The organism is Actinomadura sp. WMMA1423, from assembly GCF_006547145.1.
Lineage (GTDB): Bacteria > Actinomycetota > Actinomycetes > Streptosporangiales > Streptosporangiaceae > Spirillospora.
The window spans coordinates 3,427,886-3,654,950 of sequence record NZ_CP041244.1 but is presented as its reverse complement, the minus strand read 5'-3'; the positions used below and the strand labels follow the sequence as shown (position 1 = coordinate 3,654,950).

Annotated in this window: 205 protein-coding genes, 4 tRNA genes and 2 pseudogenes (2 of these 211 cut by a window edge); 130 read left to right on the top strand and 81 right to left on the bottom strand. The window is 73.2% G+C overall.

Annotated features, from left to right (window positions below):
- Both FKD65_RS16920 and FKD65_RS16915 read right to left on the bottom strand, forming a co-directional pair.
- Window positions 1-1,731 carry the 5' portion of a protein kinase gene (locus FKD65_RS16920; RefSeq protein ID WP_168221075.1) on the bottom strand. It extends 1,251 nt beyond the left edge of the window, so only the first 1,731 of its 2,982 coding nucleotides appear in the window; the start codon lies at window positions 1,729-1,731; its stop codon lies off the left edge, out of view.
- 420 nt (window positions 1,732-2,151) lie between these two features.
- Window positions 2,152-2,224: transfer RNA gene (locus FKD65_RS16915), tRNA-Arg, on the bottom strand.
- A gap of 129 nt (window positions 2,225-2,353) precedes the next feature.
- Here FKD65_RS16915 and FKD65_RS16910 point away from each other — a divergent pair.
- Window positions 2,354-2,794, top strand: a complete 441-nt coding sequence (locus FKD65_RS16910; RefSeq protein WP_141578408.1) for a hypothetical protein — start codon at window positions 2,354-2,356, stop codon at window positions 2,792-2,794.
- 82 nt (window positions 2,795-2,876) lie between these two features.
- Window positions 2,877-3,914, top strand: coding sequence for a D-alanyl-D-alanine carboxypeptidase family protein (locus FKD65_RS16905; RefSeq protein ID WP_141578407.1), 1,038 nt, complete (start codon window positions 2,877-2,879; stop codon window positions 3,912-3,914).
- Window positions 3,915-3,930: 16 nt separating this feature from the next.
- Here the strand turns inward: FKD65_RS16905 and FKD65_RS16900 are convergent, their stop codons facing one another.
- The 9 genes and pseudogenes from FKD65_RS16900 to FKD65_RS16860 all read right to left on the bottom strand — a co-directional run bounded on the left by FKD65_RS16900 (window position 3,931) and on the right by FKD65_RS16860 (window position 13,484).
- Entirely contained in the window at window positions 3,931-4,350 is a 420-nt protein-coding gene (locus tag FKD65_RS16900; RefSeq protein ID WP_141578406.1) for an MscL family protein, read from the bottom strand.
- Window positions 4,347-5,315: a Flp pilus assembly protein CpaB gene (locus tag FKD65_RS16895; RefSeq protein WP_141578405.1), complete on the bottom strand. Its 969-nt coding sequence runs from the start codon at window positions 5,313-5,315 to the stop codon at window positions 4,347-4,349. Before FKD65_RS16895 ends, FKD65_RS16900 begins: the two co-directional genes overlap by 4 nt.
- Entirely contained in the window at window positions 5,312-6,139 is an 828-nt protein-coding gene (locus tag FKD65_RS16890; RefSeq protein WP_141578404.1) for an S-methyl-5'-thioadenosine phosphorylase, read from the bottom strand. The genes FKD65_RS16895 and FKD65_RS16890 overlap by 4 nt, the downstream gene beginning before the upstream one ends.
- A gap of 116 nt (window positions 6,140-6,255) precedes the next feature.
- Window positions 6,256-8,337, bottom strand: coding sequence for an MMPL family transporter (locus FKD65_RS16885; protein ID WP_240810186.1), 2,082 nt, complete (start codon window positions 8,335-8,337; stop codon window positions 6,256-6,258).
- Window positions 8,338-8,532: 195 nt separating this feature from the next.
- Window positions 8,533-9,578, bottom strand: a pseudogene (locus tag FKD65_RS16880) (IS5 family transposase).
- A gap of 101 nt (window positions 9,579-9,679) precedes the next feature.
- Window positions 9,680-10,036 carry an FmdB family zinc ribbon protein gene (locus tag FKD65_RS16875; RefSeq protein ID WP_141578402.1) on the bottom strand — a complete coding sequence of 119 codons (357 nt, stop codon included), beginning with the start codon at window positions 10,034-10,036 and terminating at the stop codon, window positions 9,680-9,682.
- Window positions 10,037-10,230: 194 nt separating this feature from the next.
- Window positions 10,231-11,715, bottom strand: coding sequence for a potassium/proton antiporter (locus FKD65_RS16870; protein ID WP_141578401.1), 1,485 nt, complete (start codon window positions 11,713-11,715; stop codon window positions 10,231-10,233).
- A gap of 103 nt (window positions 11,716-11,818) precedes the next feature.
- On the bottom strand, window positions 11,819-12,808 hold the full coding sequence (locus tag FKD65_RS16865) for a D-isomer specific 2-hydroxyacid dehydrogenase family protein (protein WP_141578400.1): 990 nt from the start codon (window positions 12,806-12,808) through the stop codon (window positions 11,819-11,821).
- 94 nt (window positions 12,809-12,902) lie between these two features.
- Window positions 12,903-13,484 carry a 5-formyltetrahydrofolate cyclo-ligase gene (locus tag FKD65_RS16860; RefSeq protein ID WP_141578399.1) on the bottom strand — a complete coding sequence of 194 codons (582 nt, stop codon included), beginning with the start codon at window positions 13,482-13,484 and terminating at the stop codon, window positions 12,903-12,905.
- A gap of 33 nt (window positions 13,485-13,517) precedes the next feature.
- Here FKD65_RS16860 and galU point away from each other — a divergent pair, with 33 nt between their 5' ends.
- The 4 genes from galU to FKD65_RS16840 are packed head-to-tail and all read left to right on the top strand — an operon-like array spanning window position 13,518 to window position 16,637.
- Window positions 13,518-14,444, top strand: a complete 927-nt coding sequence (gene galU / locus FKD65_RS16855) for a UTP--glucose-1-phosphate uridylyltransferase GalU (protein ID WP_141578398.1) — start codon at window positions 13,518-13,520, stop codon at window positions 14,442-14,444.
- A 26-nt stretch (window positions 14,445-14,470) separates the two neighbouring features.
- Window positions 14,471-15,679 (top strand): gephyrin-like molybdotransferase Glp, encoded by a 1,209-nt coding sequence (glp, locus tag FKD65_RS16850; RefSeq protein ID WP_141586880.1) that lies wholly within the window; start codon window positions 14,471-14,473, stop codon window positions 15,677-15,679.
- A gap of 5 nt (window positions 15,680-15,684) precedes the next feature.
- Window positions 15,685-16,155: a cyclic pyranopterin monophosphate synthase MoaC gene (gene moaC, locus FKD65_RS16845; protein ID WP_141586879.1), complete on the top strand. Its 471-nt coding sequence runs from the start codon at window positions 15,685-15,687 to the stop codon at window positions 16,153-16,155.
- 8 nt (window positions 16,156-16,163) lie between these two features.
- Window positions 16,164-16,637: a molybdenum cofactor biosynthesis protein B gene (locus FKD65_RS16840; RefSeq protein WP_240810185.1), complete on the top strand. Its 474-nt coding sequence runs from the start codon at window positions 16,164-16,166 to the stop codon at window positions 16,635-16,637.
- Window positions 16,638-16,729: 92 nt separating this feature from the next.
- Here the strand turns inward: FKD65_RS16840 and FKD65_RS16835 are convergent, their stop codons facing one another.
- On the bottom strand, window positions 16,730-16,924 hold the full coding sequence (locus tag FKD65_RS16835; RefSeq protein ID WP_141578396.1) for a hypothetical protein: 195 nt from the start codon (window positions 16,922-16,924) through the stop codon (window positions 16,730-16,732).
- A 42-nt stretch (window positions 16,925-16,966) separates the two neighbouring features.
- Here FKD65_RS16835 and nagA point away from each other — a divergent pair, with 42 nt between their 5' ends.
- The 4 genes from nagA (at window position 16,967) to FKD65_RS16815 (ending at window position 19,681) form a co-directional block, all read left to right on the top strand.
- Complete coding sequence (gene nagA / locus FKD65_RS16830; protein ID WP_141578395.1) at window positions 16,967-18,097, top strand: N-acetylglucosamine-6-phosphate deacetylase; 1,131 nt, start codon at window positions 16,967-16,969, stop codon at window positions 18,095-18,097.
- 84 nt (window positions 18,098-18,181) lie between these two features.
- Window positions 18,182-18,811: a GNAT family N-acetyltransferase gene (locus tag FKD65_RS16825; protein ID WP_168221073.1), complete on the top strand. Its 630-nt coding sequence runs from the start codon at window positions 18,182-18,184 to the stop codon at window positions 18,809-18,811.
- A 215-nt stretch (window positions 18,812-19,026) separates the two neighbouring features.
- Window positions 19,027-19,560: a hypothetical protein gene (locus FKD65_RS16820; RefSeq protein WP_141578394.1), complete on the top strand. Its 534-nt coding sequence runs from the start codon at window positions 19,027-19,029 to the stop codon at window positions 19,558-19,560.
- A gap of 47 nt (window positions 19,561-19,607) precedes the next feature.
- Window positions 19,608-19,681 (top strand) — tRNA-Ala (locus tag FKD65_RS16815).
- Between the two features lie 355 nt (window positions 19,682-20,036).
- Here FKD65_RS16815 and FKD65_RS16805 read toward each other — a convergent pair.
- Genes FKD65_RS16805 through FKD65_RS44930 form a run of 3 tightly spaced genes read right to left on the bottom strand, consistent with a single transcriptional unit; the run spans window position 20,037 to window position 21,024 of the window.
- Window positions 20,037-20,237, bottom strand: a complete 201-nt coding sequence (locus FKD65_RS16805) for a hypothetical protein (protein WP_205718687.1) — start codon at window positions 20,235-20,237, stop codon at window positions 20,037-20,039.
- Window positions 20,234-20,674 carry a DUF6069 family protein gene (locus FKD65_RS16800; protein ID WP_141578393.1) on the bottom strand — a complete coding sequence of 147 codons (441 nt, stop codon included), beginning with the start codon at window positions 20,672-20,674 and terminating at the stop codon, window positions 20,234-20,236. Before FKD65_RS16800 ends, FKD65_RS16805 begins: the two co-directional genes overlap by 4 nt.
- Entirely contained in the window at window positions 20,671-21,024 is a 354-nt protein-coding gene (locus tag FKD65_RS44930) for a hypothetical protein (RefSeq protein WP_205718686.1), read from the bottom strand. Before FKD65_RS44930 ends, FKD65_RS16800 begins: the two co-directional genes overlap by 4 nt.
- A 159-nt stretch (window positions 21,025-21,183) precedes the next feature.
- Between FKD65_RS44930 and FKD65_RS16790 the strand changes: the two genes are divergently transcribed.
- Window positions 21,184-22,176, top strand: a complete 993-nt coding sequence (locus FKD65_RS16790; RefSeq protein ID WP_141578392.1) for an AraC family transcriptional regulator — start codon at window positions 21,184-21,186, stop codon at window positions 22,174-22,176.
- Between the two features lie 75 nt (window positions 22,177-22,251).
- Here FKD65_RS16790 and FKD65_RS16785 read toward each other — a convergent pair whose 3' ends face one another.
- The 4 genes from FKD65_RS16785 to FKD65_RS16770 all read right to left on the bottom strand — a co-directional run bounded on the left by FKD65_RS16785 (window position 22,252) and on the right by FKD65_RS16770 (window position 24,629).
- On the bottom strand, window positions 22,252-22,458 hold the full coding sequence (locus tag FKD65_RS16785; protein ID WP_141578391.1) for a helix-hairpin-helix domain-containing protein: 207 nt from the start codon (window positions 22,456-22,458) through the stop codon (window positions 22,252-22,254).
- 13 nt (window positions 22,459-22,471) lie between these two features.
- Window positions 22,472-22,810 carry an MmcQ/YjbR family DNA-binding protein gene (locus FKD65_RS16780; protein ID WP_205718685.1) on the bottom strand — a complete coding sequence of 113 codons (339 nt, stop codon included), beginning with the start codon at window positions 22,808-22,810 and terminating at the stop codon, window positions 22,472-22,474.
- 68 nt (window positions 22,811-22,878) lie between these two features.
- Window positions 22,879-23,517 (bottom strand): enoyl-CoA hydratase-related protein, encoded by a 639-nt coding sequence (locus tag FKD65_RS16775; protein WP_141578390.1) that lies wholly within the window; start codon window positions 23,515-23,517, stop codon window positions 22,879-22,881.
- Window positions 23,517-24,629, bottom strand: a complete 1,113-nt coding sequence (locus FKD65_RS16770) for an acyl-CoA dehydrogenase family protein (RefSeq protein ID WP_141578389.1) — start codon at window positions 24,627-24,629, stop codon at window positions 23,517-23,519. Before FKD65_RS16770 ends, FKD65_RS16775 begins: the two co-directional genes overlap by 1 nt.
- Window positions 24,630-24,947: 318 nt before the next feature.
- Here FKD65_RS16770 and FKD65_RS16765 point away from each other — a divergent pair, with 318 nt between their 5' ends.
- The 7 genes from FKD65_RS16765 (at window position 24,948) to FKD65_RS16735 (ending at window position 32,250) form a co-directional block, all read left to right on the top strand.
- The gene (locus FKD65_RS16765) at window positions 24,948-26,108 is read left to right on the top strand and encodes an ABC transporter substrate-binding protein (protein ID WP_141578388.1); all 1,161 of its coding nucleotides are present in this window, start codon (window positions 24,948-24,950) and stop codon (window positions 26,106-26,108) included.
- A gap of 68 nt (window positions 26,109-26,176) precedes the next feature.
- Complete coding sequence (locus FKD65_RS16760) at window positions 26,177-27,046, top strand: branched-chain amino acid ABC transporter permease (RefSeq protein ID WP_168221072.1); 870 nt, start codon at window positions 26,177-26,179, stop codon at window positions 27,044-27,046.
- Window positions 27,047-27,191: 145 nt separating this feature from the next.
- On the top strand, window positions 27,192-28,139 hold the full coding sequence (locus tag FKD65_RS16755; RefSeq protein WP_141578386.1) for a branched-chain amino acid ABC transporter permease: 948 nt from the start codon (window positions 27,192-27,194) through the stop codon (window positions 28,137-28,139).
- Window positions 28,136-28,909 (top strand): ABC transporter ATP-binding protein, encoded by a 774-nt coding sequence (locus FKD65_RS16750; RefSeq protein WP_141578385.1) that lies wholly within the window; start codon window positions 28,136-28,138, stop codon window positions 28,907-28,909. The genes FKD65_RS16755 and FKD65_RS16750 overlap by 4 nt, the downstream gene beginning before the upstream one ends.
- Complete coding sequence (locus FKD65_RS16745; protein ID WP_141578384.1) at window positions 28,909-29,637, top strand: ABC transporter ATP-binding protein; 729 nt, start codon at window positions 28,909-28,911, stop codon at window positions 29,635-29,637. The genes FKD65_RS16750 and FKD65_RS16745 overlap by 1 nt, the downstream gene beginning before the upstream one ends.
- A 38-nt stretch (window positions 29,638-29,675) precedes the next feature.
- Window positions 29,676-31,088, top strand: coding sequence for an amidase (locus tag FKD65_RS16740; RefSeq protein WP_168221071.1), 1,413 nt, complete (start codon window positions 29,676-29,678; stop codon window positions 31,086-31,088).
- Window positions 31,078-32,250, top strand: coding sequence for an acyl-CoA dehydrogenase family protein (locus tag FKD65_RS16735; RefSeq protein ID WP_141578382.1), 1,173 nt, complete (start codon window positions 31,078-31,080; stop codon window positions 32,248-32,250). The genes FKD65_RS16740 and FKD65_RS16735 overlap by 11 nt, the downstream gene beginning before the upstream one ends.
- An 11-nt stretch (window positions 32,251-32,261) precedes the next feature.
- On the opposite strand, the gene FKD65_RS16730 is transcribed toward FKD65_RS16735, so the two are convergent.
- Window positions 32,262-33,173, bottom strand: coding sequence for a hypothetical protein (locus FKD65_RS16730; protein ID WP_141578381.1), 912 nt, complete (start codon window positions 33,171-33,173; stop codon window positions 32,262-32,264).
- Window positions 33,174-33,525: 352 nt separating this feature from the next.
- Between FKD65_RS16730 and FKD65_RS16725 the strand changes: the two genes are divergently transcribed.
- On the top strand, window positions 33,526-34,281 hold the full coding sequence (locus FKD65_RS16725) for a FadR/GntR family transcriptional regulator (RefSeq protein WP_168221070.1): 756 nt from the start codon (window positions 33,526-33,528) through the stop codon (window positions 34,279-34,281).
- A 104-nt stretch (window positions 34,282-34,385) separates the two neighbouring features.
- Here the strand turns inward: FKD65_RS16725 and FKD65_RS16720 are convergent, their stop codons facing one another.
- Window positions 34,386-35,156, bottom strand: a complete 771-nt coding sequence (locus FKD65_RS16720; protein WP_141578379.1) for an enoyl-CoA hydratase/isomerase family protein — start codon at window positions 35,154-35,156, stop codon at window positions 34,386-34,388.
- Between the two features lie 202 nt (window positions 35,157-35,358).
- On the opposite strand from FKD65_RS16720, the gene FKD65_RS16715 reads away from it, so the two are divergent.
- The 15 genes from FKD65_RS16715 to FKD65_RS16645 all read left to right on the top strand — a co-directional run bounded on the left by FKD65_RS16715 (window position 35,359) and on the right by FKD65_RS16645 (window position 49,125).
- A complete protein-coding gene (locus FKD65_RS16715; RefSeq protein WP_141578378.1) occupies window positions 35,359-35,895 on the top strand; it encodes a MaoC family dehydratase in 537 nt (178 codons plus the stop codon).
- Entirely contained in the window at window positions 35,892-36,926 is a 1,035-nt protein-coding gene (locus FKD65_RS16710) for an LLM class flavin-dependent oxidoreductase (RefSeq protein WP_141578377.1), read from the top strand. The genes FKD65_RS16715 and FKD65_RS16710 overlap by 4 nt, the downstream gene beginning before the upstream one ends.
- On the top strand, window positions 36,923-38,173 hold the full coding sequence (locus FKD65_RS16705; RefSeq protein ID WP_141578376.1) for a CaiB/BaiF CoA-transferase family protein: 1,251 nt from the start codon (window positions 36,923-36,925) through the stop codon (window positions 38,171-38,173). The genes FKD65_RS16710 and FKD65_RS16705 overlap by 4 nt, the downstream gene beginning before the upstream one ends.
- Window positions 38,170-39,561, top strand: coding sequence for an MmgE/PrpD family protein (locus tag FKD65_RS16700; RefSeq protein WP_141578375.1), 1,392 nt, complete (start codon window positions 38,170-38,172; stop codon window positions 39,559-39,561). The genes FKD65_RS16705 and FKD65_RS16700 overlap by 4 nt, the downstream gene beginning before the upstream one ends.
- Window positions 39,558-40,787 (top strand): RidA family protein, encoded by a 1,230-nt coding sequence (locus tag FKD65_RS16695; RefSeq protein ID WP_141578374.1) that lies wholly within the window; start codon window positions 39,558-39,560, stop codon window positions 40,785-40,787. Before FKD65_RS16700 ends, FKD65_RS16695 begins: the two co-directional genes overlap by 4 nt.
- Complete coding sequence (locus FKD65_RS16690) at window positions 40,784-41,284, top strand: MaoC family dehydratase N-terminal domain-containing protein (protein WP_141578373.1); 501 nt, start codon at window positions 40,784-40,786, stop codon at window positions 41,282-41,284. Before FKD65_RS16695 ends, FKD65_RS16690 begins: the two co-directional genes overlap by 4 nt.
- Entirely contained in the window at window positions 41,281-41,736 is a 456-nt protein-coding gene (locus tag FKD65_RS16685) for a MaoC/PaaZ C-terminal domain-containing protein (RefSeq protein WP_141578372.1), read from the top strand. The genes FKD65_RS16690 and FKD65_RS16685 overlap by 4 nt, the downstream gene beginning before the upstream one ends.
- Window positions 41,733-42,881, top strand: coding sequence for an acetyl-CoA acetyltransferase (locus FKD65_RS16680; RefSeq protein ID WP_141578371.1), 1,149 nt, complete (start codon window positions 41,733-41,735; stop codon window positions 42,879-42,881). The genes FKD65_RS16685 and FKD65_RS16680 overlap by 4 nt, the downstream gene beginning before the upstream one ends.
- Window positions 42,878-43,312 (top strand): Zn-ribbon domain-containing OB-fold protein, encoded by a 435-nt coding sequence (locus tag FKD65_RS16675; RefSeq protein WP_141578370.1) that lies wholly within the window; start codon window positions 42,878-42,880, stop codon window positions 43,310-43,312. The genes FKD65_RS16680 and FKD65_RS16675 overlap by 4 nt, the downstream gene beginning before the upstream one ends.
- Window positions 43,313-44,473 (top strand): acyl-CoA dehydrogenase family protein, encoded by a 1,161-nt coding sequence (locus tag FKD65_RS16670; protein WP_141578369.1) that lies wholly within the window; start codon window positions 43,313-43,315, stop codon window positions 44,471-44,473.
- The gene (locus FKD65_RS16665) at window positions 44,470-45,336 is read left to right on the top strand and encodes a CoA ester lyase (RefSeq protein WP_141578368.1); all 867 of its coding nucleotides are present in this window, start codon (window positions 44,470-44,472) and stop codon (window positions 45,334-45,336) included. The genes FKD65_RS16670 and FKD65_RS16665 overlap by 4 nt, the downstream gene beginning before the upstream one ends.
- Window positions 45,337-45,477: 141 nt before the next feature.
- A complete protein-coding gene (locus FKD65_RS16660; RefSeq protein ID WP_240810184.1) occupies window positions 45,478-46,995 on the top strand; it encodes a class I adenylate-forming enzyme family protein in 1,518 nt (505 codons plus the stop codon).
- A 5-nt stretch (window positions 46,996-47,000) separates the two neighbouring features.
- Complete coding sequence (locus FKD65_RS16655) at window positions 47,001-47,480, top strand: MaoC family dehydratase (RefSeq protein ID WP_168221069.1); 480 nt, start codon at window positions 47,001-47,003, stop codon at window positions 47,478-47,480.
- Window positions 47,477-48,235 carry an enoyl-CoA hydratase/isomerase family protein gene (locus FKD65_RS16650; RefSeq protein ID WP_141578366.1) on the top strand — a complete coding sequence of 253 codons (759 nt, stop codon included), beginning with the start codon at window positions 47,477-47,479 and terminating at the stop codon, window positions 48,233-48,235. Before FKD65_RS16655 ends, FKD65_RS16650 begins: the two co-directional genes overlap by 4 nt.
- Window positions 48,232-49,125, top strand: a complete 894-nt coding sequence (locus FKD65_RS16645; RefSeq protein ID WP_168221068.1) for a TIGR03564 family F420-dependent LLM class oxidoreductase — start codon at window positions 48,232-48,234, stop codon at window positions 49,123-49,125. Before FKD65_RS16650 ends, FKD65_RS16645 begins: the two co-directional genes overlap by 4 nt.
- 11 nt (window positions 49,126-49,136) lie before the next feature.
- On the opposite strand, the gene FKD65_RS16640 is transcribed toward FKD65_RS16645, so the two are convergent.
- Both FKD65_RS16640 and FKD65_RS16635 read right to left on the bottom strand, forming a co-directional pair.
- Window positions 49,137-49,739, bottom strand: a complete 603-nt coding sequence (locus FKD65_RS16640; protein ID WP_141578365.1) for a cysteine hydrolase family protein — start codon at window positions 49,737-49,739, stop codon at window positions 49,137-49,139.
- 14 nt (window positions 49,740-49,753) lie between these two features.
- The gene (locus FKD65_RS16635) at window positions 49,754-50,920 is read right to left on the bottom strand and encodes an acyl-CoA dehydrogenase family protein (protein WP_141578364.1); all 1,167 of its coding nucleotides are present in this window, start codon (window positions 50,918-50,920) and stop codon (window positions 49,754-49,756) included.
- A gap of 158 nt (window positions 50,921-51,078) precedes the next feature.
- Here FKD65_RS16635 and FKD65_RS44275 point away from each other — a divergent pair, with 158 nt between their 5' ends.
- From FKD65_RS44275 to FKD65_RS16620, 4 genes are read left to right on the top strand one after another with little or no spacing between them, the layout of a single operon-like run.
- On the top strand, window positions 51,079-51,915 hold the full coding sequence (locus tag FKD65_RS44275) for a hypothetical protein (protein WP_168221067.1): 837 nt from the start codon (window positions 51,079-51,081) through the stop codon (window positions 51,913-51,915).
- A complete protein-coding gene (locus FKD65_RS44270; protein WP_168221066.1) occupies window positions 51,912-52,727 on the top strand; it encodes an alpha/beta fold hydrolase in 816 nt (271 codons plus the stop codon). Before FKD65_RS44275 ends, FKD65_RS44270 begins: the two co-directional genes overlap by 4 nt.
- Window positions 52,724-53,509, top strand: a complete 786-nt coding sequence (locus FKD65_RS16625) for an enoyl-CoA hydratase/isomerase family protein (RefSeq protein ID WP_141578362.1) — start codon at window positions 52,724-52,726, stop codon at window positions 53,507-53,509. The genes FKD65_RS44270 and FKD65_RS16625 overlap by 4 nt, the downstream gene beginning before the upstream one ends.
- Window positions 53,506-53,949 carry a hypothetical protein gene (locus FKD65_RS16620; RefSeq protein WP_141578361.1) on the top strand — a complete coding sequence of 148 codons (444 nt, stop codon included), beginning with the start codon at window positions 53,506-53,508 and terminating at the stop codon, window positions 53,947-53,949. The genes FKD65_RS16625 and FKD65_RS16620 overlap by 4 nt, the downstream gene beginning before the upstream one ends.
- Window positions 53,950-54,000: 51 nt before the next feature.
- On the opposite strand, the gene FKD65_RS16615 is transcribed toward FKD65_RS16620, so the two are convergent.
- Complete coding sequence (locus FKD65_RS16615) at window positions 54,001-54,666, bottom strand: TetR/AcrR family transcriptional regulator (RefSeq protein ID WP_141578360.1); 666 nt, start codon at window positions 54,664-54,666, stop codon at window positions 54,001-54,003.
- A 94-nt stretch (window positions 54,667-54,760) separates the two neighbouring features.
- Here FKD65_RS16615 and FKD65_RS16610 point away from each other — a divergent pair, with 94 nt between their 5' ends.
- Both FKD65_RS16610 and FKD65_RS16605 read left to right on the top strand, forming a co-directional pair.
- Window positions 54,761-55,450, top strand: coding sequence for a hypothetical protein (locus FKD65_RS16610; protein ID WP_205718684.1), 690 nt, complete (start codon window positions 54,761-54,763; stop codon window positions 55,448-55,450).
- Complete coding sequence (locus tag FKD65_RS16605) at window positions 55,447-56,256, top strand: SDR family oxidoreductase (RefSeq protein ID WP_141578359.1); 810 nt, start codon at window positions 55,447-55,449, stop codon at window positions 56,254-56,256. Before FKD65_RS16610 ends, FKD65_RS16605 begins: the two co-directional genes overlap by 4 nt.
- A 94-nt stretch (window positions 56,257-56,350) precedes the next feature.
- Here FKD65_RS16605 and FKD65_RS16600 read toward each other — a convergent pair whose 3' ends face one another.
- Entirely contained in the window at window positions 56,351-57,958 is a 1,608-nt protein-coding gene (locus FKD65_RS16600; RefSeq protein WP_141578358.1) for a peptide chain release factor 3, read from the bottom strand.
- Between the two features lie 192 nt (window positions 57,959-58,150).
- Between FKD65_RS16600 and FKD65_RS16595 the strand changes: the two genes are divergently transcribed.
- Window positions 58,151-58,870 (top strand): spermidine synthase, encoded by a 720-nt coding sequence (locus FKD65_RS16595; RefSeq protein WP_141578357.1) that lies wholly within the window; start codon window positions 58,151-58,153, stop codon window positions 58,868-58,870.
- 7 nt (window positions 58,871-58,877) lie between these two features.
- On the opposite strand, the gene FKD65_RS16590 is transcribed toward FKD65_RS16595, so the two are convergent.
- Window positions 58,878-59,516: a TetR/AcrR family transcriptional regulator gene (locus tag FKD65_RS16590; protein ID WP_141578356.1), complete on the bottom strand. Its 639-nt coding sequence runs from the start codon at window positions 59,514-59,516 to the stop codon at window positions 58,878-58,880.
- A 110-nt stretch (window positions 59,517-59,626) separates the two neighbouring features.
- On the opposite strand from FKD65_RS16590, the gene FKD65_RS16585 reads away from it, so the two are divergent.
- Together FKD65_RS16585 and FKD65_RS16580 are read left to right on the top strand one after the other, a co-directional pair.
- Window positions 59,627-60,631: an oxygenase MpaB family protein gene (locus FKD65_RS16585; protein ID WP_141578355.1), complete on the top strand. Its 1,005-nt coding sequence runs from the start codon at window positions 59,627-59,629 to the stop codon at window positions 60,629-60,631.
- Window positions 60,632-60,708: 77 nt separating this feature from the next.
- Window positions 60,709-62,859: an acyl-CoA dehydrogenase gene (locus FKD65_RS16580; protein WP_141578354.1), complete on the top strand. Its 2,151-nt coding sequence runs from the start codon at window positions 60,709-60,711 to the stop codon at window positions 62,857-62,859.
- A 57-nt stretch (window positions 62,860-62,916) separates the two neighbouring features.
- Here the strand turns inward: FKD65_RS16580 and FKD65_RS16575 are convergent, their stop codons facing one another.
- From FKD65_RS16575 to FKD65_RS16565, 3 genes are all read right to left on the bottom strand, one after another.
- On the bottom strand, window positions 62,917-63,954 hold the full coding sequence (locus FKD65_RS16575; protein WP_141578353.1) for an aldo/keto reductase: 1,038 nt from the start codon (window positions 63,952-63,954) through the stop codon (window positions 62,917-62,919).
- 74 nt (window positions 63,955-64,028) lie between these two features.
- A complete protein-coding gene (hypB, locus tag FKD65_RS16570; protein WP_141578352.1) occupies window positions 64,029-64,829 on the bottom strand; it encodes a hydrogenase nickel incorporation protein HypB in 801 nt (266 codons plus the stop codon).
- Window positions 64,822-65,160, bottom strand: a complete 339-nt coding sequence (locus FKD65_RS16565; protein WP_141578351.1) for a hydrogenase maturation nickel metallochaperone HypA — start codon at window positions 65,158-65,160, stop codon at window positions 64,822-64,824. The genes hypB and FKD65_RS16565 overlap by 8 nt, the downstream gene beginning before the upstream one ends.
- Window positions 65,161-65,340: 180 nt before the next feature.
- Between FKD65_RS16565 and FKD65_RS16560 the strand changes: the two genes are divergently transcribed.
- From FKD65_RS16560 to hypE, 16 genes are all read left to right on the top strand, one after another.
- Window positions 65,341-66,390, top strand: coding sequence for a hydrogenase expression protein HypE (locus FKD65_RS16560; protein ID WP_141578350.1), 1,050 nt, complete (start codon window positions 65,341-65,343; stop codon window positions 66,388-66,390).
- Window positions 66,391-66,511: 121 nt separating this feature from the next.
- Window positions 66,512-68,317, top strand: coding sequence for a nickel-dependent hydrogenase large subunit (locus tag FKD65_RS16555; RefSeq protein WP_141578349.1), 1,806 nt, complete (start codon window positions 66,512-66,514; stop codon window positions 68,315-68,317).
- The gene (locus FKD65_RS16550) at window positions 68,317-68,802 is read left to right on the top strand and encodes a NifU family protein (RefSeq protein WP_141578348.1); all 486 of its coding nucleotides are present in this window, start codon (window positions 68,317-68,319) and stop codon (window positions 68,800-68,802) included. The genes FKD65_RS16555 and FKD65_RS16550 overlap by 1 nt, the downstream gene beginning before the upstream one ends.
- On the top strand, window positions 68,799-69,479 hold the full coding sequence (locus tag FKD65_RS16545) for a DUF5947 family protein (protein WP_240810183.1): 681 nt from the start codon (window positions 68,799-68,801) through the stop codon (window positions 69,477-69,479). Before FKD65_RS16550 ends, FKD65_RS16545 begins: the two co-directional genes overlap by 4 nt.
- Complete coding sequence (locus FKD65_RS16540; protein ID WP_141578347.1) at window positions 69,476-69,679, top strand: hypothetical protein; 204 nt, start codon at window positions 69,476-69,478, stop codon at window positions 69,677-69,679. Before FKD65_RS16545 ends, FKD65_RS16540 begins: the two co-directional genes overlap by 4 nt.
- A 163-nt stretch (window positions 69,680-69,842) precedes the next feature.
- Window positions 69,843-70,514, top strand: a complete 672-nt coding sequence (locus FKD65_RS16535; RefSeq protein ID WP_141578346.1) for a DUF6084 family protein — start codon at window positions 69,843-69,845, stop codon at window positions 70,512-70,514.
- Window positions 70,502-71,494 (top strand): hypothetical protein, encoded by a 993-nt coding sequence (locus FKD65_RS16530; protein WP_141578345.1) that lies wholly within the window; start codon window positions 70,502-70,504, stop codon window positions 71,492-71,494. Before FKD65_RS16535 ends, FKD65_RS16530 begins: the two co-directional genes overlap by 13 nt.
- A complete protein-coding gene (locus FKD65_RS16525) occupies window positions 71,491-72,267 on the top strand; it encodes a hydrogenase maturation protease (protein ID WP_240810182.1) in 777 nt (258 codons plus the stop codon). Before FKD65_RS16530 ends, FKD65_RS16525 begins: the two co-directional genes overlap by 4 nt.
- Window positions 72,264-72,425: a hypothetical protein gene (locus FKD65_RS44265; RefSeq protein ID WP_168221065.1), complete on the top strand. Its 162-nt coding sequence runs from the start codon at window positions 72,264-72,266 to the stop codon at window positions 72,423-72,425. The genes FKD65_RS16525 and FKD65_RS44265 overlap by 4 nt, the downstream gene beginning before the upstream one ends.
- Window positions 72,426-72,433: 8 nt before the next feature.
- The gene (locus tag FKD65_RS16520; RefSeq protein ID WP_141578344.1) at window positions 72,434-72,967 is read left to right on the top strand and encodes a DUF892 family protein; all 534 of its coding nucleotides are present in this window, start codon (window positions 72,434-72,436) and stop codon (window positions 72,965-72,967) included.
- Window positions 72,964-73,560: an SIS domain-containing protein gene (locus FKD65_RS44260; RefSeq protein ID WP_240810181.1), complete on the top strand. Its 597-nt coding sequence runs from the start codon at window positions 72,964-72,966 to the stop codon at window positions 73,558-73,560. The genes FKD65_RS16520 and FKD65_RS44260 overlap by 4 nt, the downstream gene beginning before the upstream one ends.
- Window positions 73,557-73,763, top strand: coding sequence for a HypC/HybG/HupF family hydrogenase formation chaperone (locus tag FKD65_RS44255; protein WP_205718683.1), 207 nt, complete (start codon window positions 73,557-73,559; stop codon window positions 73,761-73,763). Before FKD65_RS44260 ends, FKD65_RS44255 begins: the two co-directional genes overlap by 4 nt.
- Before the next feature lie 5 nt (window positions 73,764-73,768).
- Window positions 73,769-74,437 (top strand): SIS domain-containing protein, encoded by a 669-nt coding sequence (locus tag FKD65_RS16510; RefSeq protein ID WP_141578343.1) that lies wholly within the window; start codon window positions 73,769-73,771, stop codon window positions 74,435-74,437.
- A complete protein-coding gene (locus FKD65_RS16505; RefSeq protein ID WP_141578342.1) occupies window positions 74,437-74,706 on the top strand; it encodes a HypC/HybG/HupF family hydrogenase formation chaperone in 270 nt (89 codons plus the stop codon). Before FKD65_RS16510 ends, FKD65_RS16505 begins: the two co-directional genes overlap by 1 nt.
- Window positions 74,706-75,899 carry a hydrogenase formation protein HypD gene (gene hypD, locus FKD65_RS16500; protein ID WP_141578341.1) on the top strand — a complete coding sequence of 398 codons (1,194 nt, stop codon included), beginning with the start codon at window positions 74,706-74,708 and terminating at the stop codon, window positions 75,897-75,899. The genes FKD65_RS16505 and hypD overlap by 1 nt, the downstream gene beginning before the upstream one ends.
- Window positions 75,896-76,963: a hydrogenase expression/formation protein HypE gene (gene hypE, locus FKD65_RS16495; RefSeq protein ID WP_141578340.1), complete on the top strand. Its 1,068-nt coding sequence runs from the start codon at window positions 75,896-75,898 to the stop codon at window positions 76,961-76,963. Before hypD ends, hypE begins: the two co-directional genes overlap by 4 nt.
- Here the strand turns inward: hypE and FKD65_RS16490 are convergent.
- Window positions 76,946-78,187 (bottom strand): MFS transporter, encoded by a 1,242-nt coding sequence (locus FKD65_RS16490; RefSeq protein WP_240810180.1) that lies wholly within the window; start codon window positions 78,185-78,187, stop codon window positions 76,946-76,948. The genes hypE and FKD65_RS16490 overlap by 18 nt on opposite strands.
- A 79-nt stretch (window positions 78,188-78,266) precedes the next feature.
- Between FKD65_RS16490 and FKD65_RS16485 the strand changes: the two genes are divergently transcribed.
- From FKD65_RS16485 to FKD65_RS44920, 6 genes are all read left to right on the top strand, one after another.
- Window positions 78,267-79,178: a LysR family transcriptional regulator gene (locus tag FKD65_RS16485; RefSeq protein ID WP_141578339.1), complete on the top strand. Its 912-nt coding sequence runs from the start codon at window positions 78,267-78,269 to the stop codon at window positions 79,176-79,178.
- A 336-nt stretch (window positions 79,179-79,514) separates the two neighbouring features.
- Window positions 79,515-80,519 carry a sulfotransferase gene (locus tag FKD65_RS16480; protein ID WP_141578338.1) on the top strand — a complete coding sequence of 335 codons (1,005 nt, stop codon included), beginning with the start codon at window positions 79,515-79,517 and terminating at the stop codon, window positions 80,517-80,519.
- 464 nt (window positions 80,520-80,983) lie between these two features.
- Window positions 80,984-81,241, top strand: coding sequence for an acyl carrier protein (locus tag FKD65_RS16475; RefSeq protein WP_160160994.1), 258 nt, complete (start codon window positions 80,984-80,986; stop codon window positions 81,239-81,241).
- Window positions 81,241-81,882, top strand: coding sequence for an SGNH/GDSL hydrolase family protein (locus FKD65_RS16470; protein ID WP_141578336.1), 642 nt, complete (start codon window positions 81,241-81,243; stop codon window positions 81,880-81,882). The genes FKD65_RS16475 and FKD65_RS16470 overlap by 1 nt, the downstream gene beginning before the upstream one ends.
- A 34-nt stretch (window positions 81,883-81,916) precedes the next feature.
- Window positions 81,917-82,747 (top strand): SGNH/GDSL hydrolase family protein, encoded by an 831-nt coding sequence (locus FKD65_RS44925; RefSeq protein ID WP_141578335.1) that lies wholly within the window; start codon window positions 81,917-81,919, stop codon window positions 82,745-82,747.
- Window positions 82,748-82,776: 29 nt separating this feature from the next.
- Window positions 82,777-83,229 (top strand): nuclear transport factor 2 family protein, encoded by a 453-nt coding sequence (locus FKD65_RS44920; RefSeq protein WP_205718682.1) that lies wholly within the window; start codon window positions 82,777-82,779, stop codon window positions 83,227-83,229.
- Between the two features lie 249 nt (window positions 83,230-83,478).
- Here FKD65_RS44920 and FKD65_RS46610 read toward each other — a convergent pair.
- Window positions 83,479-83,580, bottom strand: a pseudogene (locus FKD65_RS46610) (hypothetical protein); the annotation flags it as partial.
- 34 nt (window positions 83,581-83,614) lie between these two features.
- Here FKD65_RS46610 and FKD65_RS16455 point away from each other — a divergent pair.
- From FKD65_RS16455 to FKD65_RS16415, 9 genes are all read left to right on the top strand, one after another.
- A complete protein-coding gene (locus FKD65_RS16455; RefSeq protein ID WP_141586870.1) occupies window positions 83,615-85,306 on the top strand; it encodes an acyl-CoA dehydrogenase in 1,692 nt (563 codons plus the stop codon).
- Between the two features lie 5 nt (window positions 85,307-85,311).
- Window positions 85,312-87,288, top strand: coding sequence for a fatty acyl-AMP ligase (locus tag FKD65_RS16450; protein ID WP_141578334.1), 1,977 nt, complete (start codon window positions 85,312-85,314; stop codon window positions 87,286-87,288).
- 167 nt (window positions 87,289-87,455) lie between these two features.
- A complete protein-coding gene (locus FKD65_RS16445) occupies window positions 87,456-88,037 on the top strand; it encodes a PadR family transcriptional regulator (RefSeq protein WP_141578333.1) in 582 nt (193 codons plus the stop codon).
- Window positions 88,038-88,178: 141 nt separating this feature from the next.
- Complete coding sequence (locus FKD65_RS16440; RefSeq protein ID WP_141578332.1) at window positions 88,179-88,718, top strand: ATP-binding protein; 540 nt, start codon at window positions 88,179-88,181, stop codon at window positions 88,716-88,718.
- Window positions 88,719-88,757: 39 nt separating this feature from the next.
- Window positions 88,758-89,327 (top strand): hypothetical protein, encoded by a 570-nt coding sequence (locus FKD65_RS16435; RefSeq protein WP_141578331.1) that lies wholly within the window; start codon window positions 88,758-88,760, stop codon window positions 89,325-89,327.
- Window positions 89,328-89,409: 82 nt separating this feature from the next.
- Window positions 89,410-92,268 carry a nitrate- and nitrite sensing domain-containing protein gene (locus FKD65_RS16430; protein WP_141578330.1) on the top strand — a complete coding sequence of 953 codons (2,859 nt, stop codon included), beginning with the start codon at window positions 89,410-89,412 and terminating at the stop codon, window positions 92,266-92,268.
- Window positions 92,265-92,684 (top strand): roadblock/LC7 domain-containing protein, encoded by a 420-nt coding sequence (locus tag FKD65_RS16425; RefSeq protein ID WP_141578329.1) that lies wholly within the window; start codon window positions 92,265-92,267, stop codon window positions 92,682-92,684. The genes FKD65_RS16430 and FKD65_RS16425 overlap by 4 nt, the downstream gene beginning before the upstream one ends.
- A 6-nt stretch (window positions 92,685-92,690) precedes the next feature.
- On the top strand, window positions 92,691-93,134 hold the full coding sequence (locus FKD65_RS16420) for a DUF742 domain-containing protein (RefSeq protein ID WP_141578328.1): 444 nt from the start codon (window positions 92,691-92,693) through the stop codon (window positions 93,132-93,134).
- Window positions 93,115-93,747, top strand: coding sequence for an ATP/GTP-binding protein (locus FKD65_RS16415; protein ID WP_141578327.1), 633 nt, complete (start codon window positions 93,115-93,117; stop codon window positions 93,745-93,747). Before FKD65_RS16420 ends, FKD65_RS16415 begins: the two co-directional genes overlap by 20 nt.
- Window positions 93,748-93,986: 239 nt before the next feature.
- Here the strand turns inward: FKD65_RS16415 and FKD65_RS16410 are convergent, their stop codons facing one another.
- Window positions 93,987-94,493 (bottom strand): helix-turn-helix domain-containing protein, encoded by a 507-nt coding sequence (locus FKD65_RS16410; RefSeq protein WP_205718680.1) that lies wholly within the window; start codon window positions 94,491-94,493, stop codon window positions 93,987-93,989.
- 65 nt (window positions 94,494-94,558) lie between these two features.
- Here FKD65_RS16410 and FKD65_RS16405 point away from each other — a divergent pair, with 65 nt between their 5' ends.
- The gene (locus FKD65_RS16405) at window positions 94,559-95,995 is read left to right on the top strand and encodes an MFS transporter (protein ID WP_141578326.1); all 1,437 of its coding nucleotides are present in this window, start codon (window positions 94,559-94,561) and stop codon (window positions 95,993-95,995) included.
- 592 nt (window positions 95,996-96,587) lie between these two features.
- Here FKD65_RS16405 and FKD65_RS16400 read toward each other — a convergent pair.
- The 4 genes from FKD65_RS16400 to FKD65_RS16385 form a co-directional block, all read right to left on the bottom strand.
- Window positions 96,588-96,812, bottom strand: a complete 225-nt coding sequence (locus FKD65_RS16400; protein ID WP_141578325.1) for a helix-turn-helix transcriptional regulator — start codon at window positions 96,810-96,812, stop codon at window positions 96,588-96,590.
- A complete protein-coding gene (locus tag FKD65_RS16395) occupies window positions 96,812-97,417 on the bottom strand; it encodes a DUF2975 domain-containing protein (RefSeq protein WP_141578324.1) in 606 nt (201 codons plus the stop codon). Before FKD65_RS16395 ends, FKD65_RS16400 begins: the two co-directional genes overlap by 1 nt.
- Window positions 97,418-97,521: 104 nt before the next feature.
- Complete coding sequence (locus tag FKD65_RS16390; RefSeq protein WP_141578323.1) at window positions 97,522-98,115, bottom strand: hypothetical protein; 594 nt, start codon at window positions 98,113-98,115, stop codon at window positions 97,522-97,524.
- On the bottom strand, window positions 98,112-99,383 hold the full coding sequence (locus FKD65_RS16385; RefSeq protein ID WP_141578322.1) for a hypothetical protein: 1,272 nt from the start codon (window positions 99,381-99,383) through the stop codon (window positions 98,112-98,114). The genes FKD65_RS16390 and FKD65_RS16385 overlap by 4 nt, the downstream gene beginning before the upstream one ends.
- A 271-nt stretch (window positions 99,384-99,654) precedes the next feature.
- Here FKD65_RS16385 and FKD65_RS16380 point away from each other — a divergent pair, with 271 nt between their 5' ends.
- Complete coding sequence (locus FKD65_RS16380) at window positions 99,655-100,464, top strand: DUF6338 family protein (protein WP_141578321.1); 810 nt, start codon at window positions 99,655-99,657, stop codon at window positions 100,462-100,464.
- Between the two features lie 3 nt (window positions 100,465-100,467).
- On the opposite strand, the gene FKD65_RS16375 is transcribed toward FKD65_RS16380, so the two are convergent.
- Window positions 100,468-103,974 (bottom strand): indolepyruvate ferredoxin oxidoreductase family protein, encoded by a 3,507-nt coding sequence (locus FKD65_RS16375; protein ID WP_141578320.1) that lies wholly within the window; start codon window positions 103,972-103,974, stop codon window positions 100,468-100,470.
- 103 nt (window positions 103,975-104,077) lie between these two features.
- Here FKD65_RS16375 and FKD65_RS16370 point away from each other — a divergent pair, with 103 nt between their 5' ends.
- Entirely contained in the window at window positions 104,078-104,575 is a 498-nt protein-coding gene (locus tag FKD65_RS16370; protein WP_141578319.1) for an Lrp/AsnC family transcriptional regulator, read from the top strand.
- 21 nt (window positions 104,576-104,596) lie between these two features.
- Here FKD65_RS16370 and FKD65_RS44250 read toward each other — a convergent pair whose 3' ends face one another.
- The 6 genes from FKD65_RS44250 to FKD65_RS16340 form a co-directional block, all read right to left on the bottom strand.
- Window positions 104,597-105,337, bottom strand: coding sequence for a hypothetical protein (locus tag FKD65_RS44250; RefSeq protein ID WP_168221064.1), 741 nt, complete (start codon window positions 105,335-105,337; stop codon window positions 104,597-104,599).
- Window positions 105,338-105,701: 364 nt separating this feature from the next.
- The gene (locus FKD65_RS16360; protein ID WP_141578317.1) at window positions 105,702-106,481 is read right to left on the bottom strand and encodes an SDR family NAD(P)-dependent oxidoreductase; all 780 of its coding nucleotides are present in this window, start codon (window positions 106,479-106,481) and stop codon (window positions 105,702-105,704) included.
- 80 nt (window positions 106,482-106,561) lie between these two features.
- Window positions 106,562-107,947, bottom strand: a complete 1,386-nt coding sequence (locus tag FKD65_RS16355; protein ID WP_141578316.1) for a sigma-70 family RNA polymerase sigma factor — start codon at window positions 107,945-107,947, stop codon at window positions 106,562-106,564.
- On the bottom strand, window positions 107,940-109,172 hold the full coding sequence (locus FKD65_RS16350; protein ID WP_205718679.1) for a PP2C family protein-serine/threonine phosphatase: 1,233 nt from the start codon (window positions 109,170-109,172) through the stop codon (window positions 107,940-107,942). The genes FKD65_RS16355 and FKD65_RS16350 overlap by 8 nt, the downstream gene beginning before the upstream one ends.
- Before the next feature lie 16 nt (window positions 109,173-109,188).
- Window positions 109,189-110,283 carry an acetate/propionate family kinase gene (locus FKD65_RS16345; protein ID WP_141586866.1) on the bottom strand — a complete coding sequence of 365 codons (1,095 nt, stop codon included), beginning with the start codon at window positions 110,281-110,283 and terminating at the stop codon, window positions 109,189-109,191.
- Complete coding sequence (locus tag FKD65_RS16340) at window positions 110,283-112,643, bottom strand: phosphoketolase (RefSeq protein WP_141578315.1); 2,361 nt, start codon at window positions 112,641-112,643, stop codon at window positions 110,283-110,285. Before FKD65_RS16340 ends, FKD65_RS16345 begins: the two co-directional genes overlap by 1 nt.
- Before the next feature lie 518 nt (window positions 112,644-113,161).
- Between FKD65_RS16340 and FKD65_RS16335 the strand changes: the two genes are divergently transcribed.
- Window positions 113,162-114,484, top strand: a complete 1,323-nt coding sequence (locus tag FKD65_RS16335) for an amidase (RefSeq protein ID WP_141578314.1) — start codon at window positions 113,162-113,164, stop codon at window positions 114,482-114,484.
- 13 nt (window positions 114,485-114,497) lie between these two features.
- Here FKD65_RS16335 and FKD65_RS16330 read toward each other — a convergent pair whose 3' ends face one another.
- The 3 genes from FKD65_RS16330 to FKD65_RS16320 form a co-directional block, all read right to left on the bottom strand.
- A complete protein-coding gene (locus tag FKD65_RS16330; protein WP_141578313.1) occupies window positions 114,498-117,233 on the bottom strand; it encodes an AAA family ATPase in 2,736 nt (911 codons plus the stop codon).
- Between the two features lie 85 nt (window positions 117,234-117,318).
- The gene (locus FKD65_RS16325) at window positions 117,319-118,224 is read right to left on the bottom strand and encodes a serine hydrolase (RefSeq protein ID WP_141578312.1); all 906 of its coding nucleotides are present in this window, start codon (window positions 118,222-118,224) and stop codon (window positions 117,319-117,321) included.
- Window positions 118,221-119,192 carry a LysR family transcriptional regulator gene (locus tag FKD65_RS16320; protein WP_141578311.1) on the bottom strand — a complete coding sequence of 324 codons (972 nt, stop codon included), beginning with the start codon at window positions 119,190-119,192 and terminating at the stop codon, window positions 118,221-118,223. The genes FKD65_RS16325 and FKD65_RS16320 overlap by 4 nt, the downstream gene beginning before the upstream one ends.
- A 153-nt stretch (window positions 119,193-119,345) precedes the next feature.
- Between FKD65_RS16320 and FKD65_RS16315 the strand changes: the two genes are divergently transcribed.
- Window positions 119,346-120,995: a penicillin-binding transpeptidase domain-containing protein gene (locus FKD65_RS16315; RefSeq protein WP_141578310.1), complete on the top strand. Its 1,650-nt coding sequence runs from the start codon at window positions 119,346-119,348 to the stop codon at window positions 120,993-120,995.
- A gap of 91 nt (window positions 120,996-121,086) precedes the next feature.
- On the opposite strand, the gene bla is transcribed toward FKD65_RS16315, so the two are convergent.
- The 3 genes from bla to FKD65_RS16300 all read right to left on the bottom strand — a co-directional run bounded on the left by bla (window position 121,087) and on the right by FKD65_RS16300 (window position 124,264).
- Entirely contained in the window at window positions 121,087-122,043 is a 957-nt protein-coding gene (gene bla, locus FKD65_RS16310; protein ID WP_141578309.1) for a class A beta-lactamase, read from the bottom strand.
- A 108-nt stretch (window positions 122,044-122,151) separates the two neighbouring features.
- Window positions 122,152-123,186 carry a magnesium transporter CorA family protein gene (locus FKD65_RS16305; protein ID WP_141578308.1) on the bottom strand — a complete coding sequence of 345 codons (1,035 nt, stop codon included), beginning with the start codon at window positions 123,184-123,186 and terminating at the stop codon, window positions 122,152-122,154.
- Window positions 123,187-123,250: 64 nt separating this feature from the next.
- Entirely contained in the window at window positions 123,251-124,264 is a 1,014-nt protein-coding gene (locus FKD65_RS16300) for a LacI family DNA-binding transcriptional regulator (protein ID WP_141578307.1), read from the bottom strand.
- Window positions 124,265-124,386: 122 nt separating this feature from the next.
- Here FKD65_RS16300 and FKD65_RS16295 point away from each other — a divergent pair, with 122 nt between their 5' ends.
- Window positions 124,387-125,595 (top strand): MFS transporter, encoded by a 1,209-nt coding sequence (locus FKD65_RS16295; RefSeq protein ID WP_141578306.1) that lies wholly within the window; start codon window positions 124,387-124,389, stop codon window positions 125,593-125,595.
- Window positions 125,596-125,610: 15 nt separating this feature from the next.
- On the opposite strand, the gene FKD65_RS16290 is transcribed toward FKD65_RS16295, so the two are convergent.
- Window positions 125,611-127,470, bottom strand: a complete 1,860-nt coding sequence (locus tag FKD65_RS16290; protein WP_240810179.1) for a dolichyl-phosphate-mannose--protein mannosyltransferase — start codon at window positions 127,468-127,470, stop codon at window positions 125,611-125,613.
- Window positions 127,471-127,564: 94 nt separating this feature from the next.
- Here FKD65_RS16290 and rsmI point away from each other — a divergent pair, with 94 nt between their 5' ends.
- Together rsmI and FKD65_RS16280 are read left to right on the top strand one after the other, a co-directional pair.
- Entirely contained in the window at window positions 127,565-128,422 is an 858-nt protein-coding gene (rsmI, locus tag FKD65_RS16285; RefSeq protein ID WP_141578305.1) for a 16S rRNA (cytidine(1402)-2'-O)-methyltransferase, read from the top strand.
- A 139-nt stretch (window positions 128,423-128,561) separates the two neighbouring features.
- Entirely contained in the window at window positions 128,562-128,864 is a 303-nt protein-coding gene (locus FKD65_RS16280; RefSeq protein WP_141578304.1) for a hypothetical protein, read from the top strand.
- A 16-nt stretch (window positions 128,865-128,880) separates the two neighbouring features.
- Here FKD65_RS16280 and FKD65_RS16275 read toward each other — a convergent pair whose 3' ends face one another.
- Window positions 128,881-130,725 carry a hypothetical protein gene (locus FKD65_RS16275; protein ID WP_240810178.1) on the bottom strand — a complete coding sequence of 615 codons (1,845 nt, stop codon included), beginning with the start codon at window positions 130,723-130,725 and terminating at the stop codon, window positions 128,881-128,883.
- A gap of 394 nt (window positions 130,726-131,119) precedes the next feature.
- Here FKD65_RS16275 and FKD65_RS16270 point away from each other — a divergent pair, with 394 nt between their 5' ends.
- Both FKD65_RS16270 and FKD65_RS16265 read left to right on the top strand, forming a co-directional pair.
- Window positions 131,120-132,490: a glycosyltransferase family 2 protein gene (locus tag FKD65_RS16270; RefSeq protein WP_240810177.1), complete on the top strand. Its 1,371-nt coding sequence runs from the start codon at window positions 131,120-131,122 to the stop codon at window positions 132,488-132,490.
- Between the two features lie 232 nt (window positions 132,491-132,722).
- Window positions 132,723-134,540 carry a hypothetical protein gene (locus FKD65_RS16265; RefSeq protein WP_141578303.1) on the top strand — a complete coding sequence of 606 codons (1,818 nt, stop codon included), beginning with the start codon at window positions 132,723-132,725 and terminating at the stop codon, window positions 134,538-134,540.
- Window positions 134,541-134,702: 162 nt separating this feature from the next.
- On the opposite strand, the gene FKD65_RS16260 is transcribed toward FKD65_RS16265, so the two are convergent.
- On the bottom strand, window positions 134,703-136,304 hold the full coding sequence (locus tag FKD65_RS16260; RefSeq protein ID WP_141578302.1) for a glycosyltransferase family 39 protein: 1,602 nt from the start codon (window positions 136,302-136,304) through the stop codon (window positions 134,703-134,705).
- Window positions 136,305-136,494: 190 nt separating this feature from the next.
- Here FKD65_RS16260 and metG point away from each other — a divergent pair, with 190 nt between their 5' ends.
- From metG to FKD65_RS16205, 10 genes are all read left to right on the top strand, one after another.
- Window positions 136,495-138,324, top strand: a complete 1,830-nt coding sequence (gene metG, locus FKD65_RS16250; RefSeq protein WP_141578300.1) for a methionine--tRNA ligase — start codon at window positions 136,495-136,497, stop codon at window positions 138,322-138,324.
- The gene (locus FKD65_RS16245; RefSeq protein WP_141578299.1) at window positions 138,321-139,145 is read left to right on the top strand and encodes a TatD family hydrolase; all 825 of its coding nucleotides are present in this window, start codon (window positions 138,321-138,323) and stop codon (window positions 139,143-139,145) included. The genes metG and FKD65_RS16245 overlap by 4 nt, the downstream gene beginning before the upstream one ends.
- A gap of 164 nt (window positions 139,146-139,309) precedes the next feature.
- Window positions 139,310-140,134: a transglycosylase family protein gene (locus FKD65_RS16240; protein WP_240810176.1), complete on the top strand. Its 825-nt coding sequence runs from the start codon at window positions 139,310-139,312 to the stop codon at window positions 140,132-140,134.
- Window positions 140,135-140,192: 58 nt separating this feature from the next.
- Complete coding sequence (gene rsmA / locus FKD65_RS16235; protein ID WP_141578298.1) at window positions 140,193-141,098, top strand: 16S rRNA (adenine(1518)-N(6)/adenine(1519)-N(6))-dimethyltransferase RsmA; 906 nt, start codon at window positions 140,193-140,195, stop codon at window positions 141,096-141,098.
- Window positions 141,095-142,294 (top strand): hypothetical protein, encoded by a 1,200-nt coding sequence (locus tag FKD65_RS16230; protein WP_240810175.1) that lies wholly within the window; start codon window positions 141,095-141,097, stop codon window positions 142,292-142,294. The genes rsmA and FKD65_RS16230 overlap by 4 nt, the downstream gene beginning before the upstream one ends.
- Window positions 142,295-142,315: 21 nt before the next feature.
- On the top strand, window positions 142,316-143,245 hold the full coding sequence (locus FKD65_RS16225) for a 4-(cytidine 5'-diphospho)-2-C-methyl-D-erythritol kinase (protein ID WP_302931603.1): 930 nt from the start codon (window positions 142,316-142,318) through the stop codon (window positions 143,243-143,245).
- A gap of 129 nt (window positions 143,246-143,374) precedes the next feature.
- Window positions 143,375-143,605: a hypothetical protein gene (locus FKD65_RS16220; RefSeq protein ID WP_141578297.1), complete on the top strand. Its 231-nt coding sequence runs from the start codon at window positions 143,375-143,377 to the stop codon at window positions 143,603-143,605.
- 81 nt (window positions 143,606-143,686) lie between these two features.
- On the top strand, window positions 143,687-144,199 hold the full coding sequence (locus FKD65_RS16215; RefSeq protein WP_141578296.1) for a hypothetical protein: 513 nt from the start codon (window positions 143,687-143,689) through the stop codon (window positions 144,197-144,199).
- Between the two features lie 60 nt (window positions 144,200-144,259).
- Entirely contained in the window at window positions 144,260-146,023 is a 1,764-nt protein-coding gene (locus tag FKD65_RS16210) for an ABC-F family ATP-binding cassette domain-containing protein (RefSeq protein WP_141578295.1), read from the top strand.
- Between the two features lie 315 nt (window positions 146,024-146,338).
- Complete coding sequence (locus tag FKD65_RS16205) at window positions 146,339-147,457, top strand: amidase (RefSeq protein ID WP_141578294.1); 1,119 nt, start codon at window positions 146,339-146,341, stop codon at window positions 147,455-147,457.
- A gap of 496 nt (window positions 147,458-147,953) precedes the next feature.
- Here the strand turns inward: FKD65_RS16205 and FKD65_RS16200 are convergent, their stop codons facing one another.
- Both FKD65_RS16200 and FKD65_RS16195 read right to left on the bottom strand, forming a co-directional pair.
- Complete coding sequence (locus FKD65_RS16200) at window positions 147,954-148,442, bottom strand: MarR family winged helix-turn-helix transcriptional regulator (protein ID WP_141578293.1); 489 nt, start codon at window positions 148,440-148,442, stop codon at window positions 147,954-147,956.
- A 44-nt stretch (window positions 148,443-148,486) separates the two neighbouring features.
- On the bottom strand, window positions 148,487-149,293 hold the full coding sequence (locus tag FKD65_RS16195) for a patatin-like phospholipase family protein (protein WP_141578292.1): 807 nt from the start codon (window positions 149,291-149,293) through the stop codon (window positions 148,487-148,489).
- A 113-nt stretch (window positions 149,294-149,406) separates the two neighbouring features.
- On the opposite strand from FKD65_RS16195, the gene FKD65_RS16190 reads away from it, so the two are divergent.
- Both FKD65_RS16190 and FKD65_RS16185 read left to right on the top strand, forming a co-directional pair.
- Window positions 149,407-150,201, top strand: a complete 795-nt coding sequence (locus FKD65_RS16190) for a trans-aconitate 2-methyltransferase (RefSeq protein WP_141578291.1) — start codon at window positions 149,407-149,409, stop codon at window positions 150,199-150,201.
- A gap of 173 nt (window positions 150,202-150,374) precedes the next feature.
- Entirely contained in the window at window positions 150,375-150,737 is a 363-nt protein-coding gene (locus FKD65_RS16185; RefSeq protein ID WP_141578290.1) for a VOC family protein, read from the top strand.
- On the opposite strand, the gene FKD65_RS16180 is transcribed toward FKD65_RS16185, so the two are convergent.
- Both FKD65_RS16180 and FKD65_RS16175 read right to left on the bottom strand, forming a co-directional pair.
- Window positions 150,729-151,475, bottom strand: a complete 747-nt coding sequence (locus FKD65_RS16180) for a TetR/AcrR family transcriptional regulator (protein WP_205718678.1) — start codon at window positions 151,473-151,475, stop codon at window positions 150,729-150,731. The genes FKD65_RS16185 and FKD65_RS16180 overlap by 9 nt on opposite strands.
- Before the next feature lie 53 nt (window positions 151,476-151,528).
- On the bottom strand, window positions 151,529-152,482 hold the full coding sequence (locus tag FKD65_RS16175) for an acyl-CoA desaturase (RefSeq protein WP_141578289.1): 954 nt from the start codon (window positions 152,480-152,482) through the stop codon (window positions 151,529-151,531).
- 554 nt (window positions 152,483-153,036) lie between these two features.
- Here FKD65_RS16175 and FKD65_RS16170 point away from each other — a divergent pair.
- The 11 genes from FKD65_RS16170 to FKD65_RS16120 all read left to right on the top strand — a co-directional run bounded on the left by FKD65_RS16170 (window position 153,037) and on the right by FKD65_RS16120 (window position 164,799).
- Window positions 153,037-153,109: transfer RNA gene (locus FKD65_RS16170), tRNA-Gln, on the top strand.
- 167 nt (window positions 153,110-153,276) lie between these two features.
- Window positions 153,277-154,722 (top strand): bifunctional UDP-N-acetylglucosamine diphosphorylase/glucosamine-1-phosphate N-acetyltransferase GlmU, encoded by a 1,446-nt coding sequence (gene glmU, locus FKD65_RS16165; protein ID WP_302931602.1) that lies wholly within the window; start codon window positions 153,277-153,279, stop codon window positions 154,720-154,722.
- A gap of 197 nt (window positions 154,723-154,919) precedes the next feature.
- Window positions 154,920-155,900, top strand: coding sequence for a ribose-phosphate diphosphokinase (locus FKD65_RS16160; RefSeq protein ID WP_141578287.1), 981 nt, complete (start codon window positions 154,920-154,922; stop codon window positions 155,898-155,900).
- Window positions 155,901-156,224: 324 nt separating this feature from the next.
- The gene (locus FKD65_RS16155; protein ID WP_141578286.1) at window positions 156,225-156,869 is read left to right on the top strand and encodes a 50S ribosomal protein L25/general stress protein Ctc; all 645 of its coding nucleotides are present in this window, start codon (window positions 156,225-156,227) and stop codon (window positions 156,867-156,869) included.
- 121 nt (window positions 156,870-156,990) lie between these two features.
- Window positions 156,991-157,566: an aminoacyl-tRNA hydrolase gene (gene pth / locus FKD65_RS16150; RefSeq protein ID WP_141578285.1), complete on the top strand. Its 576-nt coding sequence runs from the start codon at window positions 156,991-156,993 to the stop codon at window positions 157,564-157,566.
- 317 nt (window positions 157,567-157,883) lie between these two features.
- Window positions 157,884-159,359, top strand: coding sequence for a sugar transferase (locus tag FKD65_RS16145; protein WP_141578284.1), 1,476 nt, complete (start codon window positions 157,884-157,886; stop codon window positions 159,357-159,359).
- A gap of 165 nt (window positions 159,360-159,524) precedes the next feature.
- Entirely contained in the window at window positions 159,525-160,469 is a 945-nt protein-coding gene (locus FKD65_RS16140) for a 3'(2'),5'-bisphosphate nucleotidase CysQ (protein WP_141578283.1), read from the top strand.
- A 125-nt stretch (window positions 160,470-160,594) separates the two neighbouring features.
- Window positions 160,595-161,512, top strand: a complete 918-nt coding sequence (gene cysD, locus FKD65_RS16135; RefSeq protein WP_141578282.1) for a sulfate adenylyltransferase subunit CysD — start codon at window positions 160,595-160,597, stop codon at window positions 161,510-161,512.
- A 59-nt stretch (window positions 161,513-161,571) separates the two neighbouring features.
- Window positions 161,572-162,834, top strand: a complete 1,263-nt coding sequence (locus FKD65_RS16130; protein ID WP_141586860.1) for a sulfate adenylyltransferase subunit 1 — start codon at window positions 161,572-161,574, stop codon at window positions 162,832-162,834.
- A 124-nt stretch (window positions 162,835-162,958) separates the two neighbouring features.
- A complete protein-coding gene (locus tag FKD65_RS16125; RefSeq protein ID WP_141578281.1) occupies window positions 162,959-163,855 on the top strand; it encodes a glycosyltransferase family A protein in 897 nt (298 codons plus the stop codon).
- A 92-nt stretch (window positions 163,856-163,947) separates the two neighbouring features.
- Window positions 163,948-164,799 carry a hypothetical protein gene (locus tag FKD65_RS16120; protein WP_141578280.1) on the top strand — a complete coding sequence of 284 codons (852 nt, stop codon included), beginning with the start codon at window positions 163,948-163,950 and terminating at the stop codon, window positions 164,797-164,799.
- A gap of 116 nt (window positions 164,800-164,915) precedes the next feature.
- On the opposite strand, the gene FKD65_RS16115 is transcribed toward FKD65_RS16120, so the two are convergent.
- The 8 genes from FKD65_RS16115 to FKD65_RS16080 form a co-directional block, all read right to left on the bottom strand.
- Window positions 164,916-166,235 (bottom strand): chromosome condensation regulator RCC1, encoded by a 1,320-nt coding sequence (locus FKD65_RS16115; RefSeq protein WP_240810174.1) that lies wholly within the window; start codon window positions 166,233-166,235, stop codon window positions 164,916-164,918.
- Window positions 166,232-167,551, bottom strand: a complete 1,320-nt coding sequence (locus tag FKD65_RS16110; protein ID WP_168221063.1) for a ParB N-terminal domain-containing protein — start codon at window positions 167,549-167,551, stop codon at window positions 166,232-166,234. Before FKD65_RS16110 ends, FKD65_RS16115 begins: the two co-directional genes overlap by 4 nt.
- Window positions 167,535-169,265, bottom strand: a complete 1,731-nt coding sequence (locus tag FKD65_RS16105) for an oligosaccharide flippase family protein (RefSeq protein WP_141578279.1) — start codon at window positions 169,263-169,265, stop codon at window positions 167,535-167,537. Before FKD65_RS16105 ends, FKD65_RS16110 begins: the two co-directional genes overlap by 17 nt.
- Window positions 169,252-171,363: a tyrosine-protein kinase domain-containing protein gene (locus FKD65_RS16100; RefSeq protein ID WP_168221062.1), complete on the bottom strand. Its 2,112-nt coding sequence runs from the start codon at window positions 171,361-171,363 to the stop codon at window positions 169,252-169,254. The genes FKD65_RS16105 and FKD65_RS16100 overlap by 14 nt, the downstream gene beginning before the upstream one ends.
- An 89-nt stretch (window positions 171,364-171,452) precedes the next feature.
- On the bottom strand, window positions 171,453-172,928 hold the full coding sequence (locus FKD65_RS16095) for a hypothetical protein (RefSeq protein ID WP_141578277.1): 1,476 nt from the start codon (window positions 172,926-172,928) through the stop codon (window positions 171,453-171,455).
- A gap of 7 nt (window positions 172,929-172,935) precedes the next feature.
- On the bottom strand, window positions 172,936-173,799 hold the full coding sequence (locus FKD65_RS16090) for a sulfotransferase domain-containing protein (protein WP_141578276.1): 864 nt from the start codon (window positions 173,797-173,799) through the stop codon (window positions 172,936-172,938).
- Window positions 173,796-175,022, bottom strand: a complete 1,227-nt coding sequence (locus tag FKD65_RS16085) for a hypothetical protein (protein ID WP_141578275.1) — start codon at window positions 175,020-175,022, stop codon at window positions 173,796-173,798. The genes FKD65_RS16090 and FKD65_RS16085 overlap by 4 nt, the downstream gene beginning before the upstream one ends.
- Window positions 175,019-176,455: a hypothetical protein gene (locus tag FKD65_RS16080; RefSeq protein WP_240810173.1), complete on the bottom strand. Its 1,437-nt coding sequence runs from the start codon at window positions 176,453-176,455 to the stop codon at window positions 175,019-175,021. Before FKD65_RS16080 ends, FKD65_RS16085 begins: the two co-directional genes overlap by 4 nt.
- A gap of 397 nt (window positions 176,456-176,852) precedes the next feature.
- Between FKD65_RS16080 and FKD65_RS16075 the strand changes: the two genes are divergently transcribed.
- Complete coding sequence (locus tag FKD65_RS16075; RefSeq protein WP_141578274.1) at window positions 176,853-179,693, top strand: PKD domain-containing protein; 2,841 nt, start codon at window positions 176,853-176,855, stop codon at window positions 179,691-179,693.
- 321 nt (window positions 179,694-180,014) lie between these two features.
- On the opposite strand, the gene FKD65_RS16070 is transcribed toward FKD65_RS16075, so the two are convergent.
- From FKD65_RS16070 to FKD65_RS16045, 6 genes are all read right to left on the bottom strand, one after another.
- On the bottom strand, window positions 180,015-181,616 hold the full coding sequence (locus FKD65_RS16070; RefSeq protein WP_141578273.1) for a DNRLRE domain-containing protein: 1,602 nt from the start codon (window positions 181,614-181,616) through the stop codon (window positions 180,015-180,017).
- 57 nt (window positions 181,617-181,673) lie between these two features.
- Entirely contained in the window at window positions 181,674-182,945 is a 1,272-nt protein-coding gene (locus FKD65_RS16065; RefSeq protein WP_141578272.1) for a hypothetical protein, read from the bottom strand.
- An 86-nt stretch (window positions 182,946-183,031) separates the two neighbouring features.
- Window positions 183,032-183,727, bottom strand: a complete 696-nt coding sequence (locus FKD65_RS16060) for a WecB/TagA/CpsF family glycosyltransferase (RefSeq protein ID WP_240810172.1) — start codon at window positions 183,725-183,727, stop codon at window positions 183,032-183,034.
- A 14-nt stretch (window positions 183,728-183,741) separates the two neighbouring features.
- Complete coding sequence (locus FKD65_RS16055) at window positions 183,742-184,791, bottom strand: sulfite exporter TauE/SafE family protein (protein ID WP_141578270.1); 1,050 nt, start codon at window positions 184,789-184,791, stop codon at window positions 183,742-183,744.
- A gap of 101 nt (window positions 184,792-184,892) precedes the next feature.
- The gene (cysC, locus tag FKD65_RS16050; RefSeq protein WP_141578269.1) at window positions 184,893-186,362 is read right to left on the bottom strand and encodes an adenylyl-sulfate kinase; all 1,470 of its coding nucleotides are present in this window, start codon (window positions 186,360-186,362) and stop codon (window positions 184,893-184,895) included.
- 129 nt (window positions 186,363-186,491) lie between these two features.
- A complete protein-coding gene (locus tag FKD65_RS16045) occupies window positions 186,492-187,220 on the bottom strand; it encodes a bifunctional 2-polyprenyl-6-hydroxyphenol methylase/3-demethylubiquinol 3-O-methyltransferase UbiG (RefSeq protein WP_141578268.1) in 729 nt (242 codons plus the stop codon).
- A 231-nt stretch (window positions 187,221-187,451) separates the two neighbouring features.
- On the opposite strand from FKD65_RS16045, the gene mfd reads away from it, so the two are divergent.
- The 7 genes from mfd (at window position 187,452) to FKD65_RS16010 (ending at window position 196,960) form a co-directional block, all read left to right on the top strand.
- The gene (gene mfd / locus FKD65_RS16040) at window positions 187,452-191,030 is read left to right on the top strand and encodes a transcription-repair coupling factor (RefSeq protein WP_141578267.1); all 3,579 of its coding nucleotides are present in this window, start codon (window positions 187,452-187,454) and stop codon (window positions 191,028-191,030) included.
- 41 nt (window positions 191,031-191,071) lie between these two features.
- On the top strand, window positions 191,072-191,728 hold the full coding sequence (locus FKD65_RS16035) for a hypothetical protein (RefSeq protein WP_141578266.1): 657 nt from the start codon (window positions 191,072-191,074) through the stop codon (window positions 191,726-191,728).
- Between the two features lie 5 nt (window positions 191,729-191,733).
- Window positions 191,734-192,714, top strand: coding sequence for a MazG family protein (locus tag FKD65_RS16030; RefSeq protein WP_141578265.1), 981 nt, complete (start codon window positions 191,734-191,736; stop codon window positions 192,712-192,714).
- 70 nt (window positions 192,715-192,784) lie between these two features.
- Window positions 192,785-195,223 (top strand): penicillin-binding protein, encoded by a 2,439-nt coding sequence (locus tag FKD65_RS16025; RefSeq protein WP_168221061.1) that lies wholly within the window; start codon window positions 192,785-192,787, stop codon window positions 195,221-195,223.
- Between the two features lie 102 nt (window positions 195,224-195,325).
- A complete protein-coding gene (locus tag FKD65_RS16020; RefSeq protein WP_141578264.1) occupies window positions 195,326-196,270 on the top strand; it encodes an NADP-dependent oxidoreductase in 945 nt (314 codons plus the stop codon).
- 60 nt (window positions 196,271-196,330) lie between these two features.
- Complete coding sequence (locus FKD65_RS16015; RefSeq protein ID WP_141578263.1) at window positions 196,331-196,549, top strand: hypothetical protein; 219 nt, start codon at window positions 196,331-196,333, stop codon at window positions 196,547-196,549.
- Between the two features lie 54 nt (window positions 196,550-196,603).
- Entirely contained in the window at window positions 196,604-196,960 is a 357-nt protein-coding gene (locus FKD65_RS16010) for a M48 family metallopeptidase (RefSeq protein ID WP_141578262.1), read from the top strand.
- A gap of 6 nt (window positions 196,961-196,966) precedes the next feature.
- Here FKD65_RS16010 and FKD65_RS16005 read toward each other — a convergent pair whose 3' ends face one another.
- From FKD65_RS16005 to FKD65_RS15990, 4 genes are all read right to left on the bottom strand, one after another.
- Window positions 196,967-198,406, bottom strand: a complete 1,440-nt coding sequence (locus FKD65_RS16005) for a cell wall metabolism sensor histidine kinase WalK (protein WP_240810171.1) — start codon at window positions 198,404-198,406, stop codon at window positions 196,967-196,969.
- Window positions 198,407-198,475: 69 nt separating this feature from the next.
- The gene (locus FKD65_RS16000) at window positions 198,476-199,426 is read right to left on the bottom strand and encodes an ABC transporter permease (RefSeq protein ID WP_141578261.1); all 951 of its coding nucleotides are present in this window, start codon (window positions 199,424-199,426) and stop codon (window positions 198,476-198,478) included.
- On the bottom strand, window positions 199,416-200,192 hold the full coding sequence (locus FKD65_RS15995) for an ABC transporter ATP-binding protein (RefSeq protein WP_141578260.1): 777 nt from the start codon (window positions 200,190-200,192) through the stop codon (window positions 199,416-199,418). The genes FKD65_RS16000 and FKD65_RS15995 overlap by 11 nt, the downstream gene beginning before the upstream one ends.
- On the bottom strand, window positions 200,189-201,238 hold the full coding sequence (locus tag FKD65_RS15990; RefSeq protein WP_141578259.1) for an ABC transporter substrate-binding protein: 1,050 nt from the start codon (window positions 201,236-201,238) through the stop codon (window positions 200,189-200,191). Before FKD65_RS15990 ends, FKD65_RS15995 begins: the two co-directional genes overlap by 4 nt.
- 235 nt (window positions 201,239-201,473) lie before the next feature.
- Here FKD65_RS15990 and eno point away from each other — a divergent pair, with 235 nt between their 5' ends.
- The 4 genes from eno to FKD65_RS15970 all read left to right on the top strand — a co-directional run bounded on the left by eno (window position 201,474) and on the right by FKD65_RS15970 (window position 204,904).
- Entirely contained in the window at window positions 201,474-202,757 is a 1,284-nt protein-coding gene (eno, locus tag FKD65_RS15985; protein WP_141586855.1) for a phosphopyruvate hydratase, read from the top strand.
- 112 nt (window positions 202,758-202,869) lie between these two features.
- Window positions 202,870-203,322, top strand: a complete 453-nt coding sequence (locus tag FKD65_RS15980; RefSeq protein ID WP_141578258.1) for a septum formation initiator family protein — start codon at window positions 202,870-202,872, stop codon at window positions 203,320-203,322.
- Window positions 203,323-203,375: 53 nt separating this feature from the next.
- Entirely contained in the window at window positions 203,376-203,954 is a 579-nt protein-coding gene (locus FKD65_RS15975) for a DUF501 domain-containing protein (RefSeq protein WP_141578257.1), read from the top strand.
- On the top strand, window positions 203,951-204,904 hold the full coding sequence (locus tag FKD65_RS15970) for a Ppx/GppA phosphatase family protein (RefSeq protein WP_141578256.1): 954 nt from the start codon (window positions 203,951-203,953) through the stop codon (window positions 204,902-204,904). Before FKD65_RS15975 ends, FKD65_RS15970 begins: the two co-directional genes overlap by 4 nt.
- Before the next feature lie 172 nt (window positions 204,905-205,076).
- On the opposite strand, the gene FKD65_RS44915 is transcribed toward FKD65_RS15970, so the two are convergent.
- Complete coding sequence (locus FKD65_RS44915; RefSeq protein ID WP_205718677.1) at window positions 205,077-205,835, bottom strand: DUF2510 domain-containing protein; 759 nt, start codon at window positions 205,833-205,835, stop codon at window positions 205,077-205,079.
- A gap of 138 nt (window positions 205,836-205,973) precedes the next feature.
- Here FKD65_RS44915 and FKD65_RS15960 point away from each other — a divergent pair, with 138 nt between their 5' ends.
- The 4 genes from FKD65_RS15960 (at window position 205,974) to FKD65_RS15945 (ending at window position 210,082) form a co-directional block, all read left to right on the top strand.
- Window positions 205,974-206,795: a uracil-DNA glycosylase gene (locus FKD65_RS15960; protein ID WP_141578255.1), complete on the top strand. Its 822-nt coding sequence runs from the start codon at window positions 205,974-205,976 to the stop codon at window positions 206,793-206,795.
- A 322-nt stretch (window positions 206,796-207,117) separates the two neighbouring features.
- On the top strand, window positions 207,118-208,467 hold the full coding sequence (locus FKD65_RS15955; protein ID WP_141578254.1) for an NAD(P)/FAD-dependent oxidoreductase: 1,350 nt from the start codon (window positions 207,118-207,120) through the stop codon (window positions 208,465-208,467).
- 113 nt (window positions 208,468-208,580) lie between these two features.
- A tRNA-Leu gene (locus FKD65_RS15950) sits at window positions 208,581-208,653 on the top strand.
- Window positions 208,654-209,272: 619 nt separating this feature from the next.
- Entirely contained in the window at window positions 209,273-210,082 is an 810-nt protein-coding gene (locus tag FKD65_RS15945) for a Bax inhibitor-1/YccA family protein (protein ID WP_141578253.1), read from the top strand.
- A 170-nt stretch (window positions 210,083-210,252) separates the two neighbouring features.
- Here FKD65_RS15945 and FKD65_RS15940 read toward each other — a convergent pair whose 3' ends face one another.
- From FKD65_RS15940 to FKD65_RS15930, 3 genes are all read right to left on the bottom strand, one after another.
- On the bottom strand, window positions 210,253-210,480 hold the full coding sequence (locus FKD65_RS15940; RefSeq protein WP_141578252.1) for a DUF4287 domain-containing protein: 228 nt from the start codon (window positions 210,478-210,480) through the stop codon (window positions 210,253-210,255).
- Window positions 210,481-210,718: 238 nt separating this feature from the next.
- Complete coding sequence (locus FKD65_RS15935) at window positions 210,719-211,939, bottom strand: acetyl-CoA C-acetyltransferase (RefSeq protein WP_141578251.1); 1,221 nt, start codon at window positions 211,937-211,939, stop codon at window positions 210,719-210,721.
- Between the two features lie 134 nt (window positions 211,940-212,073).
- Window positions 212,074-213,255 (bottom strand): SGNH/GDSL hydrolase family protein, encoded by a 1,182-nt coding sequence (locus tag FKD65_RS15930; RefSeq protein ID WP_141578250.1) that lies wholly within the window; start codon window positions 213,253-213,255, stop codon window positions 212,074-212,076.
- Window positions 213,256-213,441: 186 nt separating this feature from the next.
- Between FKD65_RS15930 and FKD65_RS15925 the strand changes: the two genes are divergently transcribed.
- A complete protein-coding gene (locus tag FKD65_RS15925; protein ID WP_141578249.1) occupies window positions 213,442-214,833 on the top strand; it encodes a cystathionine beta-synthase in 1,392 nt (463 codons plus the stop codon).
- Between the two features lie 152 nt (window positions 214,834-214,985).
- On the opposite strand, the gene FKD65_RS15920 is transcribed toward FKD65_RS15925, so the two are convergent.
- The gene (locus tag FKD65_RS15920) at window positions 214,986-217,145 is read right to left on the bottom strand and encodes an MMPL family transporter (RefSeq protein ID WP_141578248.1); all 2,160 of its coding nucleotides are present in this window, start codon (window positions 217,143-217,145) and stop codon (window positions 214,986-214,988) included.
- Between the two features lie 156 nt (window positions 217,146-217,301).
- Between FKD65_RS15920 and FKD65_RS15915 the strand changes: the two genes are divergently transcribed.
- From FKD65_RS15915 to FKD65_RS44245, 3 genes are all read left to right on the top strand, one after another.
- The gene (locus FKD65_RS15915; RefSeq protein WP_141578247.1) at window positions 217,302-218,450 is read left to right on the top strand and encodes a cystathionine gamma-synthase; all 1,149 of its coding nucleotides are present in this window, start codon (window positions 217,302-217,304) and stop codon (window positions 218,448-218,450) included.
- An 80-nt stretch (window positions 218,451-218,530) separates the two neighbouring features.
- The gene (locus tag FKD65_RS15910; RefSeq protein WP_240810170.1) at window positions 218,531-219,613 is read left to right on the top strand and encodes an alpha/beta hydrolase; all 1,083 of its coding nucleotides are present in this window, start codon (window positions 218,531-218,533) and stop codon (window positions 219,611-219,613) included.
- Between the two features lie 279 nt (window positions 219,614-219,892).
- Window positions 219,893-220,447: a hypothetical protein gene (locus FKD65_RS44245; protein WP_168220884.1), complete on the top strand. Its 555-nt coding sequence runs from the start codon at window positions 219,893-219,895 to the stop codon at window positions 220,445-220,447.
- Between the two features lie 14 nt (window positions 220,448-220,461).
- Here the strand turns inward: FKD65_RS44245 and FKD65_RS15900 are convergent, their stop codons facing one another.
- The gene (locus FKD65_RS15900; protein ID WP_141578246.1) at window positions 220,462-222,525 is read right to left on the bottom strand and encodes a VWA domain-containing protein; all 2,064 of its coding nucleotides are present in this window, start codon (window positions 222,523-222,525) and stop codon (window positions 220,462-220,464) included.
- 37 nt (window positions 222,526-222,562) lie between these two features.
- Complete coding sequence (locus tag FKD65_RS15895) at window positions 222,563-223,954, bottom strand: sigma 54-interacting transcriptional regulator (RefSeq protein WP_240810330.1); 1,392 nt, start codon at window positions 223,952-223,954, stop codon at window positions 222,563-222,565.
- Window positions 223,955-224,169: 215 nt separating this feature from the next.
- Here FKD65_RS15895 and FKD65_RS15890 point away from each other — a divergent pair, with 215 nt between their 5' ends.
- The 3 genes in view from FKD65_RS15890 to ilvA are tightly spaced (at most 23 nt apart) and all read left to right on the top strand, a layout consistent with a single transcriptional unit that may run on beyond the window.
- The gene (locus tag FKD65_RS15890) at window positions 224,170-225,348 is read left to right on the top strand and encodes an FIST N-terminal domain-containing protein (RefSeq protein ID WP_141578244.1); all 1,179 of its coding nucleotides are present in this window, start codon (window positions 224,170-224,172) and stop codon (window positions 225,346-225,348) included.
- Window positions 225,345-226,289, top strand: a complete 945-nt coding sequence (locus tag FKD65_RS15885; RefSeq protein WP_141578243.1) for an ROK family protein — start codon at window positions 225,345-225,347, stop codon at window positions 226,287-226,289. Before FKD65_RS15890 ends, FKD65_RS15885 begins: the two co-directional genes overlap by 4 nt.
- Window positions 226,290-226,312: 23 nt before the next feature.
- Window positions 226,313-227,065 carry the 5' portion of a threonine ammonia-lyase gene (ilvA, locus tag FKD65_RS15880; RefSeq protein WP_141578242.1) on the top strand. It continues 537 nt past the right edge of the window, so 753 of the gene's 1,290 nt are visible here — the first part of the coding sequence; the start codon lies at window positions 226,313-226,315; its stop codon lies beyond the right edge, outside the window.

The window sequence follows — 227,065 nt, the reverse complement described above, 5'->3', positions numbered from 1 at the left end:
GACCTTGATGGCGACGCGGCGCTGCAAGATCAGGTCGAACCCCTCGTAGACGGTGCTCGACCCGCCCTGGCCGATGAAGGCGCGCAGCTCATACCGCTCGTCCAGCTGCGCGTACCGGGCCTCGGGCCGCCCGGCCCCCGCCGGCCGGGGCGCCATCGGCAGCTGGAGGTTCGCGCGCTCCGCCTCGTTGCTCACGGCGATGCCGAGGAGCCGGTGCTTGGCCGACTCGGCGAGCCTGTAGACGGGTAACTGCGACTCTGAGACGTCGGCCATCATCGTGGAGGTGGCGCCGGCGCTGCGTACCAGGTCGAGGACGTCCTCGGCTTTCAGGTGCTCCAGCAGGGCCCCTACGGTGTCGTCGGCGATGCGCAGCAGCGGGTCCAGCTCGTTGTCGTCGATCGCCCGTCTGACGTCGGCAGTGGTGAACGGCCGGCGCCCCTCCCCGCGCAGGATCCAGTCCACGACGTAGTAGGCGCCGAGCATCCAGCGGTCCCGGTCGATCGGGACGGGCAGGAGTCTGTGCTGAGTGGTCGCGGTGAAGAACCGGTCGAGGACGTCCTCGAGCCAGGCGTAGAAGGCGATCCGGTCCCAGTCCGCGGGGTCGACTCGCAGCCGCGGCTTGCCCGCCTGCCAGATCACGAACGAGTTGAATTCGTGGAGCAGCCGGCGGGGCACCCCCCGCGCTTTGAATCGCAGGTAGAGCTCGAACCGATCCAGCCGGGACCGGCTCTCGTGGTCGCCGGAGTCCACGACGAGGCTTTTCAGCAGGCGCGTCGGCGCGGCCCAGTCGCAGGGGACATAGAGTCGCCAGGCGAAGATGCTCTCGTAAAGGCCGTTACCGCGTCCCGCGTCAACGAGGACGTGGTCCTGCAACTCCGGGCCGGCGACGAGAACATAGTGCGCGCCGCCCATCGTGATGACGTTCTTCATTCCCGCCAGCAAGGCCTCGACTTCGGCGATGCCCTGCTGGGTGGCCGTGAGTTTGTCGACCTCGTCGAGCACGACCACCAGGTGGACCGACGGGCAGCGGCGACGGCGCAGGCGGCGCGGTGCGAACATTTTCAGCCACGAAGGAGTTCTGCGCCTCGTGCCGTGGATGTGTCGCTCTTCCGACAGGAGCCGCACTATGCGGATCATGTCGTGCTCCACATCGGTCTCGGAGTAGGCGAGGAACGCCGCCTCGGTCGCGAGCGACCGGGTGCGCTTGTTCGACAGGCTCGATTTGGGGAGCTGAAGGCCCACCGAACCCAGCAGCTTCTGGCCGGGCCCACCGACATTGAGATCGACTGTCGTCGCCCGCTCCGTGGCGTCCGAGCGGGTCTCCTTGAACGACAATGAGGTGCGCATGTACGCCAGCAGCAGAGATCTCTTGGTGTCGTTCGGAAGCAGACGAAGAACCCCGGCATCGTCCAGCGTCTCGAAGATCCGCCGCACCATCGCGAAAAGCAGTTGCTCGGTCGACATCGGGCGGGCGACGCTCAGCACGACCGGGAGGATCAACTCGCCCTCGGGGTGGTCCTGCGCGATCTCCTCCAGGGCGCGTACGACCAGCGTCGTCTTGCCCACGCCCCGGAAACCCGCTACCAGGAAGGTGCCTCCGCGCGAGTGGACGACCCGCTCCTTGAGCGCGTCCGCGAGGCTCCCGTTGCCGAGCAGCGGGATGGCGCCCTCCAACGTGCGGAGCGGCTCATGGATGAAACGAAATGATTCGTCCAGAGGAACGTTCAGCATCTTCGGCTGCCCTAGCATCGCTCGACCAAGGTGACGCGACTCGTTCCTAGGACGCGCGACCCGCCCTATGAGTTTCCTCGGACCCTCCGTGGTTTCACGGTAGTTGCCACGGGATTGGACATTCTGGGCGTTTCGCACGCCGAAACCGTGCCAATCAGCCGCCCTTCGCCCTTAAATGATCTTATTGGCCGCCGTTGCCTTCTCGTTTCACATGAGGAGACGGATGTGTCGGACTCGCCGGACGAGGCCGAGCGGAAAGGATTTGCGTCCACGGAGGTGAGTGCGGGCCAGTCTCTTCGGGGCGCTCCCGGCTGGAACTCCGCGACGTCCAGGCACGGCGCTGCGAACGACCGGCAGGCAGGATCGCTGCGGAAGCCCGGACGGGGGCGGGGGAGCCGCCCTTGTCTCCGGTCTGTGAGGCGCCCCCGGCAGGATTCGAACCTGCGGCACCCGCTTTAGGAGAGCGGTGCTCTATCCCCTGAGCTACGGAGGCTTGTCGTCGCTCGCGGTAGAGCGTAGCGGACGGCACCTACAGGGTAGGGGAAGGGGCGCGGTGGGCGCTCCCCCTTATGCACTCGGGGCTCTAGGCCGGGCGGGGGGCGTATGGGTACGCTTCCGTCCCGTGACGGGACGGCATCGCGGGCAGCCGAAGGACCAGGGCGCCGAGGACGCGGCGGGCGAGGAGCCCCGGCGCGGCAGGCGGATCACGGTCGTCGCCGCGGCGTTCGCCGTGCCGGTGCTGGTGGCGTCGGTGATCGCGTTCGGGCTGAGGGACGAGCCCGTCAGGGAGCGTCCCGAGTCGGCGGGCGGGGCCGCGCGCAGTGCCGCGCCGGTGACTCCGGACGGCGAGCCGACGTTCGGGAAGTACGTGCCGCCGGAGTCGGAGCCGCAGGTGGCGACCAAGCCGCCGAAGCGGGTGCCGAGACCGGTGGTGACGCCGCGGCGCAGGGCGACGCCCGCGCCGTCGCCCTCCACGTCCGTGCCGGGGCGGCGTCCGTGCCCGGCGGGCTGGGAGGACGTCTGGTGGATGCGCCGGTGGTGCGAACATCACCGAGGCCGCTGAACCGGTTACGGACTGGTCATCGTAGAAGCTGTAGTAGCGTTCTCGCGCTGATCCGATTCTGGGCATCAGGAGGAAAACCACCGTGCCGTACCCCCGGTCGGCGGCGCTGACCGCGGTCTTCCTGGTGATGACGATGTTCTCACCGCACAGTGCCGCGCACGCGGCCGCGGGGGCCGACTCGCTCGAGTCGCTGCGCCGCGAGGCGACGAAGGCGCGCACCGAGCTGGAGAAGGCCACCAAGCAGATGGAGGGCCGGAAGAAGAGCCTGGCCGAGTCGCAGGTGAAGCTGCGCACGACGCTGAAGGACCTCGCCGGGGCCGAGGCGGAGCTGAACCGGATCCGCGAGCCGCTGGCCCGGCTCGCGAACACCTCCTACCAGCAGAGCGGCGCGGCCGGCTCCATGGCGATCTTCGGTGGCGGGGACCCGAGCACGGCGCTGCGGTCGACCGCGGACGTGACGCTGATGGCGAGGTCGCAGCAGGCGCTGGTGGACCGTGCCGACGAGCTGCAGGACCGGCGGCAGAAGCTCGCCTCCGCGGCGCAGGAGCTGCAGTCGCGCAACGCCGTCGACCAGACCCGCCTCCAGCAGGACGTGGACGGGTTGAAGAGCCGGTCGGCGCAGCTGACGAAGCAGCTCAACGCGATGCTCGACAAGCTGGCGGTGACGCGGCAGAAGCGGTTCGAGCTCGGGTGCGACAAGTCGCTCGCGAGGGACGCCAAGAAGTTCCCCAACGGGCTCATCCCGTCGAAGTACCTGTGCCCGCTGCCGCAGAAGGGCGGGCACATGCTGCGGGCGGACGCGGCGCTCGCGTTCTACAAGCTGAACGAGGCGTACAAGCGCGGCTTCGGCCGCGACATGTGCGTGACGGACGCCTACCGGAGCCTGTCCGAGCAGCACCGCGTGTACGCGCAGCGGCCCGGCTTCGCCGCCGTCCCCGGGACGAGCAACCACGGCAAGGGGCAGGCGCTCGACCTGTGCGGCGGTGTGCAGAGTTCGGGTTCGGTCCAGTTCAATTGGATGGAGGCCCACGCCGGGAAGTACGGCTGGATCCACCCCTCCTGGGCCTACAGCAATCCGTTCGAGCCCTGGCACTGGGAGTACGGGACCGAGGAGGGGTGAGCCGGGCCGGCCGCCGTCAGGTGGAGGACGGGACCTCGTTGGCGGGGAGCACCTCGGCGGTGCAGTAGCGGCAGCGGCGGGCCCTCACCGGGATGTCGCTCAGGCACTGCGGGCACTCGCGTTCGGTGGCCTCCTTGCCGCGGTCCATCCGCTCGATCAGCTTGGCCGTCGGGAGCACGACCAGGAAGTAGACGATCACGGCCGTGATGAAGAACGCGACCGCCGACGTCACGAAGATGCCGTACGGGAACTTGGTGCCGTTCACGGTGACGACCAGCCGGGTGTAGTCGGGCTCGCCGCCGAGGAGGGCGATCAGCGGAGTGATGAAGGAAGTCGCGAAGTCCTTCACCAGGCCTGCGAACGCCGCTCCGACGACGAACGCCACCGCGAGGTCGACCAGGTTCCCGCGGAAGAGGAACTTCTTGAATCCGCTCATGACGGCTCCAGGGGGTGTCGGGGGTCGTGCCCCTGGCTGAGGGGGCACCGTAAACGGCTACGGATCGTATTGAAGTCATCCATAATTCGCCAATTCGGCCCCCGAAGCCCTGACCTGCGCTCCCGGGGCCTAGGAACTGTCGCGAAGGACCCCCGCCACGCGCGCGAACGCGTGACCTGCCCGGCGGAGCGAAGCCGAAGGCGAGCGGAGCCGGGCAGATCGCGAAGCGATGCCGCGTTCGCCCAGGAACGGTCACGTAGCGAGCCGCTAGGCGAGCGAAGTGGGCCGGGCCTGAGTAAACACAGCCGCAAGGCGAGCGAAGTGGGCCGGGCCTGAGTAAACACAGGATTGGTGATCGTCAGGGCGAGGGGGGCGCCGGCTCCGGCCAGGGCCACCGCTTGGGGGCGGTCGGTCGCGAGGACGACCAGGGCGCCGTTCCGGGGGCCGTCCTCGGCCGGGGGTGGGACCGCTATGACCGGTACGTCCGACACCACCACGCGGGACGCCTCCCAGCGGGAACGCGGGCCGGACGGCTCGCTCGCGGGGGCGGCCTCCGAGGGGGTGGTCAGGACGTCGACGTGGTCGCCGGCGTGGACGAGGCGGACGGCGCCCGCGTCGGCCAGGCGGACCGGCGTGGCGACCGTGCCGGGGCCGCGGCCGCGCAGGAGGCCCGCGCCGACGAAGCGGGCGTCGGTGAGGGGTTCGCCCCGGCGCACGGGGCCGGCGAGGACGCGGCCGGCGCCGCCGGATCGGAGCGCGCCCGCCGGCACGGCCTCCGGTGGCAGGTCGAGGTGCCGCAGGTCGGATGGGGCGAGGGACGTCCCGGAGGCCAGGTCGCGCGCGGCGGCCAGGACGCGGACGGACGGCGGCGGCCCGGGGCGCAGTGCCAGGAGCGCCAGGCCCGCGGCGGCCGCGGCGAAGAGCGCCGCCAGCGGCCGCCGCAGGCGGGCTAACCGGGCGCTCACGGCAGTTCCAGCGGGAGCTTGATGCCGTCGAGGACGCCCGGGCAGGGGCAGGAGCGCTCGGTGGGCAGGGCCTTGACCACGTCGGCGACGACGCCGCGGAGCCGGTCGATGTTGTCGCCGAAGACGCGCAGTACCTCCTCCATGGTGACGCCCTCGCCCTCCTCGATGCCCGCGTCGAGGTCGGTGACGAGGCAGAGCGAGGTGTAGCAGAGCGCCAGCTCGCGGGCGAGGACGGCCTCCGGATGGCCGGTCATGCCGATCAGCGTCCACCCCTGGGAGGCGAACCACCGGGACTCGGCCCGCGTGGAGAAGCGCGGGCCCTCGATGACGACGAGGGTGCCGCTGTCGACCGGCTCCCACCCCGAGGCGCGCGCGGACTCGGCGACGGCGCGGCGGCCCGTCGGGCAGTACGGGTCGGAGAACGAGACGTGGACGGCGGCGCCGTGCTCGTAGTAGGTCTGGTCGCGCCCGGACGTCCGGTCGGCGAGCTGGTCGGGGACGGCCAGCGTGCCGGGCCCGTGGTCGGGGGTGAGGGAGCCGACCGCGCACGGCCCGAGCACCTGGCGGACGCCGAGGGACCGCAGCGCCCACATGTTGGCCCGGTAGGGGATCTTGTGCGGGGGGAAGCGGTGGTCGCGGCCGTGCCGGGGGATGAACGCGACGCGGCGGCCCGCCAGCTCGCCGATCGCGACGGGGTCGCTCGGCGGGCCGTAGGGGGTGTCGACCCGCACCTCCTCGACGTCGTCGAGGAACGAGTAGAACCCGGAGCCGCCGATGACCCCGATCTCGGCGGTGGGCTGGGACGCGGAAGCCGAAGTGGACATGTCGCCGACCCTAGCCACCCGGGCGCCGTCCCCGGCAGGCCGTCCACCGATTGTGGATAACTCCGGGGGGCGGGGCGGGCCCGGCCGGAGCCGGGCCCGCCCACCTTCCGGGGACGTCAGCCGACCGGGTCCAGCACCTTGGCCTTCTCGGCCGGCGCCTCCTTCGCGAGGCGGCCCGGGACCCAGATCCGCCGCCCGATGTCGTAGGCCAGCGCGGGCAGCAGCAGCGACCGGACGACGAGGGTGTCGAGCAGGACGCCGAACGCGACCGCGAAGCCCATCTCGACCATGAACACCAGCGGCAGCGTGACCATGGACGCGAACGTGGCCGCGAGGACGAGGCCGGCCGAGGTGATCACACCGCCGGTGACGGCGAGGCCGCGCTGGATGCCGCGCCGGGTGCCGAGCGCCTGGGACTCCTCCCGGACGCGGTGCATCAGGAAGATGTTGTAGTCGACCCCCAGCGCCACCAGGAAGATGAAGGTCAGCAGCGGGAATCCGGAGTCGGTGCCCTCGAAGCCGAAGCCGTGCTCGAAGATCACCGCGCAGGCGCCGAGCGAGGCCAGGAACGACAGCACCACGGTCCCCATCATCAGCAGCGGCGCGACGACGGCGCGCAGCAGCGCGATGAGGATGAGGAACACCACGCCGAGCACGATCGGGATGATCACCTTGTTGTCGCGGGCCGAGGCGCGCTTGATGTCCAGGGACGTCGCCGTCATGCCGCCGACCTTGGCGTCCGCCGACGGGACGGCGTGCACCGCGGCCCGCAGGCGGTCGATGGTCGCGCGCGCCGCCTCGCTGTCGGCGGAGTCCTTCAGCGTCGCCTCGTACTTGACCAGCCCGCCGGCCGTGACGGGGGCGCTCACCTCGGCGACACCCGTCGTCGCGCGCACGGCCTCGGCGATCCGGCCGGACGCCGGCGCCTCGCCGATGACGACGGCCGGTGCGCCCGAACCGGCGGCGTAGTGCCGGGCGATGACCTCCGAGCCCTTCACCGAGTCGGGCTTGCCGGTGAACTGGCCCGCGTCCGACAGGCCGTCCGCCTTGAGCGAGCCCAGCCCGAGGGTGAGGACGATCAGCCCGAGCATGGTCGCGGCCCAGAGCGCGCGCGGGCGCTTCCCGACCATCGCCGCCACGCGGCTCCAGACGCCGTGCTCGGCCTCGTAGGCCTCGGGCTCCAGGTACTTGGCGTCGTAGCGGGGGACCAGCGGCCAGAACAGCCACCGGCCGCAGATGACCAGGAGGGCGGGCAGCAGGGTCGTCATGGCGGCGAGCGCGGTGAGGACGCCCGCGGCAGCGACGGGGCCCAGGCCGGCGGTGGAGTTCATGTCGGCGAGCAGCAGGCACAGCAGGCCGACGGCCACGGTGGCGGCGGACGCGATGACCGCGGGGGCGGCGCGGTGCAGCGCGTACGCCATGGCCTCGTGCCGGTCCTCGTGCCGGTGCAGCTCTTCCCTGTAGCGGGCGACGAGCAGGAGTGCGTAGTCGGTGGCGACGCCGAAGACGAGGACGGTCAGGATGCCGGCGCTCTGGCCGTTGACCGTGAGGTCCGCGTACTTGGCGAGCAGATACACGGTCGACTGGGCCAGTCCCAGGGCGAAGACGGCGCTCAGCACGGGGACGAACCACAGGACGGGGCTGCGGTAGATGAACAGCAGCAGGACGATGACGACGAGGCCGGCGGCCATGAGCAGGAAGCCGTCCAGGCTCTGGAAGACCTCGAACTGGTCGGCGCCGCCGCCGGCGGGCCCGGTGACGTGCGAGACCAGGCCGGGAGGTCCGCGCTGGGCGATGTCGCGCGCCTGGTCGACGGCGGCGGTGAGGTCCTCGTCGGTCAGCGGCACGAGGGTCTGGAGGGCCTTGCCGTCCTTGGACGGGAACGGCCCCTGGGCCTTCTGCGCTCCGGGCAGCTTCTGGAAGGCGGCCGCGTCGGACTCGGCCTTGGCCTTGTCCGCCGCGGTGATCCCGCCGGACCGCTCGTAGACGATGACGGCGAGCATCGTCTCGTCCTTGCGGAACCGCTCCTCCAGCTCGACGACCCGCGTGGACTCGGCGCCGGCGGGCAGCCAGGACGCGGCGTCGTTCTTCTCCACGTCGCCGAGCTTGCCGGCGAGGGGGCCGAGGGCCGCCAGCAGGACGATCCACAGGGCCAGGACGGCCCATTTGGTGCGCCGGCCGGCGATGAGTCCGGCCATGCGGTGTGTCCGTGACCTGGGGGAGGGCGGGCTTGGTGCGCTCATGGGTCCTCTCCTGTGCACCGAGGGGATATCGAGATATGTCGTGTTCGCCATAGGTTCTCTCGACACGCGAGACATGTCAAGTACTATCGCGAATCTCCCGAAGAGCCTGCCCCCGCCCCTGTCGCGAAGCCTCTCGTGCTTAGATTATCTCTAAGTTAGAGCAAAAATGGCGCCGTGCGAGGAGAGGGGCCCTGCCGGGCCGGGTCGGCTCCCTGATCTCCTCCATGGTCTCGAAACACGTGCAACAACGCCTCCGGCGTGGGAACGGACCCGCCCTACCTCTTCTGAGGCAAGCGAAGGCCGCCGCCTACCCCTGGAGGTGTAGGCGACGGCGTGGAGGTACGACAAAGGCCGGGGGATCCGGCGGGATCCCCCGGTGCGAGCGGAGAGGCTTAGAGGTCGTAACAGAATCAGCGGACGAGGCGGCGCCAGCAGATGATGGCGGCGGCCAGGGTCATGAAATGCTTCGTGAATGTCGTCGCGGGTCTCCCAGCGGATGCGCAGGCGGCGGAACCAGTGCAGCAGGCCGATGGTGCGTTCGACGACGTAGCGGTGGACGCCCAGTCCCGAGCCGTGGGGGCTGCCGCGGCGGGCGATGACCGGTTTGATGCCCTTGGCCCAGACCATGCGGCGGTATTTGTCGTGGTCGTAGCCGCGGTCGGCCAGCAGCCGCTCGGGCCGGCGGCGGGGGCGTCCGACCCGGCCTCGGACGGGCGGCACCTTGTCCAGCAGCGGCATCAGCTGGGTGACGTCGTTGCGGTTGCCGCCGGTCAGCGCCACGGCGAGCGGAGTGCCGTGCCCGTCGGTCAGCACATGGTGCTTGGAGCCCGACCGGCCGCGGTCGACCGGGCTCGGCCCTGTTTTGGGCCGCCCTTGAGAGCCCGGACGTGCGAACTGTCGATCACCGCCCTGGACCAGTCCAGCTGCCCGGCGGCGTGAAGCTCCTCCAGCAACAGCCGGTGCAGCCGCTCCCACACCCCGGCCTGGTGCCACTCGGCCAGCCGCCGCCAGCACGTCATCCCCGACCCGAACCCCAGCTCCTGAGGCAGGAACTCCCACCGAATCCCGGTGTGCAGCACGAACAAGATCCCGCACAGCACCTTGCGGTCGTCCAACCGCTTACGCCCAGCGTGGTGCTTGCGGCGCTCGACCTTCGGCAGCAGCGGCTCGATCCGCTCCCACAAGCTGTCGGCCACGATCCATGGCGGTTCCTCACCTCTACGCACCCGCCCACACCACACCCCGACATCACGCCATGTCGCATCACATGCACATTTTGTTATGACCTCTTAGGCGGTCAGGCGACCTTCTCGGACGAGGACGACGTCTTGCTCGCCGACGAGGACGACGAGTCGGAGGACGACGAGGACGAGTCCGACTTGGCGGAGTCGCTCGAGGAACCGCTGGACGACTCGTTGGACGAGCCGTTCGACGACCCGTTGGACGAGGCCCCCGCGGTGGAGGCCGACTTGCCGGAGCCCCGGCTGTCGGTGCGGTAGAAGCCCGAGCCCTTGAAGATGATCCCCGCGGCGGAGAAGACCTTGCGGAGCCGGCCGCTGCACGCCGGGCACTCGGTCAGCGCGTCGTCGCTGAACTTCTGCACGACCTCCAGAGGTTCGCCGCACTCGGTGCAAACGTACTGATACGTCGGCACGGTTCCTCCTCGCTGCCTCAGCCCGGCCGCGGGCCGGACTGGCACTCACTCTAGACGACTGCTAATGGTACCCATGCCGAGAACAGGATTCGCCCCCGGGATGTTCCCGGTTGTCCCCAGGCCGCGCCCGACGGGCCGGGCCTGGGGCCTGCCGGGCCCGGCCCGCCCGTCCCGTCCCGGGCCGGTGCCCTCGGTCAGTTCCCCTTCTCCCCGAACCAGCCCGCCAGCCTGCCCTTGCGGCTGACCGCGCGCAGCCTGCGCTCGGTGGCCTCGCGCACCTCGGCGGTGGTCACGACCAGCAGGGTGTCTCCGGCCTGGAGGGGCGTGGTGGGCTCGGGAACGAAGCTCGCCCCGTCCCGCACGACCAGGGTGATGGACGCGCCGGGCGGCAGCCGCAGCTCGAAGATCTCCACGCCGCTCATCATCGAGTCGACGGGGATGCGCACCTCCAGCAGGTCGGCGTGCAGCTCCTCCAGCGGCGCCGCCTCGACGTCCAGCTCGCGGGTCTGCTCGTCGCTCGTCAGCCGGCACAGCCGCGAGGCCAGCGGCAGCGTCGGCCCCTGGAGCAGGGTGAACACGACGACGATGTTGAACACGATCGCGAAGAGCCGGTCGGCGTGCTCGACGTCCGCCACCATCGGGATGGTGGCGAGGACGATCGGGACGGCGCCCCGCAGCCCCGCCCAGGACGCGAAGATCTTCTCGCCCCACGACAGTCCGAACCCCATCGTGGACAGCACCACCGAAAGGGGACGGGCCACCAGCAGCAGGATGAAGCCGATGGTGAGCGCCGGCAGGATGTGCCCGGGGAGGTCGCCGGGGTCGGCCAGCAGGCCGAGCATCACGAAGAGCCCGATCTGCGCGAGCCATCCGACGCCCTCGGCGAAGCCCCGGGTCGCGGGGCGGTGCGGAAGCCGTGCGTTCCCGAGGACGAGGGCGCTGACGTAGACGGCGAGGAACCCGCTGGCGTGCATCAGGGAGGCGGCGCCGTAGGAGCCGATGGACAGCGACAGCACGGCGATGGGGTAGAGGCCGGAGGCGGGCAGCGCGACGCGGCGCAGCGCCTGCGCGCCCAGCCAGCCGATGGCGACGCCGACGATGCCGCCCGCGACGAGCTCGTACACGATGACGCCGAGCAGTTCGGCGAGGTTCGGGACGCCGGTGTGGGCGCTGAGCGTCACCACGATGATCACGACGGGGGCGTCGTTGAAACCGGACTCGGCCTCCAGCAGGCCGGTGAGCCGGGACGGCAGCGGAAGCCGCCGCAGCACCGAGAACACCGCGGCCGCGTCGGTGGGGGCGAGCACGGCGGCGAGCAGGAACGCCGGGCGCCACTCCATGCCGACGAGCCACATGGCGGCGAGCGCGACGACGACGATGCTGATCAGGGTGCCGAGGGTGGACACGCTGAGGGCGGCCGGGACCGAGGGCCGCACGCGCCGCCAGCTGGTGGTGATGCCGCCCTCGGCGAGGATGAGCACGAGGGCCGCGAGGCCGAGTGTTTCGGCCAGTTCCGCGTTGTCGAACCGGATGTGGAGGGGGCCGGACTCACCGATGAGAAGGCCGAGGCCCATGTACGCCAGCAGCGTGGGGAGGCCCGCCTTGTGGGACAGCCGGACCGCGATGATGGCGCTGAGTACCAGCGTGGCCCCGAGGAGTAGCCAGATGTCGAGGTGCACATCCCGCCCTTCGAGGTCGTCAAACTTGATGGTTTAGGAATCCTACAGATTCGTCGGCCGATCACATATTTTCGGTTGAGGGACGGCGTGTCCGGGATGCCCGCTATCGCCGGATGACCTGGTTGCTTATCCCGTTCACTACGTTCTGCACGTCCTGTCCCTGAACGGCCGCGGTGACGTTGTCGCGCACCATCCCGAGCAGGTTCAGCTGCGACTGGACGGATCCCCCCGCCGCGTGGGGCGACAGCAGGACGTCCTCACGGGAGCGGAGCGGATGGTCCTCCGGCAGGGGCTCCTGCTCGAAGACGTCCAGCGCGGCCCCTGCCAGACGTCCCGACTCCAGTGCGGCCAGTACGGCGCCGTCAGGCGCGATGCCCCCGCGCGCCACGTTCACCAGCAGAGCCCTCTCCGGAAGCAGGGCCAGACGTTCCGGGCCGATCAGCCCCCTCGTCTCCTCCGTCAGCGGCAAGGCGAGGACGAGGATGTCGGAAGTCGCCAGGAGGTCGTCCAGCTCCCGGTAAGTCGCCGCCGCCTCGGGACGCCGCCGCCTCGTCCAGTACGAGACCGCGCAGCCCAGGGCCGCGAACAGCCGCGCGGCCTCGGCGCCGATCGCGCCGAACCCGACGATCCCCACCCGCTGCGCGTGGATCTCGCGCGGGTTGCGCTGGGTCATCTCCATCTGCGGCCACCCGCCCGCCCGGACCGCCCGGTCGCCCCAGGCGAGGCCGCGGCACAGCGCGAACGCCGCGCCGACGGCCCACTCGGCGACCCCGCGCGCGTTGAAGCCCGCCGCGTTCGCCACGGGCACGCCCGCGGCAGCCCACGCCTCCAGGTCGATGTTGTCGGTCCCGACCGAGGGCATCTGGACGAACGAGACGCGCGGCGCGGCGGCGGCCGCCTCGGCGTCCAGGGCCAGCCGTCCGGTGAAGTCGCCGATCACGAGGTCGGCGTCGCCGAGCGCGGCGAGCAGGCCCGCGCGGTCCCTGGTCTGCGGGAACGCCACCTCCGCGGCGTCCCCCAGCGGCGCGAACAGCCCCTGGACGATCTCGTCCGCGATCGGGGGCAGGGAAAGGATCCGCCACGGCGCCGTCATCTCGAACCTCCCGTCAGGCGTACTCGACCGCGTCCCCCCCCAGCCGCGATCTTGGCCCTCTCACTCTACGAGCAGGCCGTCCGCCCCGAGCAGGTCAGCCCAGGCGGACCAGCCCCTCGGACGGGGTCACGGCCGCCCGGACGCGCTGGTCGTGCGCCTCGGCCGGGAGGCTGTCGACCAGCTCCCCGTCGTACAGCAGCGCCGCGGTCAGGATCGCCGGGCCCACGCGCGCGAGCGCCCGGTCGTAGGACCCGCCGCCGCGGCCGAGGCGCACGCCCCCTCGGTCGACCGCGACCGCGGGGACGAGCACGACGTCCGCGCTGGCCACGGCGCCGGGACCGCGCGGCGGTTCCGAGGACTCCAGGCATCCGCGGGCGCCGGGCACGAGCGAGTCGGGCCCCTCGTAGGAGGCCCAGTCGAGATCGCCGTCCGGGAGCAGCCGGGGGACCAGCACGTAGGTCCCGCGCTTCCAGAGCGCGAACAGCAGGCTCCGGGTGTCCGGCTCATCGCCTATGGAGACGTATGCGGCGATGGTCCCGGCCATCTCCACCTCCGGGAGCGACAGCAGCGCGTCCCGGATCGGACGCGCCGCGCCGAGGCGCGACTCGGGCGGCATAGCCGCACGTCGTCCCAGCAGTTCGGCCCGGAGGCCCGTCTTCGAACGGATGTCGTGCACGCTGTGGTCCTCGCGGATGACTAGGGTCAGTACATGGCCGACATTGCACCAGTGCTCAAAGCGGTCGTCCCGGCGGCCGGCCTCGGTACCCGATTCTTGCCCGCGACCAAGGCGACTCCCAAGGAGATGCTGCCCATCGTCGACAAACCGGCGATCCAGTATGTCGTGGAGGAGGCCGTCGACGCGGGCCTGTCCGACGTCCTCATGATCACCGGGCGCAGCAAGCGGTCCATCGAGGACCACTTCGACCGAGCCTACGAGCTGGAGGAGGCGCTGCGCGCGAAGGGCGACGACGAGCGCCTGGAGGCCGTGCACGAGTCCAGCGACCTGGCGATCATGCACTACGTCCGGCAGGGCGAGCCGCGCGGCCTCGGCCACGCGGTGCACTGCGCCCGCCAGCACGTCGGGCGCGAGCCGTTCGCGGTGCTGCTCGGCGACGACATGATCGACGCCCGCGACAAGCTGCTGCAGCGCATGATCGAGGTGCGCGGCCAGCACGGCGGCAGCGTCATCGCGCTGATGGAGGTCGAGCCCGACCAGGTGTCGGCGTACGGGTGCGCGGCCATCGAGGCGACGGACGAGGAGGACGTCGTCCGCATCTCCGACCTCGTGGAGAAGCCCGCCGCCGAGGAGGCCCCCAGCAACTGGATCATCATCGGCCGGTACGTCTGCGACCCCGCCGTGTTCGACGTCCTGGAGAAGACCCCGCCCGGCCGCGGTGGCGAGATCCAGCTGACCGACGCGCTGCGCACCCTCGCCGACATGCCCGCCGACCAGGGCGGCGGCGTCTACGGCGTCAAGTTCCGCGGCCGCCGCTACGACACCGGCAACAAGCTGGAGTACCTGCGGACGGTCGTCCAGTTCGCGGCGGAACGCCCCGACCTCGCGCCGGAGTTCCTCCCGTGGCTGCGCGAGTTCGTCCGCGCGCACGACGGCGTGGGCGACGCCGCGGATTCGTGACGGCACGTCAGACTGGGGCCGTGGGCATGAGAACGGTCGACGAGCATCTGACGGAGATCCTCGGCAGCGTCCCGGCGCTGCCGCCGCTCGACCTCGCGCTGCTGGAGGCGCACGGCACGGTGCTCGCCGAGCCCGTGTCCGCGCCGGTGCCGCTGCCGCCGTTCGACAACTCCGCGATGGACGGCTACGCCGTCGTCGCGGCCGACATCGCGGCGGCGACCGAGGCCGCCCCGGTCTCGCTGCCGGTCGTCGGCGACATCGTCGCGGGCGACTCCGGCGTGTCGGCGATCCGGCCCGGCCTGACCGCCCGGATCATGACGGGCGCGCCGCTGCCGGCCGGCGCCGACGCCGTCATCCCCGTCGAGTGGACGGACGGCGGCAACGCCACCGTCCGGATCTCGCGCCCCGCCCCGCCGGGCAACTACATCCGCCGGGCGGGGGAGGACGTCCTCGCCGGCCAGGTCGTCGCCGAGGCCGGCACCCGGCTCTCCGCCCCGCAGATCGGCATGCTCGCCGCGGTCGGACGGTCCCGGGTGACGGTCCGTCCGAGGCCCCGCATCGTGGTCGTCTCCACGGGCGACGAGCTGCGCGAGCCGGGCACCTCCCTGGCGCCCGGCCAGATCTGGGAGTCCAACAGCTTCATGCTCACCGCCGCCGTGGTCGAGGCAGGCGGGGTGGGTTTCCGCCAGACCACGGTGCAGGACGAACCCGGCAAGGTCCTGGAGATGCTCCACGACCAGCTCGTCCGGGCCGACGCCATCGTCACCACCGGGGGCGTCTCCATGGGCACCAAGGACGTCGTCAAGGAAGTGCTCACCGGCACCGGGACGGTGGGCTTCCACAAGGTGCGGATGCGTCCCGGCAAGCCGCAGGGGTTCGGTCTCCTGGAAGGCACTCCCATCTTCACGCTCCCAGGCAACCCGGTGAGCGCGTACGTGTCGTTCCAGGTTTTCGTACGTCCCGCCCTACTGGCCATGCAGGGGCTGCCGCCCGAACCGCTTCCCACCGTGAGCGCCGTCCTCGCCGAGGACGTCAAGTCGCCCGCGGGGCTCCGCCACTTCCTCCGGGGCAGGCTGTCGTCCAACCGGGGCTTCCACACCGTGACGGTGTCCGACGTGCAGGGGTCGCACCAACTCGGCTCCCTGGCGTCCGCCAACGCCCTCATCGAGATCCCGGAGGACGTCGAGACCATGCCGGCCGGTTCGCACGCCGAGGTCATGAGGTTGCCGTCATGAGCGCCATGGGTTCGGAGTTCACCCACCTGGACGACAAGGGCTCGGCCCGCATGGTCGACGTGTCGTCGAAGGACGTCTCGTCCCGGACGGCGACGGCCACGGGGCTCGTCCGCCTGTCGCCCGAATGCGTGGCCCTCCTGCGCACCGGCGACATCCCCAAGGGCGACGCCGTGTCCGTCGCCCGCATCGCCGGGATCATGGGCGCCAAGCGCGTCCCCGACCTCGTCCCGCTGTGCCACCCGATCGCGCTGCACGGCGTCACCGTCGACCTCGACGTCCGCGACGACGGCGTGGCGATCACCGCCGTCACCCGCACCGCCGACCGCACCGGCGTGGAGATGGAGGCGCTCACCGCCGTCACCGTCGCGGCGCTCGCCCTGGTCGACATGGTGAAGGCCGTCGACCCCGCCGCCGTCATCACCGACGTCCGCGTCGAGGAGAAGACCGGCGGCAAGACCGGGGTGTGGCGCCGATGATCAGGGCGATGGCGGTCACCGTCTCGAACCGGGCCGCGGCGGGCGTCTACGAGGACAGGTCCGGCCCGGTGCTGGTCGAGATGCTGGAGGACCTCGGCTGCCAGGTGGACGGCCCCGTCGTCGTCCCGGACGGCGAACCGGTCGCGGGCGTCCTGCGCGACGCCGTCGCCGCCCGCTACGACGTCGTCGTCACCACCGGCGGAACCGGCCTCACCCCCACCGACCAGACCCCCGAGATGACCCGGACGGTCATCGAACGGGAGGTACCGGGCATCGCCGAGGCCATCCGGCTGGAGGGCCGCGAGAAGGTCCCCGCCGCGATCCTGTCGCGCGGCCTCGCCGGCCTCGCGGGCCGCACGCTCATCGTCAACCTGCCCGGCTCGACCGGCGGCGTCCGCGACGGCATGACCGTCCTCGGCCGCGTCCTGCCCCACGCGGTCGACCAGATCAACGGCGGCGACCACCCCCGCCCGCCGGCCTAGGGAGCCCGCCGCCCAGGGCCCCTGCCGTGGAGGACAGCCACCCCCCCATGCTGGGCCCTTCCCCTCCTGGCAGCGCCGGGGCCGGATGGCCGCTAGACGCGGACGCCGGTCTCGGTGAAGCAGGCGAGTCCGGGCTCGGGCGCCGCCGCGTCCGTCACCAGGGCGTCGATCTCGTCCGGGTCGCAGATGCGGGCGACGCACGGTGGCCGACTTTCGCCGCCGCGGGTGCGGGTAGGCATCTGCTGCTGCGCGAGTTGGTCGAGGTCGCGGCGGATCCTCGCGGTCATGGAACAATCAGTATCGATCATATGTGCGCACGTGGGGGTTCCATGGCGAAGCCGGACGATGACCGCGCCGTCACCTTGACCAGCGCGAGGATCGTCCTGCCGGGCGGCGTCCGCGACGGCTCCCTCCACGTCTCCGGCGGCACCATCACCGCCGCCCCCGGCGCCGGGGAAGTGATCGACCTCGCCGGCCGGTACGTCGTCCCCGGCTTCGTGGACATGCACGTCCACGGCGGCGCGGGCGCCTCCTACCAGCTGGGCGATCCGGACGACGCCCACCGGGCAGCCTCCTTCCACCTCGCGCACGGCACCACCACCACGATGGCGAGCCTCGTCACCGGCGACCCGGAAGAACTGGCCGCCGCCGTCTCCGGTCTGGCGGACCTCGCCGCCGGCGGCGTCATAGCGGGCGTCCACCTGGAGGGCCCCTACCTGGCCCGCTCGCGGTGCGGCGCACACGACCCGGCCCTGCTACGCGACCCCGACCCCGCCGAGTTCCGCCGCCTCGTCCGCCTCGGCCGCGGGCACGTCCGCATGATCACTCTCGCGCCCGAGCTGCCGGGCGCCCTCGGCCTCGTCCGGGAGGCGGTGGACGCGGGCGTGATCGCGGCCGTGGGCCACACCGACGGCACCGGAGAGGCGGCCCGGGCGGCGTTCGACGCGGGCGCCCGCGTGGCGACGCACCTGTTCAACGCGATGCGCCCGCTGCACCACCGCGAGGGCGGCCCGGTCGCCGCCGCCCTGAACGACCCCCGGGTCACCGTGGAACTGATCAACGACGGCGTCCACGTGGAGCCCGCCGTGGCCCGCCTCGCGTTCGCCGCCACGCCCCGCGTCGCGCTCATCACCGACGCGATGGCGGCCGCCGGGATGGGCGACGGCGACTACCGCCTCGGCGTGATGGACGTCGAGGTCCGCGGCGGGCGCGCCACCCTCGCCGGAGGGACGTCCATCGCGGGCAGCACGATCACCATGGCTGAGGCGTTCCGCCGCGCCGTCACCGACGTCGGACTGCCGATCGAGCGGGCCGCCGAGGCCGCGTCCCTCACCCCGGCCCGCGCGCTCGGCATCGACTCCCGCGTCGGGTCGCTGGAGCCCGGCAAGGACGCGGACCTGGTCGTCCTGGACGGCGACCTGCGCGTCGACCGGGTCATGAAACGGGGCCGACTCGTGTGACGGCCGTGGCCGGACGCCCCGCGTGCCCGATTTCTCGGCGACAATTGATGGCGTCCAGACAACCGACCAGGGAATCATGGAACCGTGGAACGTTTGCGGGGATGGCCGGTCACCCTGACCGAGGGCCCTGTCGGGCTGCGCCCGCTGCGGCACCGCGACGCCGCCGTCTGGCGCGAGCTGCGGGTGCGCAACGCCGACTGGCTCCGCCCCTGGGAGCCCACCAACCCCGAGACGCCGCTGTTCCGCAGCGGCCTCGGCCCCTACATCAGCATGGTCCACACCATGCGCCGCGAGGCCCGGCACGGCCTCGCCCTCCCGTGGGTCGTCACCCACGACGACGACTTCGTCGGCCAGCTCACCATCGGCGCGATCGTGTGGGGCTCGGCGCGGTCCGCGCAGATCGGCTACTGGGTCGACAAGGGCGTCGCCGGACGCGGCGTCATTCCGACCGCCGTCGCCCTCGCCGTCGACCACTGTTTCTTCACGGTCGGCCTCCACCGCCTCGAGGCGAATATCCGTCCGGAGAACACCGCGAGCCGCCGTGTCGTCGAAAAACTCGGTTTCCGCGAAGAGGGAATTCGGCGCCGCCATCTGCACATCGACGGGGCCTGGCGCGACCACATCTGCTATGCCCTGACCGTCGAGGACGTGCCCGGTGGCCTGCGCGCCCGCTGGCTGGCGGACCGGAAACAGGCATTTCCCCGGCGCACCTGAGCCGCCCATGACTTTCCCGCCGTAAGAATCCTGCGATCGAGAAGTCCCGGCAAACGGAGAGTAACGGCGAGATCGATCTCGCGACACACCGCCCCTTATGCTCGTCAACCTCTGACAGGCCCTCGTACCGTGCGGGACGTGACCCTGCTCCCATTGCACGTTCGCGCGCCGAAAGTCGGCCCGCCCGGCGAGCGTGCCCGGGGCCGGTGGGGCCGGTGAGCAGCGCCGTCCTCTACCTGGCGATCGTCGCGGTCTGGGCGGTCGTCCTGGTGCCCATGTGGCTGCGCCGCGACACCGAGACGACGGGTATCTCCCGCCTCCTCCACAAGCGTCCTGACGAGCCCGCCGAGGACGAGGTGGAGACCGTCCCGGACGAGGGGACCCACCCCCCGCGCACCCCGGTGCGCCGGGCCACCGTCATCGCCCGGCGCCGCCGCCGCACCACGGGCCTCGCCGCCCTGCTCCTCACCGCCGTGGCGCTCACCGCCGCCGGCGTCGCGCCGTGGTGGATCCTCGCGCCCCCGGTCCTGCTCCTGGCAGGCCACCTGGCGCTGCTCCGCGTAGCCGTCGGCATGGACGCCGCCCGCCGCCGCGCCGCCGCCCAGGCCCGCGCCGCGGCCCGCGCCCGCGCCCTGGAGGCCGCCCGCCGCGCAGCCGAGACGACCGAGCCCGCCGAGGTCATCGAACTCCCCGCCCCCGACGAGGTCTTCGACCAGTACGCCGACGACCGCAGGGCCGTCGGCGAATAACCCGTGCGCGAGCACCCTCCGATGTTTGCTAACCTTACGGAGTCCTCGGGGCTGTAGCGCAGTCCGGTAGCGCACCTCGTTCGCATCGAGGGGGTCAGGGGTTCAAATCCCCTCAGCTCCACCCAGGTCAAAGGCCGGTCCCATGGCGGGAACCGGCCTTTTTGATCTCCATACAGCAGCGAAACACAGCTACGGCCTCAGCCGAGTTGTTTGCCGAGCTTCCGCAGCGCCTTCCGCATGGCCGTAGTCGACACCTTGCTGTAGATGTCCATCATCACGGCGCAGACGACCCGCCCTGTTCACGCCAGAGGAATAGCCGACGAGGGCATGTCCCTTCGAGATCACGACTCGGACCGCCGCCGGGCAGGCGGCCCTCAGAGTCGCCAACAGCGGGCCGGTCATCTCGGGCGACCAGATCCAGCGCCTCTTCCAGCCCTTCCAGAGCCGGCGTCCGATCGTCAGGGCCGCCGCGACGGTTACGGTCTCGGCCTGGCGGCCTGCTGCTCGGCGTAGGCGGGGACATGGCGTGAGACGTCCAGCAGCGCGCGGTAGTAGCCGATCGCGGCCGCCGCGTTGGACGGCTCGCTCAGGCACTGGACGGCCCACGCCACGTCCTCGGCCGCGGCGTGGCCGGGGGACCAGTCGCGCCACAGGCCCTCGATGAAGGCCGGGGTCATCGGCGGCCCTCCCGGATCGCGGGCGCCGGTCGGCTCGGGCGGCTCAGGAGTGGGACGAGTACGGCGGCGACGGACAGATGGAGCAGCGCCAGCGTGATCCGGGTGCTGCTCGACGCCTCGACGTACAGCACCGGCACGAACGACACCAGCAGCACGATGAGGGCGGAGGCGGTCCAGACGGCCGGAGCGCGGTCGGTCATCCGGCCCAGCACCGCTCGCGTCGCCGAGGCGAGCAGCGCCACGACGAGCGTGATGCCGGCGACGAGGGGCAGGCCCACCACCTGGCTGGGGCGCCCGTCGCCGGGATCGACGCGGAGTTCCACACCCAGGCCGCGGGCCGCGGTCCAGAGCAGGGAGTCGGCCAGGACTGCGCCGCCCACCGCGCATGCGTGCAGGCGGAGGCTTGGAGTGGTCGGTCGGGTGGGAGTGGCGGTCATCGGGGCTCCTTCAGGGGATCAGGATGGTCTTGCCGCTCGCGCGGCCGGCTTCGGGCGTCGCGGTGCACGTCCGGTAGATCGGCGAGCGGTCGCTCCGCCGTGATGTCCCGGTCGACGTTCTTTCCTGTCCGGACGACGGTCCCGGCGGCCTCCGAGCCCCGGAAGCCGACGTCCGACGGGTTGGAGCCGGCGGCGGCGACCCGCAGGAGGACCTCTCCCGGTCCGGGGGCCGGGCGGGGCACCCGCTCGCAGCGGATCACCTCGGGCCCGCCGAAGTCGTGGACACGTGCCGCCCTCATCGTCGCGCCGAGGCTCTCGGCGCGCCGACCGGGCGGGCGTTCTGCTGTCATGGGTCGTCCCGAATCGAAGGGCGTGCCAGGCAGGGCCCGGACGCTTACTGATCTTCAGTGGTTCGACCGTAGGACCGGGAAGTGAGACGGCCAATGCGGATACGTCTCGGATTCATGCGAGAACGTCTTCCGGAGCGAACCCTCGCTAAGGTTGGGGTGATGGACGTCCTGAGCGATGTGATCGCTGTGATGCGCACCGGTGAGCCGCGCTCGGCCCTGGTCGAATGGCGAGCGCCGTGGGGGCAGCGGTTCCAGGCGGTGCCGGGGTCGGCGGGGTTCCAGATCGTCCTGCGCGGCCCCTGCTGGCTCATTCCCGAAGACGGCGACCCCTTCCCGCTCGCCGTGGGCGACGTGGTGGTCCTTCCCCATGCCGGCAGGCATGGCCTGGCCGACGCCCCGTCCACGCCGTTGGCCGACCACGTCTGCGACCCGCAGGACGACGCCAGGTTCGAACGCAGGTACGCCGCCCCGCCGGCAGGGCCGGCACGCGCCGGTGGCTCGACCACGGTGACGTTGTGCGGGGCCTACCAACTCGACGCCGCTCGCGTCCACCCGCTGCTGGCCGACCTGCCTCCGCTGCTGCACCTGCCCGCTCGGCTGGGACGCCATCCGCGACTGCGCGCCGCGGTCGACCTGCTCGGCGCGGAACTGGAGGAACCCCAGCAGGGGACCGGCGCCCTGGTGCCCGCTCTGCTGGACACGCTGCTGCTCTACATCCTGCGGGCATGGTTCGCGGACCAGCCCGTGGACGGCGGCGCCACCGGATGGGCGGCGGCGCTCGCCGATCCGGCGATCAGCGCCGCCCTGGAAGCGATCCACGACGATCCGGCAGGGCCCTGGACCGTCGCGAGCCTGGGCGCACACGCGGGACTGTCGCGGGCCGCGTTCTCCCGCCGCTTCACGGCGCTCGTGGGAAGGCCGCCGCTGGCGTACCTGACCTGGTGGCGGTTGACGACCGCGACGCGGTTGCTACGCGGCTCCGACGCCCCGCTGAGCGTGGTGGCCGAGCGGGTCGGATACGCCTCGGAGTCCTCCTTCGCCAACGCGTTCAAGCGCGAGCTCGGCGTCTCTCCCGGCGCCCACCGGCGCGGCGGCGGCTCTCCCGACCGGCCGAACCGGACGAAGGGAGATCTCGTCTCCGGTCGCGCTTGAGCCCGCGGATCGCACGTGCGGGCCGCGCCCCCCACCGCCGACGCGCCGGAAGCGCCGCCCCGGAGTCGGCGTTGGTCAGGCGTCGGTGCGGAACGACAGGCCGCGTTCCTGGAGGGCTCGCCGCAGGATCCCCATCGCTTTGGGGCCCATTCCGTGCAGGGCGGCGATGTCGTCCTCCCTGGCCTGGGCGAGTTGGGCGAGGTCGCCGTAGCCCGCGGCCGCCAGCGCACGCCTGGCCGGAGCGCCGATCTTGGGTAGGTCCGTCGCAGGTTCGGTGCTCATCGGGTGCCGCCTCTCAGGGGCGGAGCGCGGCCGCTAGGCGTTTCGGAGCGGAGAGCCGCCACGCTTCGGTGACCAGTTCGTTCATCTCCCCCGGGTCGACGGTGGCCAGCTTGACCTTCACCCACGCGAAGCGCCCGCCGGAGGCCCAGGACGGGGAGAAGGTGGCCGGGTCCTCGGCGATGAGGGCGACCTGCTCCTCCCGGGTGGCTTTGAGCATGACGAAGCCCTCGATCTCGTTGAGGTAGCAGAACCCCTTGTCGCGGACCCGGAAGCCGGTCAGGTTCGAGATCGATTCGCGCTCGGTGACCTCCGGCAGGCCGAGCACCATGGCCAGGAACTCCTCAGGACCCATGCCCGAAGGTCTACCACCCGCGTCCGACGATTCCTCGCCGCGGACCCGGAGGCCGGGCGGCGCCCGGGTCACGGGCCGGCCAGGCAGGCGCGCAGTTCGGCCTCGTAGGCGAGGGCGGTCTGTTCGCGTTCGCCCCAGCCGCGGCGGGCCGCGGACACCAGGGCCGCGGATTTGCGGAGGATGGCCTGCGCCGCGTCCGTCGCGGCACGGGCCAGGTCCTCCGGAGGGCGGACGACAGCGGTGGTGATGTCCGCCGCCGGGATCTTCTCGGAGGTCAGGAACGCGCGGCTCGCCATGGCGGGCGGGAGAAGGCGGCGGAGGACGGCCTGGCCGACCGTCACGCCCACGTCGAGCTCGGGAAGCTGCAGCCAGGCGTCCGACGCGATGACCGGGACGTCGGCGGCGGCGAGCAGGAGGGCGCCCGCGCCGATCGCCGGACCCTGGGCGGCGACGACGACAGGGGCAGGGCAGCGGAGGACCGCGGTCAGGGCGGCGACACCGGTGGCGAGGGCCTCGCCCGCGGCGGGCTCGCCGCGGTCGTGGCCCGCGCTGAAGACGCGGCCCGTGGCGTCGAGCAGCAGGCACTCGTCCGGGCGCATGGACGCGCAGACCCCGGTGAGCCACCGGTAGGCCGCCGAGTCGAGGGCGTTCACCGGCGGACGGGACAGCGTCGCTCTGACCAGCGCGCCTTCGCGCCGGACGTGCATCAGTAGGACCTGGGCAGTGACAGGCGCTTGTGCGCGATGTGGTTCAGCAGCATCTCGGAGCTGACCGGCGCTATCCGGAAGAGGCGGACGAGCCCGTGCAGGGTGGCGAGGCCGTACTCGCGGGACATCCCGTTGCCGCCGAGGGTCTGCATCGCGGCGTCGAGCGCGGTGGAGGCGGCCTCGGAGGCGGTGTACTTCGCCATGGCCGCCTCGACGCCGCCGGGTTCGCCGCGGTCGAACGCGCGGGCGGCCGAGGCGGTGAGGAGGCGGGACGCGGCCAGAGCCGTTTCGGCCCGGGCCAAGGGGTGGGACACCGCCTGGTGCGCGCCGATGGGGACGTCCCACACGGTGCGTTCGCGGGCGTAGTCCACGGCGATGTCCAGCGCGTAGCGGGCGATGCCGTTCAGGAGGGCGGCGCTGACGATGCGCTCCGGGTTGAGGCCCGCGTAGAGGACGGCCATCCCGGCGTCGGGGCCGACCACCGCGGAGCCGGGCAGGCGGACGTCGTCGTAGAAGACGCTGTACTGGCGCTCGGGAGACAGGATCTCGACGTCGATGGGAGTCCTGGTCAGGCCGGGGGCGTCGGTGGGGACTAGGAAGACCTTGAGCTCGTCCCCTGCGCGGGCGACGGTGAGGAGCGCGTCGGCATTGTCGACGTGCGAGACGTAGTACTTCTGGCCGGAGAGCCTCCACACGTCGCCGTCGCGCTGGGCGCGCATGCGGATGTTGTGGGTGTTGGAGCCGGCGTCGGGCTCGGTGATGGCGAAGCCGAGGACGCGGGAGCCGTCCGCGAGGCCTGGCAGCCACTCGGCCTTCTGGGCGGGGGAGCCGAAGCCGTCGACGACGGTCGCGCAGACGGCGGGGGAGAGCGCGATGAGCATGAGCGGGAGCCCCGCCTCGGCGACCGCCTCGGCGACCGCGGACAGGGCTTCGACGCCCGCGCCGGCCCCGCCGTACTCCTCGGAGATCCCGGCGCCGAGGGCGCCGATGCCGCCGAGGGCGCGCCACAGCTCCCGCGCGTTGTCCCCGGCGTCGGACGAGCGCACGTAGTACCCGTGGCCGAACTTGCGGCAGGTCCGCAGGACGGTCCGGCGCAGTTCCTCCAGCTCCACCGCCGAAGTCTCGGGTGTCGGACGCACTCTGGCCTCCCGGCAAGGGGTTTGACCTGGACCGGTTCCCCGACCGTACGGGGCGGCCGGTTCCAGGCGTGTTTCGGGGATGTAAAAGACTGACGTATTGCATCGTAGTCCAGATCGAACCCGGGTCCAGGGGCCCGCGGAACGTTGGTTGAGTCTGATGTACCAGTGAAAACGCTGGATTCCAAGGGTTGTCCTGCGACCTGCCGTAATGCAAACTCTGACGTATTCACCTCCGGATCGTGAGGAGGTGGCCTTGCATCGCCCGACGAAGGCGATCACTGAGGAGAAACCATGAGATCAGCCAAGCGCGGCCATGCGGTCATCGCGGTCCTCACCGCTCTGGCCCTGACGGCGACGGCCTGCGGGTCGTCCGACTCGGATAAGTCTGAGGCTTCAACCGGAGGCACCTACACGATCGGCGTCCTGAACTCGACCACCGGCGCCCTCGGCGCGGTCGGGCAGCAGGAGGCCAAGGGGATGCAGCTCGCTGTCGAGGAGATCAACGCGGCGGGCGGCGTCAAGGGCCGCAAGCTCAAGCTGGAGGAGGTGGACGACCAGGGGTCGGTGAACCTGACCACCGCCGGCTTCAAGAAGCTCGCCACCGACACCAAGGTCCCGATCGTGATCGGGCCGGGCATCTCGGCCAACGCCAAGGCGGTCGCGCCGCTCGCCGACCAGTACGGGGTCACCCAGATCCTGCTGATCGCGCAGCCGGAGGTGGCCAACGGCACCAAGAACGTCTTCGAGATCCCGCTGCCGGGCAAGGCCAACTCCGAGGCCATGGTCAACTACGCCAGGTCCAAGGGCGTCAGGAGCGCGGCGATCATCTGGGCGAACAACCCGTACGGGCAGGCCGGCAACAGCGACATCTCGGCCGCCGCCAAGGCCGCCGGGATCTCGATCGTCAACTCCGAGGGCTTCGATCCGGGCAAGTTCGACTTCACCGCGCAGGCGGGCAAGGCGGCCGGGAAGAAGCCCGACGCGGTCTTCCTGTACGGCGCGGGCGGTTCCAGCGACGCGCTGCTGCTGAAGAACGTGGGCGCCTCGGGCTACGACGGCCACATCATCGGAGACCTGACCTACTCCGCCGATTTCATCCCGAAGACCGCGGGCCCGGCGGCCGACAAGGTCGTCTCGCTGACGGCCGTCAACTACGGCGCCCCCGATCCCGAGACCAAGAAGTTCCTCGACGCCTACCGCGCCAAGTTCGGCGGTGAGGCCACGGTGCTCGGCGCCTACGCCTACGTGGCGGTGAAGCTGGCCGCCGCGGGCATCGAGAAGGCCGGCGCGTACAAGGGCGAGGAGATCTCCAAGGCGATCGAGTCGCTCGGCCACGACAGCATCATCGGCAAGCTCGCCTACACCGCCCAGTACCGCGGCGGGCCGAGCGCCGACGCGTTCAAGCCGGTCACCTTCGAGGGCGGCAAGTACGCGACGCCCGACCAGGGCTGATCCCCCCAAGCCGAAGACGACGGTGGCCGGCTCCGGCCCGGCCACCGTCCGTCCAGAAGGAATCCGCCGTGCGCATCATCGACCTTCTCGTCTCCGGTCTCACGCTCGGGGCCGTCTACGCGCTCGTCGCCCTGGGTTTCCACCTCGTCTTCAAGATGACGGGGATCATCGACTTCGCCCAGGGCGACAAGGTGATCATCGGTGGCCTGATCGGCCTGACCCTGGTCAACCGGGGCCTGTCCACGGTCCTGCTGGTGGCGCTGATCGTCCTCGCCGCGGGGCTCGTCCTCGGGCTCGCCTACGACGCGATCGTGATCCTGCCGACGCAGGGCAACGGCCCCATCGCCGCGATCGCGGCCACGGTGGGGATCACGCTCGTGTTCGCCAACGGCGGCCAGATCATCTGGGGGCCGGACGGCAAGCCGTTCCCGCCCGTGCACGGCGGCGAGCTGGAGATCGGCGCGCTGCGGGTCGGCTACCAGGACCTGCTCATATGGGCGGTCGTCCTCGTCGTGGGGATCGGGCTCGCGCTGCTGCTCGGACGGTCCAGGACCGGCCGCGGCATGATCGCCGCCGCGACCGACCCGCTCGCCGCCACGGCGGTGGGCATCAACGTGTCGCGGATGCGGGCCATCGCCTTCGCGCTGGCGTTCGGGCTGTCGGCCCTCGCCGGCGTCCTGGTCGCGCCGATCACGCTCGCCGGCGGGGCGCTCGGCACGGCGCTCACGCTGAAGGGCTTCACCGGGGCGGTGCTCGGCGGCCTCGCCAGCACCCGGGGCGTCCTGGTGGGCGCGGTGCTGCTCGGCGTGCTCGAGAGCGAGCTCGCCGCCGTCCTGCCGAACAGCTATGTCGACCCGATCGTGCTGATCGCACTGATCATCATCCTGCTAGTGATGCCGAACGGGCTGTTCGGCCTGAGGAGGCAGCGCCTTGCGTGACAGAGCCTCGCGTGACACGGCCCCACGTGACACGGCCCCACGTGACACGGCCCCACGTGACAGGGCCTCGCGTGAGCGAGCCCTGCCCGACGGTGGCCTCGCCCTCCGGGCCGGGCGGCACCTGGGCCCCACACTCCTGGCCGCCATGCTCCTCATCGGCTTCGCGTTCACCAATCCGGGCGCGACCGATCTGGCGCTCGGCGTGAACATCGGGGTCGCGGCCATCGCCGCGGTCGGCCTGACCCTGACCATCGGCGGCGCGGGCCAGCTCGCGCTCGGCCAGGCGGGGTTCATGGCCGTCGGCGCGTACGGCACGGCCTACCTGATGCGCGACCGGGAGATGCCCTTCCTCCCGGCGCTGGTGCTCGGCGTCGTGGGGGCGCTGCTCCTGGGCGCGCTGGTCGGCTACATCGCGCTGCGGCTGCGCGGCAACTACCTGGCGATGGCGACGCTCGCGGTCGGCACCGGCATCCACGCGTTCCTGATGCTGCCGGGCCCGCTCGGCGGCGCGAACGGGTTCGCGCCGATCCCCTTCCCGGAGATCCTCGGGCACCGGCTCCTGGACCCGCGCGACCAGTACCTGCTCGTCGCGGTCGCGTTGATCGCGGTGCTGCTCGGGTCGCGCTGGCTGCTGTCGGCCCGGCTGGGACGGGAACTGGCCGCGATCCGCGACGACGAGGTCGCCGCACGCTCGGTCGGCGTGAACATCACCGCGCGGAAGGTGCAGGTGTTCGCCATCTCCGCCGGGCTCGGCGCGCTCGCGGGCGGCGTGAACGCGCCGCTGCAGACGGCCATCGACCCGTCGCTGTTCTCGACGGCGGTCTCCCTCCAGCTGTTCGTCATGGTGATCCTCGGCGGCCTCGGCAACATCTACGGCGCGGTGCTCGGAGCCGCGCTGGTCACCTGGCTGATCTCGGAGGTGCCCGGCGGCGGCTCCTGGGCGCTGACCGTGCTCGGCGTCATCGTCATCGCGTTCATGGCCCTGCTGCCGGGAGGGCTCGCGGGGCTGGGCGCGGCCGCCCGCGCGCTGCCGGGCCGGCTGTCGCGGCGCCGACCGGGTTCGGCGGCAGTGATCACGGAGGTGCCGGAATGAGGACGCCGGGAACGGCCGAGGCCCGCGGCGTGACGCGCCGCTTCGGCGGGCTGACGGCGGTCGCGGACGTCAGCTTCACCGCGGCCAGGGGCGAGATCCACGGGATCATCGGCCCGAACGGCGCGGGGAAGACGACGCTGCTGAACGTCCTGAGCGGCCTGCAGCGGCCGTCGAGCGGATCGGTGCTCATCGGCGGCGAGGACGTGACCCGCTGGCCGAGCCACCGGCTGGTGGCGAAGGCGCGGCTGGTGCGGACGTTCCAGACCGTCCGGCTGTTCGCCAGCATGACCGTCCGGCAGAACCTGATGATCGCGGCGCGGGCGACGACCGGCCCGGCGCAGGCCAGGGCGCGGGTCGAGGACGTCCTGGCCAGGTTGTCGCTGGACCGGCTCGCGGGCGAGCCGGCGGCGGCCCTGTCGTACGGGCTGCAGCGGCGGGTCGAGCTCGCCCGGGTGCTGGTCGCCGACCCCGCGGTCGTCCTGCTGGACGAGCCCGCGGCCGGCCTGAGCCCCCAGGAGCGCCGGGACCTCGCCGACATGCTGCGCGAGATGCGCGACGCGGGCGTGACCGTGATCCTCGTCGAGCACCACATGGACCTCGTGCACGCGGTCTGCCAGAACTGCACGGTGCTCGACTTCGGGCGGGTGATCGCACGCGGTACCCCGGCGGAGGTCACCGCGGACCCGGCCGTCCTGGAGGCGTACCTCGGCGGACGGCACCACCGGGCGGCGGACGTCGAGGTCCCCGCGTCCACGGGCGAGGAGGACTGATGTCGCAGGTGCGGGACCGACCGCTGCTCCAGGCGAGCGGCGTCGTCTACCGGTACGGGGCGATCAGCGCGCTGCGGGGCGTGGACCTGCGGGTGGACAGGGGCGAGGCGGTCTGCGTGATCGGCCCGAACGGCGCCGGCAAGACGACGCTCGCGCGGGTCGCCGGCGGACTCTACCGTCCGGCCGAGGGCAGGCTCCTGGTCGACGGCGAGCCGCTGCCCCGGCGCCCGCACGAGGCGGTCGCGCGCGGCGTCGGCAGCGTGCTGGAAGGCCGGCACCTCTTCGTGGAGCAGACCGTCCGGACGAACCTGGAACTCGGCTGCTACCACGGGAAGGTGCCCAAGGCCGTCGTGGAGGAGCGGCTGGAGAAGGTCATGGACCTGTTCCCGGTGCTGCGCAAGCGCGCGGGCCAGCTGACCTCGACGATGTCGGGCGGGGAGCAGCAGATGGTGGCGGTGGGCCGCGCGCTGATGGCCGCGCCGCTGCTCCTGATCCTGGACGAGCCGTCCATGGGCCTCTCCCCGAAGATCACCGGCGAGGTGTTCGACGCGCTCGCCGCGCTGCGCGAGGAAGGGCTGTCGATCCTGCTCATCGAGCAGAACGCGCCGCTGGCCTTCGAGCTGGCCGACCGGGGCTACCTGCTGAGGCAGGGGGCGGTCGTGGTCGAGGGGAGCATCGAGGAGCTGACCAACGACGACGTGGTCCGCTCGGCCTACCTGGGGGCGTGATGGGCACAGGGACCGGGGCTCCGCTCTCAGGGGGCCCCTTGGGCGCCGGCCTGGACCGGCTCTATCGCATCCGCCTGGACGAGGCGGGCCTGCCCGGCGCGCTCTTCGAGCCCGACCCTCCGGCGGACACCGCGTCATCCGTTTGCGCCGGGGAGGAGCCACCACCGGGCGGTGGACGACCGCCGGGTGTACTCGTCGAGCGGGCTCTGGAGCGGATCGCCGCCACCGACGGCGAGATCCGGGCCTGGGCTCTGGTGGACGACGAAGGGGCCCGCGCCCAGGCCCGCCGCGCGGCGGGCGGGCGGCTGCGAGGCGTCCCGGTCGGAGTGAAGGACGTCATCGACGTGGCCGGGATGGCGACGGGCGGCGGTTCCCGGCACCTGTCCGGCCCCGGCCGGACACGGGTCCCGGCGGCCGACGCGGGCAGCGTGGCGCGGCTCCGGCAGGCCGGAGCGGTGATCGTCGGCAAGACCACCACGCACGAGTACGCCCTCAGCGGCATCACGCCTCCGACCCGCAACCCCCGCGACACCGCGCGGATCCCGGGCGGCTCGTCGGGCGGGTCGGCCGCGGCCGTGGCCGCCGGGCACGTGCCGCTCGCGCTCGGCACCGACACCGGCGGATCGGTGCGGATCCCGTCCGCCTACTGCGGGGTGGCCGGTCTCGTCCCGTCGCCCGGACGGCTGCCCGGCGACGGCGTGCTGCCGCTCGCGTGGTCGCTGGACCGGGTCGGCCTGATCGCCGCGACGGCCTCGGACCTCACCGGATCGGCGGTCGCCCTCGGAATCACCGCCGCGGCGGATGCCCGGGCCCGTCCGGCCGGCTTCGAGGGCCTGCGGGTCGGCGTGCCGAGGGGCGCGCTGGACGAGCCCATCGATCCGGGCGTCGCCGCGGCGGTCGAGCAGGCCCTCGCCGCCGTCCGGGACCTCGGCGGGCGGGTCGTCGAGGTGGAGATCCCGCACGGCTGGGCGGCGGTCGCCGCCGGGTTGACGATCATCCTCGCGGAGAGCGCCGACTACCACCGCGAGCGGCGCGGGCCGGGCCTGGAGGAGTTGTTCGGCGCCGACGCGCGCGCCATGCTCGGCCTCGCCGACGGGATCCCCGCCGGGGCGTACGTGCGGGCGCAGCGGGTGCGGCAGGCCCTGCGCGGCGAGGCGCTGGCCGCGCTCGCCGGCGCCGACCTGCTCGTGACGCCGACGATGCCGTGCGTCGCGCCCCGGGCGGACGAGGTCGGCGACGGCATGGTCCCGGTGGGCGGGAAAGAGGTGCCCATGGGCGAGGCGCACCTGCGCTACAACGTCCTCGCGAACCTCGCCGCCCTCCCCTGCGGGACCCAGCCGCTCGGCGCCGACCACCGCGGGCTGCCGATCGGCCTGCAGTGGGTCGCCGCGCCCGGCCGGGACGGCGCGCTGCTCAGCGCCATGACGACCTTCGCGTCCCATGGCCGCTAGCAACCGCGTCATCGACTCCCTCCGCCTCGATGACACCTTCCTCACCGAGGAGCACCGCGCCCTACGGGACGTTCTGCGGCGGTACGTGCGGGAGCGCGTCGTCCCCTACGCGCCCGCGTGGGAGTCGCGGATGCGGGTCCCGGACGAGGTGTTCGCCGAGATGGGCGATCTGGGGCTCCTCGGCCTGTCGTTCCCGGTCGAGCACGGCGGGGGAGGGGCCGGCACCCGCGGCGCGGTGGTGCTGAACGAGGAACTCGGACGCTCGACGTTCGGCGGTGTGGCCAGTTCGGTGTCGGTGCACACCGACTTCTCCGCGCTGCACCTGTCCCGCGCGGGCGACGGCGAGCAGCGGCGCCGGTTCCTGCCCGGCGTCCTGTCCGGCAGGAGGATCTGCGCGCTCGCGGTGACCGAGCCGGACGCGAGTTCGGACCTGACCCGCCTCACCGTCCGCGCCCGCCGCGACGGGGACTGCTACGTCCTCGACGGGCGCAAGACGTTCATCACGAACGCCAACATCGCCGACCTGTTCTTCGTCGTCGCCCGGACCGGCGGGCCGGGCCGGCACGGTCTTTCCCTGTTCGTCGTGGAGCGCGGCACGCCGGGGATGGCGGGCGGACGGACGTTCGAGAAGACCGGGTGGCGCTCCTCCGACACCGGTGAGCTGGTCCTCGACCGGTGCCGGGTGCCCGCGCGCAACCGGCTGGGCGAGGAGGGCGAGGGCTTCGGCTGGCTGATGCGGGGCCTCGACCACGAGCGGATCGGCCTGGCCGCGCAGGCGGTCGGGCTGGGGGAGGCCGCCCTCGCGGAGACGACCGCCTGGTTGCGGGCACGGCCCGCCTACGGCGGGACGCTCTGGGACCTCCAGGCGCTCCGCCACGACATGGCCCGCCTCACCGCGCGCCTGGCGTCCGCCAAGACCCTGCTCTACCACGCCGCCGCGCTCGCCGACGCGGGCGCGGACCCCCGGACGCACGCGGCGGTGCTGAAGTCCTCGATACCGGAGATCGTCAACGATCTGGCCTACAGATGCGTCCAGGTCAACGGCGGCAACGGGTTCGTCGCGGGGTCGGCCGTCGAGCGCGTCGCCCGCGACGCCCGCTTCCTCGCCATCGGCGGCGGGTCGACCGAGGCGATGCTCGACGAGATCGCGCGGTCGCTGTGAACGGCGGGCCGTCAGCGCCGCCAGAAGTGGAAGCACGCGCCGTACCGGGAGCGCAGGCCGAGGTGGGGCCCCTCCGCCGTCTCGACGACGCCCGTGGACGGGCCGTGCTCGCCGGAGGCCAGGCGGGCGGCGAGGGCGCCGAGGTCGTCCACCGCGCAACCGGCGATCATCCTCGGGTGGGCGTGCGGCGGCCGGGGGGCGGCCGGCGCGATGTGCTCGATGAACTCCAGGCGGGCGTTGCGGGAGGCCGGGCCGCGGGCGATGACGGCCTCGAAGCCCTGGCCGGGCGCGAGCCCGAGCAGCCGCTCCACGGCCGGGCCTTCGAAACGCCCCGAGAAGTAGACGCGGCCGCGCAGGACGTCCTCGGCGAACGCCCGCGCGCCGGGGAGGTCGGCGGTGGCGAAGACGGCGGCGTTGACCTCGCTGACGTCCACCTCGGGACGTTCGCCGAGAACGCACCTCGTGCGCCCTTCCCGGTACTGGACGAACGCGTGCCGCAGGCCGGAGCGGGACTGGACGAGCATGCGCTCCCTGACCGGGTGCTCCGTGCCCGGCAGGAGGTAGTCGACGGGGCCGCTGACGAACCCCCATCCGAGCCGCTCGACGGCGGCCTCGGTGGCGGCGGGGTCGCGCAGGTAGAAGTCGAGTGCGTAGGGGCCGGGGCGGTCGGGCGCGCCGGCGGCGTCGGGGGCCGGCAGGCCGGGCACGCGGACGAGCCGGATCGACCCCCCTCTGCTCGCGCGCTTCTCCAGCAGGACCGACTCGGCGGGCGGGAGCGGCAGGCTCCACAGGCGCGCCCAGAGCCGGGGGTCGCGGACGGGCCCCGCCTCGACGACCTCGAAGCCCAGCGCGTCCACGTAGAGTTCGCGCAGGGGTCCGATGTCGGCCGCCGGGAGGACCACGAGGTCTATGCCGTCGAACACCTACCCCGACCCCCCTCATCGCCACCGATCCGCCGACGCGGATCGTCCCTAAAGTCTGATGTATATCACTCCGGATGGTTGAGGCTGCCGCGCGGGTGTGCGATCAGGGAACTCGCCGTCGTCATCGGCCTCGCGGAGATCGGGCAGGGTCGGGGTCGGATGTATGTATGCCCCCATCTTGCAGTGCTCGCGGCGGCGGGGCCCGCTCGCTCGGGCGGGTGGGAGCCGAGTCCCGCGCCGCCGGTCCGGACACGCTGTCTGATGTATGCTCGACGCTGCTGTGAGTCCCGGTGGCGCGGAGTTCCCGACTCAACGATCAGCACCACGATGGCCCAACCAGGGGGACGGCGACGTGAACAGCATCAAAGGCAACTCCTCGGGCCGCTCCGGCTCCGGGACGGCGACCGCACTGCCGGTGAGCCGGCTGCGTCCCGCCTACCAGCAGGTCGCCGACCAGCTGCGGGAGCTGATCCTCGACGGGTCGCTCGCCCCCGGCGACCGCCTTCCCCCGGAGGGGGAGATCGGCGGCAACTTCGGCGTGAGCCGCAGCACGGTCCGCGAGGCGCTGCGCGTCCTGGCCTCCCAGGGCCTGGTCAAGACGGTGCGCGGCACCACCGGGGGGACGTTCGTCTCGCACATCGAGCCCGATCAGATCAGCGACTTCCTGGAGGCGGGGCTCGGGCTGATGTCGGGCTCGGCGGCGCTGCCGCTGCCCGCGATCCTGGAGGCCCGCGAGCTGCTGGAGGTGCCCGCCACGGCCATCGCGGCGGAGCGGCGAGAGCAGCGGCACATCGACGCGCTGCACGTGGCCATGGACCGCGAGAAGCGCAGCCGGGGCCGCAACATGAAGTTCCAGGAGCACCGCCACTTCCACGGGATCATCATGGAGGCCACCGGCAACGGGCTGCTCACGATGATGACCCAGCCGGTCTTCCACGTCCTGCGGACGCGGTTCCTGAACACCGACTCCCCCGCCGAGTTCTGGGAGCAGGTCGACGACCAGCACGAGCAGATCATCCTGCTGCTGGAGTCGGGCGACGGCGAGGCCGCCAGCGCGGCCATGCGCGACCACCTCAGGCACATCCGCGGCGCCTACCGCGAGGCCTGACCGCCGGGCCGCCGCGCGGCGGCCGGGTCCGGCTCTCGCGCGGCGGCCGTGCGGCCGGTGCGGCGCCGCGGTGCGGCCCTGCGGCCGCGCCCGCGCGGCGGCCGTCAGGCCCAGGAGGGCGCGCGGTTCTCGCGGTACGCGCGGAAGCCCTCCTGGCCGTCGGAGTCCGGCGGCGTGACGTAGGCGACGAACTCCTCGATCTCCGGGCCGACGGCCTCCGCGACGGGCAGCCCGTCGGCCGCGGCGAGCTGGCGCTTCATGGCGGCCATGCAGGCGCGCGACCGCCGGGCGAGCCGGGCGGCGAGCTCGGCCGCGGCGGCCGGGAGCTCCGCCGCGGGGACGGCCCGCAGGGCGATCCCGAACTCGACCGCCTCGGCGGCGTCGATCCACCGGCCGGTGAGGAAGATCTCCCTGGCCCGCTGGCGGCCGACGATCCGCGGCAGCCGCGCCGTCGAGCCGCCCGCGGGAACGACGCCGAACTCGGCGTGCGCGTCGGCGATGTGCGCCGAGTCGGCGACCAGGACGAGGTCGCAGGCCAGCAGCAGCTCGAAACCGCCGGCTCTGGCCAGCCCGTTGACCGCCGCGACCACCGGCACCGGCAGCCGCTCCAGCCGCAGGGTGAGCGCCGCGAGCCGGTTCGCGACCCGCTCCCACACGGCCGCGTCCGCGAACGCCGCGTCCAGGAGCGCGAGATCGAGCCCCACGCTGAACGCCCGGCCCGTCCCGGAGACGACCAGGACGCGCACTTCCGGATCGGCCTCCACCGCGTCGAGCGCGGAGTCCAGGTCGTCGAGCGCCTGGAAGGTCAGGCTGTTGAGGGACTCGGGACGGGTGAAGGTGAGGCGGGCGACGCGGTCCGCCACCTCCAGGGACATGGTCTCCAGCGTCGGCAAGGCGGTCCGCCCCTCCGGGCGGGTCGCACGCCGCCCTGGTTATATATCTGATGTATTGACTCCGACGAGTATGGGCAGCTCTCATCTGCTCGTCAACCGTCCAGCCTTGGACATTGACCATGTAGGTGCCCTAGTATCGATATGTCTGACTTTAACGACCCCAGGTGCATGTGAAGGGACGGGCATGACGCTCAAAGACGGGTGGAAGGGGCGGTTCTACGAGGACTTCCAGGTGGGCGACGTGTACCGGCACCCGCTCGGGCGCACGGTCACCGAGAGCGACAACATGTGGTTCACGCTGCTGACGATGAACACGAACCAGATGCACTTCAACGGCGAGTACGCCAAGAGGTCGGAGTTCGGCCGCCCGCTGGTCGTCTCCACGCTGACCGTGGCCATCGCCGTCGGGCAGAGCGTCATCGACACCACGCAGAACGCCTTCGCCAACCTCGGCTGGGAGGACATCAGGATGTCCCACCCCGTCTTCGCCGGGGACACCCTGTTCAGCGAGTCGATCGTGCTCGACAAGCGGGAGTCGTCGAGCCGCCCCCACGCGGGCATCGTCACCATCCGCACCCGCACCCTGAACCAGGACGGCGACGAGGTCTGCACGTTCCGCCGCACGTTCTACGTCTACAAGCGGGGCGCCGAGCCGCTGGACGACCTGTTCCCGGAGCCGAAGACCCCGCTGACCCTCGAGGCGGAGGGCGGGCCCGCGTGAAGATCGCCTTCGCCCCCTGGGGGGAGACGCTCGCCGAGCTGGCGGACGCGGCGCGCCGCGCGGAGGACGCGGGCGCGGAGGCCCTCTGGGTCCCCGAACTGCACCGCAGCGCCACCGTCGCCGCCGCCGCGCTCGCCGCCGCCACCGAGCGGGTCCGCATCGGGACCGGCATCGCCCTCGCGTTCACCCGCAGCCCCATGACGACGGCGCTGGAGGCGCTGGACCTGGACGAGCTGTCCGGCGGCAGGTTCGTCCTCGGTCTCGGCACGGGCGTCCAGCGGCTGAACGAGGACTGGCACAACGTCCCGTTCGGCAAGCCCGTCCGGCACATGCGGGAGACCGTCCGCAACGTCCGCCGGTTCTGGGAGTCCTGCACGACCGGCGAGCCGATCGACCTGCCGGGCGAGGAGGAGCCGATGCGGATCCGCGGCTACCAGCGGCCGTTCGGCGTCCAGCGGACACAGATCCCCGTCTACCTCGCCGCGATGGGGCCGGCCATGACGCGGCTGGCCGGGACGATCGGCGACGGCTGGATCAGCCACGAGCTGTGCTCCCCGCGCTACCTCGCCGAACGGGTCCTGCCCGAGCTGGAGACCGGGCTCGCGCGGGCCGAGGGCAGGAGGCGCGAGGACCTCGACGTCGTCGTGTCCGCCTGCTGCTCGGTCGCCGCGGACCGCGAGACGGCGCTGCGCCGCGCGTCCGGGCTCGTCGGCTTCTACGCCAGCGTCCGCACCTACGCCGACTTCTTCGACTTCCACGGGCTGGGGGAGCAGCAGCGGGCGGTCGTGGAGGCGTTCCGGAGCGGCACCGGCGCCGAGCACCTCGCCGGGACGGTCGCCACGGAGATGATCGACGCGCTCACGATGGCGGGCGGGCGCGACGAGGTCGCCGAGCGCATCGCCGGCTACGCGGGCCTCGCCGACTCGCTGAAGCTCAGCCCGCCCACCCACGGCCTCAGTGCCGCCGAGACCCGCGCGGCCCAGGACGAGCTCCTGTCGCTGCTGCCCGACCTCACCGGAGGCGCCCTGTGAAGCCGCTGGAAGACGTCCGCATCATCGCCGTCGAGCAGTACGGCGCAGGCCCGTTCGGCAGCGTGCACCTCGCCGACCTCGGCGCCGAGGTCATCAAGATCGAGGAACCGCGGTCCGGCGGCGACGTCGGCCGCTACGTCCCCCCGTACGGCGAGGGCGAGGACTCGCTGTTCTTCGAGACCTTCAACCGCAACAAGCGCAGCCTGTCCCTCGACCTGTCGACCGGCGCGGGGCGCCGGGTCTTCGAGGACCTGGTGAAGGTGTCCGACGTCGTCTACTCCAACCTGCGCGGCGACGTCCCGAAGAAGATCGGCATCACCTACGACGACCTCAAGCACCTGAACCCGGCCATCGTGTGCTGCTCGCTGACCGGGTTCGGCATGACGGGTCCGCGTAGCAAGGAGCCGGGCTACGACTACGTCCTGCAGGGCCTGGCCGGCTGGATGGACCTGACCGGCGAGCCGGACGGGCCGCCCACCAAGTCGGGGCTGTCGCTGGTCGACTACTCCGGCGGGTTCGTCGCCGCGATCTCGCTGCTGGCCGGGCTGCACGCCGCGCGCCGCGACGGCGTCGGCATGGACTGCGACGTCAGCCTCTACGACACGGCGATCGGGCTGCTGACCTACCCGGCGACCTGGCACCTGAACGCCGGGTTCCGGCCCGCCCGCACCCGGCACTCGGCCCACCCCTCGCTCGTGCCGTTCCAGGCGTTCGAGGCGAGCGACGGCTGGTTCATCGTCGGCTGCGCGAAGGAGAAGTTCTGGACGCGGCTCGCGACCGTCGTGGGCCACCCCGAGTGGTCCGAGCCCGGCTCCGGTTACGGGTCGTTCGCTGACCGGCAGCGCAACAAGGACACGCTGCTGCCCCTCCTGGAGGAGATCTTCCGGCGGCGGACCGTGGACGCCTGGCTCGCCGAGCTGTACGCGGCGTCCATCCCCTGCGGCCCGATCAACGACGTCGCGCAGGCCATGCGGGAGGAGCACACCCGGGCGCGCGGGCTGCGGGTGACGACCGAGCACCCCCGGTTCGGGACGGTCGAGCAGGTCGCCTCCCCGGTACGGGTCGGCGCGCAGCCGACCGAGTACCGCCGGGCGCCGCTGCGCAACGAGGACTTCGACCTGGTGGTGCGCGGGATCGCCGGGTACGACGAGGCCACGGTCGAGGCGCTGCGGGCCGGGGGAGCGTTCGGCGACGCCGTCGAGCCCGCCGGGACCGTGGCCGGCGAGGCGGAGGCGGCGTCGAGGTGATCGCACGGGAGCTGGCCCGCTGGGCGCTCGGCCTGGCCGGGGCGCCGGGCCCGGTCGAGGCCGCCGCGACCCGGCACCTGCTGGACGGGTTCGGCACCGCGCTCGGCGCGCTGCGGACCGGCGCGGCCGGGCCCGCGATCGAGGTGGCGCGCGGGCTCGGCGGCCCGCCGGAGGCCGCGGTGCTCGGCACCGGCGACCTGCTGTCGGCACCCGCCGCGGCGCTCGCGAACGGCACCCTGGTGCACGCCCTCGACTTCGACGACACGCACGCGGGCGGGCTGGTGCACGCGACCGCGGTCGTGCTGCCCGCCGCGTTCGCCGTCGGCCAGCAGACGCGCGCCTCCGGCCGCGAGGTCCTGACCGCGGCGATCGCGGGATACGAGACGGCCTGCCGGGTCGCCGCCGCCGCGCCGCACGGCTTCCACGCGCGCGGCCTGCACGCCACCATGGTCGCGGGGGTCTTCTCCTCGGCCCTGGTCGCCGCGCGCCTCCTCGGCCTGGACGCCGAGCGCGCCACCGCCGCGCTCGGCATCGCGGGCAGCCAGGCGGGCGGCCTGCTGGCCTTCCTCGGCACCGGGGCGTCGACCAAGCAGCTCCATCCGGGGCTGGCGTCGCAGTCCGGGATCATCGCGGCGCGGCTGGCGGCGGCGGGCGCGACCGGGCCGGAGACGGTCTTCGACGGCCCGCACGGGGTCTTCGACGCCCTCTCGGCGAACCCGGCCGACCCCGCGTCCATCGTGGACGGGCTCGGCGACCGGTGGGAGACCGGCCGCATCGGGATCAAGCCCTACGCGGCGTGCCAGCTCTCGCACGCCACGATCGGCGCGGTCCTGGACGCGATGGCGCGCGAGCCGTTCGGCCCGGAGGACGTCGCGGGCGTGCACGCCCGCGTCCACCCGGACTCGGCGGCGGTCGTCTGCGACACCTCCCGCGACCTGACCCGTCCCGCGAGCCCGTACGCGGCGAAGTTCTCGCTGCCCTGGACGGTCGCGGCGCTGATCGCCGACGGCGGCCTGACCCTGGAGACCTTCGCGCCGGGCTCCATCGCCCGGCCCGCGGTGACCCGGCTGGCCGCCCGCGTGCGCTGGGACGTGACCGGCGCGTCCGGGGTCGCCGCGGCCGACGCGCCCGGCCACGTCACGATCGCGCTCACCGACGGGCGTGAGGTGACCGGCTCGGTGCCGCGCAGCGAGGGAGGCGGCGACTTCCCGCTGAGCCGCGCGGCGCTGCTCGCCAAGTTCACCGGCAACGCCGGCGTCCCGGCGGCGGACGCGCGGGAGTTCGCCCGCGCCGTCGAGTCGCTCGCCGCGCAGCCGGACGCCGCCGCCGTCATGCGGGCCGCCGCGCGGCTCGCCCAGACCACCCACAGCGCCCGGGAGAACGGATGACACTGCAAGCGATCAAGCCCGCCGAGTTCCCCTGGTTCCCCTACGAGGGGTTCACGTTCTGCCTCGGGCTGTCCGAGGACGGCGCCGCGTGGTCGTCGGGGCACACCGCCGCCGCGCACGACGCGTCCATCGGGAAGATGACCGTCGCGGGGACGATGGCCGAGCAGGCGCCGATCGCCTACCGGAAGGTCATGGCGATCATCGAGGCCGCCGGGTTCGGGCCCGGCGACGTCGTGCACGTGACGGAGAACGTCACGGTCGCCGGGCTCGCCGACTACGAGGCCGCCGCCGCGGCCCGCGCGGAGGTCTTCGGCGAGCACGAGCCCACGGTGACGACGGTCGTCGTGCAGCGCCTCGTCCGCTCCGCCGCGCTGCTGGAGATCGAGGCGCACGCCGTCCGGGGCGGCGGCGAGCTCCTCGCGGCGAGCGAGCGGCGCGAGGCCGGGACGTGGACGCCCTCCCCGGTCCGCGAGGGCCACGACGGCACCGTGCACCTTCCGACGATGGTGCCGGTGGACGCGTCCGGCGACATCGTCAGCCCCGGCGACTTCGCCGGGCAGTACGCCTACTGCCTCGACCGGGCGGACGTCCTGCTGCGCAGGGCGGGCCTCTCGCTCGACGACGCGGTGACGACCTACGACTACTCGACGCCCGCCAGCCGGGACGCCTACCGGACGACCCACCGCGTCCGCAAGGAGCGGCTCGGCGGCGCCGGCGTGTATCCGGGGGCGGGCGGCATCCTGATGGGCCGGCTGCACCACCCCGAGGCCCTCGTCGCGATCGACGTCACCGCGTCGCGGCACCCGCTCGAACTGGTCAATCCCGGCTGGTCCCGGTACGACACGCTGACCTACGCCCCGGGCGTGCGGGCCGGGCGGACGCTGTTCATGTCCGGATTCGCCGCGCTCGACCTGGAGACGCAGGAGGCGCTGCACCCCGGCGACATCGGCGCGCAGGCGGAGGCCACCTACGGGTCCGTCCTCCACCTGCTGGAACACGCGGGGCTCGGTCCGGCGGACCTGCTGTCGACCATCGAGTTCTGCGTCGAGTCGGCCCTGCGCGACTACCGCGCGGTCGCGCCCGTCCGGGAGCGGCTGCTGTCGCCGCCCTGGCCCGCGTCGACCGGGGCGATCTGCGCGGCGCTGCTGCGTCCCGAGTTCCTGCTCGAAGTGTTCCCGACCGCGCTGTACCCGGAGGGCGCGCCGACCGTGAAGGAGGGGGCATGACACTGCTCACCGACGAGATCCGCGCGCTCGTCGGCCGGACGAAGGCCTACACCGCGCCCGAGCCGATGGGGGCCGCCGCCGGCCGCTACTTCGGGCTCGCGATCGGAGACCGCAACCCGCTCTACTCCGATCCCGGGTACGCGCGGGCGCAGGGGCTCGCCGACGTGACCATGCCGCCGACCCTGATCTGCGAGACCAACCAGTACGCGAACCTGCCGGTCGGGCCGGACGGCGACGCGGGCCACAACTGGGGCATCGAGATCCCCGGCACCCGGAAGGTGCGGGGCGGCAACCGCTACGTCTTCCACCGCCGCGTCCTGCCGTCCGACGTCGTCACCGCCACCTGGGAGATCGCGGACATCACCGCCAAGACCAACCGCGCGGGCGCGCCGATGCTGATCGTCACCTCGCGGGCGACCTACACGCAGCAGCACGGCGAGACGCTCGCGGAGAACGAGGAGACCATCATCTTCGTGTCGCTGGAGGCGGGGGCATGAGCGCCGCCGACGCACCCCATCGGGCCGGGGACGCCGTGCCGGCGCTGGAGCGCCGGATCGGGCTCCCCGACATGATCGCGTACGCCGGGGCCACCTGGGACTGGTACCGGCTGCACTACGACACCGAGTTCGCGAAGGCCTCGAAGCTGCCGGCGCCGGTCGTGGACGGCCAGGTGTTCGGCGCGCTGCTGGTCGAGCAGATCCAGGACTGGCTCGGCCCGCGGTGCTTCGTCCGCACGCTGGAGTTCGGCTTCAGGGCGCTGGTGTTCGCCGGGGAGACCGTCCGCTGCGAGGGGACGGTCGCCGAGGCGGGCGACGGGTACCTGGACCTCGACCTGCGGGTGGTCGTGGTCGGTGAGGGCGGCGAGGACGACCGTGTCGCGGTGGCCCCGGCCCGCGCCCGCGTGCTGCTCGGCGAGGCCGACGGCCCGGGCGCGGTGGGGACGCGATGAGCACGGGTGTCGCGATCGCCGGCGCCGCCGAGTCCGACCTCGGCGTGACGAACCGGTCGATCCTCGGACTGCAGGCCCAGGCGGTCAAGCGGGCGCTGGACGACGCGGGCCTCACCCTGCGCGACGTCGACGGCATCGCCACGACCGGGGTGTCGCGGTTCTCGGCGACCCAGCTCGCCGACTACTTCGGCATCCGGCCCCGCTGGACGGACTCGACGTACGCGGGCGGCTCCGCGTTCGAGATGTTCGTGGCCCGCGCGACCCAGGCCATCCAGGCGGGGCAGGCCGAGACCGTCGTGATCAGCTTCGCGTCGAACCAGCGGTCGGCGCGGTCCCGGTCGCTCGGCGGCGTCGTCGAGGACCACACGCCGGAGGCGCAGTTCGAGACCCCCTACGGGCCGCTGTACCCGCTGTCGTACTACGCGATGGCCGCGCAGCGGTACCTGCACGCCTACGGGAGGACGCGAGAGCAGCTCGCCGAGGTCGCGGTTGCGGCGCGCGAATGGGCGCTGCTGAACCCCGCCGCGTTCCGGTACGGGAAGGGGCCGCTCACCCCGGCCGACGTGGTCGGCGCGACGATGATCTCCAGCCCGCTCACCGCGCTGGACTGCTGCCTGGTCACCGACGGCGGCGGCGCGGTGGTCCTGACGTCCCTCGAACGCGCCCGGGACCTGCGCCGCAGGCCCGTGGAGGTGCTCGGGTACGGGGAGCGGACGACCAACACCTCCATGACGGCCGTCCCCGACCTGACCGCGACGGGCGCGGCCGGCTCCGGCGCGGACGCGTTCGCCCGCGCCGGGGTGGCCCCGGCCGACATCGACGTCGTCCAGGTCTACGACTCCTTCACGATCACGGTCGCGCTGACCCTGGAGGGGCTCGGCTTCTGCGGGCGCGGGGAGGCGCTCGACTGGATCGCCGGCGGCCGCATCCGGCCCGGCGGCGACTTCCCGCTCAACACCTCCGGGGGCGGCCTGTCCTACTGCCATCCCGGCCAGTTCGGGATCCTCCTGCTGGTCGAGGCCGTCGCGCAGCTGCGCGGCGACGCGGGGGACCGGCAGGTCCCGGACGCGCGCCTGGCGGTCGCGCACGGCACGGGCGGGATCCTCTCGACGCACGCCACGGTGGTCCTGGGGGTGGACGGATGACCGGCTTCAGGCCCGGCGTTCCGGCGCCGGACGAGGTCACGGCCCCCTGGTGGGAGGCCACCGGGCAGCACCGCCTCGTGCTCCAGACATGCCCGCGCTGCTCCGCGGTGCAGCATCCGCCGCGCGCGCTCTGCACGCACTGCGGGTCGGACGAACCGGGGTGGGCCGAGTCCGAGGGGCGGGGCGCCGTGGACTCCTTCACGGTCGTGCACCGCGCCCCGCGGCCGGATCTCGACGTCCCCTACGTCATCGCCCGCGTCCGCCTGGACGAGGGGGCGATCCTCCTCACCCGCCTCCAAGGCAGGGCACCGGACGACTGGCGCCTGGACGACCCGGTCAGGGTCGCCTGGGTCGACCTCGACGACGGCCGCGCCCTGCCCGTGTTCGTCCCGGACGCCCCGTCCCCCCACGACACCGAGAAAGGCAGCTAAGTGGATTTCCAGCTCAACGAGGACCAGCGGGAGTTCCGCGCCGTCCTGCGCGACTTCGTGGACCGCGAGATCATCCCGGTGGCGCGGGACTGGGAGCACGCCGGGCGCTACCCCACCGAGATCGTCAAGGGGATGCGCGACATGGGGCTGTTCGGGATCACGGTCCCGGAGGAGTACGGCGGCCTCGACCTCGACCCCGTCTCGTTCGCGCTCGTCTTCGAGGAGATCGCGCGCGGCTGGATGGGCATCGCGGGCATCCTCGGCAGCCACTCGCTGGCCTGCCGCATGATCGCCATGCGCGGCACCGAGGAGCAGAGGCGCAGGTACCTGCCGGACCTCGCGAGCGGCGCGCGCCGCACCGGCATCGGCCTCACCGAGCCGGACGCGGGCACCGACCTGCAGGGCATCCGCACCACCGCGCGGCTGGAGGGCGACCACTACGTCGTCAACGGCACCAAGATGTGGATCACCAACGCGCGGTTCGCCGACCCGCTGCCGGTGCTGGTGAAGACCGATCCGTCGGCCTCCCCCGCGCACCGGGGCATGAGCATCCTGCTCGTGGACGCCGGGACCGAGGGCTACCAGATCACCAAGGACATCCCGAAGCTCGGCTACAAGGGCACCGAGTCCTGCGAGATCGTCCTCGACAACGTGCGGGTGCCGAGGGAGAACCTCCTCGGAGGCGTCGAGGGCAAGGGGATGCAGCACGCGCTGTCCGCGCTGGAGTGGGGGCGGGTCAACATCGCCGCGCGGTCGGTCGGCATCGCGCAGCGCGCCCACGAGGAGGCGCTCGCCTACGCGGGGCAGCGCAGGGCGTTCGGGCAGCCGATCGGCGACTTCCAGGCCGTGCAGCTCCAGCTCGCGACGGTCGCGACCCAGGTGCAGGCCGCGCGGCTCATGGCCTACTTCGCGGCGGACGCCGTCCGGCAGGGCCGCGCGGACGGCCAGACCGGGATGGCGAAGATCTTCTGCTCGGAGGTCGCGCTGCAGGCCGCGATCGAGGCCATGAAGGTCCACGGCGGCTACGGCTACTCCACCGAGTACGAGGTCGAGCGGCTCTACCGCGACGCGATCCTGATGAGCATCGGGGAGGGCACGAACGACGTCCTGCGCACCGTCGTGGCCAAGTCCCTGCTGCGCGGCGAGACGGTCGTGGGATGAGCGCCCCGGGCCGGCGGCTGCCGCGCAGCTACCTGTACGTGCCGGGGAACGCCCCGGACAAGCTCGGCAGGGCGCTCGCCCGCGGCGCCGACGCGCTGATCGTCGACCTGGAGGACGCGGTCCCCCCGGACGGCAAGGGCGCGGCGCGGCGCGCGGTGGGCGACTGGCTGCGCTCGGGCCTGGACACCGGCGGCGCCGAGGTGTGGGTCCGGGTGAACGGGGGCGCGGAGGGGGAGCGGGACGTGCGGGCGCTCGCGGGCCTGCCCGCGCTGACCGGGCTCGTCCTCGCCAAGACCGAGGACGCCGCCCACGTCGAGGCGGCCGCCGGGCTGCTGGCCGGCACCGGCGATGCGGCGACCCTGCTGATGCCGCTGCTGGAGACCGCGGGCGCGGTCCTGGAGGCGCGGGACATCGCCCGCGCGCCCCGGGTCCACCGGTTGCAGGTCGGGGAGGTCGACCTCGCCGCCGACGCCGGGCTCGATCCCGGTCCGGACGAGTCGGAGCTGGCGTTCGCGCGGAGCATGGCCGTGCTGGCCTCCGCCGCCGCCAGCCTGCACCCGCCGGTCGGCCCGGTCTCGGTGATCACCGCCGATCCGGACGCGCTGGCCCGCTCCACCGAGCGGATCCGGCGGCAGGGCTTCGTGGGGCGGGCGTGCGTCCATCCGGCGCAGATCCCCGTGGTGCACGCGGTGTTCACGCCTTCGCCGCAGGAGGTGGCGCGCGCCGAGGACGTCCTGGCGAGGTTCGCGTCGGCCGCGGCGGCGGGGTCGGGAGTCGTGCTGGACGCCGAGGGGCGGCTGCTCGACCCGGCCGTGGTCCGGCTGGCCCGCCGCACGCTGGCCACGGCCGACCCGTCCCGATGATCCGTTAGAAATAGATCTGACATATTTCATCCCTAGCGTTGACGACGAGTTCACGGCGCACTCAACTCGATTAACCCCCCGTAGACAAAAGATCAGACGACAGCATGTGATCGGCAGCGGCAAGGAAAGAGACGGGCAGCCATGGCACAGATGAACATCGCCAGCGGAATCCGCGAGTTCGCGCGCAGCACGCCGGGCGCCACCGCGGTGGTCGACGGCGACCGGCGGCTCACCTTCGCCGAGCTGGACGACCGGAGCAACCGCGTCGCGTGCCTACTGGCGGACGCCGGGCTCGGCGCCGGCGACCGCGTCGCCGTCCTGCTCGGCAACCAGCTGGAGTACGTGGAGGTCGCGGCGGGCGCCGCGAAGGCGGGCGTCGCCATGGTCCCGCTCAACCCGCGCGGCACCGCCGCCGAGCACGGCTCGCTGATCGTCCGGTCCGGCGCGTCCGCCCTGGTCGCGGGCGCGGCGTTCGAGGCGCAGGTCCCGGACCTCGCCGAGGACCTGCCCCTGGCGCTCGCCGTCGGCCCGGGTGACTGGGGACGCCCCTACGAGAGGGCCCTCGCGGGAGCGCGGGCGGTCGACCCGCGCGTCACCGTCAGCGAGACGGACCCGTTCTGCGTGCAGTACACATCCGGGACGACCGGGCAGCCGAAGGGAGCGCTGCTCACCCACCGGTCCCGGGTGCTCACGATGTTCGGCTGCGCGGTCGACTACGGCCTCGGCCCCGGCAGGCGGACCGCCGCGGTCGCGCCGATGGCGCTCGGCGCCGGGTTCTGCTTCGCCTACGCGGGCCCGTTCATGGGCGGCCAGACCTCCATGCTGCCCCGCTGGGACCCCGAGGAGCTCCTGCACATGATCGAGCGCGACCGGTTGCAGTCGATCTTCCTGGTGCCGACGCACGCGCTCACCCTGCGGCACGTCATGGAGCAGTCGCCGCGCAGGTACGACCTGTCGAGCCTGGAGACCCTCTACTTCAACGCCGCGGCCCTGCCGGTCCCACTGAAGGAGTGGGTCGTCGAGACGTTCCCGCACGTCGGCGTGCACGAGCTGTACGGGTCCACCGAGGCGGGCGTCGTGACGGACCTGCGCCCCGCCGACGCGATGCGCAAGGCCGGGTCGGTCGGGCACCCGTGGTTCATGACCGACGTGAAACTGCTCGACGAGGAGGGCCGGGAGGTCGGGCCTGGGGAGCCGGGCGAGCTGTACGGCTTCTCGCCCTACAACATGGTCGGCTACCTGGACGATCCGGAGGCCACCGCCGCCGCGATCAGGCCGGACGGCTACCTGACGTCCGGGGACGTCGCCGTCCGGGACGAGGAGGGCTTCATCACCATCGTCGACCGCAAGAAGGACATGATCATCTCCGGTGCGGCGAACATCTACCCCCGGGAGATCGAGGGCGTCCTGACCGCGTGCGACGGAGTCGCCGAGGTCGCCGTCGTCGGCCTCCCCGACGACAAGTGGGGCGAGACCGTCGGCGCGTTCGTGGTCCCGCGCCCCGGCCGCGACGTCGATTTCGGCGACCTGGAGGCCGCCGTGCGCGACCGCCTCGCCGGCTACAAGACGCCGAAGGTGTGGAAGGCGGTCGACGAGCTGCCGAAGAACGCCAACGGCAAGATCCTCAAGCGGGTCATCCGCGAGACCTACGGGAAGTGAGCGCCGTGCCCGACCTGAGACCCGTCCTGCCCGCGGCGTTCGCGGCGGGTGCGACGCTGCGCACCCCCGGCCGCACCCTCACCTCCGGCGACTTCGCCGCGATCATCAACGCGACGTGGGAGAACGGCCCCCTGCACACCGACGACGTCTACATGGCCGCCACGGGCTTCGGCCGCCGCATACTCGGCGGCCCCTGCCTGATCGCGATCAGCGCCGGGCTCACCTCGCCCACCATGTACGCCAGCTGGGCGGCGGCCGGGCTCGACTGCCGCGCGGCGCTCGGCATGGACGAGGTCCGCTACGAGGGCCCGGTCTTCGAGAACGACACGATCACCGTGGACATCGAGGTGGCGAGCCTGGAGCCCACGCCGGGCGGGTCCGCGCTCGTCGGCAGGGTCCGCGACGTCGTCCGCAAGCAGGACGGCACGACCGTCCTGACCATGCGGCGCGGCTACCTGCTCACGCCCATCGAGGAGAAGGCATGAAGACCCTCGACGTGAGCCGCGACGGCCCCGTCCTCCTGGTGGTGATGAACCGCCCCGAGGCGCTCAACGCCTACGACGGCCGCATGGTGCGGGAGCTGCGCGAGACCTGGCGGGCCTTCAGGGACGACGGCGACCTGCGCGCCGCGGTGCTGACCGGCGCGGGCGAGCGCAGCTTCTCCACCGGCCTGGACGTGGACGACGCCCTCGCCACCGGCGCCGCCAGCCCCTCCCTGGACGAGGACGGCCGGGTCGCCCTCACCTCCCGCGACCTGCGCGTCTCCAAACCGGTCGTGGTCGCCGTCAACGGGCACTGCTGCGCCGGCGGATGGCACTTCGTCAACGACGGCGACGTCATCCTCTGCTCGGAGAACGCGACGTTCTTCGACACCCACATCGACGTGGGACTGGCGAATCCGGTCGAGGCGGTCGGCCTGCTGAGCCGGCTGCCCCTCACCGAGGTCCTGCGCATGGTCGCGAGCGGGCGCGCCTACCGGCTGGGCGCCGAGCGGGCCAGGGAGCTCGGCCTCGTCACCGAGGTCGTCCCGCCCGCCGGCCTCGTGCCCCGCGCCCTGGAGATCGCGCACGTGATCGCCCGGCACCGCCCCGACCTGGTGGCCGACAGCCTGGACACCGTCTGGACGGCCGTGGAGGAGCAGCGCGCCCGCGCCGAGGCGCTCGGCCTCGCGCTCCTCATGCGCGCCTCCGGCCGCGACCTGCTGGCGTTCCGCGGCACCCCCTCCGGAGACCCATCGTGAGAATCGGCATCTTCGACCGGGTCGACGACATCGAGCGGACGGCCGCGGACCTGCGGGCCGCCGCGCGGGACGGCATCGACAGCTACTGGCTGACCCAGGCGTTCGGCACCGACACGCTGACCGTGATCGGTGCGGTCGCCCGGGACCTGCCGGGCCTGCGGGTCGGGACGGCGGTCGTCCCCGTCCACCCGCGGCATCCGATGGCCCTCGCCCAGCAGGCCCTGACCGCCAACAAGCTCCTGGACGGGCGGCTCGCGCTCGGCGTCGGCCCGTCCCACCCGTCCGTGGTGGAGCCGTGCTGGGGCATGTCCTACGACAGGCCGGTCCGGTACATGCGCGAGTACCTGGAGGCGCTGAACGGGGCGCTGAGCGGACGCGTCCGCTTCACGGGCGAGGTGCTGACCGCGCGCGGCGACCTGGACGTTCCCGGCGCGGCCGCGCCCCCGGTCCTGGTCGCCGCGCTCGGGCCCCGGATGCTGGAGGCCACCGGCGCGCTCGCGGACGGGACGATCACCTGGATGGTCGGTCCGCGCACCCTGCGGGACCTCACCGTTCCGACGATCCGCCGCGCCGCCGCCGAGGCCGGCCGCCCCGACCCGGAGATCGTCGTCCCGATGCCGGTCTGCGTGACCGGTGACGTCCCGGCGGCGCTGGCCGTGGCGGAGGCGGAGCTGGAGTGGTACGGGACGCTCCCGTCCTACCGGGCGATGCTGGACCGGGAGGGCTGCGAGACCCCCGGCCGGATGGCCCTGATCGGCTCTGCCGACGCGGTGGCGAGCAGGATCGGGGCCCTGGCCGACCTGGGCGTGACCACCTTCGCCGCCAAGATCTTCGGTACGCCGGACGAGCGGGCCGCCACGCGGGAGCTCGTCGCGGCCCTCGCCCGCTGACCGGGGCGGGGTCAGGACCAGGCGGCGACGGCGTCGTCCACCGTGCCGATCCAGCCGAAGAGGAAGCCGATGCCGGTCAGCGCGTGCTCGTGCCGGTCCTTGTCGAACTCGGCGGTCGCGTCGCTGATCACGTGGACGAAGTAGTCGCGCTGCCCCGCGTCCCGCGCCGTCGTCTCCACGCAGATGTTGGTGGTCACCCCGCAGATGACCAGGGAGCGGACGCCGAGGCCGGTGAGCACCGGCTCCAGGCGGGTGCCGTAGAAGGAGCTGGGCCGCGACTTGTCGATGACGACCTCGCCCTCGGCCGGCGCCAGCTCGTCGATGATCTCCGCGTCCCAGCTGCCGGCCGCCAGGGAGCCGACCTCCTTCATCGCCGGGACGATGTGGTTGGGCAGCACGCCCCCGTCCGCGTAACCGGGCTGGAAGACGTACCGGGTGAAGATGACGGGCACGCCGGCCGCGCGCGCGGCGCCGACCAGCGTCCGGCAGCCCGGGATCGCGCGGCGCAGCTCCTCATGGGGCAGGCCGACCGCGGCCATCGACCCCTGGGCCTCGGTGAACCCGTTCTGCATGTCGATGACCAGAAGTGCCGTGCCCTCACGCGTGATGTCCACCGGGACCTCCCGAATCAGTAGCTTCTCGGCAGGCCGAGCGACTCGCCGAGGATGTTGCGGATCATGTCGTTGCTGACGGGGCTGAACAGCTGGAGCCGGGCGTCCCGGAAGTACATCTGCATCGCCGACTCCTCCGCGAGGCCCTGCGCGGCCATCGCGCGCATGCCGCGGTCGACGATCCGGGCCGTCGACTCGGCGGCGACCAGCTTGGCGGCGCCGGTCAGCGCGGCGGACGCCCGTCCGTCCTCGATGGCGCGGACGGCGGTGTTCACCAGGGCCCGGGACGCGGACAGGTCGGCGACCGAGTCCGCGGCGGCGTGCTGGAGGGCCTGGAAGCGGCCGATGGGGCCGCCGAACGCCTCACGTTCGCGCAGGTGGGACAGGTGCAGGTCCAGGGCGGCGCGCCCGATGCCGAGGCTCAGGCCGGCGGCGAGGACGCGCTCGATGTCGAGCGTTCGGCCGAGCAGCGACATGGCGCGGCCCCGCTCGCCGACGAGGTTCTCCAGCGGCGCGGTCGCGTCCTCGAAGTAGATCTCGCAGGTCCCGGCGGCGCGCATGCCGGCGAGGGGGACGCGGCGCACGGTGACGCCGGGCTGGTCGAGCGGGACGGCGACCACGCTGAGGCCGCCGGCCCGCCGGCCCTCCTCGGGCGGGTCGGTGCGGCAGACGACGAACGCGATGTCGGCCTCGTGCGCGAGGGAGATCCAGAGCTTCTGCCCCCGCAGTACCCAGCGCCCGTCCTCGACCCGGGCGGACGTGCGGAGGTTCAGCAGGTCGGTGCCGACGTCGGGTTCGCTCATCCCGAACGAGCAGATCCTCGCCCCGGACGCGATCCCGGGCAGCCAGGCGCTCGCGGCCGAGCCGGCGGCGTCGGCCAGCATCCGCATGGCCATGCCGCAGACGACGTAGTCGACCGCGAGGCTGGGCAGCACGCGGGCGATCTCCTCCACGGCGGCGAGCGCGTCGCCCACCGTCCCGCCCGTCCCGCCCGCCGCCTCGTCTCCGCCGAGCCCGAGCAGCCCGGCGGCACCGAGCGCCGACCAGGCGCCGGCGGGGAACCGCCCCTCCCGGTCCAGGGCGAGCGCCCGGTCCCGGGGCAGTTCCCTGGCGAGCAGCGACCCGATCATCGCGCGGAGGTCGCCGCGCTCGGCGCCCTCCTCGAACGGTTTCGTACCCAGCACGCCTCTCCTTCGCTGATTCGATAAATCTGATGTATGGCGCTGTGGATGTCAAGCGTCGGGATGAGGTCCTCATCTGTAGAGATACCTGGGCATTGACAGGGCGCTGAAGGACCAGGTTACTTTAATGTCTGATGTTTCCCTTGGCGGAGGAGGTCCCGGTGCCGGGTGAGGTGACGATCGTCGACGGCGGGGCGGTTCCCTGGGTCAACGGCCGCGACGTCTACGACACGATGGAGCCGGCCTTCCGGGACAACCTCGGCGATCCGGACCGGGTCGCCGGGCTGCTGTCCCGCTACTGGATGCGGTCCCTGTGGCACGACCCGGTGACGTCCCGCCGCATCGACCACGTCCGCACGGATCCGGGCTACCGCGACCTCTGCGAGGCGTACCACGACAGCGTGGAAGAGGCGCTCTTCCTCGGCGGCCGGGTCGAGCTCACCGCCGAAGGGGTGTTCGAGGCCGGCGACTACTTCTGGCGTCCGCCCGGCTGGGTGCATTCGGCGGCGACCGCGGAGGGCTTCGAGTGCCTCCTGATGATGGAGGGCGAATCCCCCGCCGACGGCAGCGGCCGCGTCTCCCGGGTGGTGCGCCCGGACGAGGACGCGGGGCGGCATGCCCGTCCCGGCCCGGCCGACCCGATCGGGCCCCGGGGCTACGTGCGCAGGAAGGAGGGCCGGTTCATGGTCTGGCGCGAGCACGACGACACGGTGACCCGGCTCGCGGACCGGGGCGTCCCCGGCCTGAGGTCGAAGACGCTGAGCAGCAACGCGGTCGCGGCCGGTGCCTCGGTGCTCGTCGACCTGCCCGCGGGCTGGTCGCGGCCGGTCCCGGCCGCCCGGCACGAGCGGTTCCTCATCTCGACCGAGGGCGTGCTCACCGCCGGCGGCGCCGGGCTGGAGCCCTGCTCCCTGATCGCCATCCCGGCCGGAGCGGAAGGCCCGCCGCTGGAGACCGCCGAGGGCGCCCGGCTGCTGGTGAAGGTGGCGGCGAGTTGAGGACGAGGGGCGGCTACGCGGACACCGGCTGGGGCCAGGTCCACTACCGGATCAACGGCGACTCCGGCCCCTGGATCGGCCTCTTCCACGAATCGCCCCTCTCCTCGGCCGTCTACGAGGACGTCCTGCCCCTGCTCGGCCGGCACGTCCGCGCGGTCGCGTTCGACACTCCCGGGTACGGGGCCTCCGACCCGCCGCCGGGGCCCGGCTTCGAGATACCCGACTACGGCGGAGTGCTCGCCCAGGCGGCGGCCGCGATCGGGATGGAGCGCCCCGTCCTCGGCGGCGTGCACACCGGGGCTTCCCTCGCGATCGCGGCGGCCGCCCGCCTGCGCGCCCGCGGCCTGGTCCTGAGCGGCGTCCCGCTGTTCGACGCGGACGAGCGGGCCGCGTTCCTCGCGGACTGGACGCCCGAGGCGCCGGTCGACGCCGAGGGCTCGCAGTTCGGCTGGGCCGTGGAGCGCTTCCAGCGCACCTGGGGGCCGGACGTCCCGCCCGGGATGCTTCATCTGGCGGCGGTGGAGCTGATGCGGGTGGCGGACCGCTACGACTGGGCCTACCGGGCGGCGTTCCGCCACGACCCCTCCGAGGCGCTGGCCGCGCTGGACGTGCCCGTCCTCCTGCTGGACGCCGAATTCGACATGCTCGCCCCCAAGGACCCCATCGCCATGGAACTGGCGCGCGACGCTCGCCTCGCCGTCCTGCCCGGCCTGCCCGGACAGCCGCACCTGCGCGCCCCGGACGACTACGCCCGCACCCTGCTGTGCTTCGTGCGGGAGACCGCCGACCTCGAAAGGGGACCACGCTCATGACCACGGTCGACGCGACGGTGACCGGGACGGCCATGACCGTCACGCTGAACGGCCCGGACCGGATGAACAGCCTGTCCCCGGACACCCTTGACGGTCTGAACGCCGCCCTGGACGCGGCCGAGCGGGACCCCGCCCTGACCTCCCTGGTGATCACCGGGGCCGGGCGGGCGTTCTGCGTCGGGATGGACATCGGCTTCCTCGGTGAGTGCTTCGCGGATCCGCCGGGGGTCTTCCTGCCCTTCATCCGGCGCTACCACGAGTTCCTCGACCGGCTGGAGGCGCTGCCGCTCCCGAGCGTCGCGGCGGTCAACGGGCTCGCCCGCGCCGGCGGCTTCGAGCTCCTGCTGGCCTGCGACTTCGTCATCGCCGCCGACGAGGCGAAGGTCGGCGACACCCACAGCGACTTCGGGATCGTGCCCGGGGCCGGGGCGTCCCAGCGGGCCCCGCGCAAGATCGGGGACCAGCGCGCCCGCGCGCTGCTGCTCGCCGGGCGCTGGCTGACGGGCCCGGAGATGGTCGACTGGGGCCTCGCCCTCGCCAGCGTCCCGCGGGCGGACCTGCCGGAGGAGGTGGCCCGGCTCACCGACGCGCTCGGCGACCGCTCCCGTGCCGTCACGGCGACCATCAAGCGGCTCCTGAACGCCGCCCCGGACGTGACCCTGGCCGAGGGGCTGCGCCTGGAGCGGGAGCTGTTCACCCGCTTCCACGAGGAGGTCGCCGACGCCGACGAGGGCTACCGCGCGTACGTGGAGAAGCGCCGCCCGGTCTGGAACAGCCGATGACGGAGACGTTCAGGACGCCGCCGGTCGAGGTGACCCAGCCCCTCATCGACGGCCTCGTCGGGCTCGGGGGCTTCACTCATCCGCTGTTCAACCCCGACCCCCGGCAACGGGCCGAGGGCGTTCGCGCCCCGATGCCGGGTCAGGGCGTCCTGCTCCTGGTGGGCGGTCTGGTCGAGCAGTCGGGCCTGCTCGACCATGCGATCGCCCTCGTCGGCCTGCGCGAGGTCCGCTTCCTGAAGATGCTCAAGGCGGGCACGACACTGCACGTCGAACTCACACCGGGCACGTCCGCGGTGACCTCCTCCGGCAAGGTGGTCCAGCACTACCGCTGGGCCGCGGTCGACGCCGAGGGTGCCCTGATCCTCGAAGCGGAGGCCCTCATGCTCGTGCGCCCGCAGGATGATCCGGCCGGGCCGGTCACGGGAGAGCAGGCGCCTTGACGGCGAGCCGCCCCGTTCATCGCCTCGTAGTCCGCGGCGGCCCGGCCCTGGTCAGGGGTTGCGGACGCGGTGGCGGGCGTGGGCGGCGGCGCCGTTGCCGGTGATGAGCCACAGGGTCGCCAGGTCGTCGATGAGGGCGTCCAGGGGGACGGCGACGGTGCCGTTCACCCAGGCCAGGATGGTCTCGGCGGTGCCGCCGACGACGAAGGGCGGGGCGGTCCGGGCGAGGGTGTCGGTGGTGAGCTCGACGCCGTGGATGGCGCGGGCGTGGTCCATGAGGATCCCGGTGAGGCCCTGGACGGCGGCGGTCCGGTGCTGCTGGATCAGCGGCGGGCCGCCGGCCGTGCCGAACAGGACCCGGGCCTTGCGGGGGTCGTCGGCGAGGGTGTGGACGACGGCGCCGATGGCGGCGTGGGCCTGGTCGGCCAAGGTGCGGCCGGCGGCCGCGGCGTAGGCGTCGAGCGCGGCTTGGCCGACCTCCTGGGAGACCTGGTCGATGGCCGCGACGGCGAGCTGGTCGAGGTCGGTGAAGCTCTCGTAGAAGTAGCGCTTGTTCAGCTCCGCCCGCCCGCACAGCCGCGCGACGGTCTCGGCCCGCCAGGTGCCGTCGGCCATGGAGGTGAGGGCGGCGTCCACGAGCCGCAGGCGGCGGCCCGCCCTGCGCTGGTCGGCGGACTGGCCGCCGTAGGCGCGCCCCCGGACCGTCTCCTCTGCCACCAGGTCATCGTGGCATCCCGCGGGACCCGCTCTTGACACCTCCCGCCCGCAATCTGGTACAAAAAAGTACCAGATCCGATGTGGGAGGTTCCCGATGACCACCGAACGTGCCGCCGCCGCGGTCCCGCGACCGGACGGCGAAGCCGCGGGATCGGGTGATCCGCTGCTGGACGAGCTGCGGGCGCTCGCCGCCGAGTCGCCCTGCCGGGCCCGGGTCGCGGGCTGGGAGTACCTGCGCGAACTGGGCCGCAAGGACGACCGCGCGGCGATCTCGGCGCTGTTCGCCCGGGGCCGGGCCCCGGGGGAGCTGGACGGCAGGCTGGAGGGCCTGATCGTCGGCAGTCTGTTCGCGATCCCGGAGGCGCGGCTGGCGAACCCGCTGCTGGCGATCGACCCGACCTGGCTCGGCAAGACCTTCGACGCCGCCTCCGGAACCGGCTTCAACCGGCTCATCCCGCTCGCCCGGTACGCGATGTGGGTGATCGCCCCCGGCTACCGCGGCCTGCGCCGCGGAGGGAAGGCGCTGGAGGGGTTCGACTTCGACCACGCCCTGGGCACCGGCCTGATCGAGCCGCACATCCCGGTCCTGGCCCTGGACTACGGCGTCCCCGCCTACCGCAACCCGAGCGTGCGGACGTTCCCCATCAAACGGACCCGCGACGAGATCGTGGAACTCGTCCCCGGCCTCTACCTCGGCCGCGCCCTGCTGACCATGCGCAGCGGCGAGATCCGCACCGTCGCCCACTTCGCGCTCCGCGAACCGGTCGCCGGGCTGCGCGCATGATCGAGCTGAAGGACGCGGTGGTGTGCGTGACCGGCGCCGCCCGGGGCATCGGCCGCTGCACGGCCGCCGCGCTGGCCGCCCGAGGCGCGCGCGTGTGGATCGGGGACGTCGACGGCGCCGCGGTCGCCGAGACGGCCTCCGACCTGGGCGTGAAGGGCCGTCTGCTGGACGTCACCGAGCCGGAGGGCTTCCGGTCGTTCCTGGAGGCCGCCCGCGCGGACGGCCCGATCGACATGCTGGTCAACAACGCGGGCATCATGCGGATGGGCGCGTTCTCCGAGCAGTCGCTGGCCGGCCACCACCACGAGATCGCCGTCAACCTGGCCGGCGTCGTCAACGGCACCTACCTCGTCCTGCCGGACATGGTCGCCCGGGGCCGCGGCCACATCGTGAACGTGGCGTCCATGGCCGCCAAGGTGACCACTCCCGGCATCGCGGTCTACTGCGCGACCAAGTTCGCCGTGGCGGCGCTGTCGCGCGCCGTGCGGGCCGAGCTGCACGGGACCGGCGTCACCCTCACCACGATCATGCCCGCCGCGACCCGTACCGAGCTCACCTCCGGCGTCTCCCTCGACCTCCAGCCGACGCTGCGGCCCGAGGACGTCGCCGAGGCGATCGTCGCCAGCGCCCGGCACGGCCGCCGGGAGGTCACCGTGCCGCGCTGGCTCGCCCCCATGGGCGCCCTGGAGCAGGCCCTGCCCGAACCCGCGCTGGAGACCCTCAAACGCGTCGTCACACGCCACCGCCCACCGGGCGACTTCGACCCCGAGGAGCGCCGCGCCTACCTCGACCGCACCGGCCCCTGACCCGCCACCCGCACGGACACGGCACGCCGACGCCGCCCCGTCCGCCCCGGCTGCGGCGAAGAGTGCCGACAGAGCCGGAACGGACGGCCGGGGATCAGTCGGAGACGCCGGCGGCGAGCATGGGGGTGAGGGTGACGTCGGGGTGTTCGCGTTCGATGGCGCGGACCCGCCACTTGTCGACGAAGACCGCGATGTAGGAGCCGTCGAGGGTGCGGGTGAGGACCTCGACACCGCGGCGGCCGGCGAGCGTCTCGGCGGACTCCTTGTCGGTGACGCGGGCGGTGGTGTAGTCGAGGCGGTTCAGCTCCACCGGCGCGCCGAACTCGTCGGCCATCCGCGCGGTGACGACGTCGAACTGGAGCGGACCGACCGCGGCCAGGACGGGGGCCTGGTCGCCGCGCAGGTCGCTGCGCAGCACCTGCACGACGCCCTCGCCGTCGAGCTGCTCGATGCCGCGGCGGAACTGCTTGGTCCGGCTGTTGTCCTTGACCCGCGCCACCATGAAGTGCTCGGGGGCGAACGCCGGGATCGGCGGGAAGGCGACGGGAGTCTTGGCGTACAGGGTGTCGCCGACGGTCAGGCCCGTGGTGTTCGGCAGGCCGATCACGTCTCCCGGGTAGGCGGCGTCCAGGGTGGAGCGGTCGCGGCCGAAGACCGTCTGGGCGTACTTGGTCGCCAGCGGGCGCCCGGTCGGGCCGTGGGTGAGGGTCATGCCGCGCTCGAACCGGCCCGAGCAGACCCGGATGAAGGCCAGCCGGTCGCGGTGCGCCTTGTCCATCCCGGCCTGGACCTTGAACACCTGCCCGGAGAACGGCGCGGACACCGGGCGTGCGCGGCCCTCGGCGTCGGTGCGCGCGGAGGGCGCGGGCGCGAGCTCGCGGACGGTCTCCAGCAGCGCGCCCACGCCGAAGTTGGGCAGCGCGGCGCCGAACAGCACGGGGGTGCTGGTGCCGGCGGCGAAGGCGTCCATGTCGAGGACGGCGCCGATCTCGTCGAGCAGCGCGAGCTCCTCGGTCGCGGTCGTCCAGGCCCCGCCCTCCTCGGCGGCGGCCCGGTCGGCCGGGACGCGCTCGGCGATCGCGCGGGTGGCGCCGCCGGGGGTGCGGCGGAACCGGGTGTAGGAGCCGTCGGCGCGGTCGATCAGGCCGCGGAAGTCGCCCGCGACCCCGACCGGCCAGTTCAGCGGAGCCGGGTGCAGGCCGATGCGCTGCTCGACCTCGTCCAGCAGCTCCAGCGGCTCGCGGCCCGGCCGGTCCCACTTGTTGACGAACGTGATGACGGGGATGCCGCGGTGGCGGCACACGTCGAAGAGCTTGAGGGTCTGCGCCTCCAGGCCCTTGGCCGAGTCCAGCAGCATGATCGCCCCGTCGACGGCGGCGAGCACGCGGTAGGTGTCCTCGGAGAAGTCGGCGTGGCCGGGGGTGTCGAGCAGGTTCAGCAGGGCGCCGCCGAACTCGAACCGCAGCACCGAGGAGGTGATGGAGATGCCGCGCGAGCGCTCCATGTCCATCCAGTCGGACCGCACGCCCTGGCGCCCGGCCTTGCCGTGGACCGCGCCCGCCTGCTCGATCGCCTGCGCGTGCAGCGCCAGCGCCTCGGTCAGGGTGGACTTGCCCGCGTCCGGGTGACTGATCACCGCGAAGGTCCGGCGCCGCGCCGCCTCCGCCGCGACGTCCTCCGGCGTCCCGATTCCGGCGCTCACCGTGCTCCTCTCCCGTGCCGCGCCCGTACCGCCGGACGCCTCCAACCGCGGGCGGCGGTCGCCGTTCCGGATCCCGTCACCGCCTCGCGCACCTAACCTTACGTAGAACTCGGTGCGGGCGAGTCGGCGGAGACGGCTCGCACGGGGCGCGGGCCCCGCGGAACCGACCGGACCTCACGAGGATGTGGACCCATGGGCGCACGTTTCGAAGAGCTCGACTGGCGTCCGACGCCCAAGGGCGACATCAGCCTCCGGCGGCGCAGGGACCCCGCCTCGGGCGTCGACGTCTACGAGATCAAACTCGACGACGACTTCCTGATGTCGAGCCTGTGGACGGAGGGCGAGACCGAACTCGCCCGTCTCGGCCTGGCCGCCGCGCCGGGCGAGGCGCTCGACGTCGTCGTGGGCGGGCTCGGCCTCGGCTACACCGCGCAGGCCGCCCTGGACGATCCCCGCGTGCGCTCGCTCGTGGTGGTGGAGGCCCTCGGCGAGGTCATCGAATGGCATCGGGCGGGGCTGGTTCCGCTGGGCGAGGGCCTGGCGACGGACTCCCGCTGCCGGCTGGTCCAGGGCGACTTCTTCGCCATGGCCTCCTCGCCGGACGGGCTGGACCCGGGAGATCCGGAAGCCCGCTTCCACGCGGTCCTGCTCGACATCGACCATTCGCCGCGCCACGTCCTCGACCCCGGCCACGCCTCGTTCTACCGGCCCGAGACGCTGGGCCGCCTGGCCGGCCGGCTCCACCCCGGCGGCGTCTTCGCCCTCTGGTCGAACGAGCCCCCCGACGACGGCTTCACCGCCGTGCTCGACGGGGTGTTCGCCGACGCGGCGGCGCACGTCGTGGAGTTCCCCAATCCCGTCCAGGGCGGTACCGCGGCCAACACCGTCTACGTCGCGCGCACGCCGGGGTGAGACGGGCCTACCCGCCGGCGAGGTGCGGGGCGGCCTTGGCGTGCAGGGCGAGGGAGAGCTCGACGGCGCTGTCGACCACCGCGTCGAGGTCGTCGCCCAGCCGGCCGTCGGCCCACTGCTGCGCCAGCTCGGTCATCGCGCCGGTGAACATCGTCGCGGCGACGACGACGGCCAGCGGCGGGCTCTCGGCGCGGCTCATCGCGAGGACGCCCTCCAGCAGGGCGGTCTGCGCGGCGCGGCGGCGCTCGGCCAGCACCTCGTTGCCGCGCGCCTCGGCGAACAGGACGCGTCCGCGCCGGGGGTCGTCGCTGATGAAGCTCAGCACGGCGCGGATGCCCGTGCGGGTGCGGACGTCCGGCTGGGGGCCCGCCTCGTCCAGGGCGCGGGCCAGCACGTCGCCGAGCGAGGCGGCCTCCCGGTCGTAGACGGCGGCGAGCAGCTCGCCGGTGCCGGCGAAGCCCTCGTAGAAGTAGCGCGTGTGCAGTTCGGCCTCGCGGCAGACGGCGCGGACGGTGAGGCCCGCCTCGCCCTCCTCTCCGAACAGCCGGAACGCGGCCCGGACGAGCATGGCGCGCCGCTCGTCGCGGCGCCTGCTCGCGGGGACCCCGGCCCACCGTGTGGACGCGGCCGTGCGCGTGCTCGCCATGCCGGTCACCCTACCCCCGCGCGGCCGCTCGCCCCCGAAGTCTGGACACAGTTGTACCCAGACACTTACTCTGGATACACCTGTCACCAGAATGGGCCCGGGAGTGCGGCATGTCATCGAGGACCAACATCATCGGGGCGCGGTTCGAGCGGACCTTCGACGCCGAGATCCGATCCAGGTTCTTCCGCGGCCTGGAGTTCGCCGGTCCGGAGGGGGACCCGGGCTGGTTCGGGCCCGGCAGCGCGGTCTGGTACGTCCACTCGCACCTGCCGACCCTCCTGCTCGGGCTGGTCGGCGCCGCCTACATCGAGGGCCTGGACCCGAGCATCAGCTGGATGGCCTACGACCACTCCCGCATCCCCGAGCGCGCCGATGGCATCCCGACCGGCGGCATCGACCCCGAGGGCGCGGCGGTGCGGCTCGGGCACTCCCTGTCGTTCTTCATCGGGACGGCCTACGGCTCCACCGCGACGGCCGAGCGCCTCGCCCGGACCGTCCGCGCCATGCACCACACGGTGAAGGGCACCCGCCCGGACGGGCTGCCCTACGACGCCGACGACCCCGAGTGGCTGCGCTGGAACTACGCCACCGTCGTGTGGGGGCTGGCGACCGCGCACGAGCGCTACCACCGCCGCCCGCTCAGGGGCGACGGCCTGGAGCGCTACTACCGCGAGTTCGTCCGCGTCGGCGAGGCCCTGGGCGGGACGGACCTGCCCGCCACCAAGGCGGAGGTCGCCGAGTGCCTGGAGTCCTACCTGCCCCGCCTCGCGCTCACCCCGATCAAGGCGTTCGGGACCGGCCCCAACCTGCGCGACAGCAAGGCCAGGCCGTGGGAGCCCGGCAGCCCGTTCATGGACTGGGCGGCCCGCGACATGCTGCCGGAGTGGGCGCGCAAGCTCGCCCTCTACCAGCCGCCCAACCCGGTGGCGCTGCGGTTGCGCCGGACGGCGCTCTGGGTCGCCCTCAACGCCCTGCACGACGCCACCGGGCCGCTGCCGGAGTTCCGCCAGGCGCGGGCCCGGGTCGCGGCGGGCGCGTCGGCGCCGGTCGCCTCCACCGCGCCGACCGCGCCCGACCCGGCGCTGACCCGCGCGGAGGTGGAGGCCACCGCCTGATCCGGCGCCCCCTCGCCCTGGACAGTAACCGAATGCCATTCTAGTGTTCTGGACAGGACGGAAAGCCTGGAGGGGCAATGGCGATCGCCATCAGCGACGAACACCGCGAGCTGGCACGGACGGCGCGCTCGTTCCTGCGCGACCAGAAGGCGCGGGCCGCCAACCGCGCCCTGCTGGACGCGGAGAGCGAGACCCTGCCCGCCTTCTGGACGGGCTTCGCCGCGCTCGGGCTGCTCGGCCTGCACCTGCCCGAGGAGCACGGCGGCGGGGGAGCGGGCCTGCCGGAGCTGGTCGTGGTCGCCGAGGAGCTCGGCCGCGCCGCCGCGCCGGGCCCGATGCTGCCGACGATGATCGCCTCCGCCGCGCTCGCGGCGGACGGCGACGGGGAGCGCAGGGCCCGGCTCCTGCCCGGCCTGGCGTCGGGCGCGACCCCGGCGGCCCTCGGCCTGGACGGCTCGCTCACCGTGACCGGCGGCGCCGCGACCGGGGACGCGGGCGTCGTGCTGGGCGGCGGCCTCGCGGAACTGCTCGTCCTGCCCGCCGGTGACGACCTGGTCGTGGTGCGGGCGGACGCGCCGGGCGTCACCGTCGAGGTGCCCGGGAACCTGGACCCGGCCCGCCGCTCCGCGCGCGTCCGGCTCGACGGCGCCGCCGTGGAGGTCCTCCCCGGCGCCCGCGCGCACGCCACCGCCGTCGCCCGGACGCTGATGTCCGCCGAGGCGGTCGGCGGCGCGCTGGAATGCGTCGACACCGCCACCGCGTACGCGAAGGTGCGCCGGCAGTTCGGGCGGCCGATCGCGACGTTCCAGGCGGTCAAGCACCACTGCGCGAACATGCTCGTCGCCGCGGAGCTGGCCACCGCCGCGGTGTGGGACGCGGCGCGGGCCGCCTCCGGCCCGGCCGACCAGTTCGAGCTGGCGGCGGCCGTGGCGGCGGCGCTCGCCCTGCCCGCGTTCACCGCCAATGCCGGCCTGAACATCCAGGTCCACGGCGGGATCGGCTTCACCTGGGAGCACGACGCCCACCTGCTGCTGCGCCGGGCCGCCACGCTGGAGGCGGTCGGCGACCCGCACGCGGCGGAGCGCGACGTGACCCGGCTGCGGACGGCCGGGGTCGTCCGGGAGGCGAGCCTCGACCTGCCGCCCGAGGCCGAGGCGCGGCGCCCGGAGATCCGCGAGCTGGCCCGGGAGATCGCCGCGCTGCCCAAGGCCGAGCAGCGCGAGAGGCTCATCGAGACCGGCTACGTCCAGCCGCACTGGCCGCGCCCCTGGGGCGTGGAGGCGAGCGCTGGGCTCCAGCTCGTCATCGAGGACGAGTTCCGCGCCGCCGGGGTGAAGCGCCCCCAGCTCGGCATCACCGGCTGGGTGATCCTCACGCTCGTCCAGCACGGGACCCAGGACCAGATCGACCGGTGGGTGCGCCCGGCGCTCACCGGCGAGGAGGTCTGGTGCCAGCTGTTCAGCGAGCCCGAGGCCGGCTCGGACGCGGCCGCCGTGAAGACCCGCGCCGTCAGGACGGACGGCGGCTGGATCGTCAACGGCCAGAAGGTGTGGACGAGCGGCGCCCAGTACTGCCGCTGGGGCTTCGCCACCGTCCGCACCGACCCGGACGCCCCGAAGCACTCGGGCGTCACCATGGTGGTCGTCGACATGCGTCACCCCGGCGTGGAGGTCCGGCCGCTCCGCCAGACGACCGGCGCCAGCGACTTCAACGAGGTGTTCTTCTCCGACGTCTTCGTCCCTGACGCCGATGTCGTCGGGGAGCCCGACAAGGGCTGGTCGGTCGCGCGCGCCACGCTCGGCAACGAGCGGGTCAGCATCGGCGGCGGCGTCGGGGGCCCGCCCGGACCCGACGTGTTCCGGCTCTACGCCGAGCGCGGCGACCGCGTCCCGGCGGCGGCCGAGCGCGTCGGCGCGTACGCCGCCGAGGAGCAGGCCCTCCGGCTGCTCAACCTCCGCTCGGCCGAGCGCGCCGTCGCGGGCGGCGAGCCGGGCCCCGAGGGGAACATCACCAAGCTCGTCCTCGCCGAGCACGGCCACGCCACCGCCGCCCTCCTCGCGGAGTTCGCCGGGCCCGAGACCGCGTTCGACGAGGGGCTCGGCCAGTTCGCGGGCCTGATGCGCCTCGGGTCGCGCGGCATGTCGATCGCGGGCGGCACCTCCGAGATCACCCGCAACCAGATCGCCGAGCGCATCCTCGGCCTGCCGCGCGACCCGCTGATCCGCTGACCGGTCCGGCCCCGGCGCGGTCACGCCGGGGCCGGGGCCCTGTCCACGACCGGTGGTTCAGGACCGGCGGCGGTGGCCCGTTTCCAGGGACGGGTTGCCCGTCCTGTGGTTGATGCCGGCCATGTCGGTCCCCGGCGGGACGACCTCGTCGATCGCGTCGAGGATGGCGGCGTCGAGCCGGACGTCGGCGGCCGCGAGAAGGTCCTCCAGCTGCGCCATCGTCTTCGGCCCGATGATCGTCGAGGTGATCGCCGGGTGCTCGGCGACGAACCCGAGGGCCAGGTGGGTCAGCGAGAGGCCCGCCTGCTCGGCGATCTTGCCGAGGCGCTCCACGGCGTCGTAGCGGGCCGAGGCGCTGGGGTCGGCGTCGACGGTGCGGCCGCGCCACACCGGGTTGTCCGAGGGCGCGAAGCGGGCGCCCTCGGGGGCCTGCTCGCCGCGCCGGTACTTGCCGGTGAGCCAGCCGCCGGCGAGCGGGCTCCACGGGATGACGCCCATGCCGTGCCGCCGCGCGGCGGGCAGCATGGACTCCTCGATCGACCGGGCGAAGATCGAGTACTGCGGCTGCTCGCAGACGAACCGGACGCCGCCCCGGCGCTCGGCGGCCCACTGCGCCTCGACGATCCAGTCGGCGGGGAAGGACGACGACCCGACGTACAGCACCTTGCCCTGGCGGACGAGGTCGGTGAGCGCGTCGAGGGTCTCCTCGAGGTCGGTGTCCCACTCGCGGCGGTGCATCTGGTACAGGTCGATGCGGTCGGTGCCGAGGCGGCGCAGGCTGTCCTCCACGGCGCGGACGATGTAGCGCCGCGAGCCGCCCCGCGAGTTGCGCTCCTCGCCGAGCGGGAAGAAGAACTTGGTCGCGAGGACGACGTCGTCGCGGCGGCCCCTGAGGGCCCTGCCGACGATCTCCTCGCTCTCCCCGGTGGAGTACATGTCGGCGGTGTCGATGAAGTTGATCCCGGCGTCCAGCGCCCGGTGGACGATCCGCACGGACTCCTCGTGGTCGGGGTTGCCGACGGCGCCGAACATCATCGCGCCGAGGGTCTGGGTGCTGACCTCGACGCCGGTACGACCGAGTTTGCGGTACTGCATGCGTGCTCCTCGTCAGGCGAACGCGCTGGGTTGGGCGGACGCGCTGAACGCTAGGTGCTGGAGCGCGCTCCAGGTCAAGCGCCGCTCGCCGCCTCGGCGAGCCAGTCGTACCAGGCGTCCAGGCCGTCGCCGCGCGTCGCCGAGACGGGCAGGACGAGCAGCCCGGGGCACAGCCGGCGGGCCGCGTCCCGGCAGGCGTCCACGTTGAAGTCGACGTAGGGCAGCAGGTCGGTCTTGTTGAGCAGCAGGACGTCCGCGCCGCGGAACATGTGCGGGTACTTCAGCGGCTTGTCGGCGCCCTCGGTGACGGACATGAGCACGACGCGGGCCCGCTCGCCGAGGTCGAACAGCGCCGGGCAGACGAGGTTTCCGACGTTCTCGACGAACACCGTCGAGCCGTCCGGCGGCGCCAGCGCGGCCAGCGCACCGGCCACCATCGCGGCGTCGAGGTGGCAGCCCGCGCCGGTGTTGACCTGGACGGTCCGGGCCCCGGCCGCGATGAGGCGCCGCGCGTCCAGCAGCGTCTCCTGGTCGCCCTCGATCACCGAGATCGGCCGGTCGTCGCCCAGGTCGGCGACCGTGCGCTCCAGCAGCGTGGTCTTCCCCGAACCGGGGGAGCTCATCACGTTGAGCGCGGTGATGCCGCGTTCGGCCAGCCACTCCCGGTTCCGGGCGGCCAGTTCGTCGTTGCGGGCCAGGACCCTGCGGCCCAGCGGGACGACGTGCCCCTCCTCCTCATGCCCGAGGTCGTGCCCCATGTCGTGGACGTGCCCGTGCACGCGCACCTCCCCGGCGTCGCCGTGGACGTGCCCGGGGGCCGTCAGGGTCGTCAGGCGCGCGGCGTCCCCGCCGTCGCAGCCGCAGCTCTCACACATCGTCGGCGACCTCCACCGCTTTGATCGTCAGGTCGGCGCCGCCGCTGATCACCACGTCGGCGCTGCCGCACGGGCACACCGCGAGCGGATCGCGCGCGGGGAACGAGGCCCCGCAGGCCGTGCAGTCGCCGACGCCCTCCGGCTCGGTGATGTCGAGCCGCGCGCCCTCGACGCAGGTCCCCTCGCCGGCCAGTTCGAAGCAGAAACGCACCGCGTCCGGCATGACTCCGGAAAGTCTCCCTATTTCGAGGTGGACCACCACCACCCGCGAATCGGGCAATTGGGTAGAAATTGCCGCTATGACGCTCTCCGTGACGGTCAATTCGTGCACGCGTCCTCCCGGCCCGCTTCCATTGCCCCACCGCCGTTCTGCTGCCCCGATCCCCCCAGTTCAAACGGCGTTTTTACCGAACCGAGGAAAGGGGTTGAGGCGCTTTTCGGGCGGTGTTTCGGGCCGATTCCGCAGGGCAACCGCATGGGTGATGACCTGAGCCGGCCGAGGGGGGAAGCGATGACGAGCACCGCTCCGGCGGAACCGCTCACGGACGAGATCCACATTCTGTGGACGTCCGAGGGAATGAGCTGCGACGGGGACACGGTCTCGGTGACCGCGGCCTCGCTGCCGAGCATCGAGGACGTCGTCCTCGGCGCGATACCGGGACTGCCGAAGGTGCACCTGCACAACAAGGTGCTCGCCTACGAGAACGGCGACGAGTTCATGGAGGCGTTCCGGCAGGCCGCGCGCGGCGAGCTGGCGCCGTTCGTCCTCGTCGTCGAGGGCTCGATCCCGAACGAGAACATCAACGGGGACGGCTACTGGACGTCGATGGGCAACGACCCCGAGACCGGCGAGCCGATCACTGTCAACGAGTGGATCGACCGGCTCGCGCCGAAGGCGTGGGCGGTCGTCGCGATCGGCACCTGCGCGACCTACGGCGGCATCCACGCGATGGCGGGCAACCCGACCGGCTGCATGGGCCTCGCCGACTACCTCGGCTGGGACTTCCGGTCCGCGGGCGGGCTGCCGATCGTGAACGTGCCGGGCTGCCCCGTCCAGCCGGACAACTTCATGGAGACGCTGCTCTGGGTGCTGCACCAGGCGGCCGGGCTGGCGCCGGTCATCCCGCTGGACGAGAAGCTGCGCCCGACGTGGCTGTTCGGCAAGACCGTCCACGAGGGCTGCGACCGCGCCGCCTACTACGAGCAGGCCGACTTCGCGCGCGACTACAACTCGCCGAAGTGCCAGGTGAAGATCGGCTGCTGGGGCCCGGTGGTGAACTGCAACGTCACCAAGCGCGGCTGGATGGACGGCGTCGGTGGCTGCCCGAACGTGGGCGGCATCTGCATCGGCTGCACGATGCCCGGCTTCCCGGACAAGTTCATGCCGTTCATGGACGAGCCGCCCGGGGCGAGCCTCTCCACCACGCTGCTCAGGTCCTACGGGCCGTTCATCCGGACGATGCGGTCGATCACCAACAGGGGCGCCAACCGGGAGCCGAAGTGGCGCCACAACCGGGAGCGGCTGACCAGCGGCTACCAGCCCCGCTGGCCGCACCAGTGAACGGCGGCCGCGCCGCGGGGCCGGCACGGCCCGGCCATCGGGGACACGAGCGGAGGACGGCCGCGCCGGCGGACGGCGGACGGGCCGGGGAACAGGGGCGACAGATGAAGCGGGGCGAGTCATGAAGCAGGGGACGGCGGCGCGCGGGGAACGGGCGGCCACGCAGGCGGGCCTCGTGGAGGTGGCGTTCGACCCGATCACCCGGATCGTCGGCAACCTCGGCATCTACACCAAGATCGATTTCGCGAACGGGCAGGTGGCCGAGTGCCGGAGCACCTCGTCCATCTTCCGCGGCTACAGCGTGTTCATGAAGGGCAAGGACCCGCGCGACGCGCACTTCATCACCAGCCGGATCTGCGGCATCTGCGGCGACAACCACGCGGTCTGCTCGATCTACGCCCAGAACATGGCGTACGGGATCAAGCCGCCGCCGCTCGCCGAGTGGATCGTCAACCTCGGCGAGGCCGCCGAGTACATGTTCGACCACACGCTGTTCCAGGACAACCTGGTCTTCGTCGACTTCTGCGAGCGGATGGTCGCCGAGACGAACCCGAGCCTGCTGGCGACGGCCAAGAACACCGACGCGCCGCGCGGCTCGGTCCACGGGTTCCGCACGATCGCCGACATCATGGCGGCGTTCAACCCGTTCGAGGGCTCGGTCTACAAGGAGGCCCTCCAGCTCAGCCGCATCACCCGCGAGATGATCTGCCTGATGGAGGGGCGGCACGTCCACCCGTCCACCCTGTACCCGGGCGGCGTGGGGACGGTCGCGACCCCGCAGGTGTTCACCGACTACCTCGTCCGGCTGACCCGCTGCCTCGACTTCGTCAAGCGGGCCGTCGCGATGAACGACGACATCTTCGACTTCTTCCTGGAGGCGCTGCCCGGCTACGACCAGGTCGGCCGGCGGCGGACGCTGCTCGGCTGCTGGGGCGCCTTCCAGAACCCGGACGTCTGCGACTACGACTACCGGCACATGTCCGAGTGGGGGCGGGCCGCCTACGTCACCCCGGGCGTCGTCGTCGACGGGCGACTCGTCACGACGGACCTGGTCGACATCAACCTCGGCATGCGGATCCTGCTGGGCAGCTCCTACTACGACGACTGGGTCAACGAGGAAACCTTCGTCAAGGAGGACCCGCTCGGCAACCCGATCGACCAGCGGCACCCGTGGAACCAGACGACGCTGCCGAACCCGCAGAGGCGCGACCTCGACGGCGGCAAGTACAGCTGGGTGATGAGCCCGCGCTGGCGCCACCCCCAGACCGGCGACCACCTCGCGCTCGACACCGGCGGCGGGCCGCTCGCCCGGCTGTGGGCGACCGCGCTGGCCGGCGAGGTGGACACCCCGTACGTCCGCTCCACCGGGCACAGCGTCCAGATCGACCTGCCGAAGACCCCCGGGATGCCGGAGGTCAACCTGGAGTGGAAGCCGCCGCAGTACGCCAACACGATCGAACGCGACCGGGCCCGCGCCTACTTCATCGCCTACGCCGCGGGGATGGCGCTGTACTTCGCCGAGAAGGCCCTCGACGAGGTCCGGGGCGGGCGCACGAAGGTGTTCACCGACTTCGACGTCCCGGACGAGGCGATCGGCTGCGGGTTCCACGAGGCCGTCCGCGGCGTGCTGTCGCACCACCTCGTCATCCGCGACGGCAAGATCGCCAACTACCATCCGTACCCGCCGACGCCATGGAACGCCAGCCCGCGCGACTCCTACGGCACGCCCGGCCCGTACGAGGACGCCGTCCAGGGGCAGCCGATCTTCGAGGAGAACGGCCCGGACGACTTCAAGGGCATCGACATCATGCGGACCGTCCGCAGCTTCGACCCGTGCCTGCCGTGCGGCGTGCACATGTACGTCGGCAACGGCCGGACGATCGAGAAGCGGCACTCGCCGATGTTCGGCGCCCAGGAAGAGCACTGATGGGCTGGGACGACGAGCGCGTGCGGGAGCACGTCCAGCGCCTGGAAGGGCTGCTCGACGGGCTCGACCCGGGGGCGCACCAGGCCGTCCAGTCGCTGGTGGAGCTGTACGGGGAGGCGCTCGACCGGATCGTCCGGCTCGCCGCGGACGCCTCGGCCCTGGCCGGCGACGAGCTCGTCGGCCACCTGCTGGTCATGCACGGCCTGCACCCGGAGACGCCGGACGTGCGGGTCAGGCGGGCGCTCGCCGCGCTGGAGGGGTTCCTGGCGAAGCACCGCACCTCGGTGGAGTTCGCCGGGATCGACGGGGAGGCGGTGCGGCTGAAGGTCGCGACCGAGGGGCGCGCCGCCGCGTCCCGCCCGGTGCTGGACGCCGTGGAGCGGGCCGCCCTCGCCGCGGCGCCGGAACTGGAGCGGGTCGAGATCGAGGCGCCCGCGCCGGAGAAGGTGCTGATCACCCTGGACCAGGTGCGGAGCCGCGTATGACGCCCGCGCTCTCCACTCCGCGCCTCGCGGCGCTGGCCTCGGCTCCGCCGCCTCCGGCGGGGCCGCGGGCCGAGCCCGAGGAGCGGTGCGAGCTGTGCGCCGAACCCCTGCACGGCGCGCACCGGCACCTGCTCGACCTGGAGAAGGGCGAGCTGCTGTGCGCGTGCGGGGCGTGCACCCTGCTGTTCGACGGCCGGCCGGCGGGCGGGCGGCACTACCGGCTCGTCCCGGACCGGCGGCGCGAACTGACCGGCTTCCGCCTGGAGGGCCCGCTGTGGGCGGGTCTCGGTATCCCGGTCGAACTGGCCTTCTTCTCCGTCTCGGAGACGGGAGAGGTCACCGCCCGCTACCCGAGCCCGGCCGGGGCGCTGCACGCGGTCGTGAACGCCGCGAGCTGGCGGCGCGTGGCCGAGGCCAACCCCGTCCTGGCGGAGCTTCGCCCCGACGTGGAGGCGCTCGTCGTGCACCGGGCGCGCGGCGCGGCCGAGCACTGGATCCTCCCGATCGACGACTGCTACCGGCTCACCGCCCTCCTGCGCGAGCACTGGACGGGCTTCACCGGCGGCGACGCGGTCTGGGACCGCATCGGCGCGTTCTTCGCCGAGTTGAGGGCGGCCGGCGAGAAGGCGGCGCGCACCGAGGGGCGGACAGGCACCGAGGAGAGGAGCACACGATGATCAAGGTGGGGAAGCCCGACGTGTCGCCGGACACGCCCTCGCACACGAGGGGCGTCCACGAGGGCAACGCGGTGGGCAACTACGACAAGCAGGTCGGGCACCTGCCCGACGGCACGTCCACCGCGGCGCGCTCGACGGGGATCAACCCGGGGACGCACGGTCCGATCCTCGATTCGATGCCCAATTTGTCCCCCGCATGAGCGCAGCGAACCGGGGGGTGTGGGGGGTCGTCCCCCCACCTGGAGGCACAGCATGAGCGCAGCGAACCGGGGGGTGTGGGGGGTCGTCCCCCCACCTGGAGGCACAGCATGAGCGCAGCGAACCGGGGGTGTGGGGGGTCGTCCCCCCACCTGGAGGCACAGCATGAATGGGACGCCGGAGCTGGGGCTCGATCTGCTCGGGATCGAGGGGGAGGCTTACGCGGCCACGCCGACGCTGAGCCTGCGGGTCGGGCTGCGGAGGCTGGACGGCGGGCCCGTCCAGTGCGTCCTGCTCACCACGACGGTGACGATCGCGGCGGCGCGCCGCGGCTACGACGACGCCGAGCGCGACCGGCTCGCCGGGGTGTTCGGCCCGCCGGAGATGTGGGACCGGTCGCTGCACGGCCTGACCTGGGCGCGCGTCGGCGCGACCGTGCCGACGTTCCGCGGCGGGACGGAGGTGGCGCTGTCGCTGCCCTGCGGGCACGACATGCAGGTCGCGGCCGACCGCTACCTGCACGCGCTCGGCGGCGGCGACGTCCCGCTCGACCTGACCTTCAACGGGACCGTGTTCTACCCCGGCGAGGACGGCAAGCTGCGCACCGGGCAGATCCCGTGGCATCACGAGGCCACCGGCGACCTGCCCCTCCAGGTGTGGCGGGACCTCATGGGCCGCTACTACGGCACCGCCCGCTGGCTGCGCCTGGACGACGGCTGCTTCGGCCGCCTGTCGGCCTACCGGGCCCGCCGCGCGCACTCCTCGTTCGACGACACGGTCGACGAGCTGCTGCGCCACGCCGAGAGCCGACGCGAGGAGGAAGAGTGGACCGCGTAAGAGCCATCGCGGACACCGTCCTCTACGAGGGGTACCTCCTCTGGCCGTACCGCCGCTCGGCCCTGAAGAACAGGCGGCGCTGGACGATCGGGGGCGTCTACCCGCGCGGCTACGCCGAACGGAACGGCGACCACTGGACGGTCCACGCCGAGTTCCTCCTGGAGGCCGGCCCCGCCGCCGAGGTCGAGGTCGCGCTGCGCTTCCTGCACGCGGTGCACCGCCAGGTGATGAACGGCGACACCCCGACGGACGAGATCCGCGTGGGGGACGAGATCTGCACCACCTGGCAGGAGGCCCGCGAACGCGAGATCACCAGCGGTCCGATCGCGGTCGAGCACCTCGTGCGCGCCCCTGTCCGCGTCCCCGTCGAGGCGGCCGCGGGCACCGAGGAGGAGCCCGTGAACGGCAGGGCGCCGTGCGGAGGCGGCGGGGTGCGGTTCGTCCGGTCCTGGGGACGGGTGGACGGGCATGTCGAGGTCTCGGCCGTGCCCGCCGGGGACGGCGTGGTCCGGCTGCGCGTGGAGGTCGTCAACACCGGCGCCGCCGAGGACCGCGACGGCGCCGTGCGGGCCGGGATGCTGTGCGCGCACGTCGTGGCGCGCACGGGGGGCGGCGCGTTCGTCTCGCTCACGGACCCGCCGGAGCACCTGGCCGGAGCGGCGGCGGAGTGCGGAAAGGACGGGCTTTGGCCGGTGCTCGCGGGGGAGCCGGGCAGCCGCGGCACGGTCCTCGCGGCGCCGATCGTCCTCTACGACTGGCCGCAGGTGGCGCCGGAGAGCCCCGGCGACCTGTTCGACGGCACGGAGATCGACCGGCTGCTGATCCTCAGCGTGCTCAGCCTCACCGAGGACGAGCGGCGGGAGATGGCGGCGACCGATCCGAAGGCGCGGCAGATCCTGGAGCGGTGCGGCGCGCTGTCGTCCGGCGAGCTGCTGGCGCTCCACGGGACGCTGCGGGATCCGCGGAGGGACGTGTGGTGAGCGGGGGAGACATGGGCACGGGCGGGCAGGAGACGCCACCCGGGAGCAGGGTCCGGCTGCGTCCCCGCGGGGGCGCGGACATCTTCGACCTCGCGCTGGTCGGACGCACCGCCGTCGTCGAGCGCGTCGAGGAGGACATGGAGGGCGGCGTCCACCTGGTCGTCGCGCTGGACGACGACCCGGGCCGCGACCTCGGCCCCCGCAACCAGCTCGGGCACCGCTTCTTCGTCCGGCCGGACGAGGTCGAGCCGCTGCCCGGCGCGGCGCCGGACCGCAGGGTCCTCGTCGCGGGGATCGGCAACGTGTTCCACGGCGACGACGGGTTCGGCGTGGAGGTGGTCCGGCTGCTGGAGACCCGGCGGCTGCCGCCCGGCGTGGACGTCGTCGACTTCGGCATCCGCGGCATCGACCTGATGTACGCGCTGGGCGACGGCTACGAGGCCGCGGTCCTGGTGGACGCGGCCGAGCGGGGCCACCCGCCCGGCACCGTCTCGCTGGTCGAGCCCGGCCCGGACGGCTTCGGCGGTGTCGCCGTGGACGCGCACGGCCTCGACCCCGCGCAGGTGCTGCGGCTGGCGAGGGACAACGGCCCGGTGCCGCCGCGCATCCTGCTCGTCGCGTGCGAGCCGGCGGCGCGGACGACGGACGCCACCTGGGAGATGCGGCTCAGCGCACCGGTGGAGGCGGCGGTCGAGGAGGCCGCCGCGCTGGTCGAGCGGCTGCTGGCGGAGGAATTCACGCGGGAACTCGCACAGGAGGGAGCGGGGACATGAGGAAGTGCATGGGACGGAGAGTGGAGCTCAAGAGGGGGATCTTCATCGGAGCGGGGGTGATCCGGCTGATGCTCGCGGTCCTCGCGGTCGGCGCTCTCGTGCTGTTCGTCAAGGAGTTCCCGGGGCTGCGCCGGTACCTCAAGACCGAGTCCATGTGATCGGGGACGTGGAGCGGACGCTCATGACGACGATCGAGCGGCGGCTCGCCGGCCACCTGAAGGACGCGCACGCGCTCCAGGAGCACGCCGAGGCCGTGCTGAGCGAGATGCTGACCGCGGCGGCCGACGAGCCGGAGCTCCGCCGGCCGCTCGGCCACTACGCCGAGCGGTCCCGGGCGTACACCAGGGCGGTCGAGGCGCGGCTGCGCGCGCACGGGTCGTCGCCGAGCATCGCCCGCGACGCCGGGTCGCTGCTCGCGTCGGTGGTGGAGGCCGGGGTCGGACGCGGCCACCGCGACCCGGTGAAGCACATGCGGGACGCCTACGTCGCCGTCCACCTGCAGATAGCCGCGGGAGAGACGCTGCGGCGGATCGCCGAGCGCGCCGGGGACCGGGAGACGGCGGCGATCGCGGCGGCGATGTGCGAGGACGCCCATGCGATGTCGCACGAGCTGTCGGACCGGTGGGACCTCGCCGTGGACATGTCGCTGCGCGCCCACGGCGCCGGGCACTCCCGGCCGGCCGCGGGAGGCGCGCTGTGACCGGCACCGTGGCGGAGGTCTTCGCGCGGCGCGCGGAGCCCGCCGCCGCGCTCGCGGGCCAGGCGGGCGCCATCGCCGCCGCCTGCCACGCGATGGCGGCGCGGTTCCACCGCGGGGGGCGCCTGCTCACCTTCGGGACCGGCGCCGCCGCCACCGACGCCCAGCACGTCGCGGTCGAGTTCGTGCACCCGGTGATCGTCGGCAAGCGGGCACTGCCCGCGCTGTCGCTCACCGGCGACGTCGCGACGCTCACCGGCGTCTGCGCCGGCGCGGGTTTCGACGACGTCTTCGCCCACCAGGTCCGCTGCTTCGGCGGCCCGGACGACATCGCGTTCGGGATCTCGCCGGACGGCCGCTGCGGCAGCGTCCTGCGCGCCATGGAGTGCGCCCGGGGGCTCGGCATGCTGACGGTCGCGCTGGCGGGCGGGGACGGGGGAGCGCTGGCCGGGGCGGTCGACCACCTGGTCACCGTGCCGTCCGACGATCCGCGCGTCGTGAAGGAGGTGCACGTCACCGCCTACCACCTGCTGTGGGAGCTGGTGCACGTGTTCCTGGAGCAGCCGGGCGTGCTCGACCAGGAGGTGACCGCGTGACCGGATGCACGGGCGACCACTGCGTGACGTGCGCGGACGAGGCCGTCCCGGTCCTCGTCGCGCGGCTCCTCGACGGCGCTCTCGCGGACGTCGACGTCGGCGGCGGGCGGCTCGAACGGGTCAGCGTGGCACTGGTGGACGCCGCTGTCGGCGACACGGTGCTCGTCCACGCCAAGGAGGCGATCGGGGTCGTGACGACGTGACAGAGATGCTCTATCCCTTCCTCTACGCGGGCGGTTCGGGGCTGGAGACCCTGCTGGATGACGTGCGCCGCTCGACGCGCGAGAAGGCCTGCGACATCGTCCGGCTGCGCGAGACGGTCCTGGAGGAGTACGGCGAGGACCTCGCGGCCTGCGCCGCGCGGATGGCGGGCGCGTTCCGCTCCGGCGGCCGGCTCTTCGCGTTCGGCAACGGCGGCAGCTCGACGGACGCGCAGGACGCGGCCGCGCTGTTCCTCAACCCGGGCGGGTCCGCGCGGCCGCTGCCGGCGCTGGCGCTCACGACCGACGCCGCCGTCGTCACCGCGCTGTCCAACGACATCGGGTTCGAGGTGGTGTTCGCGCGGCAGCTCGCCGCGTTCGGGCGTCCGGGCGACATCGCGCTGGCGCTGTCCACCAGCGGGAACTCCGACAACCTGATCGCCGCGCTGCGGGAGGCGGAGCGCCGCGGGATGGTGACGGTCGGGCTCGCCGGATACACCGGGGGGCAGATGGCGGAGATGTCCGGCCTGCACCACCTGTTCACCGTGCCGTCGTCGTCGGTGCACCGCATCCAGGAGGCGCAGACGACGGTCTACCACGCCCTCTGGGAGCTCACCCAGGACGAACTGGCACGGCACGAACCGGCACGGCACGAACCGGCGGGGGAGGCTTTCTGATGTGCCTGGCCATACCGGGCGAGATCGTGGAGATCATGCCGGACCGCCCGGTCGCGAAGGTGGACGTGACCGGCGTCCGCCGGGCGGTGAACACCGGCCTGCTCGACGGGGAGGGGCTCGCTCCGGGCGACTGGGTCCTCATCCATGTCGGGTTCGCCATGTCCAAGATCGATGAGACCGAGGCGCGGGCGACGCTGGCGCTGCTGGAGGGCCTCGGCGAGGCCTACGACGACGAGATCGACGCGCTGCGGGAATCGAGGATCGACTGATGCGCTTCGTCGACGAGTACCGGGATTCGGAGCGGGCGCGGGCGCTCGCGGCCTCGATCGCCTCGCTGTGCGAGCCCGGGTGGCACTACAAGTTCATGGAGGTGTGCGGCGGCCACACGCACACCATCTACAAGCACGGCCTGGAGGACTACCTGCCCGAGAGCATCTCGCTGGTGCACGGGCCGGGCTGCCCGGTGTGCGTGATCCCGATGGGGCGGGTGGACGACGCGATCCACATCGCCTCCCAGCCGGACGTCATCATGACCTCGTTCGGCGACATGATGCGCGTGCCGGGCGGCAGGGGGTCGTTCCTGGACGCCAAGGCCGCCGGGGCCGACATCCGGATGGTGTACTCGCCGCTGGACGCGCTGAAGATCGCCGAGCGGAACCCGTCGCGGCGCGTCGTGTTCATGGGCATCGGGTTCGAGACGACCGCGCCGTCCACGGCCATGACGGTGCTGCGGGCCGCCGCGGCCGGCATCGAGAACTTCTCGGTCTTCTGCAACCACGTGACGATCCTTCCGGCGATCAAGGCGATCCTCGACTCGCCGGACCTGCGCCTGGACGGCTTCCTCGGCCCGGGGCACGTCTCCACCGTGATCGGCTGCCGGCCCTACTCCTTCATCACCGACGACCACGGCAAGCCGCTGGTCGTCGCCGGGTTCGAGCCGCTGGACATCCTGCAGTCCGTGCACATGCTGCTGGCCCAGCTCGCCTCGGGCCGCTCGGAGGTCGAGAACCAGTACGGCCGGGTCGTCCCGTGGGACGGCAACCCCAGGGCGCTGGAGGCGATCTCCCGGGTCATGGAGCCGCGGCCGTACTTCGAATGGCGCGGCCTCGGCTTCATCTCGCACTCGGCGCTGCGGATGAAGGAGGAGTACGCGGCCTTCGACGCCGAGCGCGTCTTCGACATCCCGGGCGGGCGGATCGCGGACCCGAAGGCGTGCCAGTGCGGCGAGGTGCTCAAGGGCGTCCTGAAGCCGTGGGAGTGCAAGGTCTTCGGGACGGCCTGCACGCCGGAGACGCCGATCGGGACGTGCATGGTCTCGTCCGAGGGCGCCTGCGCCGCGTACTACAACTTCGGACGCTTCACCCGCGAGCGGATCATCCAGGTCGGCAGGAGCGGCGGCGGCCCGGCGGAGGACGCCGGACAGGTGAAGGAGACCGGACAGGTGAAGGAGACCGTGCGATGACCGTCCGCGAGGAGCAGGTCCTGGAGCGCATCGAGCGGGCGCGTGCCCGCAAGGCCCGGCTCCGCGAGGACGCCATCACGCTCGCGCACGGCTCGGGCGGCAAGGCCACCCACACCCTGGTCGAGGCGGTGTTCCGGGAGGCGTTCGCCAACCCGTACCTGGACCGGCTTGACGACTCCGCCCGGTTCGCGGTGAACGGCGCGGAGCTCGCCTTCACCACCGACTCCTACGTCGTGTCGCCGCTGTTCTTCCCGGGCGGCGACATCGGCGACCTGGCCGTCAACGGGACCGTCAACGACCTCGCCGTCTGCGGCGCCCGGCCGCTGCACCTGTCGGCCGGTTTCATCCTGGAGGAGGGCTTCCCCGTCGCCGACCTGCGCCGCATCACCGAGTCCATGCGGCGCGCGGCCGACGCGGCGGGCGTCGACATCGTCACCGGCGACACCAAGGTCGTGGAGCGCGGGAAGGCCGACGGCTGCTACATCAACACCGGCGGCGTGGGGGTCGTGCGCTCCCGCCTCTCGGGGGAGCTCAGGCCCGGCGACGCCGTGCTGGTGACGGGGCCGATCGGCGAGCACGGTGTCACGATCATGCTGGCCCGCGGCGAGCTCGACCTGGAGGCCGACGTCGCCTCCGACACCGCGCCGCTGAGCTGCCTGCTCGCCGACCTGGCCGACGCGTGCCCGGGCGGCGTGCGCCGGATGCGGGACGCGACCCGGGGCGGCGTCGCGACCGTCCTCAACGAGCTGGCGTCGGACGCCGGGACGTCCGTGGCGGTGGACGAGGACGCGATCCCGGTGCGGCCCGCCGTCCGGGGCGCGTGCGAGCTGCTCGGGATCGACCCGATGTACGTCGCGTGCGAGGGCCGCGCCGTGGTCGTGGTCGCCCCCGAGCACGAGGAGGCCGCGCTGGCGGCGCTGCGGGCCGACCCGCTCGGCGAGGGCGCCGCCGTGATCGGCCGCGTGACCGACGACCCGTCGGGCCTCGTCCTGCTGAGGACGGCCTTCGGCGGCACCCGCATCGTGGACCTCCTCGTCGGCGACCCGCTACCGCGCATCTGCTGAGGCGGGACGGCCCCGGCGGGCCGCGGTGAGCGCGACGAGCAGGGACGCCGCCGTCAGCGCCGCACCGAACCAGAGGACGCTCCTGACCCCGAGGTGGTCGGCGAACAGCCCGCCGAACAGCGCCCCGGCGGCGATGGAGGTGTTGTAGGCCATGGTGTTCAGCGACATCGCCGCCTCGAAGGCGTCGGGCGCGGCGGCGAGCGTCATGCTGACCTGGCACAGCTGCCAGGCACCGAAGGACACGCCCCACAGCACGAGCAGGACGGCCGGCGCGGCCGTCCAGTGCCCGATCGCGAGCAGGAGCAGCAGCGACGCCACGAGTCCCGAGCAGGCCGTCACGAAAGTGGCCCGCAGGTGCCGGGTCGCGGTGTGCCCGGCCACGAAGTTCCCCGCCGCGCCGCCGATGCCGTAGGCCATCAGGAGCCCGGTGACGGCGGCGGGGGAGGCGTTCGAGCCGTCCTCCAGGAACGGCCGCACGAAGGTGTACGCGCCGAAGTGGCCGAGCACGAACAGCACGACCGTGATCATCACGGTCCGGAGCCGGACGTTCCCGGCCGGCAGGAGGAACACCTCCCTGACCGGCACCGCGTTGCGCGACGGCAGGGACGGGATCACGGCGGCGACCGCGAGGAGCACCAGCGCGCTGAGGCCGCTCCAGATGAGGAACGTGGTCCGCCAGCCGGTGAGGTCCTCGAGGAACGTCCCGAGCGGCATGCCCGCCACCGCGGCGACCGAGATGCCGGACATCACCACCGCGGCCGCCCTGCTCGCGTGCCGCTCCGGGACGAGGCGCATCGCCATGCTCACGCCGATGGCCCAGAAGACGCCGTTGGCGAACCCCATGGCCAGCCGGGTCGCCAGCAGCAGCGGGAAGTTCGGGGAGACGGCGGTGACCAGGTTCCCCGCCGCCAGGACCGCGAGCAGCGCCGACAGCAGGACGCGGCGGTCGACGCGCCTGCTCCACGCGACGATGAACGGCACGCCGAGCCCCGCCGAGACGCCGTAGACGGTGACCATCAGCCCCGCGACGCCGACCGTGACGCCCAGGCTCGCGCTCACCGGGGTGAGGATGCCGACGGGCATCAGCTCGGTGGTGAGGAAGGCGAACAGGCTGGCCGTGATCGCCGCGACCCCCAGCCATGCCCTCAGGGCCGCGTGCGGGCGGCCCTCGGGTTCGGCCGCCTTCCCTCTGCTCTTGTCGTCCGTCGGTGCGTTCGTGTCCACCCCCGGAGTCTCACCGGGGAGCGATCAATGAGTCCAACACATGTTTGTCATCTCATTGATCTCGATCCACGATGGATCGATGGAGCTCCAGCAGATGCGCTACGTGGTCGCGGTGGCCGAGACGGCGAACTTCACCCGCGCGGCCGAGCGGTGCCGGGTCGTCCAGTCGGCGCTGAGCCACCAGATCGCCCGGCTGGAACGCGAGCTAGGCACCCGCCTGTTCGACCGCACCAGCCGCCGGGTGCGGCTGACCCCGGCGGGCGAGGCCTTCCTGCCCGCCGCCCGGCAGGCGCTCGACGCCGCGGACCGGGCCCGCGCCGAGGTGGCGGCGGTGTCGGGGGAGATCCGCGGCCGACTCGCCATCGGGGCGATCCCCACGGTGACGGCGGTGGACCTGCCGAACGCCCTGAAGGACTTCCACGTCCGCCACCCGCAGGTGCGGATCACGCTGCGCCTGGGAGGGAGCACGGAGATGGCGGAGCGGGTGCGGCAGGGCACGCTGGACATCGCGTTCCTGGGGCTGCCGCGCAGCGCGCGGCCCAAGGGCGTCCAGGGCCGTGTACTGGCACGCGGTGAACTGGTCGCGGTGGTCGCCCCCGGGCACCCGCTGGCGGAGGCGGCGGACGTCGACCTGCGCCGCCTCTCGGACGAGGTGTTCGTCGACTTCTCCGCCGGGACGGCCGGACGCGCCCAGTCGGACGAGGCGTTCGCCGCCGCCGGGGTCGGCCGGGACGTCGCCTTCGAGGTCACGACCCCGGACCTGGTGGTGCGGCTGGTCCGGCTGGGCCTCGGCGTCGGCATGCTGCCCGCCGCCTACGTCACCGGGATCGGTGACCTGCGCGTGCTCGAACTCCGCGACCCGCCCACCCGCGTGGAGCACCTGATCTGGAGCCGCCTGGGGCCCTCGCCCGCCGCCGCCGCCTTCCTGGAGGGCCTGGACGTCCCGGCGCCCCGCACGACGTCCGCCACGGGAAGGGCGCCCGCGCCCTGAGCCCCGGCCCACGGCGCTCGCCGAATGCGAGAACCGTGCCATGGGCCTTGGCTCCGGCGGCCACTACTCCACCTCGCGGCGCAACACCGGAAACTCGTCGCGGGAAAAAGGGCCGAGCGCCGGCCGAGCCCGTCTCGGGAGCCACTCTGGCGGCTTCAACCCGGGCCGGCAACGCATATCCAACGCCCCTATGGGCGGACCCGGAATCCGCTCGGCGGGCATTACCTCGCCGACAATTGGGGGACCCGGCGGCTTACGGCACTCGGGCCTGCGGTTTTCAAGTGATGTTGAAGTCCGCTTGAGCTTCTTCGCGGAGGGCGCGGGTACGCGCGGGCCATGAGAGTGGAGTCGTGCCGGCCGGTCTTCGTCCTCGGGTGCCCGCGGTCGGGGACGACGCTGCTCCAGCAGATGCTGCACTCGCACCGGCGCATCGCGTTCCCGTCCGAGACGCGGTTCGTGCACACCGCCTACGAGGCCCGGCACCGGTTCGGCGACCTCGGGCGGCCGGAGAACAGGCGCGCGCTGGCCGAATGGATCACCGGCGGCGACGGCACCAAGTTCGGGGTCCTGCGGCTGGACGCGGCCGCCGTCGTGGAGGAGATCGTGCAGGGGCCTCCGACGCTCGGGTCCGCGATCGCGGTCGTGTTCCGCGCCTACGCCCGCCGGCACGGCAAGCCGCGCTGGGGGGACAAGCGGCCGAGCTACTTCCGCCGGGTGCCGATGCTCCGGCGCATGTTCCCCGACGCCCAGTTCGTCCATCTCGTCAGGGACGGCCGGGACGCCGTCAGCTCCCTCATGCGGATGCCGTGGTTCGACGGCGACATCAACGCGGCCGCGCTGACGTGGCGGGAGGCGGTCGACACCGGAACGCGCCTGCGCGCCCGGCTCGGTCCTGCCACCTTCTACGAGTTCCGCTACGAGGACCTGGTCGCCGAGCCGGAGGGCACCCTGAGGCTGCTGTGCGAGTTCCTCGGAGAGGAGTACGACCCCGGGATGACGACGGCGTACCGGCATGCCCGGCGGACGGTGCCGTCCGAGCGGAAGTGGCACCTGCGCACGCACGAGGCCGTCAACGACCGACGGGTCGGGGCCTGGCGGGACCGCCTGGACGGCTGGGAGGCGGATCTCGTCCAGTACGTCCTCGCGTCACGGCTGCGGCGCCACGGCTATCCGCTCGCTGCGGGGGCGCGTCCCCCGGCGGCGCGGCTCGTAACTTTCCACCGGCTCGCGGCGCACCGGTGGCGGGCGCGCCATGCGGGGGCCGTCCGCGACCGGCTCGCCGAGGCGCGCGAGCCCAACCCCGTGGTCTCGTGGCTGGAGGGTCCAGTAAGCGTGTCCTGACCGACTGAGGGCCGCTGCCGAAGAGACAGACGAAGCTTGCCTGACGGTAAGGCGGGCGCGGCGGGACCGCGCGGGACCCCGCCGAAGGGGTGTCCGAAACTCTCCTGGAACGTGCCCGGGGTGAGGCCGGCGCGGTGCCGCCCCGGGACCGAGCCGGTTGGGGAACGGCGCAGGTAGCGTGCCGCGGGGCGTCCCGCGGGGGAGGACGTATCGGTGTGGCGCGCGGTGACGACGTGCCCGGCCGCGTCGGAGTTGGGCCCTAATCGGAAGTGGTTACCCGTTGGTAACATCTCGCCGTTTTTACCGTACCACTGACTCGGTTTACAGGACGGAGACACCTCCGTGTCCGATCGTTCACATCCGGATCGAGACACGCCAACCATTTGGTTGTATCTTGCGTGTTGCTCGTCTTCCGTTACCAATCGCGATTGATTCGATGATCCTCTGACAAAGGGGGAGTGGCGGTGACCCGATCGGAAACAATTTCCCACGACGAGCTGCAATCGTGGCTTCTTGACAAGATCGCCTTCTACCTCGACAGGCCTGTGGAAAACATCGATCCCGGGGTGGAACTCGCCCGCTACGGGGTCGACTCGGTGTACGCGATCAGCATCATCAGCGACATCGAGGACCACCTCCAGGTCGAGGTCGACGTGGCCGAGGCGCGGCGGCGGGAGACCGTGGCCGACCTCACCGACTACCTGCTCGACCTCGTCACGTGATGGCCGGCCGGCCCGAGGCCGGCGCCGCCGGGCCCGCCATGCCCGCCATGGTGGTGCTCGGCGACAGCGTGGCCGAGGGCCAGGACGATCCGGACCCGGCCGGCGGTTGGCTCGGCTGGGCCGGACGGCTGGCCCGTCACCTGGGAGTTCCCCGCGAGGAGATGCTCAACGTCTCCGATCCGGGCGCGACGGTCGAGGACGTGGTCCGCGACCAGCTGCCCGGCGTGCGGGAGCTGCGGCCGCGGCTGGTCGTGCTCGGCTGCGGCATGAACGACGCGCTGCGGGGCTTCGAGCCGGAGGCCGCGGCGCGGCGGCTGGCGGAGCTGTTCGGCTGGGCCCGCGGGCGCGGCGCGGTCGCCCTCGCCATCCCGGTGCCGCGGCCGCCGCTGCTGGACATCACTCCGATCTCGCAGTTCCGAAAGAAACGCACGGTGCAGCGCATTCACGACTTCAACGCCGAGCTCGCCCGGGTGTCGCGCGATTTCGGAATGGTGTTCCCGGAGCCGGAAACGGTGGCGAGAGTCGCCGATCCGGCGATGTGGAGTGCCGACGGAATCCATCTGAACCCGGATGGGCACGCCTATGTCGCGGAGGTGATGGCGCAGATAGCGGCAAGCCTGCTCGGCGAGCGGGTGAAATGATTTACGGGGGCCTGTCCAGCAGTCTGGGAGACTGATGAAAAGAGAATATTCCGTCGCCCGCGCGGTGCGTTCGCCGATGCTGCCGCTGCTCGCTCCCGTGCTGGTCGTGCAGGCATGGCGGACGGTGCGGCGGACACCGCGGCTCGACCCGGCCACCGGAGACGAGAGGGGCTTGGTCGCCGGTGCCGGCCCCGGCCGGGGCCCGGCCTTCCGGGTCGTGGTGATCGGCGAGTCCACCGCCGTCGGCGTCGGCGCGTCCCGGCACGCGGAGGCGCTGCCCGGCTTCCTGGCGGAGGAGCTGGGCGAGCGGCTGCGGCGCAGCGTGTCGTGGTCGGTCTCCGGCGAGAACGGCGCGACGGCCCGGCGCATCATCGGCGGGCTCGTCCCCCCGGCGGACGGGGCCGCGCCGGACCTGGTGGTCGTCACCGCGGGGATCAACGACCTGATCCGGCGGCGCCCCCTGCGCCGGTGGGCGGCGGACGTGACCGAGCTCGTCGCCGTCCTGCGCGGACGGTTCCCGGAGGCGGCGGTGCTCGTCGCCGGGATGCCGCCGGTGCACCGGTTCCCCGCACTCCCGCGGCCGCTCCGCTCGGTCCTCGGCGCGCGGGCGCGCGCCATGGACCGGATCATGCGGGACGCGGCCACGGCGGGCGGGGCCGTCCACGCTCCCATGGACGAGGCGATGGCGCGCGACCGGCGGCTCTTCGCGTCCGACGGCTTCCACCCGTCGGCCGCGGGCTACCGGGTCTGGGCGCGCGACCTCGCCCGCGCCGCCGTGCCCCGCGCCGCTCCCGCCCCCGCGCCCGGCCGCCTCGCAGAGGACACGCCCCCCGCCGGCGCCGTCCCGCCCCGGACGGCGGACTGACCGCACGGCAATCGAAGGGAGCAGCCCAGATGACGGTGCCCGGAACGTTCCGATCGGCGGTGGAGGCCAAGGACCTCCCCGCGATCATCGGTGCGCTGGACCCGGCCATCGAGTTCCGCAGCCCGGTGATGGTGAAGCCCTACGTGGGCCGCGACACCGTCGCCGCGCTGCTCGGCGTGCTGCTGGAGGTCTTCGAGGACTTCCACTACACCGACGAGCTGGTGGGCGTCCCCACCGGCGGGACGAACGGCGCCGGCCCGCCGGCGCACGCGCTGGTGTTCGGCGCGAAGGTGCTGGGCAAGGACGTCCAGGGACTGGACCTGCTCAGGTACGGCGAGACCGGGCTCGTCACCGGTCTGACCGTCATGGTCCGGCCGCTGCCCGCGGCGATGACGCTCGCCCGGGTGGTGGGCAGGCGCATGGAGGACCCGATGAACGCCGACGACGCGGGGGGCCCGTCCGGCGACACCGCGCAGCCATAGGGAGCCGACCCGCACAGGAGCCGCGCCCCGCGAACCGGGAGGCGCGACCCGCACAAGGGAGTCGAAGAGGAAAATGGATAGCAAGGTCCCCGCACACCCCGTGCACTCCGCCCGCCCCGCGCACTCCGCCCACGGGGCCCACGCCGAGAACCCCGCCCACCCCGCGCATTCCGTCCACCAGGGCCGTTCCGAGAACCCCGCGCCCGAGAGCCGCGCACCTGAGAACCCCGCCCCCGACAGTTCCGCTTCTGAGAGTTCCGCCCCCCAGAGTTCCGCTTCCGAGAGTCCGGCTTCCGAGAGTTCCGCGACCGAAAGGCCGCCGCGCGAGCGGCTGGCCCCCGCGCACGGGATCGCCGCCGACCTGGACGGCTACCTCGGCGACCCGATGGACGACGAGGCCGGGCCGTTCTCCTACAAGGCCATCGTGGAGGCGGAGGAGCGCGACGAGCTCCCGCCGGGCGCGGTCGACGCCGTCCGGGCGTGGGGTTTCCCGAAGTACCTGGTGCCGAGCGGGCTGGGCGGACGGCTGACGACCCTCGAGGAGCTGTTCTTCGTCACCCGCGGCATCTCCCGCCGCAGCGTGACCGTCGCGGTCATGTACGGTTCCGGGCTCCTCGCGGTGAACCCGGTGTGGCTCTGGGGTGACGCCTGGCAGCGCAGGACCGTCGCGGACGGGGTGCTGCGCGGCGACCTGGCCTGCTTCGGCGTCTCGGAGGCCGACCACGGCAGCGACGTGATGGCGTCGGAATCCGAGGCCGAGATCCAGGGCGAGGAACTGGTCCTGACCGGTGTGAAGTGGCCGGTCGGCAACGCCACCCGCGGACGTTTCGTTACCACCTATGCCAAGACGGGCCCGCGCGACTTCTCCCTCATCCTGGTCGACAAGCGGGAACTGGACCCGGCCGCCTGGTCGACGCTGCCGCCCGTCCGGACGGTCGGGCTGCGCGGCCACGACCTGTCCGGCGTCGCGTTCTCCGGGGCGCGGCTGCCCGCCGAGCGGGTGATCGGGCGGCGCGGCTCGGGGCTCGTCCAGACGCTGAAGACCCTGCAGATCACCAGGACCGCGATCGCCGCGCTGTCGGTCGGGACGATGGACGCGGTGGTGCGCATCGGGATGGAGTACGCGCGGCAGCGCACCCTGTACGGCTCGGACATCTACAAGATCCCGGTCATCCGCGACCACCTGGTCAAGGCGCACCTGGACCTCCTCATCGCCGAGTGCGTCGCGATCCCGGTGGCGCGCTGCCTGACGGTCGCCCCCGGGCGGCTCAGCCTGTGGTCGTCGATCGCGAAGTACTTCGTGCCCGTCCTCGGCGAGGAGGTCGTGGCCAGCATCGGGACCGTGCTCGCCGCGCGCGGCTACCTGCGCGAGGGCGTGGCGCACGGGGTGTTCCAGAAGCTCCAGCGCGACCACGCGATCGCGAGCATCTTCGAGGGCACCACGCACGTGAACCTCGCCAACGTCGCGGGCCAGCTGCCCTACCTCGTCGACCCGCCGGCGGAGACGGGCCGCGAGGACGAGCTGCTCGCCGACCTGTTCTGCTGGACGCGGACACCGCCGCCCTGGGAACCCGACGGCCGCCTGCTCCAGCTCACCAACGAGGGGCGCGACGAGGTCGGCCAGCGGTTCGAGGAGATCTCCGAGGAGGTGCTGGCGGCGGCGAACGCGCACGCCGCGCCCGGCGTCGCGGCCGAGCTGAAGGACCTGGTGTCCGCCATCGGGACCCTGCGCGCCAGGATCGAGCAGGGCATCCGCGCGAACGAGGGCGACGCCTCGTCGGTGGCGGCCCTGACGCGGGCGAGGCGGTACTGCGAGCTGCACGCGATGACCTCGTGCATGCTCACCTGGCTGCACAACCGGAGCGTGTTCGGCGGGCTCTTCGAGGAGGGCCAGTGGCTCGTCCTGTGCCTGCAGCGGCTGCTCCAGCGGGCGCAGCCCGACACCGTCCTGTCCGAGGACCTCCTCCCGCCGCTGGAGGAGGCGATGTTCGCCGCCACGGGCGAGCGGCGCTGGTTCTCCCTCCTCTCCCTCACCCCGCTCTCCTCCTCCCTCCTCCCTGCGACCGGGGACGAGTGACACCCATGACCGGGGCACCGGAGACCACGGGGCACGCGGACTTCGTGTCGCTCGTCCGGGCGAACGTCCGGACGCACGGCGACGACCGCTCCTTTACCTTCATCAGCGAGGAACCGGGACGGAAGTACAAGGAGAACGTGCTCGGCTTCGCCGAACTCGACCGCAAGGCCCGCGCGCTCGCCTGCCGCCTGGAGGCGCGCGGCCTGCGGGACAGGGCCGTCCTACTCCTCTACCCGGAAGGGCTGGAGTTCCTGGCGGCGTTCCTCGGCTGCCTGTACGCGCGCGTCGTCGCCGTCCCGGCCCCGCTCCCGGACCTGGACGCGGGGAGGTTCGGCCGCACCCGCCGGATCATCGAGGACGCCGACGTCGCGCTCATCCTCACCGACACCGCCCACCGCGCCACCCTCGACGCGTGGCTGTCGGCCGCCGGGCTGAAGGGGCGCGTCCACTGCCTGGACACCCAGGCGGGCAAGGACACCGATCCCGGCGACTGGGTCCCGCCGGAGTGCGGCCCCCGCACCCTCGCCTTCCTGCAGTACACCTCGGGGTCGACCAGCGAGCCGAAGGGCGTCATGGTCACCCACGGCAACCTGCTGGCCAACGGCGAGGAGATCAAGCGGCGCATCGAGGGGTCGTCGGCCACCGTGGGCGTCGGCTGGGTGCCGCACTACCACGACATGGGCCTGGTCGGTCAGTTCCTCCAGCCGCTCTACCTCGGCTGCCGGTACGTGTTCACCTCGCCGATCACCTTCATCAAGCGGCCCGTGCTGTGGCTGGAGCTGATCACCCGGCACCGGGGGACGATCACCGTGGCGCCGAACTTCGGGTACGAGCTGGTGCTGCGCCGCGTCACCGACCGGCAGATGGAGGGACTGGACCTGTCCTCGCTGACCGTCGTGAAGAACGGCGCCGAGCCCGTCCGGGCCGCGACGCTGGAGGCGATGGCCGAGCGGTTCGCCCCGGTCGGGTTCCGTCCCTCGATGTGGATGCCCTGCTACGGGATGGCCGAGACGACCCTGCTCATCACCGGCGCGCCCCTCGGCGGCGGGCCCGTCGTCCGCGACTTCGACGCCGACGCCCTCGCCCGGAACGAGGCCGTCCCCGCGAGCGAGACCGTCCTCGCGAACGATGCGGTCCCCGCAGATGGTGCGGCCCCCGCAGCTGACGCGGCCCCCGCGAACGACGCCGTGGCCGCGCACGGGGCCGCCGTGCCGGACGCGGTCCCGGCCCCGGACGGTGCCGCCGCCGAGGAGGGGCGCCGCGCCAGGCGGCTCGTCAGCAGCGGGCGGCCGGTCATCCTCGACGTCCGCGTCGTCGACCCCGACACCCGCGCCGAGCGGCCGGAGCGGCGGGTGGGCGAGATCTGGGTGCGCGGCGGCAGCGTCGCCCGCGGCTACTGGGAGAGCCCCGAGCAGACCGAGGCCGTCTTCCGCGCGCGCACGGCCGCGGGCGAGGGCCCCTTCCTGCGGACGGGCGATCTAGGCTTCGTCGCCGACGGCGAGCTCTACGTCACCGGCCGGCTCAAGGACCTGATCATCGTCAACGGCCGCAACATCCACGCGCACGACATCGAGGAGGTGGCGCGGGCGGCCCATCCGGCCGCCCTGCACGGCGCCGCCTTCGCGATCGACGCCGCCATCGACCCCGACGTCGGCCCGGGGCGGCCCGGCGCCGGCCCCGGCGGCGGGGACGCCGTCGACGCGAGCCGGGAGCAGGTCGTCGTCGTCCAGGAGATCAGCACCCGCGCCGCGGCCGGGACGCCCCTGGAGGAGGTGGCGGCGGTCATCAAGACCCGGGTCGCCCGCGCGTTCGAGCTGCCCGCCGTCAGCGTCGTGCTGGCGGCGCGGGGCTCGGTCCGGCGGACGACGAGCGGGAAGATGCAGCGCAGGCTGACCCGCGAGGCGTTCCTGAACGGCCAGATCACCGAACTCGCCGGCGCCCTCGAACCGGGCGTCGCCGGCCTGCGCGGGGCGCGCGCGTGACCGCCGGTGCGCGCCGCGCCGGCGCCCGTCTCTTTCGCGCGCTTCGGGCGTCCCATTCGAAGATCGTCCAAATTGGTGCTGACCAATCATAGTCAAAACGATGACTAATCATGTCGTTGGCTGATAAAGTCGGGCATACCCTGAGTCAAGGCGGGGAGAGATGGCCGATGGCGCTACGTCACGCGGTGCTGGCGGCGCTGCTCGACGGCGAGTACAGCGGCTACCAGCTGGCCAAGATCTTTGATTTGTCGGTCTCCAACTTCTGGCACGCCGTACCGCAGCAGCTCTACTCGGAGCTGTCGAGGTTGGAGACGGAAGGCCTGATCAGCGGGCGGCAGATCATCCAGCACGACCGGCCGAACAAGCGCGTGTACACCGTCACCCAGGCCGGCGTCGACGAGCTCGAACGGTTCGCCGTGACCCCCGCCAAGCCAGGGATCATCCGCGAGAACCTGCTCGTCATGGTCCAGGCCGTGGACCACATCACGGCCGACTCGGTCATCGCGCAGCTGGAGGACAGGGCGGTGGCCTCGGCGGCCAAGGTCGAGGTCTTCGAACGCACCCTCAAGCACCTGCGCGGCGACCTCGACGAGGAGTCCTTCCTGCGCACCGGGTCCCCCCTCGGGCCCTACCTCACGTGCCTGCGCGGACGCCGCTTCGAGCAGGAGAACTACGACTGGTTCACCAGCACCGCCCGGCTGCTGCGCGCCCGGGCGGGCACCCAGGCCGAGGGGAGCGGCCCGCCATGAGCCGGCCGGGTCCCTCGCACGCCGTGCCACCGTCTGACCGGACAGCGGCGGCACCGGCACCAACCCCCCACGCCCACCCCAGCCTCGCACCCCGGCCAGGCTGGATCAGGGCGGCACGCCTTAGTCAAGGAGGCGTTCATCATGTCGGGCGACCACCACACCATCGAACTCCCTAGCACCCCACTCCCGAGCCACCTGACCACCACCGCGCCGCACGCGGCGTCACCGAACGGCACGGCGCCGAACGGGCTGCGGGGCCTGGACGAGCCCGCGGCGGTCCTGCTGGGCGAGCTGACGCTGCCCGCCGAGCGGGAGTCGGTGCCGAGGGCACGGCGCTTCAGCCGGTCCGTCAGCACCGCGTCCGGCATCGGGCACATCGCCGAGGACGCGGAGGTGCTGGTGTCCGAACTGGTCACCAACGCCGTCCGGCACGCACCGGTACCCGGTGGGGCGCTGTCCCTGCGGCTGCTGCGCGCCGGGACCCGGCTCCGCATCGAGGTGCACGACCAGAGCACCGCCGCCCCGGCGGCGCGGCCGGTCGACCTCATGGAGGAGACGGGCCGCGGCTGGTTCCTCGTCGCGGTCATGGCGGACGGGCACGGCACCGACCACACCGCCTCCGGCAAGGCGGTCTGGTGCGAGGTGCGCGCCTGGCCGCGGGACGAGCACCCCGGCCGCTGAGCATCTCCCGCGCACCCCGGTACGGCGATGGGAAATGCCATGCCTGCTAACGCCATGCCCGCAGACCGGTGGCCCGCCGGCCACCGGCCCGACCACGGGCCCGCCGACCAGCGGCCCGCCGACCAGCAGTCCGTCGACCGCAGAGCCTTCGAGGAGGGGGTCTTCGCGCAGCGTCCCGCCGACCAGGGGCCCGTCGAGGGGCCCGGCGACCAGCGGCCCCGGCAGGACGAGCCGGACGGCCGGCGGCCCGCCGATCCCCGCCGTCCCCCGGACTACTACCGGGAGGACGGGCGGCGCGCCACGGCCGAGGAGGCACAGCGGCTGCTGCTCGACGTGCGGGGGCGCCTGCTCGCGCAGGACGTCATCCGCGTCGGCGCCGTCGTCGTGGTCGTCTCGACCTGGTTCACCGTGATCGACCTCGGACTCGCGGCGAACGGAAGGCCGCTGCTGTGGCAGACGATCGTGTCCGACCACGCGATGCACGCGGACATCGGGCAGTACACCACGCGGGAGAAGGCCCTGCGCGGGCACGCCCAGGCCGTCGCCATGATCACCAGTCGCCTGCGCGGCCTGGTCGCCCGCGCGGCGCTGGACGAGGCGCGCCCCTGACCCACCACCCCCGACACACGGGCCACCCCCGACACACGGACCGGCATGCGCGGCCCGTCCCCGGCTAGAGGTAGTGATCTCGATGTCCCGCACCAAAACCCGTGACGAAGCGTCCGGCAGGCCCCGGCGCAGGCGCCCCATCCGGCTGCGGATCACGGCGCTGCTGCTGGTCCCGCTGGTGTCGCTCATCGCCCTGTGGGCGTTCGCCGCCAACATCACGCTCGGCGACGCGTTCGACAAGTACGACTTCTCGACGACGTACGAGAAGGTCGGCCTTCCCGGCATCTACCTGGTGAACCAGCTCCAGGCGGAGCGTTCCCTCAGCGTCGTCGCGCTCAGCACGCGCGACCCCGCCGACCGGCAGAAGTTAGGCGGGCAGCGCGCCCGGGTGAGCGCCGTCGACAAGGCGTTCCGCTCGACCGCGCTCTCGCCCGACGCGCGGGACGCGGCCCGACCGGAGACCAAGAAGCGGCTCGCCCAGGCGGTCAGGGCACTGGACCGGCTGCCGCAGCTGCGCGCCAGGGTCGACTCCGGCCGGGTCCAGCCGCTGGAGGTCATCAACTCCTACAGCGTCCTGCTCGACCAGGTCATCAAGGTCTTCGACGGCCTGGTGACGGTCAACGACGTCGCCATCTTCACCCAGGGCCGCGCGCTGATCGGCATCGGCAACGCCCGTGCCTACATGCTCCGCGAGGACTCGCTCGTCATCGCCGCGATGGCGCGCAACGGGCGGCTCACCGCCGCCGAGCACACCGCGTTCGTCCAGTGGGCCGCGGAGGGGCGGCGCGAGTTCGAGGCCGGGCTCGCCGACCTGAACGAGCAGATCCGGGGGCCGCTGGCCCGGCTCGTCGCGTCCCCGGAGTTCCAGCGGTACCGGGCGGCCGAGGACGCGATCGTGAACGCGCGCGGCGACCGGCTGCCGCCCGAGGCCGCGGACTGGCAGGCCACCACGCAGCTGCTGTCGCAGGCGTGGGGGCAGAAGGTCACCGAGGCGAGCCTCGCGCTCAACGAGATGGCCAAGCCGATCGGTGAGCGGATCGTCATGCGGCTCGTCCTGGCGGGCGGGTTCGGACTGCTCGCGGTGATCGCCTCGATCGTGCTGTCGCTGCTGGCGGCGCGCAGCCTGTCGCGCGAGCTGCGGGGGCTCCAGCGCGCCGCGCTGAAGCTCGCCGAGGACCGGCTGCCCGGCGTGGTCGCCCGGCTGAGACGGGGCGAGGAGGTGGACGTGGACGCCGAGGCCCCGCCGCTCGTCATCGGCAAGACCCGCGAGGTCGCCCGCGTCGGCGACGCCTTCACGAAGGTGCAGCACACCGCGATCGAGACCGCCGTCCGGGAGTCCTACCTGCGGCAGGGCATCAGCCGCGTGTTCCTCAACGTCGCGTGGCGCAGCCAGTCGCTGCTGCACCGGCAGCTGCGGATGCTGGACGAGATGGAGCGCGACGCCTCCGACCCCAAGGTGCTGGAGGACCTGTTCCGCCTCGACCACCTCACCACCCGCATGCGGCGGCACGCCGAGGGCCTGGTCATCCTGTCCGGGACGTCCCCGGGGCGGGGCTGGAGCCGGCCGGTGCACGTCGAGGACGTGCTGCGTGCCGCGGTCGCCGAGGTCGAGGACTACACCCGGGTCGAGATCGTCGTGGTCTCCGGGCAGGCCGCCGTGATCGGCGAGGCCGTCGCCGACATCATCCACCTGCTCGCCGAGCTGATCGAGAACGCCACGGTGTTCTCGCCCGCGCCCACCGAGGTGCTCGTCCGCGGCGAGATGGGCGCGAACGGGTTCGCCGTCGACATCATCGACCGGGGCATCGGGCTCGACCAGTCCGAGCTGGACGCGCTGAACCTGCGGCTGTCGCGTCCGCCCGAGTTCGACCTGGCCGTCACCGACCGGCTCGGCCTGTTCGTCGTCGCCCGGCTCGCCGGCCGGCACGGCATCAGGGTCGCGCTCCAGCCGTCCCTGTACGGGGGCGTCAGCGCCGTCGTGCTGATCCCGCGCCAGTTGATCGTGGACGTCGACCAGCCCGAGGACGAGGACGGCGCCGCCCAGGCCGGGCCCGCCCAGCAGCGGGGTGCGGCGGCCGTGAACGGATCGCTGCGGCCGTGGCCCCCGCCTCCGGCGCCGTCGTCCACCGCGACGCTCAACGCGCCGGTGTACGACACGGCCACCGTCCAGGACATGGGGCCGGCCGACCCGGCCTCGACGGACACGGCGCCCAACGCCGCCCTGACCAACGGCGCACCGCCCAACGCCGCACCGCCCAACGGCATGGCGCCCCACGGCACGGCGCCCCACGGCACGGGGCCGGTCGGCGAAGCGGCGCCGCCAGAGACGCCGGTGTCCCTCCCCGAATGGGCGAGCGAGGAGAGGCCGGACCAGAACGCGGCGGTGGGGTTCGACGGCGGTGACCAGACCCCGACGCCGTTCGGCACCCCACCGCCGCACGGTCCGCCGCCGTCGCGGGGGGCGCCGCCGCCGACCGGCGCCGCGCGCCCCTTCCAGGCGGCGGGCCCCCACGCCCCCGCCTACGGCGGCGGAGCCTACGGGGGAGCGGCGGGCCAGTACGGCGCGCCGGCGTCCTTCGGCGACACCGGGTTCGGCGAGCCCCCGTACGGCGAGCCCCCGTACGGCGGGGCGCCGTTCGGGGACGCGCAGGCGCGGGCGGCCGGCGGCGGGCGGGTCCCGCTGCCGCGCCGGGTGCGCGGCGGGAGCCTGGCGCCCCAGCTGCGCGAGGCGGCCGCCTACGAAGAGACGAACCCCTACGAGGAGACCGGACCGTACGGAGAAGAGTCCGCCGCCACCGGGGACGCGATCGCCGCCTGGGAGGAACGGTCGGCGGAGGCGTCCCGGGACCTGTTCGCGTCCCTGCAGGCGGGCTGGCTCCGCGGCCGGGACGAGGACGAGGCACCAGAGGGACCCGCGGACGGCATGGAGGGAAGATCATGACCTATCAGGGAGTCGCCGCCGAGCTCAACTTCCTCCTCGACGACCTGGTCGACCGGGTCCCGCAGATCCGGAAGGTGGTCGTGCTGTCCCGGGACGGGCTCGTCATGGGCATGTCGCGCGGCGTCGGCCGCGAGGACTCCGAGTACCTCGCGGCCCTCGCCGCCGGGTTCCACAGCCTCGCCGTCGGCGCGCGGCCGCAGCTGGACTCCGGCGAGATCCGGCAGACGCTCGTCGAGATGGACAAGGGCCTGTTCTTCGTCGTGCCCGCCGGCGCCAACAGCTGCCTCGCCCTGCTGAGCGAGGTCGGCGCCAACGCGGGCCTCGTCGCCTACGAGATGACGATGCTGGTCAAGCGCGTCCACCGGCAGCTGTCCACCGGCCTCAGGAACGGCGCCCCCGGGACCGGACCCAGGTGACCCGCCATGGACCCCAGTAGCGGGCCCGGTGCTCCCCGGGGTCCCGGCCGGGAACGGTGGCTCGACGCCGCCGCCGGACCGATCGTCCGCCCCTACGCGGTGACGCGCGGCCGCACCCGGCCGAGCGGCGAGCCGCTCGACATCGTGGCGATCCTCGTCGCGACCGGGCGGCCGCCGCCCGAGCCCGGCCGGCTCTCGCGCCAGCAGCGCGGGCTGCTGGCGCTGTGCCGGCGCCCGCACGCCCTCGCCGACCTCGCCTCGGACCTGGACCTGCCGTTCGGCGTGATCCGGGTGCTGGCCGGCGACCTGATCGACTCCGGCCTCCTGGAAGTCCAGCGATGGTCCCCCGCGCCGTCGCCGACCGGGCAGTTCGGCCAGGCGACCGCGCTCCAGCCGCACAACGACCCGAACCTGCTCAGGAGGGTGCTCGATGAACTCCGCGCGCTCTGACGCCCCGCCCCCCGCCACCGCGGAACCGGACGAGCCCGACGACCGGGCGGACGGCCCGCGCGTCGCGCTGAAGATCCTCGTCGCCGGGGGGTTCGGCGTCGGGAAGACGACGCTGGTCGGCGCGGTCAGCGAGATCCGGCCGCTGCGCACCGAGGAGGCGCTGACCGACGTGAGCGTCGGCGTCGACGACCTCGACGGCGTGGCCGCCAAGACCACCACGACCGTGGCGATGGACTTCGGCCGGATCACGCTGCGCGACGGCGTCGCCATCTACCTGTTCGGGACGCCCGGCCAGGAGCGGTTCTGGTTCATGTGGAACGAGCTGTCGCGCGGCGCGCTCGGCGCCGTCGTCCTCGCCGACACGCGGCGGCTGATGGCGAGCTTCGCCTCGATCGACTACTTCGAGCGCAAGGGCACGCCGTTCGTCGTCGCCGTCAACTGCTTCGACGACGCCGACCGCTACGAGCCGCCCGAGATCCGGACGGCGCTCGACATCGACCCCCACGTCCCCATCCTGCTGTGCGACGCGCGCCGGACCGTGTCGGCGAAGCAGGTGCTCGTCTCGCTGGTCGAGCACGCGCTGCGGCTCGCCGGGGGCACCCGGCACGCGTAGTCTCAAAGTCCCGGCTGTGTTTATTCAGTCCCGGCCCACTTCGCTCGCCTGGCGGCTGTGTTTACTCAGTCCCGGCCCACTGCGCTCGCCTGGCGGCTCGCTGCGTGACCGTGCCTGGGCGAACGCGGCATCGCTTCGCGATCTGCCCGGCTCCGCTCGCCTCCGGCTTCGCTCCACCGGGCAGGTCACGCGTTCGCGCGCGTAGGTGCGGCCACTTCGCGGCTGGGCCTGGTCGCCGGTCAGCCTCCGGTTCTGCCGGGCTCGCCGTCCGCCGTGCTGGGCGGGCCCATGACGATCTCGTCCACCGCCACGTCATGGCCGTCCGCGCATCTGACCTGCGCCGTCACGCGCTCGTCGCAGCGGGCGTGCGTCAGCATGACCTGGCGGCCCTCCTCGTGGGGGAGGTAGGTCTCGCCCCACTCCATGAGGCTGACGAGGGTGGGCGCGAGGTCCAGGCCCATCTTCGTCAGGTGGTACTCGTAGCGCGTGCGCTGCCCCGGCTCCTGGTAGGGCTCCCTGGTGAGCAGGCCGGCGTCGACGAGGTGCCGCAGCCGGGCGGTGACGGCCGACTCCGTCATGCCGAGGTTGCGGACGAAGTCGCCGAATCGGTTGGTCCCGAAGAAGGCCTCGCTGAGCACCAGCACCGCCGACGGCGGGCCGAGCGCGGCGAGCGTCCTCGCGACCGGGCAGTTCTGCATCGACCAGGCGTCGCGGTCGGCGAAATGCCCTTCCAGTGTGATTGTCACCGTTCCACTATAAACCTGCTGACTTTGCTTGACCAAAGTCAGGGCGCTCGCTAGCCTCCCTGACTATGGTGGAACAAAGTCAGGTGCGCGGCGCGGGACGGGTCCGCAGGGGCCCGGTGCTCGCGGTGCTCTCCGTCGCCTCCTTCATGGCGGGCCTCGACCTGTTCATCGTCAACGTGGCGTTCACCGACATCGGCCGCGACTTCGCCGGGGAGTCGATGGCCGACCTGTCGTGGGTGCTCAACGGATACGCGATCGTCTTCGCCGCGCTGCTGGTGCCGCTCGGCAGGCTCGCCGACCGCTACGGCCGCAAGGCGGGCCTCCTGCTCGGTCTCACCGTCTTCACCCTCGCCTCCCAGGCCTGCGCCGCCGCCCCCTCGCTGTGGTGGCTCGTGGCCTTCCGCGTCCTGCAGGCCGCGGGAGCCGCGGCGCTCATCCCCACCAGCCTCGGCCTCCTGCTGTCGGCGTTCCCGGCCGAGCGCCGGGGCGGCGCGGTGCGGATCTGGTCCGCGGCCTCGGCGATCGCCGCCGCCGCCGGACCCGCGGTCGGCGGCGTCCTCGTCGACGCCTCCTGGCGCTGGGTGTTCGAGGTCAACGTCCCCATCGGGATCGCGGCGGTGCTGCTCGCGGCCCGCCTCGTCCCCGACTCGCGCGAGGGCCGGTCCGCTCGCGTCCCCGACCTCGCCGGCACCGCCGTGGCGACCGCGGCGATCGCGCTGCTGGCGCTCGGCCTGGTGAAGATCAACGACTGGCCGGGCGAGCGGACCACCATCGTGGTCGCCGTCGCGCTGCTCGCGCTCACCTGGTTCTGGCTGCGCTCCCTGCGCCACCCGGCCCCGGTGATCGAGCCCGCGCTGCTGGCCGTCCGCACCTTCTTCTGGTCCAACGCCGCGGTGCTGCTGTTCACCGTCGCGTTCGCCGCCAACCTGCTGCTCGGCGTGCTGTGGATGCAGCAGGTCTGGCACTACACGCCCATCCGCACCGGGCTCGCCGTCGCGCCCGGGCCGCTGATGGTCCCCGTCATGGCGCTCATCGCCGGCCGCCTCGCGGCGCGCGTCCCGGTCGGCCTGATCACCGCCGTCGGATGCACGCTCTGCGCGTTCGGCGTCGTCATGATCGCGATGAGCCTCGGCCCGGAGCCGGCCTACGCGACGCAGATGCTGCCGGGCTGGCTCATCGGCGGGACGGGCGTCGGCCTGGCCCTGCCCACCATCCTGTCCGCCGCGGCGGTCGAGCTGCCGTCCCACCGCTACGCCACGGGCAGCGCCGTGGTGAACATGAGCCGGCAGATCGGCGCCGTCCTCGGCGTCAGCCTCGCCGTCGCGGTCCTCGGCACCCCGCGCGGCTACCCCGAAGCCCACACCGCCTACGTCCACGCTTGGCTGATGGTCGGCGCGTTCATGGTGATCGCCGCGATCGCCGCCCTTGGCATGACCCCGCGCCGGCTCCGGCCGTCCAGTCCCGTCCCCGAGCCAGAAACGGAAGTGATCGCCCGCGCCTGATACCCCTCCTTGACACGGGAAACGGGCGAAGCCTTGACCCGGACCGCGAGGCCCGGTTCGTCCGTACCCCGCACAGCAGGCACCTCATCCGGAGAGGTGCCTGCTGTATTTATTGTGTTTTTTTGGGCGGTCGGCGCCTTGGGGGCGCCGACCGCCCAAAAAAACACGTGCGATTGCTGCATCGCCTCGGCTCGCCTGGCGGCTCACTCGGCGATCAGGTTCTCGCAGGCTCGAACCTGGCTTCGCTCGCAATCGCGGTGGTTTGGGTTGTTGGTGGTTGCTGTAGTGGTCGGGGTCTTCGCGTCCGGTGGTTGCGGGTGTCGCGTCCGACGGTTGCGGGTTCGCCTCGGTTCGCCTGGCGGCTCACCTGGCAAGCGGGACTGTTGCGAAGTGGCTCGGCCCCGCGCGCGAACGCGTGACCTGGCCGGTGCCGCGAAGCCGGAGGCGAGCGGCACCGGGCAGATCGCGAAGCGATGCCGCGTTCGCCCAGGCACGGTCACGCAGCGAGCCGCCAGGCGAGCGGAGTGGGCCGGGACTGAGTAAACACAGCCGCTAGGCGAGCGGAGTGGGCCGGGACTGTTGAAAACACAGCTTATTCGTCGGTGAAGGAGAGGATGTCGCCGGGCTGGCAGCCTAGTTCTCGGCAGAGGGCGCTGAGGGTGGTGAAGCGGATGGCCTTGGCGCGGCCGTTCTTCAGGATGGAGAGATTGACGGGTGTCACGCCTACGCGTTCGGCCAGCTCGACTAGGGTGATGCCTCGCTCGGCCAGGACGGCGTCCAGGTGGACGGTGATCTGGTGGGGGTCCTCGGGCGGCATCAGACCAGGCCCTCGGTGTCCTCGCGCAGGCGGGTGCCGTGGCCGAACGCTCCCGCCAGGGCGGCTATGAGGATGGCCAGGACGACGGTCGAGGCCTGGACCGTGAAGCCGATCTCGATCGCCGACTCCAGCGGGGTGCCGCCGACCAGCGCGTCCGTGGTGAGCATGTCCAGGGCGGGGGCGGCGATGCCCAGCAGCAGGACGGTGGTGGAGATCGTGAAGAGCCGCCGCATGTTCGCCGGGACGAACACGTCCCCGGAACGGAACGTCGAGGCCATCCGCATCAGGAGCGACAGGATCACGATGATCAGCACGCCGCGGGCGACCTCGGGGGCGGCGAGCAGCACGCGGTCCCGCAGTCCGGGGTCGCCGAACGCCAGCTCGGCGTGGTGGGTGCCGCGCAGGGTCGCTCCGCCGGAGGCGAGGTGCGGCACCTGCGCGGTGGTGTCGAGGCGGACGTCGCGGGTGTCGACCGGCGGGAAGGGGCCGGTCACGCCGAGGACCGGGAAGAGGACCTGGAAGAGCCCGACCAGCAGCAGGCCGAGCCCGATGACCAGTTCCAGGATCTGGCTGTCGACTCGCGTCCAGAGCGTCTTGAGGGCCATGCGCGTCTCCTTGAGGGGGGCATATCGTTTTTCGATAGTAACGATAAACGATATGTCGCTGTCAAGGCCTCGGCCGTGAAGGGGTGCGGAGGCGAGCGCTGCGGTCAGACGGGCGCGCCGTCGAGGATCAGGCGCAGCTCCTCGGCGCGGCCGCCGGCGATCGCGCCCTCACGGGTGCGGGTGGCGATCTTGTGTCTCAGGCCGGCGACGTCGGCGCGGACGCGGTCCAGGCTGCGGCCCCGGCGGTCGAGGATCCCCTCGATCACGTTGCCGAGGTCGAGGCCCACGTCGTCGCGGACCTCCCCGGCGGCCACGCCCTCGTCCACGGCGCGGCGCAGCCTCAGCAGGGCGTCGTCGACGCCCCTTCCGGGGGGTGGTGTCGACCTGGCGGGCGGTTTCCCGGGGGACGTCGTCGGCGGGGTGTACGGGGGAGGCGGGTCCGAGGGGATCGACTCGGGTGGTCGCCAAGGGGTCGCCGCGCTCGACGGTGCGGACGGGGAGGCCGCCTGGAGCGGGAGCAGCCGTCCGGCGGAGCCGTCCCGGCTGGAGACGGTGTCGCCGATCCCGAGGACGAGCACGGTCGCCGCCACGATCGTGGCGGCGACGCCGGCCAGCGCGAGCCAGGGGAAGCGGACGCCGGACGCGGCGCGGGGGAGGTCCTCGCGCCGCCACTTCGCGGTCTCCTGCTCGCCGGTCATGCCGGCACGGTCGCGAGGACCCGGTTCAACTCGTCCGCCAGGCCGGGGGACAGGCCGCGCTCCCGCAGGCGAGTGACGATCTTGTTGTGCAGTTCGGCGATCCGTCCGCCCAGGTCGACGTCGCGGTCGGTGGTGAGGTCGTTCTCCAGGTTCGTGATGACGTTGTTGAGGTCGATCGCGACATCGGAGCGGATCTCGCCGGAGGCGTAGCCGCGGCTGACGATGGGACGCAGCCGCCCCAGCGCGTCGGTGACGCGGGGGGCGCTGACCGTTGGCGGCGCCGGTTTCTCCGTCAGCGCCGGGTCCGGGGGCGGAGCCTGGGTCCGCGTCAAGGGCGCGGCGCTCGTCTGCGCGGTCGGCGGGACGGCGACCGGGGACCGCGGCGCCGACAGCAGGACGGCGGCGGCGGCCGTCGCCGGGATCGCCGTCACGAGGGCGAGCGCGGCGAGGCGGGCGCCCGCGCGGCGGGACCGGCGGGGCGGCGGGGGCGGCGGGGGTAGGGCCCTGGTCCGGTCTCCGGGGTGCGCGGCGGTTCCGGAGGCGATGAAGACGGCGCTCGGCGGCTCCTCGTCGCAGGCGAGGAGATCGGCGATCTCGGCGGCGGTCGGAGCGTCCCGGCCCGCGCAGCGGGCGGCGAGCGCGGACAGCTCCTCGGGCGCCCCGGGCACGACGCAGGCGGTCAGGACGGCTCCGAGGGCGCGCACGTCGGCGGCCCTGGCCGCGGCCGGCGCGTCCTCGGCGCGCCCGGCCTTCCCGTCCTCGGCGGCGCGGGCGCCGCGGATGACGCCGCCGATGCCGGTGTCGACGACCTTCACGTCCACGTCGGCCTCGCCGTAGACGAGGATGACCTTCTCCGGCCTCAGGTCGCCGTGCGACACGCCGGCGGCGTGCGCGGCCTCCAACGCGCCGGCGATCCGGCCGCAGACGGCGGCCGCCTCGGGCGCGGGGAGCGGCCCGCGCCGCAGCCGGTCGGCGAGGGTCTCGCCGGCCAGGAACTCGGTCACGACGAAGGACGCGAGCCGTCCGGACGCGTCGCGGGTCTGGTCGCTGTCGTAGACCGTCTCCACCGCGGCGTGGGAGAGCCCGGCGGCCCGGTTCACCCCCCACCGGAAGGCCCGGTGCCGGCGGGCGTCCGCGCTCGCCAGGACCTTCACCGCGACGGGGCGGCCCAGCAGCTCGTCCCAGGCGCGCCAGACCTCCGTCGCCTCGTCGTCGTCGAGGCGCTCCACGAGGCGGTAGCGCTCCGTCAGCCGCAAGCCCGTTTCCACTCGACGTCACCCTCGTCGCACTCCGGTGCCGGGCGTGGTCCCCGGCTCGCCAGGAGGTACGCGCCGCGGGACCGGCGGGGTTCGACCGGCCCGCCCGCGGCCGGGACGAGCGCGCGGAGAAGGCATTTCCGAACGGCCCCGGAAATGGAACGGCAATTGGACCGGAAGTCAATTGTCTTGATATTGAGAATCCCGGGGCCAACTGACAGGATCTGAACCTCATGACCCCCGACTCAGGGCAGGGGTGACCATGACCGAAGGCTCCATTGCCGTGCCTGTAGCGCTGCTCGCATTGGCGGCGGTTCCGGGCCTGCATTTCGATCTGGTGCGCGGCCGCCGGGAACGGTCCCGTCCGGGAGAGGCGCTGCCGCGGTTCTCCCGCGTGGTGGTCGCCGGGACGGCGGTCACGACCGTGACGTCGATCCTGCTCGGCGTGCTGGGACAGGCCGCGGTGCCGAGCCCGCGCCGTTTCCTGGACGAGGGCGGCGGTGCGGTCCCGCCCCTCGCGGCGGCGTGGGCGGTGTGCTGTTTCCTCGCGCTTTCCCTCACGCTTTCCTCGCTGGCGGCGGCCGTTCTCGCGCGGCTGGAGAATCTCCCGGGACCGCTGCCCGCCGCGGCCCGTCCGGCCACCGGTGCGCGCTCCGATTACGCCGACCGCGACGTCGAACTCGAAATCACGCTGAACAGCGGCGAGACCTTTCGCGGACTCCTCGGGGAGGAATCGGCGGCGCGGGGGCGCGACCCGTCCTTCATCACCCTGTGCGGCCCCATCTTCCGGCTCGACGGGCACGGCGGGCCGCTGCCGCTGGACGCGCTGCACTGGGACCGGATGGTCGTGCCGACGCGGGCGGTCAACAGCGTCCTGGTGCGCCCGGTGGAGGAGCAGCCGCCCCCGCCGCCGACGCTGCGCGGCGTCCCGTCCCGGCACTCCGCGCCGCGCCTGCACCCGGCCGACCAGCTCAAGGTCCTCGTCGAGCAGTGCTACGCCTACCGGCTCGTGCCCGGCGCCCTCGCCAAGCTGCTGGCCCTGGAGCTGGTGGTGATCGCGCTGGCCGGGGCGGTGGCCGGCGCGATCACCTGAGCGTCACACCCGGCTCGGCGACCGCTCGGCCCGCCACGCGGCGAGCAGCTCGCGCAGGCTCTCCTCGTACCGGGCGACGTTCGCGGTCTTGACGTCCTCGTAGCCGCGGATCATGTCCGGCAGCTCGGCGATCCGGACGGCGGTGTCGAGCCGGCCGTCGCCGGCGTCGCCCGCCTCCAGGCCGGCCACCAGCTCGTTCACCACCGCGACGTACCCGGTGACGAGGCGCCGCTCGGCCCGCCGCTGCGCGGTGGCGCCGAACGGGTCGAGCGGGGTGCCGCGCAGCCGCCGCATCGCGCGCAGCGCGCGGAACGCCGGCCGGGCCGTGCGGCGCAGCGCGATCTTCCTGTCCACGCCGACGGCCCGCAGCAGCGGCGGGTGCAGCATGTACGCGACCGTGGAGCCGGGCCCGAACTGCTCCTCGACGCGCCGGGTGAGCTCCGGGTCGAGGTGCAGGCGGGCCACCTCGTACTCGTCCTTGTAGGCCATCAGCTTGTGCAGGTTGCGCGCGACGGCGACCGCGAGCCGCGGCTCTCCCGCGCCCGCGGCCTCCTCGGCCCCGGCGACGCGCAGGACCGCGTCCAGGTACCGCTTGGCGAGCGCCAGGTTCTGGTACGCGGCGAGGTCGGGCACCCGGATCCGCAGGACGCGGGCGAGCTCGCCGTCCACGCCGGACGCGTCGACGAGGTCCATCGCCGCCGACGCGGTCGAGTCCAGCGGGCGCGGCGCGACCTGCGCGGCCCCCGCCGTGGGGGAGGCGTCCCGGCCTTCCGGTTCGAGCACCAGCCGGCGTCCCGCGCGGAACGCCTGGATGTTCGCCTCCACCTGCACGCCGTTCAGCGTGAGCGCCTCCTCGACGGCCTTCGCCGACAGCGGCAGCAGCCCCGCCTGGTAGGCGGCGCCGACCACCACGAAGTTCGCGGTGGTCGTGCTCCCGAACCAGCGCTCGGCGAGCGCGAGGGCGTCGAGCGCGACCAGCCGGTCCGCCCGGGTGCGCTCGGCGATCCGCTTGACCAGGGACGCGCTCGGCGGCAGCGACGCCGAGGTGTCGACGATCATCCGCCCGGTCGGCACCTCGCTGGTCGACACGACCGCGGCGGTCCGCTCCGGCGCGCAGCGGCGCAGGTTGGTCTCCGACGTCCCGGCCAGCGAGTCGAACACCAGGTAGGCGTCGGCGCCGCCCGCGCCGACCATGCCCGGCCGGTCCCGGTCGGCGGTCCCGATGCGCAGGTGCGACACGACCGCGCCGGCCTTCTGGCTGAGCCCGGTCTGGTCGAGCGCGCGGGCGTGGCGGCCGTCGATGAGGGCCGCGGTGGCGAGGACCTGGTTGACCGTCACGACGCCGGTGCCGCCGATGCCGACGAGCAGCACGTCCGCCGACTCGGGACGCGTCTGCGGCTCCTCCAGCTCGCCGATCGGCGCCAGGGTCCGCGCCGCCTTCGGCTTGTCACCGGGGACGACCGTGACGAACGAGGGGCAGTCGCCGTCCACGCACGAGTAGTCCTTGTTGCAGGACGTCTGGTTGATCTGCGTCTTGCGGCCGAACTCGGTCTCGACCGGCTCCACGCTGAGGCAGTTCGACTTGCTGCCGCAGTCGCCGCACCCCTCGCAGACCGCCTCGTTGATCAGCACGCGGGTCTGCGGGTCGGGGGCGAGGCCGCGCTTGCGCTTGCGCCGCGTCTCGGCCGCGCACGCCTGGTCGTAGAGCAGCACGGTCACGCCGGGGATCTCGCGCAGCTCCCGCTGGACGGCGTCGAGGTCGTCGCGGTGCCGGACCCGGACGCCGGGCGCCCAGTCGGTGCCGCGCGGGTAGCGGGACGGGTCGTCCGCCACCACCACGATCTTCGCGACGCCCTCGGCGTGCAGCATCCGGGTGATCGCGGCCGGATCGGAGCCGCCGTCGGCGTCCTGCCCGCCCGTCATCGCCACGGCCGCGTTGTAGAGGATCTTGAAGGTGATGCTGGTCCCGGCGGCCACGGCCTGCCGGACCGCGAGGCTCCCGGAGTGGAAGAACGTCCCGTCGCCGAGGTTCTGGAACATGTGCCCGGTCTCGGAGAACGGCGCCGCGCCGACCCACATCGCGCCCTCGCCGCCCATCTGCGTAGTGCCGATGCTGCGGTCGGTGAACACGGTCATCACGTGGCAGCCGATGCCGCTCGCCGCGACCGACCCGTCCGGGACGACCGTCGACCGGTTGTGGGGGCAGCCCGAGCAGAAGTAGGGGGTGCGCGCCGGGGCGAGCAGGTTGATCTGCGGCTTGCGGGGCCTCAGCACGGCGTCGCGCAGGTCCACGTGCTCCTCGCCGACGCGGTCGGCGAGCAGCCTGGCGAGGGCCTTCACGAGCCGGTCGGCGTCGAGGCCGCCGTCGGCCGGGAGCAGGCCGGCGCCGTCCGGGCCGTTCTTGCCGTACACGGCGGGGCGCTCCGCGAGGTCGTACAGGACGTCCCGGATCTGCGTCTCGACGAACGCCCGCTTCTCCTCCACGACGACGATCTCGCGCAGCCCCCGGGCGAACTCGCGGATCCGGTCTGCGTCCAGCGGGTAGATCAGGCCGAGGCGCAGCAGCCGGACGCCCCGGCGGGCGAGGGCCTCGTCGTCCAGCCCGAGCCGGTCGAGGGCCTCGCGCAGCTCCACGTAGGTGCGCCCCGCGGCGACCAGCCCGATGACGGCGTCGCCGGCGGCGCCCTCGATCCGGTCGAGGCCGTTGGCTGCGGCGTACGCCGTCGCGGCCTGGAGGCGGCCCTGGAGGACCTCGGTTTCGAGGGCGTTCGTGCCCTTCAGGTCGACGCCCGGCTTGCGCGTCGGCTTCCACGGCCGGCCGCGCCACGCGAACTCGGGGTACACCGGGTCGGGCACCGGCTCCACGTCCACGATCTCGTGGGAGTCGGCGACGTCCGTCACGAGCTTGAAGCCGGTCCACGCCCCGCTGAAGCGGGACATCTCGAACCCGTGCCGTCCGAGGCGCAGCAGGTCGCCCACCGACGCGGGGACCAGCACCGGCATGAACGCCTCCGCGAGCGCGCCCTCCGTCGCCGACGGCAGCGTGGACGACTTCGCGGACGGGTCGTCGCCCACCACCGCGAGCACCCCGCCGCGCTCCGACGTCCCGAGCCAGTTCGCGTGCTTGAACGCGTCCAGCGACCGGTCGACCCCGGGCGCCTTGCCGTACCAGAGCCCGAACACGCCCTCGAAGCGCGGCCCGGGCAGGTGATCGACGAGCTGCGACCCGTACACGGCCGTCGCCGCCAGTTCCTCGTTCACGCCCGGCACGAACCGGATGTCGTGGCCCTCCAGCAGCTTCGCGTCGCGCACCAGCTGCTGGTCGAGGCCGCCGAGCGGGGATCCGCGGTACCCGGAGACGAAGCCGGCGGTATGCCGGCCGCGCCGGGCGTCCGCGCGCCGCTGCTCCAGCAGCAGCCGGACGAGGGCGTGCACCCCGCCGATCGCGATCCGGCCGCGCTCCAGTTCGAGCCGGTCGCGGAGGGGGGAGGAGGAAACGGTGGTGCTCATGCTTGCATTGAGCCCCTCTTGCTGAGCGGAGTGCAAGATGGTGGGACGATAGTTGAGCAGATTGCTCAAGTCAGAACCGAGTTACCCGCCGGAGCTGAGCGTTGTGACCCGTACCACCCTCCTCGACCTGCAGATCCTCCGCCGCCTCGTCGAGCAGCCCCGCATCGGCGTCACCGAACTGGCCGCCAAGCTCGGCATAGCCCGCAACACCGCGCACGCCAGGGTGGAGCGCCTCGAACGCGAGGGCGTCATCGGCCACCGCGGCCGCGAGGTCGACCTCGGCGCCATCGGCTTCGAGTTGACGGCCTTCGTCACCCTGGAGGTCGCCCAGGGCCGGCTGCGCGAGGCCGCCGTCGCGCTCTCGGCGATCCCGCGGGTGCTGGAGGTCCTCGGGATCACCGGCCAGGGCGACCTCCTCGTCCGCGCCGTCGCCCCCAACGGCAAGCAGCTCCACGAGGTGATCGACTCGATCCTGGCCTGCCCCGGCGTCCGCCGCAGCACCACCTCGATCGTCCTGACCCACCAGGTCCCGTTCCGCGTCGGCCCCCTTCTGGAGGACGAGGAGAAGCGCGCCCGCGCCGACTCCCGCAAGGCCGACTGACCCCGGCGGCCCGGTTCGGGATCAGCGGATCGTGACGCGGACGCCTCCGTACGCGAGGCGCCCGCCGCTGTCGTCGACCGCGACGATCAGCGCCGGGCCGGGCTCGAGCGCCTCGTAGAACGGTGCGTCCCGCCCGTCCGGGGCACGAATGGATCCCACGGCACCGCGGGTCTCGCTCGTGCGCCGTATGACGGCGTATGCGAGGGGAGACGCGGTCGCCGCACGCAGGCGGGGGCGCTCGTCCACGGTGGTCCCCTCGGCGGGCTCCAGAATGCGGACGGTGGCGGCGGGCACCGGGTCGACGCGCCCATCGGCGGAGCCGTCCGCCATGGTGTGGACGGTGACGGCTCCGACCGCCCGCAGGTTGCGCTTCTCCACGAGCAGGTAGAGGTACAGGCTGGGCGTGCCGCGCCCCTGCGTCTCCACCTGGAGGAGCCTCCAGTCCGCGGGCCCATGGGCGTCCAGGGCAAGCCGGGCGAGCGCCCCGTGCAGCCCCTTCACCGAGCCGTACCGCCGCTGCGCCTCGGGCGTCAGCAACCGCCACGCCGCCGCGGCATCGCGCCGGGCCACGGCGGTCCGCCACTCGCGGGGCACCCCGCTGATCCCGCTGGTGTCCGGCGGGGGCTTGCACCCGCACTCCCGAGGCCGATCGGACCCGTAGAGGACGATCACGACCGCCACGATCACTCCCGCCACGGCCACCGCCAGGACCGCGCACAGGAGCCATCGCCGAGCCGAGAACACCCGCCGAACACCCGCCACCGCCGCCCCCTTGCCTCTCCGGACGCCCGACTCGGACGCCCCCGCCCCCACCGAGGTTCCACAGCGGCCGGAATCCCCCTCCGCTGCGCTCGGGGCGCCGTTCAGTCGGCAGTGTCTTTGTGGGAGGCGACCCCCCACGCCCCCCGCCCGACTGAACGGCCTCCTCCGCTGCGCTCGGGGCGCCGTTCAGTCGGCAGTGTCTTTGTGGGGGGCGACCCCCCACGCCCCCCGCCCGACTGAACGGCCTCCTCCGCTGCGCTCGGGGCGCCGTTCAGTCGGCAGTGTCTTTGTGGGGGGGGGGGGGGCGACTGCCCACGCCCCCCGCCCGACTGAACGGCGCCCTCCGCTGCGCTCCGGGCGCCGTTCAGTCGGTGAAGATGCCCGCCGTCGCGTTCACGAAGGTGGCGGTGATCGCGGCGGCGCCGTCCGAGGCGAGGAAGGCGGCGGTGTCGGCGATCTGGGCGAGGGTGGGGGAGCGGCGCAGCATCCGCATCTCGGCGAGCCGCTTCATCAGCCCCTCGAAGGCGGCCTCGTCCAGGTCGGCGCCGTGCAGCGCGAGCTTCTCCCGCGTCATCGTCTCGGGGAGCCCGGCCGTCCAGATGCCGACGACGCGGACGCCGCTCGGGCCGCACTCCTGCGCCAGGTTCCGGACGAGCGTGTCGATCGCCGCGTCCGCCGGGCCGGTGCCGCCCATCATCGGGCTGCCCTTGGCCGAGCCGCTGTTCAGCGCGAGGATCACGCCCGAGCCCTGCTCGGACATGTGGCGCGCGGCGGTCCGGGCGGTGAGGAAGTTCGCGGTGATCCCGGTGGTGACCGGGCGCAGGAAGTCCTCGGCGGACACCGCGGTCAGCGGCATCCCGTGGACGTCGCCCCGCGAGACGAGGTTGAGCGACACGTCCAGGCTCCCGGACTCCTCGACCACGCGGCGGGCGTGCTCCTCGACGGCCTTCTCGTCCAGCGCGTCCACCACGGCGACCTCGGCGCGGCCGCCCGCGGCGGCGATGTCGGAGGCGACCGCCTCCAGGGTCGCGCGGGTCCGGCCGGCCAGGTGCACCGTCGCGCCGTGCCGGGCGAAGGTCCGGGCCACCGCGCCGCCGACCGAGCCGCCGCCGCCGTAGATGATCGCGTTCTTGTTCTCCAGCATTTCCCTGCTCCGTTCCTGTAGGGCGAACGGATATTGAGACGTACCCCGGCGGAGAAATCATCGCGGGCCGGGCCGGGAGGTCAGGGCGCCAGGGTGAGCGGGAGGCCGAAGGCGGGGAACAGGTGGGGCTCGAAGGAGGTGATCTCGGCGATCAGGCCGTCCTCCACGCGGAGGACGTCCATCACCTGGGCGCGGTAGACGCTGGTCCCGGGGCGCTGGACGTATCCGGCGACCGCCGGCTGCCCGTTGGCGCGGGTCGGGAGGTGCCGCCAGCGGCCGATATAGGCGGGGGAGGCGGGATCGAACGTCTGCCGCAGCATGCCGACGATCGCCTCGCGGCCGCCGAACCAGAGCGGGTTGGGCGGCATGGTGATCCGCACGTCGTCGCGCAGCATGGCCGCCATCGCGGTGGTGTCGCCCTCCACGGCGGCCTTCATGTACCGCGCGAGCAGGTCCCTTTCCGCCTCGGACGGGTCGGCGCCGCGCGCCCACCGTTCGCGCCGCCGCGGGAGGCGCTCGCGCAGCGCCGGGCGGGCCCGCTGGAGGGCGCTGTTCACCGAGGCCAGGCTCATGTCGAGGGCCGTCGCGGTGTCGGCGGCGGGCCAGCCGAGGAAGTCCCGCATGATCAGGACGGCGCGCTGGCGGGGCGGCAGGTGCTGGATCGCGGCGAGGAACGCCAGCTCCATCGTCTCCGACGACTCGGCCGCCGCCTCGGGCTGCGCGTCCGGGAACGGCTGCAGCCAGGGAAGGAACGGCGAGGCCTCCACCCCGTCCGTGGCCGGGACCGGCGAGGGCCCGTACTGCTGGGGGCGGCGCTCGTTGCGGCGCAGGAAGTCCAGCACCGTGTTCGTGGCGATCTTGTAGAGCCAGGCGCGGACGCTGGAGCGGCCCGCGAAGCCGTCGCGGTTCTTCCACGCCTTCAGCAGGACCTCCTGGACGAGGTCCTCGGAGTCGTCGTAGGAGCCGACCATCCGGTAGCAGTGCACTTGCAGCTCGCGGCGGTACGGCTCGACCAGCGCGGCGAAGTCCCATTCGTCACCGGTCCGGAGGGCCTCCGCCTCGGCCGATTCCGCCGCCTCGCCCGATTCCGTCACGGAGGCGTCCGTTACGGGTTCATCCGCGGCGGGGCCCCGCGCCGGGGGGCTTTCCGTCACGGGTTCCGGCGTTACGGTTCCCGCCGCGTCCCGGGCGACCCGGGCGATGCGGCGCAGCCGCCCCACCGAGGACGCCAGCGACTGCACGCCGGTGTAGAACGGCCCGGGCGCCTCCGGGGTGAGGCCGCGCACCTGGCGTTCGATGTCGGTGATCAGCTCGTGGACGGTCTCGCCGCCGGCCCGCCGCGTCCGGTACGCCTTCTGCCGGCACGCGGCCGAGCAGTACAGCGACGCCCGCCCCGGCCCGCCGGACGCGGGCGGCATGGCCCTGCCGCAGGTGCGGCATGCGCGCCCCGGCGCCGTGTCAGCCATCCCGGCCGTCCCGCGGGACGCGGCGCGCGAGCAGGAGGGCGACGTCGTCCTGCGCGGCCTCGCGGCCGATCAGCGCCGACATCACCGCCGCGCCGACCGCCTCGGGCGGGCCGGCGTAGGTCGCCTGGCACAACCGGGCGACGCCGTGGAGGATCGAGTCGTCCCGCCGCTCGACGAGCCCGTCGGTGTAGAAGCAGAGGAGGGCGCCCGGCGGCAGGTCGACGGTCTGGGTCCGGCGGGGGATGTCCTCGCCGAGGCCGATCAGGACGTCGAACTTCATGTCGAGCGGCTCCGCCGGCCCGTCCGGCAGCGCGATGACGGGCGGAGGGTGGCCCGCCGACGACAGCCGGACCTCTCCCGTCGCGCGGTCGAGGACCGCGTACAGGACGGTCGCCGTCGCCTCGGGTTCGAAGTGCAGCATCTTCCGGTTGAGCTTGCGCAGCACCTCGGCCGGATCGTCGTTGTCGAGCGCGTAGGCGCGCAGCGCGCTGCGCATCCGGCCCATGACGACGGCCGCCGGCAGCCCGTTGCCCGCCACGTCCCCGATGACGATGCCGATCTCCCCCGACGGGAGCGTGAACACGTCGTACCAGTCCCCGCCCACGACCGCCTTGCCGGGACGGTAGCGCGCGGCAAGTTCCAGCCCGGGGATCTCCGGCGGCGCGGACGGGATCAGGCTGCGCTGCAGTTCCAGCGCCCCGGCGCGCTCGGCGCGGCCGAGCATGGACTGCACCGCCGGCGCTGCGCGGGAGGCCGCGAGCTGGAGGAACCCGGTCTCCTCGGCGGTGAAACGGCGGTGGGAGAGCGTCCCGACGTGCATGACGCCGACCAGCGTCCCGCCCGTGACGAGCGGGACGCCGAGCAGCGAGTGCAGGCCCCGCTCGACGAGCAGCGGGTTGAACACGCCGGCGCTCGGCACGTCCGGGACGTAGACCGGCCGCCGCTCGGCGGCGACCCGCCCGGCGAACCCCTCGCCGACCGGGACGTGGGCGGCCTGGGCGACCTCTTCCTCGATGCCCTTCGCGGCGGTCGCCACGAGGAAGCGCTCCTGCCGGTCCAGGAGGAGCACGACGGCCGTGTCCACGCCCATGATGGCGCGGACGCGGTCGAGGAGGGTGTCGAGCAGCTCGTCCACGTCCATGTGGGCGAACGCCTCGTCGGTGATCGCCTGGATGTTGGCCAGCCTGCGGATCGCGCCCTCCGAGGCGCCCTCCGTGTTCTCCACCTTCACACCTTATGTACTACCTTGCCGCATCTGGCAGGGGTTCTTTCCCCAGGCACCTCCGGACCCCCTCGGCGATCTCCAGATCCTCGCGGGCCGCCACCACGAGCGTGCGGACCGCCGCGCCCCCGGCGGTGATCTCGGTGTCGCCGTCCGCGCCGGCGTTGCGGTCCGGATCGACGGAGGTCCCCAGGTAGGAGAGGTCCTCGGCCAGCCGGGCGCGGACGGCGGGGTCGTGCTCGCCGATCCCGCCGGTGAAGACGAGCGCGTCGAGCCCGCCGAGCGAGGCCGTCATCGCGGCGGCGCAGGCGCGGAGGCGGTGGTGGTAGACGTCGAGGGCGGCGAGGGCGGTCGCGTCGCCCCCGGCCGCCCGCTCCCGCACCCGGCGCATGTCGCCCGTCCCGGCCAGGCCGCGCAGCCCGGAGTCGCGCTCCAGCGCGTTCCCCACCTCGGACGCCCGTATCCCGTGCTTGATCAGCCACAGCGGGATGCCAGGGTCGATGCTGCCCGCCCTGGACGCCATGACCAGCCCTTCGAGGGGCGTGAACCCCATCGTGGTGTCGACCGACCGGCCCTGCGAGACGGCGCACAGCGACGCGCCCGCCCCGAGATGGCACACCACCATCCGCAGCGCGGCCGGGTCGGCGCCGAGCATCTGCCCGGCGCGCCGCACGGCGTAGGAGAACGACAGGCCGTGGAAGCCGTAGCGGCGCAGGCCGTACCGCTCGCGCCACTCCAGGGGGATCGCGTAGGTCGCTGCCGCCTCCGGCAGGGTGGCGTGGAACGCGGTGTCGAAGCACGCCACGGCCGGGACGTCCGGCAGGACGCCGGTGATCTCGTCCAGGGCGTGCAGGGAGGCCGGCTGGTGCAGCGGCGCCAGGTCGGCGAGCTCGCGGAGCCGCCCGGCCACCTTGCCGTCGACGCGCACCGGCTCGGTGAAGTCGGTGCCGCCGTGGACGAACCGGACGCCGATGGCGTCCGGCCGGGGCATGTCCGCGACCAGCCCGGCCATCTCGTGACCGCCGCCGGAGTCCTCGGCGAGGACCGTGTCGCCGGCGTCGAGCAGGCTCACCTTCAGGCTGCTCGACCCGGGGTTGACCGTGAGGACCCGCATCAGTACGGCCACGTCCAGTCGCGGACCTCGGGCGCGTCCTCGCCGTGCTCGCGCGTGTAGGAGCGCAGGTGGAGCCGCTGGTCGGCCATCCGCTGGCGGATGTGGGCGACGCGGGCGCCGAGGGACGGGACGCGGTCGATGACGTCCATGACGAGGTGGAACCGGTCGAGGTCGTTGAGCATGACCATGTCGAACGGCGTCGTCGTCGTCCCCTCCTCCTTGTAGCCGCGCACGTGCAGGTTGCCGTGGCCCGCGCGCCGGTAGGTGAGGCGGTGGATGAGGTACGGGTAGCCGTGGAAGGCGAAGATGACGGGCTTGTCCCTGGTGAACAGGGTGTCGAACTCGCGGTCCGACAGGCCGTGGGGGTGCTCGCTGTCCGGCTGGAGCCGCATCAGGTCGACGACGTTCACCACCCGGACGCGCAGCTCGGGGAACAGCTGCCGGAGCAGGTCGACGGCCGCGAGCGTCTCCAGCGTCGGGATGTCGCCCGCGCAGGCGAGCACGACGTCGGGGTCCTCCCCGCCGTCGGTGGAGGCCCACTCCCAGATGCCGATGCCGCGGGTGCAGTGCGCGATCGCGGCGTCCATCGGCAGCCAGTTCAGCGCGGGCTGCTTCCCGGCCACGACCACGTTGACGTAGTCGCGGGAGCGCAGGCAGTGGTCCCCGACCGACAGCAGCGTGTTCGCGTCCGGCGGCAGGTACACGCGGACGATCTCGGGCTTCTTGTTCAGCACGACGTCGAGGAAGCCGGGGTCCTGGTGGGTGAATCCGTTGTGGTCCTGCCGCCACACGTGCGACGACAGCAGGTAGTTCAGCGACGCGATCGGCCGCCGCCACGGCAGGCCGCGGGTGACCTTCAGCCACTTGGCGTGCTGGTTGAACATCGCGTCGACGATGTGCACGAACGCCTCGTAGCTGTTGAAGATCCCGTGCCGCCCGGTGAGCAGGTAGCCCTCCAGCCAGCCCTGGCACAGGTGCTCGCTCAGCACCTCCATCACCTGGCCGGACGGCGCCTGGTGCTCGTCGGTCGGCAGCAGCTCGCCCTCGAAGACGCGGTCGGTGGCCTGGAAGACGTCCCCGAGCCGGTTGGACGCGGTCTCGTCCGCGCCCATGATCCGGAAGTTGTGCGGGTTGGCCCGCACGACATCGCGCAGGAAGGTCCCGAGCCGCCGGGTGGGCTCGGTGGTGACGGTGCCGGGCTTGCCGACCTCCACGGCGTACTCGCGGAAGTCGGGCAGCGTGAGCGGCTTCAGCAGCAGCCCGCCGTTGGCGTGCGGGTTCGCGCTCATCCGGCGCCCGCCCTCGGGCGCGAGGGCCCGCAGCGCGGCCACCGGACGGCCGTCGGCGTCGAACAGCTCCTCCGGGCGGTAGGAGCGCAGCCACTCCTCCAGCTGCGCGCGGTGCCCGGCGTCCTCGCACACGCCGGAGAGCGGCACCTGGTGGGCCCGCCAGGTGTTCTCGACGGGGAGGCCGTCCACCTCCTTCGGGCCGGTCCAGCCCTTGGGGGACCGCAGGACGATCATGGGCCAGCGGCGCCGCTCGCTCGTCCGCCCCTCGCGGGCGCCGCGCTGGATGTCGGCGATCTCGTCGAGGGCCTGGTCGAGCGCGGCGGCCATCTTGCGGTGCATGGACGCGGGCTCGTCCCCGCTCACGAGGAACGGCCGGTAGCCGTACCCGTCCAGCAGCTGGACGAGCTCCTCCTCGGGGATCCGGGCCAGCACCGTCGGGTTCGCGATCTTGTAGCCGTTGAGGTGCAGGATGGGCAGGACGGCGCCGTCGCGCACCGGGTCGAGGAACTTGGTGGAGTGCCAGCTCGCCGCCAGCGGGCCCGTCTCCGCCTCGCCGTCCCCGACGATGCACGCCACGACGAGGTCGGGGTTGTCGAAGGCCGCGCCGAACGCGTGGGCGAGGGAGTAGCCGAGCTCGCCGCCCTCGTGGATCGAGCCGGGCGTCTCCGGTGCCACGTGGCTCGGGATGCCGCCGGGGAAGGAGAACTGCCGGAACAGCCGCCGCATGCCCGCCTCGTCCTGCGAGACCTCCGGGTACACCTCGCTGTAGGTGCCCTCCAGCCACGCGTTGGCGACCGCGGCCGGCCCGCCGTGGCCCGGCCCCATGACGTAGATCATGTCGAGGTCGCGGGCCCTGATCACGCGGTTGAGGTGCGCGTAGCAGAAGTTCAGTCCGGGCGTCGTGCCCCAGTGCCCGAGGAGCCGCGGCTTGAGGTCGCGCCGTTCGAGGGGCTCGCGGAGCAGCGGGTTGTCCAGGAGGTAGATCTGCCCCACCGACAGGTAGTTGGCGGCTCTCCAGTACGCGTTGATCTGCTGCACATCGTCATCGCTCAGAATCGACGACTTGGTCATTGCGCGTCCTCCGGGTGCTCGCTCGTGACCGCCCTGAGGACATCCCGTCCCCACGAACGGGGTTTCCAACCGTCAAGGAGAGCCCATCAGTCCTTTGCCGCCGGGCCTAGGGCCGAACGTCCCGGATGATCGCGACGGCGGTGAGGCCGGGACGACAACGAGGTCACGGCGCGAAGGCCGTGACCTCGTTCCCCCACCTGGCTGCGGACGTCGCCGGTTACAGGGGCGGTCTGCCGGGCGGCGAGCGCCCGGCCTCCGCCCCGCCCCCCAGCGAACCGGCGGGAGCGTCACCACTAGGTGTGTTGAAGCCTGCCGCTTACTCGCGCGTAGGTCGCCCGGTTCCGGGGGCGCGGTCGACAAGCGGCGGGCGGCCTGCGACGAGCGGTCGACCATAAGTGATCATGTGGTGACGGAACGCCGCATCGCGGGCGCCGACCGCGGGGTCCGGAGGGACCGAGGGGGCCGGTGCGGTCTGAGATGCTACGCAGATCGGCACAGCCGCGGCGCAAGGAGGCGGAATGGGCGGGTTCTTCACCGGACGGACGCTGACCGGCATCGGACGCGACCTGCGTTCGGGCCGCGAGTCGGCGCGGGGCCTGGTCGCGCGGGCCCTGGAGTCGGTCGACGAGGACCTGAACGCCTTCGCCGCCCTGGACGCCGAGGGCGCCGAGTCCGCCGCCCGGTGGGCGGACGAGGAGCTGGCCTCCGGCATCGACCGGGGCCCGCTGCACGGCGTCCCGGTCGCGGTGAAGGACATCATCGACGTCGCCGGGCTGCCCACCGGCATGGGGTCCGGGCACTTCGCCGGGTACGTCGCCGAGGCCGACGCGGCGTGCGTGGCGATGCTGCGGGACGCCGGCGCCGTGATCGTCGGCAAGACCGGGACGCAGGAGTTCGCGTTCGGCGGCAGCGGCGACGTGTCGGTGAACGGGGCGGTCCGCAACCCCCGCGACCGGGAGCGGATGTCCGGCGGGTCCAGCAGCGGCAGCGCCGTCGCGGTCGCCGCGGGCATGGTCCCGCTCGCCATCGGCACCGACACCGGCGGGTCGGTGCGCATCCCCGCCGCGTTCTGCGGCATCGCCGGGTTCAAGCCGCCCCACGGCGTCATCCCGACCGGCGGGGTCTTCCCGCTCTCGCCCTCGCTCGACCACGTGGGCGTCCTCGCCGGCACCGCCGAGGACTGCCGCGTCGCCTACCGCGCGCTGACCGGCCCGGCGGAGGCCGCCCCCTCGCTCGTGGACGGCCCGTCAGGCGCCCCGGAGGGGGACGCGCCGTACGGGCGCGTCGCCTGGATCGAGCCGCCGGCGTGCGACCCCGAGGTGGAGCGGCGCGTCCGCGCCCTGTTCCCGGACGCGCCGTCGGAGCGGATCGACTTCGCCGGACTCCGGGAGGTGTTCCTGGCGATCGAGTACAGCGAGGCCTACGACGTGCACGCCGAGCGGGTCGCCGCGGCGCCCGGCCTGTTCCAGCCGGCGACGCTCGCCCGCCTGGAGGGCGCGGGCGCGATGCCGGGCTGGCGGCTGGTGCGGGCGCTGCGCGAGCGGGACCGGTTCGCCGAGGAGATCGCCGCGCTGCTGGACCGCTACGACCTGCTGGCCATGCCGACCATGCCGATCCCCGCGCCGCGGATCGGGGCGACCGAGGTCGGGCTCGGAACGCTCACCGCGCTGCTGGTCAGCCTCACCTCGCCGTGGAACGTGCTCGGCCTGCCCGCCCTGACCTTCCCCGCCGGGAACGTCCCGGCGGACGGCGGCGGCGAGCTGCCCGCCGGCGCGCAGCTGGTCGCCCGCCGCGGCGCGGAGAACCTCCTGTTCACCGCCGCCGAGCACCTCGCCCCCTGACCGGGGCGCGCGCCTACAGGTACAGGCCGAAGAACTCCTCGGGGTGCTCCAGCAGCGGGGGGAGGTCGTCGGCGGTCAGCGTGACCAGCTCCTCCTTCGTCGGAGGTGCGGCCTGCTCGCCGCTCTCACCGGTCGCGGGGCCCTTCCTGCCCGGCGCGTCCCTGCCGGCGGCGACGGCGGCGGAGGCGACGCGGTCGGCCTGGTTCGCGACGGCCACGTCCAGCATGTTGCGCATCAGGCGGCCGTTGCCGAAGGACGGGCCGCGGGGCGCGCGGCGCAGCATCGCGAGCAGGACGTCCTCGGTGCCGGGGGCCAGCTCGAAGCCGTCGGCGGCGGCGAGCTGGCCGAACACCGTGATCAGCTCGTCGTCGCCGTAGTCGGGGAAGTGGATCTGCTTGGGGAACCGGGAGTCCAGGCCGGGATTGGCGGCGAGGAACTCGGCCATCTCCTGCTGGTAGCCGGCGACGATCACGACGAGGTCGTCGCGGTGGTCCTCCATCAGCTTGACCAGCTCGGCGATCGCCTCGTGCCCGTAGTCGCCCTTCAGCGGCGACTGTGTCAGCGTGTAGGCCTCGTCGATGAACAGGACGCCACCGACCGCGCGCTCCACCAGGCGGCGCGTCCGGGGGGCGGTCTGCCCGATGTACTCGCCGACGAGGTGGGCGCGGGACGCCTCCACCAGGTGCCCGGACGACAGGACGCCGAGCCGCTTGTAGATGCGGCCGAGCAGCCGCGCCACCATCGTCTTGCCGGTGCCCGGGTTGCCGGTGAACACCATGTGCCGGGTCGGCGGGGTGATCCGCAGGCCGGACTCGCTGCGCAGCCGCGCCGCGTGGGTGCCCGCGACGAGCAGCGCGATCTCGTGCTTGACGGTCTCCAGGCCGGTGAGCTCGCGCAGCTCGGCCAGCGGGTTCCCGGCGGTCTGCGCGGTGTCGAGCGCGGCGGGGACGTCCTGCTTGCGGACGACCAGTTCCGCTCCCGGCGCGCCGGGGCCGAGCCGCGCCCGTGCCGCCGCCACGACCTGGTCGGCGAGATGGGGCGCCAGGCGGGCGTTGCGGAGGGTCTGCATCGGCGGGGTCGCGGCCAGCAGCGCGCCCGCCGCCTCGACGGCCGGGCGGGTGCCGCGGGCGCCGCGGGCGTCCAGCGCGCGGCGGAACAGCTCGGCGTGGCCCGCCGCCGTGAACTCCCGGGTGCGGGCGACGCGGAACCGCTGCGGCAGGACGGGGTTGACCTCGCGGATCCGCTCCTCGCCGCCGGCGTCGCACAGCGCCACCAGGTTCAGGTCGGGGTGGACGGCGAGGAGCCGGTGCAGCTCGGCGGCCAGGGCCTCGCCGTTGCCGGGGTCGGCGACGATCCCGTCCAGGCCCTCGATGATGAGCAGCCGGTCGCCGGCGCAGTCGCGGGCGTCGGCGTGCAGCTTGGCGACGGCGTCCGACAGGCGCTGCCCGGCGAACAGGTTGTCGGTGACCCAGTGCGGGTCGCGGCCGAGCGCGAGCGCCCTGCCGAGCTCCTCGGCGGCGTCGCGCTTGCCGGTGCCGTCCGGCCCGCTGATCAGCAGCCGGACGGGCGCGCTGCCGCGGGTCAGCTCGTCCAGCGCCGCGGTCACCTCCGGTTGCTCGACCAGGGTCGTGGCGATCGCGGCGCGCGGGGCGGCCCCCGCGGTCGCCGAGCCGGCGGCGGGCACGCTCCGCAGCGTCTCGGTGAGCGGGTTCACCACGCGCCGGCGCGGCGCGTACAGGCGGCGCAGGTCGGTCTGGAACTGGCCGACCGGGATCCACTCCGCCTTCGGGAACCACGGGTCGCCGGGCAGGCCCTGCACGATCGCGACGAACCGCATCGCCATGTCGAGCCAGCCGCGGCACGCGTCGGCGGCGCCCGCGACGAGCGCCCGGACGAGCCACGCCCGCGTCCGCTCCTGCCACGCGCCCGCCTTGAACCCGCGGCGCTCCGCGGTGAACCGCTGGACCAGCTCGCCGTAGCGGTCCTCGCCGAGCGCGGCCGCGAGCTCGGCCGGGACGTGGTCCAGGCTGCCCTGCAGGAGCAGTTGGACGAGGTGGGCATCGATTGCCTCCTCGCGGGGAGCCGCCTCGTTCAGGTGCTCGTAGGACGCGATCAGCCCCGCGCAGACCCACTCCAGGTAGCCGACCGGGCCGAGCAGCTCGGGCACCGCCGCGACGATGTCGTCGCCGGCGTGCGCGTGCCAGTGCTCCCGCAGCTCCATCTTGGGCAGGTTCACGTCGCATACGGGCGGGTCGTCGTAGAGGCGCAGCAGCGCCTTGCGGCGCTCCTCCAGCGGCTCGATGCCCTCCAGCACCGACAGGCAGTCGCGGGCCAGCTCGATCGCCAGGGCCCGGTCGGGCGCCTCGATGAGCCAGTCGACCGGCGGGCGCCACCGGCCGCCCGGCGCGTCCCAGCGGGTCATGCGGGAGCTGAGCGGGCCCGGGTTCACCAGGTGCCGGTGCAGCAGCCGCTCGGGGAGCTGCGACCACGACCCCGCCTTGATCGCGCCCCCGCCCGGCAGGAACGCCAGCATGCCGAAGATCTCCGCGGTGACGAGCGACGCCGGCAGCGTCAGCAGCTTGTGCTCGTCGGTGGTCAGCTCCACGGCCCGCGGGTCGGCCGCCAGCCCGTCGATCCGGGCCGAGATCTCCTCGAACAGCCCGTCCGGGACGCGCCACGGGCCGTGCGAGTAGACGTCGAGCACCGGCTCGTCGGTGAGCAGTAGCTCCAGATGCTCCGGCAGCCGCAACGAACACTCCCCAAATACGTCCAAAACAGGGGTACAGCTTATGTTTCCAGAGCGGGTGCCGTGGTGTCCGTGTTGCACCGCACACTCACGGGCGGCGGAGCGATTCCACCGCGATGCGGGCGGCGGTCCCGATGACCGCGTCGGCCTCCGGGAGGACGGCGACGGGGAGCGTCGAGCGGGTGAAGACGGCCACCGCGTAGCGCGCCCCGTCGGGGTACTCGACCACCCCCACCTCGTTGCGGAGGGTCGGCAGGGTCCCGGTCTTGCCGCTGACGACGACGTCGTCGTAGGGGAACCCGGACGAGAGGCGGTGCGGCCAGACCTGGAGGCCGAGCAGCCGCCGCATCGCCGCCGACCCGGCGGGCGGGGCGGCCTCGTCACGCCAGATCATCGACAGCAGCCGGGTCATGTCGCGGGGGGTGCTGCGGCTCGTGCGGAGCGGGTCGAGGGCGCGCAGCCGGCCCTGGAGGCCCGGTTCGTCCAGCCTCGCCCACACCTCGGCGACGCTGCCCGCCCCGGCGTCGGCGAGCAGCGTCTCGTGCAGCTCGCGGCCGTTGCCCTCGATGACCGTGCGGCGGAGCCCGAGCTCCGCGGCCGTCGCGTTGACCGCGTCCAGGCCGACCCGGTCCATGACGGCGTCGGCGGCGGCGTTGTCGCTGACGGTGATCATCAGGCAGGTGAGGTCGCGCAGCGACATGCGGACCTCGTCCAGCAGCGCCGAGACGCCGGTCGGCCCGGCGGTGCGGTCGTCGGGGCGCAGCACGACCTGCTCGGTGGGGTCCAGGACGCCGCCGGCGGCCTGCCGGTGGAACGCGACGAGCAGCGGCACCTTGAACACCGACGCGAGGACCACCGGCTCGTCGGCGCCGGCCGCGACCTCGCGCCCGGTGTCCATGTCGACGACGTGCAGGAATCCGGTCACGCCGGCCGCGCGGAACGCCGCCTGGATGCGCGCGGGCGCGTCCGCGCTCCTGGCGGGGGCCTCGCTCATGCCAGGAACCCCGAGGAGGGCCGGGGGACGACCCGGCGGGCGGGGGCCCGGTCGAGGGGCGCCATGCCCGCCCGGTCGCGCAGCACCGCGGTCGCGACGGCGGTGAAGTCGGCGATGGCGCGGGCGTGCTCGGGGTCGCGGGCCCGCCGCCAGGCGCACGACGTCCGCCAGGCGAGCGGCTCGCCCGCCAGCGGCCGCCACACCGCCCCGGCGGTGTCGTCGGTGCGCGGCACGAGCGCCACGGCCGTCCCCGCGAGGACGAGCCCCAGCGCGAACCCCGGATGCCGGGCCTCGTGGACGGCCGCGGGCGCGTACCCGTGCCGCCGGCAGCCCGCGAGCAGCTCGTCGTGCGCGCCGGGCGCCTCCTCGCGTGGCGGGACGACGACCTCGCGGGTGCCGAGGTCGGCCAGATGCACCTCGGGGGGCGCGCCCGGCCCTGCCGCGCCGTCGCCCGCGGGCAGCAGCACGCCGATCGGCTGGGCCAGCATCGGGCCGAGCTCCAGGCCGCGGGTGTCGCACGGGTGCCGCACCACCCCGGCGTCCAGCGCGCCCTCGGCGAGCTCGCGGATCTGGGCGTCGGTGCCCGTCTCGCGCAGGTCGAGGCGCAGGTCCGGGCGGCGCTCCCGGAAGGCGGCGATCAGCGCGGCGACGACCCGGCCGCCGAGGTCGCTCGGCAGGGCCGCGCGCACCGTCCCGACCTCGCCCAGCCGGGCCCGCTCGGCGACGGAGTAGATGCGGTCCACGCGGGTGAGGATGTCACGGGCCTCCTCCAGCAGCAGGCCGCCCGGCGGGGTGAGCCGCACCCGCCGGCTGGACCGGTCGAACAACCGCACGCCGAGCTCCTTCTCCAGCCGCTGGATACGCTGGCTCAGCGGCGGCTGCGCCATGCCGAGGCGCTCGGCCGCGCGGCCGAAGTGCAGCTCTTCGGCGACGACGACGAAGCACCGCAGATGCCCGACCAGGTTCACGAGCAGCGATGATACCAATTCGGATATTCATCCGGACCGATATCAATCTTGGACTTTTCGGGCGGAGCCTGGTGTCCTTGTGCCCCCATCGGTCCGCCCGCGCCGTCAGCGGGCCTCCGGCCGGTGGACCGATCAGGGGGAAGGAGTTCGACGATGCGCCGATCCCGTGTGCTCGCCGCCGCCGCGGTCGCGGTGGCGGTCGTGATCGTGGGGGCGGGGGCGGTGTGGTTCCTGCGCGACGGTGACGACCCGGGGGACGCCGCGAAGCGCTACCTCGCGGCGTGGAGCGGCGGCGACCTCGCCGCGATGAGGGCGCTGACCGACCGTCCGCCCGCCGACTTCGAGACGCGGTTCAAGCGGATGCGGGACGACCTCGGCGCCGTGGGGCAGCGCTACACGGTCGCCTCCGTGGGACGTCCCAAGGACGACGCGGTCGGCGGCTCCTACAGCGCCGAGGTGACGCTGGCGGGCGACCGGACGTGGAAGTACACCGGGTCGCTGCCGATGGTGAAGAGGGACGGCGACTGGCTCGTCCGCTGGTCGCCCCAGGTCATGTATCCGGAGCTCAAGGAGGGGCAGCGGCTGCGCGCGTCGCGCGCCTGGCCGGACCGCGCCGCCGTCCTCGCGGCGGACGGCAGCGACCTCGCCTCCTCGCCGTCCGGGTCCGCCCGGCAGCTCGCCGGGCAGGTCGGCCCCGTGTCCGCCGAGGCGGCGGGCAAGCTCGGCGCCCCGTACCGCAACGGCGACCCGGCCGGTGTGGACGGCCTGCAACAGCAGTACGAGCGCCGCCTCTCCGGCAAGCCCGCGCTCGCCGTGCAGATAGTGGACGCCGAGGGCGCCCCGGTGAAGACGATCCAGCGGTTCGGCGGCGCCGACGGCGAGCCGGTGAAGACGACCATCGACCCTAAGGCGCAGGCCGCAGCCGGGCGGGCCGTCTCGGGGGCGGGCAAGCCGGCCTCCATGGTCGCGCTGCGCCCCTCCACCGGCGAGATCCTCGCGGTGGCGAACCAGCCGGGCGGCTACAACCGCGCGCTGATGGGCCGGTACCCGCCCGGCTCGACGTTCAAGGTGGTCACGGCCGCCGCGCTGGTCGCGGGCGGCATGTCCCCGGCGACGAAGGTGGGGTGCCCGGCGACCACGACGGTCGGCGGCCGCTCGTTCCACAACTACAAGCACGAGGACTTCGGCTCGGTCCCGCTCCGCGAGGCGTTCGCGCACTCGTGCAACACGACGTTCGCGCGCCTCGCCGTGGACAAGCTCGGCGAGAAGCGGCTCGCGCAGGTCGCGGCCCAGTTCGGGTTCAACGCCCCGATCATCGCGGGGCTCCCCGCGGTGCGCGCGGCGTTCCCCGAGAACAAGGACGACACCGCCTTCGCCGCCGCGTCCTTCGGGCAGGGCGAGGTGCTGACCAGCCCGCTCAACATGGCGAGCGTCGCCGCCGCCGCCGCCGACGGCACCTGGCGCTCGCCCCGCCTGGTCGGGGCGTCCCTCGCCGCGCAGGCGGCGGACTCCAAGGGCCGCAAGCCCGAGCCGCCGAAGCGGCTGGAGCCCGCCGTGGAGAAGGCCCTGCACGCCCTCATGCCGGCCGTCGTCAGCGAGGGCACCGCGTCCGGCGTCGGCTTCCCGGCCGGGACGGCGGGCAAGACCGGCACCGCGGAGTTCGGCGGGGGCGAGAACCCGCCGACCCACGCCTGGTTCATCGGCTACCGCGGGGATGTCGCGTTCGCCGTGATCGTCGAGGGCGGGGGCACCGGCGCCGAGGCCGCCGCCCCGATCGCCGCGAAGTTCCTCCGGGCCCTCTGAGCCCACGCGGGGGTCCGTGACGCGCGTCGCCCCTGGTACCGGAGGTCCGGTACCAGGGGCGATCGTCATGCGGGGTGCCGCCGGGCAGCGCTCAGCGGAGGGCGCCCGCCAGGATGCGGGCGGTCTGGGCGACGGCCTTGTCGTCGGCCTCGGCGTCGGCGGAGAGCCCGTTCGTGGTGATGACGATGACCAGCGGCGCGCCGGACGGGGGCCAGGCGATCGCGATGTCGTTCGCGGTGCCGTAGGTCCCGCCGGTGCCGGTCTTGTCGCCGACCGTCCAGTTCTTGGGGAGCCCGGCGCGGATGCGCTTGTCCCCGGTGACGGTCGCCTTCATCCAGTCCACGAGCCGCTTGCGGTCGGCCGGGACGAGCGCGCCGCCCGTGGTGAGGGCCCGCAGGTCCCCCGCCCAGGGCCGCGGAGCGGTGGTGTCGCGCACCTCGCCCGGCGCCCAGATGTTGAGGTCGGTCTCCCAGCGGTCGCTGCGGCTCACCCGGTCGCCGAGGGAGCGGAAGAACGCGGTGAGGCCGGCGGGCCCGCCGATCTGCCTCAGCACCAGGTTCCCGGCGGTGTTGTCGCTCTGGGTGATGGCGGCGTGGCACAGGTCGGCGACGGTCATGCCGGTGTCCACGTGCTTCTCGGTGACGGGGGAGTAGTCGACCAGGTCGTCCTCGGTGTAGTGGATCACCCGGTCGAGCAGTCCGGGGTCGGACTGCCGGGCCTTGCGCAGCACGGCGCCGCACGCCATGGCCTTGAACGTCGAGGCGAACGCGAAGCGCTCGTCCGGCCGGTGGGAGACGGTGCGGCCGGTGCCGGTGTCGATCGCGAAGGCGCCGATGCGCGCGTGGTGCGTCGCCTCCAGCCGCCCGATCTGCCGGGTGACCTTCGCCTGCGCGGGATCGGGGGCGGTGATCGTGGACGTCGCGCTGCGCGGCGCCGCGGTCCGCGCGTCCGGGCTCGCGCCGGAGCCGCAGCCGGCGAGGCCGGCGATCGTCGTCAGAGCGAGAGCGGCGGCGCCGAGCCGCCGGTTCCGGGTGCTGTGGGTCGTCATGCGGGAGAGCAGACCAGAGCCGTGAAGGTCATGTCCAATATTGATATCGCGTCCGAAGTCATATGCGAACGCATATGAGAAGCCCGTGAACTGGCAGTATGCGGCGGGTCAGAGCCAGTCGCGGACCTTGAAGATCACGTAGAGGGCGAGGCTGCACGCGACGACGATGACCGTGCTGGCGACGAAGCCCGAATGGTGGCCGAACCCGGGATAGGGGACGTTCTGCCCGTAGAACCCGGTGACGGCGGTCGGCACCGCGATGATCGCGGCCCAGCTGGTGACCTTCTTCATCACCTCGTTCATCCGGTTGCCCTGGAGGGCCAGCCGCGTCTCCAGCAGGTCGGCGACGAGGTCGCGCAGGCCGTCCGTCCACTCCCCGACGCGCAGGGTGTGGTCGTAGACGTCCTGGAAGTACGGGACGAGCGCCGCCGGGACGATCTTCATGTCGCGGCGCAGCAGCGTGTTGAGCACCTCCCGCATCGGCAGCGCGATCCGCCGCAGCGCGGCCAGGTTCTTGCGCAGCCGGTAGCTGCGCCGCTGGATCTCCTTGACCGGGAACTTGTCGTCGAAGACGAGGTCCTCGACCGCGTCGGCCTCGTCGTCGAGCGCCTGGACGGCCGCGAGCTGGAGGTCCACGACCAGGTCGAGCAGCCCGTAGAGCAGGAAGGCGGCGCTCGGCTCGTCGAGGCCGGCGTCCGGGGTCTGGTCCCACCGCCGGATGAGCGCGTCCACGTCGAACCCGCAGTCCTGCCGGACCGTGACGAGGGCGCGGTCGCTGATGAACGCCGACACCTCGTGCATCGCCAGCTCTCCGTCGGTCACCACCGGGACGTAGACGTTGAGGAAGGCGTACCCGTGGTAGCGGTCGAGCTTCGCCCGCTCGTGCCGGGACACCGCGTCCTCGACGGCGACGGGATCGAGGCCGAGCTCGTCGCTGACCACGTGCAGGTCCTCGCGCCGCGGCGCGCACAGGTCGAGCCAGACGACGATGTCCGGACGCTCCAGGTAGTCGCTCAGCCGTGCGACGGGAAAGCCCTCCGCCTCGATCGAGCCGCCGCGCCAGGCCCGCGTCCGCGGCGGTGCCGAGCCGATCCGGCTCCCCGGGTGTGCGTCGACGTCGATCTCAGACGGTTGGGATCCCATGCGCCGCCTTATACCCCTCTTTCCCCAAACGAGGGTGTGACGGAGGCCATGCGGCGCGGCCCGGTCAGCGGGGGCGCGGCGGTGCCGTCGAGCCGCGGACGACGAACTCGCCGGGCAGCACGCGCGGGGCGGGGCTGCGGCCGTCGAGGAGCTCGAGCAGCGCCGCCATGCCCTGCGCGCCCAGCTCCTCGGCCGGCAGCCGGACGGTCGTCAGCTCGGGCTCCAGGGCCGTCGCGAGCAGCACGTCGTCGAACCCGGTGACCGACACGTCGGACGGGACGTCCAGGCCCAGCGCGCGCGCCGCCTTGTACGCGCCCGCCGCGATCTGGTCGTCGTCGCAGACGAGCGCGGTCGGCGGGTCCGGGGCGGTGAGCAGCCGGGTGGCGGCGCCCTTGGCCGAGGCGACGTCGATCGCGCAGGCGTCCCGGGTCAGCACGCCGCCCGGCAGGTCCGCGACGGCGCCGGCGAGGGCGTCCGCGCGGGTGTGGAACGTCCACTGGTCGACGGCGGCGGCGACATGCCCGATCCGGCGGTGGCCGAGCTCCGCGAGGTGCGCCGCGATCGCCCGCATCCCCTCGGCCACGCCGAAGTCGACCGTGGGGACGGGGGCGCCGGGCCGCCCGGCCGGGCCGCTGTCGAGCATCACGACGGGCGTCTCGCGGAACTCGCGGAGCGTCTCCACCGACATCGCGGTGGCGAGGATGCCGTCGATCGCCTCGTCGGGCGCCGCGAACGGGCTGTCGGCGGGGCCGGCCGCGTCGTCGGGCCAGGTCGAGACCACGACGCCGAAGCCGTGCCGGGACGCGACCCGCGCCGCGCCCGTGTAGACGGGGCCGAAGAACGGCGCGCTCAGGGTCGGGACCATCAGCAGGACGGTCCGGGTCGTGCCGAGCCGCAGGTTCCGGGCCGCCTGGTTGGGCCGGTAGCCGAGCCGCTCGGCCGCGCTCCGCACGCTGCGCGCCGTCGCGGGGGAGACGCGCCCGCTCCACTTGCCGCCCAGCACGAGCGAGACCGTGGACTGCGAGACCCCGGCCTCCTGCGCCACGTCCTTGCTGGTGGGACGGCTGATCGCCGGCACCTGCGCCTCCCTGGAGGATCGATCCAACGAAATCAGACTAGAACGGGAGGACCCGGAAGTGGTACGTATGACGGAGGTAATACGTATGACTGGCATATGAGACGGGATCCCGGGGGCCATCGATGCGCGGCTATGTCGTCTTCCTGCGGAGGCCGTACGCGGGACGCCTGCTCGGCGGCACCCTCCTCGGCCGGCTCCCCAACGGGATGGGCATGCTCGCCGTCGTCCTGCACGTCCGCGCCGACGACGGCGGCTACCCGCTCGCGGGGACCCTCGCCGCGATCCTCGGGCTGGCCACCGCCGCCGGGCAGCCCGTCCTCGGCCGCGCCATGGACCGGTTCGGCCAGCCGCGCGTCCTGCTGCCCGCCGCCTGCGCCTCCGCCGCCGGGTTCGCCCTCCTCGCCGCCGTCGGCGCCGATCCGCTCCCGGTGGCCGTCGCCGCCGTCTTCGCCGCCGGTTTCGCGACCCCGCCCCTCGAGGCCGGTCTGCGCGCCCTGTGGCCCGACGTCCTGGACGGCCCGGAGCAGGTCGACGCCGCCTACGCCCTCGACGCCGCCGCCCAGGAACTGCTCTTCACCCTCGGCCCGCTGCTCGTCGTCGCCGCGGCCGTCGTGAACACCGAGACCGCGCTGCTGCTCACCGGCGCCTTCGGCATCGCCGGAACGCTGGTCGTCGCGCTGTCCGGCCCGTCGCGCAGGTGGCGGGGCGCACCGCGCGCCTCCGACTGGGCCGGGCCGCTGCGGTCCCCGGGCCTGCGGGTCCTGCTGCTGTCGCTCGCCTGCGCCGGGATCGCCCTCGGCGTCTACGCCGTCGCCGTCGTCGCCTACGCCGAGGACCAGGGCAGCGACCTCGCCTCCGGGCTGCTGCTGGCGTGCATGGCGGGCGGCGCCCTCACCGGCGGGCTCGTCTACGGCGCCCGCTCGTGGGGCGGCGCGCCGCACCGGCGGCTGCCCTGGCTGCTGGGCGCGCTCGCCGCCGGGTACCTCCCGCTCGTGCTCGCGCCGGGCCTGCCCGTCATGTCGGTGCTCGCGTTCGCCTCCGGCGTCTTCCTCGCGCCGGTGCTGGCGTGCAGCTTCACGCTCGTCGACCGGCTCGCCCCGGCGGGGACGGTCACCGAGGCGTTCGCGTGGATCGTCGCGGCGATCGGCGCCGGCGGCTCCGTCGGGTCGTTCGTCTCCGGGGTCGGGCAGGACGCCGCGGGCGTGCCCGGCGCGTTCGCGGGCGCCGGGGCCGGGGGCGTCCTCGCCCTGGTCCTGTGCCTGCTCGGCGCGCGGACGCTGCGCCCCGCCGTGCCCCGCACCGTCACCGCGGACGCCGCCGCGCGGCTGTGACGGGCCGGCCGCAGGTCAGACCCAGTGCTCGAACCACATCCGCGCCTCCCAGTCGCTCTTGGGGATCGTCTCGGCGGACAGGATCGGGTAGAAGTAGGCGAAGTTCGCCAGCACCACCAGCAGGAACGCCCCCGCCACGGCGGCGCCGACCAGCCTCCGGACCCCGGCGGCCTGGACTCCCGCCGGCGACACGTGTGCGCCGTGCTGGTCATATGTCCCGTGCTGGTCATATGTCCCGTGGTCGTCGTACGGCGCCTGCTCGCCATACGGGGTCTGCTCGTCGTACGGCGCCCGCTCGCCATGCGGCGCCCGCTCGTCGTAGGGCGTGAGAGCCGACCCCGGGGCGGCCGGGGCCTCCCAGGGCAGGCCGGGAGGCCCGCCTGCGAGGGCGTTTCGGGGGGCGGGGGCGCCCGCGGCGAGGCCGTTCTCACCCGGACGCGCCGCGTGCGCCCCCGCCGCCCCGGCGGGCGCGGGCCCTATGAGGTACCCCAGCACGAGGACGACCGCCAGCACCATGAACGGGATCATCGGCGTCGCGTAGAACAGGAACATCGTGCGGTCGGCGAACGCCGAGGGGAACCACGTCAGCCAGCCGGCGAGGAAGCCGAGCAGGATCGCCCCGGCCCGCCAGTCCCGCAGGATCAGCCAGATGAACGCCGCCACGACGAGCGCGGCCAGCGCCCCCCACCACAGCGCGGGCGTCCCGATCCCGAGGATCTCGCGCGAGCACACCGGCGCGTCGCCGCACCCGGTCTTCGGCTGGGTGTAGAAGAACGCGACCGGGCGGCGCAGGATCGGCCAGCCCCACGGCCACGACTTGTAGGGGTGGCCGGCGTGCAGCCCGGTGTGGAAGCCGAGCATCTCCGAGTGGTAGTGCCACAGCTTCGGCATCGCCTCGAACGGCCGCCAGAGCAGGTTCCCGGAGACCTCGCCGCGCCCCCAGCCGCCCGGCTTGAAGATCCATCCCCACCAGGTCGCCAGGTACGTGAGGATCCCCACCACGACGATCTGCACGAACGCCGGGACGGCCTCCAGCAGCATCGTCCCCGCCAGCGGGGCCCGCACCGCGGCGGCGCGGCGGGCGCCGTAGTCCCACAGGACGGTCATGAGGCCGAACGCGGCGACGTAGAAGATCCCCGTCCACTTGGTGGCGCAGGCGAGGCCGAGGCAGACGCCCGCCCCCCACCGCCAGCCGTGCGCGAGGAACGGCCCGTAGACCGAGGTCTCGCCGCGCTCGATCCGCTCGGCGAGGGTGCGGCGGGACCGGTCCCGGTCGTTCACCAGGCAGGCGAACCCGGCGAGGACCCAGAACATCACGAAGACGTCGAGCAGCGCGGCCCGGCTGGTCACGAACGCCAGGCCGTCCAGCGCCAGCAGCAGGCCGGCGGCGCAGCCGAGCAGCGTCGAGCCGGTCATCCGGCGCGCCACGCGGCACAGGACCAGCACCGACAGCGTCCCGACCAGGGCGGGCACGAAGCGCCATCCGAAGGGGGTCGCGCCGAACATCGCCTCGCCGATCGCGATCATCCACTTGCCGAACGGCGGATGCGCGACGAAGGCGGGCCCGCTGCCCCAGATGTTCGCGTCCGGGTCGGCGATGAGCATCTTGTCGGCGTTGTCGACGGTGTTGTGCTCCCAGCCGAACTTCAGCAGGGCGAGCGCGTCCTTGGCGTAGTAGGTCTCGTCGAACACCACGGCCTTCGGCTGGCCGAGCCGGTCGAACCGCAGGTACGCGGCGAGCGCCGTGACCAGCAGCGGACCGAGCCAGGACAGCAGCGCGCCGCCCGGGATCGCGGGCGCGAGCCACTCCCGCAGCGGAGGGGGCCTGCGCCGAGACGCCGTGGCCGGGACCGATGCCAGATCCGTCGTCGCCATTCTGCGAGTTTATTTGCAATCGCCGCCTCCTTCGGGACCTCGGCCCGCCCCCTGGGACAATGGGTTCCGTGACGGGACCGGGATGGAGGCCGCGATGGCGGCGGTGACGGGGGCCGGGACGGGGACGCTGCGGCTCGCCGCGGCGCCGATCGGAAGGCCCGAGGACGCCTCGGCGCGGTTGCGGGCGGCGCTGGCGGAGACGCCGGTCATCGCCGCCGAGGACACGCGGCGGCTGCGCCGGCTGGCGGGCGACCTCGGCGTCGAACTGGCCGCGCGGGTCGTGTCCTACAACGACGTGAACGAGCGGGAGCGGGCGGCGGGCCTCGTGGGCGACCTGCTCGCCGGACGGGACGTCCTGGTCGTCACCGACGCCGGGATGCCGGGCGTGTCGGACCCCGGGTACCGGCTCGTCCGCGCCGCCGTCGCCGAGGGCGTGCCGGTCACCGTGCTGCCGGGGCCGTCCGCGGTCACGACCGCGCTGGCGGTGTCGGGGCTGCCCACCGACCGGTTCTGCTTCGAGGGGTTCCCGCCGCGCAGGCCTGGCGAGCGGGCCCGCCGGCTGGAGGCGCTCGCGGGCGAGCCCCGCACGATGGTGTTCTTCGAGTCGCCGCGCCGGCTGCCGGTGACGCTCGCGGCGATGGCGGAGGCGTTCGGCGCGGACCGTCCGGCCGCGGTCTGCCGCGAACTGACCAAGACCTACGAGGAGGTCCGCCGGGGGCCGCTCGGCGACCTCGCCGCGTGGGCGGGGGACGGCGTCCTCGGCGAGATCACGGTGGTGGTCGGCGGGGCACCGGAGCCGCAGGGGCTGACGGATCCGGCGGACCTCGCGGCGGCGGTCGCCGACCGGGAGGCGGCCGGGACGCCGCGCAAGCAGGCCATCGCCGAGGTCGCCCGGGAGAACGGCGCCCAGAAGCGCCTCGTCTACGACGCCGTCGTGAAGGCCAGGAAATAGTCACCCCCCTCAGAGCGATGCAAACGGGTTGCTGCGGGGCATAACCGATCCGGTGGCCTCCGGCCGGGGCATCCGAGGGAAGCAGACCAGGGGCGCCGAGCGAGTCGCGCACGGAGCGGTCTGTGAGGGGGTGAGTGCCGTGCACGAGGCATGGACGAACCACGAGGTGTGGGTCTTCGAGTGCCTGAGGTGCGGGGTGTCCTGGAACGAGGAGTTCAGGGTCCGGCACTCCGGCGACGGCCACGGCAACGCGGCCGTCGTCTACGAGCGCCACGGCCAGCCTTGCACGACGCCCTGGCTCAACCGGTGCTGCCCGGACTGCGGCAGCGAGAACGTCAAGGCGCTGTCGGCGTCGCACGGCAGGCAGGAGGAGCTGCCGATCGCCCGCAGCGGCAGCGACGTGGCGATGGTCTTCCACCTCCGCCGCATGCACGCCTGGTGACCGCCCGGCGCGTCGGTCAGGCGATGACCTCGGTGGCCCGGGGTGACTCGGACGCCGCCGGCTCGGTCGGTTCAGCCGGTTCGGTCGGCTCGGACGGCGGCGCCGGCTCGCCCTTCGCGCGCCGGGTGAGGCCGCGCGTCCAGCCGGCGACCGCCCGGCGGGCCTCGGGCCGGAACGCCATGCCCGCGGCGAGCGCCGCCAGCGGGACGGCGGGCAGCACGTACCGGTAGTCGAACTCGGCGGTGGCGGCGGGCGCGAGCAGCAACCCGGTGGCCAGCGTCCACGGCAGCACCGCCTCGCCGCCGAACCGGCGCCACAGCGGGACCAGCCCGGCCAGGCCGATGAGCAGGATGCCGCCGACCATCGTCCCGCGCAGGTAGAAGACGTCCTGGTAGCCGCGGACGACCCCGGCGAACGGCTCGGCGACCTGCGTGCGGGCGTTGCCGTGCTCGTAGCCCCGCGCGTCCTGCGCCGCCGTCCCGCCGCCGGGCATGTGCCAGTCGGGCAGCGGCCTGCTCTTCTTCTCGAACTCGTACTGGGAGTACGTCGCCGGGTCGGGGAAGACCGTGCGCTTCCACTGGAAGACCCGGAAGAAGTCGTGCGCGACGACCCGCGTGTAGTCGAGCGGCTGGGCGGCGATGGCCCGCTTGGCGAAGTCGTTGCCGAGCTTGTTGTTCTCGGGGCTGAACCGCGTGCCGGTGTAGCGGTTGAGCGGGGAGCGGGCGTTCCAGATGCCGTCCTGCGAGTTCGGCAGCCGGTTCGCGGGCTCGGTGCACAGCGGGTACTCGCTGACCGGCAGGTCGTCCATCCGGTGGCAGTCGGCGAACTTGTAGACCCGGGCGTACAGGAAGATCCCGTTGCTCTCGGTGATCGCGAACTTGTCGCTCTCGGCCTTGTACCAGCCCATGTAGCCCAGCACCGGCAGCAGGCACGCGACCAGCGTGGCGGCCATGAGCCGCCAGCCGCAGCGCCGGATCAGCATGTACGCCAGCACGCCGAGGAGCACGGGCATCCCGACCGAGCGGGTCAGCCAGGCCATCCCGACGATGAGCCCGACCGCCGTCGCGATCTTCCAGGTCGGGCGGTCCCGCCACAGCAGCAGCGTGACCGCGCACATCACCAGGAACGTGAACGTCGTGTCCGACAGGACGAGGTGCTCCAGCTGCAGCTGGTAGGCGTCCAGCAGGACCGGCGCGGCCGCGAGCGCGGCGCCCCAGCCGGGCAGCCGGAACCTGCGCCGCAGCAGCGCGTAGATCATCACGCCCATGGCCAGGCCCATGAGGTGCTGGATCCCGGCGACCAGCGCGAAGCTGTGGAACGGCTTGAGGACGAGCAGCAGGAACGAGTACCCGTCGGGCCGCAGCGGGTGCGGATACGGGTCCATCGCGACGTTCAGGTAGTCGAAGCTGTCATTGAAGAACATCACCGGCTGGTAGCCGAGCATCGCCACCAGGCGGAGCAGCGCCGCTATGGCAATGATCACACTGAACGCCGGATTCCGGCGGGCGAGCGTCCACAGTCCGCGGGCCCGGCCGCCGCCCGGCGCCGCCGCCGAATCGGGCGGGAGTTCCGGCGCGTCCCCGGATTCCGGACGGGTCTTTGTGTCCGTTTTCGGGCCGCCCTCAATGGCGGAGCCGGAGTCGGTGACCGTTATGTCGGATTCCAGGCTCTCTGTACTGGAATCGAGCGTGGCGTTGCCCGATCCCGGACGAGATTTGGCCGACTCCGGGACGGTCTCCACGCCGCCGGGCGTGTCGCCCGGGACGTCCGTCGTCGCGGCGGACGCGCCCGCCGTGGCCAGGACCGTCCCGCCCTGCGCCGACCCGTCGAGCCCGGTGCCCCGCGGCGTTTCCCCCGCCACTGCCGCACCTTCCCTTCGCTGTCCGGCCCCCGGTCCGGTGGCACTGCGTTCGTCCAGGGCACTACGTTCGTCCACAGCACCGCGTCGTACGGAGCGCGTCACAGCCGCCCCACCCTTCCGGGCTGCCGTGCCCGTATGCTTGACGTCCTAACATGCAGCCCGCGACCGTGCCGGATAGGGTTTTCCGGTTGCAAGTGGGCAACACGATACGGGTGCTCTTGACGAGAGCGGCCCTCAAGTCCCGCCCTCGGCGGGCATCATTGAACGCTGACGGGCCGTCCCGAGGAACCACACGCGGAACAACAGAGATTAGTGGAAAACGCCGCAGACGGTCAGCAGGTGCAACAGGGTCACCAAGGGTAACGACGCCACCAGGGGTAACGAAGGAGCACGCGTGGAACTCTCCGTAGTGATGCCATGTCTGAACGAGGCCGAGACGGTCGAGACCTGCGTCCGCAAGACGATCGCCTTCTTCGAGGACAAGGGCATCGACGGCGAGGTTGTCATCGCCGACAACGGCAGCACCGACGGCAGCCAGCAGCTCGCCCGGGACGCGGGCGCCCGCGTCGTGCCGGTGATCGACAAGGGCTACGGCAACGCCCTGATGGGCGGGATCCGGGCCGCGCGCGGCAAGTACGTCGCGATGGGCGACGCCGACGACTCCTACGACTTCGCCACCCTCGGCCCGTTCCTTGACGAGCTGCGCGACGGCGCCGACCTCGTCATGGGCAACCGGTTCAAGGGCGGCATCGCCGAGGGCGCCATGCCGCCGCTGCACCGCTACCTCGGCAACCCGGTGCTCAGCTTCGTCGGCCGGCTGTTCTTCGGCAGCAAGATCGGCGACTTCCACTGCGGCCTGCGCGCCTTCGACAAGGACGCGATCCTGCGGCTCGGCCTGCAGACCGGCGGCATGGAGTTCGCCAGCGAGATGGTCGTCAAGGCGACCCTCGAGGGCTACGACATCCGCGAGGTGCCGACCACCCTGTCGCCCGACGGCCGCTCCCGCGCCCCGCACCTCAACACCTGGCGCGACGGCTGGCGCCACCTGCGCTTCCTCATGCTCTACAGCCCCCGCTGGCTGTTCCTCATCCCCGGCCTGGTCTTCATGACGCTCGGCCTGGTCGCCGGGATCGCGCTGTCCACCGGCCCGGTGACCGTCGGGGAGATCGCCTTCGACGTCGACACGCTGGTCGGCGCCTCCGCCGCGCTGGTGATCGGCTTCCAGGCCGTGCTGTTCGCGCTGCTGACGAAGGTCTACGCGATGCAGGAGGGGTTCCTGCCCCACGACCGCCGGGTGCAGAGGCTCATCGACTGGTGGAGCCTGGAGCGCGGCCTGCTGCTCGGCGGGCTGCTCGCGGTCGCCGGCCTCGCGGGCCTCGTCGCGTCCCTGCTGCACTGGCGGGTGAACAGCTTCGGCGAGCTCGACCCGCGGCACTCGCTGCGCATCGTCGTCCCCGCCGCGACCGCGCTCGTGATGAGCTTCCAGGCCATCTTCGCCTCGCTGTTCGTCAGCATCCTCGGCATCCGGCGCCGCCAGCACCCGCCGCTCACCGACCCCGCCGAGGAGGCCGCGGGCGTCGTCGACGCCGCCGTGGAGAAGGTGGCGCGGAGCGAGGCCGAGAAGGCCGAGCGCGCCAGGAAGGGCGCCGCGGCCGAGCCGGCGGCCGGCGAGGCCGCGACCTCGGGCGAGCGGGCGAAGGTTCCCGCCGCGAAGGCCGCCGCGACGTCCGAGAGCGACGACGAGGGCACCGCGTCCGCGGGCTGAGGGGTCCGTGCGCCCGGACGCGCGGCGCGCGTCCGCGCTCGGCGCGGCACGTTCCCCCGGCGGGGCCGGCCCTCGTCACCATCCGAGAAACCGCGGGGGCGGAGCGTGCCGGAGCCTGAAAGGTCGCTGAGCGTCCGCGGGCCGGGGCCCGCCGCCCCGGCCGCACTATGACAGGCTTGACCTCGATGGATCTTCGTTACCCGACCGTCCGCGCCCGGTTCGCCGTGCGCCGGTGAGCACGCGCACACCGCCGGGCGACGCCGCGCCGCCGGACGCGCCGCCGGACGCACCGCCCGCCGCTCCGGCCGGCAGGGCCGCCTTCCCGCGCGCGGACCGCCGCCGCTGGGTCTGGCTGTTCGTGCTCGGCTGGGCCGCGCAGGTCGCCGTGCGCCTCTGGTTCGCCTCGGGGCAGACGCTGCCTGTCGCGACGCCGGACGAGTCGGGGTACCTGTTCGCCGCCCGCGTCCTGACCGGCGGACCCGACGCCGACATGTCGTTCGGGACGGTCTACCGCGGCGGCTACCCGCTGCTGCTCACGCCCGCCTTCTGGATCGGCTCGGGCCCGGTCGGGGTGTACCGGGCCGCCCTGGTGATCAACGCGCTGGTCAGCGCGGCGATGCTGCCGCTGGCCTACCTGCTGCTGCGCCGGCTGGCGGTGCGGCGGCGCTGGTCCTACGTCTTCGCGCACGTCACGGCGCTGCTGCCGTGCGTGCTCTTCTACTCCGGGTTCGTGCTGACCGACGCGGTCCTGCCGGTGATCGTGGCCGGCTGGCTGCTGCTGACGCACAGCTGGCTGACCGCCTCGCCCCCGCCCGGGCGCGGCCCTGCGGTCCGGCTGACGCTCGCCGGCGGGGGCGCCTCGCTGCTGGTCGCCTACGCCTACGCCTGTCACACCCGCGGCGCGATCCTGCTGCTCGTGCACGCCGCGCTGGTCGGGACCGCCCTGCTGCTGCGGTGGCGGTCCTGGCGGGCCGTGTCCGCCGCCGTGCTCGTCCTCGGCGCCGCCACGGGCGCGGCCATGCTGCTGAACCGCTCGCTGCTGCCGCACATGTACCCGCAGGGCGACAACGACCTCGGCGGCAACGTCGTGAAGCGCCTCACCACGCCGGACGGGTGGGGCTGGATGCTCTCGCTCGGCACCGGCCAGGTCTGGTACCAGGCCGTCGCGACCGGCGGCGTGGCGGCGCTCGGCCTCGTCACGGTCGCGTTCCTCGCGGTCCGCCGCACCACCCCCGGGCCGACGCGGGCGCTGGCGCTCGCGCTCGTCGGGGTCGTGGCGGGCATCGCGTCCGCGACGTCGGCGGCCCTGCCGGTCGAGTACCGCATCGGCAACTACGTGTACGGCCGCTACCTGGCCTCCGTCACGCCGGTGCTGTTCGCGGTGGGCGTCGCGGTCCTGATGCGCGCCTCGCGGCGGACGCTGCTGTGGGCGGCCGGCGCGGCGTCGGTCCTGACGGTCGCCGCCGCGTGCGTCGTCCAGTGGTACGCGGGCGACCTGCTCACCCGGTACACCTACACGGCCTACGACTTCCCGGAGACGGCGTTCCTGACCTGGAACTGGAAGACGTTCCACCTCTGGCACGCCACGCTCGCCGGCCTCCTGCTGCTCGGGCTGTCGGTGGCGGCCGCCCTGCCGCGACCGCGCCGCTCGACCGGTCCGCTGCTGCTGGCGGGCCTGCTGTCCGCGGTCGCCGTCGCCATGTGCGCCACCGCCACCGAGCGCATCGCGCAGCCGCTGGTGCGCGCCGAGACGGCCTACACCGACCTGCGGGGCAGCGCGGACCTGGCGAGGCAGCGGTCCATCGCCGTCGACTGGAACATCTGGTGGACGATCCGGCTGTCCCAGTACTACTGGGCCTGGTGGAGCGACGGCAGCGTCTTCGACGCCCGCTGGACCGCGCCGCCGCAGGACGCCGACATGGTCGTCCTGGCCTGGCCGAAGAACGCCCCTCCCACCGCGTCCTGGCCGAAGGGCGCCCCGCCCGGCTGGCACGTCGTCGCCAGCCGCCGCACCGCGGAGGGCGACTGGGTCGCCTGGACCCGTGTCTAAAGGTCCCGGCCCACTCCGCTCGCCTTGCGGCTCGCTGCGTGACCGTGCCTGGGCGAACGCGGCATCGCTTCGCGATCCGCCCGATTCCGCTCGCCTCCGGCTTCGCTCCACCGGGCAGGTCACGTGTTCGCGCGCGTGGCCGAGGTCACTTCGAGGCAGGCTCTAGCTCTTGGCGGGGGGATTCCAGAGCTGGAGGACCCCGTCCGACGAGCGCCACATGAGCGTCCAGCCCTGGGCGGGGTCGGGGCGCCAGCCGCCGCCGATCTGCGACTCCATGCCGCGCCACCGCGTGTAGAGCATCGGGCCCTCCGTCGCGTTGCGGGGGACCGGCAGGTAGTGCGGGAAGTCGCGGATCTCGCCGCGCCAGACCGGGCGGCCCCAGACGTCGCGCGTGTAGAAGGTGAGGGTCTGCGCGAGGCGCCGGTCGGCGCAGATCAGCGTGATGTCGCGGTGGTCGCCGAGGTAGCCGCGCAGCTCGCTCCACGCCTTGTCGCGCGGCAGCTCCGGGACGGCGCGCACGGCCGCCACCGCGTAGGCCGCGCCGAGCGCGACCGCCAGCACGGCCGCGACGGTCCGCAGCCGCAGCCGTGCGACCAGGCCGGACGGCAGCATCCGGAACATCAGGATCAGCGACCCGGAACCGCCGGCGAGCAGCGCGGGCAGCACCGCGAACCAGTACCGCTGGAGCCAGGCGCGCAGCGAGATGTCGTTCGGGTCGAGGACGCCGGAGAACAGCGTCAGCGGCACCGCGAGCGTGAAGAACCACACCAGGACCAGCGCGAGCCGCCGGTCGCGGGTGAGGGCCCAGCCGGCGACGGTGAGGGCCAGCGCCGCGGTGAAGACGAGGCCGAGCGGGCTCCACTCGTGCATCGCGCGCAGGAACGACCGCGCGGCGAGGGAGCGGGTGACGTAGTCGCGGGACTGGCCGCCGTGCTCGGCCGCCGACATGAGCCCGGCGAGCGGGCTGCCCCACACCAGCTGGTTGTGGACGAAGTTGAGCAGCAGGATCGCCAGCATCGGCGCGCCGACCGTGACGCCCCGTCGCCACGGGATGCGCAGCAGCGCCAGGTAGGCGGGGATGGCGAGGAAGAGGAAGGCCAGGAACTCCCGGACGAGGAACGACGTGCCGAGGAGCACCCCGGCGGCGAGCAGCATCCGCGTCTGCGCCCGGCCGGTCCTGCGGCTCGCGACGACGAGCCCGGCCATCCCGATCGTGAACAGCCCGGCGCCCGGCATGTCGGGCAGCATCACCCCGGTCGACCAGGTGATCTCGTGGCCGAACGGGTTGGTCATGGTGAAGAACGGGTGGACCAGCATGACCGCGGCCGACACCAGGCCCGCCGCGTCGCCGAACAGGGACCGCACGACCAGGTACGTCCCGACGAAGAAGGCGGCGCCGCCGAGCGCGGCGACGGTGAAGTAGGCGGCCTGGCCGTCGCCGAGGACCTCCTGGGCGAGCCGCGCCGGCAGCACCAGCCCGATGCGGGTGACCTGGTGCGGGACCTCGTCGAAAGGCCACTGGGTGAGCGGGATGTGCGGCCAGTCGCGGGCGGCGAGCCACACGTAGTAGGGGTCGAAGTACAGCGGCGGCGTCATGACCACCCACTGGGCGAGCACTGCGGACGCCGCGACCAGCAGCGACAGCCACACGACCCGCCTGACCCGCCGGACCCGTCCCAGCAGGCGCGTGAGCGCGGACGGCGCGTCCTGCTCCGCCGCCGCGGCTTCCCGGGCGAGCGGCTCGTCGGACGTCGTCTGGGCCATGCCTGGGTTCCCGCCTCCGCTGGTCCGTGCTGGTGGTGGCCGATCCGTTCCGCCGGCGGCCGGGCCGCGGCGCCGCCCGCCGCGCCCGCGCGGCGCGCCCCGGCGCCCGCGCGGCGCCCCCTGCCGGCCGCGACGCCGGACCAGGTTACTCGCGTGCCGCGGCCCCCGCGACGCGACTACCCTTGATTCCATGTCCTCGTCAAGCCGTCATATCTTGACCGCGCCCGCCTGGCCGTACGCCAACGGGCCCCGTCACATCGGGCACGTCTCCGGTTTCGCGCTGCCCGCCGACATGTTCAGCCGCTACCAGCGGATGGCGGGCAGCAAGGTCCTGATGGTCAGCGGCACCGACGAGCACGGCACGCCGATCCAGGTGCAGGCCGACAAGGAGGGCGTGACGGCCCGCGAGCTGGCCGACCGCTACAACTCCGTGATCGCCGAGGACCTGCACGGCCTCGGGATGTCCTACGACCTGTTCACGCGGACGACGACGCTGAACCACTACGCGATCGTCCAGGAGGTCTTCAAGGGCCTGTACGACAACGGCTACATCTTCCCGACCAAGACGATGGGCGCGATCTCGCCCTCCACCGGCCGTACCCTCCCGGACCGCTACATCGAGGGCACCTGCCCCATCTGCGGGTACGACGGGGCGCGCGGCGACCAGTGCGACAACTGCGGCAACCAGCTCGACCCGATCGACCTGATCAATCCCGTCTCGCGGATCAACGGCGAGACGCCGAAGTTCACCGAGACCGAGCACTTCATGCTCGACCTGCCCGCCTTCACCGAGGTGCTCGGCCGGTACCTGCGCGGAAAGCAGGGCGGGGGGGCGGCGGGGCGTAGCCATGGGGGTGAAGCGCAGTGGCGGCCGAACGTGCTGAAGTTCGCGCTGAACCTGCTCGACGACATGCAGCCGCGGGCGATCAGCCGCGACCTCGACTGGGGCGTGCCGATCCCGCTGGACGGCTGGCGCGACAACCCGGCCAAGAAGCTCTACGTGTGGTTCGACGCGGTCGTCGGCTACTTCTCCGCGTCGGTGGAGTGGGCGCGGCGCTCCGGCGACCCCGAGGCGTGGCGCGCCTGGTGGCAGGACCCGGAGGCCCTGTCCTACTACTTCATGGGCAAGGACAACATCGTCTTCCACGCCGAGATCTGGCCGGCGATGCTGCTCGGCTACAGCGGCCAGGGCGACAAGGGCGGCACGCCCGGCTCGCTGGGCGCGCTGAACGTCCCGACGGAGGTCGTGTCGTCGGAGTTCCTGACGATGGAAGGCCGCAAGTTCTCCTCGTCCCGCCAGGTGGTCATCTACGTGAAGGACTTCCTGGAGCGCTACGACGTCGACGCGCTGCGCTACTACGTCGCGGTCGCCGGCCCCGAGAACCAGGACACCGACTTCACCTGGTCGGAGTTCGTCCGCCGCAACAACGACGAGCTGGTGGCGGCGTGGGGCAACCTCGTGAACCGCTCGGTGAACATGGCGGCGAAGAACTTCGGCGCGATCCCGGAGGCGGGCGACCTGACCGACGCCGACCGGGCGCTGCTGGAGCGCAGCCGCACCGCCTTCGGGGCGGTCGGCGCCGAGCTGGAGCGGTCGCGGTTCAAGAACTCGATCACCGAGGCGCTGGACGTCGTCCGCGACGCCAACAAGTACCTGTCCGACCAGGCGCCCTGGAAGCTGAAGGACGACCCCGAGCGCGTCAAGTCGATCCTGCACACCGCGCTGCAGGTCGTCGACGACGCCAAGACCCTGCTGACGCCGTTCCTGCCGAACTCCTCCCAGAAGGTCTACGAGATGCTCGGCGGGCAGGGCGTGTGGAGCGGCATGCCGCGGCTGGAGACGGTGTCGGAGGAGGGCGGCCCCGACTACCGCGTCCTCACCGGCGACTACGCGACCGAGGCGCGCTGGGAGTCCGTGCCGATCAAGCCGGGCGTCCCGCTGGCCAAGCCGGTGCCGCTGTTCAAGAAGCTGGACTCCTCGGTCGTGGACGAGGAGCTCGCCCGGCTGGAGCAGGCGTGACCGAGGAGGGGGACGGGCAGGCCCCGCGGTCCTACCCGCCGCTGCCCGAGCGGCTGCCCGTCGACGTCTTCGACAGCCACTGCCATCTCGACATCGTCGAGACGCCGGTCGACGAGCAGCTGAGGTCGGCCAGGGCGGCGGGCATCGCGCGGATCGTCACGATCGGCTGCGACCTGCCGTCCTCCCGGTTCGCGGTGGAGGCCGCCGGCGAGTTCGACGACGTGTACGCGGCGGTCGCGATCCACCCGAACGAGACGACGGGCATCAGCGAGGCCGTGCTGGGCGACGTCGCCCGGCTGGCCGCGCACCCGAAGGTCCGCGCGATCGGCGAGACCGGCCTCGACTACTACCGCGACTGGGCGCCGAAGGAGGACCAGCACCGCTCCTTCCGGGCCCACGTCGACATCGCCAAGCGCACCGGCAAGGCGCTGGTCATCCACGACCGCGAGGCCCACGACGACGTGCTGGCGATCCTGGAGGAGGAGGGCCCGCCGGAGAAGGTGGTCTTCCACTGCTTCTCCGGCGACGCCGCCATGGCGGAGGTCTGTGCCGGCCGCGGGTACCTGATGAGCTTCGCCGGGAACGTCACGTTCAAGAACGCCGAGCCGCTGCGGGACGCGCTGCGCGCGGCGCCGCTCGACCTGCTGCTCGTGGAGACCGACGCGCCGTTCCTGACGCCGATCCCGCACCGCGGCAAGCCGAACGCCTCGTACCTGATCCCGCACACCGTCCGCGCCATGGCGGAGATCAAGGGCGTGGACGTGGCGGAGCTGTGCACGGCGATCGCCGCGAACGGGGAGCGCGCCTTCGGCCCCTGGTGACCGCGCCCGCGCGGCCCGGTGCGCGGCCCGCCGCGCGGACCGGTGTGCCAAATCGGGCAAATGGGGCGAGTGGCGGCGTTGCGGTGGCGGAGACGGACGGAGACCTCTAATCTCTGGCCGTTGGACGGGCGCCCCCCGAGCCCGGCTCCCTGGAGGAACCCCCCGTGCCTTCCCCCTCTGCCCCGCGCCTGCGCGCGCCGCGCGCACTCGCCCCCGCCGCCGTCCTGCTGGCGGCCGCGCTGCTCGCCGCGGCCTGCGGCGGGGACGGCGGATCGGCGCGCCCGAAGAGCGGCGTCGTCGCGGACGCGCCGCGCACCAGCGCCCCCGCGCCGCGCAAGGTCGTCATCGTGGTCGACAAGAAGAAGACCGAGACGATGACGACCGGCACGACCGTCGCGCAGGTGCTGGAGCAGGCGAAGATCGCCCTCGGCCCGCACGACCTGGTCAGGCCGGCCGCCGACCGGCCCGCCGGGGACGTCATCAAGATCATGCGGCTGCTGTCGGACCCGGTGACCAAGATCGTGAAGACGCCGGCCCCGACGGTCCGCAAGAAGAGCTCGTCCGTCCCGCCCTGGAGCGAGAAGGAGCTGCGCAAGGGCCGCCCCGGCATCACGGTCCTGAAGGTGGCCTACGTCCGGCACAAGGGCCGCAAGGTCGCCAAGGTGATCGCGAAGCAGGTGAAGCGCAAGCCCGTCGCGCGGATCGTCGCGGTGGGCCCGAACTCGGTCAACAGCGGCTCGGTGACGCGGCTGAACTGGCGCGGCCTCGCCAACTGCGAGTCCCACAACAACCCGAAGGCCGTGAACCCGGCCGGGTACTACGGCCTCTACCAGTTCTCCCTGTCGTCGTGGGCGTCGGTCGGCGGGTCGGGCAAGCCCTCGGACGCCAGCGCGGGCGAGCAGACCTACCGGGCGCAGCTGCTCTACAAGCGGGTGAACGGCCGCTGGCAGGGCCAGTGGCCCAACTGCGGCAAGTTCCTGTTCTCCTGAGCGGCGTCCACGGGGCCCTGGGGGACGGGCCCTCGCGATGACAGGAGAGACTTGACGCATGGGGGACACCACGGGCCTGCTCGGGCCGGCCGACGTGCGGGCGCTGGCCGAGCGGCTCGGCATCAGGCCGACGAAGACGCTCGGGCAGAACTTCGTCATCGACGCCAACACCGTCCGGCGGATCGTCCGGGCCGCCGGGCTGAGCCCTGACGACGTCGTCATCGAGGTGGGCCCCGGGCTGGGGTCGCTCACGCTGGCGCTGCTGCCCCAGGTGCGCCGCGTCGTCGCGGTGGAGATCGACCCGGCGCTCGCCGCCGAGCTGCCGGCCACGGCCGCCGCCCGCGAGCCCGGCGCCGCCGCGAGGCTGGAGGTCGTGCGCGCCGACGCGATGAGGATCGCGGAGGTGCCGGGGCCGGCGCCGACGGCCCTCGTCGCGAACCTGCCGTACAACGTCGCCGTCCCCGTCGTCCTGCACCTGCTGGCCACGCTGCCGTCGCTGCGGTCCGCGCTGGTGATGGTGCAGGCCGAGGTCGCCGACCGGATGGTCGCCGCGCCGGGTTCCAAGATCTACGGGGTGCCGTCGGTGAAGCTCGCCTGGTACGGCCACGCCCGCCGCGCCGGGGCCGTGGGCCGCGCCGTCTTCTGGCCCGCGCCGAACGTCGACTCCGGGCTCGTGGCGTTCGCCCGCCGCGAGCCGCCGGAGACCGGGGCGTCCCGGGAGGAGGTGTTCGCCGTGGTCGACGCCGCGTTCGCGCAGCGCCGCAAGACGCTGCGCGCGGCGCTCGCGGGCTGGGCCGGGTCGGCGCCCGCGGCCGAGGAGGCGCTGCGCGCCGCGGGCGTGGACCCGCGATCCCGGGGCGAAGCGCTGGACGTGGCCGCCTTCGCCCGGATTGCCGAGTATGGTCCTTCTCGCCGGGGTGATCACCCTCGAACCCCTGAGGCGAGGGCTCCCCGCGGGGGATGACGCATCAGCATGAGCCGGAGGTCGATGTGAAGGCGCGTTCGCGGGCGACGCGAGCCGGATGGCCCGTCGTGGGGACGGGGCTGCTCGCCGCCGCGGGCATGGTCGCCACGGTGGCGGCGGGCTGCGGGGGCGGCGCGGGCGCGGCACCCAAGATCACGACGACGGCGCGGGCGGGCGTGGCGCCGGTCCCGCCGGCGCAGGGCGCCTACTTCGGGGCCTGGGTGCCGCAGGAGGGCGCCGTCCGTCCGTCCGGCTCCGCCTCGGCGTCGCCGTCCGGCTCGCCCACGGATGAGCCGGGCTCGCCTTCGGGCACTCCCTCCGAATCTCCGTCCGGCACTCCCTCCGGCACCGCGTCGCAGACGCCGTCCGGGAAGGACGCCGGCAAGCCGGGCATGGCGCCCGTCGTCGGCTTCGAGCAGCGGCTCGGCCGCCGGCTCGACATCGTGCAGAGCTACCGCGGCTGGAAGAGCGACTTCCCGGGCGGCCTGGAGGAGTCCGTCGCGGACGGGAACCGCTACCTTCTGCTGACCTGGGACGGCGGCGACACCCGGGAGATCGTCCAGGGCGAGCACGACGCCCTGATCGCCAAGCGCGCCCGCGCCCTCAAGGCGCTCGGCAAGCCCGTGTTCCTGCGCTGGTCGCGGGACATGGACAAGTCGTCGGCCCAGAAGAACGTGCACTCGGCGGCCGACTTCACCGCCGCCTGGAAGCACCTGCGTGCGATCTTCAAGCGGCAGGGGGTCGACAACGTCGCCTGGGTGTGGTGCCCGAGCGCCCGCGGGTTCAGCGGCGCCGACGCGGGCTCGTACTACCCCGGCGACGACCAGGTCGACTGGATCTGCGCCGACGCCCAGCCCGGCGGCGACTACGACTACCGCGACCTGTCGGAGGCGCTGAAGCTGTTCACCGAGTGGGCCCGGGGCCGCCACAAGCCCATCATGATCGCCGAGTTCGGGGTGCCGAAGTCCTACGGCCCGCGCCGCGCCGAATGGCTCCGCGAGGCCGCCAAGACCCTGCAGGACCCGCAGGTCAAGGCCGTCGTCTACTTCAACTCCGACGAGCAGGCCAAGAACGCCCGCGACAGGCGCCGCGCCTACTCGGTGACCGGCGACCAGCACGCGACCTCGGCGCTCCGCGAACTGGCCACCACCCCCTACTTCAACCCCCGCAACCTCCCCGTCATCAGCGGCGGCTGAGGGTCCCGTAGGGTTTCGCGAGTGAGCGCAGTGACGGTGCGGGTCCCCGCCAAGGTGAACCTCCAGCTCGGCGTCGGGCCTGTCCGCGACGACGGCTACCACGACCTCGTCAACGTGTTCCACGCCGTGTCCCTGTTCGACGAGGTGACGGCCGAGCCCGCCGCGCGGCTGGCGGTGGAGGTCCGGGCCGCCCCGGACGCGCGCGTCGCGGTCGACGGCGTCCCCACCGGCGAGGACAACCTCGCCGCCAGGGCGGCCAGGCTCGTCGCCTCGCGCCTCGGCGTCGAGACGGGCGTCCGGCTCTCGATCCGCAAGGCGATCCCGGTCGCGGGTGGCATGGCGGGCGGCAGCGCCGACGCCGCCGCCGCGCTGCTCGCCTGCGCCCGGCTCTGGGACGACCGGGAGCAGCCCGTCCTCACCCGCGACGACCTGATGGAGCTCGGCGCGGACCTCGGCAGCGACGTCCCGTTCGCCGTCCTCGGCGGCACGGCCGTCGGCGTCGGGCGCGGGGAGCGGCTCACGCCCGCCCTCACCCGCGGGACGTTCCACTGGGTGTTCGCCACCGCCGACGGCGGCCTGTCCACGCCCGCCGTCTACGGCGAGTGCGACCGGCTCCGCCTGGCGGCGGGGGAGGCGCCCGCCTGGCCGACCGTGTCCGAGGCGCTGATGACCGCGCTCGCCACCGGTGACGCCAAGGCCCTCGGCGCCGCGCTCTCCAACGACCTGGAGCCCGCCGCGCTGTCGCTGCGCCCGTCGCTGCGCGGCACGCTCGACACCGGCCGCGAGCTGGGCGCGATCGGGGCGCTCGTCTCCGGCTCCGGCCCCACCTGCGCCTTCCTCGCCGAGACCCGCGAGGACGCCGCCGCCCTGGCGGACGAGCTGGAGGCCGCCGGCGTCGCGAAGCAGATCGTCCGAGCCCACGGACCCGTCCCCGGGGCCACAATCGTCTGACGGGACGGTGGGACCGGCCTGTCCCGGTAGCTGCCATCGTCACACAAGCGAACCTCGGGGTAGCGGAGCGCGTCCTCCTATCTGTGACACCGGTTCCTCCGACACTGACCCGACCGGCGAGGTGGAACGATGACGTATCTGTCCGGGATGCTGGGCCTGGTGGCGATCGCCATGATGGCGACGCTCATCCTGCTGGCGGTGCGCCGCGACCGGCATCTGCGCCGCAACGCGCCTGACAGGGTGGTGGGGGACGCCTCGCGGCCGGGCTCCTCCGCGCGGGGCTCCGCCGGTCCGGGCTCCGCAGTCCCGGGACAGGGGGCGCCGGGCTCGGCGGTGCCGGGAGAGGCGGGCGGGCAGTAGGCTCGCCGCGCGGTCGGGACGCGGCCGCCTCGATCGGTCGATTCGCCCACAGGACAGGCGAATCCGAGTGAACGGCGGACCATGGTGTCGGTTCTGGGCCTTCTGGCGGCGCTCCTCATCCTGTTCCTCATCATCGGCGTGCCCCTGGTGCTGGTGGTGGTCCTCGTCACGAGATCGAAAGCATCCAAGACGGGCCCGGCGTACGTCCCGCCCGGCGCCCAGTACCCGCCCCAGCAGCAACCGGGCCAGTACGGCCAGCCAGGTCAGTACGGCGAGCAGGGCCAGTACGGGCAACAGGGTCAGTACGGGCAGCCGGAGCAGTACGGGCAGCCGGAGCAGTACGGGCAGCAGGGCTACGGCCACCCTGGCCACTACGGCCAGCCAGGTCAGTACGGCCAGCCGGAGCAGTACGGGCAACAGGGCCAGTACGGACAACCGGAGCAGTACGGCCAGCCAGGTCAGTACGGCCAGCCGGGCCAGTACGGCCAGCCGGGCCAGTACGGGCAATCAGGCCAGGACGCCCAGCAGGGCCAGGACGAGGGGCCCGACCGGTCCGACCCGCCCGGATCCTCCGGCCCGCCGCCCGCTCCCTGATCCACCATCACGGAGCGGCCGTGCGAGCGGTGCGCGGGGGGCAATACGCTTGAAGGCGCCGTGAATCTGATCAATCTTGAGAACGCCGCCAAGGCCTACGGGCCCAAGCCCCTGCTCGACGCCGTGTCCCTCGGCCTGGACGAGGGCGACCGCGTCGGTGTCGTCGGCCGCAATGGCGGCGGCAAGAGCACCCTCGTGTCCGTCCTCGCGCGGGAGACCGAACCCGACGACGGCCGCGTCACCCACGCGCGCGGGCTCCGGCTCGGCTACCTGACGCAGCGGGACGAGTTCCCGGATGCCGCGACGGTCCGGTCCGTGGTGCTGGGCGACCGCGCCGAGCACGAGTGGGCGGGCGACGTCCGCGTCCGCGAGATCCTCGGGGGCCTGCTCGCCGACCTGGACCTGGACGCGCCCCTGGCCGGCATGTCCGGCGGGGAGCGCCGCCGCGTCGCGCTGGCCCGGCTCCTCGTCCCCGAGTCCGACCTGCTCCTGCTGGACGAGCCCACCAACCACCTCGACATCGAGGCGATCGACTGGCTGGCCCGCCACCTCAAGGGCCGCAAGGTCGCGCTGCTCGTCGTCACCCACGACCGCTGGTTCCTGGACGAGGTCACCGACCGCACGTGGGAGGTCGTCGACGGCCGCGTCGAACGCTACGAGGGCGGCTACTCCGCCTACGTCCTCGCCAAGGCCGAACGCTCCCGCATCGCCGCCGCCACCGAGGCCAAGCGGCAGAACCTGCTCCGCAAGGAGCTGGCGTGGCTGCGCCGCGGCCCGCAGGCCCGCACGTCCAAGCCCAAGTTCCGGGTCGACGCCGCGCAGGCCCTCATCGCCGACGAACCGCCCGCGCGCGACTCGGTGGAGCTGACCCGGTTCGCGACCGCGCGGCTCGGCAAGACCGTCTACGACATCGAGGACGTCGACGTCCGGCTCGGCGACCGCGAACTGTTCCGGCGCATGACGTGGCGGCTCGGCCCGGGCGACCGCGTCGGGCTGGTCGGCGTGAACGGCAGCGGCAAGAGCACCCTGCTGCGCCTCCTCGACGGCTCCGTCAAGGCGGTCTCCGGAACCGTGGTGCAGGGCAAGACCGTCCAGCTCGCGCACCTGTCGCAGAACCTGGAGGACCTCGACCCCTCCCGGCGCGTCCTGGAGTCGGTGGAGGAGATCCGCCGCCGCATCACCGTCGGCAAGCGCGAGTGGACGGCGAGCCAGCTCCTCGAACGCCTCGGCTTCGCGGGCGACCGCCAGTGGACGCCCGTAGGCGACCTCTCCGGCGGTGAACGCCGCCGCCTGCAACTGCTCCGCCTCCTCATGGGCGAACCCAACGTCCTCCTCCTGGACGAGCCCACGAACGACCTCGACATCGAGACGCTCACCGAGGTCGAGGACCTTCTCGACGGCTGGCCCGGCACCCTGGTCGTCGTCAGCCACGACCGGTACTTCCTGGAGCGCATCACCGACCATGTCGTCGCGCTGCTCGGCGACGGCCGCGTGTCGCTGCTGCCCGGCGGCGTCGACGAGTACCTCGAACGCCGCGCCGCCGGGACCGCGCCCAAGCCCGGCTGCGTCCAGGCCGAGCCCGCCCCGGCGCCCCCCAAGCCCAAGGCGGGCGGCCAGGACTGGAAGGCCCGCAAGGAACTCGACCGCCTGGAACGCCGCCTGGAGAAGCTCGCCGCCCAGCAGGCCGCCCTCCACGAGCAGCTCGCAGCCCATGCCACCGATTACGCCAGGCTCCAGGAGCTGGACTCCCAGCTCAAGGAGATCCAGGCCGAGGCCGCAGGCGTGGAAGAGGAGTGGCTGATGCTGGCCGAGGATTTGAGCTAGCAGTGTCTTCCCAGGGGGGCGACCCCCTGGAACCCCCGTTGCGAGCCGGGCGATCCTCACGCCACGGTTTCGGTTCTTGTGCCCGTGCGGGTTGCTGTCGTGTCGCTGCGGTCGCCCGGCTCGGCGGGTCGGGCGACCTCCAGGCGCTTAGAGCGCCTTCCGGCCGCCCGACCCGCGCCCTCGCTCAGGCCCGCTCCAAGAGCGCCACGGCTGGCACATCCAAGAGTGTTGTGGCCTGGCACGTCCAAGAGCGTTGGCGTGTGGCACGTCGGAGAGTGTTTGGCGGTTTGCGGGTGTGCCGGGCATCATCTCGGGATGACGACCTGGATCATCAGGACGGACGAGGCGGGCGACGGGCCGCGGCTCGCCGTCAAGGACGCGATCGACGTCGCCGGGCTGCCCACCACAGCGGGCTGCCGGGCCGTCGCCGAGCGGGCCGAGCCCGCCGCGGCGGACGCGCCCGTCGTCGCGTCCGCCCGCGCCCAGGGCGCCCGCGTCGTCGGCAAGACGAACCTCAACGAGCTGTGCGCCGCCGCGGACGGCGTCAACCCGTGGACGGGCACGCCGGTGAACCCGCTCGACCCCTCGCGGGTCCCGGGCGGCTCGTCCAGCGGCTCCGCCGTCGCCGTCGCCACGGGCGAGGCCGACGTGGCGTTCGGGACCGACACCTCCGGGTCCATCCGCATCCCCGCCGCGTGCTGCGGGATCGCGGGCCTGAAGACCACCAACGGCCGCATCCCCCTGGACGGCGTGTACCCGCTGTCGCCGACGCTGGACGTCGTCGGGCCGCTGGGACGCGACGTCGCCGCCGTCGTCCTCGGGATGCGCCTGCTCGAACCAGGCTTCACACCCGCCCCCTACGACCCCTCATGGACCATCGCTCGCCTCCGCGTGGACGGCGTGGACCCCGCGATCGACGCCGCGGTCGACGACGCCCTGCGCCGCCTCTGCCCGGTCACCGACGTCACGGCCGAGCACTACGCGGACGCCGCCACCGCCAACGGCGTCATCATCAGCGACGAGGCCCCGCGTCAGAACGGGCATCTCCTTGCCGAACCGGACAAGCTGAGCGGACGCATCGCCCGCCGCCTCCAGCACATGATCGACGTGTCCGAGGCCGGAATGCTCGACTGGGCGCTCGGCGTGCGGAAGGTGATCAGGGCCGAGCTGGACGCCATCCTCGCCCGGCACACCGCGATCGCCCTGCCAGTCCTGACCTGCCTCCCACCCGAACCCGACGAGGCGGACGAGTCCGACCTCGTCCTCACGGCACTCGTCGGCCAGATCAACGTGGCCGGGCTCCCCGCGTTCGCCCTCCCCGTCCCGATGCCCGGATCGCACCTGCCCACGTCCGTCCAGCTGATCGGCCGCGCCGGCGCCGAAGAACACCTCTGCGCCCTGGCCGCCAGGCTGGAAGACACCCTGGCCAACTAGGCTGTGTTTCAACAGTCCCGGCCCACTTCGCTCGCCTGGCGGCTCGCTGCGTGACCGTGCCTGGGCGAACGCGGCATCGCTTCGCGATCTGCCCGGTTCCGCTCGCCTCCGGCTTCGCTCCACCGGCCAGGTCACGCGTTCGCGCGGGTGGCCGAGCAACTTCGAGACAGGCGCTAGGAGACTGTTGACGATCTTGGGTTCTGGCCCCGCTGCGGATGCGGCGGGGCCAGTGTGTTGTAGGTGCAGGCCCCCCACCAACGCTCTTGGACCTGCACACACAACGCTCTTGGAGTGGACCTGAGGGGGCTCGCGGGTTGGGCGGCCGGAAGGCGCTCTGGGCGCCTGGAGGTCGCCCGACCCGCCGAGCCGGGCGACCGCAGCGCCACGCACGAACCCGCACGGGCACGACACACCCGCACGGTGGCGTGAGGATCGCCCGGCTCGCAACGGGGGTTCCAGGGGGTCGCCCCCCTGGGAAGACACGCCCCCCAGAAAACTACTGATCAAACGGGATCAGCAGCGTTCTCAGCAGGTCCGCGAGAGTGTCTCGCTGGTCGGGGGAGAGGCTTTCCAGGATGGCCTGCTCGCGGCCGAGCAGGTCGGTGAAGGCGGCGTCGACGCGGGTCAGGCCCGCCTCGGTGAGGCGGACCTGGACGCCGCGCTTGTCCTGGGGGTCGGGGTGCCGCTCCACCAGGCCGGCTGCCGCCAGCCGGTCGATGCGGTTCGTCATGGTGCCGGACGTGACCAGGGTCGCGTGCAGCAGCCGCCCCGGGCTCAGCTGGTAGGGGGCGCCCGCCCGGCGCAGCGCGGTGAGCACGTCGAACTCCCACGACTCCAGGCCGTGGTCGGCGAAGACGGCGCGCCTGGCGCGGTCCAGGTGGCGGGCCAGGCGGGAGACGCGGCTGAGGACCTGCAGCGGCCGGACGTCCAGGTCCGGACGCTCGGTGTTCCACGCCTCGACCAGTCTGTCGACCTCATCGCGCATGCCGACACCCTACCTGTCTTGATATCGAGAAAGGTGGGCGCGATTCAGCGGCGGGCGCCCACCGCCGCGGAGATCCGCTCCGCCGCCTCCGGTGCCTGCCGGAGGCCCTCCAGGTAGACCGGCGCCCAGCGCGAGCGATCGCCGAGATTCGGCCCGAACGCCTCCAGGGCCCGCTCGTCCGGGACGATCCGGACGTCGCCACCGCCGCCTCGCATGCCCGGCATCGGCTCCACGACGACGAGCGGCCCGGCTCCCTCCGCCAGTTCCGCGTCCGACCATCCGGCGAACGCGCCGTCCATGTAGCGGCGCCCGCCGATCGGGATCGGCTCGCAGAATCCGGGGGCGGCGCTGCTCGCGGCCACGGCCAGCGAAAGCGGGACCCCGCTTGACGCGTCCCACAGCGCCGGTTCGCCCGACACCGCGTCCACCCCGGTGACCAGCAACCGGGTGTCCGGCCACGTGTCCGTGCCGATCAGGTAGAGCATGCTCGCGTGGTGGCGCTCGGCGGGCTGCGCGGCCGCGTCCAGGGCCAGGCGTCCTATCCGCCGCCTCGCCTCGCCCGGTTCCAGGCCCGGAGTGCCGCCGACCTCGAACACCCGCGCCATCACCGAGCCGTCCACCGGCGCGGGCGGTTCGCTCGGCGGCGGCAGTTCGGCCAGCGCCGCGAGGTCCCGGCCGGTGGTGATCGCCGCGCCGGCGATGGCGCCCGCCGACGTCCCGACCACCAGGCCCGCCCCGGCCGGTTCCAGGCCCGCCTCGCGCAGCCCAGCCGCCAGCCCGATCAGCCACGCCGTCCCGACCGGTCCGCCGGGCCCGAGCGCCAGCGCCCAGCCGTTCTCGTCACCTGTCATGCCGGTGAGCCTAGGAGTCTCCTCGGCTGGGGTGCATCTGTCAGGTGACCGGTGGCCGGGACGCGTACGAAGATTCTTGACATCAAGATAGGGGGCGGGCATCATGTCTCTTGATGTCGAGACAAAACGCGGCCGTGTGGGACCCCGCGCAGTACGGGGTCTTCGGCGACGAGCGCGCCAGGCCTTTCAACGAGCTCGCCGGACGGCTCGGCGGCACTCCGCCCGGCCGTGTCGCCGACCTCGGCTGCGGCAGCGGCGAACTCACCGCCACGCTCGCCGCCCGCTGGCCGGACGCCGTCATCGACGCTCTCGACAGCTCCCCCGAGATGATCGCCGCCGCCCGCGAGCACGAGATCCCGGGACGGCTCGCCTTCCGCGTCGGCGACGTCGCCTCCTGGGAGCCCGAGCGGCCCGTCGACCTCGTGTTCTCCAACGCCGTCCTGCAATGGGTCCCCGAGCACCCCGACCTGCTGCCCCGGTGGATCGAAGCCCTCGCCCCCGGCGGCCGCCTCGCCTTCCAGGTCCCCGGCAACTTCGGCGCCCCCAGCCACGTCCTGCTCCGCGAGACGGCCCGCTCCGAGAGATGGGCCGGCAGGCTCGCGCACCTGCTGCGCGACGCGCCCGTCCTCGACGCCGCCGGCTACCTCGACCTCCTGGCCCGCCTCGGATGCGCCGTCGACGCCTGGGAGACCACCTACGCCCAGGTCCTGCACGGCGAAGACCCCGTCCTCGAATGGGTCAAGGGCACCGCGCTGCGGCCCGTCCTCACCGCACTCGGCCCGGACGAGGCCGACGAGTTCCTCGCCGAGTACCGGGAGAGGCTCCGCCGGGCCTACCCCGCCGCTCCCTACGGCACCGTGTTCCCGTTCCGGAGGATCTTCGTGATCGCCACCCGGCACGCCCCCTAGACGGGATGCCGCCCGCCCGCCCGGGGGAAGCGACTCGTTCCCCTGCGGTGTGCCACCTCCGGCGGGCGGGCGGCGTCCGCACGACCCGGCTCGCGACCCGAGACCGGCGACCCCGGCCGGCGGCCTCCTGGACGAACTCCGGGAGGCCGCCGGCGCCACGTCCGGAGGCAACCATGATCACCGGAGTCCACCACGTCCAGCTCGCCGCACCGCCCGGCAGCGAGGACCGGCTCCGCGCGTTCTACGGCGGAGTCCTCGGCCTCGAGGAGATCCCCAAATCGCCCGAGCTCGCCAAACGCGGGGGAGCCTGGTTCCGCGGCCCCGGCGTCGAACTCCACCTCGGCATCGAGCCCGGCTTTCGGCCCGCCCGCAAGGCCCACCCCGGCCTGCTCGTCGACGACCTCGACGCCCTCGCAGAGCGCCTGCGGGCCGCCGGCCACGAGGTCGCGCCCGACGACCTGCTCCCCGGCCACCGCCGCCTCTACGCCGACGACCCCGTGGGGAACCGGCTGGAGTTCCTGCGGCCCTCAGGCTGAGGGGTCCGCGAGCTCCTCGAAATCGCGCCGGCCCCGGCGCTGGGCCTTCTCGGCCTTCGCCGCCGCCTTCTCCTCGGCCCTCTCGGCCTTGGCGGCGGCCTTCCCCGCGCGCTTCTCCTGCCGCTCCAGCTCCTTGCGGCGCCGGCGCGGATCCAGCGACGGCCTCGGCTCCAGCCCCGACAGCCCGTTCCACGCCAGGTTCACGATGTGCGCCGCCACCTCCTCGCGGCGCGGCTTGCGGACGTCCAGCCACCACTGGCCCGTCAGCGCCACCATCCCGACCAGGCTCTGCGCGTAGAGCGGCGCGAACTTGTCGTCGTAGCCGTGCCTGTCGAACTCCTGCGCCAGTATGTACTCGACCTCGCCGGCGATCTCGCTCAGCAGGCTCGCGTAGCTGCCGGTTCCGGTACCGCCGTGCGAGTCGCGGACGAGGATGCGGAACCCGTCCGGATGCTCCTCGATGTACTCCAGCAGCGCCAGCGCGGCCTTCTCCAGCTTGCTCCGGTAGTGGACCACCGAGTCCAGCGAGTCGGTGACGAGAGCCAGCAGCCGCTCGAACTCCCGGTCGACGACGACCGCGTAGAGCCCCTCCTTGCCGCCGAAGTGCTCGTACACCACCGGCTTGGACACCCCGGCCGCCGAAGCGATCTCCTCGACCGAGGTGCCGTCCAGGCCGCGCTCGGCGAACAGCGTCCGGCCGATGTCGAGGAGCTGTTCGCGGCGTTCCTTGCCGGTCATCCGCTTTCTGCGGATCCTGGGAGCGGGTTCTGTCACAGGATCAATTGTGGCGGTCAAACCGCCTGCTTCGCGCGCTTCGCGGCGAGCCGCTCTTCGTTCGGCCACCGGACGTCACGGGCCAGGTGCAGCTTCTCGAACACCCAGATGACGCGCGCGCTGATGTCGACCTGCCCCTTCAGCACGCCGTGCCGCGCGCAGGTCGGGTCCGAATGGTGCAGGTTGTGCCACGACTCGCCCAGCGAGGGGATCGCCAGCCACCACACGTTGCGCGACTTGTCCCGGACCTCGAACTCCTCCTTGCCGAACGTGTGGCAGATCGAGTTGATGGACCACGTCACGTGGTGCACCAGCGTGATCCGGACGAGGCCGGCCCAGAACAGAGCGGTGAGGAAGCCCGTCCACGACATCGTGACCAGCCCGCCGATCACCGCGGGGAGCAGGAAGGACACGGCGACCAGGCCCGGGAAGGCCAGGTGGATCCGGCGGATGTCGCGGTCGTTGAGCAGGTCCTTGGCGAACCGCTGCTTGGAGGTCCGGTTGGCGTCGAACAGCCAGCCGTAGTGCGCCCAGGCGAGGCCCTTGGCCAGCGCCTTCCAGTCGTCGCCGAACCGCCACGGCGAGTGCGGGTCGAACTCCTTGTCCGAGTGCTTGTGGTGGCGCCGGTGGTCGGCCACCCACGTGATGACCGGCCCCTCGATGGCAAGGCTCCCGGCCAGCGCCATGAAGATCTTCAGGCCGCGCGTGGCCTTGAAGGACCCGTGGGTGAAGTACCGGTGGTAGCCGACGGTGATGCCCCCCGCCGACAGGAAGTAGAAGACCGCCGTCAGGACGACGTCCGTCCAGCCGAGGAACCGGCCCCACGCCAGCGGGACGGCGGCGAACAGTGCCAGGAAGGGCAGCGCGGTGAACGCGGCGATCAGCGCCCGTTCGCCGTTGCCCCGCTTCTCGGGCGCGAGTTCGGGACGTCGCCCCGGCCTGGGCGGGTCCATCGTCGGAGCGGTCGTCATGGGTCACCACTTCCTGTGGCTCGGGGCAGCCTTACCTACGCCAACGTAACCTACGAGGTCGTAGGTTGTGCAGAGCTGAACGGTAAAGGGAGGGGGAAACTGCCTCTTGCGCCACATAACTCTCGTGCGGAACAGGGGGTCGTGGAGCCGCCGCGGAAGGTTCGCCGAGGAGGTTCCTCGACCTGGGCCTGCGCGCCGGGCGGGGAGCCCGCGCGCCGGATCGCGGCAGGCGACGCCTTCGGAGTCGGATCCTTCGGACTCGCCGACCGCCGGCCTCCGCGGAGACCACTGTGCCGCTCGCCCGGGCCCTGGCCGGTCGGCACTCAGACTGCTTGCTCGATGACACACGTTCTAAACCCCCGGTCCCGTACCGCGACCGGGGCGGCATGCTCGGACCGAGGCGGGCGCACCTCGTCTGATCGGGCATGCCGGGGAGGTTCCCGGCGAGTTCCCCGCCCGCCCCGGCGGCCGGGGCAATAGGTGTGGGGCTGAGCGGCCCGCACCGGTATCGTGGGGCCCGCAGGTGGTCTCCTGTCGGCGAAGAGGCCTGCTGATCCGCCGTAGCGTAATTGGAAACGCAGCTGGTTTTGGTCCAGAAGAGTCCAGGTTCGAGCCCTGGCGGCGGAGCTGCCGGAAATGTCCCCCCGGATGGCCTTCGGGCGGGCGATGGGGTGACAGGAGCGGGGCGGGCGGTATCCTGCCCGTGTCGGGTTCGCCCCGGCCTGCCGTGTCGTGATGTCGCAGGTGGGCGGGCCCGCGACCGATCCCCGTCCGCGATGCCGAGGAGCCTCCTTGTGAGCGCTGCGAGCCGCCCGGCCGCCGTCATCGTCCTCGCCGCGGGCGAGGGCACCCGGATGAAGTCCCGTACCTCGAAGGTGCTGCACGAGCTGTGCGGGCGCAGCATGCTCGGCCACGTGCTGGCCGCCGCCCGCGAGCTGGGGCCCGAGCGGCTCGTCGTGGTCGTCGGGCACCGGCGCGAGCAGGTGGTCGAGCACCTCGCCGAGCACGCGCCGGACGCCGAGGCCGCCGTCCAGGAGCAACAGGGCGGGACGGGCCACGCCGTGCGGATGGCGCTGGAGCAGACCGGCGCGCTGGAGGGGACGGTCGTCGTGACGAACGGCGACCACCCGCTGCTGCGGGGCGAGACGCTGCGGGCGCTCGTCCAGGCCCACGAGGACGAGGGCAACGCCGTCACCGTGCTGACGACCGAGATGCCGGACGCGACCGGCTACGGGCGCATGGTCCGGGCGGCGGACGGCAGCGCCGAGGCGATCGTCGAGCACAAGGACGCCACCGAGGAGCAGCGCGCCATCACCGAGATCAACGTCGGTATGTACGCGTTCGACGGCGCGCTCCTGGCGGACGCGCTGAAGCGGGTGACCACCGACAACGCGGGCGGCGAGGAGTACCTCACCGACGTGGTGGCGATCCTGCGCGGCGACGGCCACCGGGCGGGCGCGCACCTGGCCGCCGACTGGGTGGAGACCCAGGGCGTGAACGACAAGGTCCAGCTGGCGCAGGCGCGCAGGCAGCTGAACGACCGGATCCTGGAAGCGCACATGCGGGCCGGTGTCACCGTCATCGACCCGGCGTCCACGTGGATCGACGTGGAGGTGACCGCCGAGCCGGACGCGGAGGTCCACCCGGGGACGCAGCTGCACGGCCGGACGCATCTGGGCGAGGGCGCGCGGATCGGTCCGGGCTGCACGCTGACCGACACAGTGGTCGGCGCCGGGGCGTCGGTGACCCACGCGGTGTGCGTGGGCGCGGAGATCGGGCCGGAGGCGTCGGTCGGGCCCTACGCCTACCTGCGGCCCGGGACGAGGCTGGCGCCCAAGGCCAAGATCGGGACCTACGTCGAGACCAAGAACGCCGACATCGGCGAGGGCACGAAGGTGCCGCATCTGACCTACGTGGGCGACGCCGAGATCGGCGCGGGCTCGAACATCGGCGCGAGCTCGGTGTTCGTCAACTACGACGGTGTCCAGAAGCACCGCAGCGTGATCGGGTCGCATGTGAAGGTCGGCAGCGACAACATGATCGTGGCGCCGGTGACGGTCGGGGACGGCGCCTACACGGCGGCCGGCTCGGTGATCGTCCAGGACGTCCCGCCGGGGGCGATGGCCGTCGCGCGAGGGCGGCAGCGCAACGTCGAGGGCTGGGTGGAGCGCAGGCGGCCGGGGACTCCGGCGGCCGAGGCGGCCCGGCGGGCCCGGGAGGGCGAGGAGGGCGCGCGGTAGCGCGCCCCGACGAGGACTGCCCCGCCGCGGGGCGGGGAGGTGGAGGACGACGGCGTCCTCCGGAACAACTGAGGGCCGCCCGACGTGAGAGCGGTTCCGTGACAAGGCGATCCGCGCACCGGACTCTTTGGCGCGCGGGTAGTGGGGACAACAACCCACATGTAGGGCACAGTTCCATTGAGGGGGAGTTGTCAGAGGTGAGTGGGATAAAGACGAGCGGCCAGAAGAAGCTGATGCTCTTCACCGGCCGAGCCCACCCTGACCTGGCCAGGGAAGTAGCCGACAACCTCCAGGTCGAGCTGACGCCGACGTCCGCCTACGACTTCGCCAACGGCGAGACGTTCGTGCGGTTCCTGGAGTCGGTCCGAGGCTCCGACGCGTTCGTGGTCCAGAGCCACACGGCTCCCATCAATCAGTGGATCATGGAGCAGCTGATCATGGTGGACGCGCTGAAGCGCGCGTCGGCCAAGCGGATCACGGTGGTGGCGCCGTTCTTCGGCTACGCCCGGCAGGACAAGAAGCACCGCGGCCGGGAGCCGATCTCGGCGCGGCTGATGGCCGACCTGTTCAAGACGGCGGGCGCCGACCGGCTGATCACGGTCGACCTGCACACCGCGCAGATCCAGGGCTTCTTCGACGGCCCGGTGGACCACCTGTTCGCGCTGGACCTGCTGGCCAGGCACTTCGAGAGCCGGCTGGACACCTCGCAGGTCACGGTGGTCGCGCCGGACGCGGGCCGGGTGCGGGTCACCGAGCGGTGGAGCGACCGGCTGGGCGGCGTCCCGATGGCGATCATCCACAAGAAGCGCGACCCGGACGTGGCGAACGAGGTCAAGGTGTTCGACGTGGTCGGCGAGGTCGCGGGCCGCACCTGCGTCGTGGTGGACGACATGATCGACACCGGCGGGACGATCGTGAAGGCGGCGGACGCGCTGTTCGACCAGGGCGCGACGAAGGTGGTCGTGGCGGCGACGCACGGCGTGCTGTCGGGTCCGGCGGTGGACCGGCTGAAGAACTCCCGGATCTCCGAGGTGGTGCTGACGAACACGCTGCCGATCCCGGAGGAGAAGCAGTTCGACAAGCTCACCGTGCTGTCGATCGCGCCGCTGGTGGCACGGGCGATCAACGAGGTGTTCTCCGACGGCTCCGTCACGAGCCTCTTCGGCGGCCACAGCTGAACCTCGTCCCGGTCGCGTCGCCGGTACGCGGCGTGGCCCGCGGATCGGGCGCGGATGGGACGCGGATGGGGCGGCGGGGCGAGGTCGTGGCGGCGGTGGTGGCTTGGCGTTGGGCGTTGCCTTGTTGGGCTAGACTTGTGCAACCGCGTTTGCCCCAGGACGTTCAAGTGCGGTGCCGGCGCAGGGGCCGCACTCCCAGGGGAACGCAAACGAATCTTTGAGCGCGCCCGCCCTTCGACGGCGCGCGAGGATCGCAACGCTCTGTCCGTAGCGGACGTCCGATGGCGGACGGCCGTGGATCGCAACAAGCAAGGAGTTTTCGCCGTGTCCGAGGTACGCATTGCCGCCGAGCCGCGCACCGAGTTCGGTAAGGGTGCCGCGCGGCGCACCCGCCGGGCCGGCAAGGTGCCCGCCGTCCTCTACGGTCACGGCACCGACCCGCAGCACATCTCGCTGCCGGGCCACGACCTGATGCTGGCGCTGAAGACCCCGAACGTGCTGCTGACGATCGAGGGCCTCGGCGGCGGCGCCGAGCTGGCGCTGCCGAAGGACGTCCAGCGCGACCCGATCAAGGGGTTCCTGGAGCACGTCGACCTGCTGCTGGTGAAGCGCGGCGAGAAGGTCGTGGTTGACCTGCCGGTCAACCTGGTGGGCGAGGTCGTCGCGGGCGGCGTCGTGCAGCAGGAGCTCGTCCAGGTCTCGGTCGAGGCCGAGGCGACGAAGATCCCCGAGGCCGTGGACCTGTCCATCGAGGGCCTCGAGGTGGGGACGCAGGTGCTGGCCGGCGACCTGAAGCTGCCGTCGGGCGTGACGCTGCAGGTCGACGGGGAGGCCCTCGTCCTGCAGATCGCGGACGCGACCGCGTCGGCCGGTGCGACCGAGACCGAGGCGGAGGCCGCCGAGGCGGAGGCCGCGGAGGCGGCCGAGGCGGAGGCCGCCGAGGGCGAGGGCGAGGCCGCCGCCGAGTGACGGTGGTGCCGCCGGGCCCCGGGTCCGGCGCGCGGCCGCCGGGACGGCGGGCCGCACGGTACTTTCACGGCCCCCGCGGGTGCACACCGGCGGGGGCCGTGCTCGCGTGTGAGGAGTGCGGGTGGACGCGGATCTCTGGCTCGTCGTGGGGCTGGGCAACCCCGGGCCGTCGTATGCGAAGAACCGGCACAACGCGGGTTTCATGGTCCTGGACGAGCTCGCGGCGCGCGCCGGGGGCCGGTTCAAGTCGCACCGGGCGCGGGCGGACGTGCTGGAGGGGCGCCTCGCCGGTGCGCGGGCGGTGCTGGCGAAGCCGCGTTCCTTCATGAACGAGTCGGGCGGCCCCGTGAAGGGGCTGCGGGACTTCTACAAGGTTCCGGTGGAGCGGCTGGTCGTCGTCCATGACGAGCTCGACATCCCCTTCAGCGCGGTGCGGTTGAAGCAGGGCGGCGGTGACAACGGCCACAACGGGCTGCGGTCGGTCACCAAGTCGCTGGGCGCGAAGGACTACCTGCGCGTGCGGTTCGGGGTGGGCCGCCCGCCGGGGCGGATGGACCCGGCCGCGTTCGTGCTGAAGGACTTCTCCGCGGCGGAGCGCAGGGACCTCGGCTTCGAGGTGGACCGGGCGGCGGACGCGGTCGAGGCGCTGGTGGCCGACGGGCTGGCCGCCGCGCAGAACGTCTTCCACGTCGGCTGACCTTCGTCCGCTCCGGAGGGCCCGCGCGCCGGGCCCTCCCGGCCCGATGGCCGGATCCGGACCCCGCTGCGTGACCGGTCAGTCGCCGAGCGTATGGTGATCAAGGGCTCGCGAAATTTTATTCGTACGCGTTCGCCGGTGTTCCCCTGCGTTGACGGGGGTGATGCCCGCGTTTCCTCCGTGACCCCGGCAAAGCGGTCGTAAGATGCAGGTCGAATGAGGTTCAGGGCCGCGTGTGAACCTCAGGCTGCGCTCAACCGTCTTCGGTGTGAATCGCGCTGACGGGGCGCGCGTTACAGGGGATTGGTGAGTGGTTTATGGCCATCGTTGACAAGGTCCAGGCCGAGTCATCGATTCGCCATGAGCACGAGCGCGCGTCGTCGCCGAACTGGGCCCGCACCTACCGCAGGATCGCGCGGTTCCTCGACTTCGCCAGCATGCTGATGGCCGGCGTGATCGCCTTCGTGCTCAGGTTCCCGGGCGTCCCGACGGAGCTCGACGCGCCGTACGTGGTCCTGACCGTGGCGCTGCCGGTGGTGTGGCTGCCGACGCTGGTCCTCTGCCGGGCCTACCAGCCGCGGTACGTGGGCGTCGGGTACGAGGAGTTCCACCGGGTCCTGCGCGCCGGGTTCATCCTGACGGCGGTTGTCGCGATCGTGGCGTACGCCACGAAGACCGACGTCGCGCGCGGCTACGTGGTGATGGCCCTGCCGCTCGGGACGTTCCTGGCGCTGGTGGCGCGCTACCGGCTGCGCAAGTGGCTGCACAAGAAGCGGTGGCACGGCGAGTGCATGCGGCGGGTCGTGGCGGTGGGGCACCGGACTTCGGTGTCCGACCTGATCCGGCTGCTGCAGAAGAAGCGCTACCACGGGATGGACATCGCGGCGGTGTGCCTGCCCCCGGCGCTGGCGGCGGGCGAGGACGCGGTCGCCGAGGTGGAGGGCGTCCCGGTGCTGGGCGACTTCAGCCAGGCGGCGGCGGTCGCCGACCGGATCGGCGCGGACTCGGTGGCCGTGCTCGCGTGCCCGGAGATGGACGGGGTGGCGCTGCGCCGGCTGGCGTGGCAGATCGAGCGCAACGACGTCGAGCTGGTCGTGGCGCCCGCGTTGATGGACGTGACCGGCCCGCGGATCTCGATCCGCCCGGTGTCGGGGCTGCCCCTGCTGCACGTGGAGCATCCGGAGCTCGACGGCGGCCGCAAGGTGCTGAAGGGCCTGGTGGACCGGACGGTCGCGATCGGCGGGCTCGTGGCGCTGAGCCCGGCGCTGCTGCTGATCGCCGTTCTGATCAAGCTGTCCGGGGAGGGCCCGGTGCTGTTCCGGCAGACGCGCGTCGGGCGCGGCGGCCGGGAGTTCACGCTGCTGAAGTTCCGCACGATGGTCGCCGACGCCGAGGCGCGGCGGCTGGAGCTGCTGTCGGCCAACGACAACGACGGGGTGCTGTTCAAGATCCGGCAGGACCCGCGGGTGACGCGGGTCGGGCGCCGGCTGCGCCGGTACTCGCTGGACGAGCTGCCCCAGCTGATCAACGTGCTGCGGGGCGAGATGTCGCTGGTGGGGCCGCGGCCGCCGCTGCCGGAGGAGGTCGCCCAGTACGGCGGGGACGTCTACCGGCGGCTGGTGGTCAAGCCGGGCCTGACGGGGCTGTGGCAGGTGAGCGGCCGCTCGGACCTCTCCTGGGAGGAGTCGGTCCGCCTCGACCTGCGGTACGTGGACAACTGGAGCCTGGCCCTCGACCTGCAGATCATGTGGAAGACGTGGTCCGCGGTGTTCCGGGGCTCCGGCGCGTACTGAGCGGTCCGCCGGGGCGGCGGGAACACGACAGGGCGCTGACGCGCGACCGCGCCCGGCGTGACACTGGCGGGCGGGCCACTGACCGGGACCTGGCCCGGTGGCCCGCGCGTGCCCCATGAGAAAGTGAACCCAGCAGACCAGTCGAGTCGGGAATGTGATCTACAGATGACCGAGGCAGGGGCGGCAGACGATCATTCGCTCGCGGCCGAGCTCGCCGGAACGGCGGGCCGGCTGCTGCTGGGCGTGCGGGACGAGGTGGGCTTCGCCGACGCGAGGGCCCTGAAGGACACCGGCGACCTGCGCGCGCACGAGTTCCTGATGAGGGCGCTGGCCGAGCGCTGTCCCGGCGACGCCGTGCTGTCGGAGGAGGGGCGGTCCTCGGTGGCGGGGAAGCGGTCCAAGGGCGACGACCGCGCCCCGACCCGCAACACCGCCGACGCGGAGCGGCTCACGGCCTCCCGCGTGTGGATCGTCGACCCCCTGGACGGCACCCGCGAGTTCTCCGAGGAGGGCCGCCGCGACTGGGCCGTGCACGTGGCGCTGTGGGAGCGCGACGCGTCCGGCGCCGGCCGCCTGGCGGCGGGGGCCGTGGCCCTGCCCGCGCAGGGCCTGGTCCTGCGCACCGACGCGACGGGCGGCGCCTCGCTCGTCCGGACCGATCCCGCCGACACCGACCCGGTGACGGGCGGGGGCGGGCCCGCCGGCGCGCCGCCGCCCCGCGAGGTGCCGCTGCACGTCCCGGCGCCGGACGCGGGCAAGCTCCGCATCGCGGTGAGCCGCACGCGCCCGCCGGAGTTCGTGCGGCGGCTGGCGGAGGCGGTCGAGCCGGAGGTGGAGCTGGTGCCGATCGGGTCGGCGGGGGCGAAGATCTCCGCGGTGCTGCTCGGCGAGGTGGACGCCTACGTGCACGCGGGCGGCCAGTTCGAGTGGGACTCGGCGGCCCCGGCGGCGGTGGCGCTCGGCGCGGGGGCGCACGCGTCCCGCGTCGACGGGTCCCCGCTGCGCTACAACCGGGAGGACCCCCGGCTCCCGGATATCCTGGTGTGCCATCCCGGGTCGGCATCGACGCTGCTGACCGGCATCCGGGAAGTGAGCGGCGCACTGCCCTGACCTGCCGGTCCCTAGGGCGGGACCGAACCGGCGCGAGCCGGCGTTCCGATCCGGTGGGAAGGCAAGTGCCCGTCTCCGTGCCACCGGTTGCATCTGCCAGTACAGCGTGGAAAGAGCCCCAGACGATGCAGCGTTCCGATTACCTTCTGTCCCAGCTAGACGTCCTCGAAGCCGAGTCGATCCACATCTTCCGGGAGGTGGCGGCCGAGTTCGAGCGGCCGGTGCTGCTGTTCTCCGGCGGCAAGGACAGCATCGTCATGCTGCGCCTCGCCCAGAAGGCGTTCTGGCCCGCCCCGATCCCGTTCCCGGTGATGCACGTCGACACGGGCCACAACTTCCCGGAGGTGATCGAGTTCCGGGACCGGCGGGTCGCGCAGCTCGGCGTCCGGCTGATCGTGGCGTCCGTGCAGGACGCGATCGACAGCGGCCGGGTGGTGGAGCAGAAGGGCCGCCGCGCGTCCCGCAACCGGCTGCAGATCACGCCGCTGCTGGACGCGATCGAGCAGCACCAGTTCGACGCGGCGTTCGGCGGCGCGCGGCGCGACGAGGAGAAGGCCCGCGCCAAGGAGCGGGTGGTGTCGTTCCGGGACGAGTTCGGCCAGTGGGACCCGAAGAACCAGCGCCCCGAGCTGTGGAACCTGTTCAACACCAAGATCGTGCAGGGTGAGCACGTCCGGGTGTTCCCGCTGTCGAACTGGACCGAGCTCGACATCTGGGACTACGTCCGCCGCGAGGAGCTCGAACTCCCGCCGATCTACTTCGCGCACACCCGCCGGGTGTTCGAGCGCGACGGCCTGCTGCTGGACGCCGAGACGGGCTACGCGAACCGCGGCGACGACGAGCCGGAGTTCACGGCGAGCGTCCGGTACCGGACGGTCGGCGACGCGTCCTGCACGGGCGCGGTGAAGTCGAACGCGGTGGCGCTCGACGAGGTGATCGAGGAGATCGCGGTGACCAGGATCACCGAGCGCGGCCAGACCCGCGCCGACGACCGCACCAGTGAGGCCGCGATGGAGGACCGCAAGAAGGAGGGCTACTTCTGATGGCCAGCGCGAGCGACCGGCCCGGCGGGGCCACGGCGGCCGACCGGCCTGCCAAGGCGATGGACCTCCTGCGGTTCGCGACCGCCGGCAGCGTCGACGACGGCAAGTCCACGCTGATCGGCCGGCTGCTGTTCGACTCCAAGTCGATCTTCGAGGACCAGCTGGAGTCGGTGGAGAAGACCAGCGCCGACCGCGGCGAGGAGTACACGAACCTGGCGCTGCTGACCGACGGCCTGCGGGCCGAGCGGGAGCAGGGCATCACCATCGACGTGGCGTACCGGTACTTCGCGACGCCGCGCCGCAAGTTCATCATCGCCGACACGCCGGGGCACATCCAGTACACCCGCAACATGGTGACGGGCGCCTCCACCGCCGACCTGGCGATCATTCTGGTGGACGCCCGCAAGGGGATCCTGGAGCAGTCGCGCCGGCACGCGTTCCTCACCACGCTCCTCCAGGTGCCGCACCTCGTCGTGGCCATCAACAAGATGGACCTGGTCGACTACGACCGGGGCGTGTACGAGCGGATCGTGGACGAGTTCACCTCGTTCGCCTCCAAGCTGGAGGTCACGGACCTGACCTTCATCCCGATCTCGGCGCTGCACGGCGACAACGTCGTCGAGCGCAGCGGGAACATGCCGTGGTACGAGGGGTCCTCGCTGCTGCACCACCTGGAGCACGTGCACATCGCCTCCGACCGCAACCTGATCGACGTGCGGTTCCCGGTGCAGTACGTGGTCCGCCCGCACGCCTCCACGGACCCCGACCTGCACGACTACCGCGGCTACGCGGGCCAGGTCGCGGGCGGCGTGCTCAAGCCGGGCGACGAGGTGGTCCACCTGCCGTCCGGGCTGACCACGACGATCACCCACATCGACGGGCCGGGCGGCCCGGTCGGCGAGGCGTTCGCGCCGATGTCGGTGACGCTCCGCCTCGCCGACGACATCGACATCTCCCGCGGCGACATGATCGCCCGCCCGAACAACCGGCCCGAGACCGCGCAGGACATCGACGCGATGGTCTGCTGGATGACCCCGGACAGCACCCTCGCCCCGCGCACGAAGCTGGTCATCAAGCACACGACCCGCACCGCGAAGGCCATGGTGAAGGAGCTGCACTACCGGCTGGACGTCAACACGCTGCACCGCGACGAGCAGGCGGCGGCCCTCGGCCTGAACGAGATCGGCCGCGTCTCGCTGCGGGTGACGCAGCCGCTGTTCGTCGACGACTACGGCCGCAACCGCCTCACCGGCGGCTTCATCCTGATCGACGAGGCCACCAACAACACCGTCGCCGCCGGCATGATCACCGGCGCGCGCTGACCGGGCGCCGCGGGGCCCGCCGGGCCCCGCGGCGGCGCCGGTCCACCTGAAGGCCCGACCGCGAGCCCACAACGACCGCGAGCCCACAACGACTGTGAACCCACAACGACAAGGCAGGCCCTCGATGCCCCCGTCCGTCGGAGTAGTGCTCCCCACGCACAACCGGCCGGAGCTGCTGCGCCGCGCGCTGGAGTCGGTGCTGGCACAGGACTACGAGGGCGAGGTGCGCGCGGTCGTCGTCTTCGACCGGGCCGAACCGGACGCCTCGCTCGCGGGGGACCGGGTCGAGGTGATCCGCAACACCCGGGCGCCGGGGCTCGCGGGCGCCCGCAACTCCGGCGTCCTGTCCCTGTCGACCGACCTGGTCGCGTTCTGCGACGACGACGACCTGTGGCTGCCCGGCAAGCTCGCCGCGCAGGTGAAGGCCCTGGAGAGCGAGCCGGACGCGGTGCTGTGCAGCTCCGGCATCCTGATCGACTTCGACGGCCGGGAACTGCCCCGGCTCGCCGGGACGGACCGGGTCACCTACGACGCGCTGATCCGCGACCGGATGATGAGCGTCCACTCCTCCACCTACGTCGCGCGCCGCGAGCCGCTCATCGAGATCGGCATGGTGGACGAGTCGATCCCCGGCAGCCAGGGCGAGGACTGGGACCTCGCGCTCCGCGCCGCCCGCCGCCACCCGGTGCTGAACGTCGACGAGCCCTACGTCCGGGTCCTGTGGGGGCTGACGTCCTACTACGCGCAGGCGTGGGAGACCAAGGTCGCCGCGCTGGAGTGGTTCCTGGAGCACTACCCGGAGATCGGCGAGGAGCCGGGTGCGGCCGGGCGCGTCTACGGGCAGCTCGCCTTCGGCTGCGCGACCGTGGGCCGCCGCAAGGACGCGCTGCGCTGGTCGGCGCGGGCCCTGAGGGCGAACCCCGCCGAGCGCCGCGTCCCGTTCGCGCTGGCCGTGGCGTCCGGTGTCGTGTCCGGCAAGCGCGTCCTGCTGGCCCTCCACACCCGTGGCCGCGGCATCTGACACCGCCATGCCGATTCCCCGGCTTTCTCCACCTTGACCCACGTCGCGCCGGTAATGTCAATCGCCATCCCAGCGTTGAAGGAGCCTCTTCCGTGAACCACTTCTCCCGCCGCATCGTCGCGTCCGGGACGCTGGCGCTGGCCCTCGGGCCGGCGTTCGGAATGACCGCCGCGCCCGCCTTCGCGGGCGTCGACCTCGACGCGGTCGCCGAGGGCATCAGCGAGAGCGGCTACTACGTCGACTCCCACGCCAAGTACTACCAGTCGGACGGCGCGCAGGAGCTGCTCCGCTCCGCGCAGGGCCGGTCCGTCGCGGTCTTCATCGCGATCCTGCCCCCCGGCGACGACGCGGGGCAGGTCCTCAGGCAGCTGCCGGGCATGATGAAGCGCAAGGGCACCTTCGCGGTGCTGGCCGGCGACCAGTTGCGGGTGTCGTCCAACGCGCTGCCCGCCCCCCGGGTGAAGACCATCTACGACGGGGCCGTGAAGAGCAGCAAGGGCAAGCCCGACCTGGCGCTGCTGAAGTTCGTCCAGACGCTCCCGGAGTCGAAGTACGCGCCGCCGAAGCCCGGCAAGCCCGGCAACAACGGCAAGCCCGCACCGGAGGCGTCGGTCAAGCAGGAGCAGCAGGAGGAGCAGACGCTCGCCCAGTCGCAGCCGACCGGTCCCGCCGCCGGAGCGGAGGCGGCCCCCAAGGAGGACGGCGGCTCCGCCATGCCGTACCTGCTCGGCGGCGGCGGCCTGGTGGTCGTGGCGGCCGCCGGGGCGGGTTTCCTGCTGTGGCGCCGCCGCTCCGCGACCCCGGCGCCCGCCGGAGCTCCGGCGGGCGCCGCGGCGACTCCGCCCCCCGCGTCGGGCACCCAGCCCCCCGCGCCGGGCACCCAGCCCCCCGCCGGCGGATCCGGGCCCAGCGGGACCAACCCCGAGCCGCCCAAGGCCCCCTGAGGGCCTCGCAGCCTCCCGCGGGCGGTCGCGACCTCCCGCGGGCGGGCTGCTGCCCTGTGGGACCGACTCCAAGCCGCCCGAGGGCCTCCGCGGACCTCTGGCCGGAGCCGGGGTGCTCAGTCCTTCGACAGCAGGATCAGGTGGCGCTCGCCGACGCCCACTGACAGGGCCCCGGTCGGTGGCCTGCCATCGGCCGTCATCACCGTCCCGGGACGGCTGCGGGGCGCCCTCTTGCCGGAGCCGAGCTGGCCGCTGCCGCCCGCGCCCCAGGTCAGCAGCGTCCCGTCGGCCAGGATCGCCGCGCCGTAGGCCTCGCCCGCGAACACCCGGGTGGCGCGGCGCAGCTTCGGTCCGCCGCGCCCGACGACGGTGACCGGGGCGGTGCGCGGCTTCAGCGTGCCGTCACCGAGCTGGCCCGCGGTGTTGTTGCCCCAGGCGACGACGGTGCCGTCCTTGCGGAGCGCGTAGTTGTGCTTCTCCGCCGCCGCGACCGCGGCGACGCCGTCCAGGACGCCCTTGCCGCCCACGCCCGAGACGAGGGCGGGCGTGAGCCGGTCCCGGCGCGTGCCGTCCCCGAGCTGGCCGAGCTCGTTGTGGCCCCAGGAGGCCACCCGCCCGTCCCGCAGCAGCGCCAGCCCGTGCTGGCCGCCGATCGCGACGCGGACGACGCCCTCCAGCCGCGCGGCGCCGTCCAGACCCCGCACCGGCACGGGCAGGGCCCGGTTCTCCCGGGTGCCGTCGCCGACCATCCCGAAGGCGTTGGCGCCCCACGCGAGCACGCTCCCGTCCCGCAGCAGCGCCAGTTCGGTGTGGCCGTCCGCGGCGATCGCCGTCACGCCCGTGAGCGCTCCGCGGCCGTCCGGCGCCCGCACGGTCGTCGGGACGAGCGGGCCCCTGCGGTCGCCGGTGCCGCGCTGACCGGAGGAGGACTCGCCCCAGGTCACGACGGTGCCGTCGCGGCGCAGCGCCATCGAGAAGTCGTTGTTGGCGCTGACCGCGACGGCGTCGTCCAGGTGGCCGGGGCGCCCGTCGGGCGCGCGGACCGGGACGGGGACGCCGCTGTCGCGGGTGGTGCCGTCGCCGAGCTGGCCGTCGTCGTTCGCGCCCCACGCGACGACCTTCCCGCCGTCCAGGACGGCCAGCGAGTGGCGGCCGCCGCCCGCGACGGCGACGGCCTGCCCGAGCCGCCCCCGGCCGCCGACGCCGGTCACCGGGCCGAGCCTGGGATCGGCGTCGGCCGCCCGCCTGCCGAGCTGCCCGTTCGCGTTGAGGCCGCTGGTCCATACCGCGCCGCCCGGCCCTTCCACCGAGCCCGCGGCGGGCGGCACCGGGACCCGCGGCTCGACGGCGGGAGCCGCCGTCCCGCCGCACGCCGCCGCGGCCAGCAGCACCGGGGCGGCGGCGAGCGCGGCGATCGAGCGGCGCGCCGGGGTCACGCCGCGCGGACGCAGGCGAACAGGTGCCTGCCGTAGTTGTCGGCGTACGGGGGCCGGGCGTCGTCGTCGGGACCGAGGTCGACGATCTCGTCGAAGCCGGTGTTCTCCCGCAGGAACCGCTCGACGCGGGCGGGGTCCCAGCCGCGCAGCGAGTCGGCGAACCACGCCTCGTTGTCCTGGCCGGTGTCGAAGAACAGCACCCGCCCGGTCGCGCGGTCCAGCAGCCGGATCAGCTCCTCGGCGCTCACCGAGCCGCGCCCGAGGACGAAGTGGTGCAGCAGGCTGAAGCAGGACACCACGTCCCAGCGGCCGGCATCGTGCCCGCCGAGGAACTCGACGCAGTCGCCGGTGGAGACGGCGCCCTCCGGGAGCCCGTAGACGGCCCGGCCGAGCGGGACGGCCAGCGGGTCGCGCTCGATGCCCTCGGCGTCGAGACCGCGCTCGGCCATCTTCGCCACGAACCAGCCGTAGCAGCTCGCGACGTCCAGGTAGCGGCCCCCGGCGAGACCGCGCTCGCCGAGGAACGCGTCCATCTTCGCGAGCCGGTCGGTGCACTGCCGGACGGTCGTCCACCCCGTCCTGAGCTCGGGCGCGTCGATCGGCTGGTAGAGCTCGTGGGTGCCGTCGAGCCAGCTCATCTTCAGCAGGAGGTCCTGCAAGGGGGTGGTGACGGGCAGCCACTTGGCGACGACGTTGGCGCCGTCGGCGCCGCTCATCGCCGCGATGGCGAGCCGGTGGTGGCCGTCGAGGATCTGGTACTGGTCGGAGCCGCGGACGGGGGCGACGAGCACCGGGTCCTGGGGGCCGCTCTGCTGCGGGCGGGGCGCCGAGCCGGGCGCCTCCTCGCCCCGGTACCGGGCGACGAAGGCGCGGGCGGCGGCGAGGACGCCGGGCTCGTCGGTGGCGCCGAAGTAGTCGCCGCCCGCCTCGATGCAGCGCAGCCCGAGCCGGCCGTAGCCGCTGCCCAGGATGTCGGCGTCGCCGAGCTCTCCCCGCTCGTCGGCGAGCCGCAGCAGCGCGACGTGCGGGCCGTCCAGGAACGGGGTGGACGGCCACAGCAGGTCGCCGGTGCGGTCGGCGAACTCGCGGGCCGTCCAGCCGCCCTGCGCGCCGACGAGCAGCTGGTCGAACCGGACCGGCACCTTCCACGGGCGCCGCAGGACGGCGGTGGACACCGCGACGCGCGCCGCGGCCGGGATCGGCAGCGAGCGCCCGGCGTCGACCAGGCGCCCGTACACCGGCCCGCTCGGTGCGAGCCCGCTCTTGCGAAGCACCGCGCGGGACTTGCGGCGCACTTGGTCAATTCCCGTGGGCATGGATGCTCCTGGCAGGTGTCGGATCGGTGGCGGGGGACGCGGTGGCGCCCGCGGGTGCGGTGCGGCCGCGCCTCCCCGGCAGCAGGGAGGCGAAGGCGGTGAGGGACAGCCGCTCGCGGCCGGCCCAGAGGAGGGCGACGTACAGCAGCGCGCCCGGGATCAGCCCGGCGGCGAGGGCGGCCTCGCCGGAGCCGGCGGCCAGCCGGACGGCGAGCGGCACCGCCGCGAAGCTGACCAGCGCGGAACCGCCGGCCCAGAACAGTCCGGGGCTCGCCGGGGTCATGCCGAGGATCCTGCGGACCTGGACCAGGGCCAGCAGCGTCCGCACGAGCAGCCCGGCCGCCCGCGCCATCGCCGCCCCGGCGATCCCGAACGGTGGGATCAGCAGCACGTTCAGCACCAGGTTCACCCCGAGCGCGGCGCTCTGGTTGACCAGGCTGAGCCCGCTGCGGCCCGCCATCAGCAGCATCACGTCGCGGGCGCCGGTCGCGGTCGCGACCAGCATCGCCATCGCCAGGATCACCGTGACGACCTCGCCCGTCCCGCGGTAGCCGGCGCCGAAGGAGCCGACGTACACCGGCGCGCCGACCGCGATCGACAGGTGCACCGGCCAGGCGAGCGCGAGGTTCCAGGACGCGCACACCGCGAACACGCGCTGCGCGCCCGCGCGGTCGGCGAGCGCCATCAGCCGGCTCACCGCGGGCTGCATGACGTTCTGCACGGCCTGGGTGACGAGCTGGCTGATCACGATGAACCGGGTCGCGGCGGTGTAGACGGCCGCCTCGCGGGGCGAGCTGAGCGCCGCGACGAGCACGATGTCGGCGCGCTGGAACGCCGTCTGGCAGATCTGGGCGAACGCGCGCGGCGCCGTGAAGCCCCAGAAGCCGCCGGCCAGCGGGCGCCAGCCGGCCGGCGCGGCGGCCCCGGGGACCGCCGCGGCCGGAGCCGCGGCGCGGTTGCGGCGGCTGATCTTCAGGTACCAGAGCAGGGCGATGACCAGGCACGGCAGGTACGGCGCCGCCCACGCGAACGCGAGCCACACCGCGTCGTCGGTCAGCAGCGCCGCCGCGACGACCCCGGCGACCTGGAGCGTCTGCCGGAGGATCTTGTCGACCAGGACGGTGGGCCGCATCGAACCGTGGCCGCGGGTCGCCGCGAGCAGCGCGTCGTGCGCCCCGGCGAGGGGCAGGAACAGCGCGAGCACCTGCACCATGCCCACGGCCTGGTCGGGGTCGTCGGCGCCGATGTGGCCCGCGGTCCACGGCGCGGTGGCGGCCAGCACGACCCCGGCGGCCAGCGCGGTCACCGCGACCGGGACCAGCGCCACCGGCACCGTCCGCCGCGCCGCGACGCGGTCGCCGAGCGCCAGGTGGCGGGGCAGCCAGCGCAGCAGGCCCGCGTCCGTGCCGAGCCCCGACACGGCCTGCAGGATGATGAACAGCGACGTCGCGGCGAAGAAGGTGCCCGCGATCCGCTGCGAGTACAGGTGCGCGACCAGGAAGACGAGCGCGAGGCCCTGGACGCCCGCGACGGCGGCGCCGGCGAGGTTCAGCGCGCCGCCCCTGGCGAGCCTGTTCAGGTTCGGTCCGCCCCCTTGCGGCGGCTTCGGCTCACCCGTCTCGGACGGCTCCTGCGTGCGGGACGGGCCTGGCACGCCCGCCCCGGACGGCTTGGGCTCGTCCGCCCCGGAACCGCCGGACTCAGGGCCCGGCATGGCGGCCGGCCCTGTGCGGCTTCTTGCCGTAGCGGGGCGCGACCTCCGGGGCCCCGTCACCGGTACCCGCCGGGGGCGCTCCGTCCGCGCCGTCCTCCGGCGTCTCCGGCGGCAGGTACTTGGTGATGTCCTCCTGCGTGCGCGTCGAGGCCGACTCCAGCGCGGCCTCGGTCTCCGCGTCGGCCGGCTCGGGGGCCTCGGCGTCGGACGCGGCACGGCGCGGACGCGCCGTGCCCTGGGTGACGTCCGTGGGCGAGACGGGCTTGGGGGCGACGGGCTTGCCCGGACCGGACGGGGGGTCGAGCGCGGGCGGGAGCGGGCGCCGCCGCCCCTCCGGCCGCGCCGCGCCGCGCCGCGGCGACGCCGCCGGCCGCGCGTCACCCGTCGGGGGCTGCTGCTTGACCTGCGGCAGCGCCTGGGTGACCAGGGTGCCGGGGTCGGCCGGCTCCTCCTCGGCCTCCTCCTGGGGGGCGAGCGGCTGGTCGTCGGCCCACGCGAGGGGGACCTCGGAGGCGCGTCGCGCGCCGCCCCGCGTCTCAGGATGGCGGGCCTCGGCGCTCCGGGCCTCACCACCCTGCGGAGGGCGGGACTGGCGGGCGGGGGCCTGCTGCCGCGACGAACGGCCGCCCCGCGGCTCCGGCGGCTCCAGCAGGGCGCCGAGCACCGTGACGCCGGCGCGCTCGGCCTCCACGTAGGCCTGCCGCAGCTCCTCGCGGGTCGTGACGCCCTGGTTGATCACGAGGACGACCGCGTCGACGAAGGTGCACAGTGCCTGCGCGTCGGCGTCGTGCAGGCTCGTCGCGTTCACGATGAGGTACTCGCTGCGGCGGCGCAGCACCTTCACGGTCTCGCGCATCCGCGGGCCGCTGAACCGGTGGGCCGCCTCGCGGGCGCGCGGGCCGCGCGGCAGCAGCCGCAGCTGCGAGTCGGTGTGGATCAGCAGGGTCGCCGGGTCGGTGCCGCTGAGCAGCGTGTCCGACAGCCCCTTGCCGCCGGGCCGCGCGCCGAACAGGGTGCTGACGTCGGAGTCCTCGGTGGTGGCGTCGATCATGATGGTCTTCGCGCCGGCGAAGGCGAGCGAGACCGCGAGGTTGGCGCTCGCCAGCCGGGCGCTGCCGCCGGGGGTGGCGTTGCTGACCAGCAGCGCCACCGGGGTCTGCGGCGCGGTCGCCACGACCGCGGCGCGCAGCCGCCGGTACGCCTCGCCGACCGGGCTCTTGGGGGCGCTGACCAGGGCCAGCGTGTCGCCGGACGGCCCGCCCGCCGGGATGGTGGACAGCGTCCGGACGCCGAGACCCTCGATCGACTCGGCGTTGCGCAGCCGCTGGTTGAGCCGCTCCCGCAGCAGCATGATCACGAACCCGGCGACCAGCCCCAGCACCAGGCCGACGGCGCCGTACATCGCGGGCCGCATGATGCCGGGTCCGCTCGGCGCGTCCGCCGGGGTGATCACCTGGCCGGGGTCGATGGGGGTGCTGGCGATGTCGTTGGACTGCTCGTCGATGACGCCGAGCTGGTTGGTGTAGGCGGTGACGCGCTGCTGGAGGGTGGCGCGCCGGGACCCGGAGGCCGCCGCCAGCTCGGTGTTGGCCCGCTGGAGCAGGCGCTCGACCCTGGACGACTGCGCCTTCAGCTTCGCGAGCTGGTTGTTCACCACGGCCTGCGCGCGCTGCGTGCGGTACTCGAGGTAGGCGTCGGCGAAGGCTTGGGCGCCCGAGCGCGCGTTGCCGGAGCTGTTGGAGGTGTAGGTCAGGTTCAGCACCTGGGTGTTGGGCGGGACGGAGACCCCGATGTCGCCCTGCGCCTCGCGCCCGAGCTTCCTCTCGACGATCTTGGCGACGCTGTCGGTGGCGACCAGCTGCGCCTCCGTCTGCAGGTTCACCAGGTCGTCCCCGCGGCCCTCCGGCGAGTACGGGTTGCCTTCGAGCGGGCTGACCAGGACGGTCGCCGTCGCCTTGAACGGCGGCGGCACGGCGAGCTCCAGGGCGACGCCGGCCCCGGTACCGAGCAGGGCGAGCACGACCAGCGCCCCCAGATAGCGCCGGACCAGGGAGAACAGCTGCCCTCCCTGGGCGTCGGCCTTCTGGTCAGCTCCCACGGCGATCTCCCTCATCGATCAGAATCGTGCCGGGCGGAGTGTTCATCACGACTTTAACCGCGCGTTTCAAGAGAACGGTCACGTTCACCTCAACCTCGTCCCTGGGCGGCGGCGCGGGCCGGGGGACGGCGGGGGCCGCTCCGCCGCTCCGGGGCCGCGGGCCCGCCGAAGGCGGGCGCGGTCAGCACGATCACCCGCGCGGGATTGGCGGCCTGGTCGAGGGCCAGGACCCCGCTCGCGACCTCGCGGTCCAGGGCCCGGCCGCGCTCGACCACGACCAGGGCCACGTCGCTGGCCCCCGCCGCGGCGATGGTGTCCGCGCCGTTGATGTCGGGCGTGGTGATGACGACGATGCGGGACACGCGGCCCGCCCGGTCGATGGCGCGGGTGAGCTGCCGGTCGTCGTCGCTGCGCACCAGCCGGACGTCGAACGAGCGGCCGTCCCCGGACGCGCCCCGCGGCTCGCGCAGCTCCTCGCCGTCGGCCACGATGCGCAGCACCGTCGTCGCCGAGCCGCCCTCGGTGCACAGTTCGGCCAGCTCGTAGGCCACCTCGATGCCGGCGGAGCCCGGCACCCCGGTGACCAGCACGGTGCTGGCGTCGGCGTCGAAGACCAGGTTGCGCAGCCGCCGCGAGACCTCGCGGTGGCCACCGCCGAGCGCCGCCCCCTCCACCATGATCGGAAGCCGGCTGTGCAGCCGCAGGTCGGCGGGGCGCCGGATACGGCGTGGCCGCGTCTCGCGGATCACCACGTAGCCGAGCCAGCCGAGCAGCCCGAGGCCGATACCGGTCGCGCCGGCGACGTCGCGGCCGGGGTCGTCGCCGGCCCGGGGGAGCGGGGCCCCGCGCAGCACCTCACCGGGCTGCTCCTGCTTGGCCTTGATGGTCGCGGCCTGCTTCTCCACGTCGCGGATCTGCTTCACCAGGGCCTGGCGGCGCGTGCGGGCGGTGAGCCGGCGCAGCTCGTCCTCGTCGCCGGGCAGCGCCGCGAGCTGCTTCTTCAGCAGCTCGGCGTTCTGCTCCAGCGCCTGCCGGTTGCGCTCCAGCACCTGCCCCATGATCCGGTTCCGCAGCGCCAGGTAGGTGTCGGCGACGACCCGGGCGCCGTCCTGGGCGGTCCGCGGCGTGCCGGCCCGCACCGAGATCGTGAGCACGTGGGTGTTGGAGGGCACCGTCAGGCCGATGCGGTCGCGCAGCTCGGCGTCGGACGCGCCGAAGCCGGGCCGCTCCTTCAGCTTGGCCAGCACTTCGTGCGACCAGACGAGCTGGGCCTCGGTGTCCATCGTCGTCTCGCGGGGGCGGCGGGTGTCGGTGTCGAGGGCCGACCCGATGTCGATCGGGGGGCGCAGCGCCACCGGCGGGGCCAGCACGTAGATCCGCGCGGTGTAGGTCGTCGGCGTCAGCACGATCTTCACGACCCCGACGGCGCACCCGGCCAGCACCGCGATCAGCAGCGCCACCAGGTGGCGGCGGACCACGCCCGCGTACCGGGTCACCGGGATCGAGTCCGGAGCGAGCGGCGGTTCCGCCTGCACGCTGGCCGGGCCGAGGGTGCGTTTGCTCATCGCCGCCTCATCGCCGCCAGGCGGGTTCGGCGCCGAGCAGCGCGGCGAGCTTGTCGTCCCAGGGGGCGTAGTACTCGGCCAGGCGCCGCTGGAGGTGGTCCGGCAGCGGTGACCCCGGCCGCGCGTTGTGCCGCTCGAAGGCCGCGGGCCGCCACGGCGGCAGCCCCAGGAACTCCAGGATGGAGTCGAAGCAGGGCTCGGGCTCGCCGAAGAAGTCCTCCGCGTACCGCACGAGCACCCGGTCGCGCCCGAAGAGGGCGAACAGCCGCTCGATCTGGTCGGCGTAGTGGCCGCGGTCCAGGTAGGAGTGGTGCCGGTGGGCGTGGCTCACGTGGCCGGGGTCGGCCTTGATCTTCTCGACCTCCCCGGCGAGCCGCTCGGGTTCGAGGTCCAGGGCCCGCTCGAACGGCTCGGTCTCGAAGCCCCGCGCGAGTTCGTGCTTGTGGGCCGAGTAGGCCCGCACCACCGGGTCGCGGAGCAGGACGAGGAGCTTCACCCCGGGCAGGTCCCGGGCGATCCGCTCGGGGGCCAGCGGGTGGTGCATGTAGTAGCCGGCGGACTCGAACGCCTGCGGGACGGCGCCCTCCGCGCGGCGCTCGGCGAGCGCGCGGACCGGGAAGTGCCCCCGGTACCAGGCGAGGCCGCGCGGGTAGTTGACGTCGAAGTAGTGCACGCCCTTGTGGAAGTTCGGCTGGACGGTCGCCGGGTGCGCGGCCAGGGCCCGGAACAGCGAGGTGGTGCCGCCGCGCTGCGTGCCGACCATGAGGAAGTCCGGCAGCATCCGGGTGCCGGAGGTCAGCCGTCCTCCTGCCCGGGTCGCGGCCCGTCCCGCCTCCTTGACCCACTGGGGGGCGTCGCGGCGTGAGATCACGGAGTTCCTCCGGGGGTCGGTTCCGGCTGGTCGGCGTGCAGGAGCGCGAGCAACCGCTCGGTGTCGGCGCGCAGCGGCCCGCCGATCGGTTCCTGGGCGGCCAGCAGGTAGCGGCGGCACAGCTCCAGCAGGTAGAGCCGGACGGTCGCCTCTGCGGCGGGGCCGGTGAGCCCGAGCGGCCCCAGAAGGGCGGCGGCGCCGTCCGGCCAGGTCGCGTAGGGCGGCTCGGACGCCGTGCGCATCGCTTCCTGGAGCCGGTAGTGCAGCAGGTCGAACCCGGCCGGGACGCCGCGCGAGAAGCGCTCCCAGTCCCACAGGCGCAGCACGCCGCGGTGCCAGGCCATGTTCCAGGGCGTCCAGTCGCCGTGCCAGGCGCCGAAGTCGAGGACCAGGTCGCCGTGCGCCTTGCCGACGCGCTCGACGACCTCGCCGAAGCGGTCGCGCTGGCGCTCGTCGAGGACCAGGCCGGGGCTCGCGGCCATCTCCTCCCAGTAGGCGCTGCCGCGCAGCGGTGCCCGTTCGACGCCGCCGACCTCGAACAGCGTCCGCATCTGGGCGAGTGGGGCCTGCTCGCGCCGGCGCAGGCCGAGGGCACCGGTCGGGAGGGGTTCGAGGACGAGCAGGTCCAGCTCGCGCCACGTCCCGTGGTGGAGGAGCCGGGGGACGTGCAGGCCCTCGGGTGAGCCGGGACCGGCCAGGCGTTCGCCCAGGTAGGACAGGGCGGCGGCCTCGCCGGCGAGCAGCCCGCGGGCCGTGCCGGTGTCGCCGATCTTGACGAACGCCACGGCCTCGCCGCGCGGGGAGAGCGCGTGCAGGATCGGCTTGCGGTTGGCGCGGGCGCTCCCGAGCCCCACGCTGACCACGACCGGCCGGCCGAGCAGCTCCGACAGCCGGTCCTCGATGCTGGGGCCGCCGCCGGTGACGCGGAGCCGGTCGCGCAGCGTCCGCTCCGGCAGCCCTGTGCGCACCGCCGCCGCCGTCAGCCCGCGGGAGGCGCGCTGCTTCAGGCCGAGGTCGTGGCTGTAGCGGCGCAGCGCGGCCGCTGCGGCGCGCGGCATCCCCGCCGGGACGAGCAGGCGCGGGCGCCTCGCGTCCGGCAGGAACGCCAGCTCGCGGCGCGCGCCCTCGGACCGGCCCGGCGGCACGGCCTCGACCCGCGCGTCCGGCCACAGGTCCTCGACCGCCCTGATCCACGCGGCCCGCGTCTCATCCGGCCCGCTCACTGCGCCGCCTCGGCGGGGAGCCGGTCCTCGTCCGGGACCTGCTCCTCGGCGGGGACCCGGGACCGGACGCGCGGGCGCGCCTCGGTGCGGGCGTCGCGGCTCGCCCGCCACATCAGCCCCACAGCGATCATCACCGTGTACAGCGGTACCTCCACCATGTCGTAAGTGATCATGAACAGGCCGCAGGCGATCAGGACGGAGCAGCCCGCCAGGGAGTACGCGCCGCGCTCACTGCAGTGCCTCAGGAACCGGACGGCGAAGAACGCGCAGAACGCGATCGTCCCCACGATGCCGTTGGCGAACAGCAGCAGCCACAGATGGCCCTGCGTGCCGAGCGGCGGCGAGCCGCACGCCTTGCAGCCGATCTTGTCGCCCCCGGAGACCTGGCCGAGGTCGCCCTGGACGTTGCGCGTGGAGCCGAACCCGACCAGCGGGGAACCGGTCAGGGCGCTGCGGGTGGTCTCCTCGGCCAGCAGCGTGCGGCGGTTGTTGCTGTGGGGGTTGTCGAGGCGGTCCTGGACGAGGCCGGGCAGCGGCGACAGCGCCACGACGATCGCGCCCGCCGCGGCCATCCCGGCCGTCCAGGCGATCACGCGGGGCCCGCCCACCTGGAGCAGCTTCACGACGCCGAACAGGCCGATCGCGCCGAGGGCCCCCCACAGTCCGCGGTTCAGCGAGTACACGACCGGCCAAAGCGACGCGACGAGGACGGCCAGCCCGAACACGCGGCGCCGCATGCCGGCGCGGACGATCCAGGTCAGCAGGAAGTACGGCAGGAAGAACGCGTAGGCCGAGCCCCAGGTGTTGGCGTAGGCGAACGGCGCCATCGGCCGGGACTGCTCGAATCCGAGGATCGACTCGATGTCGGCGACCTTCGGGTGGACGATGTCGCGGACGAAGGAGTTGGAGGTCAGCCCGTGCGGCAGCACCATCTCCACCGGCGAGGTGAGCTGGATCGAGGGGAAGAAGGAACCGACCAGCCCGCCGACGGCCGTCACGATGAACATGTAGCCGAGGAGCCTGCCGACCTTGCCCGAGGGCAGCTCCCGCTCGCTCATGTTGCCGACGTAGAGCAGCACGATGGTGGAGGACAGGTACCACGCGAGCCGGTAGCCGTACACCAGCAGGCGGCTGAACCCGCCGCCCGGCTCGGCGAGGGGCGCGTCGGCCCAGAGCACGAGCACGCCCAGCACGACCCACAGCAGGAAGAACAGCCACGCTCCGAAGCCGCTGGGCGCTACGAGCGTGCCGCGCCGCCGCCACAGCGTCATGGCCATGGGGACGCTGATGACCAGCAGGACGACGTTCGCCAGGCCGAGCAGCCACCAGACGGGGAAGCCGAGCAGCGCGACGCTGAGCGCCCACCCCGGCCGCAGGCGCCAGGGCAGCAGCCGCGGCGGTGCGAGAGGGGTGCCTCCCGCGATCCCTCGCATCCCCGACAATCCCGCTCCGTTTCCCCTGGGACGCGCCTCGGACCGCGGACCGTGCCGTCCGGACCCGGAGGCACGCCGCCCCTGGTGGTGGACGTCCCGCCTCTTACCAGGGAGGACAGCGGACGGTGGCCATGTCCGGCCACTCGGTCCGGTCCTCCGGAGAGGCCCGGCGAGCGTCCTTCCGAGGTGCGCAGCGTACCCCGCGAGGCGCGATGGGCGTGCCCCATGGGCCTCGTCCGGCGCTCCGCGGTCAACGGACCGCAATGGTGTTCGGTGGAAATACCGAAAAGTTACTGATCAAACGGTAGTTCGGGCGGCTCGCTGGCTACGATTGCGCGGCGCCGTGTGCCTCATCTGAGAGCACGGTGGCTTACTTCTATTCTGCACGGAGGGGTCGATGGGCAGACGCAGGTGGGGGGCTCTGGCCGCGGGGGCCGCGCTCGCGCTGGGGACGCTTACGGGGAGCCTGGCCGCGGGCACCCCGGCGCGGGCGGACCAGAGGGGATCCGAACCCGGGCACGGGAAGGTCGTCAACGCCGACCCGGCGAACTACACGCCGAACGTGCTGGACGGCGAGGTCAAGTCGATCATCAAGATCGGCGGCAAGATCTATGTCGGCGGCTCGTTCACCCAGGTGAAGGAGCCCGGGGCCAACAAGCCGACGCTGGTCCGCAACCGGATGTTCGCCTTCGACGCCGCCACCGGCGCCGTCGACCCGGACTTCGCGCCCAACCTCGACAAGGGCGAGGCCAGCGCGCTGCTGCCCGCCCCCGACGGTCAGTCGATCTACGTCGGCGGAAGCTTCGGCTACATCAACGGCGTCCGGCACTTCGTGCTCGCCAGGATCAACGCCCAGACCGGCGCCCCCATCGCCGCGTTCAACCCGCAGCTCGACGCCAAGGTCCGCGACCTGCGGATGGCGGGCGGCCGGCTGTACGTCGGCGGCACCTTCGCGACGGTCGGCGGCGCCGCGCGGGCGGCCCTCGCCGCGCTCGACCCCCAGACGGGGGCCCGCGACGACTTCGTGGACCTGAACATCGCCGGCACCCAGACCGGCGACGGCGTCACCCAGATCTACAAGATGGACGTCAGCCCCGACGGCTCCAAGCTCGTCGGCGTCGGCAACTTCAACTCGGTCGCGGGCAGCACCCGCCGGCAGATCGTCATGGTGGACCTCTCCGGCCAGTCCGCCCAGCTCGCGAACTGGGACACCGTCCGCTACGCCGACCAGTGCTCGCAGTCGTTCGACACCTACATGCGCGACGTGGAGTTCTCTCCGGACGGCGGGTACTTCGTGGTGACGACCACCGGCGCCTACGGCGGCTCCGCGAAGCTGTGCGACACCCAGGCCCGCTGGGAGAGCGCCACCACCGGCGGCGGCCAGCAGCCGACCTGGGTGAACTACACCGGGGGCGACACCACCTACGCCGTGGAGATCACTGACACGGCCGTCTACACCGGCGGCCACTTCCGGTGGGCGAACAACCCGTTCGCCGGCGACAGCCCCGGCCAGGGCGCCGTCGGCCGCGAGGGCATCGTCGCGCTCGACCCGGTCAGCGGCCTGCCGTTCAGCTGGAACCCGGGCCGTGACAAGGGCGTCGGCGTGTTCGACATGCTGGCCACCGACGAGGGCCTGTGGATCGGCAGCGACACCGACAACGTCGGCGGCGAGTTCCACCAGAAGCTCGCGCTGTTCCCGGTCGCGGGCGGCGCGACCATCCCCGCCTACAGCACCGGCGAGCTGCCCGGGAACGTCTACTCCGGCGGCGGCACCGGCCTCGGGGCCGTCAACTACCTGCGGCACCGCTCGTTCGACGGCACCACCACCGGCGCCGTGGTCAACGACGACACCGCGGGCGTCGACTGGCGGACCGCGCGCGGCGCCTTCATGGTCAACGGCGAGCTCTTCTACGGCTCGTCCGACGGCCTGTTCCGGCGCCGCTCGTTCGACGGCACCGCGCTCGGCGCGGCCACCACGATCAACACCGCCGACCAGCTCACCAACATGACGACCTGGCACTCCCAGGTGCCGAACATCACCGGGATGTTCTTCGCCAAGGGCCGGATCTACTACACGCGCGGGCAGTCCTCGCTCTACTACCGGACGTTCAACCCGGAGAGCAACGTCGTCGGCGCGCAGGAGTCGGTCGCCGTCGGCAACCTGCCGGGCATGAGCTGGAGCTCCGTGGGCGGCATGTTCGTCAACGGAGGCAACCTGTACTACGTGAACAGCGGCAACGGCCGGCTCTACCGGGTCGCGTTCTCGGCGGCGGGCGTGCCGTCCGGGTCGTCGACCGAGGTCAGCACCGCCGACTGGCGCGGCCGGACGGTGTTCCTCTTCGCGGGGACGCCGAACCAGCCGCCGAGCGCCGCGTTCACCGCCGACTGCGACGCGCTCGACTGCGCGTTCAACGCGACGGGCTCGTCCGACTCCGACGGTTCCATCGCCTCCTACGAGTGGGACTTCGGCGACGGCCAGAACGGCACCGGCGCCACGCCGCAGCACGCGTTCGGCGCGGCCGGGAACTACACGGTGAAGCTGACGGTGACCGACGACCGCGGCGGCAAGGGCACCAAGTCCCAGGAGGTGACGGTCGCCCCGAACCAGGCGAACATCGGCTACCGGGGCGGCTCGGGCGGCAACGGCAACGTCACCACGGCCTCGGCCCAGGTGCCGCCGGCGGTCCAGCCCGGTGACGGCATGCTGCTGATGCTGACGTTCAACAGCAGCGACGCGACGCTGACGACCCCGCCGTCCGGCTGGACGCAGGTCGGCACGCAGGCGGCGGGCACCGCGACGTCCGTCGTCTGGAAGCGCGTGGCCCAGGCCGGAGACGCCGGCTCACAGGTCGCCATCGGGCTCAGCGCCTACACCAAGGCCGACATCCGGCTGCTCGCCTACGAGGGCACCAACGCCACCGACCCGGTGGCGGCGGTGGCCAAGACCGGCGACCCCGGCTCCGTCACCGACCACACCAGCCCGTCCGCGCAGGTGGACGCCGCCGGATCGTGGGCGGTCACGTACTGGGCCGACAAGTCGTCCAGCACCACGTCCTGGACGGCCCCGGCCGGGGTGGAGACCCGCGGCACCGGGATCGGCTCGGGCAGCGGCCGGATCACGGCCCTGGTGGGCGACAGCAACGGCACGGTCGCCACCGGCACCTACGGTGGCAAGACGGCGACGACCGACGCCGCCAGCCGCGCCGCGATGTGGACCATCATCCTGGCCCGCAAGTAGCAAGCACCACCGCACGCGCGACGCCCCCCACCGGTCTCCGGCGGGGGGCGTCGTGCGTCGCGTGAAAGAGGCCTCCGGGAGACGGGCGCCCTCTTCCCCGGAGTCCGGAACACCCCGCCCGGCAACGCTCCCTAGCCGGGCCTAGAGTGCGTGTCTCGAAGGCCCTAGCCACGCGCGCGAACGCGTGACCTGGCCGGTGGAGCGAAGCCGGAGGCGAGCGGAGCCGGGCAGATCGCGAAGCGATGCCGCGTTCGCCCAGGAACGGTCACGTAGCGAGCCGCTAGGCGAGCGGAGTGGGCCGGGACTGAGTAAACACGACCGTCAGCAGAAGTCGCTCCAGGCCTGGCGGCTCTGCGAGTCGAGCAGGCGGAAGTCGCCGGTGCTCCAGTCGAGGTCGAAGTAGGCGACCCAGAGGGCGTTCCGCTTGGCGAGGTAGGCGTTCGTGGCGCGGAGCCACGCGGCGCGCTTGTCGCCGTTGTCGCCCGCGACGAGGTAGCTGCCGGTCTCGGCGATGCCGAACGGGAGGTTCTCGCCCTTGCTGGTGGCGACGACGCGGTCGTACATGGTGGCCGGGTCGTCGTAGCGGCCCTTCTTCCAGCCGAGGTTGTAGACGTCCCAGCCGAGGACCTGGATCACGTCGCGGCCCGGGTAGTAGTCGCGCCAGTCGCGCTTGGACAGCGGGTCGAGGCTCCAGCCCATCAGGACGAGGGTGGCGTGGAGGCGCGGGTTGCCCGCCTTGTCGGCGAGGGACCGGAGCCGCCGCCACGCGGCGCGGTAGTCGGCGGCGGTGAACTCGCCCGCGGCGATGTTGTCCTCGGGCTCGTGGTAGAAGACCCAGTAGAGGTCGCGGTCGCGGGGGGCGGTGGCGAACCAGCGGGTCATCGCCTGGTCGTACCTGCCGGCGAGCACGTCCTTGGGCGCCAGCTTGAACGAGATGATCGGCGGGCGCTTCCCGGTGTCGGGCTTGCCGGGCCACGCGGGCGGGACGCCCTGGTAGAACAGGCGGACCGTCTCCAGGCCGCCGTACGCGGCGTCCATGCGGGAGAGGGCCTTCTGGAACGTCTCACCCGGCTTGAGCTCCAGGGAGAGCCCGCAGAGCGTCCGGCCGCCGCCCGGGGACGTCCGGGGGGTCTTCACCGGCTGCGGGGCCTCCCAGGTCGGTTCCGCCCCGGGCGCGGGAAGCGCCGTGCCGGACGTCTCCGGAGACCTGCTCGGCCTCGGCGCGGGCGCGCCGGGACGGGTCCGCAGGACGAGGCGCGGCCCGTCGCCGGCCTCCCTGGAGCGCAGCGAGACCGCCGTCCGGCGGCCCTGGCCGGTGATGGCGAACGCGTAGTGGCCGGGGCCGGTCACCAGCTCGCCGACGTCGAAGGACACCTTCCCCGAGTTCGCGGGGGCGGTCGCCACGACGGGCCCGGCGACCGGGCGGTTGGCCCAGGACGTGCCGGACTCCGTCCAGGCGCCGGGCAGCGAGCGCAGCTCGACGCGCCGCGGCCGGTTCTCCAGCCGGTCGAACGTCATCTCCACGCGGGCCGAGGCGACCGCCGGGGTGCCGCGCGGCACGTCGAAGGCGACGTAGGCCTCGGTGTGCCAGCCGGGCCACGCCGAGGCGGTGATCTTCGGGGCGTCGCCGAACGCCGTGCCGGGCATCTCGCGCACCACGTAGGTGTCGGCCGCGGCGGGGACGACGGCGCGCCCGTTCGCGGCGGCCGTGCGGGCGTTGTGGGTCGTGCCGCTCCCCGACAGGACGATCGCGCCCGCGGAGCTGCCCACGACCAGCAGGGTGCCCGCGGTGGCGAAGTAGAGGAACGAGCGCGACCCGCGGCGCCGGCGCGGCGGCCCGCCCGGCGGTACGGGCAGCGAGCGGCGCGCGTCGGGCCGGTGATGGCCGCCCGAGAACACCTCGCGCTGTTCGTGCTGGGCCACCGGCCCGCCCCCTCCCCGCAGAGTCGCCCCGCTCCTATCTCACCACGAGTCGCCCGCTCAGCCGGCGGGGAACATTCCGAGACGGCCGTGGTACTCGTGGCCGAGCTGGTCGGTGTCGCTGCCGACGAGCAGCCCCTTCGGGTGGGCGACCAGCGTCTCGACACCGTGGCCGAGCGTCCGCGTGGGGTTCCACGCCAGCGCCTTGCCGGTCTTGGGGTCGATCGCGGCGATGCCCGGGCGCGACACGGCGCCGGGACCGGCGGAGTCGTGTCCGTAGGGGTTGTTCAGCCAGCGCTGGTGCCCGCCCACGTAGACGGCGGAACCGGTCACTGAGGTGGACAGCAGCGTGTCGCCGCCCGTCCAGTTGACCCAGGTCGGCTTCTGCCCCGAGCCGGTGCGGGTCGACTCCCATCGGGCGGCCGAGTCGCAGAGCTGGCTCTGGCCGTAGGGGCCGCCGGTGGTGACGACCACGAAGTACTTGCCGTCGGGTGAGAAGTCCATGCCGCGCATGTAGGTGTCGAACGCGGCGAGGTTGCAGGGCGTGGCGTACCGCTCGGTCGCCCACGTCGACAGCTTCGCGGTGCCCTTGCCCAGGTTGATCATCGCGATCTGGACCCGGCGCTGGCCGTTCACGCGGGTGAACGTCCCGTTGATCACCATGCGGGTGTCGGTGGGGTCGACCGCCATCCGGTACACCTTGAGGTCGCCCGCCCGGGGGTCGGTGACGGTGAAGTTGAACCCGGCGTCGGCCACGCCCGTGAGCCTGTCGACCCGCGCGAGCGCGGTGCGCGTCTTGCCGCCCGCCTTGGTGAAGGACCCGCCGATGTAGAGCCGGGAGCCGCGCACCACCATGGTGTTGACCCGGTAGTTCACGTTCGGCTTGAAGCCGCCGTGGACCTTGTTGGTCGAGATCTTGAGCGCGGTCACCGTGCCGGTCTTGACCCCGTTGACGCTGGTGAACGTCCCGGCCGCGTAGATCCAGTCGCCGGAGCCGGGCTGCAGCGCGTGGACGGTCCCGTTGACCTTCGGGACGAACGCCGTGCTGATCTTCCCGTTCCGCATGTCGTAGGCGAAGAGGTTGTGCCGCTTGAGCGTCTTCTTGCCGCTGCCTGCCTCGCGGACCTCATCGAAGTTCCCGCCGACGACGACCCAGTTCCCCACGACCGTGATGGCGCGGACGGTGCCGTCCAGCACGTGCGGGGTGTTGTTCACCGGGTTGGCGGAGACCACCTTCGGCTGGGCGATGTCGGCGGCGGCCGTGCCCGCGGCGGCGGGGACGGCGAGCGCCGCGAGCGCGACGGCCGTGAGGCGGGCGATGGTTGGGCGCATGAAGGTTCTCCGGAGTAAGGCCGGGAGTCTGATGAGATTGTCCTACCACATTGGTGTCAAGGGGGTAGGGATTCCGGTGGAGTGCGTTATGAGAGCGATGCGGCGCTACCGGCGGGCGCCTTTCCGTGGCGCAGGCGATGGTAGAGGACGCGGGCGAGATAGGCGCCCAGTTCGACGGTGTAGCGGCGCCAGAGGCGGCGCGGTTCGCGCGCCAGGCGGTACAGGAAACCGACGCGCAACCTCAGGACCCAGGCGGGGTAGTAGTCGCGTCGTTCGGCGAGGTGTTCGAAATAGGCGCCGCACGTGATGATGACCGGCGCGGTGAGGCGGTCGCGGTACTCGGTGACGAACCGCTGCTGGAGCGGCGTCCCGAGGCCGACGTGCAGGATGTCGGGGGCCGCGTCGTTGATCTCCGCGACGAGGCGCTCGGCGGTCTGCGCGGGGATGCGGCCCTCGCCGTCGGCCCAGTGGCCGTGCAGGGTGCCCGCGATCTCCAGGCCCGGGTACCAGGCGGTGACGTTCGCGGCGGCGGCCTCGGCGACGCCGGGCGCGTTGCCGAACAGGAAGACGCGCCACCCCTCCTCGGCGGGCTGGCCGAACAGGTCGTCGGTGAGGTCGTCGTTGGCCATCCGGCCGGGGACGGGGCGGCCGAAGACCTTCGCGGCCAGCACGACGCCCCAGCCGTCCGGGAGGTCGAGGTCGAAGCCGTTCATCAGGTCGCGGAGCGCCGGGTCCTTCTGCGCCTTGAGGACGTAGTCGGGGTTGGCGAACGTGACCGTCAACTTAGACCGCTCTTTTACGGCCGCCGCCATGAAGGACCGGAACTGCGCGACGTCCGCGCGGCTGACCCGTACGCCGAGGACGTCCACGGTGTCGTGGGGCCATCGTTGGTCCACGTCTCGCTCTGCTCTCCTGAAGCGCCGGCGATGCCGGGGGAAACGGCCTGGGAGGGCAGCGTATCCCGGTTCGGGGCGGTGCGGCCGCGCAGGACGAGCCACACGGCGGCCGCGCCGGCGGTGAGGGCGGTCATGGTCCACGCGAGAGGGGCGGGGGCGACGCCGAGCATCTTCAGGGACGAGGCGACCAGCACGAGCGTCAGCACGCGCCGGATCAGGGCGCTCGGGGCGCGGGAGGAGATCCGGGAACCGAGGTACACGCCGGGGATCGAGCCGGCGAGCAGGGCCGCGGTGACCTCCATGCGGAAGTCGCCGAACAGCAGGTGGCCGATGGCGGCCGCGAAGACCAGCGGGACGGCCTGGAGCAGGTCGGTGCCGACGAGCTGGTTGGCCTTGAGCGTCGGGTAGAGGGCGAGCAGCGCGACGATGATGAGGGAGCCGGAGCCGACCGAGGTGACGCCGACGACGAGGCCGCCGACGACGCCGATCAGGACGGTCGGGAGCGGGCGGACGGTGATCTCCGGGGATCGGCCGCCGTCGTCCCCGGCGGTCCCGGAGCGCCCCCGGTAGGCGAGGTAGCCGCGCAGCACGAGGCCGGCGGCCGCGATCATCAGGGCGGCGCCCATCGCCTTCGCGATGACGTTCTCGACGGAATGGCCCTGGCCGAGCGCGCGGGCCAGCAGGACGCCGGAGAACGCGGCGGGCACCGAGCCGGCGCACAGCCAGCCCACCAGCCGCATGTTGATCGTGCCCTGCCGGTAGTGGACGGCGCTGCCCACGGGCTTCATCACGGCGGCGGCGACCAGGTCGCTGGAGACGGCTGCGAGCGGGCTCACCCCGAAGAAGGTCACGAGCATGGGCGTCATCAGGGCGCCCCCGCCCATGCCGGTCAGCCCCACGATGATGGCGACGAGGAACGAGCCGAGCGCCATCGTCCAATCGAAGTCCATCGGCATGACCTACCTGCCATGTAGGAAATATAGTCAACACGATAGGCGACACCCCCCAGATCAGGTAAGTCAGGGTGGGGAGGGACGGATGGGGCGGGGTGCTATTCCGGCCGCACCCAGCCGCCGTCGACCAGCAGGCCGAGGACCCGGGCGACCGCCTCGTCCGGCGTCAGCCGGGAGGTGTCGAGCGTCAGGTCGGCGTCGTCCGGCTCCTCGTAGGGGTCGGAGATCCCGGTGAACTCGGGGATCTGGCCGGCGCGGGCCTTGGCGTACAGGCCCTTGCGGTCGCGGCGCTCGCACTCCTCCAGCGGCGTCGCCACGTGCACGAGGATGAAGTCGCCCACGGCGGACACCATGCGCCGCACCTCGGCGCGCGTGGCCGCGTAGGGGGCGATGGGGGCGCAGATGGCGGTGCCGCCGTGCCGGGTGATCTCCGCGGCGACGAAGCCGATGCGGCGGATGTTGAGATCGCGGTCGGCGCGGGAGAACGTGAGGCCCGCCGACAGCATCCGCCGGACGACGTCGCCGTCCAGGAGCGTGACCGTCCGGCCGCCGCGCTCCACCAGCGCGTCGGCCAGGGCGCGCGCGACCGTCGACTTCCCGGAGCCGGACAGGCCGGTGAAGAGGACGGTGATGCCGCGCGAGCGCTTCGGGGGCCGGGCCAGCGCCAGCTCGGCGGCGACGGCGGGCGGGGTGAACCAGTCGGGGACGGGCTCGCCCGCGTCGAGCAGCTCGTTCAGCCGCTCGGGGGTCAGCTCCGCCTGGACGTGGTCGGGCTCGATGCGCGCGACGGGCCGCCAGACCTCCACGTCGGCGTCGTAGGCCCACGGTTCCGGCACCACGAGCGGGATGGCGGTGTCCTCCATCTCCCGCTCGGCGAGCAGGTGGGTGGCGCCGTAGGCGGCCGCGACGTGCGCTTGGAGCAGGACGTCGCGCTCCCGCTCGCCGCGCGCGGGCAGCGGCACGGGGATGATCTGGGCGCCCTCCGGAAGCTCCTTGCGCACGCCCAGCAGCGCCCGGACGAGGGACTCGTCGTGCTCACCGCCCAGCAGCGGCAGGACCAGCACCTTCGCGGCGAGCCGCTCGGCGACCTGGCGGAGCTGGCCGAGCTGCTTGCGGTGCAGGGGCTCGCGGGTGGCCACCGCGAGGACGTCGCCCTCGAAGGCGTCCAGCTCGTCGGGGCGGCGGCGCAGGCGGTGGAACGGTCCGTGCGCCGGGGCGCGCAGGGCCTCCACCGGCCCGGCAAGCCGCCACGCCTGGGTGGTCGGGTCCTGCCACGCCTCGCCGACCTCCAGCACCGCGAGCGGCACGCCCTCGGGGTCCTGGAGGACGACCCGCTCCTGGCCGGTCAGCTCCTTGGGGACCGTGAGGGTGACCGGGACCGGCCACGGGGTGCCGTCCGCGAGCCGCCCCCCGGCGATCACCATGGCGGTGTCGAACGAGCCGAGGAAGCCCGCCAGCGGGCGGTACACCCCCGCGAGCACCAGTTCGAGGTCGGCGAGCTCGACCGGGTCCGGGGTCCAGGCGGGCAGGTCGCGCAGCGTGTCGGGAAGGCCGGCTTCGACGGTCACCGCGATCTCCGATCCCGCCCGGCGGGAGGGCCGGGCTCATCCGTGTCGAGCAGGGACTACGCAGGAAAAATACTGCCCGGCCGGACCGCGCGCACGTCCGCCCCGGGCCGGGCGGCTCCTCACCTCCGGTCAGATGACCCGCGCGAACCGGTTCTCGGGCTTGCGGATGACGAAGGTGACGTCGCTGTGGTCCGCGGTGAGCCGGCCCCGGCCGGCCGCCGCCACGAGCCCGCACAGCAGGTCGGCGAGGCCGGTTCCGGCCCCGAGGGCGTCGAGCGACCGCCGGGAGGTGTACTCCTCGGCGATGACCAGCCCCCGCATGACGCAGTACCAGCGCATGCCCGCGAGGGACGCGACCCGGTCGTAGACCGCCGGCGGCGGGCTCGTCCGGGCCGCGGGGCGGCGCCGGAGGCCGGACGGGCGCGGGCGGCGGGGGAGCGTGCGGTCCAGGAACCCGAACGCGGTGTCGCGGTCGCGCAGGTGCACCAGCAGCATGCCGCCGGGCTTGAGCGCGGCGACGAACCGGTCGAGCACCAGCTCGGCGTGCGGGACGCGGTCGATCAGGTACGGGGCGTGGACGATGTCGAAGGCGCGCGGCGGCAGCGGGACGGTGCGCAGGTCGCCGAGGTGCCAGGAGTCGAGGTCGGGCCGCTCGCGGGTGTGGGCGCGCAGCTCCGGGGACTCCAGGTCGACCCCGGTGACCTCGCGTTCGCGGTCGCCGAGGTCCAGCCCCGTCCCCCAGCCGCAGCCCGCTTCGAGGATGTGGATCCGCTGCAGGGGCTTCTCTAGGGCGTACTGGCGGGCGCGTTCCGAGAAGAGATCGCCGTCGTTGACCGGCGACGTACGCAGATCGGTCACAATCTCGCAGCGTAATCGCCCGGCTGCGCTCCGTCCGCTATTTGCCGCCACTTGGCGGCCCCCGTGTCGCCCGCGCACGCGCTCCGAACGGGGCCTCGGCGCCGCATGAACGGGGGCGGCCGGGGCCGCGTACCCTGGTACGCGGTACCGGGGTCCTCTGAGATTCCGGCTTTTCGGGCTGCCCTGCCTCGGGGTGAACGGCGAAATTGCGGGCGAGTAAACGGGCGAACTATGACGCTTTCTGGACTTGTTGACCTTGCGTGCACCGATCCCGGTCTGCGGCACGCGCTCACGCGGGCGCGTACGGACACCGAGATCGTGGCGCCCCCGGCCCTGTGGCCGGTGCTGGCCGCCGCGCTGAGCCGCCGCCTCGGCGAGGACGGCGGGGGCGTCGTGCTCGCGGTGACCGCGACCGGCCGCGAGGCCGAGGACCTGACCGCCGCGCTGTCGAGCCTGCTCGCCCCCGACCGCGTCGCGCACTTCCCGGCGTGGGAGACGCTGCCGCACGAGAAGCTGTCGCCGCGCTCGGACACGGTGGGCCAGCGGCTCGCGGTGCTGCGCCGCCTCGTCCACCCGGGCGCGGGCGGCCCGCCCGGCGAGGACGGCTCGGCCAAGGGCGGCGCGCTGGACGTCGTGGTGACGCCGATCCGCGCGGTGCTGCAGCCGATCGTGTCCGGGCTCGCGGACCTGGAGCCGGTGCGGCTCGCCTCCGGCGAGGACGCCGACATGGACGAGACGGTCCGGAGCCTGGTGGAGGCCGGATACCACCGCGTCGACCTGGTGGAGAAGCGCGGCGAGATCGCGGTGCGCGGCGGGATCCTCGACGTGTTCCCCCCGACCGAGGAGCACCCGCTCCGGGTGGAGTTCTGGGGCGACACCGTCGAGGAGATCCGCTACTTCAAGGCCGCCGACCAGCGGTCCCTGGAGGTCGCGCAGGCCGGGTTGTGGGCGCCGCCGTGCCGCGAGCTTCCGCTGACGGAGAAGGTGCGCGAGCGCGCCAGGCTCCTCGCGCGGGAGCACCCGGCCCTGGAGGAGGTCCTCGGGCGGATCGCCGACGGCGACAGCGTCGAGGGCATGGAGGCGTTCTCGCCCGTCCTCGCCGAGAGCATGGAACTGCTGACCGACCTCCTGCCGGACGGGTCGGCGCTGCTGGTCTGCGAGCCGGAGCGCATCCGCACCCGCTCGGTCGAGATGGTCCGCACGAGCCAGGAGTTCCTGGAGGCGAGCTGGGTCAACGCGGCCGCCGGTGGAGAGGCGCCGATCGACCTCGGCGCCGCCGCCTTCCGGTCCCTGGAGGAGGTCCGCGAGCACAGTGCGGAGCTGGGCCTGCCGAGGTGGAGCGTGACCGCGCTGAGCCCGCTGGCGGCGGCCGGCGCGGAGGGCGGGCTCACCGGCGGCGAGCCTCCGGGCGGCGGCGTGGAGGCGCTGAGCCTCGGCGTGCAGCCGGCGGAGGCGTACCGCGGTGACACCTCCCGCGTCGTCGGAGACTTGAAGGGCTGGACCGACGGCGGCTGGCGCGTCGTCCTGGTCACCGCGGGCCATGGCCCCGCCGAGCGGCTCGTCCAGCTCGCCCGGGAGGAGGGCGTCGGCGCTCGCCTCGCCGACGTCGCCGGGGCGCCCGACCCCTCGGTGGTGACCGTCACGACCGGGCTGCTGGACCACGGGTTCGTCTGGGAGTCGGTCAAGCTCGCGGTGCTGACCGAGACCGACCTGTCGGGGCAGAAGTCGTCCACCCGCGACATGCGGCGCATGCCGTCGCGGCGGCGCGGCGGAATCGACCCGCTCCAGCTCAAGCAGGGCGACTACGTCGTGCACGAGCAGCACGGCGTCGGGCGCTACGTGGAGATGGTCAGCCGGACGGTGCAGGGCGCCACCCGCGAGTACCTGATCCTGGAGTACGCCAAGAGCGACCGGCTGTTCGTCCCGACCGACCAGCTGGAGGAGCTCACCCGCTACGTCGGCGGGGAGGCGCCCAGCCTGCACCGCCTCGGCGGCGCCGACTGGCAGAAGGCCAAGTCCCGCGCCCGCAAGGCGGTCAAGCAGATCGCCGGGGAGCTGATCCGGCTCTACTCGGCGCGGATGGCGAGCCCCGGCCACGCGTTCGCGCCCGACACCCCGTGGCAGCGGGAGCTGGAGGACGCGTTCCCCTACAACGAGACGCCCGACCAGCTCGCCGCCATCGACGAGGTGAAGGGCGACATGGAGCGGCCCGTCCCGATGGACCGGCTGATCTGCGGCGACGTCGGCTACGGCAAGACCGAGATCGCCGTGCGGGCGGCGTTCAAGGCCGTCCAGGACGGGCGGCAGGTCGCCGTGCTCGTGCCGACGACGCTGCTGGTGCAGCAGCACCTGTCGACGTTCGCAGAGCGGTTCGCGGCGTTCCCCGTCGTGGTGAAGCCGATCAGCCGGTTCCAGTCCGACAAGCAGATCGAGGAGACGCTGCGCGGCCTCTCGGAGGGCTCGGTGGACGTCGTGGTCGGCACCCACCGGATCCTGTCGTCGCAGACCCGGTTCAAGGACCTCGGCCTGGTGGTCATCGACGAGGAGCAGCGGTTCGGCGTCGAGCACAAGGAGGAGCTGAAGCGGCTCCGGACGCAGGTCGACGTGCTCGCCATGTCCGCGACGCCGATCCCGCGGACGCTGGAGATGGGCCTCACCGGCATCCGCGAGATGTCGACGATCCTCACCCCGCCCGAGGAGCGCCACCCCGTCCTGACGTTCGTCGGCCCGTACGAGGAGAAGCAGATCGCCGCGGCGGTCAGGCGCGAGCTGCTGCGCGAGGGCCAGGTGTTCTTCGTGCACAACCGCGTCCGGTCCATCAACAAGGTGGCGGCGAACCTGGCGCGGCTCGTCCCGGAGGCGCGGATCGCGGTCGCGCACGGCCAGATGAACGAGAACGAGCTTGAGAAGGTCATGGTCGACTTCTGGGAGAAGAACTACGACGTCCTCGTCGCGACCACGATCGTGGAGTCCGGGCTGGACGTCCCGAACGCCAACACCCTCATCGTCGACCGCGCCGACATGTACGGGCTGTCGCAGCTCCACCAGCTGCGCGGGCGCGTCGGGCGCGGCCGCGAGCGGGCCTACGCCTACTTCCTCTACCAGCCGGAGCAGCCGCTCACCGAGACCGCGCACGAGCGGCTCGCGACGCTGGCGCAGCACACCGAGGTCGGCGCCGGCATGTACGTCGCGATGAAGGACCTGGAGATCCGCGGCGCGGGCAACATCCTCGGCGCCGAGCAGTCCGGGCACGTCGCGGGCGTCGGGTTCGACCTGTACGTCCGGATGGTCGGCGAGGCGGTGCGGGAGCTGAAGGAGGGCGGCGGCGAGCCCGAGGCCGTCGAGACGAAGGTCGAGCTGCCCGTCGACGCGCACCTGCCGCACGAGTACGTGCCGGGCGAGCGGCTCCGGCTGGACGCCTACCGGCGGATCGCCGCGATCACGTCCGAGGACGAGATCGGCGCCGTGCACGAGGAGCTGAAGGACCGGTTCGGGCCGCTGCCCGTCCCGGTGCTGAACCTGCTGGAGGTCGCCCGCTTCCGGGCCAAGGCCCGCAGGGCGGGGCTGACCGACGTCACCCTGCAGGGCAACTTCGTCAAGTTCATGCCCGTGCACCTGCCCGACTCCAAGCAGGTGCGGCTGCAGCGCCTGTACCCGAAGAGCATCCTGAAGCCGGCGACCGACACCCTGCTCGTGCCCGCGCCGAAGACGGCGCCGCTCGGCGGCCGGCCGCTGCGCGACCAGGAGCTGCTGAAGTGGGCGACCGACCTGGTGGACGGGCTGTTCCTGGAGTCCGCGGCCCGCCGATAGGCTGGGCGCCGGCCCGATCAAGCGACGAGACGAGGAAATCCGTGCCTGGTAAGTCCGTGAAGGCGGCGCTGGCGGCCGTGCTGGCGGCCGCCGCGCTGGCCGGCTGCGGCGGCTCCCCGAAGGTCGGCACCGCCGCACTCGTCGGCGACGACCGCATCACCGTCAGCACGCTCAGCCAGACCGTCCGCGACTGGCGCGAGCAGTTCCGCGCGGACCCGGCTGCCAACGAGATGCGCTCGAACCCCTCGGGCCAGGCGCCGCAGCTCGCGGCCGACTCCGCGTCCGACCTGCAGGGCGCGCTCACCCTGCTGATCAACTTCAGGGTCGCCGACAGGGCCGCGGAGCGGGCGGGTGTCGAGGTCACCGGCGGGCAGGTCGACGGCGCCCTGCAGGCCCTGGACCACCAGGGCGGGGCCAAGTCGATCACGCTGGCGAGCGGGCTGCCCCGCACGCACGCCCGCGACCTCGCGCGGCTCGTGGCGACGCAGCTCGCCGTCATGCAGCGCTACGGCGCCGACCTGGACAACCGGCTGAGCCCGGCGACCCAGCAGGCGGGCCGGCAGTGGAACGAGCTGTTCCAGCGCACCGCCGCCGGGATGCACATCAAGGTCAACCCGCGCTACGGGCACTACGACCCCGCGAAGTTCGAGGTCGCCCCGATCGTCTACCGGCTGTCCAGCCCCGATTCGGGTATCTGAGGCGCATGAGCCTCACCCTGCTCGCGACGACGCACCGCGTCGCGCCGGGCCTGCTGACGTGGCGGGCCTGGGACGCGCTCCGGTCGGCGGACGCCGTCCGCCTCCAGGACGGGCACCCGCTGCTGCCCGCGCTCCTCGACGCCGGCGTCGTCCCGGACCTCGTGGACGCTCCCGACCCGGCCCTGCTGGTGGCCGACGCCCGCGGCGCCGACGTGCTGTGGGTGGCCGGTCCGGAGGGCGACGAGGATCTGATGCGCGAGATCGGCGCCCTCGTCGTCGACGACCCGCTGGACGTCGAGGTGCTGCACGGCTCCTACGACCTGCCCGGCGCACGGCTGCTCGACCTCGTCTCGGTGATGGACACGCTGCGCCGCGAATGCCCGTGGGACCGCAAGCAGACGCACGCCACCCTCGTCCCGTACCTGCTGGAGGAGGCCTACGAGGTCCTCGACACCGTCGAGCAGGGCGACTACGGCGCGCTCCGCGAAGAGCTGGGCGACGTGCTGATGCAGGTGGCGTTCCACGCGGTGGTGGCCGCCGAGCGCGACGACGGGACCGCCTTCACGATCGACGACGTGGCGGGCGCGATCGTCGACAAGCTCGTCCGGCGGCACCCGCACGTGTTCGGGGACGTCACGGTCTCCGGCGCCGACGAGGTCAACGCCAACTGGGAGCAGATCAAGGCCGCCGAGCGGGCGGAGAAGAGCGGCGCGGAGGCCTCGGCGCTGGACGGCGTGCCGATGGGCCAGCCCGCGCTGTCGCTGGCGGCGCAGCTGCAGCGCCGCGCCGGGCGCATCGGCGCCCCGGCCGGGCTCGCGGACGGCCTGGCCGGCGAGGCGGGCGCCGACTTCGGCGGGCGGCTGTTCGCGCTGGTCGCCGAGGCGGGTGAGCGGGGTGTGGACGCGGAGGCGGAGTTGCGCGCCGTTTCCCGGGTATTCCGCGAGCGTGTCCGGGCCTGGGAGCGGCGAGAGCCGCGCGACGCCTGAATCGGGGGATAGCGGGCGAAACCCCACCGATGGGGTGGTCCGTACGGGAAGGCGCGTCTACGCTGAGCCCGTGCCGACCGAGGCCGGAAGTGACGCAGGGGACCCCGGGAGGGGAGCCCCGGCGGCGGCGCGCCGCCGCCGGCTGCTCACCTCCTCGACCACCCGCGCCGAGAAGGCCCGGGCGGTGCGCGGGCTCGGCGGCCTGGCGGGCCTGGCCGGCCTGCTCGTGGCTCTCCTGCTCCTGCCGACCGCGTGCACGGCGGGCGTCAGCGCCCGCGACGCCGCGGGGTGGTTCGAGGCGGAGCCGGACGGGCTGTCGACCTCCGGCGTCCCGCAGCGCTCGAAGATCCTCGCCGCGGACGGCACGACCCTCGCCACGTTCTTCTACCAGAACCGGGTCGACGTCCCGCTCAAGAAGATCGCCCCGGTGCTGCGCCAGGCCGTCCTGGCGATCGAGGACAGCCGGTTCTACGAGCACGGCGCCATCGACGCGCAGGGCACCCTGCGGGCGCTCGCCAGCAACCTCAGCAGCGGGCAGGTGACGCAGGGCGGGTCGGGCATCACCCAGCAGTACGTGAAGAACCTGCTGCTCACCCAGGCCGACACCGACGCCCAGCGGCGGGAGGCCCAGGAGGTGTCGGCCGCCCGCAAGATCCGCGAGCTGAAGTACGCGGTGGCGCTGGAGAAGAGGTTCAGCAAGGACGAGATCCTGCGCCGCTACCTCAACATCGCCTACTTCGGCGACGGCGCCTACGGCGTGGAGACGGCGTCCCGCCACTACTTCTCCAAGCACGCCTCCGAGCTGACCCTGTCCGAGGCCGCGCTCCTCGCCGGCGTCGTCCGCTACCCCTACGCCTACGACCCGATCCGGCATCCCGGCGCGGCCCGGCAGCGCCGCGACACCGTCCTGACCCGGATGGCCCAGCTCGGCTGGATCTCCCAGGCCAGGGCGGACGAGGCCAAGAGCGAGCCCGTCGAGCTGGACGTCGACAAGGTGCGCAGCGGCTGCGTCACCAGCGAGGCCCCGTTCTTCTGCGACTACGTCCAGCGCGAGATCCTCACCGACCCGGTGTTCGGGAAGACGGCGCAGGAGCGCGAGAAGCTGCTCAAACAGGGTGGCCTGACGATCCGCACCACCCTGGACAGGCGGGCGCAGAAGGCCGCGCAGCGCGCCGTCGACCGGCACGTCCCGCCGAAGAACTCCGCGCACAAGGCCGCCGCCGAGGCGATGGTCGAGCCGGGCACGGGCGAGATCAAGGCGATGGTGGTGGACCGCAAGCTCGGATCCGACCGCGAACGCGGCAAGACGTGGATCAACTTCGCCGCCGACGCCAGCCACGGCTCCAGCATCGGCATGCAGGCGGGTTCCACGTTCAAGGCGTTCACGCTGGCCGCGGCGCTCGACGAGGGCCTGCCGTTCGGGACCCGGCTGATGGCGCCGCGCGAGTACACGCCGGTCGGCTACCGCAACTGTGACGGCGACCGCGTCGGCGACCCGTCGGCCTCCCTGCGCAACTCGGCCGACGGCGAGGGCGGCAAGCAGTTCAGCCTCGTCACCGGGACGCACCACTCGGTCAACACGTTCTTCCTGGCCCTGGAGAAGAAGGTCGGCCTCTGCGACACCGTCAAGATGGCCGAACGGCTCGGGATGAAGCAGGCGAACGGCAAGCCGCTGGAGCAGTACCCCTCGTTCACGCTCGGGTTCAACCCCGTCTCGCCGCTGCGGCTGGCGGCGGCCTACGCGGCGTTCGGCGCCCGCGGCCGCTACTGCGAGCCGCTCGCGATCCGGGAGATCCGCGACGCCTCCGGCCACCGGCTGAAGGTCCCCGGCCGGCACTGCGAGCAGGCGGTGGACGAGGGCGTGGCGGACGCCGTCAACTACGTCCTGCGCGGCGTCCTGACCAAGGGCACCGCGCGCGGCATGGGCCTCGGCCGCGACGCCGCCGGCAAGACCGGGACCGTCGACAACTTCTCCGCCGCCTGGTTCGCGGGATACACCCCGGACCTCGCCGCGGCGGTCTGGGTCGGCGACCCCCGCGGCGGCTACAAGCACCCGATGGAGAACCTCTGCATGGACGGCCAGTGCTACGGCGCCGTGTTCGGGGCGACGATCCCGGCGCCGGTCTGGCAGCAGAGCATGCTGGGGGCGCTCTCGCGCACCGATCCGACGTCGTTCCACCGGCCCCCGTCGCACTTCTTCAGCAGGGGCACCGGCGAGGAGCGGCCCAAGGTGCCCGACGTGCGCGGCATGACGCCCGGCGAGGCCGTGGCCAGGCTCCGCGCCGCGGGCTACAGGGCCGTGATCGGCGAGCCGGTGGCCTCCCGCCGGTTCCCGAAGGGGACGGTCGCCGGCATGTCGCCGACGTCGGCCGAGCCCGGCGACACCATCACGCTGCACGTCAGCAAGGGCGAGCGCGGGCCGGACCGGCGGCGCCGGACGGGCGGCGGCCCGCCCACCCCGCCGGTCACCCCGCCGCCCGGCGACCCCTCCCAGCAGGCTCCCGCCTGACCTGCGCCGACGTGTGATCGCCCCATAGCCGGGTAGATCGGCACGGGGAGATCGACAGCGGGCCGCCGGCCCCGCACTGATCCGTTCGGGGGACGAGTCGCCATGCGAGCAATCGCCGTGTCCGAGTACGGGGCCACACCGGCGCCGATGAACCTGCCGCGCCCGGAGCCGGAACCGGGGGAGGTCCTGGTGCGCGTGATCGCCGCGGGGCTCAACCCCCTGGACTGGAAGATCGCCGAGGGCATGCTCAAGGACTCCCTCGACGTGCCGTTCCCGCTCATCCTCGGCCGGGACGGCGCGGGCGTCGTGGAGGAGACCGGCGAGGGCGTGACCGGGCTGCGGGAGGGCGAGCAGGTCTACGGCTGCTTCGCCGCGGTGGAGCGGGGGCTCGGCAGCTTCGCCGAGTACGCCGTCGTCCGCGCGGACGGGGCGGTCGCGAGGATGCCGGAAGGGATGATCTACACGCAGGCCGCCGCGGTGCCGACCGCGAGCGCCACCGCCCTCGCCATGGTGGAGCAGGCGCGGGTCGACACGGGCCAGACCGTCCTCGTGGTCGGCGCGACCGGCGGCGTCGGGCAGAGCGTCGTGCAGCTGGCGTCCCGGGCGGGCGCCAAGGTCATCGCGACCGCCCGCGACGACATGGCGGGCACCATGCGGCGCCTCGGCGCGGACGAGACCGTCGACCACTCCGCGGGCGACCTCAACCGGCAGGTGCTCGCGGTCCACTCCGACGGGATCGACGCCGTCCTCGACATGGTCAGCGACGCGGGGGCCGCCGAGCACCTCGCGCAGCTGCTCCGCCCCGGCGGCACTTACGTCAGCACCACCTGGGCGGTGAACCCCGACGCCATGGAGGCCAAGGAGCTGCGCGGCGTCAACTTCAGGAACGAGCCGTCCGCCGAACAGCTGCACCGGCTGACCGACCTGATCGACTCGGGCGCGCTGCGCGTCCGGGTCGAGCGGGAGGTCCCCCTGGAGGACGCGGCCGGCGCCCTCGCCGCCAACCGCATCGGCGGAGCGCGGGGCAAGACCGTGTTGCGCATCTGACCCTCCGCGAGAGGTGAGGACGGCGGCGGTGCGGGCATGCAGAGCCGGAGGAGGAGGCACATGAACGAGAGCCAGACCGAAGACGAGCGGCGCGACCGGCTCCGCGACCTCGAGGAGTCGCTGAAGCGGCTGCGCGCCGACCTTCCCGCCCCGTCCGGCGACCCCACGGACATGGTGGACTCCGGCCAGTACCTCGCCCAGCGCGAGGAGCTTCAGGGGCAGATCGACCTGCTGGAGGCCGAACGCGAGCGGCTGCGCGCCGAACTCGGCATGACCTGAGCGGCCACGCGGGGCGGCCGGGAACAAAGCCCGGCCGCCCCCGGTTGCCGGGGCATGACCACCTACGAGGAGTTCGAGCGCGCGACGTCGTTCTTCGACGCCCGGGACTACGCGGGCGCGGCGCGCATGCTGGCCCCGATCGTCGACGGCGACCCGGGCAACCGCGCCGCGGTCGAGCTGCTCGGCCGCGCGTACTTCCACAGCGCCCAGCTCGGCCCCGCCGAGCGGACGTTCCGCATGCTGATCGAGCTCGACCCCGGCAACGGCTGGGCCCACGAGGCCCTCGCCCGCACTCTGGAGCGGCGCAGCCGCCCGGAGGAGGCCCGCGCCTTCCGCAGGCTGGCGCGCGCCATGGGCGTCGCGCCCGCCGGGGAGATCGAGGTCTCCGTGACCGCCGCCGACCTGGCCTGAGGCCCGTCAGCCGGCGGATTCGTCGCGGGGCAGGCGCAGGACGAACCGGGCGCCGGCGACGCCGTCGAGGCGGTCGGTGAGGATCAGCGACCCGCCGTGCGCCTCGGCGATGTCGCGGGAGATCGCCAGGCCGAGGCCGGTGCCGCCGGCGTCGCGGTGCCGGCCCTCGGCCAGCCGCGCGAACCGCTCGAAGACGCGCTCGCGGTCCTCCGGCCGGACTCCCGTCCCGTCGTCGATCACCTCGACCACCGCGGTGGCGGGCGGTTCGGTGCGCAGGATCACCGTCACCTCCTCGACCGCGTGCCGGTCGGCGTTGTCGATCAGGTTGGTCAGCAGCCGCGACAGCTCGTTGCGCCCGCCCCGCACCGTCACCGGCCCCTCCGCCAGCACCGTCACCTGGACGCGGCGGGGCCGGCGCAGCACCTCCTGGTCGGTGATCTCGGTCAGGTCCACCCGCTCACGGGGGAAGCCGCGGTCGGCGTCGAGCCGGGCGAGCGCCAGCAGGTCGTCCACCACGGCCGACAGCCGCTCGGTGTTGAGCAGGATGGCCCGCAGCGTGGCGGGGACGTCGGCGTCGTCCGGCGCCGAGAGGGCCAGCTCCAGTTCCATGCGCAGCGCGGTGAGCGGGCTGCGCAGCTCATGCGACACGTCGGAGACGAACGCGCGCTGCCGCGCGACCGCCTCCTCCAGGCGGTCCAGGGTGGAGTTCACGCTGTCGGCGAGCCGGCCCACCTCGTCGCGGCGGGCCGGTACCGCGACGCGGCGCTCCAGGTCCGTGGCGGTGATCTCCTCCAGCTTCCGGCGGATGTCCTCGACCGGGCGCAGCGCCCGGCTCACCGACAGCCAGGTCCCGTACCCGGCGAGGAAGGTGAAGAACGGGACGCCGAGCAGGACCAGTGCGCCGAGCCCCGGACGCGGCAGCAGCCCCTGCGCGGGGGCCAGCGAGATGATGTACAGCGCGTCCGGACCGACCCCGACCCGGCGCTCGAACACCACGAAGCAGCGGCCGCCCGGCGCGTCGATGCCGCACACGCGGCCGATCCGTCGCTCCTCGAACGACGACGGCGGCGGGAACCGGACCCTCGCGCGCCCCTCCATCCGCGGTGTGGCCGCGATCACCCTGCCCTGCTGGTCCACCACCTGCTGGAGGGTGTCTGTGGTCGGGGAGATGTCCAGGGTCAGCTGCCCGGTCTCGATCGCGATCGCCGTCCGCCGGTTGTCGCGCGCTATCTCCCTCAGGAGGTCGAAGTAGGCGGCCTGCCTGATCAGGATCAGCAGCACCGTGCACAGCGCCGACGAGAGCACGAAGGCGATCAGCGACGCCGCCACCGTCACCCGGAACCGGATCTCCGGGTGGCGCAGCACGGCCCGCCAGATCCAGTGGCTCGGGCTCGCGGAGGGCCGGCGGAGCCGGACTCGTATGACGACCTCCCGGTGGGGCTGCACTCCTTGTCAGTACCGGGAATTCTTGCCTGAACAGGGCAAACTGCACCCTGGGCCGCGGGTAAAAGATCCTCAGGCCGAGCCTTCGTCGACGCCCCAGCGGCGCCGGATGGCCCCGTCCACGAGGCCGAACAGCTGGTCGATCACGATGCCCAGGATGAGGATCATCAGCATGTAGGAGATCATGTCGGCGGTGTTGTTCAGCTCCCTGGCCTGCGACAGCAGCACGCCGAGCGAGGTCGTGTCGCCGATGACGACCAGCAGCTCGCCCGCCATCAGGCTGCGCCACGCGAACGCCCAGCCCTGCTTCAGCCCCGCCACGAACGAGGGCAGCGACGCCGGCAGGATCAGGTGGCGGTACAGCGCGAGGCCGCGCAGCCCCATCACCTTCCCCGCGCGCAGCAGGATCGGCGGAGTGTAGTCGACCCCGGCGATCAGCCCGTTGGCGATCGAGGGCGCGGCGCCCAGGATCACCACGAACAGGATCGCGCTCTCGCTGAGCCGGAACAGCAGGATGGCGAGCGGGAACCAGGCGATCGAGGGCATCGTCTGCAGCCCGGTGATGAGCGAGCCGAACGCGCGGCGCAGCACCCGGAAGCGCGCCACCAGCGCGCCGACCACCACGCCGGCGGCGACGGCGAAGGCGAACCCGACGACGGCCCTGCGCATCGTCAGCGCGACCGCGTCCCAGAACCGCCCCGTGGTGAGCTGGTCCCAGAACACCGGAAGGGTGTCGCGGGGGCCTGGGAGCACCCACGGCTCCTTCCAGCCGCTCCACACGACCAGCTGCCAGGTCGCGAGTGCGATCAGGACGGCCGCGACCATCGGCCACGCCGCCGACCACGCCCGCTGGAGGAACCGGGCGCGCGTCGTCCCGCCGAGCTCCAGCGCGTCGAGCCCGGCCAGCTCGCGGTCGAGCCGCGCCCTCTCCGTCACCCCGCCCCGCTCCCCGGTCACGTCCTGCTTGTCGGCCACGTCCTGCTCCTCCACCGCGCCCCGCCCCTTCGCCACGTCATGCGCCATGCCGGACGACCTCCTCGCGGAGCCGGTCGGTGATGGAGGCGGCCAGGGAGGCGACCTCGGGGGAGTCGATCCGGCGCGGCCGCTCCATCGGGACCGGGAACTGCTCCACGACGCGGCCCGGGCGGCTGCTGAGCAGCACCACCCGGTCGCCGAGCCGGACCGCCTCCCTGACGTTGTGCGTGACGAACAGCACGGTCAGGGCGCGCTCCCGCCAGATCCGCTCGATCTCGTCGTGCAGCAGGTCGCGGGTCATCGCGTCGAGGGCGCCGAACGGCTCGTCCATCAGCAGGACGGTCCCCTGCCCGTCGCCGGCGTCGTCCTCGGTGAGGGCCAGGGCGCGGGCGAGCGCGACCCGCTGCCGCATGCCGCCCGACAGCTGGTGCGGGCGCCTGCCCGCGAACCCGCCGAGGTGCACCGACTCGAGCAGCCGGGCGGCCCGCTCCCGCCGCTCGCCCCGCACGACGCCGCGCATCTTCAGGGCGAGCTCCAGGTTGCCCGTGACCGTCAGCCACGGGAACAGGGCCGGCTCCTGGAACATCAGCGCGACCCGCGCGCCGTCCTTGTCGATCGACCCGGCGCTCGGCCGGTCGAGGTCGGCGACCAGGTTGAGCAGCGTGCTCTTGCCGCATCCGGACGCGCCGACCAGGCACACGAACTCGCCCGGCGCCACGTCCAGGGACACCTTGTCGAGCGCGAGGAGCGCGGATCCGCCCGTCCCGAACGCCTTGGAGACCTCGCTGAGGCGGACCGCCGTGTCCGCGGTCATCTGTCGCTGACCTGTGCCTTCCCGCCCGCCTTGAGGACGTCGTTGAGGGGTGCCAGGTTGTAGATCCCCGCCAGGTCGGTCTTCTCCAGCAGGCCGATCTCCTCGGCGTGCCGGGCCCCGGCCACCAGCGAGGACGCCACCGGGTCGGTGGTGAAGTCGATCTCCTTGAAGGCCGCGGTGAGCACGTCCTGCTTCAGCGGCTTGCCGCTCAGCTTGGCGAGGGCGTCGTTGCTGACCTTCTCGGCGTCCGCCTTGTTCTGGTTGATGTAGTCCGTCGCCTCGACGACGCCCTGGAGCAGCTTCTTGACCTGCTCGGGGTGCTTCTTCTCGTACTCCTGGCTGACGAGCAGGTTGGTGATCACGAACTTGCCGCCGGGCCACAGCGACTTCTCGTCCAGCAGCCTCTCGCCCTTGTTCTCCAGGATCAGGCGCGAGGCGTAGGGCTCGGGCACCCAGGCGCCGTCGATGTCGCCCTGCGCGAACGTCTGCAGCGTCTGGGCGTTCTCCTGCGGGACGACCTTGACGTCGCCGCTGCCGTCCTTGTTCGCGGTTAGGCCGTTCTTCTTCAGCCAGTACCGCAGCGCCACGTCCTGCGTGTTGCCGAGCTGCGGGGTCGCGATCTTCTTGCCGCGCAGGTCCTGCGCGCCCTTGATCCCGGGCTTGACCACCAGCGAGACACCGCCCGACGCCGCGCCGGAGATGATGTGAACGGCCTTGCCGTGCGACTTGGACCAGGCGTTGATGGACGGGTTGGGCCCGACGAACGTCGCGTCGATCGCACCGGAGAACAGGGCCTCGACGGCGGCCGGGCCCGCGTTGAACGTCGCGGTCTTCGGCGCGGCGCCGAGGTGCTTGGCGAAGATGCCCTTCTCGACGCCGACCAGCGCGGTCGCGTGGGTGATGTTCGGGAAGTACCCGAGCCTGAGGGGCGCCGCGCCCCCCTCGGCGCCGCCGTCATCGCCGTCGCCGCAGGCACCGAGCGTTCCCGCTGCGACCAGGACGGTGAGTGCCATGGCGGCGAAGCGCCCGCGGAGTCCACGATGCATTGTGATGTTTTCCTATCAATCAAGTCTGTTTGACCTGCATAGTAGATAAGGAGCTCGTTCTCCGCGTCAAGTCGCGTTCCTGGCAGGATGCGGTCGCCGCGGGGAGCGGTTTGGCCGCCGCCATCCCCTTTGCGTGCCGGACGCCGGGGCAACGGCGAGGCGGTTGGGCGGCGGCGGGCGCGCGCGGATAGGCTCGGTGACCGCACAGACCATCCGCACCATCAGGGGGTTCCCCGTGTCGTCGATCGAGGCCGTACTCGCCCGGGAGATCCTTGACTCCCGCGGCAACCCGACCGTCGAGGTCGAGGTCCTGCTCGCCGATGGGACCGAGGCGCACGCGGCGGTCCCGAGCGGTGCCTCCACCGGCCAGTTCGAGGCCGTCGAGCTGCGGGACGGCGGTGAGCGCTACGGCGGCAAGGGAGTCCGGAACGCCGTCAAGGCCGTCAACGAGACCATCGACGAGAAGCTCGTCGGCTACCCCGCCTCCGACCAGCGCCTGATCGACCAGCTCCTGGTCGACCTCGACGGGACCCCCGCCAAGTCCGCGCTCGGCGCCAACGCCATCCTCGGCGTCAGCCTCGCCGTCGCCAAGGCCGCCGCCGACTCCGCCGGCCTGCCGCTGTTCCGGTACGTGGGCGGCCCGAACGCGCACCTGCTGCCCGTCCCGATGATGAACATCCTGAACGGCGGCGCGCACGCCGACACCAACGTCGACGTCCAGGAGTTCATGATCGCGCCGATCGGCGCCTCCACCTTCGCCGAGGCGCTGCGCTGGGGCGCCGAGACCTACCACGCGCTGAAGTCGGTGCTGAAGTCCAAGGGCCTGAACACCGGCCTCGGCGACGAGGGCGGCTTCGCCCCCGAGCTGCCCAGCAACCGGGACGCCCTCGACCTCATCCTGGAGGCGATCCGCAAGGCCGGCTTCACCCCCGGCCGCGACATCGCCCTCGCGCTGGACGTCGCCGCCACCGAGTTCCACGCCGACGGCCAGTACGCGTTCGAGGGCACCAAGCGCTCCGCCGACGACATGGCCGCCTACTACGCCGAGCTCCTTGGGAGCTACCCGCTCGTCTCCATCGAGGACCCCCTCGACGAGGAGGACTGGGCCGGCTGGGAGGGGCTCACCGCCGCCGTCGGCGACCGCGTCCAGCTCGTCGGCGACGACCTGTTCGTCACCAACCCCGAGCGGCTCGGCCGCGGCATCAAGTCCGGCGCCGCCAACGCCCTGCTGGTCAAGGTCAACCAGATCGGCACGCTCAGCGAGACCCTCGACGCCGTCTCGCTCGCGCAGACCAGCGGCTACCGCTGCATGATGAGCCACCGGTCCGGCGAGACCGAGGACACCACGATCGCCGACCTCGCCGTCGCGACCAACTGCGGCCAGATCAAGACCGGCGCCCCCGCCCGCAGCGACCGCGTCGCCAAGTACAACCAGCTGCTGCGCATCGAGGAGCTGCTGGACGACGCCGCGCGCTACGCCGGCGCCGCCGCGTTCCCGCGCTTCGACGCGCGGGGCTGAGCCGCGCGGCCCGGCGGGGCGGCGCCCCGTCCCGCCGGGCACCGCGTCCCGGCGGCCGGGCCGCGGCGAGGGGACGCGCGCAGTCAGGGGAAACGCGCAGGCAGGGGACACGATGGCGCAGGGCGACGACGAGCGGACCGACCGCGGTGCCGGCGAGCACGTTTCCGGGGAGGGCGGCCGGGGCCGCCGCCCGAACCCGGCGCTGACGAGCCGCGCCGCCATCCTCGCGGTCGTGGTGTGCGCGATCGCGCTGAGCCTCGCCTACCCTGTCCGGGAGTACATCGCCCAGCGCAAGGAGATCGCCGACCTGCGGAGCCAGGAGGCGGTGTCCCGCCGCCAGGTGGAGATACTCGCCCAACGCAAGCAGCAGCTCGGCGACAAGTCGTACATTGAGCGTGAGGCGACGCGGCGGCTCCATTACTGTCGACCTGACGTGAAGTGCTACATCGTCCTGGACGGCGGTGAAGGGGAGGGGCAGCAGTCCCGCGGGGGCGGCAAGGAGACCAGGCCGCCCTGGTACGAGACGCTGTGGCGGTCGGTGGAGGCCGCCGACAGGCCCCGCTGACCGTTCCTTGGGCGCGCGAGAAACGGATCCCCCGGATCCGTGGGGTGGGACTGATGATCGAAGCACGTGACACGGCCGCCGTGGCGGCCCAGCTCGGGCGCGAGCCGCGCGGTGTGCGCCGGGTGGCGAGCCGCTGCCCGTGCGGCCTGCCCGCCGTGATCGAGACGGCGCCGCGGCTCCCGGACGGGACGCCCTTCCCCACGCTGTTCTACCTGACGTGCCCGAAGGCCGCCTCGGCCATCGGCACGCTGGAGGGCGGCGGCGCGATGCGCGACATGCAGGCCAGGCTCGCGGACGATCCGTCCCTGGCCGCCGAGTACGCCGCCGCGCACGAGGACTACCTGCGCCGCCGCGACGACGCCGCCCGCGAGGACGGCGTCGAACCGCTCCCGGCCGGCATGCAGAGCGCCGGCGGCATGCCGGAGCGCGTCAAGTGCCTGCACGCGCTCGTCGCGCACGAGCTGGCGGTCCCCGGCGCCAACCCGTTCGGCCGCGAGGCCCTGGACGCGCTCCCCGACTGGTGGCGCTCGGGGCCCTGCGTCGAGGTGGAGGGCGAGACGGAATCCGGCCAGGCGGACCCTGGCCAGGCCGAATCCGACCAGGCCGAACCGGAACCGAGGGAGGCGCGGTGACGCGCGTCGCGGCCATCGACTGCGGGACCAACTCGGTCCGTCTTCTGATCGCCGACATCGCGGCCACGGGCGGCGACGGCGAGGGCGGCGGCGCCCTGACCGACGTCGAGCGGCGGATGGAGATCGTCCGGCTGGGCGAGGGCGTCGACCGGACCGGGCGGCTGTCGCCCGCCGCGCTGGAGCGGACCTTCACCGCCATGCGCGGGTACGCCCGGCTGATCGAGCGGCACGGGGACGGGCACGGCCCGATCAAGACCCGCGTGGTGGCGACCAGCGCGACCCGCGACGCCGAGAACCGGGCCGACTTCGTCAGCGGCGTCGTCGACATCTTCGGCGTCGTCCCCGAGGTGATCAGCGGGGACGAGGAGGCCGGGCTGTCGTTCACCGGCGCCACCCGGGAGCTGGCGAAGCTGCGCCCCGCCCGCCCCTACCTGGTCGTCGACATCGGCGGCGGGTCCACCGAGTTCGTGCTCGGCAGCTCCTCGGCTGACGCGGCCCGCTCCATCGACATCGGCTGCGTGCGGATGACCGAGCGGCATCTGAGGGACGACCCGCCCTCGCCCGAACAGATCTCCAACGCGGCCGCCGACATCGACGCGGCGCTCGCCGCCGTCCGCGAGACCGTCCCGGTGGACGAGGCGCGCACCCTCGTGGGGCTCGCCGGATCCGTCACCACGGTCGCCGGCATCGCGCTCGACCTGCCGCACTACGAGGCCGACCGCATCCACCTCGCGCGGATCACCGCGGGCCAGGTGCACGAGGTGACGCGGCGGCTGCTGCACGCCACCCGCGCCGAGCGCGCCGAGTTCGGCGTCATGCACCCCGGCCGCGTCGACGTGATCGGCGCGGGCGCGCTCATCCTGGACCGGATCATGCGCGAGTACGGGTTCGGCGCGGTCGTCGTCAGCGAGCACGACATCCTCGACGGCATCGCCTGGTCCCTGCTCTGATGCGTGTTTACTCAGTCCCGGCCCACTTCGCTCGCCTTGAGGCTCGCTACGTGACCGTGCCTGGGCGAACGCGGCATCGCTTCGCGATCTGCCCGGTTTCGCTCGCCTCCGGCTTCGCTTCACCGGGCAGGTCACGCGTTCGCGCGTGGCCGAGGCCACTTTGAGACAGCCTCTAGTACTTGAGCCGGGTCAGCAGTGCGGGGAGCAGCACCGCGTTCGGGTTCTGCTGCGGGACGTAGAGCAGGGGCGCGGTGCTGCCGGTCTGCTGGATCCAGACCCGCCCCCGGTCGACGGTGGCGCCGGAGATCAGCGACCAGCTCAGCGACACCCGGTTGGCGCGGACGCCGCCCGGATGGACGGTCAGCCCCTGCGCGACGTCGACCGACTCGCCCGCGCGGACCCGGACGGCGAGTTCCTCGACGATCCGCGGCTCCGCGTACTCCTGGCAGAGCTGGATCAACCGCCCCCAGATCTGCTCGGGCTCGCCCTCCCGCCCCCGCGAGAGACCGGGGGGCGCGATCGACTCGATCACCACCTCCACGCGGGGGCCGCCGCGGAACGGGTACCGCCCGGCCTGGAAGATCCACTGCGTGCCGTGGCCGGCCGGCTGCTCAGCCGCCCAGTACGCCACCCACTCCACCCGCGGCCATGCGAGCGACGCGTTCCCGTAGGCGACGCCCTGGTCGTCGGCGTGCAGGTGCAGGCCGTGGACGTACACGTCCAGGGGCGGGACGGAGGGGGCCCGGTCCCAGGTCGGCACGTGCGGGGCGGCAGGGTGCGTTCCTTGGGCGGCGCCCGCGCCCTGCTCGCGGCGCGGGATCCGGGGCGGGCGGACGGGCTCGGGGTTCAGCCGCTCGGTCCAGTTCTTCCCGTCCCACCAGCGCAGGCTCCCCGTGCCGTAGGGGTCTGGGTACCAGCCCGGTTGCGACACTCCTGCCTCCCGCCTCGCACAACGCGCGTACCGGACACCACCTCCCCGACCGGCGAACGCATCGTACCGACCGGACCCGCCTTCCACGGGCCATGGGCGGAACCCGGCCACCGTCCGTGGCGTGGGACGATCGGTGGTATGCCGCCCGCCAACCCTCCGTTCGTGCCGCCCGGCTCAGGGTGGCCGGAAGACCCCGCCGCCCCCGCGACCCCCGTCGCGCACGGCGCCGGCGACGTCGCGGAGCTGGCCGCCGGGGCGCCGGGTCTGCACGAGCTTTGCGCCCGCCAGTCGGTGTGCCGCGCCTGCGACCGCCTCGTGGAGTGGCGGGAGCAGGTCGCCGTCCAGCGCCGCCGGGCGTTCGCGGACGAGCGGTACTGGGGACGCCCCGTCGCCGGCTGGGGCGACGAGCGCCCGCGGATCCTGATCGTCGGGCTCGCCCCGGCCGCGCACGGCGGCAACCGCACCGGCCGGATCTTCACCGGCGACCGCTCGGGAGACTGGCTGTTCGCGTCCCTGCACAGGGTCGGGCTCGCGGCCCGGCCGACCAGCGTGCACGCGGGCGACGGGCAGCGGCTCATCGGCGCGCGGATGGCGGCGACCGTCCGCTGCGCCCCGCCCGACAACAAGCCGACGCCCCTGGAGCGGACCACCTGCCTGCCGTGGCTCGCCCGCGAGGTCGCGCTGGTCGCCCCGACCGTGCGCTGCGTGGTGTGCCTCGGCGGGTTCGCCTGGCAGGGCGTCTGGCCGGCGCTGAAGGAGGCCGGGTACGGCGTGCCGCGCCCCCGGCCGAAGTTCGGCCACGGCGCCGAGGTCGAGCTGGCGCCCCCGCCGTCGGCTCCCGGGCACGGTCCCGTCCTGCTGCTGGGCTGCTACCACCCGAGCCAGCAGAACACCTTCACCGGCCGGGTCACCGAGGAGATGCTGGACGCAGTCTTCGTCCGCGCCCGCGATTACGAGTAGCGCGGCCAGGAGTCCGCCGCCTGGGCCGTCGGCCGGATCCGGCCGGGCGGCCGACCGGCACCGGCCCCCTGGCATCGCTTCCCCCGTTCACCTCGTCCGCGAGGAGTTCGACGGCGAGGCAGGGCCTTGGCCAAGCGGCCCCGGTGCGGCGGACCGGCCCCTGCACCGATCCGCCGCCCGCGACCGCTTGGCGCCCCCGTCGGGCCCTGGCCTCGCCGTCTCCCTTCTGGCGGTACAACGGATGAGATGCCGGCGGTGGGGATGAAGTTCGCGAGTCAGACAAAGACGTGAGCGCGCCGCAGAACCGGGTACCGCTCCGTATATGCCATCCCAGCGCACGAAACAGATCGTGATCGTCGGCGGCGGGTACGTCGGCATGTACACGGCCCTGCGCCTGCAGAAGAGGCTGCGCGGCGAACTGCGCCGCGGCGATGTCGCCATCACCGTCGTCGATCCCCAGTCCTACATGACCTACCAGCCGTTCCTCCCCGAGGCCGCCGCGGGGAACCTGGAACCCCGCCACGTCGTGGCGCCGCTGCGCAAGGTTCTGAACCGCTGCCGGATCGTGAACGGGTTCGTGACCCGGATCGACGACGCCGCCAAGCGGATCACCCTCCGGCCGGCCGGGTCGCACACCGCGGGCGTGCCCGAGCGGGACATGGAGTACGACCTGCTCGTGGTCTGCCTCGGCTCCATCTCCCGGACGCTGCCCATCCCCGGCCTGGCCGAGTGCGGGATCGGCTTCAAGACCGTCGAAGAGGCGATCTTCCTGCGCAACCACGTCCTGCACCAGCTCGACATCGCCGCGTCCAACCCGGACAACGAGACCGTCCGCAAGCGCGCCCTGACCTTCGTGTTCGTCGGCGCCGGCTTCGCGGGCATCGAGGCCATCGCCGAGCTGGAGGACATGGCCCGCGACGCATGCCGGTGGTACCCGACCATCGACGAGAAGGAGATGCGCTGGATGATGGTCGAGGCCACCGACCGCATCCTCCCCGAGGTGGGCCCCGAGATGGGCCGCTGGACCGCCGAGGCCCTGCGCCGCCGCGGCATCGAGGTCAAGATGAACACGCTGCTGAAGTCGGCGGAGAAGCGGCGCATCGTCCTGAGCGACGGCGAGGAGTTCGAGGCCGGCACCCTCGTCTGGACCGCCGGCGTCAAACCGCATCCCGTCGTCAAGGAGAGCGACCTGCCCCTGGACGACAAGTCCCGCATCAAGTGCACCGCGGAACTGACCGTGGAAGGACGCGAGGGCGTCTACGCCGCCGGCGACAACGCCGCCGTCCCCGACCTCACCGACACCGGGGACTTCACCGCGCCCAACGCCCAGCACGCGGTCCGGCAGGCCAAGCGCCTCGCCGACAACATCGTCGCGGACCTGCGCGGCAAACCCCGCAAACCGTACGTGCACGCCTACGTCGGCTCCGTCGCGGGCCTCGGCCTGCACAAGGGCGTCGCCAACGTCTACGGCCTCAAGCTGCGCGGGCTCCCGGCGTGGTTCATGCACCGCACCTACCACCTGTCGCGCATGCCGACCGTCAACCGCAAGTTCCGTATCACCATGGACTGGACACTCGCGGCGTTCTTCCGCCGTGAGATCGTCTCGCTGGGCGAACTCGAATGGCCCCGCCAGGAGTTCGAGCTCGCGGCCGGCCGCCAGCACGACATCTGACAACGGGACTTGACCGCACGGACCGTTCCACTGGCCGGACCCGGCCGCCGGAAGCCCATTCCCACGGCGCTTGGGGAAGGCGCTGACTGCCACTGACTCGATATGATGACGCCGCCCCTGTAGCCCAATGGCAGAGGCGGGCTCCCTAAAAGAGCCATTGTGTCGGTTCGAGTCCGACCAGGGGCACGTGCGGTCGACCCTGCTCGCCGCTCTTTGATCGGCTTCGCCGGGGCTCGCTGTGTCTTCCCAGGGGGGCGACCCCCTGGAACCCCCGTTGCGAGCCGGGCGATCCTCACGCCACGGTTTCGGTTCTTGTGCCCGTGCGGGTTTGTGCGTGGCGCTGCGGTCGCCCGGCTCGGCGGGGCGGGCGGCCTCCAGGCGCTAGAGCGCCTTCCGGCCGCCCGCCCCGCGAGCCTCCTCAGGTCCACTCCTAGAGCGTTATGGCCTGGCACGTCCAAGAGGGTTGTGGCCTGGCACGTCCAAGAGGGTTGTGCCTGGCACGTCCAAGAGGGTTGTGGCCTGGCACGTCCAAAGGGGTTGTGGTGTGCCGCGTGCAAGTGGGTCGGGGTGTGGACGTTCTGACGTTTCTTGGGTGGTGGGGGTTCTGTGCCTTTCCGGGGGCGGGGCTGGAGATCGGGTGTGTACGGGGATTGGGGGTGTTTGCTGATCGTCTCGGGGGTGGTCTTGCGAGGGGTGGTCAAGGAGTTGTGGGAATTGCGGGATTGCTTTGCCGGGGTTTCGGCTGATCAACCGGGGGAGGTGCGGCTTACACTGGGGGTTCACGTCGGCCGAAGTGGAGAGTCTGATGGAGAGCAGAAACCCCGCGTTCCGGGGGAACGCCTTCGACCAGCGGGCCGGAGGCCATGGGGCGCCCGGGTACGGGGCGCAGCCCTACGGCGGCGGGCCCGGGTACGCCGCGCCGGGGTACGCGCCGCCCACCACCAGGCCGATGACCATGGACGACGTCGTCGTCCGCGGGTTCCTGACGCTCGCGACCCTCGTGCTCACGGCGGCGCTGGCGTGGGCGGCCGTGCCCACCTCGGCCGCGGCGCCCGTTCTCGTGCTGGCGCTCATCGCCGAGATCGGCATCTGGGCGTTCATCACGTTCGGGCGCAAGGCCAACGCGGGGACGGTGCTGGCGTTCGCCGCGGTCTACGGCGTCGTCGTCGGCATCGTCAGCCACTCCTACAACGACATCTACCACGGCGTCGTCTTCCAGGCCGTGATCGGGACGGCGCTGGCCTTCGGCGCCACCCTCGCCGTCTACGCGCTGCGCATCGTCCGGGTCACGCCCAAGTTCGCCAAGTTCGTGATGGCCGCCGGGCTCGCGCTGATCGGCCTGATGATCGTCAACCTGGTGGTGCACCTCTTCGGCGGCGACCAGGGCATCGGCATCCGCGACCCCGGCAGCCCCCTCGCCTACGTCTTCAGCGTCGCCGCGATCCTCGTCGGCTGCTTCTTCCTGCTGCTCGACTTCGACTCGATCGAGACCGGCGTCCGGACGGGCGCGCCCGAGAAGTTCGCCTGGTACTGCGCGTTCGGCCTGGTGCTGAGCCTCGTGTGGATCTACCTGGAGATCCTGCGGCTGCTCAGCTACTTCTCCGGACGCGACTAGCGTCGCCGCAAGGATCAGCCCCGCGCCGGCCGGCGCGGGGCTGATCTTTGTGCGGGATCTCTGCGCCAAGGTCGCGGCGGCTCGGCGCCGCGACGGCGGGGGCATCCTCTGGCGGGATCCCGCAACGTCGGTATGAAGTTCGCTCGTGGCGTCCCCTCAGGGGGACGTGCTCAGTAGTGACGGGCGCGGCGCGCGCGCTCGTGTTCGCGGACCAGCGCCGAGGCGTAGCCGTGGGAGAGGTTGTGCTCCTCGGCCAGCCAGGTACTGCGTTCCTCGCAGCGGGTGAACGACGGTCCGTTCTCGATGGCGGTGAACCACTCGGGGATGTCACGTCCTGTGACTTGCGGGATGCGGGCGATCAGCTTGCTGTGCGTCTCCGGCGAGTGGTTCAGTGACAATTGGCACCTCCAGGCCGCGGGGCTCTTCCTGCCGACTCTGCATTACCTCTCCGCATGTGACAACCCCCTAACGGGGACCTATCTTTTACGTTACGTAGATCATCTGTAACGGGGAGGTTCCCCGGAAACGCGCAGGTGGCCCGCATGGAGCCGCCTGAGGGCGGGTCCGGGCGGGCCACCGGGTGCTTCTTGCCGGAGAGTCGGCGCGGCGTTTCTTTAAGAAACTTTGGCCTTGCCTCTAGGAGAGGCGCTCCAGGACCATCGCCATGCCCTGGCCGCCGCCCACGCACATGGTCTCCAGGCCGAACTGCCTGTCGTGGAACCTGAGGCCGTTGAGGAGCGTGGAGGTGATGCGCGCGCCGGTCATGCCGAAGGGGTGGCCGACGGCGATCGCGCCGCCGTTGACGTTCAGCTTGTCGATGTCGATGCCGAGGTCCTCGGCGGACGGGAGCACCTGCGCCGCGAACGCCTCGTTGATCTCGACCAGGTCGATGTCGTCGATCGTCATCCCGGCCTTGGCGAGGGCCTTGCGGGACGCCTCCACCGGGCCGAGGCCCATGATCTCGGGGGACAGGCCGGTGACGCCGGTCGACACGATCCGGGCCAGCGGGGTGATGCCGAGCTCGGCGGCCTTGGTGTCGCTCATGACGACGACCGCGGCGGCCCCGTCGTTGAGCGGGCAGCAGTTGCCCGCGGTGACCGTCCCGTCCGGGCGGAACACCGGCTGGAGCTGCGACACCTTCTCGTAGGTGGTGCCGGGGCGGGGGCCGTCGTCCTTGGCGACGACGGAGCCGTCCGGCAGCGTCACCGGTGTGATGTCCTTCTCCCAGAACCCGTTGGCGAGGGCCTTCTCGGCGAGGTTCTGCGAGCGGACGCCGAACTCGTCCTGCGCCTGCCGCGACACGCCGCGCATGCCCGCGACGTTCTCGGCGGTCTGGCCCATCGCGATGTAGACGTCGGGCACCGCGCCGTCCTCGCGCGGGTCGTGCCACACGGGGGCGCCGCCCTCGCCGGCCTGCGCCGTGCGGGCCTGGGCGTCGGTGAACACCGGGTTCTGCGTGTCGGGCAGGCCGTCGCTGCTGCCCTTGGCGAACCGGCTCACCGTCTCGACGCCCGCCGAGACGATGACGTCGGCCTCCCCGGCGCGGATCGCGTGCATGGCCATCCGGGTCGTCTGGAGAGAGGACGAGCAGTACCGGGTGATGGTCGCGCCGGGCACGTTGTCCCAGCCCAGCAGGACCGACACGACGCGCGCCATGTTGTAGCCCTGCTCGCCGCCGGGCAGGCCGCAGCCGAGCAGCAGGTCGTCGATCTGGCCCGGGTCCAGCTGCGGGACCTTCGCCATCGCGGCCGTGACCATCTGGGCGGTGAGGTCGTCGGGCCGGATGTCCTTCAGCGACCCCTTGAAGGCGCGGCCGATCGGCGAGCGCGCGGTTGCGACGATGACTGCCTCGGGCATGTGCGGGTCTCCTTCTCAGCGGCCACGGTGTTACTCACCGGTCACGAGCAATCTAACCGCTGGTCGCCCGCGGAGTACACGCCGCCCCCCGGCCCTGGTGGACTCCGCGTCCAATAAGTGCGGGCTTACTTCACTCACCTGGGCCGAGTCCCGGTGGCGGGGTGACCGCCGCCCCATGTGCCCGGGACGCCGGGCACCGGAGGCTGGGACCGACGCCACCGGCCCGGCCACCGCGAGTGCGGGCGGGGGCCCGGCCGGGGCCCCGGACGGCCGGGGTCCGCCACCGGTGACCGGGCGGGCTCCGGCTCCGCGGGGGCACCGCCGTTCTCGCGCCGCCGGGGCAGGTGGGGGCGCAGCGCGGGGCGGCGCAGCGGGTACCGCAGCGTGGCCCAGCGGCCCCGGGGACCCCGGTCGTGGCCCGCCAGCGAGGCGCCGCTGACCTCCGTGCCGGCCCGCTCGGCGGCCTCGACGGCGGCGAGGTAGACGGGGATGACGTCGGCGGTCAGGTGGCCGGACAGGTCGCGGCGCAGGCCCAGCGCGGACGCCATCGACGGCAGCACGGCGGCGGACGCGGCGGCGTAGCCGCGGGCGGACGGGTGGTAGCGGTCCTCGCTGAACATCGCGAGCGGGTCGGCGGCGAACTCGCGGCCGAGCAGGTCGCCGAGCGACACCGACCGGCCGCCGCGCTCGACGACGGCGATCGTCTGGGCGGCGGCGAGCTGGCGGCTCGCCCGGCGCGCGAACCAGCGCAGCGGCGGCATCAGCGACTTGACCGAGCCGAGGTCGGGGCAGGTGCCGACGACGACCTGGGCGCCGGCGTGCCGCAGCCGCCGCACCGCCTCCCCGAGGTGGCGGACGGACTCGACCGCGGGCACCCGCCCGGTCACGTCGTTGGCGCCGATCATGATGACGGCTATGTCGGGACGGGCCCCGAGGGCCAGCTCGACCTGGCCGCCGAGCGCCTGCGACCGGGAACCGGAGCGCGCCACGTTCGTCAGCCGGACCGGACGCCCCGAGACCTCCGCCAGCCCGGCCGCGAGCAGCGCGGCGGGCGTCTCGTCCGGCGTGTGCACGCCGAGCCCCGCGGCGGTGGAGTCGCCCAGCATGACGAGCGAGAGCGGGTCGCCGAGGCGCGCCTCGCCGTACAGCCCGTCCGCCACCGGCGGGTCGCCGTTCGGCCGCGACAGGATGGTCCTGCGGGCGAGCCTGGCCTGCATGAGGAGTAGGCCGAAAGTGATGCCGCCGAGCGCGGTGATGCCTCCGCCGCCGTAGGCCGCGGCCGCCGCGATCCGCCGCGCGGTGAATGCCCTCAACATGCTGCGCTGACCCTCCGTGAATAACTTCCTACCCGCGCCAAAGGGTCGCGATACCTGAGGTGGCCGATCTCGGCTACCGTCGGGAACGGGAAACCTTCCGGGTCCCGCGCCGGTTCGCGCGCGTGACCCGCGGCGGAACAGCGCCGCAACTTTAAGATCACCACACTGAACGACAAGGATGTCGCGGTGCACGTACACGACTCGCTCGTCGAACTGATGGGCAACACCCCGCTCGTTCGACTGCGCAAGGTGACCGCCGGCGTGGGCGGCGGCCTGCGTCCGCAGGTGCTCGCCAAGGTGGAGTACTTCAACCCCGGGGGGTCGGTGAAGGACCGCATCGCGGTCCGCATGATCGACGCCGCCGAGGAGTCCGGCGAGCTGCGGCCCGGCGGGACGATCGTCGAGCCGACCTCCGGCAACACCGGGGTCGGGCTCGCCATCGTCGCCCAGGAGCGCGGCTACCGCTGCGTCTTCGTCTGCCCCGACAAGGTCGGCAAGGACAAGATCGACGTGCTGCGCGCGTACGGCGCCGAGGTGGTCGTCTGCCCGACGGCGGTGAACCCCGAGCACCCCGACTCCTACTACTCGGTCTCGGACCGCCTCGTCACCGAGATCCCCGGCGCGTGGAAGCCGAACCAGTACACCAACCCGCAGAACCCGCGGTCGCACTACGAGACGACCGGGCCGGAGCTGTGGGAGCAGACCGAGGGCCGCATCACGCACTTCGTCGCGGGCATCGGCACGGGCGGCACGATCAGCGGCGTCGGCCGGTACCTCAAGGAGGTCTCCGGCGGGCGGGTCCGGATCGTGGGCGCCGACCCGGAGGGCTCGGTCTACTCCGGCGGCAGCGGCCGCCCCTACCTCACCGAGGGGGTCGGCGAGGACATCTGGCCCGAGACATACGACCGCGGCGTCTGCGACGAGGTCATCGCGGTGTCCGACAAGGACTCCTTCACCATGACCCGCCGCCTCGCCCGCGAGGAGGCGCTGCTCGTCGGCGGCTCGTGCGGGATGGCGGTCGTCGCCGCGCTGCGCGTGGCCGAGCGCGCCGGCCCGGACGCGGTGATCGTGGTGCTGCTGCCCGACGGCGGCCGCGGCTACCTCGGCAAGATCTTCAACGACAGCTGGATGGCGGACTACGGCTTCCTCACCCCCTCCACCGAGGAGGCGCGGGTCGGCGAGGTGCTCACCCGCAAGGGCGGCACGCTGCCGGAGTTCGTGCACGTCCACCCGCACGAGACCGTGCAGACCGCGATCGCCATCATGCGCGAGTACGAGGTGTCGCAGCTGCCGGTGATGAAGGAGGAGCCGCCGGTCATGGCGGCCGAGGTCGTCGGCTCGGTCGGGGAGACCGACCTGCTCGACATCATGGTGAAGGGCCAGGCCAAGATGACCGAGCCGGTGGAGTCGCACATGTCGGCGCCGCTGCCGACGCTCGGCTCCGGCGAGCCGGTCAGCAAGGCGGTCGGCGTCCTGGAGAAGTCCGGCGCCGCCGTCGTCCTCGTGGACGGCAAGCCCAAGGGCCTCATCACCCGGCAGGACCTGCTCGCCTTCCTGGCCGACGCCACCACCGGCTGACCGGGGCGGGGAGCGTCCGGCGAAACGGCCGAGCGCCTGGAGATCGGCGATCTCCAGGCGCTCGGCCGTTCAGGTGTCGGGTTGCGGGGCCCGGCCGGTGGGCGGCGTTATGGGCCGGCCCCCGCAACCCGACGTCTCGGGGGGCGCCGCGGCTAGCCGCGGTGCCCGGACGGGGCGAAGTCCTCCCGCGTGTCGGTCGGCTTCAGCTGCTTCTTCGGCTCGTCACCATGGCCCGGCCACCAGGCCTTGTGGCCCAGCATCGCGGTGAGGCCCGGCACCAGGAAGGTCGACATCACGAAGGCCGACAGCGCGATGCCGATCGCCACCGAGAAGCCCATCTGCTGGAGCATCGAGACCGGCGCGAGCATCATCACCGAGAAGGTGCCGGCCAGGATGAGGCCCGCCGCGGCGACCGTCGGGCCGCCGTGCTGGACGGCCAGGGCCGCCGCCTGCCGCGGCTCGTGGCCCTCCTTGGCCTCCTCGCGCAGCCGCGCCGTCATCAGGATGTTGTAGTCGGTCCCGATGGCCAGCACGAACAGGTAGAGGACGATCGGCAGCTGGAAGGTGACGCCGGCCTCGCCCATCGCGCCCTGGAAGACGTAGACCGCGGAGCCGAGCGTCGCCGCGAAGCCGAGCAGCACGGCCACGACCAGGTAGATCGGCGCGACCACCGACCTCAGCAGCAGCGCCAGGATCAGCGCGATCAGCACCGCCGCGACCGGCAGGATCACCGACAGGTCGCGGTTGTTGACCGCGTTGATGTCGGAGAAGATCGCCGTCTGGCCGCCGACGTAGGCGCGGGTGCCCTCCGGCGCCGCCTTGTGCACGGCGGGCGCGAGGTCGTCCTTCACCAGGCTGATCGCCTTGTTGGACGCCGGGTTGACCTTCAGCACGAGGTCGACCCGGGCGACGGTCTTGTCCTGGCCGGGCACGGGCGCCTGCACCTTGCCGACGCCGGGCGCGCTCTCGGCGGCCTGGCTGAACGACTGGAGCTGCTGCTGGCTGATCGGCTGCCCGTTCTGGCTCTTGAGGAAGACCTGGACCGGGGTGGTCAGGCCGGGCGGGAAGCCCTTCTCCATGTCCTTGGTCGCCTGCGCGGACTCGGTGTCCTGCGGGAAGCCGGCGGCGAAGTCGTAGTCGGCCTTGAACCCGAGGGTGCCGAGCGCGAGCACGACCAGGACGAGCCCGGACGCCGCCGCGGCGACCGCGGGGCGCTTGCCGACGCCGCGGCCGATGGCCGTGGAGAACCTGCCCTTCGGCTGCTTCTTCCACGCCTTGGACGGCCAGAAGACGGCCGTGCCGAGCAGCGACACCAGCGCCGGGAACAGGGTGAGGGAGGTGATCCCCATCACGACGACGGCGATGGCGAGGGCCGGGCCCCAGGCGCTGAAGACGCCGAACGTCGCGAGCAGCAGGACCAGGAACGTGACGGCGATGGCGGCGGCGGCGGAGGAGATGACCTCGCCGACCCGCTCCACCGCGGTGATCATCGCGGTCTTCTTGTCGTCGCCTGCCCGCAGCCGCTCGCGGAACCGGAACATCAGGAACAGGTAGTAGTCGGCGCCGATGCCGAAGAGCACGATCAGGATGATGGTGCTGAGGCTGTCGTCGCCGGAGAACCCGAAGATCTTCGAGGCCACGCCGATCAGGCCCATCGCGACCTGCATGGTCACGCTGATGACGACGATCGGCAGCACCGCCGCCAGCGGGGCCCGGAAGATCAGCAGGATCAGGCCGATGATCAGCACGAAGGTGGCGATGCCGACGATCTCGAAGGACTTGTTGAAGGAGTCCTCGTTGTCGACGAAGCCGGCGACGTCACCGCCGACCTTGGCCTCCAACCCGCTGCCCTTCAGCAGGACGGGCAGGTCCTTGCGGATCTGCTTGACCGCCTCGCCCTGCTTCTCGTTGTCGTCCATCGAGGTGCCCTTCATCGGCACCATGACCACCTGGACGGCCTTGTTGGGAGCCACTGCCTGCGGCCCGGTCGCGAAGCCGAGGACCGTCGCGGGCTTCTTGGCCTCGAGCGACTTGGCGGCCTCGTTCACCTTCGCGGTGTCCTGCGCGGTCAGCGGGCTTCCGTCGGTGCGCTTGACCACGATGAGCGAGGAGGTGTCCTCCTGCTGCGGGAAGGCCTTTTCGGCGATCTTGAGCGCCTGCACCGACTCGTACTTCGAGGGCAGGAAGTCGCCCTGGTCGGACTCGGTGGTGAGCTTGGGGGAGAAGGCGATGATGAGAACCGCGGCCACGAGCCAGGCAACGATCGTCCACCACGGGTGTCTCACGACGAAGCGCGCGAGCCGAGCGAACATGGGGGCTTCCTTAAATTCACGGACGTAGGGATACCTGTAAAACAGTAGAGACCGGACACCGCGAGGGAGTCACCCACGACGCCGAATTAGCGCGTGATACCTCCGGGGGAGCCTCTCCTCCTCGAGGAGGGTCGGGGAGTGGATAGCCTCGTACCCATGGACAACGAGGTTCAGCAGGGCTTCGAGACCCTGGCCATCCACGCCGGGCAGGAGCCCGACCCCGCCACCGGCGCGGTCGTCCCGCCGATCTACCAGGTCTCCACCTACAAGCAGGACGGCGTCGGCGGACTGCGCGGCGGATACGAGTACTCCCGTTCGGCCAACCCGACGCGTACGGCGCTGGAGGTATGCCTGGCCGAGACGGAGGGCGGCGCGCGCGGGCTGTCGTTCGCCTCGGGGCTCGCCGCCGAGGACGCGCTGCTGCGCACCGTCTGCCGGCCCGGCGACCACGTGATCGTGCCGAACGACGCCTACGGCGGCACCTACCGGCTGTTCGCGAAGGTCGCCCAGCCGTGGGGCGTCGAGTTCGACCCGGTGCCGCTCGGCGACATCGCCGCGGTCCGGGCGGCGGTGCGTCCGGACACGAAGATCATCTGGGTGGAGACGCCGACCAACCCGCTGCTCGGCATCGCCGACATCGCGGCCCTCGCCGCCGTCGCGCGGGACGCGGGGGCGCTGCTGGCCGTCGACAACACCTTCGCCTCGCCCTACCTCCAGCGGCCGCTGGACCTCGGAGCGGACGTCGTCGTCCACTCGACCACCAAGTACATCGGCGGGCACTCCGACGTGGTCGGCGGCGCGCTGATCGCCGCGGACCCCGGCCTCGGGGAGCGGCTGGCGTTCCACCAGAACGCCATGGGCGCGGTCGCGGGCCCCTTCGACGCCTGGCTCACCCTGCGGGGGATCAAGACCCTGGGCGTCCGGATGGACCGGCACTGCGCCAACGCCGAGCGGATCGTGGAGATGCTGACGCGGCACCCGGCCGTCCGCCAGGTCCTCTACCCGGGCCTGCCCGACCACCCGGGCCACGAGATCGCCGCCAAGCAGATGAAGGCGTTCGGCGGCATGGTCTCGTTCCGGATGGAGTCGGAGGAGGCCGCCGTCCGGGTCTGCGAGCGGACGAAGCTGTTCACGCTCGGCGAGTCGCTCGGCGGCGTCGAGTCGCTGATCGAGCACCCGGGCCGGATGACGCACGCCTCGGCGGCCGGGTCGCCGCTGGAGGTGCCGGCCGACCTGGTGCGGCTGTCGGTCGGGATCGAGGACGTCGCCGACCTGCTCCGCGACCTGGAGCGGGCGCTTTCCTGAGAATCGGCCGACCGTTCCCCACCTGAGTTGATCAAAACATCTATACTCGGCGCGCCAGGTTCGTGAAGAAAGGGCCGCGGGTGCGCAAAGTACTGGTGTGTGGGGCGGCGTTCGCCGCGACGTGTGTCTCCGCCGTCACCGTTCCCGTGGGAGCCCACGCGAACACTCCGGCGCCGACGCCCAGCGCGTCCGCCCCGTCCGAGTCGCCGACGGGGACCCCGTCCGGCGTGCCGGAGACCGGGGCCCCCGGCGGCACCGGCTCTCCGACGGCGTCCACGGCGCCGACGGAGGAGAACGTCCCGGCGGGCCCGGGCGGGGAGCCGGACGGCACCGTCACCGCCCAGGCGGTCATGGTGACGCCGGAACTCCCGCGGTTCCGCACCTACGCCTACGGCAAGGCGCCCGCCCAGAAGATCGACGCCTACTGGCGCAAGCCGGGGCCGCGCGCCACGCCTCGGCCGGCCGTGCTGCTCCTGCACGGCGGCTACTGGCTGGAGGGCGACAAGGGCGGCGGCTGGAAGTACTTCGCGCGCCGGCTGACCGACGAGGGCTTCGTCGTCCTGTCGGCGAACTACCGCCTCGCGCCCAAGGCCCAGTGGCCCGCGCAGCGCGACGACGCCCTGGCGGCCCTCGACTTCGTCAAGAAGCACGCCCCGGTCTGGAACGTCGACCCGAGCCGCGTCGCCGTCATGGGCTCGTCCGCCGGCGGGCATCTCGCGACGCAGCTCGGCACGCTCGGCACCGGCACCCAGCAGGTCCGCGGGGTGGTGGCGCTGTCGCCGCCGAACAACCCCTACCTGGCCTTCCAGGACGGCGCGAAGCCGGACGCGCCGTTCACCCAGCGCAAGCTGCGCCGGGCCGTCGTCGACCTCCTGCACTGCGTGCCCGGCGCGACCGCCGCCCCGGACTGCTGGACGAAGCTGGACGACGCCAGCACCGTCACGCACGTCTCCCCGGGCGACGCCCCGATGCTGCTGATGCACGCCACCGGCGACTTCGTCCCGGTCACCCAGAGCACCGGGCTGGCGAGCGCGCTGCGCGGCGCGGGCGTCCAGGCGACCGTCAAGACCGTCGAGGGCGACATGCACGCCTCGGACATGCTGGGCGACGAGGGCGTCTACCCGACGATCCTGGCCTGGCTGAAGAAGCGCCTGAACCCGTAGTTGGCGTTTCTCTCCTCCTTCGGGCCTGGCGGCCCTGCTGTGCCCATTGCAGTGCCCTCCTCCTTCGGGCCCGGAGGGCCCTCCATCGTCGGGCACTGCGGCGATCGCTGGCATCGCTCCGGCTCGCCTTGCGGCTCGCTGCGCGATCAGATTCTTGCTTCGCTCGAATCTGCCTTCGGACGCGATCGCAACCATGGGGTCGTCGCGTGGTGGCGGCGCCGGCTGAGGTTGTCGCGTGGTTGCGGTGAGGGTCGGGGCGGCGGGGGCTAAGGTCGGCTCATGTCGACTTCGGACCGCATCCTGCTCCTTCTCCACATCGGGTTCGCGATCTTCACGCTGGGGCCGCTGACCGCCGCCACGATGTCCACGCCCCGGTACATCCGCAAGCGCAACGTGGTCGTGGTGCGGTATCTGCATCGGACCACGCAGATCTACGGGCTCGGGACGCTCGGGATCTTCCTGATCGGGCTCGGGCTGGCCAAGGGCGACCTCGCCGAGGTGTGGCTGACGGTGTCGATGACGCTGTTCGTCGTCGCGCTCGTGCTGCTGCTGATCATCGAGCGCGACCAGCGGAAGGCGGCGCACCTGCTGGAGGTCGCGGCGGCCGAGGCGGCGCCCGCGGCGGTGCCGGCCCGTCCCACCGCGGAGAAGGCGGGAGAGGGCGCGGCGGAGGCCAAGGCCGGGGCCGAGGAGCCGGCCGCCACGGGGGCCACCGCCGAGCCCGTCACGGCGGGCGAGATCGCCCAGGTGGAGCGGGGGCGGCTGGCCGCCATGTCCGGCGTCGTCGCACTGATCTGGCTGGTGATCCTCGTGCTGATGGTCTGGAACGGCTGAGTCGGCCGAACGCGTTAAGCACGCCTCACTCTTAGGTAGTCGCTGACTACGTATTCGCCTAGGCGGTCGGCGTCGGGGGCGAAGACGCGGCCGCCGTTGCGTCGTGCGACCTCCTCCACGAACGACACGAGCCGCCGGTCCTCGGCGAGCATGAAGAAGTTCATGCAGGCGCCGCGGCGGGTCATCTTGTCGACCTCGGCGAGGGTGAGCACGAGCGTGTCGGTGGACGGCGGGTAGTCGAACAGCGAGCGGCCGTCCGGCCGCAGGTGGGCGGTCGGCTCGCCGTCGGTGACGACGAGGACGATCGGTTCGAAGTCGGGGTGCCGGTCCAGGTGCCGTCCCGCGATCATCAGGGCGTGGTGGAGGTTGGTGCCCTGCACCATGTCCCAGTCGAGGCCCGCCATCTCGGTCGGGTGCAGGACCCGCGCGTAGTTGGAGAACCCGATGATCTGGATGGCGTCCTGCGGGAACTTGCTGGTCACGAGGGTGTGCAGGGCCAGCGTGGTCTGCTTGGCGGCGGCCCACGTCCCGCGCAGCACCATCGAGTAGGACAGGTCGACCAGCAGGCAGACGGCGGCGCCGGTGCGGCGCTCGGTCTCGTGCACCTCGAAGTCGTCCACGCCGAGGCGCACGCCGTCCGGGCGCCGGGGGCCGTTCCCGCCGACCGCGACGGCGTCGGCGGTCGGGGCGGGCTCGGTGACGCTCCCGTCGGCGGGCCGGGGGACGAGCCCGCTCGCATGCTCGGTGCTCCCGCGTTCCATGGCGCTGCGCCGGATCGCGTTGCTCACCGTCCGGACCACGTCGAGGGGCTGCTCGTCGCCGAACCGCCACTCGCGGCTGGAGCCGGTCAGCTCGCCCGCCTGGCCCGCGTCCCGCTGGTCGTGGTCGCCCTGGCGGCCGGCCGCCAGCTGGGAGAACACCCGGCGCAGCGCGGTCTCGCCGAGCCGCCGCACCGCCTTCGGCGTCAGCTCCAGATTCCCGCGCTTGCGCCGCAGGTAGCCCTGCCGCTCCAGTTCGGCCTCGATCCGGCGCAGCTCGGCGAGGTCGTCGACGGCCTGCCGCCCCAGGGCGCGCCGGACGGCCTCCTCGTCGATGTCGTCGAGCCGGGCGCCCGGGTAGTCCTGCCCGAGCGCGGCCTCCAGCTCGCTGAGGTCGGCCAGCTCCGCGAGCGCGGTCGTGGCGTCGCCCATGCCGAGCGGGTCGTCGCCGGTCATCTGCTCGGACTGCCCCCAGCCGAGGTCGGGGCGGCGGGCCCGCAGCGCGTCGCCGAGCCGCGTCATCTCCATGGCGAGGCCCGCGTCCTGCATGGCCTGCTCCATGAGCCCGGCCAGCTCGGCGCGCTGCTCGGGGCTGAGCGAGGCGAGCAGCCGGTCCATCGCGGCCGCGCGGCGGGCGAGCGCGTCGACCAGCTCTTCGAGGTTCTGCGGGTCGTCGGGGAACATGTCCCCGTACTCGCCCATGAACCGGTCGAAGTCCTCCTGGGTGTGCTCGCCGCGCGCGTCCCGCTCCAGCATCTGGTTGAGCGCGGCCATCATGTCCTTGACCCGCTGCATGGCGGCGGGGTCCTGGTTCTCCAGGGCCTGCTTCATGCCCTGGAACTGCGCGTCGAGGACCTCGCGGCGCAGCAGGTCCTTCAGCTGCTCGTAGGTGCGGCGGGCGGCCTCGGAGCGCCAGTCGTAGTCCGACAGCCGCCGGATGGCCTGCGAGGTGTCGGACGGCAGCGTGTCGAGCTCGGCCTCGCGCAGCCGCGCGTCGTCGCTCGGGTCGGGGAACAGCTCGGCCCGCTCCTGCCCGATCGCGGTGTCCAGCAGCGCGCGGGCCTGCTCCAGGGTCCCGTCGAGGCGGCCCCGGTCGCGCAGCGCGCGGCGCCGATCCCGGACCTGGCGGAGCATGTCGTCGAGCCCCCGGCGACCCTGGGCCCCGGGCAGGCCGCGGCGCAGCAGCTCGCGGAGCGCGTCGCCGGGGCGGGTGCCGTCCAGCACGGCGTCGCCCATGGCGTCCAGCGCGTCGCGGACGTCGTAGGGCGGCGCGAGCGGGTCGGGCCCGTCCTCGTAGGCGCCGTAGCGGTATCGGCTCATCGACTCTCCTTGCGCGTGGAGACCTCGGGACGCGGCGTCACGTCCGGTACGTCGCCGTCCCGTCGGCCCGTCCCTCGGAGACGTCCTTGGACAGCCGCCGGGTGAGGAACAGCCCCTCCAGGGCGAACTCCAGCGCCGCGGCGGCCTGCCCGGGGGACTCCCCGCTCATGCCGAGCCGCTCCATGACCTTGGCGAGGCCGGGCACCTGGCCGATGCGGCGCAGCAGCTCCCGCGCCGACACCAGCTCGCCCGACTCCACGCTCTCCCCGGAGTCGAACTTGTCGAGCAGGCCGGTGAGGTCGGCGGCCCCCAGCGTCCGGCGGTAGGTCTCTGCGACCGCGCGGCGCAGCAGGTGCTCCAGCACCTCCTGCTCGCGGCCCTCCTCGCTGACCTCGAACTCGACCTTGCCCATCAGCGACGGCACGACGGCCGGCAGGTCGCAGACCCGCGCGACCGCGTGCTCCTCCCCGGTGAGCGCCGCGCGGCGAACCGCGCCCGCCGCGACGGTCTCGGCGCCCGCGAGCGCGAACCGCGCCGACACTCCGGACCGCGCGTCCACCGAGGTCGACTCGCGGACGAGCCGGGTGAACCGCCCGATCACCTCGATCAGGTGGTCGGGCACCTCGGCGGGCAGGCCCGCGAGGTCGGCGAAGTCGGCCTCCTGGCGGATCAGCGCGAGCTCGGCGTCCAGCTCCAGGGGGTAGTGGGTGCGGATCTCGGCGCCGAAGCGGTCCTTCAGCGGGGTGATGATCCGGCCCCGGTTGGTGTAGTCCTCGGGGTTGGCGGACGCCACGAGCAGCACGTCCAGCGGCAGCCGCAGCGCGTAGCCGCGGACCTGGACGTCGCGCTCCTCCAGCACGTTCAGCAGCGCCACCTGGATGCGCTCGGCGAGGTCGGGCAGCTCGTTGATGGAGAAGACGCCGCGGTTGGTGCGCGGGACGAGCCCGAAGTGCACGGTCTCCGGGTCGCCGAGGGTGCGGCCCTCCGCCACCTTGATCGGGTCGACGTCGCCGATGAGGTCGCCGACGCTGGTGTCGGGCGTCGCGAGCTTCTCCCCGTAGCGCTCGTCGCGGTGCTTCCACTCCACCGGGAGCTCGTCGCCCAGCTCGCCCGCGAGCCGGCGGCACCGCACGCAGACCGGCGCGTACGGGTGGTCGTTGATCTCGCAGCCCGCGACCACGGGCGTCCACTCGTCCAGGAGCCCGGCGAGGGTCCGGATCAGGCGCGTCTTGCCCTGCCCGCGCTCGCCCAGCAGCACGAGGTCGTGCCCGGCGAGCAGGGCGCGCTCCAGGTGGGGCAGGACGGTGTCGTCGAACCCGAGGATGCCGGGGAAGCGCGGCTCGCCGGATCTCAGCCGGTCGAGCAGGTTGCGCCGGATCTCCGCCTTCACGGAAAGCTGCACGTGGCCACCGGCGCGCAGCGCGCCCAGGGTCGACTCACGGGGGGCGGATTCGCCGGGTGTGGACTCGCGTGGTGTGGATGAACGCACGCGACCGACACTACGTCGCCCGTACGCGCGATCGCACCCCCGCCGGGGATTCGCCCGGCCCGTCCCGTCCCGCCGAGGTTTGGGTGGAACGGTCGCGGAGGGGGAGACTGGAGGTGTGAACCGAGCCCGCGAACGGAGTGAGGGAGGCGGCGCCGATGGCGCGATTCGGTGATGGCCTGGCCCTCGGACCCGATCTTTCCAGCGCCGCCGCGCAGGCGGTCGAGCAGGCGCTCGCGCCGCTGAGCGCGGCGCCGGACCTGGTGTGCGTGTTCGTCACCGGCGACGACCCGGACCAGATCGAGGCGGCGGCGCGGGCGGCGCAGCAGGCGGCCGGGCCCGCGCTGATGCTGGGCTGCAGCGCGTCCGGGGTGATCGGGGCCGGCCGCGGTGTGGAGGAGCGGGGCGCGGTGAGCGCGTGGGCGGCGGTCCTGCCCGGCGCGCGGCTCGACGCGTTCCGCCTGGAGACGCTGAAGGGCGACGACCGCATCATCGTGGTGGGAATGCCCGAGGCCCAGGACGACGACGTGGTCGGCGTGCTGCTGGCCGACCCGTACAGCTTCCCGGTGGACGCCTTCGTGGAACGTTCTGACGACGCGCTGCCGGGGCTGCCGCTGGTCGGCGGGCTGGCCGAGGGCAGCGGGCTCGGCGAGACCGGGCACGGCGAGGCGCGGCTGTTCGTCGGCGGCGAGGTGTACCGGGACGGCGCGGTCGGGGTGGTGATCGGCGGGGCCGTCGCCGCCGCCACGGTGGTCAGCCAGGGCGCCCGCCCGATCGGCCCGGACATGGTCGTGACCAGGGCCGAGGAGAACGTCCTGTACGAGCTGGCCGGGGTGCCGGCGCTGGAGAAGCTGGAGCAGATCGTCCTCGGGCTGCCGGAGGAGGAGCAGGAGCTCGCCGGGCGCGGCCTGCTGATCGGGGTCGCGATGGACGAGTACGCCGACGAGCACGAGCACGGCGACTTCCTCGTCCGCGGCGTGGTGGGGGCCGACACCGACACCGGCGCCATCGCGATCGGCGACGTGGTGGACGTGGGGCGCACCGTGCGGTTCCAGGTCCGCGATGCGGGCGCCGCCGAGGAGGACCTCACCGCGCTGCTGGAGCGGTTCGACTTCGAGCCGGTCGAGGGCGCGCTGCTGTTCTCGTGCAACGGGCGCGGCCAGGCGATGTTCCCCGACTCCGACCACGACGCGAAGGTGCTGGACCGCGCCTTCGGCCCGGCCGGGGTCGGCGGCTTCTTCGCGGCCGGGGAGATCGGCCCGGTGGCGGGACGCAACCACGTGCACGGCTTCACCGCCTCGATCCTCGCGTTCGGCCGGGCCGAGGAGGCCGTTTGAGCGCCGTCCTCGCGGTGGACATCGGCGGGACGAAGCTCGCCGCCGCGCTGGTCGAGCCCGACGGGCGGGTGACCGCCCACGACCGGGCCCCCACCCCGAACGCGCCCGGCGTGGACGGCGAGGAGCTGTGGGCGGCGCTGGAGGCGCTGCTCGGCGCGCTCGTCTCCGCCGCCGGGGACCCGCCCCTCGCGGGCGTCGGCGTGGGCTGCGGCGGCCCGATGACCTGGCCCGCCGCCGAGGTGTCCCCGCTGAACATCCCGGCGTGGCGGGGCTTCCCGCTGCGCGAGCGCCTCCGCGCCCGGTACCCGGGGCTGCCCGTCCGCATCCACAACGACGCGATCTGCGTCGCCATCGGCGAGCACTGGCTCGGCGCGGGACGCGGGCACGACAACGTCCTCGGCATGGTGGTGTCGACGGGCGTCGGCGGCGGGCTCATCCTGGGCGGCCGCCTGGTGAACGGCGCCAGCGGCAACGCCGGGCACATCGGGCACGTCATCGTCGAGCCCGGCGGGCCGCCCTGCGGGTGCGGGGGCCGGGGCTGCCTGGAGGCGGTCGCACGCGGCCCGGGGCTGGTCGCGTGGGCGCGCGAGCAGGGCTGGCGGCCCGGGAGCGCGGACGCCACCGGCGTGGAGCTGACCGACGACGCCCGCCGCGGGGACCCGGTCGCGGGGGCGGCGATGCGCCGGGCGGGCCGCGCCCTCGGCATCGCGATCGCGTCCGCCACGCACCTGTGCGACCTGGAGGTCGCCGCGATCGGCGGCGGCCTCTCGCAGGCGGGACGGCTGCTCTTCGACCCCCTGGAGGAGGCGTTCGGCGAGCACGCCAGGATGGAGTTCGCGCGCCGCCTGCGGATCGTCCCGGCGGAGCTCGGGCAGACCGCGGGCCTCGTCGGCGCCGCCGCCCTGGTCTACGCCCAAGATCGCTACTGGAGCGCGGGGTAGCGTCGGAGTGCGAGGATGACCCAATGAGCGAAGCGGAGCGGGGGGTGTGGGGGGTCGACTCCCCGCAGGGGAACTCGAGCGAAGCGGGTCTGACGTCCGTCGGTGTCGACGATGTCCGCGCCGCCCGGGAGCTGCTGGGCGGGGTGGCCGTGCCCACGCCGCTGATCCCCTCCCGGGTGCTGTCGGAGCAGATCGGCGGGCCCGTCCTGCTGAAGTGCGAGAACCTCCAGCGCACCGGCTCCTTCAAGATCCGCGGCGCGTACGTGCGGATCGCCCGGCTGAGCGAGCGGGAGCGGGCGGGCGGCGTCGTCGCGGCCAGCGCGGGCAACCACGCGCAGGGCGTCGCGCTGGCGGCCTCGATGCTCGGCTGCAAGGCGACCGTGTTCATGCCGGTCGGCGCGCCGCTGCCGAAGATCGCCGCGACCCGCGGCTACGGCGCCGAGGTCGTCTTCCCCGGGCCGACCGTGGACGACTGCCTCATCGCCGCGCAGGAGTACGCGGACGAGTGCGGCGCTGTGTTCATCCACCCGTTCGACCACCCCGACGTCGTCGCCGGGCAGGCCACGATCGGCCTGGAGGTCATGGAGCAGTGCCCGGAGGTCCGGACGATCGTGTCACCGGTCGGCGGCGGCGGGCTGCTCGCCGGGACGGCCGCGGCGGTGAAGGGGCTGGCGAAGGAGACCGGCGGCGGCGACGTCAAGCTCGTCGGCGCGCAGGCCAAGCGGGCCGCCGCGTTCCCGCCGTCGCTCGCGGCCGGCAGGCCCACCCAGATCGAG

Excerpts from the sequence above, each read along its gene's own strand:
- FKD65_RS16900 (WP_141578406.1), bottom strand. The coding sequence starts at position 4,350 with ATGAGCGGATTCAAGAAGTTCCTCTTCCGCGGGAACCTGGTCGACCTC.
- FKD65_RS16890 (WP_141578404.1), bottom strand. The coding sequence starts at position 6,139 with ATGTCCACTTCGGCTTCCGCGTCCCAGCCCACCGCCGAGATCGGGGTC.
- FKD65_RS16885 (WP_240810186.1), bottom strand. The coding sequence starts at position 8,337 with ATGGCCGGACTCATCGCCGGCCGGCGCACCAAATGGGCCGTCCTGGCC.
- FKD65_RS16865 (WP_141578400.1), bottom strand. The coding sequence starts at position 12,808 with ATGACGGCGCCGTGGCGGATCCTTTCCCTGCCCCCGATCGCGGACGAG.
- galU (WP_141578398.1), top strand. The coding sequence starts at position 13,518 with ATGGCCGACATTGCACCAGTGCTCAAAGCGGTCGTCCCGGCGGCCGGC.
- glp (WP_141586880.1), top strand. The coding sequence starts at position 14,471 with ATGAGAACGGTCGACGAGCATCTGACGGAGATCCTCGGCAGCGTCCCG.
- moaC (WP_141586879.1), top strand. The coding sequence starts at position 15,685 with ATGGGTTCGGAGTTCACCCACCTGGACGACAAGGGCTCGGCCCGCATG.
- FKD65_RS16840 (WP_240810185.1), top strand. The coding sequence starts at position 16,164 with ATGGCGGTCACCGTCTCGAACCGGGCCGCGGCGGGCGTCTACGAGGAC.
- FKD65_RS16835 (WP_141578396.1), bottom strand. The coding sequence starts at position 16,924 with ATGACCGCGAGGATCCGCCGCGACCTCGACCAACTCGCGCAGCAGCAG.
- nagA (WP_141578395.1), top strand. The coding sequence starts at position 16,967 with ATGGCGAAGCCGGACGATGACCGCGCCGTCACCTTGACCAGCGCGAGG.
- FKD65_RS16805 (WP_205718687.1), bottom strand. The coding sequence starts at position 20,237 with ATGACCCCGGCCTTCATCGAGGGCCTGTGGCGCGACTGGTCCCCCGGC.
- FKD65_RS16800 (WP_141578393.1), bottom strand. The coding sequence starts at position 20,674 with ATGACCGCCACTCCCACCCGACCGACCACTCCAAGCCTCCGCCTGCAC.
- FKD65_RS44930 (WP_205718686.1), bottom strand. The coding sequence starts at position 21,024 with ATGACAGCAGAACGCCCGCCCGGTCGGCGCGCCGAGAGCCTCGGCGCG.
- FKD65_RS16790 (WP_141578392.1), top strand. The coding sequence starts at position 21,184 with ATGGACGTCCTGAGCGATGTGATCGCTGTGATGCGCACCGGTGAGCCG.
- FKD65_RS16785 (WP_141578391.1), bottom strand. The coding sequence starts at position 22,458 with ATGAGCACCGAACCTGCGACGGACCTACCCAAGATCGGCGCTCCGGCC.
- FKD65_RS16780 (WP_205718685.1), bottom strand. The coding sequence starts at position 22,810 with ATGGGTCCTGAGGAGTTCCTGGCCATGGTGCTCGGCCTGCCGGAGGTC.
- FKD65_RS16775 (WP_141578390.1), bottom strand. The coding sequence starts at position 23,517 with ATGCACGTCCGGCGCGAAGGCGCGCTGGTCAGAGCGACGCTGTCCCGT.
- FKD65_RS16765 (WP_141578388.1), top strand. The coding sequence starts at position 24,948 with ATGAGATCAGCCAAGCGCGGCCATGCGGTCATCGCGGTCCTCACCGCT.
- FKD65_RS16755 (WP_141578386.1), top strand. The coding sequence starts at position 27,192 with ATGCTCCTCATCGGCTTCGCGTTCACCAATCCGGGCGCGACCGATCTG.
- FKD65_RS16750 (WP_141578385.1), top strand. The coding sequence starts at position 28,136 with ATGAGGACGCCGGGAACGGCCGAGGCCCGCGGCGTGACGCGCCGCTTC.
- FKD65_RS16745 (WP_141578384.1), top strand. The coding sequence starts at position 28,909 with ATGTCGCAGGTGCGGGACCGACCGCTGCTCCAGGCGAGCGGCGTCGTC.
- FKD65_RS16735 (WP_141578382.1), top strand. The coding sequence starts at position 31,078 with ATGGCCGCTAGCAACCGCGTCATCGACTCCCTCCGCCTCGATGACACC.
- FKD65_RS16720 (WP_141578379.1), bottom strand. The coding sequence starts at position 35,156 with ATGTCCCTGGAGGTGGCGGACCGCGTCGCCCGCCTCACCTTCACCCGT.
- FKD65_RS16715 (WP_141578378.1), top strand. The coding sequence starts at position 35,359 with ATGACGCTCAAAGACGGGTGGAAGGGGCGGTTCTACGAGGACTTCCAG.
- FKD65_RS16695 (WP_141578374.1), top strand. The coding sequence starts at position 39,558 with ATGACACTGCAAGCGATCAAGCCCGCCGAGTTCCCCTGGTTCCCCTAC.
- FKD65_RS16690 (WP_141578373.1), top strand. The coding sequence starts at position 40,784 with ATGACACTGCTCACCGACGAGATCCGCGCGCTCGTCGGCCGGACGAAG.
- FKD65_RS16685 (WP_141578372.1), top strand. The coding sequence starts at position 41,281 with ATGAGCGCCGCCGACGCACCCCATCGGGCCGGGGACGCCGTGCCGGCG.
- FKD65_RS16680 (WP_141578371.1), top strand. The coding sequence starts at position 41,733 with ATGAGCACGGGTGTCGCGATCGCCGGCGCCGCCGAGTCCGACCTCGGC.
- FKD65_RS16675 (WP_141578370.1), top strand. The coding sequence starts at position 42,878 with ATGACCGGCTTCAGGCCCGGCGTTCCGGCGCCGGACGAGGTCACGGCC.
- FKD65_RS16665 (WP_141578368.1), top strand. The coding sequence starts at position 44,470 with ATGAGCGCCCCGGGCCGGCGGCTGCCGCGCAGCTACCTGTACGTGCCG.
- FKD65_RS16660 (WP_240810184.1), top strand. The coding sequence starts at position 45,478 with ATGGCACAGATGAACATCGCCAGCGGAATCCGCGAGTTCGCGCGCAGC.
- FKD65_RS16650 (WP_141578366.1), top strand. The coding sequence starts at position 47,477 with ATGAAGACCCTCGACGTGAGCCGCGACGGCCCCGTCCTCCTGGTGGTG.
- FKD65_RS16625 (WP_141578362.1), top strand. The coding sequence starts at position 52,724 with ATGACCACGGTCGACGCGACGGTGACCGGGACGGCCATGACCGTCACG.
- FKD65_RS16620 (WP_141578361.1), top strand. The coding sequence starts at position 53,506 with ATGACGGAGACGTTCAGGACGCCGCCGGTCGAGGTGACCCAGCCCCTC.
- FKD65_RS16610 (WP_205718684.1), top strand. The coding sequence starts at position 54,761 with ATGACCACCGAACGTGCCGCCGCCGCGGTCCCGCGACCGGACGGCGAA.
- FKD65_RS16605 (WP_141578359.1), top strand. The coding sequence starts at position 55,447 with ATGATCGAGCTGAAGGACGCGGTGGTGTGCGTGACCGGCGCCGCCCGG.
- FKD65_RS16595 (WP_141578357.1), top strand. The coding sequence starts at position 58,151 with ATGGGCGCACGTTTCGAAGAGCTCGACTGGCGTCCGACGCCCAAGGGC.
- FKD65_RS16590 (WP_141578356.1), bottom strand. The coding sequence starts at position 59,516 with ATGGCGAGCACGCGCACGGCCGCGTCCACACGGTGGGCCGGGGTCCCC.
- FKD65_RS16585 (WP_141578355.1), top strand. The coding sequence starts at position 59,627 with ATGTCATCGAGGACCAACATCATCGGGGCGCGGTTCGAGCGGACCTTC.
- FKD65_RS16580 (WP_141578354.1), top strand. The coding sequence starts at position 60,709 with ATGGCGATCGCCATCAGCGACGAACACCGCGAGCTGGCACGGACGGCG.
- FKD65_RS16575 (WP_141578353.1), bottom strand. The coding sequence starts at position 63,954 with ATGCAGTACCGCAAACTCGGTCGTACCGGCGTCGAGGTCAGCACCCAG.
- hypB (WP_141578352.1), bottom strand. The coding sequence starts at position 64,829 with ATGTGTGAGAGCTGCGGCTGCGACGGCGGGGACGCCGCGCGCCTGACG.
- FKD65_RS16560 (WP_141578350.1), top strand. The coding sequence starts at position 65,341 with ATGACGAGCACCGCTCCGGCGGAACCGCTCACGGACGAGATCCACATT.
- FKD65_RS16555 (WP_141578349.1), top strand. The coding sequence starts at position 66,512 with ATGAAGCAGGGGACGGCGGCGCGCGGGGAACGGGCGGCCACGCAGGCG.
- FKD65_RS16550 (WP_141578348.1), top strand. The coding sequence starts at position 68,317 with ATGGGCTGGGACGACGAGCGCGTGCGGGAGCACGTCCAGCGCCTGGAA.
- FKD65_RS16545 (WP_240810183.1), top strand. The coding sequence starts at position 68,799 with ATGACGCCCGCGCTCTCCACTCCGCGCCTCGCGGCGCTGGCCTCGGCT.
- FKD65_RS16540 (WP_141578347.1), top strand. The coding sequence starts at position 69,476 with ATGATCAAGGTGGGGAAGCCCGACGTGTCGCCGGACACGCCCTCGCAC.
- FKD65_RS16535 (WP_141578346.1), top strand. The coding sequence starts at position 69,843 with ATGAATGGGACGCCGGAGCTGGGGCTCGATCTGCTCGGGATCGAGGGG.
- FKD65_RS44265 (WP_168221065.1), top strand. The coding sequence starts at position 72,264 with ATGAGGAAGTGCATGGGACGGAGAGTGGAGCTCAAGAGGGGGATCTTC.
- FKD65_RS16510 (WP_141578343.1), top strand. The coding sequence starts at position 73,769 with ATGCTCTATCCCTTCCTCTACGCGGGCGGTTCGGGGCTGGAGACCCTG.
- FKD65_RS16505 (WP_141578342.1), top strand. The coding sequence starts at position 74,437 with ATGTGCCTGGCCATACCGGGCGAGATCGTGGAGATCATGCCGGACCGC.
- hypD (WP_141578341.1), top strand. The coding sequence starts at position 74,706 with ATGCGCTTCGTCGACGAGTACCGGGATTCGGAGCGGGCGCGGGCGCTC.
- hypE (WP_141578340.1), top strand. The coding sequence starts at position 75,896 with ATGACCGTCCGCGAGGAGCAGGTCCTGGAGCGCATCGAGCGGGCGCGT.
- FKD65_RS16485 (WP_141578339.1), top strand. The coding sequence starts at position 78,267 with ATGGAGCTCCAGCAGATGCGCTACGTGGTCGCGGTGGCCGAGACGGCG.
- FKD65_RS16480 (WP_141578338.1), top strand. The coding sequence starts at position 79,515 with ATGAGAGTGGAGTCGTGCCGGCCGGTCTTCGTCCTCGGGTGCCCGCGG.
- FKD65_RS16470 (WP_141578336.1), top strand. The coding sequence starts at position 81,241 with ATGGCCGGCCGGCCCGAGGCCGGCGCCGCCGGGCCCGCCATGCCCGCC.
- FKD65_RS44925 (WP_141578335.1), top strand. The coding sequence starts at position 81,917 with ATGAAAAGAGAATATTCCGTCGCCCGCGCGGTGCGTTCGCCGATGCTG.
- FKD65_RS44920 (WP_205718682.1), top strand. The coding sequence starts at position 82,777 with ATGACGGTGCCCGGAACGTTCCGATCGGCGGTGGAGGCCAAGGACCTC.
- FKD65_RS16455 (WP_141586870.1), top strand. The coding sequence starts at position 83,615 with ATGGACGACGAGGCCGGGCCGTTCTCCTACAAGGCCATCGTGGAGGCG.
- FKD65_RS16450 (WP_141578334.1), top strand. The coding sequence starts at position 85,312 with ATGACCGGGGCACCGGAGACCACGGGGCACGCGGACTTCGTGTCGCTC.
- FKD65_RS16445 (WP_141578333.1), top strand. The coding sequence starts at position 87,456 with ATGGCGCTACGTCACGCGGTGCTGGCGGCGCTGCTCGACGGCGAGTAC.
- FKD65_RS16440 (WP_141578332.1), top strand. The coding sequence starts at position 88,179 with ATGTCGGGCGACCACCACACCATCGAACTCCCTAGCACCCCACTCCCG.
- FKD65_RS16435 (WP_141578331.1), top strand. The coding sequence starts at position 88,758 with ATGCCTGCTAACGCCATGCCCGCAGACCGGTGGCCCGCCGGCCACCGG.
- FKD65_RS16430 (WP_141578330.1), top strand. The coding sequence starts at position 89,410 with ATGTCCCGCACCAAAACCCGTGACGAAGCGTCCGGCAGGCCCCGGCGC.
- FKD65_RS16425 (WP_141578329.1), top strand. The coding sequence starts at position 92,265 with ATGACCTATCAGGGAGTCGCCGCCGAGCTCAACTTCCTCCTCGACGAC.
- FKD65_RS16420 (WP_141578328.1), top strand. The coding sequence starts at position 92,691 with ATGGACCCCAGTAGCGGGCCCGGTGCTCCCCGGGGTCCCGGCCGGGAA.
- FKD65_RS16415 (WP_141578327.1), top strand. The coding sequence starts at position 93,115 with ATGAACTCCGCGCGCTCTGACGCCCCGCCCCCCGCCACCGCGGAACCG.
- FKD65_RS16405 (WP_141578326.1), top strand. The coding sequence starts at position 94,559 with ATGGTGGAACAAAGTCAGGTGCGCGGCGCGGGACGGGTCCGCAGGGGC.
- FKD65_RS16400 (WP_141578325.1), bottom strand. The coding sequence starts at position 96,812 with ATGCCGCCCGAGGACCCCCACCAGATCACCGTCCACCTGGACGCCGTC.
- FKD65_RS16395 (WP_141578324.1), bottom strand. The coding sequence starts at position 97,417 with ATGGCCCTCAAGACGCTCTGGACGCGAGTCGACAGCCAGATCCTGGAA.
- FKD65_RS16390 (WP_141578323.1), bottom strand. The coding sequence starts at position 98,115 with ATGACCGGCGAGCAGGAGACCGCGAAGTGGCGGCGCGAGGACCTCCCC.
- FKD65_RS16375 (WP_141578320.1), bottom strand. The coding sequence starts at position 103,974 with ATGAGCACCACCGTTTCCTCCTCCCCCCTCCGCGACCGGCTCGAACTG.
- FKD65_RS16360 (WP_141578317.1), bottom strand. The coding sequence starts at position 106,481 with ATGCTGGAGAACAAGAACGCGATCATCTACGGCGGCGGCGGCTCGGTC.
- FKD65_RS16355 (WP_141578316.1), bottom strand. The coding sequence starts at position 107,947 with ATGGCTGACACGGCGCCGGGGCGCGCATGCCGCACCTGCGGCAGGGCC.
- FKD65_RS16345 (WP_141586866.1), bottom strand. The coding sequence starts at position 110,283 with ATGCGGGTCCTCACGGTCAACCCCGGGTCGAGCAGCCTGAAGGTGAGC.
- FKD65_RS16340 (WP_141578315.1), bottom strand. The coding sequence starts at position 112,643 with ATGACCAAGTCGTCGATTCTGAGCGATGACGATGTGCAGCAGATCAAC.
- FKD65_RS16335 (WP_141578314.1), top strand. The coding sequence starts at position 113,162 with ATGGGCGGGTTCTTCACCGGACGGACGCTGACCGGCATCGGACGCGAC.
- FKD65_RS16325 (WP_141578312.1), bottom strand. The coding sequence starts at position 118,224 with ATGAGCGAGGCCCCCGCCAGGAGCGCGGACGCGCCCGCGCGCATCCAG.
- FKD65_RS16315 (WP_141578310.1), top strand. The coding sequence starts at position 119,346 with ATGCGCCGATCCCGTGTGCTCGCCGCCGCCGCGGTCGCGGTGGCGGTC.
- bla (WP_141578309.1), bottom strand. The coding sequence starts at position 122,043 with ATGACGACCCACAGCACCCGGAACCGGCGGCTCGGCGCCGCCGCTCTC.
- FKD65_RS16305 (WP_141578308.1), bottom strand. The coding sequence starts at position 123,186 with ATGGGATCCCAACCGTCTGAGATCGACGTCGACGCACACCCGGGGAGC.
- FKD65_RS16295 (WP_141578306.1), top strand. The coding sequence starts at position 124,387 with ATGCGCGGCTATGTCGTCTTCCTGCGGAGGCCGTACGCGGGACGCCTG.
- FKD65_RS16290 (WP_240810179.1), bottom strand. The coding sequence starts at position 127,470 with ATGGCGACGACGGATCTGGCATCGGTCCCGGCCACGGCGTCTCGGCGC.
- rsmI (WP_141578305.1), top strand. The coding sequence starts at position 127,565 with ATGGCGGCGGTGACGGGGGCCGGGACGGGGACGCTGCGGCTCGCCGCG.
- FKD65_RS16260 (WP_141578302.1), bottom strand. The coding sequence starts at position 136,304 with ATGGCCCAGACGACGTCCGACGAGCCGCTCGCCCGGGAAGCCGCGGCG.
- metG (WP_141578300.1), top strand. The coding sequence starts at position 136,495 with ATGTCCTCGTCAAGCCGTCATATCTTGACCGCGCCCGCCTGGCCGTAC.
- rsmA (WP_141578298.1), top strand. The coding sequence starts at position 140,193 with ATGGGGGACACCACGGGCCTGCTCGGGCCGGCCGACGTGCGGGCGCTG.
- FKD65_RS16230 (WP_240810175.1), top strand. The coding sequence starts at position 141,095 with ATGACGCATCAGCATGAGCCGGAGGTCGATGTGAAGGCGCGTTCGCGG.
- FKD65_RS16220 (WP_141578297.1), top strand. The coding sequence starts at position 143,375 with ATGACGTATCTGTCCGGGATGCTGGGCCTGGTGGCGATCGCCATGATG.
- FKD65_RS16215 (WP_141578296.1), top strand. The coding sequence starts at position 143,687 with ATGGTGTCGGTTCTGGGCCTTCTGGCGGCGCTCCTCATCCTGTTCCTC.
- FKD65_RS16205 (WP_141578294.1), top strand. The coding sequence starts at position 146,339 with ATGACGACCTGGATCATCAGGACGGACGAGGCGGGCGACGGGCCGCGG.
- FKD65_RS16200 (WP_141578293.1), bottom strand. The coding sequence starts at position 148,442 with ATGCGCGATGAGGTCGACAGACTGGTCGAGGCGTGGAACACCGAGCGT.
- FKD65_RS16195 (WP_141578292.1), bottom strand. The coding sequence starts at position 149,293 with ATGACAGGTGACGAGAACGGCTGGGCGCTGGCGCTCGGGCCCGGCGGA.
- FKD65_RS16190 (WP_141578291.1), top strand. The coding sequence starts at position 149,407 with ATGTCGAGACAAAACGCGGCCGTGTGGGACCCCGCGCAGTACGGGGTC.
- FKD65_RS16185 (WP_141578290.1), top strand. The coding sequence starts at position 150,375 with ATGATCACCGGAGTCCACCACGTCCAGCTCGCCGCACCGCCCGGCAGC.
- FKD65_RS16180 (WP_205718678.1), bottom strand. The coding sequence starts at position 151,475 with ATGACCGGCAAGGAACGCCGCGAACAGCTCCTCGACATCGGCCGGACG.
- FKD65_RS16175 (WP_141578289.1), bottom strand. The coding sequence starts at position 152,482 with ATGACGACCGCTCCGACGATGGACCCGCCCAGGCCGGGGCGACGTCCC.
- FKD65_RS16145 (WP_141578284.1), top strand. The coding sequence starts at position 157,884 with ATGGCCATCGTTGACAAGGTCCAGGCCGAGTCATCGATTCGCCATGAG.
- FKD65_RS16140 (WP_141578283.1), top strand. The coding sequence starts at position 159,525 with ATGACCGAGGCAGGGGCGGCAGACGATCATTCGCTCGCGGCCGAGCTC.
- cysD (WP_141578282.1), top strand. The coding sequence starts at position 160,595 with ATGCAGCGTTCCGATTACCTTCTGTCCCAGCTAGACGTCCTCGAAGCC.
- FKD65_RS16130 (WP_141586860.1), top strand. The coding sequence starts at position 161,572 with ATGGACCTCCTGCGGTTCGCGACCGCCGGCAGCGTCGACGACGGCAAG.
- FKD65_RS16125 (WP_141578281.1), top strand. The coding sequence starts at position 162,959 with ATGCCCCCGTCCGTCGGAGTAGTGCTCCCCACGCACAACCGGCCGGAG.
- FKD65_RS16110 (WP_168221063.1), bottom strand. The coding sequence starts at position 167,551 with ATGCCCACGGGAATTGACCAAGTGCGCCGCAAGTCCCGCGCGGTGCTT.
- FKD65_RS16105 (WP_141578279.1), bottom strand. The coding sequence starts at position 169,265 with ATGCCGGGCCCTGAGTCCGGCGGTTCCGGGGCGGACGAGCCCAAGCCG.
- FKD65_RS16095 (WP_141578277.1), bottom strand. The coding sequence starts at position 172,928 with ATGAGCAAACGCACCCTCGGCCCGGCCAGCGTGCAGGCGGAACCGCCG.
- FKD65_RS16080 (WP_240810173.1), bottom strand. The coding sequence starts at position 176,455 with ATGCGAGGGATCGCGGGAGGCACCCCTCTCGCACCGCCGCGGCTGCTG.
- FKD65_RS16075 (WP_141578274.1), top strand. The coding sequence starts at position 176,853 with ATGGGCAGACGCAGGTGGGGGGCTCTGGCCGCGGGGGCCGCGCTCGCG.
- FKD65_RS16065 (WP_141578272.1), bottom strand. The coding sequence starts at position 182,945 with ATGCGCCCAACCATCGCCCGCCTCACGGCCGTCGCGCTCGCGGCGCTC.
- FKD65_RS16055 (WP_141578270.1), bottom strand. The coding sequence starts at position 184,791 with ATGGACTTCGATTGGACGATGGCGCTCGGCTCGTTCCTCGTCGCCATC.
- mfd (WP_141578267.1), top strand. The coding sequence starts at position 187,452 with ATGACGCTTTCTGGACTTGTTGACCTTGCGTGCACCGATCCCGGTCTG.
- FKD65_RS16030 (WP_141578265.1), top strand. The coding sequence starts at position 191,734 with ATGAGCCTCACCCTGCTCGCGACGACGCACCGCGTCGCGCCGGGCCTG.
- FKD65_RS16020 (WP_141578264.1), top strand. The coding sequence starts at position 195,326 with ATGCGAGCAATCGCCGTGTCCGAGTACGGGGCCACACCGGCGCCGATG.
- FKD65_RS16015 (WP_141578263.1), top strand. The coding sequence starts at position 196,331 with ATGAACGAGAGCCAGACCGAAGACGAGCGGCGCGACCGGCTCCGCGAC.
- FKD65_RS16010 (WP_141578262.1), top strand. The coding sequence starts at position 196,604 with ATGACCACCTACGAGGAGTTCGAGCGCGCGACGTCGTTCTTCGACGCC.
- FKD65_RS16000 (WP_141578261.1), bottom strand. The coding sequence starts at position 199,426 with ATGGCGCATGACGTGGCGAAGGGGCGGGGCGCGGTGGAGGAGCAGGAC.
- FKD65_RS15995 (WP_141578260.1), bottom strand. The coding sequence starts at position 200,192 with ATGACCGCGGACACGGCGGTCCGCCTCAGCGAGGTCTCCAAGGCGTTC.
- FKD65_RS15990 (WP_141578259.1), bottom strand. The coding sequence starts at position 201,238 with ATGCATCGTGGACTCCGCGGGCGCTTCGCCGCCATGGCACTCACCGTC.
- FKD65_RS15980 (WP_141578258.1), top strand. The coding sequence starts at position 202,870 with ATGGCGCAGGGCGACGACGAGCGGACCGACCGCGGTGCCGGCGAGCAC.
- FKD65_RS15975 (WP_141578257.1), top strand. The coding sequence starts at position 203,376 with ATGATCGAAGCACGTGACACGGCCGCCGTGGCGGCCCAGCTCGGGCGC.
- FKD65_RS15960 (WP_141578255.1), top strand. The coding sequence starts at position 205,974 with ATGCCGCCCGCCAACCCTCCGTTCGTGCCGCCCGGCTCAGGGTGGCCG.
- FKD65_RS15955 (WP_141578254.1), top strand. The coding sequence starts at position 207,118 with ATGCCATCCCAGCGCACGAAACAGATCGTGATCGTCGGCGGCGGGTAC.
- FKD65_RS15945 (WP_141578253.1), top strand. The coding sequence starts at position 209,273 with ATGGAGAGCAGAAACCCCGCGTTCCGGGGGAACGCCTTCGACCAGCGG.
- FKD65_RS15935 (WP_141578251.1), bottom strand. The coding sequence starts at position 211,939 with ATGCCCGAGGCAGTCATCGTCGCAACCGCGCGCTCGCCGATCGGCCGC.
- FKD65_RS15930 (WP_141578250.1), bottom strand. The coding sequence starts at position 213,255 with ATGTTGAGGGCATTCACCGCGCGGCGGATCGCGGCGGCCGCGGCCTAC.
- FKD65_RS15920 (WP_141578248.1), bottom strand. The coding sequence starts at position 217,145 with ATGTTCGCTCGGCTCGCGCGCTTCGTCGTGAGACACCCGTGGTGGACG.
- FKD65_RS15915 (WP_141578247.1), top strand. The coding sequence starts at position 217,302 with ATGGACAACGAGGTTCAGCAGGGCTTCGAGACCCTGGCCATCCACGCC.
- FKD65_RS44245 (WP_168220884.1), top strand. The coding sequence starts at position 219,893 with ATGTCGACTTCGGACCGCATCCTGCTCCTTCTCCACATCGGGTTCGCG.
- FKD65_RS15900 (WP_141578246.1), bottom strand. The coding sequence starts at position 222,525 with ATGAGCCGATACCGCTACGGCGCCTACGAGGACGGGCCCGACCCGCTC.
- FKD65_RS15890 (WP_141578244.1), top strand. The coding sequence starts at position 224,170 with ATGGCGCGATTCGGTGATGGCCTGGCCCTCGGACCCGATCTTTCCAGC.